Origin of the sequence: Citromicrobium bathyomarinum (assembly GCF_038594605.1) — a bacterium.
Lineage (GTDB): Bacteria > Pseudomonadota > Alphaproteobacteria > Sphingomonadales > Sphingomonadaceae > Alteriqipengyuania > Alteriqipengyuania bathyomarina_B.
Map to the genome: position 1 here is coordinate 224,127 of NZ_JBCFZM010000002.1, position 220,818 is coordinate 444,944.

General features: G+C 64.9%; 234 protein-coding genes, 2 tRNA genes and 1 other RNA gene (2 of these 237 running past the window's edge). 137 read left to right on the plus strand and 100 right to left on the minus strand.

The features are described 5' to 3' along the window. From AAG612_RS08060 to AAG612_RS08070, 3 genes are all read left to right on the plus strand, one after another. A protein-coding gene (locus AAG612_RS08060; RefSeq protein ID WP_342509075.1) for a tetratricopeptide repeat protein crosses the window boundary here: on the plus strand, positions 1-207 show its final stretch. It extends 1,329 nt beyond the left edge of the window; 207 of the gene's 1,536 nt are visible here — the last part of the coding sequence; the start codon falls outside the window, past its left edge; its stop codon occupies positions 205-207. Between the two features lie 136 nt (positions 208-343). Next, positions 344-1,960, plus strand: coding sequence for a hypothetical protein (locus tag AAG612_RS08065; RefSeq protein WP_342509077.1), 1,617 nt, complete (start codon positions 344-346; stop codon positions 1,958-1,960). 154 nt (positions 1,961-2,114) lie between these two features. Further along, the gene (locus tag AAG612_RS08070; protein WP_342509079.1) at positions 2,115-3,686 is read left to right on the plus strand and encodes a cryptochrome/photolyase family protein; all 1,572 of its coding nucleotides are present in this window, start codon (positions 2,115-2,117) and stop codon (positions 3,684-3,686) included. Here AAG612_RS08070 and AAG612_RS08075 read toward each other — a convergent pair. Beyond that, positions 3,683-4,438 carry a siderophore-interacting protein gene (locus AAG612_RS08075; RefSeq protein WP_342509081.1) on the minus strand — a complete coding sequence of 252 codons (756 nt, stop codon included), beginning with the start codon at positions 4,436-4,438 and terminating at the stop codon, positions 3,683-3,685. The genes AAG612_RS08070 and AAG612_RS08075 overlap by 4 nt on opposite strands. Before the next feature lie 120 nt (positions 4,439-4,558). On the opposite strand from AAG612_RS08075, the gene AAG612_RS08080 reads away from it, so the two are divergent. Both AAG612_RS08080 and AAG612_RS08085 read left to right on the plus strand, forming a co-directional pair. Further along, complete coding sequence (locus AAG612_RS08080; RefSeq protein WP_342509084.1) at positions 4,559-5,938, plus strand: NAD-dependent succinate-semialdehyde dehydrogenase; 1,380 nt, start codon at positions 4,559-4,561, stop codon at positions 5,936-5,938. 70 nt (positions 5,939-6,008) lie between these two features. Beyond that, positions 6,009-6,614, plus strand: coding sequence for a TetR/AcrR family transcriptional regulator (locus AAG612_RS08085; protein WP_342509086.1), 606 nt, complete (start codon positions 6,009-6,011; stop codon positions 6,612-6,614). Positions 6,615-6,617: 3 nt separating this feature from the next. On the opposite strand, the gene AAG612_RS08090 is transcribed toward AAG612_RS08085, so the two are convergent. Beyond that, positions 6,618-7,214: a DUF305 domain-containing protein gene (locus tag AAG612_RS08090; RefSeq protein WP_342509087.1), complete on the minus strand. Its 597-nt coding sequence runs from the start codon at positions 7,212-7,214 to the stop codon at positions 6,618-6,620. 62 nt (positions 7,215-7,276) lie between these two features. Next, positions 7,277-8,323 (minus strand): bifunctional DNA-binding transcriptional regulator/O6-methylguanine-DNA methyltransferase Ada, encoded by a 1,047-nt coding sequence (gene ada / locus AAG612_RS08095; RefSeq protein ID WP_342509089.1) that lies wholly within the window; start codon positions 8,321-8,323, stop codon positions 7,277-7,279. A gap of 81 nt (positions 8,324-8,404) precedes the next feature. On the opposite strand from ada, the gene AAG612_RS08100 reads away from it, so the two are divergent. The 12 genes from AAG612_RS08100 (at position 8,405) to AAG612_RS08155 (ending at position 17,685) form a co-directional block, all read left to right on the plus strand. Then, positions 8,405-10,060, plus strand: coding sequence for a S1 family peptidase (locus tag AAG612_RS08100; RefSeq protein WP_342509091.1), 1,656 nt, complete (start codon positions 8,405-8,407; stop codon positions 10,058-10,060). A gap of 15 nt (positions 10,061-10,075) precedes the next feature. Further along, entirely contained in the window at positions 10,076-10,642 is a 567-nt protein-coding gene (locus AAG612_RS08105) for a hypothetical protein (RefSeq protein ID WP_342509093.1), read from the plus strand. Between the two features lie 162 nt (positions 10,643-10,804). Beyond that, complete coding sequence (locus tag AAG612_RS08110) at positions 10,805-11,359, plus strand: F0F1 ATP synthase subunit delta (protein WP_342509096.1); 555 nt, start codon at positions 10,805-10,807, stop codon at positions 11,357-11,359. A gap of 43 nt (positions 11,360-11,402) precedes the next feature. Beyond that, entirely contained in the window at positions 11,403-12,932 is a 1,530-nt protein-coding gene (gene atpA / locus AAG612_RS08115; protein ID WP_342509098.1) for a F0F1 ATP synthase subunit alpha, read from the plus strand. A 7-nt stretch (positions 12,933-12,939) separates the two neighbouring features. Continuing rightward, positions 12,940-13,233: a putative quinol monooxygenase gene (locus AAG612_RS08120; RefSeq protein ID WP_342509100.1), complete on the plus strand. Its 294-nt coding sequence runs from the start codon at positions 12,940-12,942 to the stop codon at positions 13,231-13,233. Positions 13,234-13,239: 6 nt separating this feature from the next. Continuing rightward, positions 13,240-14,124 (plus strand): F0F1 ATP synthase subunit gamma, encoded by an 885-nt coding sequence (locus AAG612_RS08125; protein ID WP_342509102.1) that lies wholly within the window; start codon positions 13,240-13,242, stop codon positions 14,122-14,124. Further along, the gene (locus AAG612_RS08130) at positions 14,124-14,501 is read left to right on the plus strand and encodes a hypothetical protein (protein WP_342509104.1); all 378 of its coding nucleotides are present in this window, start codon (positions 14,124-14,126) and stop codon (positions 14,499-14,501) included. The genes AAG612_RS08125 and AAG612_RS08130 overlap by 1 nt, the downstream gene beginning before the upstream one ends. Positions 14,502-14,524: 23 nt before the next feature. After that, positions 14,525-15,994 (plus strand): F0F1 ATP synthase subunit beta, encoded by a 1,470-nt coding sequence (gene atpD, locus AAG612_RS08135; protein ID WP_342509105.1) that lies wholly within the window; start codon positions 14,525-14,527, stop codon positions 15,992-15,994. 6 nt (positions 15,995-16,000) lie between these two features. Continuing rightward, positions 16,001-16,486: a hypothetical protein gene (locus AAG612_RS08140; RefSeq protein WP_342509107.1), complete on the plus strand. Its 486-nt coding sequence runs from the start codon at positions 16,001-16,003 to the stop codon at positions 16,484-16,486. Beyond that, positions 16,483-16,980: a hypothetical protein gene (locus AAG612_RS08145; protein WP_342509108.1), complete on the plus strand. Its 498-nt coding sequence runs from the start codon at positions 16,483-16,485 to the stop codon at positions 16,978-16,980. Before AAG612_RS08140 ends, AAG612_RS08145 begins: the two co-directional genes overlap by 4 nt. Positions 16,981-17,038: 58 nt before the next feature. Continuing rightward, positions 17,039-17,296, plus strand: coding sequence for an ATP synthase F1 subunit epsilon (locus AAG612_RS08150; RefSeq protein ID WP_342509110.1), 258 nt, complete (start codon positions 17,039-17,041; stop codon positions 17,294-17,296). A gap of 29 nt (positions 17,297-17,325) precedes the next feature. Further along, positions 17,326-17,685, plus strand: a complete 360-nt coding sequence (locus AAG612_RS08155) for a VanZ family protein (protein WP_342509112.1) — start codon at positions 17,326-17,328, stop codon at positions 17,683-17,685. 3 nt (positions 17,686-17,688) lie between these two features. On the opposite strand, the gene AAG612_RS08160 is transcribed toward AAG612_RS08155, so the two are convergent. From AAG612_RS08160 to glmU, 3 genes are read right to left on the minus strand one after another with little or no spacing between them, the layout of a single operon-like run. Next, on the minus strand, positions 17,689-17,943 hold the full coding sequence (locus AAG612_RS08160) for an HNH endonuclease (protein ID WP_342510325.1): 255 nt from the start codon (positions 17,941-17,943) through the stop codon (positions 17,689-17,691). A 16-nt stretch (positions 17,944-17,959) separates the two neighbouring features. Further along, positions 17,960-18,574: a hypothetical protein gene (locus AAG612_RS08165; protein ID WP_342510326.1), complete on the minus strand. Its 615-nt coding sequence runs from the start codon at positions 18,572-18,574 to the stop codon at positions 17,960-17,962. After that, positions 18,574-19,929: a bifunctional UDP-N-acetylglucosamine diphosphorylase/glucosamine-1-phosphate N-acetyltransferase GlmU gene (glmU, locus tag AAG612_RS08170; RefSeq protein WP_342509114.1), complete on the minus strand. Its 1,356-nt coding sequence runs from the start codon at positions 19,927-19,929 to the stop codon at positions 18,574-18,576. The genes AAG612_RS08165 and glmU overlap by 1 nt, the downstream gene beginning before the upstream one ends. A gap of 60 nt (positions 19,930-19,989) precedes the next feature. On the opposite strand from glmU, the gene AAG612_RS08175 reads away from it, so the two are divergent. The 5 genes from AAG612_RS08175 to AAG612_RS08195 all read left to right on the plus strand — a co-directional run bounded on the left by AAG612_RS08175 (position 19,990) and on the right by AAG612_RS08195 (position 26,073). Further along, positions 19,990-20,679 (plus strand): HAD-IA family hydrolase, encoded by a 690-nt coding sequence (locus tag AAG612_RS08175; protein ID WP_342509116.1) that lies wholly within the window; start codon positions 19,990-19,992, stop codon positions 20,677-20,679. A gap of 124 nt (positions 20,680-20,803) precedes the next feature. After that, positions 20,804-22,963: a prolyl oligopeptidase family serine peptidase gene (locus AAG612_RS08180; RefSeq protein ID WP_342509120.1), complete on the plus strand. Its 2,160-nt coding sequence runs from the start codon at positions 20,804-20,806 to the stop codon at positions 22,961-22,963. 226 nt (positions 22,964-23,189) lie between these two features. Further along, the gene (locus tag AAG612_RS08185; protein ID WP_342509121.1) at positions 23,190-24,119 is read left to right on the plus strand and encodes an SDR family NAD(P)-dependent oxidoreductase; all 930 of its coding nucleotides are present in this window, start codon (positions 23,190-23,192) and stop codon (positions 24,117-24,119) included. A 99-nt stretch (positions 24,120-24,218) separates the two neighbouring features. Beyond that, a complete protein-coding gene (locus AAG612_RS08190; RefSeq protein WP_342509123.1) occupies positions 24,219-25,391 on the plus strand; it encodes a hypothetical protein in 1,173 nt (390 codons plus the stop codon). A 31-nt stretch (positions 25,392-25,422) separates the two neighbouring features. Further along, complete coding sequence (locus tag AAG612_RS08195; protein ID WP_342509126.1) at positions 25,423-26,073, plus strand: DUF4328 domain-containing protein; 651 nt, start codon at positions 25,423-25,425, stop codon at positions 26,071-26,073. 12 nt (positions 26,074-26,085) lie between these two features. Here AAG612_RS08195 and AAG612_RS08200 read toward each other — a convergent pair whose 3' ends face one another. Genes AAG612_RS08200 through AAG612_RS08215 form a run of 4 tightly spaced genes read right to left on the minus strand, consistent with a single transcriptional unit; the run spans position 26,086 to position 29,115 of the window. After that, positions 26,086-26,439: a DUF2794 domain-containing protein gene (locus AAG612_RS08200; RefSeq protein WP_342509128.1), complete on the minus strand. Its 354-nt coding sequence runs from the start codon at positions 26,437-26,439 to the stop codon at positions 26,086-26,088. Further along, positions 26,436-27,167, minus strand: coding sequence for a serine O-acetyltransferase EpsC (gene epsC, locus AAG612_RS08205; protein ID WP_342509130.1), 732 nt, complete (start codon positions 27,165-27,167; stop codon positions 26,436-26,438). Before epsC ends, AAG612_RS08200 begins: the two co-directional genes overlap by 4 nt. A gap of 29 nt (positions 27,168-27,196) precedes the next feature. Next, positions 27,197-27,820, minus strand: coding sequence for a P-loop NTPase family protein (locus tag AAG612_RS08210; RefSeq protein WP_342509132.1), 624 nt, complete (start codon positions 27,818-27,820; stop codon positions 27,197-27,199). A 14-nt stretch (positions 27,821-27,834) separates the two neighbouring features. After that, complete coding sequence (locus tag AAG612_RS08215) at positions 27,835-29,115, minus strand: heavy-metal-associated domain-containing protein (RefSeq protein ID WP_342509134.1); 1,281 nt, start codon at positions 29,113-29,115, stop codon at positions 27,835-27,837. Between the two features lie 71 nt (positions 29,116-29,186). Between AAG612_RS08215 and purM the strand changes: the two genes are divergently transcribed. The 3 genes from purM to AAG612_RS08230 all read left to right on the plus strand — a co-directional run bounded on the left by purM (position 29,187) and on the right by AAG612_RS08230 (position 31,959). Beyond that, the gene (gene purM, locus AAG612_RS08220) at positions 29,187-30,284 is read left to right on the plus strand and encodes a phosphoribosylformylglycinamidine cyclo-ligase (RefSeq protein ID WP_342509135.1); all 1,098 of its coding nucleotides are present in this window, start codon (positions 29,187-29,189) and stop codon (positions 30,282-30,284) included. After that, positions 30,274-31,254, plus strand: a complete 981-nt coding sequence (gene purN / locus AAG612_RS08225) for a phosphoribosylglycinamide formyltransferase (RefSeq protein ID WP_342509137.1) — start codon at positions 30,274-30,276, stop codon at positions 31,252-31,254. Before purM ends, purN begins: the two co-directional genes overlap by 11 nt. A gap of 90 nt (positions 31,255-31,344) precedes the next feature. Further along, complete coding sequence (locus AAG612_RS08230) at positions 31,345-31,959, plus strand: hypothetical protein (protein ID WP_342509139.1); 615 nt, start codon at positions 31,345-31,347, stop codon at positions 31,957-31,959. Positions 31,960-32,022: 63 nt separating this feature from the next. Here the strand turns inward: AAG612_RS08230 and ndk are convergent, their stop codons facing one another. The 4 genes from ndk to AAG612_RS08250 all read right to left on the minus strand — a co-directional run bounded on the left by ndk (position 32,023) and on the right by AAG612_RS08250 (position 34,623). Then, the gene (ndk, locus tag AAG612_RS08235) at positions 32,023-32,445 is read right to left on the minus strand and encodes a nucleoside-diphosphate kinase (protein ID WP_342509141.1); all 423 of its coding nucleotides are present in this window, start codon (positions 32,443-32,445) and stop codon (positions 32,023-32,025) included. Between the two features lie 94 nt (positions 32,446-32,539). After that, positions 32,540-32,986 carry a DNA polymerase III subunit chi gene (locus AAG612_RS08240; protein WP_342509143.1) on the minus strand — a complete coding sequence of 149 codons (447 nt, stop codon included), beginning with the start codon at positions 32,984-32,986 and terminating at the stop codon, positions 32,540-32,542. Then, positions 32,983-33,135, minus strand: a complete 153-nt coding sequence (locus AAG612_RS08245) for a DUF2256 domain-containing protein (RefSeq protein WP_425341851.1) — start codon at positions 33,133-33,135, stop codon at positions 32,983-32,985. Before AAG612_RS08245 ends, AAG612_RS08240 begins: the two co-directional genes overlap by 4 nt. 27 nt (positions 33,136-33,162) lie before the next feature. Further along, positions 33,163-34,623, minus strand: a complete 1,461-nt coding sequence (locus AAG612_RS08250) for a leucyl aminopeptidase (protein ID WP_342509147.1) — start codon at positions 34,621-34,623, stop codon at positions 33,163-33,165. A gap of 164 nt (positions 34,624-34,787) precedes the next feature. Here AAG612_RS08250 and AAG612_RS08255 point away from each other — a divergent pair, with 164 nt between their 5' ends. From AAG612_RS08255 to AAG612_RS08290, 8 genes are all read left to right on the plus strand, one after another. Further along, entirely contained in the window at positions 34,788-37,127 is a 2,340-nt protein-coding gene (locus tag AAG612_RS08255) for an LPS-assembly protein LptD (RefSeq protein ID WP_425341841.1), read from the plus strand. 167 nt (positions 37,128-37,294) lie between these two features. Further along, the gene (locus AAG612_RS08260; protein WP_342509152.1) at positions 37,295-38,695 is read left to right on the plus strand and encodes a peptidylprolyl isomerase; all 1,401 of its coding nucleotides are present in this window, start codon (positions 37,295-37,297) and stop codon (positions 38,693-38,695) included. Positions 38,696-38,699: 4 nt separating this feature from the next. After that, positions 38,700-39,725: a 4-hydroxythreonine-4-phosphate dehydrogenase PdxA gene (gene pdxA / locus AAG612_RS08265; protein ID WP_342509154.1), complete on the plus strand. Its 1,026-nt coding sequence runs from the start codon at positions 38,700-38,702 to the stop codon at positions 39,723-39,725. Between the two features lie 86 nt (positions 39,726-39,811). Then, positions 39,812-40,636 carry a 16S rRNA (adenine(1518)-N(6)/adenine(1519)-N(6))-dimethyltransferase RsmA gene (rsmA, locus tag AAG612_RS08270; RefSeq protein ID WP_342509156.1) on the plus strand — a complete coding sequence of 275 codons (825 nt, stop codon included), beginning with the start codon at positions 39,812-39,814 and terminating at the stop codon, positions 40,634-40,636. A gap of 42 nt (positions 40,637-40,678) precedes the next feature. Beyond that, positions 40,679-41,890, plus strand: coding sequence for a hydrolase (locus AAG612_RS08275; protein WP_342509157.1), 1,212 nt, complete (start codon positions 40,679-40,681; stop codon positions 41,888-41,890). Beyond that, positions 41,887-42,900, plus strand: coding sequence for an arginine N-succinyltransferase (locus AAG612_RS08280; protein WP_342509159.1), 1,014 nt, complete (start codon positions 41,887-41,889; stop codon positions 42,898-42,900). The genes AAG612_RS08275 and AAG612_RS08280 overlap by 4 nt, the downstream gene beginning before the upstream one ends. 104 nt (positions 42,901-43,004) lie before the next feature. Beyond that, positions 43,005-44,273 carry an N-succinylarginine dihydrolase gene (locus AAG612_RS08285; protein WP_342509161.1) on the plus strand — a complete coding sequence of 423 codons (1,269 nt, stop codon included), beginning with the start codon at positions 43,005-43,007 and terminating at the stop codon, positions 44,271-44,273. A 123-nt stretch (positions 44,274-44,396) separates the two neighbouring features. After that, entirely contained in the window at positions 44,397-44,633 is a 237-nt protein-coding gene (locus AAG612_RS08290) for a hypothetical protein (RefSeq protein ID WP_342509163.1), read from the plus strand. A 27-nt stretch (positions 44,634-44,660) separates the two neighbouring features. Here the strand turns inward: AAG612_RS08290 and AAG612_RS08295 are convergent, their stop codons facing one another. From AAG612_RS08295 to mscL, 3 genes are all read right to left on the minus strand, one after another. Next, complete coding sequence (locus AAG612_RS08295; protein WP_342509164.1) at positions 44,661-45,176, minus strand: hypothetical protein; 516 nt, start codon at positions 45,174-45,176, stop codon at positions 44,661-44,663. A 221-nt stretch (positions 45,177-45,397) separates the two neighbouring features. Then, positions 45,398-45,751, minus strand: a transfer-messenger RNA (tmRNA) gene (ssrA, locus tag AAG612_RS08300). A gap of 125 nt (positions 45,752-45,876) precedes the next feature. Further along, the gene (gene mscL, locus AAG612_RS08305; protein ID WP_342509166.1) at positions 45,877-46,341 is read right to left on the minus strand and encodes a large conductance mechanosensitive channel protein MscL; all 465 of its coding nucleotides are present in this window, start codon (positions 46,339-46,341) and stop codon (positions 45,877-45,879) included. 148 nt (positions 46,342-46,489) lie between these two features. On the opposite strand from mscL, the gene AAG612_RS08310 reads away from it, so the two are divergent. From AAG612_RS08310 to AAG612_RS08335, 6 genes are read left to right on the plus strand one after another with little or no spacing between them, the layout of a single operon-like run. Next, positions 46,490-47,164 (plus strand): LemA family protein, encoded by a 675-nt coding sequence (locus tag AAG612_RS08310; RefSeq protein WP_342509169.1) that lies wholly within the window; start codon positions 46,490-46,492, stop codon positions 47,162-47,164. Beyond that, positions 47,161-47,700, plus strand: coding sequence for a TPM domain-containing protein (locus tag AAG612_RS08315; protein WP_342509171.1), 540 nt, complete (start codon positions 47,161-47,163; stop codon positions 47,698-47,700). The genes AAG612_RS08310 and AAG612_RS08315 overlap by 4 nt, the downstream gene beginning before the upstream one ends. Then, positions 47,697-48,524 (plus strand): TPM domain-containing protein, encoded by an 828-nt coding sequence (locus AAG612_RS08320; protein WP_342509173.1) that lies wholly within the window; start codon positions 47,697-47,699, stop codon positions 48,522-48,524. Before AAG612_RS08315 ends, AAG612_RS08320 begins: the two co-directional genes overlap by 4 nt. Next, positions 48,524-49,195, plus strand: coding sequence for a TPM domain-containing protein (locus tag AAG612_RS08325; protein WP_342509175.1), 672 nt, complete (start codon positions 48,524-48,526; stop codon positions 49,193-49,195). The genes AAG612_RS08320 and AAG612_RS08325 overlap by 1 nt, the downstream gene beginning before the upstream one ends. Positions 49,196-49,204: 9 nt before the next feature. After that, entirely contained in the window at positions 49,205-49,771 is a 567-nt protein-coding gene (locus tag AAG612_RS08330; protein ID WP_342509177.1) for an NUDIX hydrolase, read from the plus strand. Then, the gene (locus AAG612_RS08335; protein ID WP_342509178.1) at positions 49,756-50,538 is read left to right on the plus strand and encodes an SDR family oxidoreductase; all 783 of its coding nucleotides are present in this window, start codon (positions 49,756-49,758) and stop codon (positions 50,536-50,538) included. The genes AAG612_RS08330 and AAG612_RS08335 overlap by 16 nt, the downstream gene beginning before the upstream one ends. A 73-nt stretch (positions 50,539-50,611) precedes the next feature. On the opposite strand, the gene AAG612_RS08340 is transcribed toward AAG612_RS08335, so the two are convergent. Both AAG612_RS08340 and AAG612_RS08345 read right to left on the minus strand, forming a co-directional pair. Continuing rightward, a complete protein-coding gene (locus AAG612_RS08340; protein ID WP_342509180.1) occupies positions 50,612-50,824 on the minus strand; it encodes a PspC domain-containing protein in 213 nt (70 codons plus the stop codon). 166 nt (positions 50,825-50,990) lie between these two features. Beyond that, a complete protein-coding gene (locus tag AAG612_RS08345; RefSeq protein WP_342509182.1) occupies positions 50,991-51,113 on the minus strand; it encodes a recombination protein F in 123 nt (40 codons plus the stop codon). Between the two features lie 253 nt (positions 51,114-51,366). On the opposite strand from AAG612_RS08345, the gene recF reads away from it, so the two are divergent. Then, on the plus strand, positions 51,367-52,452 hold the full coding sequence (gene recF / locus AAG612_RS08350; protein ID WP_342509184.1) for a DNA replication/repair protein RecF: 1,086 nt from the start codon (positions 51,367-51,369) through the stop codon (positions 52,450-52,452). Positions 52,453-52,456: 4 nt separating this feature from the next. Here the strand turns inward: recF and AAG612_RS08355 are convergent, their stop codons facing one another. Further along, positions 52,457-52,930 (minus strand): DUF805 domain-containing protein, encoded by a 474-nt coding sequence (locus tag AAG612_RS08355; protein WP_342509186.1) that lies wholly within the window; start codon positions 52,928-52,930, stop codon positions 52,457-52,459. A gap of 186 nt (positions 52,931-53,116) precedes the next feature. Beyond that, the gene (locus AAG612_RS08360; protein ID WP_342509188.1) at positions 53,117-55,846 is read right to left on the minus strand and encodes a TonB-dependent receptor; all 2,730 of its coding nucleotides are present in this window, start codon (positions 55,844-55,846) and stop codon (positions 53,117-53,119) included. A 276-nt stretch (positions 55,847-56,122) separates the two neighbouring features. Here AAG612_RS08360 and typA point away from each other — a divergent pair, with 276 nt between their 5' ends. Beyond that, entirely contained in the window at positions 56,123-57,961 is a 1,839-nt protein-coding gene (gene typA / locus AAG612_RS08365) for a translational GTPase TypA (RefSeq protein ID WP_342509190.1), read from the plus strand. Between the two features lie 60 nt (positions 57,962-58,021). Here the strand turns inward: typA and AAG612_RS08370 are convergent, their stop codons facing one another. Then, positions 58,022-58,861, minus strand: coding sequence for an outer membrane protein (locus AAG612_RS08370; protein WP_342509192.1), 840 nt, complete (start codon positions 58,859-58,861; stop codon positions 58,022-58,024). Positions 58,862-59,272: 411 nt separating this feature from the next. Between AAG612_RS08370 and AAG612_RS08375 the strand changes: the two genes are divergently transcribed. From AAG612_RS08375 to AAG612_RS08385, 3 genes are all read left to right on the plus strand, one after another. Next, on the plus strand, positions 59,273-60,052 hold the full coding sequence (locus tag AAG612_RS08375) for a hypothetical protein (protein WP_342509194.1): 780 nt from the start codon (positions 59,273-59,275) through the stop codon (positions 60,050-60,052). Between the two features lie 80 nt (positions 60,053-60,132). Then, positions 60,133-61,611: a sodium/proline symporter PutP gene (gene putP, locus AAG612_RS08380; RefSeq protein ID WP_342509195.1), complete on the plus strand. Its 1,479-nt coding sequence runs from the start codon at positions 60,133-60,135 to the stop codon at positions 61,609-61,611. Between the two features lie 192 nt (positions 61,612-61,803). Further along, entirely contained in the window at positions 61,804-62,391 is a 588-nt protein-coding gene (locus AAG612_RS08385; protein WP_342509197.1) for a phage tail protein, read from the plus strand. Between the two features lie 95 nt (positions 62,392-62,486). On the opposite strand, the gene AAG612_RS08390 is transcribed toward AAG612_RS08385, so the two are convergent. Genes AAG612_RS08390 through AAG612_RS08400 form a run of 3 tightly spaced genes read right to left on the minus strand, consistent with a single transcriptional unit; the run spans position 62,487 to position 64,421 of the window. Beyond that, complete coding sequence (locus tag AAG612_RS08390; protein WP_342509199.1) at positions 62,487-63,446, minus strand: alpha/beta hydrolase; 960 nt, start codon at positions 63,444-63,446, stop codon at positions 62,487-62,489. 1 nt (position 63,447) lies between these two features. Further along, positions 63,448-64,116: an SdpI family protein gene (locus tag AAG612_RS08395; protein ID WP_342509201.1), complete on the minus strand. Its 669-nt coding sequence runs from the start codon at positions 64,114-64,116 to the stop codon at positions 63,448-63,450. Continuing rightward, positions 64,113-64,421 carry a metalloregulator ArsR/SmtB family transcription factor gene (locus tag AAG612_RS08400; RefSeq protein ID WP_342509202.1) on the minus strand — a complete coding sequence of 103 codons (309 nt, stop codon included), beginning with the start codon at positions 64,419-64,421 and terminating at the stop codon, positions 64,113-64,115. Before AAG612_RS08400 ends, AAG612_RS08395 begins: the two co-directional genes overlap by 4 nt. 79 nt (positions 64,422-64,500) lie before the next feature. Between AAG612_RS08400 and AAG612_RS08405 the strand changes: the two genes are divergently transcribed. Then, the gene (locus tag AAG612_RS08405; protein WP_342509204.1) at positions 64,501-64,887 is read left to right on the plus strand and encodes a VOC family protein; all 387 of its coding nucleotides are present in this window, start codon (positions 64,501-64,503) and stop codon (positions 64,885-64,887) included. A 73-nt stretch (positions 64,888-64,960) separates the two neighbouring features. Further along, on the plus strand, positions 64,961-65,989 hold the full coding sequence (locus tag AAG612_RS08410) for a DUF4424 family protein (protein WP_342509206.1): 1,029 nt from the start codon (positions 64,961-64,963) through the stop codon (positions 65,987-65,989). Here AAG612_RS08410 and AAG612_RS08415 read toward each other — a convergent pair. Together AAG612_RS08415 and budC are read right to left on the minus strand one after the other, a co-directional pair. Further along, positions 65,977-66,735: a hypothetical protein gene (locus AAG612_RS08415; protein WP_342509208.1), complete on the minus strand. Its 759-nt coding sequence runs from the start codon at positions 66,733-66,735 to the stop codon at positions 65,977-65,979. The genes AAG612_RS08410 and AAG612_RS08415 overlap by 13 nt on opposite strands. A 13-nt stretch (positions 66,736-66,748) precedes the next feature. Next, positions 66,749-67,534: a meso-2,3-butanediol dehydrogenase gene (gene budC, locus AAG612_RS08420; RefSeq protein WP_342509210.1), complete on the minus strand. Its 786-nt coding sequence runs from the start codon at positions 67,532-67,534 to the stop codon at positions 66,749-66,751. A 118-nt stretch (positions 67,535-67,652) separates the two neighbouring features. Between budC and AAG612_RS08425 the strand changes: the two genes are divergently transcribed. Continuing rightward, on the plus strand, positions 67,653-68,339 hold the full coding sequence (locus AAG612_RS08425; protein WP_342509212.1) for an extensin-like domain-containing protein: 687 nt from the start codon (positions 67,653-67,655) through the stop codon (positions 68,337-68,339). Positions 68,340-68,346: 7 nt separating this feature from the next. Here the strand turns inward: AAG612_RS08425 and AAG612_RS08430 are convergent, their stop codons facing one another. The 3 genes from AAG612_RS08430 to AAG612_RS08440 all read right to left on the minus strand — a co-directional run bounded on the left by AAG612_RS08430 (position 68,347) and on the right by AAG612_RS08440 (position 70,395). Next, positions 68,347-69,108, minus strand: coding sequence for an esterase/lipase family protein (locus AAG612_RS08430; RefSeq protein ID WP_342510327.1), 762 nt, complete (start codon positions 69,106-69,108; stop codon positions 68,347-68,349). 172 nt (positions 69,109-69,280) lie between these two features. After that, on the minus strand, positions 69,281-69,787 hold the full coding sequence (locus AAG612_RS08435; protein WP_342509214.1) for a DUF3617 domain-containing protein: 507 nt from the start codon (positions 69,785-69,787) through the stop codon (positions 69,281-69,283). Between the two features lie 53 nt (positions 69,788-69,840). After that, the gene (locus AAG612_RS08440) at positions 69,841-70,395 is read right to left on the minus strand and encodes a DUF3617 domain-containing protein (RefSeq protein WP_342509216.1); all 555 of its coding nucleotides are present in this window, start codon (positions 70,393-70,395) and stop codon (positions 69,841-69,843) included. A 114-nt stretch (positions 70,396-70,509) separates the two neighbouring features. On the opposite strand from AAG612_RS08440, the gene uvrB reads away from it, so the two are divergent. The 6 genes from uvrB to AAG612_RS08470 all read left to right on the plus strand — a co-directional run bounded on the left by uvrB (position 70,510) and on the right by AAG612_RS08470 (position 76,448). Beyond that, a complete protein-coding gene (gene uvrB, locus AAG612_RS08445) occupies positions 70,510-72,684 on the plus strand; it encodes an excinuclease ABC subunit UvrB (RefSeq protein ID WP_342509217.1) in 2,175 nt (724 codons plus the stop codon). Positions 72,685-73,174: 490 nt separating this feature from the next. Next, a complete protein-coding gene (locus AAG612_RS08450; protein WP_342509219.1) occupies positions 73,175-73,459 on the plus strand; it encodes a type II toxin-antitoxin system RelE/ParE family toxin in 285 nt (94 codons plus the stop codon). Further along, positions 73,431-73,751 carry a HigA family addiction module antitoxin gene (locus AAG612_RS08455; protein WP_342509221.1) on the plus strand — a complete coding sequence of 107 codons (321 nt, stop codon included), beginning with the start codon at positions 73,431-73,433 and terminating at the stop codon, positions 73,749-73,751. Before AAG612_RS08450 ends, AAG612_RS08455 begins: the two co-directional genes overlap by 29 nt. A gap of 14 nt (positions 73,752-73,765) precedes the next feature. Next, positions 73,766-74,296 (plus strand): CIA30 family protein, encoded by a 531-nt coding sequence (locus AAG612_RS08460; RefSeq protein WP_342509223.1) that lies wholly within the window; start codon positions 73,766-73,768, stop codon positions 74,294-74,296. Positions 74,297-74,356: 60 nt separating this feature from the next. After that, positions 74,357-75,868 carry a S10 family peptidase gene (locus AAG612_RS08465; RefSeq protein WP_342509224.1) on the plus strand — a complete coding sequence of 504 codons (1,512 nt, stop codon included), beginning with the start codon at positions 74,357-74,359 and terminating at the stop codon, positions 75,866-75,868. Between the two features lie 7 nt (positions 75,869-75,875). Next, entirely contained in the window at positions 75,876-76,448 is a 573-nt protein-coding gene (locus AAG612_RS08470; protein ID WP_342509226.1) for a hypothetical protein, read from the plus strand. Here the strand turns inward: AAG612_RS08470 and AAG612_RS08475 are convergent. Beyond that, positions 76,384-78,471 (minus strand): protein-disulfide reductase DsbD family protein, encoded by a 2,088-nt coding sequence (locus AAG612_RS08475; protein WP_342509227.1) that lies wholly within the window; start codon positions 78,469-78,471, stop codon positions 76,384-76,386. The genes AAG612_RS08470 and AAG612_RS08475 overlap by 65 nt on opposite strands. Before the next feature lie 54 nt (positions 78,472-78,525). On the opposite strand from AAG612_RS08475, the gene AAG612_RS08480 reads away from it, so the two are divergent. Continuing rightward, positions 78,526-79,770: an FAD-dependent monooxygenase gene (locus tag AAG612_RS08480; RefSeq protein WP_342509230.1), complete on the plus strand. Its 1,245-nt coding sequence runs from the start codon at positions 78,526-78,528 to the stop codon at positions 79,768-79,770. A gap of 12 nt (positions 79,771-79,782) precedes the next feature. Here the strand turns inward: AAG612_RS08480 and AAG612_RS08485 are convergent, their stop codons facing one another. The 3 genes from AAG612_RS08485 to hemC are packed head-to-tail and all read right to left on the minus strand — an operon-like array spanning position 79,783 to position 82,423. Further along, a complete protein-coding gene (locus tag AAG612_RS08485; RefSeq protein WP_342509232.1) occupies positions 79,783-80,748 on the minus strand; it encodes a hypothetical protein in 966 nt (321 codons plus the stop codon). A 57-nt stretch (positions 80,749-80,805) separates the two neighbouring features. Continuing rightward, on the minus strand, positions 80,806-81,486 hold the full coding sequence (locus tag AAG612_RS08490; protein ID WP_342509234.1) for a uroporphyrinogen-III synthase: 681 nt from the start codon (positions 81,484-81,486) through the stop codon (positions 80,806-80,808). A 7-nt stretch (positions 81,487-81,493) separates the two neighbouring features. Further along, a complete protein-coding gene (gene hemC / locus AAG612_RS08495; RefSeq protein ID WP_342509235.1) occupies positions 81,494-82,423 on the minus strand; it encodes a hydroxymethylbilane synthase in 930 nt (309 codons plus the stop codon). A 45-nt stretch (positions 82,424-82,468) separates the two neighbouring features. Between hemC and tsaD the strand changes: the two genes are divergently transcribed. The 12 genes from tsaD (at position 82,469) to AAG612_RS08555 (ending at position 93,770) form a co-directional block, all read left to right on the plus strand. After that, complete coding sequence (tsaD, locus tag AAG612_RS08500) at positions 82,469-83,497, plus strand: tRNA (adenosine(37)-N6)-threonylcarbamoyltransferase complex transferase subunit TsaD (RefSeq protein ID WP_342509237.1); 1,029 nt, start codon at positions 82,469-82,471, stop codon at positions 83,495-83,497. Beyond that, the gene (locus tag AAG612_RS08505; RefSeq protein ID WP_342509239.1) at positions 83,494-84,501 is read left to right on the plus strand and encodes an NAD(P)H-dependent glycerol-3-phosphate dehydrogenase; all 1,008 of its coding nucleotides are present in this window, start codon (positions 83,494-83,496) and stop codon (positions 84,499-84,501) included. Before tsaD ends, AAG612_RS08505 begins: the two co-directional genes overlap by 4 nt. 53 nt (positions 84,502-84,554) lie before the next feature. Beyond that, on the plus strand, positions 84,555-86,021 hold the full coding sequence (locus AAG612_RS08510) for a lipopolysaccharide biosynthesis protein (RefSeq protein ID WP_342509241.1): 1,467 nt from the start codon (positions 84,555-84,557) through the stop codon (positions 86,019-86,021). Positions 86,022-86,286: 265 nt separating this feature from the next. Continuing rightward, the gene (locus AAG612_RS08515) at positions 86,287-87,840 is read left to right on the plus strand and encodes a vWA domain-containing protein (protein WP_342509243.1); all 1,554 of its coding nucleotides are present in this window, start codon (positions 86,287-86,289) and stop codon (positions 87,838-87,840) included. Positions 87,841-87,890: 50 nt separating this feature from the next. Beyond that, positions 87,891-88,628, plus strand: coding sequence for an OmpA family protein (locus AAG612_RS08520; RefSeq protein ID WP_342509245.1), 738 nt, complete (start codon positions 87,891-87,893; stop codon positions 88,626-88,628). A 15-nt stretch (positions 88,629-88,643) separates the two neighbouring features. Beyond that, complete coding sequence (locus AAG612_RS08525; protein ID WP_342509247.1) at positions 88,644-88,781, plus strand: hypothetical protein; 138 nt, start codon at positions 88,644-88,646, stop codon at positions 88,779-88,781. A 16-nt stretch (positions 88,782-88,797) separates the two neighbouring features. Continuing rightward, a complete protein-coding gene (locus tag AAG612_RS08530) occupies positions 88,798-89,502 on the plus strand; it encodes a hypothetical protein (RefSeq protein WP_342509249.1) in 705 nt (234 codons plus the stop codon). A 97-nt stretch (positions 89,503-89,599) separates the two neighbouring features. Then, positions 89,600-90,034, plus strand: a complete 435-nt coding sequence (locus AAG612_RS08535; RefSeq protein ID WP_342509251.1) for a response regulator — start codon at positions 89,600-89,602, stop codon at positions 90,032-90,034. 102 nt (positions 90,035-90,136) lie between these two features. Further along, positions 90,137-91,312 carry an acyl-CoA dehydrogenase gene (locus tag AAG612_RS08540; protein WP_342509252.1) on the plus strand — a complete coding sequence of 392 codons (1,176 nt, stop codon included), beginning with the start codon at positions 90,137-90,139 and terminating at the stop codon, positions 91,310-91,312. Between the two features lie 175 nt (positions 91,313-91,487). Further along, positions 91,488-92,138: a maleylacetoacetate isomerase gene (gene maiA, locus AAG612_RS08545; protein WP_342509254.1), complete on the plus strand. Its 651-nt coding sequence runs from the start codon at positions 91,488-91,490 to the stop codon at positions 92,136-92,138. Continuing rightward, positions 92,135-93,145, plus strand: coding sequence for a fumarylacetoacetate hydrolase family protein (locus AAG612_RS08550; RefSeq protein ID WP_342509256.1), 1,011 nt, complete (start codon positions 92,135-92,137; stop codon positions 93,143-93,145). The genes maiA and AAG612_RS08550 overlap by 4 nt, the downstream gene beginning before the upstream one ends. Before the next feature lie 79 nt (positions 93,146-93,224). Next, positions 93,225-93,770, plus strand: coding sequence for a DUF421 domain-containing protein (locus AAG612_RS08555; RefSeq protein WP_342509257.1), 546 nt, complete (start codon positions 93,225-93,227; stop codon positions 93,768-93,770). Here AAG612_RS08555 and AAG612_RS08560 read toward each other — a convergent pair. Further along, on the minus strand, positions 93,758-95,776 hold the full coding sequence (locus AAG612_RS08560) for a TonB-dependent receptor (protein ID WP_342509258.1): 2,019 nt from the start codon (positions 95,774-95,776) through the stop codon (positions 93,758-93,760). The two genes, AAG612_RS08555 and AAG612_RS08560, sit on opposite strands and share 13 nt — an antisense overlap. 118 nt (positions 95,777-95,894) lie before the next feature. On the opposite strand from AAG612_RS08560, the gene AAG612_RS08565 reads away from it, so the two are divergent. The 5 genes from AAG612_RS08565 to AAG612_RS08585 are packed head-to-tail and all read left to right on the plus strand — an operon-like array spanning position 95,895 to position 102,802. After that, positions 95,895-97,418, plus strand: coding sequence for a flavin-containing monooxygenase (locus AAG612_RS08565; RefSeq protein ID WP_342509260.1), 1,524 nt, complete (start codon positions 95,895-95,897; stop codon positions 97,416-97,418). 15 nt (positions 97,419-97,433) lie between these two features. Then, positions 97,434-98,192: a competence/damage-inducible protein A gene (locus AAG612_RS08570; protein ID WP_342509263.1), complete on the plus strand. Its 759-nt coding sequence runs from the start codon at positions 97,434-97,436 to the stop codon at positions 98,190-98,192. Positions 98,193-98,252: 60 nt separating this feature from the next. Beyond that, the gene (locus AAG612_RS08575; RefSeq protein WP_342509265.1) at positions 98,253-99,230 is read left to right on the plus strand and encodes a polysaccharide deacetylase family protein; all 978 of its coding nucleotides are present in this window, start codon (positions 98,253-98,255) and stop codon (positions 99,228-99,230) included. A gap of 15 nt (positions 99,231-99,245) precedes the next feature. Continuing rightward, positions 99,246-100,160, plus strand: a complete 915-nt coding sequence (locus tag AAG612_RS08580) for a GNAT family N-acetyltransferase (protein ID WP_342509267.1) — start codon at positions 99,246-99,248, stop codon at positions 100,158-100,160. Between the two features lie 59 nt (positions 100,161-100,219). Next, positions 100,220-102,802, plus strand: coding sequence for a DUF2339 domain-containing protein (locus AAG612_RS08585; protein WP_342509269.1), 2,583 nt, complete (start codon positions 100,220-100,222; stop codon positions 102,800-102,802). 155 nt (positions 102,803-102,957) lie between these two features. Here the strand turns inward: AAG612_RS08585 and rplA are convergent, their stop codons facing one another. Both rplA and rplK read right to left on the minus strand, forming a co-directional pair. Next, complete coding sequence (gene rplA, locus AAG612_RS08590) at positions 102,958-103,653, minus strand: 50S ribosomal protein L1 (RefSeq protein ID WP_342509271.1); 696 nt, start codon at positions 103,651-103,653, stop codon at positions 102,958-102,960. Between the two features lie 2 nt (positions 103,654-103,655). Further along, positions 103,656-104,087, minus strand: a complete 432-nt coding sequence (gene rplK / locus AAG612_RS08595; protein WP_342509272.1) for a 50S ribosomal protein L11 — start codon at positions 104,085-104,087, stop codon at positions 103,656-103,658. Between the two features lie 279 nt (positions 104,088-104,366). On the opposite strand from rplK, the gene AAG612_RS08600 reads away from it, so the two are divergent. Further along, positions 104,367-105,098 carry a CPBP family intramembrane glutamic endopeptidase gene (locus tag AAG612_RS08600; protein ID WP_342509274.1) on the plus strand — a complete coding sequence of 244 codons (732 nt, stop codon included), beginning with the start codon at positions 104,367-104,369 and terminating at the stop codon, positions 105,096-105,098. A 208-nt stretch (positions 105,099-105,306) separates the two neighbouring features. Here AAG612_RS08600 and nusG read toward each other — a convergent pair whose 3' ends face one another. After that, positions 105,307-105,843: a transcription termination/antitermination protein NusG gene (nusG, locus tag AAG612_RS08605; protein ID WP_342509277.1), complete on the minus strand. Its 537-nt coding sequence runs from the start codon at positions 105,841-105,843 to the stop codon at positions 105,307-105,309. 18 nt (positions 105,844-105,861) lie between these two features. Next, the gene (secE, locus tag AAG612_RS08610; protein ID WP_342509278.1) at positions 105,862-106,083 is read right to left on the minus strand and encodes a preprotein translocase subunit SecE; all 222 of its coding nucleotides are present in this window, start codon (positions 106,081-106,083) and stop codon (positions 105,862-105,864) included. 244 nt (positions 106,084-106,327) lie between these two features. Between secE and AAG612_RS08615 the strand changes: the two genes are divergently transcribed. Beyond that, positions 106,328-107,860: an alanine/glycine:cation symporter family protein gene (locus AAG612_RS08615; protein WP_342509280.1), complete on the plus strand. Its 1,533-nt coding sequence runs from the start codon at positions 106,328-106,330 to the stop codon at positions 107,858-107,860. 68 nt (positions 107,861-107,928) lie between these two features. Here AAG612_RS08615 and AAG612_RS08620 read toward each other — a convergent pair whose 3' ends face one another. From AAG612_RS08620 to AAG612_RS08630, 3 genes are all read right to left on the minus strand, one after another. Beyond that, positions 107,929-108,078: a hypothetical protein gene (locus AAG612_RS08620; protein WP_342509282.1), complete on the minus strand. Its 150-nt coding sequence runs from the start codon at positions 108,076-108,078 to the stop codon at positions 107,929-107,931. Between the two features lie 231 nt (positions 108,079-108,309). Beyond that, complete coding sequence (locus AAG612_RS08625) at positions 108,310-108,750, minus strand: VOC family protein (protein WP_342509284.1); 441 nt, start codon at positions 108,748-108,750, stop codon at positions 108,310-108,312. 38 nt (positions 108,751-108,788) lie between these two features. Further along, positions 108,789-108,864: transfer RNA gene (locus tag AAG612_RS08630), tRNA-Trp, on the minus strand. Between the two features lie 113 nt (positions 108,865-108,977). On the opposite strand from AAG612_RS08630, the gene aat reads away from it, so the two are divergent. Then, positions 108,978-109,679 carry a leucyl/phenylalanyl-tRNA--protein transferase gene (gene aat, locus AAG612_RS08635; RefSeq protein ID WP_342509286.1) on the plus strand — a complete coding sequence of 234 codons (702 nt, stop codon included), beginning with the start codon at positions 108,978-108,980 and terminating at the stop codon, positions 109,677-109,679. Here the strand turns inward: aat and AAG612_RS08640 are convergent. The 4 genes from AAG612_RS08640 to AAG612_RS08655 all read right to left on the minus strand — a co-directional run bounded on the left by AAG612_RS08640 (position 109,610) and on the right by AAG612_RS08655 (position 111,749). Further along, positions 109,610-110,122 (minus strand): DUF2155 domain-containing protein, encoded by a 513-nt coding sequence (locus tag AAG612_RS08640; protein ID WP_342509287.1) that lies wholly within the window; start codon positions 110,120-110,122, stop codon positions 109,610-109,612. The two genes, aat and AAG612_RS08640, sit on opposite strands and share 70 nt — an antisense overlap. A gap of 5 nt (positions 110,123-110,127) precedes the next feature. After that, positions 110,128-110,550, minus strand: a complete 423-nt coding sequence (locus AAG612_RS08645; protein WP_342509289.1) for an NADH:ubiquinone oxidoreductase subunit NDUFA12 — start codon at positions 110,548-110,550, stop codon at positions 110,128-110,130. Between the two features lie 156 nt (positions 110,551-110,706). Continuing rightward, positions 110,707-111,171, minus strand: a complete 465-nt coding sequence (locus tag AAG612_RS08650; RefSeq protein ID WP_342509291.1) for a DUF192 domain-containing protein — start codon at positions 111,169-111,171, stop codon at positions 110,707-110,709. Between the two features lie 17 nt (positions 111,172-111,188). Beyond that, the gene (locus AAG612_RS08655) at positions 111,189-111,749 is read right to left on the minus strand and encodes a regulatory protein RecX (protein ID WP_342509293.1); all 561 of its coding nucleotides are present in this window, start codon (positions 111,747-111,749) and stop codon (positions 111,189-111,191) included. A gap of 153 nt (positions 111,750-111,902) precedes the next feature. On the opposite strand from AAG612_RS08655, the gene AAG612_RS08660 reads away from it, so the two are divergent. Further along, a complete protein-coding gene (locus tag AAG612_RS08660; protein WP_342509296.1) occupies positions 111,903-113,654 on the plus strand; it encodes a fatty acyl-AMP ligase in 1,752 nt (583 codons plus the stop codon). Positions 113,655-113,661: 7 nt separating this feature from the next. Here AAG612_RS08660 and AAG612_RS08665 read toward each other — a convergent pair whose 3' ends face one another. Further along, positions 113,662-115,260: a TIGR00341 family protein gene (locus AAG612_RS08665; RefSeq protein ID WP_342509298.1), complete on the minus strand. Its 1,599-nt coding sequence runs from the start codon at positions 115,258-115,260 to the stop codon at positions 113,662-113,664. Positions 115,261-115,361: 101 nt separating this feature from the next. On the opposite strand from AAG612_RS08665, the gene AAG612_RS08670 reads away from it, so the two are divergent. The 5 genes from AAG612_RS08670 to AAG612_RS08690 all read left to right on the plus strand — a co-directional run bounded on the left by AAG612_RS08670 (position 115,362) and on the right by AAG612_RS08690 (position 120,889). Next, complete coding sequence (locus AAG612_RS08670; protein WP_342509300.1) at positions 115,362-116,561, plus strand: toxic anion resistance protein; 1,200 nt, start codon at positions 115,362-115,364, stop codon at positions 116,559-116,561. Beyond that, entirely contained in the window at positions 116,562-117,338 is a 777-nt protein-coding gene (locus AAG612_RS08675) for a hypothetical protein (RefSeq protein ID WP_342509303.1), read from the plus strand. After that, the gene (locus tag AAG612_RS08680; protein WP_342509304.1) at positions 117,338-117,652 is read left to right on the plus strand and encodes a polyhydroxyalkanoic acid system family protein; all 315 of its coding nucleotides are present in this window, start codon (positions 117,338-117,340) and stop codon (positions 117,650-117,652) included. Before AAG612_RS08675 ends, AAG612_RS08680 begins: the two co-directional genes overlap by 1 nt. Before the next feature lie 82 nt (positions 117,653-117,734). Further along, on the plus strand, positions 117,735-118,328 hold the full coding sequence (locus tag AAG612_RS08685) for a biliverdin-producing heme oxygenase (RefSeq protein ID WP_342509306.1): 594 nt from the start codon (positions 117,735-117,737) through the stop codon (positions 118,326-118,328). Next, positions 118,325-120,889, plus strand: a complete 2,565-nt coding sequence (locus tag AAG612_RS08690) for an HWE histidine kinase domain-containing protein (RefSeq protein ID WP_342509308.1) — start codon at positions 118,325-118,327, stop codon at positions 120,887-120,889. Before AAG612_RS08685 ends, AAG612_RS08690 begins: the two co-directional genes overlap by 4 nt. 23 nt (positions 120,890-120,912) lie before the next feature. Here AAG612_RS08690 and AAG612_RS08695 read toward each other — a convergent pair whose 3' ends face one another. The 4 genes from AAG612_RS08695 to AAG612_RS08710 all read right to left on the minus strand — a co-directional run bounded on the left by AAG612_RS08695 (position 120,913) and on the right by AAG612_RS08710 (position 126,755). Further along, on the minus strand, positions 120,913-121,662 hold the full coding sequence (locus AAG612_RS08695; RefSeq protein ID WP_342509310.1) for an energy transducer TonB: 750 nt from the start codon (positions 121,660-121,662) through the stop codon (positions 120,913-120,915). Between the two features lie 110 nt (positions 121,663-121,772). Then, entirely contained in the window at positions 121,773-124,244 is a 2,472-nt protein-coding gene (locus tag AAG612_RS08700; RefSeq protein ID WP_342509311.1) for a TonB-dependent receptor, read from the minus strand. Between the two features lie 250 nt (positions 124,245-124,494). Continuing rightward, positions 124,495-125,424 (minus strand): isopenicillin N synthase family dioxygenase, encoded by a 930-nt coding sequence (locus AAG612_RS08705; RefSeq protein ID WP_342509314.1) that lies wholly within the window; start codon positions 125,422-125,424, stop codon positions 124,495-124,497. Between the two features lie 17 nt (positions 125,425-125,441). Next, the gene (locus AAG612_RS08710; RefSeq protein ID WP_342509315.1) at positions 125,442-126,755 is read right to left on the minus strand and encodes a NupC/NupG family nucleoside CNT transporter; all 1,314 of its coding nucleotides are present in this window, start codon (positions 126,753-126,755) and stop codon (positions 125,442-125,444) included. A gap of 130 nt (positions 126,756-126,885) precedes the next feature. Here AAG612_RS08710 and AAG612_RS08715 point away from each other — a divergent pair, with 130 nt between their 5' ends. Beyond that, positions 126,886-127,569, plus strand: coding sequence for a queuosine precursor transporter (locus tag AAG612_RS08715; protein WP_342509317.1), 684 nt, complete (start codon positions 126,886-126,888; stop codon positions 127,567-127,569). A gap of 12 nt (positions 127,570-127,581) precedes the next feature. Here AAG612_RS08715 and otsA read toward each other — a convergent pair whose 3' ends face one another. The 11 genes from otsA to AAG612_RS08770 form a co-directional block, all read right to left on the minus strand. After that, positions 127,582-128,955, minus strand: a complete 1,374-nt coding sequence (otsA, locus tag AAG612_RS08720) for an alpha,alpha-trehalose-phosphate synthase (UDP-forming) (RefSeq protein WP_342509319.1) — start codon at positions 128,953-128,955, stop codon at positions 127,582-127,584. Then, positions 128,952-130,748 carry a glycoside hydrolase family 15 protein gene (locus tag AAG612_RS08725; RefSeq protein WP_342509321.1) on the minus strand — a complete coding sequence of 599 codons (1,797 nt, stop codon included), beginning with the start codon at positions 130,746-130,748 and terminating at the stop codon, positions 128,952-128,954. The genes otsA and AAG612_RS08725 overlap by 4 nt, the downstream gene beginning before the upstream one ends. After that, complete coding sequence (otsB, locus tag AAG612_RS08730; RefSeq protein ID WP_342509323.1) at positions 130,745-131,485, minus strand: trehalose-phosphatase; 741 nt, start codon at positions 131,483-131,485, stop codon at positions 130,745-130,747. The genes AAG612_RS08725 and otsB overlap by 4 nt, the downstream gene beginning before the upstream one ends. Positions 131,486-131,523: 38 nt before the next feature. Next, positions 131,524-132,246: a sigma-70 family RNA polymerase sigma factor gene (locus tag AAG612_RS08735; RefSeq protein ID WP_342509325.1), complete on the minus strand. Its 723-nt coding sequence runs from the start codon at positions 132,244-132,246 to the stop codon at positions 131,524-131,526. Beyond that, on the minus strand, positions 132,243-134,384 hold the full coding sequence (locus AAG612_RS08740; protein WP_342509326.1) for a flagellar biosynthesis protein FlhA: 2,142 nt from the start codon (positions 134,382-134,384) through the stop codon (positions 132,243-132,245). The genes AAG612_RS08735 and AAG612_RS08740 overlap by 4 nt, the downstream gene beginning before the upstream one ends. Beyond that, the gene (locus tag AAG612_RS08745; protein WP_342509328.1) at positions 134,381-135,289 is read right to left on the minus strand and encodes a transglycosylase SLT domain-containing protein; all 909 of its coding nucleotides are present in this window, start codon (positions 135,287-135,289) and stop codon (positions 134,381-134,383) included. Before AAG612_RS08745 ends, AAG612_RS08740 begins: the two co-directional genes overlap by 4 nt. 75 nt (positions 135,290-135,364) lie before the next feature. Next, on the minus strand, positions 135,365-135,685 hold the full coding sequence (locus AAG612_RS08750) for a hypothetical protein (RefSeq protein ID WP_342509330.1): 321 nt from the start codon (positions 135,683-135,685) through the stop codon (positions 135,365-135,367). A 13-nt stretch (positions 135,686-135,698) separates the two neighbouring features. Continuing rightward, on the minus strand, positions 135,699-135,983 hold the full coding sequence (gene flgM / locus AAG612_RS08755; RefSeq protein WP_342509332.1) for a flagellar biosynthesis anti-sigma factor FlgM: 285 nt from the start codon (positions 135,981-135,983) through the stop codon (positions 135,699-135,701). Positions 135,984-136,091: 108 nt separating this feature from the next. Further along, entirely contained in the window at positions 136,092-136,637 is a 546-nt protein-coding gene (locus AAG612_RS08760) for a flagella basal body P-ring formation protein FlgA (protein WP_342509334.1), read from the minus strand. A gap of 57 nt (positions 136,638-136,694) precedes the next feature. Next, positions 136,695-137,126 carry a hypothetical protein gene (locus AAG612_RS08765; RefSeq protein ID WP_342509335.1) on the minus strand — a complete coding sequence of 144 codons (432 nt, stop codon included), beginning with the start codon at positions 137,124-137,126 and terminating at the stop codon, positions 136,695-136,697. Continuing rightward, a complete protein-coding gene (locus tag AAG612_RS08770; RefSeq protein ID WP_342509337.1) occupies positions 137,123-137,821 on the minus strand; it encodes a MotA/TolQ/ExbB proton channel family protein in 699 nt (232 codons plus the stop codon). The genes AAG612_RS08765 and AAG612_RS08770 overlap by 4 nt, the downstream gene beginning before the upstream one ends. Before the next feature lie 188 nt (positions 137,822-138,009). Here AAG612_RS08770 and flgB point away from each other — a divergent pair, with 188 nt between their 5' ends. From flgB to AAG612_RS08835, 13 genes are read left to right on the plus strand one after another with little or no spacing between them, the layout of a single operon-like run. Next, positions 138,010-138,357, plus strand: coding sequence for a flagellar basal body rod protein FlgB (flgB, locus tag AAG612_RS08775; RefSeq protein ID WP_342509339.1), 348 nt, complete (start codon positions 138,010-138,012; stop codon positions 138,355-138,357). Between the two features lie 25 nt (positions 138,358-138,382). After that, complete coding sequence (gene flgC, locus AAG612_RS08780; RefSeq protein ID WP_342509340.1) at positions 138,383-138,775, plus strand: flagellar basal body rod protein FlgC; 393 nt, start codon at positions 138,383-138,385, stop codon at positions 138,773-138,775. Beyond that, positions 138,772-139,077 carry a flagellar hook assembly protein FlgD gene (locus AAG612_RS08785; protein ID WP_342509342.1) on the plus strand — a complete coding sequence of 102 codons (306 nt, stop codon included), beginning with the start codon at positions 138,772-138,774 and terminating at the stop codon, positions 139,075-139,077. The genes flgC and AAG612_RS08785 overlap by 4 nt, the downstream gene beginning before the upstream one ends. A gap of 16 nt (positions 139,078-139,093) precedes the next feature. Continuing rightward, the gene (locus AAG612_RS08790) at positions 139,094-139,903 is read left to right on the plus strand and encodes a flagellar hook-basal body complex protein (RefSeq protein WP_342509344.1); all 810 of its coding nucleotides are present in this window, start codon (positions 139,094-139,096) and stop codon (positions 139,901-139,903) included. Positions 139,904-139,908: 5 nt separating this feature from the next. Next, positions 139,909-140,649, plus strand: a complete 741-nt coding sequence (locus tag AAG612_RS08795) for a flagellar basal body rod protein FlgF (RefSeq protein WP_342509346.1) — start codon at positions 139,909-139,911, stop codon at positions 140,647-140,649. Between the two features lie 15 nt (positions 140,650-140,664). Next, on the plus strand, positions 140,665-141,453 hold the full coding sequence (flgG, locus tag AAG612_RS08800) for a flagellar basal-body rod protein FlgG (protein WP_342509348.1): 789 nt from the start codon (positions 140,665-140,667) through the stop codon (positions 141,451-141,453). A gap of 11 nt (positions 141,454-141,464) precedes the next feature. Next, entirely contained in the window at positions 141,465-142,124 is a 660-nt protein-coding gene (locus AAG612_RS08805; RefSeq protein WP_342509350.1) for a flagellar basal body L-ring protein FlgH, read from the plus strand. A 15-nt stretch (positions 142,125-142,139) separates the two neighbouring features. Then, complete coding sequence (locus AAG612_RS08810; protein ID WP_342509352.1) at positions 142,140-143,249, plus strand: flagellar basal body P-ring protein FlgI; 1,110 nt, start codon at positions 142,140-142,142, stop codon at positions 143,247-143,249. Further along, the gene (locus AAG612_RS08815; RefSeq protein WP_342509354.1) at positions 143,246-143,581 is read left to right on the plus strand and encodes a rod-binding protein; all 336 of its coding nucleotides are present in this window, start codon (positions 143,246-143,248) and stop codon (positions 143,579-143,581) included. Before AAG612_RS08810 ends, AAG612_RS08815 begins: the two co-directional genes overlap by 4 nt. Continuing rightward, positions 143,582-144,922 (plus strand): flagellar hook-associated protein FlgK, encoded by a 1,341-nt coding sequence (gene flgK, locus AAG612_RS08820; RefSeq protein ID WP_342509356.1) that lies wholly within the window; start codon positions 143,582-143,584, stop codon positions 144,920-144,922. Continuing rightward, on the plus strand, positions 144,919-145,839 hold the full coding sequence (gene flgL / locus AAG612_RS08825; protein WP_342509358.1) for a flagellar hook-associated protein FlgL: 921 nt from the start codon (positions 144,919-144,921) through the stop codon (positions 145,837-145,839). Before flgK ends, flgL begins: the two co-directional genes overlap by 4 nt. 30 nt (positions 145,840-145,869) lie before the next feature. After that, positions 145,870-146,733, plus strand: coding sequence for a flagellar motor stator protein MotA (gene motA / locus AAG612_RS08830; protein WP_342509360.1), 864 nt, complete (start codon positions 145,870-145,872; stop codon positions 146,731-146,733). Position 146,734: 1 nt separating this feature from the next. Then, positions 146,735-147,553, plus strand: a complete 819-nt coding sequence (locus AAG612_RS08835; RefSeq protein WP_342509362.1) for a flagellar motor protein MotB — start codon at positions 146,735-146,737, stop codon at positions 147,551-147,553. 238 nt (positions 147,554-147,791) lie between these two features. Here the strand turns inward: AAG612_RS08835 and AAG612_RS08840 are convergent, their stop codons facing one another. Together AAG612_RS08840 and AAG612_RS08845 are read right to left on the minus strand one after the other, a co-directional pair. After that, entirely contained in the window at positions 147,792-148,625 is an 834-nt protein-coding gene (locus AAG612_RS08840) for a DUF3800 domain-containing protein (RefSeq protein WP_342509364.1), read from the minus strand. A 288-nt stretch (positions 148,626-148,913) separates the two neighbouring features. Continuing rightward, positions 148,914-149,732 carry a flagellin N-terminal helical domain-containing protein gene (locus AAG612_RS08845; RefSeq protein ID WP_342509366.1) on the minus strand — a complete coding sequence of 273 codons (819 nt, stop codon included), beginning with the start codon at positions 149,730-149,732 and terminating at the stop codon, positions 148,914-148,916. Between the two features lie 235 nt (positions 149,733-149,967). On the opposite strand from AAG612_RS08845, the gene AAG612_RS08850 reads away from it, so the two are divergent. The 19 genes from AAG612_RS08850 (at position 149,968) to AAG612_RS08940 (ending at position 166,038) form a co-directional block, all read left to right on the plus strand. Further along, on the plus strand, positions 149,968-151,254 hold the full coding sequence (locus AAG612_RS08850; RefSeq protein ID WP_342509369.1) for a sigma-54 interaction domain-containing protein: 1,287 nt from the start codon (positions 149,968-149,970) through the stop codon (positions 151,252-151,254). Next, positions 151,251-151,619, plus strand: a complete 369-nt coding sequence (gene fliE, locus AAG612_RS08855; protein ID WP_342509371.1) for a flagellar hook-basal body complex protein FliE — start codon at positions 151,251-151,253, stop codon at positions 151,617-151,619. The genes AAG612_RS08850 and fliE overlap by 4 nt, the downstream gene beginning before the upstream one ends. Positions 151,620-151,622: 3 nt before the next feature. After that, entirely contained in the window at positions 151,623-153,275 is a 1,653-nt protein-coding gene (gene fliF / locus AAG612_RS08860; protein ID WP_342509373.1) for a flagellar basal-body MS-ring/collar protein FliF, read from the plus strand. After that, positions 153,272-154,291: a flagellar motor switch protein FliG gene (locus tag AAG612_RS08865; RefSeq protein WP_342509374.1), complete on the plus strand. Its 1,020-nt coding sequence runs from the start codon at positions 153,272-153,274 to the stop codon at positions 154,289-154,291. The genes fliF and AAG612_RS08865 overlap by 4 nt, the downstream gene beginning before the upstream one ends. Next, positions 154,278-154,859, plus strand: coding sequence for a FliH/SctL family protein (locus AAG612_RS08870; protein ID WP_342509377.1), 582 nt, complete (start codon positions 154,278-154,280; stop codon positions 154,857-154,859). The genes AAG612_RS08865 and AAG612_RS08870 overlap by 14 nt, the downstream gene beginning before the upstream one ends. A 10-nt stretch (positions 154,860-154,869) precedes the next feature. Next, positions 154,870-156,201: a FliI/YscN family ATPase gene (locus AAG612_RS08875; protein ID WP_342509379.1), complete on the plus strand. Its 1,332-nt coding sequence runs from the start codon at positions 154,870-154,872 to the stop codon at positions 156,199-156,201. Next, positions 156,191-156,577 (plus strand): hypothetical protein, encoded by a 387-nt coding sequence (locus AAG612_RS08880; protein WP_342509381.1) that lies wholly within the window; start codon positions 156,191-156,193, stop codon positions 156,575-156,577. Before AAG612_RS08875 ends, AAG612_RS08880 begins: the two co-directional genes overlap by 11 nt. A gap of 73 nt (positions 156,578-156,650) precedes the next feature. Further along, the gene (locus tag AAG612_RS08885; protein WP_342509383.1) at positions 156,651-158,147 is read left to right on the plus strand and encodes a hypothetical protein; all 1,497 of its coding nucleotides are present in this window, start codon (positions 156,651-156,653) and stop codon (positions 158,145-158,147) included. A 30-nt stretch (positions 158,148-158,177) separates the two neighbouring features. After that, positions 158,178-158,756 carry a flagellar basal body-associated FliL family protein gene (locus AAG612_RS08890; RefSeq protein ID WP_342509385.1) on the plus strand — a complete coding sequence of 193 codons (579 nt, stop codon included), beginning with the start codon at positions 158,178-158,180 and terminating at the stop codon, positions 158,754-158,756. Next, complete coding sequence (locus AAG612_RS08895) at positions 158,753-159,670, plus strand: FliM/FliN family flagellar motor C-terminal domain-containing protein (protein WP_342509387.1); 918 nt, start codon at positions 158,753-158,755, stop codon at positions 159,668-159,670. Before AAG612_RS08890 ends, AAG612_RS08895 begins: the two co-directional genes overlap by 4 nt. Beyond that, positions 159,667-160,014, plus strand: coding sequence for a flagellar motor switch protein FliN (gene fliN / locus AAG612_RS08900; RefSeq protein WP_342509389.1), 348 nt, complete (start codon positions 159,667-159,669; stop codon positions 160,012-160,014). Before AAG612_RS08895 ends, fliN begins: the two co-directional genes overlap by 4 nt. Then, positions 160,014-160,325, plus strand: coding sequence for a flagellar biosynthetic protein FliO (locus AAG612_RS08905; RefSeq protein ID WP_342509391.1), 312 nt, complete (start codon positions 160,014-160,016; stop codon positions 160,323-160,325). Before fliN ends, AAG612_RS08905 begins: the two co-directional genes overlap by 1 nt. Beyond that, on the plus strand, positions 160,322-161,098 hold the full coding sequence (gene fliP, locus AAG612_RS08910; RefSeq protein WP_342509394.1) for a flagellar type III secretion system pore protein FliP: 777 nt from the start codon (positions 160,322-160,324) through the stop codon (positions 161,096-161,098). The genes AAG612_RS08905 and fliP overlap by 4 nt, the downstream gene beginning before the upstream one ends. A 9-nt stretch (positions 161,099-161,107) precedes the next feature. Further along, the gene (locus AAG612_RS08915) at positions 161,108-161,380 is read left to right on the plus strand and encodes a flagellar biosynthetic protein FliQ (RefSeq protein WP_342509396.1); all 273 of its coding nucleotides are present in this window, start codon (positions 161,108-161,110) and stop codon (positions 161,378-161,380) included. Positions 161,381-161,390: 10 nt separating this feature from the next. Further along, entirely contained in the window at positions 161,391-162,176 is a 786-nt protein-coding gene (gene fliR / locus AAG612_RS08920) for a flagellar biosynthetic protein FliR (protein WP_342509398.1), read from the plus strand. A 10-nt stretch (positions 162,177-162,186) separates the two neighbouring features. After that, positions 162,187-163,314, plus strand: a complete 1,128-nt coding sequence (locus tag AAG612_RS08925) for an EscU/YscU/HrcU family type III secretion system export apparatus switch protein (protein WP_342509400.1) — start codon at positions 162,187-162,189, stop codon at positions 163,312-163,314. Between the two features lie 47 nt (positions 163,315-163,361). Next, entirely contained in the window at positions 163,362-164,810 is a 1,449-nt protein-coding gene (gene fliD, locus AAG612_RS08930; protein WP_342509401.1) for a flagellar filament capping protein FliD, read from the plus strand. Positions 164,811-164,812: 2 nt separating this feature from the next. Then, positions 164,813-165,205, plus strand: coding sequence for a flagellar protein FliS (locus AAG612_RS08935; protein ID WP_342509402.1), 393 nt, complete (start codon positions 164,813-164,815; stop codon positions 165,203-165,205). A 167-nt stretch (positions 165,206-165,372) separates the two neighbouring features. Beyond that, entirely contained in the window at positions 165,373-166,038 is a 666-nt protein-coding gene (locus tag AAG612_RS08940; protein ID WP_342509404.1) for a response regulator transcription factor, read from the plus strand. Between the two features lie 4 nt (positions 166,039-166,042). On the opposite strand, the gene AAG612_RS08945 is transcribed toward AAG612_RS08940, so the two are convergent. From AAG612_RS08945 to AAG612_RS08955, 3 genes are all read right to left on the minus strand, one after another. Beyond that, positions 166,043-167,761: a BCCT family transporter gene (locus tag AAG612_RS08945; protein ID WP_342509406.1), complete on the minus strand. Its 1,719-nt coding sequence runs from the start codon at positions 167,759-167,761 to the stop codon at positions 166,043-166,045. Positions 167,762-167,946: 185 nt separating this feature from the next. Beyond that, positions 167,947-168,690: a Crp/Fnr family transcriptional regulator gene (locus AAG612_RS08950; protein ID WP_342509408.1), complete on the minus strand. Its 744-nt coding sequence runs from the start codon at positions 168,688-168,690 to the stop codon at positions 167,947-167,949. 134 nt (positions 168,691-168,824) lie between these two features. Continuing rightward, positions 168,825-169,607 carry a Crp/Fnr family transcriptional regulator gene (locus AAG612_RS08955; protein WP_342509410.1) on the minus strand — a complete coding sequence of 261 codons (783 nt, stop codon included), beginning with the start codon at positions 169,605-169,607 and terminating at the stop codon, positions 168,825-168,827. A 174-nt stretch (positions 169,608-169,781) separates the two neighbouring features. Here AAG612_RS08955 and putA point away from each other — a divergent pair, with 174 nt between their 5' ends. The 6 genes from putA (at position 169,782) to AAG612_RS08985 (ending at position 177,019) form a co-directional block, all read left to right on the plus strand. After that, positions 169,782-172,952: a bifunctional proline dehydrogenase/L-glutamate gamma-semialdehyde dehydrogenase PutA gene (gene putA, locus AAG612_RS08960; RefSeq protein ID WP_425341842.1), complete on the plus strand. Its 3,171-nt coding sequence runs from the start codon at positions 169,782-169,784 to the stop codon at positions 172,950-172,952. A gap of 50 nt (positions 172,953-173,002) precedes the next feature. Next, positions 173,003-173,527 (plus strand): hypothetical protein, encoded by a 525-nt coding sequence (locus tag AAG612_RS08965; protein WP_342509414.1) that lies wholly within the window; start codon positions 173,003-173,005, stop codon positions 173,525-173,527. 70 nt (positions 173,528-173,597) lie between these two features. Then, on the plus strand, positions 173,598-174,152 hold the full coding sequence (gene dcd, locus AAG612_RS08970; RefSeq protein ID WP_342509415.1) for a dCTP deaminase: 555 nt from the start codon (positions 173,598-173,600) through the stop codon (positions 174,150-174,152). A gap of 287 nt (positions 174,153-174,439) precedes the next feature. Then, positions 174,440-174,934, plus strand: a complete 495-nt coding sequence (locus AAG612_RS08975; protein ID WP_342509416.1) for a hypothetical protein — start codon at positions 174,440-174,442, stop codon at positions 174,932-174,934. A gap of 370 nt (positions 174,935-175,304) precedes the next feature. Continuing rightward, complete coding sequence (locus AAG612_RS08980; RefSeq protein WP_342509417.1) at positions 175,305-176,477, plus strand: saccharopine dehydrogenase family protein; 1,173 nt, start codon at positions 175,305-175,307, stop codon at positions 176,475-176,477. 65 nt (positions 176,478-176,542) lie between these two features. After that, a complete protein-coding gene (locus tag AAG612_RS08985) occupies positions 176,543-177,019 on the plus strand; it encodes a DoxX family protein (RefSeq protein ID WP_342509419.1) in 477 nt (158 codons plus the stop codon). A 69-nt stretch (positions 177,020-177,088) separates the two neighbouring features. Here the strand turns inward: AAG612_RS08985 and AAG612_RS08990 are convergent, their stop codons facing one another. Continuing rightward, complete coding sequence (locus tag AAG612_RS08990) at positions 177,089-179,314, minus strand: TonB-dependent receptor (protein WP_342509420.1); 2,226 nt, start codon at positions 179,312-179,314, stop codon at positions 177,089-177,091. 237 nt (positions 179,315-179,551) lie between these two features. Next, positions 179,552-179,626 (minus strand) — tRNA-Gly (locus AAG612_RS08995). A gap of 220 nt (positions 179,627-179,846) precedes the next feature. Between AAG612_RS08995 and AAG612_RS09000 the strand changes: the two genes are divergently transcribed. Further along, positions 179,847-180,776 (plus strand): tetratricopeptide repeat protein, encoded by a 930-nt coding sequence (locus tag AAG612_RS09000; RefSeq protein WP_342510328.1) that lies wholly within the window; start codon positions 179,847-179,849, stop codon positions 180,774-180,776. A 5-nt stretch (positions 180,777-180,781) separates the two neighbouring features. After that, the gene (locus AAG612_RS09005) at positions 180,782-181,387 is read left to right on the plus strand and encodes an LON peptidase substrate-binding domain-containing protein (protein WP_342509421.1); all 606 of its coding nucleotides are present in this window, start codon (positions 180,782-180,784) and stop codon (positions 181,385-181,387) included. On the opposite strand, the gene AAG612_RS09010 is transcribed toward AAG612_RS09005, so the two are convergent. The 7 genes from AAG612_RS09010 to AAG612_RS09040 form a co-directional block, all read right to left on the minus strand. Beyond that, positions 181,374-182,432, minus strand: coding sequence for a serine hydrolase domain-containing protein (locus AAG612_RS09010; RefSeq protein WP_342509422.1), 1,059 nt, complete (start codon positions 182,430-182,432; stop codon positions 181,374-181,376). The two genes, AAG612_RS09005 and AAG612_RS09010, sit on opposite strands and share 14 nt — an antisense overlap. Before the next feature lie 62 nt (positions 182,433-182,494). Further along, complete coding sequence (locus AAG612_RS09015; protein WP_342509423.1) at positions 182,495-183,118, minus strand: MarC family protein; 624 nt, start codon at positions 183,116-183,118, stop codon at positions 182,495-182,497. A gap of 58 nt (positions 183,119-183,176) precedes the next feature. Then, positions 183,177-183,938, minus strand: coding sequence for a hypothetical protein (locus AAG612_RS09020; RefSeq protein ID WP_342509424.1), 762 nt, complete (start codon positions 183,936-183,938; stop codon positions 183,177-183,179). Next, a complete protein-coding gene (gene folD, locus AAG612_RS09025) occupies positions 183,935-184,828 on the minus strand; it encodes a bifunctional methylenetetrahydrofolate dehydrogenase/methenyltetrahydrofolate cyclohydrolase FolD (protein ID WP_342509426.1) in 894 nt (297 codons plus the stop codon). The genes AAG612_RS09020 and folD overlap by 4 nt, the downstream gene beginning before the upstream one ends. Then, positions 184,825-185,121 (minus strand): YggT family protein, encoded by a 297-nt coding sequence (locus tag AAG612_RS09030; RefSeq protein ID WP_342509428.1) that lies wholly within the window; start codon positions 185,119-185,121, stop codon positions 184,825-184,827. Before AAG612_RS09030 ends, folD begins: the two co-directional genes overlap by 4 nt. A gap of 75 nt (positions 185,122-185,196) precedes the next feature. After that, positions 185,197-186,129, minus strand: coding sequence for an acetylglutamate kinase (argB, locus tag AAG612_RS09035; RefSeq protein WP_342509430.1), 933 nt, complete (start codon positions 186,127-186,129; stop codon positions 185,197-185,199). A 72-nt stretch (positions 186,130-186,201) separates the two neighbouring features. Next, complete coding sequence (locus AAG612_RS09040) at positions 186,202-186,531, minus strand: hypothetical protein (protein ID WP_342509432.1); 330 nt, start codon at positions 186,529-186,531, stop codon at positions 186,202-186,204. A 124-nt stretch (positions 186,532-186,655) separates the two neighbouring features. Between AAG612_RS09040 and AAG612_RS09045 the strand changes: the two genes are divergently transcribed. Next, complete coding sequence (locus AAG612_RS09045; RefSeq protein WP_342509433.1) at positions 186,656-187,294, plus strand: hypothetical protein; 639 nt, start codon at positions 186,656-186,658, stop codon at positions 187,292-187,294. Between the two features lie 176 nt (positions 187,295-187,470). On the opposite strand, the gene AAG612_RS09050 is transcribed toward AAG612_RS09045, so the two are convergent. Beyond that, complete coding sequence (locus AAG612_RS09050) at positions 187,471-187,722, minus strand: hypothetical protein (protein ID WP_342509435.1); 252 nt, start codon at positions 187,720-187,722, stop codon at positions 187,471-187,473. 131 nt (positions 187,723-187,853) lie between these two features. On the opposite strand from AAG612_RS09050, the gene AAG612_RS09055 reads away from it, so the two are divergent. Next, complete coding sequence (locus tag AAG612_RS09055) at positions 187,854-188,348, plus strand: DUF4870 family protein (RefSeq protein ID WP_342509437.1); 495 nt, start codon at positions 187,854-187,856, stop codon at positions 188,346-188,348. An 18-nt stretch (positions 188,349-188,366) separates the two neighbouring features. Here the strand turns inward: AAG612_RS09055 and AAG612_RS09060 are convergent, their stop codons facing one another. After that, the gene (locus tag AAG612_RS09060; protein WP_342509439.1) at positions 188,367-189,158 is read right to left on the minus strand and encodes a hypothetical protein; all 792 of its coding nucleotides are present in this window, start codon (positions 189,156-189,158) and stop codon (positions 188,367-188,369) included. 263 nt (positions 189,159-189,421) lie between these two features. Here AAG612_RS09060 and AAG612_RS09065 point away from each other — a divergent pair, with 263 nt between their 5' ends. The 3 genes from AAG612_RS09065 (at position 189,422) to AAG612_RS16315 (ending at position 191,087) form a co-directional block, all read left to right on the plus strand. Beyond that, positions 189,422-189,949, plus strand: coding sequence for a thermonuclease family protein (locus tag AAG612_RS09065; RefSeq protein WP_342509441.1), 528 nt, complete (start codon positions 189,422-189,424; stop codon positions 189,947-189,949). A gap of 454 nt (positions 189,950-190,403) precedes the next feature. Continuing rightward, positions 190,404-190,805, plus strand: a complete 402-nt coding sequence (locus AAG612_RS09070; RefSeq protein ID WP_342509443.1) for a hypothetical protein — start codon at positions 190,404-190,406, stop codon at positions 190,803-190,805. A 168-nt stretch (positions 190,806-190,973) separates the two neighbouring features. Beyond that, entirely contained in the window at positions 190,974-191,087 is a 114-nt protein-coding gene (locus AAG612_RS16315) for an SEC-C metal-binding domain-containing protein (protein ID WP_425341843.1), read from the plus strand. 438 nt (positions 191,088-191,525) lie between these two features. Here the strand turns inward: AAG612_RS16315 and AAG612_RS09075 are convergent, their stop codons facing one another. From AAG612_RS09075 to AAG612_RS09090, 4 genes are all read right to left on the minus strand, one after another. After that, positions 191,526-191,927: a hypothetical protein gene (locus tag AAG612_RS09075; protein ID WP_342509445.1), complete on the minus strand. Its 402-nt coding sequence runs from the start codon at positions 191,925-191,927 to the stop codon at positions 191,526-191,528. After that, positions 191,927-192,430 carry a hypothetical protein gene (locus AAG612_RS09080; protein ID WP_342509447.1) on the minus strand — a complete coding sequence of 168 codons (504 nt, stop codon included), beginning with the start codon at positions 192,428-192,430 and terminating at the stop codon, positions 191,927-191,929. Before AAG612_RS09080 ends, AAG612_RS09075 begins: the two co-directional genes overlap by 1 nt. Before the next feature lie 19 nt (positions 192,431-192,449). Then, a complete protein-coding gene (locus AAG612_RS09085) occupies positions 192,450-193,511 on the minus strand; it encodes a ribonucleotide-diphosphate reductase subunit beta (RefSeq protein WP_342509449.1) in 1,062 nt (353 codons plus the stop codon). Positions 193,512-193,667: 156 nt separating this feature from the next. After that, positions 193,668-194,255 (minus strand): hypothetical protein, encoded by a 588-nt coding sequence (locus AAG612_RS09090; RefSeq protein ID WP_342509451.1) that lies wholly within the window; start codon positions 194,253-194,255, stop codon positions 193,668-193,670. A 53-nt stretch (positions 194,256-194,308) separates the two neighbouring features. Between AAG612_RS09090 and AAG612_RS09095 the strand changes: the two genes are divergently transcribed. From AAG612_RS09095 to AAG612_RS09105, 3 genes are all read left to right on the plus strand, one after another. Then, positions 194,309-194,455, plus strand: coding sequence for a hypothetical protein (locus tag AAG612_RS09095; RefSeq protein ID WP_342509453.1), 147 nt, complete (start codon positions 194,309-194,311; stop codon positions 194,453-194,455). 138 nt (positions 194,456-194,593) lie between these two features. Then, the gene (locus AAG612_RS09100) at positions 194,594-194,836 is read left to right on the plus strand and encodes a DUF2171 domain-containing protein (protein ID WP_342509455.1); all 243 of its coding nucleotides are present in this window, start codon (positions 194,594-194,596) and stop codon (positions 194,834-194,836) included. Between the two features lie 192 nt (positions 194,837-195,028). Continuing rightward, positions 195,029-195,685, plus strand: a complete 657-nt coding sequence (locus AAG612_RS09105) for a hypothetical protein (RefSeq protein WP_342509456.1) — start codon at positions 195,029-195,031, stop codon at positions 195,683-195,685. Between the two features lie 375 nt (positions 195,686-196,060). Here the strand turns inward: AAG612_RS09105 and AAG612_RS09110 are convergent, their stop codons facing one another. The 5 genes from AAG612_RS09110 to AAG612_RS09130 all read right to left on the minus strand — a co-directional run bounded on the left by AAG612_RS09110 (position 196,061) and on the right by AAG612_RS09130 (position 201,512). Further along, positions 196,061-196,468: an SPFH domain-containing protein gene (locus AAG612_RS09110; protein WP_342509458.1), complete on the minus strand. Its 408-nt coding sequence runs from the start codon at positions 196,466-196,468 to the stop codon at positions 196,061-196,063. Positions 196,469-196,539: 71 nt separating this feature from the next. After that, positions 196,540-198,618 carry a ribonucleoside-diphosphate reductase subunit alpha gene (locus AAG612_RS09115; protein WP_342509460.1) on the minus strand — a complete coding sequence of 693 codons (2,079 nt, stop codon included), beginning with the start codon at positions 198,616-198,618 and terminating at the stop codon, positions 196,540-196,542. 450 nt (positions 198,619-199,068) lie between these two features. After that, a complete protein-coding gene (locus AAG612_RS09120; RefSeq protein WP_342509462.1) occupies positions 199,069-199,350 on the minus strand; it encodes a hypothetical protein in 282 nt (93 codons plus the stop codon). A gap of 98 nt (positions 199,351-199,448) precedes the next feature. After that, positions 199,449-201,035 carry an L-aspartate oxidase gene (nadB, locus tag AAG612_RS09125; protein WP_342509464.1) on the minus strand — a complete coding sequence of 529 codons (1,587 nt, stop codon included), beginning with the start codon at positions 201,033-201,035 and terminating at the stop codon, positions 199,449-199,451. Positions 201,036-201,134: 99 nt separating this feature from the next. Continuing rightward, positions 201,135-201,512: a hypothetical protein gene (locus AAG612_RS09130; protein WP_342509466.1), complete on the minus strand. Its 378-nt coding sequence runs from the start codon at positions 201,510-201,512 to the stop codon at positions 201,135-201,137. A gap of 20 nt (positions 201,513-201,532) precedes the next feature. Between AAG612_RS09130 and AAG612_RS09135 the strand changes: the two genes are divergently transcribed. After that, the gene (locus AAG612_RS09135) at positions 201,533-202,093 is read left to right on the plus strand and encodes a hypothetical protein (protein ID WP_342509469.1); all 561 of its coding nucleotides are present in this window, start codon (positions 201,533-201,535) and stop codon (positions 202,091-202,093) included. Positions 202,094-202,126: 33 nt separating this feature from the next. Here the strand turns inward: AAG612_RS09135 and AAG612_RS09140 are convergent, their stop codons facing one another. Both AAG612_RS09140 and AAG612_RS09145 read right to left on the minus strand, forming a co-directional pair. Continuing rightward, positions 202,127-204,001, minus strand: a complete 1,875-nt coding sequence (locus AAG612_RS09140) for a GGDEF domain-containing protein (RefSeq protein ID WP_342509472.1) — start codon at positions 203,999-204,001, stop codon at positions 202,127-202,129. A 160-nt stretch (positions 204,002-204,161) separates the two neighbouring features. After that, positions 204,162-205,100, minus strand: a complete 939-nt coding sequence (locus tag AAG612_RS09145; RefSeq protein ID WP_342509475.1) for an ABC transporter ATP-binding protein — start codon at positions 205,098-205,100, stop codon at positions 204,162-204,164. 99 nt (positions 205,101-205,199) lie between these two features. On the opposite strand from AAG612_RS09145, the gene AAG612_RS09150 reads away from it, so the two are divergent. From AAG612_RS09150 to AAG612_RS09165, 4 genes are all read left to right on the plus strand, one after another. Next, complete coding sequence (locus tag AAG612_RS09150) at positions 205,200-205,454, plus strand: zinc-finger domain-containing protein (protein WP_342510329.1); 255 nt, start codon at positions 205,200-205,202, stop codon at positions 205,452-205,454. A gap of 112 nt (positions 205,455-205,566) precedes the next feature. After that, positions 205,567-205,986 (plus strand): hypothetical protein, encoded by a 420-nt coding sequence (locus tag AAG612_RS09155; RefSeq protein WP_342509477.1) that lies wholly within the window; start codon positions 205,567-205,569, stop codon positions 205,984-205,986. Between the two features lie 110 nt (positions 205,987-206,096). Beyond that, entirely contained in the window at positions 206,097-206,507 is a 411-nt protein-coding gene (locus tag AAG612_RS09160) for a hypothetical protein (RefSeq protein ID WP_342509479.1), read from the plus strand. A 4-nt stretch (positions 206,508-206,511) separates the two neighbouring features. After that, positions 206,512-207,060 (plus strand): DUF924 family protein, encoded by a 549-nt coding sequence (locus tag AAG612_RS09165; protein WP_342509481.1) that lies wholly within the window; start codon positions 206,512-206,514, stop codon positions 207,058-207,060. On the opposite strand, the gene AAG612_RS09170 is transcribed toward AAG612_RS09165, so the two are convergent. The 7 genes from AAG612_RS09170 to guaA all read right to left on the minus strand — a co-directional run bounded on the left by AAG612_RS09170 (position 207,061) and on the right by guaA (position 212,833). Continuing rightward, a complete protein-coding gene (locus AAG612_RS09170; protein ID WP_342509482.1) occupies positions 207,061-207,849 on the minus strand; it encodes a hypothetical protein in 789 nt (262 codons plus the stop codon). Between the two features lie 68 nt (positions 207,850-207,917). Then, on the minus strand, positions 207,918-208,625 hold the full coding sequence (locus tag AAG612_RS09175) for an endonuclease III domain-containing protein (RefSeq protein ID WP_342509484.1): 708 nt from the start codon (positions 208,623-208,625) through the stop codon (positions 207,918-207,920). 55 nt (positions 208,626-208,680) lie between these two features. After that, complete coding sequence (locus AAG612_RS09180) at positions 208,681-208,881, minus strand: hypothetical protein (RefSeq protein WP_342509486.1); 201 nt, start codon at positions 208,879-208,881, stop codon at positions 208,681-208,683. A gap of 126 nt (positions 208,882-209,007) precedes the next feature. Further along, complete coding sequence (locus AAG612_RS09185; protein WP_342509488.1) at positions 209,008-209,865, minus strand: hypothetical protein; 858 nt, start codon at positions 209,863-209,865, stop codon at positions 209,008-209,010. Between the two features lie 73 nt (positions 209,866-209,938). Then, complete coding sequence (locus AAG612_RS09190; RefSeq protein ID WP_342509489.1) at positions 209,939-210,943, minus strand: zinc-dependent alcohol dehydrogenase family protein; 1,005 nt, start codon at positions 210,941-210,943, stop codon at positions 209,939-209,941. Positions 210,944-211,023: 80 nt separating this feature from the next. Beyond that, complete coding sequence (locus AAG612_RS09195; RefSeq protein ID WP_342509491.1) at positions 211,024-211,245, minus strand: YrhK family protein; 222 nt, start codon at positions 211,243-211,245, stop codon at positions 211,024-211,026. Between the two features lie 13 nt (positions 211,246-211,258). Then, positions 211,259-212,833, minus strand: a complete 1,575-nt coding sequence (gene guaA, locus AAG612_RS09200; protein WP_342509492.1) for a glutamine-hydrolyzing GMP synthase — start codon at positions 212,831-212,833, stop codon at positions 211,259-211,261. A gap of 148 nt (positions 212,834-212,981) precedes the next feature. On the opposite strand from guaA, the gene AAG612_RS09205 reads away from it, so the two are divergent. Continuing rightward, positions 212,982-213,416 (plus strand): response regulator transcription factor, encoded by a 435-nt coding sequence (locus AAG612_RS09205; RefSeq protein ID WP_342510330.1) that lies wholly within the window; start codon positions 212,982-212,984, stop codon positions 213,414-213,416. 520 nt (positions 213,417-213,936) lie between these two features. Here the strand turns inward: AAG612_RS09205 and AAG612_RS09210 are convergent. Both AAG612_RS09210 and AAG612_RS09215 read right to left on the minus strand, forming a co-directional pair. Further along, on the minus strand, positions 213,937-215,322 hold the full coding sequence (locus AAG612_RS09210) for an L-serine ammonia-lyase (RefSeq protein ID WP_342509494.1): 1,386 nt from the start codon (positions 215,320-215,322) through the stop codon (positions 213,937-213,939). A gap of 39 nt (positions 215,323-215,361) precedes the next feature. Next, positions 215,362-216,063: a ZIP family metal transporter gene (locus AAG612_RS09215; protein ID WP_342509496.1), complete on the minus strand. Its 702-nt coding sequence runs from the start codon at positions 216,061-216,063 to the stop codon at positions 215,362-215,364. A gap of 128 nt (positions 216,064-216,191) precedes the next feature. Here AAG612_RS09215 and gyrB point away from each other — a divergent pair, with 128 nt between their 5' ends. Then, the gene (gyrB, locus tag AAG612_RS09220) at positions 216,192-218,714 is read left to right on the plus strand and encodes a DNA topoisomerase (ATP-hydrolyzing) subunit B (protein WP_342509497.1); all 2,523 of its coding nucleotides are present in this window, start codon (positions 216,192-216,194) and stop codon (positions 218,712-218,714) included. 6 nt (positions 218,715-218,720) lie between these two features. Here gyrB and AAG612_RS09225 read toward each other — a convergent pair whose 3' ends face one another. Both AAG612_RS09225 and AAG612_RS09230 read right to left on the minus strand, forming a co-directional pair. After that, positions 218,721-219,338, minus strand: coding sequence for a 1-acyl-sn-glycerol-3-phosphate acyltransferase (locus AAG612_RS09225; protein WP_342509499.1), 618 nt, complete (start codon positions 219,336-219,338; stop codon positions 218,721-218,723). Positions 219,339-219,365: 27 nt separating this feature from the next. After that, the gene (locus AAG612_RS09230; protein ID WP_342509501.1) at positions 219,366-220,517 is read right to left on the minus strand and encodes an acyltransferase family protein; all 1,152 of its coding nucleotides are present in this window, start codon (positions 220,515-220,517) and stop codon (positions 219,366-219,368) included. A gap of 134 nt (positions 220,518-220,651) precedes the next feature. Between AAG612_RS09230 and AAG612_RS09235 the strand changes: the two genes are divergently transcribed. Continuing rightward, positions 220,652-220,818, plus strand: the 5' end (the start) of a protein-coding gene (locus tag AAG612_RS09235) for a BaiN/RdsA family NAD(P)/FAD-dependent oxidoreductase (protein WP_342509504.1). 1,003 nt of this gene lie beyond the right edge of the window; only the first 167 of its 1,170 coding nucleotides appear in the window; the start codon lies at positions 220,652-220,654; its stop codon lies off the right edge, out of view.

Genomic DNA, 220,818 nt, shown 5'->3' on the forward strand with positions numbered 1-220,818 from the left:
CAGGGGCTGGACCCGAGCGAGCGGGCCTTCGATCAACTGGGGCGCGCATTCGTGGGGAATGCGGGCGTCAGCGATTTGCGCTACGCCTATGCGGTCGCGCTGGTGCGGCGCGGCGAGCTGGAGGCGGCGCGCAGGCTTCTGGAATCCATGCTCAACGATCCCGCCCGGCGGGAAGCGGCGCAGCGCGCCCTCGATCTCGCGAGTTAGCCATCCCCCTGCGGCAAGCGCCCCACCGACCGAGTGCAGAACGGCACATCATTGAAATCGCCCGGATTATCTACTAGCCTTTACGAGTCGGGGCGTATTTGCACCCAAACCATTGGACACTAGGGGAAATTTCGAAATGCGCTTGATCGCATCATTACTTGCCGCGCTAACGGTGTTTATCGCCGTGCCGGCATCGGCACAGGACTGGCACCGGGCGGAAACGCTGCACTTCATCGTGTATGCGGAAGACGACGCCGACAGCACCAAGGAATTCGCGCAGGATCTGGAGCGCCTCGACGAAGTGTTGCGCATCCTCACGGGCGTTGGCCCCGACGACGGCAGCCTGCCTGAATCGGCCAAGGTCACGGTGTTCCGCTTCGGCGAGACGCGTGACATGGCGACGCTGGCCGGCGCTCGCGGCAGCGGCATCGGCGGCTTCTTCATCGGTCGCGCCGACGGGGCGGTCGCTTTCGTCCCGCGTGAGCTCAACAAGCGGCGCGGACGCAGCCGGCAGCGCGACGTGGATAGCGCGATGATGCTCGATCCGCAGGGCATCCTGTTCCACGAATATGTCCATTATTTCATGTTCCAGCACAGCGATGCGCCGTACCCGCTGTGGTACAGCGAAGGCTTTGCCGAGCTGTTTTCGAACGTCGAATTCTTTGACGATTACTTCGTCATCGGCGACGTGCCGACCGCACGCAGCTACTCGCTTTCGTCCATTCCGATCGACCTGGAGAAGACTTTCGATCCGCCGGCCAAGCCGGATCGCAACACCACCGGACGGACCTATGCCCATGGCTGGCTGCTCGCGAGCCACCTGAACCTGAACCCCGAACGCAGGGGCCAGATGGGTAAGTACATGCAGGCTATCAGCGAGGGCAAATCGCGGATGGAAGCCGCCGAAATCGCCTTTGGCGATCTCGATGTGCTACGCAGGGAGCTCGAGGAATTCCGCCAGGGCGCTGCACGCGTGCTCAAGGTGCCCTACGCCACGCAGGCGGAGCCGCCGGTCGAGGTACACAAGCTCAACGAGGCGCAGGCCGCGCGCATGGAAGCAATGATCATCACCAATCGTGGTGTCGACGAGGACGAAGCGCAAAGCGTAGTTCGTAAGACCCGCCCGCTGGTGGAACGCTATCCGAACAGCCCGGAAGTGCTGCTCGCAGCGATGGAGGCGGAGATCGACGCGCGCAACTACGCCGAAGCCGAAGCCTTGGCGGAGCGTGCCATCGCCGCCGATCCGGAGTCGACCGAAGCCGCGATGTTCTATGGCGACATCGCCCTGCGTCAGTCGTTCGAGGACCCGTCCAAGCTCAGCGAAGCGCGCAAGCGCTATGCGGCAGCCAACCAGAAGGAATTCGATCATCCCTATCCGCTCTACGGCTATTATCTGAGCTACCTCTTCGACGAGAGCGAAGAGATGCCCGAGGTGGCGAAGACGGGCCTGGAAAGCGCATTCCGCTATGCGCCGTTCGACTACCCCATTCGCCAGGCGCTGGTGCACATGCTGCTGCTCGAAGATCGTCCGGCGGAAGCGAAGATCGTGGGAGCGCGGTTCATCGACGGAAAGGGCGGCCAGCAATGCATGCTCCGCAAGATGTTCACCGAATTCGAAGAGGGCAAGCGCGACCCGCTGCTCAACGAAATCCGGCCCGATCATCCCGGCGAGTACAAGGACGAAGAGCAGCGCAAGGCCGAACGTGAAGCGCTTGAGAAGAGGATCGAAGACTACGGCTGCAAGGTCGACTGACCCCGCGCCAACCGACTTCGCAATTCAAGAAGGGCCGGGAGCATCGCGCTTCCGGCCCTTTTTTCGTTCTTGCAAGGCATCATCCGGGTAGTGGCAGCGACGCCCTGCCCCAAAGGCCAGTGGCCCACGGTGCGCCTTCGTGCATTGAGCGGGCATGGCAAATTGCAACGATGGCCCCGTTTTAGTTCCCATTCTGGGCGACCAGCTGACCCGCACCCTCGCCAGCCTGAGCGGGCGGACCAAGGACGATACCGTCGTCCTGATGACGGAGGTGTGGGACGAGGCAACCTATGTGAAGCATCACAAGCAGAAGATCGCACTGATCTTCTCCGCCATGCGCCATTTCGCCGCCGAGCTGCGCGATGCCGGCTGGAGCGTGGACTATGTCGCGCTCGACGATTCCGAAAATGCCGGCAGTTTCACCGGCGAGGTCGCCCGCGCGATCGAGCGCCACGATCCGCGCGCCATCCACATCGTCGAGGCGGGCGAGTGGCGGGTTCAGCAGGCCATCGAGGAATGGCCGGACAAATTCGATTGCGAGGTCGAGATACTTTCCGACGACCGCTTCGTGTGCTCGATCGCCGAATTCCGCGACTGGGCCGAAGATCGCGACACGCTGCGGATGGAGTTCTTCTACCGCGAGATGCGCCGCAAAACCGGGCTGCTGATGGATGGCGACAAGCCCGAAGGCGGCGAATGGAACTACGACAGCGAAAACCGCAAGCCACCCAAGGAAGGGCTCGAAGCGCCGCTGCGTCCAATTTTCGAGCCCGACGACATCACCCGCGACTGTATCGATCTGGTCGAGGAGCGGTTCGGCGATCACTTCGGCAGCCTCGAGAATTTCGGTTGGCCGGTCACCCGCGATCAGGCGGAGGAGGCCGCAGACGCCTTCTTTGCCGAGCGAATCAAGTGTTTCGGCCCCTACCAGGACGCGATGATCCACGGGCAGGACGACCTGTTCCACTCGATGCTCTCCACCAGCATCAATCTCGGCCTGCTCGATCCGCTGGAGCTGTGCCAGCGCGCCGAGAAGGCGTACAAGGAGGACAACGCGCCGCTCAATAGCGTCGAGGGGTTCATCCGCCAGCTGATAGGCTGGCGCGAATATGTGCGCGGTTTCTACTGGCTGCACATGCCGCATCTGCAACGCGCCAATGCGCTCAATGCACAGCGGTCGCTGCCCGAATTCTTTTGGACCGGCGAGACGGACATGCGATGCCTCGCGGACTGCATCCGCTCGACCCGCGCCAACGCCCATGCCCACCATATCCAGCGGCTGATGGTACTGGGCAATTTCTGCCTCATCGCCGGGATCTCCCCGCGCGAGGTGCAGGACTGGTATCTGGTCATTTATGCCGACGCGTACGAATGGGTCGAGCTGCCCAACGTGGCTGCGATGATCCTCTATGCCGATGGCGGCAAGCTTGCGTCCAAGCCCTACGCGGCGAGCGGCAATTACATCAACAAGATGAGCAACTACTGCTCCGACTGCGCTTACAGCGTATCGAAGAAGACCGGCGAAGGCGCGTGCCCGTTCAATTCGCTCTACTGGCACTTCATGGAGCGGCACCGCGACAGGCTGGAGAGCAACCACCGCGTCGGGCGGATCTATTCCAACTGGGATCGCATGGGCGAGGACAAGCAAAAGGCATATCTGGGAACCGCCGAGGACTTTCTCGGCTCGCTCGAACCTGCGGACAAGGGATGGGCCCGCGCGGACTAGGCCGGTTGCGCTTCGGCATCCTCGCGCTTCGCGACCTTGTGATCGTCCTCCACCAGCCCCGCCTTCCAGTAGCTGGAGATGTAGAGCGAGGGGCCGCGCAGCCCCAGCTCGTCGCGCAGGAATGCGCGCAGGTTGCGCATTGAGGAGAATTCGCAGGCCGCCCAGCCGGCCAGTCTTCCTTCGGGCAGCGGCAGGCCGCGCAAGGCGTCGGAGAGAAGAGAGGGCCGGCTGCCGGGCTCGGGATTGACCAGCCACCTGATCTCGACGCCGTCGGGCTTCGCCAACGCAAGCTTGTCCGCTTCGTTCTGGATCTCGATGGCGGCGAGGCCCCGTGCGTCGGGTGAGAGCGCCGCGAGATTGACGCCAATCGCAGGCAGCGCAGTCATGTCCCCTGCAATGAGGTAGAAGTCATGGCCGTCGGGCAATGGCTTGGCGGCTCCCGGCCCGCCGACCGCGATTGTGCTTCCCGGCTCTGCGGTGAGCGACCACTTCGTTGCAGGCCCGGCAGCCTCGCCCCCATGCAGCGCGAAATCGATGTCGAGCTCGTTCTTACGCTGATCGCGGATCGTATAGGTGCGCACGATCGGTTTTCCGTTCTCGCCTTCGCCCAGGAACAGTTTGAGATAACCGCCCTCCTGCCCGGCGGGAAACCCGTCGAGACCCGGCCCGCCCAGCGTAACGCGCTGGAGGGAGGGGGTGATGCGGTTGCGTTGGAGAACGGTCAGTTCGCGGGGCTCGGGTCGTGTGCTCATATCGCGCATCTAATGCGATTGCTTCGCAAATGCAATATAGCCGCCCGACTTCGCCGGTCCGGAACGGCATGGCCTTCTCGCCGCTTGAAAGGGCAAACCCCCGAAACGGAAAGAGACTTCATGAGCAATGTCACCACCATCAACCCGGCCACCGGCGATCAGCTGGAAACCTATGCGCAACTCTCGCAGGGCGAGGCCTTCGCCAAGGTCGACGCCTGCCACGATGCGTTCTCGCAGTGGAAGCTCCGCAGCCTCGAAGACCGTGCCTCGGTCATCAACGGGCTCGGCAAGGCGCTGCGCGACAACAAGGAAGAGCTCGCCCAGCTGATGACCGCCGAGGTCGGCAAGCTGCTGAAGGACAGCCGCGACGAAGTCGAGCTATGCGCCGCGATCTGCGACTACACCGCCGCCAATGGCCCCGAGGAACTGGCCGACGAGAAACGCGACCCGAACAATGCCGGGCGCGGCATCGTCACCTATTCCCCCATCGGCGTGATCTACGGCATCCAGCCGTGGAACTTCCCCGCCTATCAGGTGATCCGCTACGCCATCGCCAACCTGATGACGGGCAATGGCGTGCTGCTGAAGCACGCGGCCAACTGCACCGGCAGCGGGCTCAAGATCGCGGAAATCTTCCAGCAGGGCGGCCTTCCCGATGGCCTGTTCACAGTGCTGGTGATCGACCACGACACCTCGGACGAGATCATCGCCCACGACAAGGTGCGCGGCGTCACGCTCACCGGGTCGGACGACGCGGGCCGGCACATTGCCGAGGAAGCGGGCAAGGCGCTCAAGAAAACCGTGCTCGAGCTGGGATCGAACGATGCATACATGGTGCTGGAGGATGCCGACATCGACAAGGCGGTCGGCATCTGCGCCACCGCGCGGCTCTATAATAACGGCCAGACCTGCATCGCGGGCAAGCGCTTCATCGTGACCGAGAAGGTCTATGACGAATTCGTCGAGAAATACGTCTCCAAGTTTGCCGCCATCAAGACCGGCGATCCCACGGCCGAGGATACCGACATGGGCCCGATGGCGCGCGACGACCTGCGCAAGACGCTGCAGCAACAGGTCGACAAATCGGTCGAGAACGGGGCCAAGATCGCCTGTGGCGGCACAATCCCCGATGGCCCCGGCGCGTTTTATCCGGCCACCGTGCTGACCGATGTGGCCCCCGGCCAGCCCGCCTATGACGACGAGCTGTTCGGACCCGTAGCCTCGGTCATCAAGGCCAAGGACGACGAAGACGCGATGCGCATCGCCAACGACAGCCGCTATGGCCTCGGCGGCGGGATCATGTCGAAGAATGTCGACCGGGCGATCGAGCTTGCCTCGAAGCACTTCGACACCGGCATGGTGTTCATCAACACCTTCGGGCTGGCTGATCCGTCGATGCCCTTCGGCGGCGTCAAGAACTCGGGCTACGGGCGCGAGCATGGCGGCTTCGGCGTAAAGGAATTCGCGAACGCCAAGGCGATCTTCGTCGGCGCGGAGTAAGCGTCGGCCAACCTGATTCGGGAACTTCGCCCGAACTTGTGATCGGCCATGCGAGACGGTAGCGTTTCGCATGGCCGATATGAATCCACCCGCCGAAACCTCGAAACCCAAGGGCCGCCCGCGCAGCGAGTACTCGCGCGAGGCGATCCTGATCGCCGCGCTCAAACTGCTGGTGCGCGACGGATACGAGAAACTCTCGATAGAGGGCGTCGCGCGCGAGGCGGGGACGGGCAAGAGCACGATCTACCGCTGGTGGCAGGGCCGCGCCGATCTGGCGGTCGACGCCTTCTTCGCCGCCATCGACGAAGCGCTCGATCTGCATGACAGCGCCTCGGCGCAAGAGGATTTCCGCGCGCAGATTACCGGCATGGCCGACCAGCTGCGGGGGCCCACGGGCCGCGCCTTCGCCGCGCTGCTGATGGGCGGGCGCGAAAGCCCGATGGTGTCGGCGGCGGTGCGCAAGCGCTGGCTCGATCCGCGCCGCGACTGGGCCCGGATGCGGATGGCGCGCGCCGCCGAAGCGGGGCAATTGCAGCAGGGCGTCGAGCCGCGCGCCGCGCTCGCCCTGCTCTACTCGCCGCTCTATTCGCCGCTGCTGTTCGGCAATGATATCCCGCCCAAGAAGGATCTGGCGGCCTGTTTCGATCTTGCCGCGCGCGCAATCTTCAGGCGCTGAGGGTCACTCCGCCAGCCCGGCGTCGCTCCGCGCCTTGCGCAACAGTTCGTCGGTCAGTTCGGCACTGCGCGGCGGCAGCGGCTCGCCCGTGCCCTGTTCGCCGTTCTCCTCGATATCCTCCAGCAGCAGCTCCATCTGCGCGATTTCCTTGACTTGCGCCTCGATGATGGAGTCGGCCAGTTCGCGCACGCGCGGATCGCTGATCTGCGCGCGGCGGCTGGTCAGCACGGCGATGGAATGATGCGGGATCATCGCCTTCATGTAAGCCTGGTCGTTCACGGCCGCCTGGCTGCGCGCGAGGAACAGGAACAGCACGAAGCCGATGACTGCCCCCGCCATGACCAGCATCTTGGTCAGGAACGTCTTGTACATCCCCCACATGAAGCCGAGCATGATGACGATCATCGCCATGCCCATCATCAGGGCCATCCACATGCGCGTCTGGCTGAACCAGATGTGCCCCGTATCGTAGACGTTGGAATATTTGAGCACGAACATCGTGACGATCGAGGTCGCAATCATCGCCGCGAAGGTGGGCCAGCGCGACTGCCCGCCCGTGCTGGAACCGGTGCCGGAATGCGTATCGGTCGTATCGGTCATGGAACTGCCCCTGTTGTGTCTCCTGCAACACCAACAGGCCAGCGCGCAGCCGTGTTCCGGGATTAACCCGTGCTATCCTTCTCCCGCCGCAGAAGTTCGGCCTTGATCTCCGGCCCGTAGGCATAGCCGCCAAGGCTGCCGTCGCTGCGCACGACGCGGTGGCAGGGGACCAGCACGGCGACATTGTTCGCGCCGTTCGCGCTGCCCGCCGCGCGCACGGCCTTCGGGTTGCCCGCCGCTGCCGCGATCTCGCTGTAGCTGCGCGTCTCGCCCGGCGGAATTTCGCGCAGTGCCTGCCAGCACGCTTCCTGGAAGGCAGTGCCCTGGACGTCGAGCGGAATGTCCGCGCCCGCCCCCGGATGCTCCACCGCTTCGATCGCCCGCCTCAGCAGGCCGGAGAATTCGGCACCCCCTTCCACCAGTTCGGCTTCGGGAAAGCGCGCGCGCAACGCATCCTCGCCCTCCTCGAACGACAGGCGGCACACGCCCTTGTCGGTCGCCGCGACCAGCATCGCGCCCAGCGTGGTGTCGACCACCGCCCAGCGTATCGTCGTGCCGCGCCCGCCGTTCTTCCATGCGCTCGCGCTCATGCCCATCTTTCCTTCCATCGCGGCGTAGAAGCGGCTCGGCGCCGCGTAGCCCGCATCGTAGATCGCATCGGTCACGTGTTTCACCCCCGACAGCGCTTCGCGAGCGCGTTCTTCCTTCAGGGCCCGCGCGAAGGCGGCGGGCGACAGGCCGATCGCCCGCTTGAACACCCGGCTGAAATGCGTGGGCGAATAGCCGGTGATCGCGCCGAGCTCCTCCAGCGTCGGACTGTCCCCGGCGCGAATCGCATCGATTGCCGCATGCACCGCAGCCTCGTCGCGCGCCACATCGTCGGGCAGGCAGCGCTTGCACGGCCTGAGGCCCGCCGCCTGCGCCTGTGCGCCATCGGCAAAGAAGCGCACGTTCCGGCGCGCGGGATGGCGCGCCGCGCAGCTCGGACGGCAATAGATGCCGGTACTCAGCACCCCGGTAACGAAGCGCCCGTCGAACGCGCGGTCGCGCCGCATCACCGCTGCCCAGCGGGTTTCGTCGGTTGCAAAGGCTGTTTCACCATTCGTCATGCAAGAAGATGTAGACTCATTCGAGACGGCCCGCATCCCGAAGCTTGCGGCCAAACCCCGGCAGCGCCAAAAGGGCGGCCAATGACGCGAATCCTGATCCTCCTCGCACTTCTTCTGGCACCTTTCGGCTTCACGGCACCCGCCCAAGCCGAGCCCGCCGATATCGACGCGGCGGCGCGCGGAGTCGTCAGGATCGTGATCTTCGACCGGACCGCCGAGGGCGGCGAGGAAGAGCTCTACCCCGTCAGCCACGGCACCGGCTTCGCGGTCGGCCCGCAACGGATCGTCACCAATGCGCATGTCGTGCGCGAAGCCATGTCGGCAGGCCCCTTCGGCGAAAGCCGGGTGATCGGCATCGTCCCGCCGGATGGCGATCCGCCCGCCTTCGCGCGAATCGTGGCGATCGATCCAGGCACCGATCTCGCGCTGCTTTCCATCCAGGGCAGCCTGCGCATGCCGCCGCTTACCCTGGCCGCCAGCCGCCCCGGGGGCAGCGGCAGCGAGGTGACGTCGGTCGGCTATCCGATGAATGTCGACCGCGCGCAGGGCCTCTCGATCGAGGACATCGTGCGCTCGCAGCCGCCGGTGAAGAGCCGCGGGTTCATCTCGGGAGAACGGCCCAGCCGCCAGTTCGACACGATCCTGCACACCGCCCCCATCGCGCGCGGCAATTCGGGTGGCCCGCTGCTCGACAATTGCGGGCGTGTGCTGGGCGTCAATTCCTTCGGCGCGGAGAGCGACGGGACCGATGCCGAGTTCTACTTCGCGGTGTCGAACCGCGAGCTGGTGCCGTTCCTGCGCGCCAACAACGTCACGCCGCGCCTCAACGACATGCCCTGCCGCAGCCTCGCCGAACTCGACGAGGCGGAGCGGGAGCGGCGCGCGCAGGCGGCGGAGAACGCGCGCCAGCAGATGCAGGCGCGATCCGCAGCCACCGAGGCGCGGCGCGACCGGCTGCAGCTCGAAGCCGCACTCGCGGTCCAGGAAGAGCGGGAAAACAGGATTGCCCTGGCGCTGCTCGCGCTGCTCTCCGCGATCGGGCTAGCCGTGCTCGGATACGCGCTCGCCCAGCGGCGCGAGAAGGAGCTGGCGACGGGCGAGAGCGTGCCGGAAGCCGCGATCGAGGAAGACCCCGAGTGGGACGACGATGTGCGTAAAAGCCTGCCCGGCTGGGTGCCCTTCGCATGCTACGCACTGGCGGCGGTGCTGTTGGTGACGGCAGCGGCGCTTTATCTTACGCGCCCCGGGCTCGAAGAAATCGACCGACGCGTGGCCGCCGCGCTGGGCGAGGACACGGGCAGCGAGCAGGTGGCGAACGATGTCTCGGCTGCTGCCGCCGGGCGATTCGTCTGCACGCTCGAGCCGTCGCGCAGTCGGGTGACCGGCCAGCCGACCGCCAGCGTCGATCTGCGCTGGTCGCCGGGCGGATGCGTGAACGGGCGCACGCAATATGGCTTTGCGGGCGGGCAATGGGCGCGGGTGTTCGTACCCAATGAAGAAGATATCGTCAGCGTCGCCCGCTACGACCCGCAGACGCGCACCTACCGTGCCGACCGCTATCTGCTGTCGCGAGAAGGCATCGCTGCGGCACGCGAGGCGCGCGGCAGCTATTCCGCGCCGTCCTGCGAAGCGCCCGACGGCGCGGCGAAGCTGGGACGGCAGCAGGAAGCAGTGCTCGGAGCCCTGCCTTCGCAACCCAACGAGCGCCTCGTCTATTCCTGCCAGCCGGCGGATTGAGGGCATACGACCGGGATGAACCAGGCACTCGTTCTCATCTCGATCGTGCTGGGCGTTGCCATCACCTTCGAACTGGAGAATCTCCACCGTCTGGTCCGCGCGCCCAATGTCCGCTGGCACTGGGCGCAGCCGATTTTCGCCTTCTTCGCGCTCATGATCGTGCTGGTGTTCTGGTGGATGATGGCGAATCGGGGAGATGGAAGGACCATAACGCTCGGCGAATTTTTGCCGATCATGGCACTTATGGTCGTCATCGTGCTGATCGCGGCGGTCGCTCTGCCCGACAAGCTGACGAGGGACGGGGCCGGAGACGAGCGGCTCGATCTTGGCGCATATTATATGGCCAACCGCCGGTACCAATGGTCACTCGTCTTGATTGTCGTGTCGGCGGTCGGCGGGGGGTGGCTCGCGACACTCTTCACGCGCTACGGATTCGTCTACGGGATGCTCCGCGGCTGGGGCGAATGGCTGCCGATGCTGCTGGTCGTATGGATGATCTTCGCCGACAAGTGGTGGAAGGTGGGTGTCGGTTATGCGGCAATGTCGTTCATTCCGATCGCCTGGCTCTCGCGAACGCTCTGACGCGCGGCGCACGAATCGCTTTCCCTCGGCTTGCGCTTCGCAAACCCCGATGCTAGTCGCGCGCCAGCTTCGCCGAGGCTGCCCCTGTGTCTTGCAGGATGCAGCTTCCCAACGGCAGGCACCGCACTCGTTATTCCCCGGACCCGAAGAGGACCATCAGGCGTGGAGATTTCCGCCGGTATTCAGACCAGCCTTGCAGGCCGCTATGCCGTCGCTTTGTTCGAGCTGGCAGCCGAAGATGGCGTGGTGAGCCCGGTCGAGAGCGACCTTGAAAAGCTCTCCGCCGCTTTGGACCAATCGTCCGAGCTCGCTTCGCTGACGACCAATCCGCAGCTCGATCGCCGCATGAAGTCGGACGCGCTGGAAGAGATCGCCAAGCTGCTCGACCTCGGCCCGCTGACTCGCCGCTTTCTCGGCGTGCTGGCTGAGAATCGCCGGTTGGCGGAACTGCCGCGCATGATCCGCGCGTTCCGCGACATCGCCGCCGCCCAGCGCGGCGAAGTGAGCGCGGACGTGATCAGCGCACACCCGCTTTCCGAAGACCAGCTGGCTACGCTGCGCAAGAAGCTGACTGCGCGCGAAGGCCGCACGGTCAAGCTGACCAGCTCGGTCGACCCCGATATGCTCGGTGGCCTCATCGTCACCATCGGCTCCCGCCGGATCGACGGATCGATCCGCACCCGTCTCAACGCGCTTACGCAGGCAATGAAAGGCTGACAGCGACCTCCTTCGGGAGGGCTGTCGATGAAAGGCTCAGGCAATGGATATTCGCGCCGCTGAAATCAGCAAGGTCATCAAGGACCAGATCGCCAACTTCGATTCGTCCGCACAGGAAAGCGAAGTCGGCACCGTGCTTAGCGTGGGTGACGGGATCGCCCGCATCCACGGCCTCGACCAGGTCCAGGCGGGCGAGATGGTCGAATTCGACGGCGGCGTGAAGGGCATGGCCCTGAACCTCGAAGCCGACAATGTCGGCGTCGTGATCTTCGGGTCGGACACCGGCATTCGCGAAGGCACGACCGTGCGCCGGACCGAAACCATCGTGGACGTCCCCGTCGGCAAGGCCCTGCTGGGCCGCGTGGTCGATGCGCTGGGCAATCCGATCGACGGCAAGGGCCCGATCGCCACGACCGAGCGTCGCCTCGTCGAACAGAAGGCCCCGGGCATCATCCCGCGTCAGGGCGTCAGCGAGCCGGTGCAGTCGGGCCTCAAGGCGATCGACGCGCTGGTCCCCGTTGGCCGCGGCCAGCGCGAGCTGATCATCGGCGACCGTCAGACCGGCAAGTCCGCCGTCGCGATCGACACCTTCATCAACCAGCGCGACGCGCACAAGGGCGATGACGAAAACGAGAAGCTGTACTGCATCTACGTCGCGGTCGGGCAGAAGCGCTCCACCGTCGCGCAGATCGTGAAGAGCCTCGAAGAAAACGGCGCGATGGAATACTCGATCGTGGTCGCCGCAACCGCGTCCGAGCCTGCCCCGCTGCAGTACCTCGCGCCTTACACCGGCGCTGCGATGGGTGAATTCTTCCGCGACAACGGCATGCACGCCGTGATCGTGTACGACGACCTTTCCAAGCAGGCCGTCGCCTACCGCCAGATGTCGCTTCTGCTTCGTCGTCCTCCGGGCCGCGAAGCCTATCCGGGCGACGTGTTCTACCTCCACAGCCGTCTGCTCGAACGCGCCGCGAAGATGAGCGATGCGATGGGCGGCGGTTCGCTGACCGCGCTGCCGATCATCGAAACGCAGGCGGGCGACGTCTCGGCCTACATCCCGACCAACGTGATCTCGATCACCGACGGCCAGATCTTCCTCGAAACCGACCTGTTCTATCAGGGCGTGCGCCCGGCTATTAACGTCGGCCTGTCGGTCAGCCGCGTGGGCGGTGCCGCACAGACCAAGGCGATGAAGAAGGTTTCGGGCTCGATCAAGCTGGAGCTCGCGCAGTACCGCGAAATGGCGGCCTTCGCGCAGTTCGGTTCGGACCTCGACGCTTCGACGCAGAAGCTGCTCAACCGCGGTGCGCGCCTGACCGAGCTGCTCAAGCAGCCGCAGTTCTCGCCGATGCCGTTCGAAGAGCAGACCGTGTCGATCTTCGCGGGCACCGATGGCTATCTCGACGATGTCGCGGTGGACCGGGTGACCGAATACGAAACGCAGATGCTCAGCTTCATGCGCCACGAACACGCAGACGTCCTGAAGGACATTCGCGAAACCAAGAAGTTCGAAGGCGAAATCAAGGACCGCACGGTCAAGGCGCTCGACGCCTTTGCCAAGCAGTTCGCGTAAGCCCGCCATGAGCTACACCGTTTTTGCCACGATCCCGGTCAAGCCGGAGCATATGGAGGCCGCCTGCGATGCGGTGGCCGCCATCGTGCCCGCGACCCGTGGCGAAGACGGGTGCGTGTCGTTCGAACCGCGCCGCGCTGCGGACGGATCGAGCACGATCATGATTTACGAAGAGTGGGCGGATCGGACAGCGTTCGATTTCCACCACGCTCAGGATTACACCAAGGATGTCTTCGCCAAGTACGAGAGCTGGTTGCGGTCTGCACCCGATCTCGTCGAGGTGAAGCCGCTGGAAGGCTGACGGACAATGGCAAGCCTCAAAGAACTCAAGGGCCGGATCAAGTCGGTCAAGTCGACGCAGAAGATCACCAAGGCGAAGCAGATGGTTGCGGCGGCCAAGTTGCGCCGTGCGCAGGAGGCCGCCGAGGCCGCGCGCCCCTATGCCGTGCGCCTCAATGCCGTGATGGCGAGCCTGGCGGGCAAGGTTGGCGACAGCGACACCGCGCCCAAGCTGCTCGCCGGCACGGGCGCGAACCAGCGCCATCTGCTGGTGGTGGTCAACACCGACAAGGGCCTGTGCGGCGGCCTCAACGCGAACATCGTCAAGGAAGCGCTCAAGAAGGCGACCGAACTGCGCAAGGACGGGAAGGACGTGCAGTTCTACCTCGTCGGCAAGAAAGGGCGTGCCCCTATTAAGCGCAATAATGCCGATTCGATCGCCAAGCATTTCGACACCTCGGACGTACGCACGCCCGGTTTCGAAGAAGCCTCTGCGATCGCGAGCGAGCTGATCGCAATGTTCGAGAACGGCGAGTACGACGTTGCGCATCTGATCTACCCGATCTTCAAGTCCGCGCTGGCGCAGGACCCGGTCGCGCAGCAACTGATCCCGGTCCCCGCGCCCGAGGCAGACGCCAATGCCAAGCCCGATTCGGGTGCGATCGTGGAATACGAGCCGAGCGAGGAGGAAATCCTCGAAGAGCTGCTGCCGCGCTATGTCCGCACGCAGCTGTTCGGCGCCTTGCTGGAACGCGAAGCATCCGAACAGGGCGCCTCGATGACCGCGATGGACAACGCCACGCGCAACGCGGGCGACCTGATCAAGAACCTCAACATCGAGTATAACCGCCAGCGCCAGGCCGCGATCACGACCGAACTGATCGAGATCATCGCGGGCGCGGAAGCGCTGTGATGATGCGCGTATCCTTCGCCCTTGCCGGTGTGCTGGCGATCTCGGCCTGCGCCGAGCCGGTCGATCCCGACCGCGAGACGGATTACGCCTCGTCCCAGGTGCCGGCGGAAGAGCCCGAAATCCTCGAGGTTCCGCCCGCGGCGCAGAGCGACGGCAACGTGCCCTCGCTCGCCGAGTTGCAGCTCGCCCTCGCCACCTGTACTCCCGCCGTGACTCCGGTCGAGGCGCAGTGCGAAGCGACCGAGGAAGGCACCGAGTTCGTGTGCCAGTATGCTCTCGAAGACGATACGCCCGAAACCGAGCGTGAAGCCGTGATCGCCGCCGATGGCGACGGCTACATTCTCGTCGACATTCCCGAAGACTGCGCCACGCAGTAACAAGCCACAGGAAGTTTGTAGAGATGGCCACCGCCGCAAAAACCCCGACCAAGCCCAACCTGACCGGCAACGGCACCATTTCCCAGGTGATCGGCGCCGTCGTCGACGTGCATTTCGAAGGCGAACTGCCCGCGATCCTGACCGCGCTGGAAACGAAGAACGGCGATTCCACGCTGGTCCTCGAAGTCGCGCAGCACCTCGGTGAAAGCACCGTGCGTACGATCGCGATGGACGGTACCGACGGGCTCGTGCGCGGGCAGGAAGTCGTCAACACCGGTGCGCAGATCAGCGTTCCCGTCGGCCCCAAGACGCTTGGCCGGATCATGAACGTGATCGGCGAAGCGATCGACGAACGCGGCCCCATCGGTGCCGAAAAGACCGCGCCGATCCACGCCGAAGCTCCCGAATTCGTCGACCAGTCGACCGAATCGAGCATTCTGGTCACCGGCATCAAGGTCATCGACCTGCTCGCGCCTTATGCGAAGGGCGGCAAGATCGGCCTGTTCGGCGGCGCGGGCGTCGGCAAGACCGTGCTGATCCAGGAACTGATCAACAACATCGCGAAGGGCCACGGCGGCGTGTCGGTGTTCGCGGGCGTGGGTGAACGGACCCGCGAAGGTAACGATCTGTACCACGAATTCCTCGATGCGGGCGTCATCGCCAAGGATGCCGACGGCAACGCGACCTCGGAAGGTTCGAAGGTTGCTCTCGTCTTCGGCCAGATGAACGAGCCTCCCGGTGCGCGGGCCCGTGTCGCCCTGTCGGGCCTGACCATGGCGGAATATTTCCGCGATGAAGAAGGCCAGGACGTGCTGTTCTTCGTCGACAACATCTTCCGCTTCACGCAGGCGGGTTCGGAAGTGTCCGCGCTCCTTGGCCGTATTCCTTCGGCCGTGGGTTACCAGCCGACGCTGGCGACCGACATGGGTAACCTGCAGGAACGCATTACCTCGACCAACAAGGGCTCGATCACGTCGGTCCAGGCCATTTACGTGCCTGCCGATGACCTTACCGACCCTGCGCCTGCCACCTCGTTCGCCCACCTCGACGCAACGACCACGCTGAACCGCGCGATTTCGGAGCTGGGCATCTACCCGGCGGTCGACCCGCTCGACTCCACCAGCCGCGTGCTCGAACCGCGCGTCGTCGGCCAGGAGCACTACGAGACCGCGCGCCAGGTCCAGGAAACGCTGCAGAAGTACAAGTCGCTGCAGGACATCATCGCCATCCTCGGGATGGACGAGCTTTCCGAAGAGGATAAGCTGACCGTCGCGCGTGCCCGCAAGATCCAGCGCTTCCTCTCGCAGCCGTTCCACGTGGCCGAGGTGTTCACCAACATTCCCGGCCAGTTCGTGCAGCTCGAAGACACCGTCAAGAGCTTCAAGGCGGTCGTCGAAGGCGAATACGACCACCTGCCCGAAGCTGCTTTCTACATGGTCGGCGGCATCGAACAGGCTGTCGAAAAGGCGAAGAAGCTCGCCGAGGACGCGTAAGCGGCCATGGCCGATCGGCAGGAGGCACCGGCCCCTTTTGGGGTGGACCTCCTGCTGCGTCGCCTTCTGCAACTGGCGATTGCCGATTTCCTGCTGATCTCCGCCTTCGACATTCATCGCTGGCGGCGCGAGAACTGGCAGGATTTCGAGGACATGTTCCAGATCGCCGGTCGTCTGGTGTTCGACCAGCCCGCGCAACCGATTTGGCTCTACGCTTTCGCCTTTCCGTTCGTAGCCGCGAATTTCGGCTGCATGGTCCAGTGGCTGCGCGGCAAGCGCAATCCGATCATGCTTCCGGTTTTCGTCATCAGCGCGATTGCCATTGCCGCCATGCCCATCGCTGCATGGCAGACGGTGATCCACCGCATGATCTGGCCGGATATTCTCAGCATGATCGGCTACGGGCTCGGCGGCGCCATCGCGATGATCATCGCGCTGCGGCTCGACAGCACATCGCAGGCTGCCGCGGCTGCCAGGGCCGTTAGAGCATGATTCAGATTGCACCCCGGGCATTTGCTCTAGTCGTCTGGGTTCCGCTGCTGTCGCTTGTTTCAGCCGCGCCGGCATCGGCGAGCACCGTCCGGGAATTGGTGGATCGGGCCGTGACCGAGCTTTGCCCGGAACTGCTGGTCTATGAAGGAAGCCTCGAAACCGAGCCGAAAATCGTGGCGGACGGCTACGAATTCATCCGCACGGTGGAGCATCCCCGCGCGGGCACCATCGATCAGGTGAAGCGTATGGTAGACGATGGAGAGATTTACATCTCGAATTCTCGCGACACGTCATTCTGTCAGGTCGCGTTTTCCGGCGAGGGCTCCAGAGCAATCTTCGACGACCTCATCGTTGATCCATCCCGGATAGCAGAAGACTTTTTCCCGATACTGCCGAGATACCGTTCAAGGAGGGCTGGGAGGGGTTTCATTCCGTGGCGTTCCGGACGCAAGCTTTCGAGGGACAATATCTTGGCGTGCAATTTGTCGACCTAGGCCCTATCGACCGCACCGCACCATTGATCATCCAACAATACGCACTTGAGGAATAGACATGCCGCTTCATTTCGAACTGGTGACCCCCGCCCGCCACGTTCGCTCGGACGACGTGCACATGGTTGTCGTGCCCGGTACCGACGGCGAATTCGGCGTGCTCGAAGGTCACGCGCCTTTCATGTCCACGATCAAGGATGGCGCGGTGCAGATCTACAAGACTGCAAACGCCAGCCCCGAGAGCATCGAAGTGCGCGGCGGTTTTGCCGAAGTGGGCGATAACGGCCTGACCATCCTCGCCGAACACGTCGAGAGCTGACGGCGCCAGCCGCCGGACATATCCACACCGTGCCCCGCATTCCGATGATCCCGCTGCTCGAGCGGCTGGCGCAGATCGCGCTGGTCGCAGCGGTGTGTCTCGCCTTTGCGGTGGCGATCATGCCGACCGGTGAAGGACCGTCGCGTTACAACGACAAGCTTGTCCACGGGGTGACCTTCTTCGTGCTGGGTGGGCTGACAGCTGCGGGCTTTCGCCGGCACAGCGCGCTGGCTTTGTTCGCGGCGCTGACCGGGTTCGGCGGACTGATAGAGATCGTTCAGTGGGCGACAGACTGGGGCCGCTCGGCCGAGTTGGCAGACCTGGCCGCGGACATGGTCGGCGGCGCCATCGGCATTGCGATCGCTCGCTTCATCACCCGCGAGCCGTGAGCATCAGCGGGTAGGTGCGTGGAAATCGGGTGGCTTGTCCGCCACCCACGCCACGAATTTCGCGACAACCTCGTTCTCGCGCAGCCGCGCCGGGTCGTCCCCGATCCGGGCGAGCTGGGCATTGGTGAAGTTGGCGTGGATCGTGCGGTGGCAAATCGGGTGAACCGGCACCGTCCCCCGTCCCTTCTTCGCCTTGGGCACGGGATGATGCCATTGCAGGCGCGTGGCGATCGGCCGGCCGCACAGCCAGCAAGTCAGCGGGCCGCCCTTTTCCCTATTCGAAACCGTAATAGATATCCTTGCTCACTCCGCCATACTCTTCGCCCGCCATCACATCGACCGAGACCACGTCCGCCGTGCACTGCCGGTCGGCCAGATTCTCGTCGCCGCGCACGACCCACACCCCGTCGGTGAATTCGGGCTTGTTGCCCTCTTCGTCGAACCCGGTGCGAATGGTGCGGCTGTAGACGATGTACCGCACGCCGCCATTGGCGAACTGGATCTGCGATTCGCCGCCACCCGAATAGGGCGTATTGGCGAAGCGCCCTCCGTCGAGCACGATCTCCGCCTTTTCGGCGCTGCCGAAGCGGTATTGCGCGGTCTTCTGGCCCTGCGCGTTGGTGACGCCGCACACCGCAATGCGTTTGGCTCCTGCGGTGCAGGAGAACAGCTCCTGCTCGTCGGATGCGCAGGCGACCGGTTGCACGCCGGCCCGCGCAGCCTCGGCCATCTCGCCCGCCTCCCGTCCGCTCTCGGCAGCCTCTCGATAGGTTTCGCGCGCTTCGGAAATCTCCTCGCCGGTTTCTTCCGCGCTTTCGCCGGCGGTCTCCGCAGCCTCGCCGCAGGCAACCAGCGCAAGACTGGCGCAACCGACCAGGATCATCCGCATCACTTGGTCTCCGCCGCTTTTTTCTTCTTCATCGTATCGTGGAAACGATCCGCCCAGCCCGGCTTCATGGACTGCTCGGCACGCTCCATCCGCAATTCGCCCGCCGCGACATCGCGCGTCACCGTGCTGCCCGCCGCGACGATCGCGTCCGCACCGATGGTGACGGGCGCGACCAGCGCGGAGTTCGATCCGATGAAGGCCCGTTCGCCGATCACGGTCCTGTATTTGAAATAGCCATCGTAATTGCAGGTGATCGTGCCCGCGCCGATATTCGCGCCCGCGCCGACTTCGGTGTCGCCGAGATAGGTCAGGTGGCTGGCTTTTGCGCCTTCGCCCAAGGTCGCCTTTTTGACCTCGACGAAATTGCCGACGAAGGCGTCTCTCTCGAGCACCGCGCCGGGCCGCAGGCGTGCATAGGGGCCGACCTGCGCGCCCTCGCCCACCGTGGCACCCTCCAGATGACTGAACGCCTTGATGTGCGCGCCGTCGGCGATGGTCACTCCGGGGCCGAAGACGACATTGGGGTCGATGGTAACATCGCGGCCGATCTGCGTGTCATAGCTGAAGAACACGGTCTCGGGCGCGCGCAACGTCGCGCCACCCGCCATCGCCTCCTCACGCTTCAGTTCCTGCCACTGCGATTCGGCGCGGGCGAGTTCGGCGCGGCTGTTGATTCCCGCCACTTCTCCCGGATCGTCCGCCGTCACGGCGGCGCAGGTATCGCCATCGGCAATCGCGATATTGACGATGTCGGGCAGGTAATATTCGCCCTGCGCATTCTCGTTGCCGACGCGGCGCAGCAGATCGAACATGTCGGCGGCGCGCGCGGCCATCAGGCCCGAATTGCACAAGGTGCAGCCGCGTTCGTCTTCGCTGGCATCCTTGAATTCGACCATCTTGGCGATCTTGCCGTCGTCATCGGCGATCACGCGGCCATAGGCGAGCGCGTCGTCGGGTTCGAAGCCCAGCACCACCACCTTGGGCGCGTCTTCGGCATGCAGCCGGTCGAGCATGGCCTGCATGGTTTCGCCGCGCACGAAGGGCACATCGCCATAGAGCACCAGCACATCGCCCGAGAAATCGCCCAACTCGCTCTCGGCCTGCTGGACCGCGTGGCCGGTGCCCAGCTGCGGCTCTTGCAGACATGTCTGCGCATCCTCGCCCAGTGCGGCTTCCAGCTGTTCGCGCCCCGCGCCAACGACCACCACCTTGCGCTTCGGCCCCAGCGCATCGACCGACCCGATCAGATGATGCAGCATCGGGCGCCCCGCAATCGGGTGCAGCACCTTGTGCAGGTCGGACTTCATGCGGGAGCCCTTGCCCGCGGCGAGGATGATGGCGGCGAAATCTCTCATAGCCGGGGCTGTGCCACCATCGGCTTGCAGAATGAAGAAGGTTTCGCCACGCAGGCGTGCATGAGCGATTTTCCCTTTGCCGCAATCGGCCTCGATCTCGATGGCACGCTGCTCGATACCAAGGCCGATCTGGCTGCCGCGGTGAACCATGCGCTTGCCGAAGGCGGATACCGGCAGGTGCCGTCAGAAGAGGTCGAGGGGCTGATCGGCGGCGGCGCGAAGGTGATGCTCGCCCGCGCGATCGAAGCGCAGGGCGGCAGCATGGCGGAGGAGGATTTTCGCCCGCTCTACAAGACCCTTCTGCGCTATTACTCGGACCACAACGCGGTTCACACCGCGCCCTTCCCCGGCGTGGTCGACACGCTCGACCGGCTCGCTGCGATGAATGTGAAACTGGCGGTGGTGACCAACAAGTTCGAAAGCTTCGCCGCCGAAATCCTTGCGACGCTGGGCCTGATGGAGCGCTTCGTCACGCTGATCGGCGGGGACAGTCTGGGCAAGGACGCGGACGGCAATTTCCGCGCCAAGCCCGCCGCCGATCCGATCCACGCTGCGATGGAGCGGTGCGACACGCAGCGCTTCGCGTTCGTGGGCGACAGCTCCTACGACGTGCTGGCCGCGCGCGCGGCGGGCGTCCCGGTGGTCGCGGCAGGCTACGGCTATTGCGACAAGCCTGCCCAGGAACTGGGCGCAGATGCCATTATCGGGCGCTTCGACGGGTTGATCCCGGCGCTTCGGGGGCTTGCATGATCGCGCGCTGCATTCGACAAAGAGACGCCACGAGCCGACTAATGGCGTTGTCAGTCGCGCGCCCGCGCGAGACAACCGGCATATTCACTGGGGTTTGAAGCATTTATCCGGGGAGACCACGTTCATGAAATCCGCATCCATCCGCGCGCTTGTCGCGTCACTCGTTGTATCGGTGGCAGCCGCGCCGCTGGTCGTCGCTCCTCTTTCCGCGCAGGACACCAACACCGTGGTCGAACCTGAATACGAAGCCGAGAACGATCCCTTCATCTGGCTGGAGGAAACCCGCAGCGAACGTGCGCTGAACTGGGTCGAGAACGAGAACGAGAAGACCATCGCCGCGCTCCAGTCCGACCCCCGGTTCGAGGAACTGAAGGCCGAAGCGCTGGCGATCTACAACGCCGAGGACCGGATTCCCGGCGTCGGCTTCACCCATTACGGGATGGTCAATTTCTGGCAGGACGCGAAGAACCCCAAGGGCATCCTGCGCCGCACCACGCTGGAAAGCTGGCGGACCGACAACCCGGAATGGGAGACCATCCTCGATGTCGATGCGCTCGCGGCGAAAGAGGGCAAGGAATGGGTCTATGGCGGGATGAGCTGCCTGCCGCCCGATGGCATGCGCTGCATGGTCTACCTGTCCGATGGCGGCAAGGACGCACGGATCGCGCGTGAATTCGACCTCGAAACGCTCGATTTCGTACCCGAATCCGAAAACCCCTTCCAACTGCCCGAAAGCCAAGGCGGCGCGAGCTGGGTCGATCAAGACACGCTGCTGATCAGCCGCGATTTCGGCGAGGATACCGTCACCGACAGCTTCTACCCTTTCACCACGCGCGAGTGGAAGCGCGGCACGCCCATCGAGGATGCGAAGGAAATCTTCCGCGGCGAGAAGAGCGACGTCTCCGCTGGAGCCTACCTGCTGCGCGACGGCGAAGGCACGATCCACGGGCGGATGGCCTATCGTGGCGTGTCGTTCCACGAGCGCGAATATTTCTACGAGATGGACGGCGAGTGGGTGAAGCTGGACCTGCCCGCCAAGGCCGGCCCCTACGGCATCATCGACGGGCAGATCCTGTTCTCGACCGACGTCGACTGGGAGACGCAAGGGCAGACCTTCCCCGCCGACTCGCTGGTCTCAGCCGATCTGGAAGAATGGAAGGCCGATCCCAACGGCGCGAAGAAGACGCTGGTGTGGAAGCCGGGCTATCGCCAGACGAAGCAGGGGGCGGGCTCCAACAAGAACAGCCTCTACGTCAGCATTCTCGACAACGTGAAGGGCAAGGTTCTCAAGTTCGACCACGACGGCGGCCAGTGGGTCAGCCGCCAGATCGACCTGCCCGACAATGCCACCGTCGGCGTCGCGACCGCATCGGACGAGAGCGACCAGATCATGTTCACCTCGACCGACTTCCTCTCGCCCGGCACTTACTACTACGCCGAGAACGGCGTCGATCTCGAAGTGGTCAAGGAAAGCCCCAGCCGCTTCGATGCCGAGGGGATGGAGATCGAGCAGTTCGAGGCGACCAGCGCCGATGGCACGAAGATTCCCTACTTCCTCGTCAAGCCCAAGGGCATGGTGATGGACGGCACCACCCCCACGCTGCTGTACGGCTATGGCGGCTTCCAGGTGTCGCAGGTGCCCTCCTACCTCGGCAGCACGGGCAAGATGTGGCTCGAGCGCGGCAATGCCTACGTGCTGGCGAACATGCGCGGCGGCGGCGAATTCGGCCCCGGTTGGCACCAGAGCGCGATCCGCGAGAACAAGCAGCGCACGTGGGACGATTTCATCGCCGTGGGCCGCGATCTGGTCGCGCGCGGGATCACCAGCCCCGAGCACCTCGGCGTGCAGGGCGGCTCGCAGGGCGGGCTGCTGGTCGGCACCGCCTTCACGCAGGCGCCCGACCTGTTCAATGCTGCGATCGTGCAGATCCCGCTGTTCGACATGCTGCGCTACCAGTTCATCGGCCGCGGCGCCTCGTGGATCGGCGAATATGGCGACCCGCGCATTCCCGAACAGCGCGAATGGATCGAGGGTTATTCGCCTTACCAGAAGCTGCTCGAGCAGAAGGACTATCCCAAGCCCTTCTTCGTCACCTCCACCGCGGACGACCGCACGCACCCCAGCCACGGGCGCAAGGCCGCCGCTCGGATGGCCGCGCAGGGCGACGAATACCTCTATTACGAGGATATGAAGGGCGGCCACTCGGGCGGGGTAGACAACGAACAGCGCGCAACGCTGCGCGCGATGCAGATGGTCTACCTGCTGCAGCAGCTGGCTGACTGAAGCGCATCGGGCCCTCCCGCTAGAGGGGGAGGTTGGGTGGGGGTGTGCCACGCCGATAAGGCAGACCCCCCACCCCCGGCCCCTCCCCACGAGGAGGGGAGTGTCGGGCGGCACCAGCCTGCCCCTACGGCATGGCGGCCCACCCTGCGTGGTGTTGCCAGAATGGCTGGAACCTGCCACTCCGCAGGCGATTTTCCCTGTAGAAACGCCAAGCGGAGAGACCCCCATGAGCATCTCGTTCAAAGATAAAGTCGCCATCGTCACCGGCGCAGGCGGCGGCCTCGGCCGCGCCTATGCGCTCGAACTCGGGCGCCGCGGCGCGAAGGTCGTCGTCAACGATCTCGGCGGCTCGCGTGACGGGACCGGATCGTCCGACGCGGCAGCCGCAGTGGTCGAAGAAATCGAAAAGGCCGGCGGCGAGGCGATGGCCAACGGCGCATCCGTGACCGAATACGAGCAGATGGAAAAGATGGTCGCCGACGCCAAGCAGAAGTTCGGCGGCGTTCACTGCCTGATCAACAATGCAGGCGTCCTGCGCGACAAGAGCTTCGCCAAGATGGAGCCGGCCGACTTCGAATTCGTCGTCGACGTGCACCTCAACGGATCGGCCAACGCCACCAAGGCCGTGTGGGAGACCATGCGCGAACAGGCCTATGGCCGCATCCTGATGACCGCCAGCTCGACCGGCCTGTTCGGCAATTTCGGCCAGGCCAACTATGGCGCGGCCAAGCTGGGCCTCGCAGGGCTGACCAAGACGCTCCAGATCGAAGGCGCGAAGTACAACATCAAGGTCAACACGCTGGCGCCCGTCGCGGGCACGCGGATGACCGAAGACCTGTTCCCCAAGGAAGCCTTCGAGCTGTTCGCACCCGAAAACGTGGTGCCCGCCGCGCTCTATCTCGTCAGCGAAGAATCGCCCACCAACGCCATTGTCGGCGCGGGCGCAGGCGGCTTCCACTCGGCATGGGTGGTGATGAACGACGCCGTATGGCTGCCTGAGGGCGAGCGCACGGTCGAAGGCTTTGCCGCCAACTGGGACAAGATCAGCGAACAGTCCAATCTCAAGGCGCCGCAGTCGGGCCAGGAGCAGTCGGGCGCGATCCTCACTGCGATGCAGAAGGTCACCGGCACCGGGCCGGGTTCGGCTCGCGGCTAAGCACTCGACGGGCGGCTCACCCGCCCCGTCGAGCCGTATTGACGACGTAATACACTGGCCTTAGCTTCCTTTGCCGAACAGGCAGGGGAGGCTTGGCCAGTGTATTCAGAAGACGATATCAATTCCGCCGTCGAGGCGGGCGCGCTGAGCGAGGATGCTGCCGCATCCTTTCGCGCGCACATGAGCGAGGTGCGCGGCATCTCGCGCGGGGACGAGGAGAACTTCAGGCTCCTCAACTCCTTCAACGACATTTTCGTGACCATCGGCATCGTCATCATGCTGTTCGCGGCCGGGGCCATCGGCCAGCAGCTGGGGCAGATGCTGGTCGCCGTGCCCCAAATGAACTGGGACTCGGACTACACGCAAGCCGACATGGATGCCTTCCAGCAGGCGATGGGCCTGCGCGTCACCGTTTCGATCGCCATCGCTGGGGGCCTCATCGCGCTCACCTCGTGGCCGCTGGCCGAATTCTTTACCCGGCGGCGGCGCATGGCGCTGCCCAGCATCGTGTTGCTGCTGGGCTTCGTCGCGGGCGTGTTCATCGGCACCACCGCGCTCGGCATTTCTCTGATCGGCAGCAAGGATAGCGAACCCTATGCTGGCTACCTCATCGCCGGCGGCGGTCTGATTGCGGTACTGGCGGCATGGCTGCACTGGCTGCGGTTCAAGGTGCCGATCACGGTCGCCGCGGGCGCAGCCGCGCTCTCGGCGACGGGAATCGGCCTGATCCTCGCCGCGATCGAGCCGCTGGACCTCGAAATGGGCGATGTGGCGCTGTGGCTGACTTTCGTGGCCGGGCTTGGCGTGTTCGCATTCGCGATGCGGTGGGACCTCAAGGACCCGGCGCGCACCACGCGGCGTAGCGATGTCGCCTTCTGGCTGCATCTGCTGGCCGCGCCGATGATCGCGCATCCCATTTTCTACGGTCTCGGCGTGGTGGGCGGATCGGATATTGGCATTGGCAAGGCGGTTGCGGTGCTGGCGATCTACGTCGCCTTCGGGATCGTTGCGCTGATTGTCGATCGGCGTGCGCTGCTGGTATCCGCGCTGATCTACGTACTGGTCGCGCTGACCTATCTGTTCGACGAGTTCGGCGCGGTCGAGCTGACCGTGGCGCTGACCGCGCTGGTGATCGGCTCGGCATTGCTGACGCTGTCGGCCTTCTGGGCACCGATCCGCAGCGCCGTGCTCGGCATCGTGCCCTACGACTGGCGCGACGCCCTGCCGAGCAGCGAGCGTGATGTCGATCTGATGGACGCGCAGCCCGCCTGACCACGGGCCGCCATCGCGGCTTGCAAGATCGATGCCCCGTCGCCATCACCGGCGGCGGGGCATTGGTTTTTCGGGGCGTTGCGGGATGGACGAGGACAATTCGGGGCCGAAGATCCTGCGACGGCGCGCCGCGATCTCCTACGTCATAACCGCGCTGGTCGTGGTTGCGACCGCCGCCGACGTGGTGGCGGAGAGCGCGTATATCTATGGCTGGTCCGACTTCTGGGCCTGGCCGGTCGGCGACGGCTTTCTGGTCGATCAGCTTTTCCTGAGCGCCGCCATGGTGCTGTTTGTCTCCTTCATCCTCAACAGCTTCTGGATATATCAGGCGCACCGCAACATGTGGGTCCGGTCCGACGAGGACATGGAGGTTTCGCCCGGATGGGCAATCGGCTGGTATGCGGTGCCCATCGCCAACCTGTTCAAGCCGTTTCAGGCGATGCACGAGCTTTATCGGATGAGCCTGCAGGAGGACGATACCGATGCGCCGCCGCTTCTTTGGGCGTGGTGGATTCCATGGCTGCTATCGGGTTTCGTCAGCGTCGGCTGGGACGAGGAATACACGCCATTCGACATTGCCGCTGGCATGTTCACGATCGCGTCGGCGATCTGTCTGATGCTGATTATTCGCCGGGTGACGAAGGCGCAGCACGCAATTCCGGTGGCGGCGGTATTCGACTAGCCGGACAACAGCTCAGTCGTCGATCGCCTTGACCAGCCGCCGCTCCAGTGGGGCGAGCACACCGGCGAGATCGTGCCCCCGCTTCAGAACCTGGCCATGTTCGCCGAACAGCGTCCACATGCCCTGCTTGTTGCGCAGCGCCGGGCGCTTTTCCAGCCGCGCCTGCGGGCGCTCCGCCGCGCGGCGGAAGGCCGCGAAGCTGGCAGCGTCGCGCTCGAAATTCATCGCGTAGTCGCGCCACTGGCCCGCCGCGACCATCCGGCCATACAGATCGAGGATGCGCATCAGTTCCTCCCGCGCGAAACCGACCTGCGAGGGCCGCGCACCGGGAAAGGAGAGGATCGTGCCGCCGGCAGGCGCGCTCATTGGCTACCCGTTCCGCTGCGGCGCGGGCCATCTTCGGGCGAGCGATCGTCGCCGCGCGCGCGCTCGGCCTTGAGCGCCTCGATCTCTGCACGAAGCGCCACGACCTCTTCGGCCAACGCATCAGTCCGGCGGCGTGCGCCGGTCACCTGATCCTCGCAAGGTTCGTCGCACGGGGTGCCGTAGGGAATGAATTCGCGCAGCCATTCCTCGGCGGGCATGAGGGTGGAGCGGGCCTTCATCCCGATCATCGTCGCGCCGTGGGGCACATCGTCGGTCACTACGGCATTGGCCCCGATCCGCGCGCGCTCGCCGACCGTGATCGGGCCGATCACCTGCGCGCCCGAACCGATGATGGCGTAGTCGTTGATAGTCGGATGGCGCTTGCCCGCCTTGCCGTTCGTCGGGTTTGTCCCGCCAAGCGTCACGCACTGGTAGATCGTCACCCAGTCGCCGATCTGGGCGGTTTCGCCGATCACGGTGAACCCATGGTCGATGAAGAAATATTTGCCGATCGTCGCGCCAGGGTGGATGTCTATCCCCGTAAGGAAGCGCGAGAAGTGGTTCACGAAGCGCGCGAGGAAGTAGAGCCGCGCCTCGAACAGCCAGTGTGCCACGCGATGCAGACCGAGCGCCAGCACGCCGGGATAGAGCAGCACTTCCCAGCGCGATCTTGGCGCCGGATCCCGCTTTTTCACGGAATCGAGATAGTCGATCAGACCCACGAACATCGTCTCATAAGTGTTTCACCGTTCCCCGCCTAAAGCAAGCGGGCTTGCGCCGGGCCTTCGAGCGATTCGAGCGCATCGCGACAAAGGTTACGCGTGGGCCGCATCTGTCGTTCCAAAGCGAGACGGTCCAGCGCGGCGACAAAAGCTTCGGCCGCCGCAAAACTGCGCGTCATTCGCGGCACCACGTAGTTAAGTGCATCTTCGCCCATTACCAGCCCGCGCCGTTCCGCATGACTGGCAATCAGATCGCGCATCATCGCATCGTCGGGCGCCCCGATTTCCAGAGGCAGCGCAGCACCCAGCCGCGAGGCGAGATCGGGCAGCGCAATCTCCCACGGTGCCGCGGCGGGGATCAGCAGCAGTGGCGTGCCGATCTCTTGCGCGCGATTCCAGCGATGGAACAGCGCGGTTTCGTCCATCGCGTCCGCCGGATCGATCGTTTCGCCAAGTCCTGCGAGGCCGAACCAGCGGCCGAGCAGCGACTTTCCCGAGCGCGCGGGGCCCCGCAGGATCGCCGTCCCGAAGGGCCAGCGCTGCGGATCGCGCAATGCCTCGACCACGCCCGCATTGGCGGTGCCGATCACGATGCTCGCAGGGTCGCCCTCCCGCGCGGGAGGGAGCGGGAGCGCGATCTGAGATGCGGGACGACCCATCGAGCGTCCGCGCCCTAGCGACTGATGGTCAGATTGTTGCCCGCGCGCTGAACATTGTAGCCGCCCTGCGCCAGCGCCCCGATCAGATCGTCGACCGTCCCCGCGTAGCTCACGCTCAGCACCGAAGTCCCGCCGATCGCGGTGCTCGAAACCGAGGCGCCGCGCACGCCGGGCGTGCCGCGCACCGTCGCAAGCGCGGCGTCGAAGGCGGCGGCATCGGGCGTCGGCACGTTGACGAACAGGTTGATCACGCTCGCGCCCTCGCCGCCTTCGGCGGCACCGGCCTGCGCAGCGTTGGCATCGGCGACGCTCGCCTCTTCCTCGGTCAGCGTCGGGCGATTGCGGGCGGCTTCCGCCCGCGCGAGGATGGCACGGCTCTGCGCAATCAACCTGGCAATGTCTGCATCGACCATGCCGCCTGCGCGGTCCAGCGTCGGGTCGGGCCGGATCGTGCCTGCCGCGAGCGCTTCGACGAACATCTCGTCGAAGCGGGCGACCGCACGTTCGAGCATCGCATTCAGCTGGCGCGGCGAATCGGCGCGCATGGTGAAGCTGCCCAGATATTCGTTGTCCGGCCCGTGCCGCGCGGTGAAGCTGCCCACGATCGGCCCGCCGGGATACGAATAATCGAGGCGGGCGATGGGCACGAGTACGTCGGCGGCGCCGAACTGGTCGATAATGGTCGCCCACCAGTTGCGGCTGCGGCGGCCGGTCTGGCCATAGGTCAGCAGCAGCGATTCGCCGCCCGCGCCCGAGGGGCGGACATAGTCGATCCGGCTCGCGCCCGGCTGATATTCGGCCCAGGCGCGCTGCCACGGATTGACCTGCTGGTACATCAGATCGGTCCCGCCGCTCACCGTCACCGGCAGCACCAGCATCGGGGCCGAGCGCCGGGTCTCCCCCGAACTGCCGAGATAGCCGCTCGCGCGCTGACGATCGAACGCGACGCCGAGCGTGGCGACGTAGCGCCTGGGGCCCGTTTCCTCCTGCTGGATCACGATGGCGGAGACGAGGCCCTGCAACTGGCTGTCGGACAGATCGGGCCCGCCCAGCTTCTCCCACGCCATGCGCTGGGCTTCGCGCCAACCCTTCTGGCGGGCTTCCTCGGCATTATCACCGGTCACGTTGATCTCAATCCCGCCGACATTGATGTCGGTGCTGACCATCAGCGGAGCGATGCCGCGATCCCCCTCCACCTGCGCATTGGCCCAGCCCGCATACAGCATGGCGAGCCCGCCGAGCAGGGCGATGAGGGCGACGGCGATCCGCGGGAAGGGGAGACTGGGCAGGGTCATCGGGGAAACTCGCGGGCCTTTTGCCCAAGTGACGATGGATTTCCAAGCGCGAAAGCGTAAGACGGCCCGCGATGAGCGAGAAAGAGACAAGCTACACCTACGAAGGCGCAGGCGTTTCGATTGCGGCGGGCAATGCGCTGGTCAAGGCAATCGGCCCGCTGGTGCGCGCGACCGCTCGGCCCGGCGCCGATGCAGAGCTGGGCGGATTCGGTGCCTTCTTCGATCCCAGGGCCGCCGGGTTTACCGACCCGCTGCTGGTCGCGGCGAATGACGGCGTGGGCACCAAGCTCAAGCTCGCGATCGACCACGACCGGCACGACACCGTCGGCATCGATCTGGTCGCGATGTGCGTCAACGACCTGATCGTTCAGGGTGCCGAGCCGCTTTTCTTCCTCGACTATTTCGCTACCGGTGCGCTGGAGAGCGGCGTGGCCGAGCGGGTGATCGCCGGGATCGCGGATGGCTGCAAGCAGGCCGGCTGCGCGCTGATCGGCGGCGAAACCGCGGAGATGCCGGGGATGTACGCGCCCGGAGATTACGACCTTGCAGGCTTCTGCGTCGGCGCGGTGGAGCGCGGGGCACAGCTAACGGGTGACAAGGTTGCGCCCGGCCACGCGCTGCTTGGCCTCGCCAGCTCGGGCGTGCACTCGAACGGCTTCTCGCTCGTGCGCAGGCTGGCCGAGGACAAGGGCTGGAAGATGGATCGCCCCGCCCTGTTCGATCAGGACAAGCTGCTGATCGACCACCTGATGGAGCCCACGCGCATCTATGTGAGCAGCCTGCTGCCGCTGATCCGCGATGGCCTAATCGACGCTCTGGCCCATATCACGGGCGGAGGACTCCTCGAAAACATCCCCCGCGCGCTGCCCGGCGGTGCCCGCGCAAAAGTGCATGCCTCGCGCTGGCCGCTGCCACGGCTGATGTCGTTCCTGCAGGCGCAGGGCCATATCGAGCCTGCCGAACTGGCCCGCACCTTTAATTGCGGCATCGGCATGGTGCTGATGGTGACGCAGGAGAATGCCGAGGCGGTGACGAACAGGTTGCAGGAAGCGGGCGAAACCGTCTTCCCGATCGGCGAAGTGGTCGAAGGCACACGCGGGTGCGACGTAGACGGCACTGCCGGTCTGTGGTCGGCGCAGAGCGACTGGGTTGCAGAGCATGATCACTGAGCAGCCCCGCGCAAAGGTCGCGGTGCTGATCTCGGGCGCGGGCAGCAATATGGCCGCGCTGCTCTATGCCAGCCAGGTCGGCGCGCCTTACGAGATCGTGCTGGTCGCCAGCAACGATCCCCACGCGGGCGGCCTGTCGCTCGCCGAGTCCGAAGGCATTCCCACCTTCGCGCTCTCTCACAAGGGGCTCAAGCGCGCCGAGCATGACGCCGCGATGGACGCAGCGATCCGCAAGTCGGGCGCGCAATATGTCGCGCTCGCGGGCTATATGCGCGTGCTGTCGGATGAGATGGTGCAGCGCTGGGAAGGCCGGATGCTCAATATCCACCCCTCGCTCCTGCCCAAGTACAAGGGCCTCGATCCACACGCCCGCGCGCTGGAGGCGGGCGACGAGATGGTCGGAGCGTCGGTCCACCTCGTCACGACCGAACTCGATGGCGGCGAAGTGCTTGGGCAGGCGCAGGTGGCGGTGATGGGGGGCGACACGCCCGAAACGCTGGCGCACCGCGTAAAGCTCGCCGAACACCAGCTCTACCCGCGCGTGCTGGGCGACTACGTCTCGCGCGGCAACGACCCAGAGTACCTGCTAGGGCGAGTGCGCGCCCTCGCGCTGGCGCTGCCCGAGGCCGAGGAACAGGCGAGCCACGGCTCCCCCGCCTTCAAGATCGCAGGCAAGAGCGGCAAGTTCTTCGCCCATTTCGCCGATCGCCACCACGGCGCGGAGCAGATCGCTGTGCTTGCCAAGACCAGCGGGCAGGACGAACTCGCCGATCTCGTCGAACGCGATCCCGAGGTGTTCTTCCGCCCCGCCTATTACCACGCAAGCGGCTGGGTCGGCATCGCGCTCAACCGGCCCGACTGCGACTGGGATCAGGTCGAGCACTGGCTGGAGCGGAGCTGGCGCAGCGTTGCGCCAAAGCGGCTGACCAAGCTGATGGATGCGGCGGAGGAGTTCCAAGGCGGGATTTAGGCTAACGTGCCGGGTGCCTTCGGGGCCCACCCAGCCCGGTCTCCAGCTTTTCGGATTGCTTGCGCGAAGAAAAGGTGGATACGCAGTGTCATGCTCTTCCGGCTCCTCGCGATCGGTTTCCTTCTGGTCTCTCCCGCAAATCTCGGGGATGCGACGGCTGATGGCGAAACTGCCAAAGCCCTGGTCGAAACCGCCCGCGGCCACTTCGCCATCCACGAGAACGCGCGGTCATCCGGGCAGGCATCGGCTCCATCGCGAAAAGGCCAGACCGAAGTCCGCTATGATCTTCCGTCAGGCGAGCGTTTCGCGACGTATTATTTGAACAGTGATGGCGCGCTGCGCGAGCTGGGCATCAACAGCCCCACCAGCAAGGCCTATGCAAAGACATCGGACAGGCGCGCCTTCCTCGAACGGCTCATGGAAATAGCGGCCCCACGGAGCACCTTGGAGGAACGCAGCTGGGCGGCCCTACAGCTGGATGGGATATGGAGCGAACGGGTGCGCCCATTCCCGGTGCAAGTAGGCGATTATGTATTCGGCGGTATCACCGTCAGATCTCCGCGAGGTGCGCACGACCATTTTACGATCGTCGCGACCGATACGGGCGCAAGGGGGATGACATTCGAGCGACGCCGGCAATCGGGAGCTGCTCGTCCATTGTCGCGACAGGCTTCGCGCCCACTGTCCGATCACCCTCGTCAATAGCTATACGAAAAAGGGCTCCGGATCGCTCCGGAGCCCTCTCTTTCTCATCGGTCGGACCGAAGATCAGCCAACAATCTCGTCGTCGCTGAAGAAGAACGCGATTTCGGTCGCGGCGTTTTCGTCGCTGTCCGAACCGTGCACCGAGTTGGCTTCGATCGATTCGGCGAAGGCCTTGCGGATCGTGCCTTCTTCGGCGTCGGCGGGGTTGGTTGCGCCCATCACGTCGCGGTTGCGCTTCACGGCGTCTTCACCTTCGAGGACCTGCACGACCACCGGACCGCTGGTCATGAAGTCGACCAGTTCGCCGTAGAACGGGCGTTCGGCGTGGACTTCGTAGAACTTCTTGGCCTGGTCTTCGCTCATGTGGATGCGCTTGGACGCGACGACGCGCAGGCCGGCCTCTTCCAGCATCTTGGTGACCGCGCCGGTCAGGTTGCGGCGGGTGGCGTCGGGCTTGATGATCGAAAAGGTGCGGGTAACCGCCATGGTGATATCCTTCGTATTGTCAGGGGGAAAATGCGTTGCGCGCGCAATTAGCAGTTTGCGCGAAGACGGCAAGGTGCGACCGCTGCTGCGCCCCTCAGGCGACCTTCACCCAGCGCCCCTCGCGCTGTTCGTAGAAGCTGCGCTCAAGACCGTCCTTCGCGCTCACTTCGCGCCATGCCGAGCGGGCGGCGTCGCGCCCGTCCTCGCCGAAGAGCAGGAACGCACGTTCGAAGCGATCTCTCTCCAGCGTTTCGCTACGCCAGCGCCCGTCCGCGAGAATGCACGCACTTGCTCCATTGGCGGGCTCGCAGCTTTCAGACACGAGGATCGGCTGGTGCGCATCATGCGCCCCGCCCGCTTCGCCATTGGCAAGAAACGCCTGCGGCTTGGCCTCCCATAGCGCCTTCGAGATGCCCTCGCGCTGCGCGGCATCATCGCTGACCACCAGCGCGCGCGCGCCTTCGGCGAGCAGCCTCTCGGCGATCATCGCCACCACGCGCTCCGCCGGATCGCGGGAGAGGAGCCAGAAATCGACTTTCATGAAGGTGAGCTAGCCGATTTGGACGACCGGCGGCACCGCTCCGAGCAGTATTTCACGCTGTCCCAATCCCGCTCCCACTTCTTGCGCCAGGCGAAGGGCAACCCGCAGGCCGCGCAGATCTTGCTCGGCAGGTCGCCCTTCTTGCGCATCCGTGGCACGGTCAGTCCCTACGCCGATCAGCCTTCGAGCACGTCGCGCACATACTGGTCGAGCAGCCGCACGCCGTATCCGGTCGCGCCCTTGCCGTAGGTCGTGCCGGGCTTGTTCGACCATGCCATCCCGGCAATGTCGAGGTGCGCCCACGGCGTGCCCTTCTTGATGAAGCGCTGGAGGAACTGTGCGGCGGTAATCGAACCGGCCTCGCGCGGGCCGACGTTCTTCATGTCGGCAATCGGCGAATCGATCAGCTTGTCGTAGGCGGGGCCGATCGGCATGCGCCACACCTTGTCGCCGCTGGTCGCGCCCGCTGCCGAAAGGTTGTCCGCCAGCGTATCGTCGTTGGAGAAAAGCCCGGCCTGTTCGTTGCCCAGCGCGATCAGCATCGCGCCGGTCAGCGTGGCGAGATCGATCACCGCAGCGGGCTGGAACTCTTCCTGCGCCCAGTGCAGCGCGTCGCACAGCACCAGCCGCCCTTCGGCGTCGGTGTTGATCACCTCGACCGTCTGGCCGCTCATGGTCTTGACCACGTCGCCGGGGCGCTGGGCGTTGCCGTCGGGCATGTTCTCGACCAGACCGCACACGCCGATCACGTTCGCCTTGGCCTTGCGCTTGGAAAGCGCGACCATCGCACCCGCGACCGCGCCTGCGCCGCCCATGTCCCATTTCATGTCTTCCATGCCCGCGCCGGGCTTGATCGAGATACCACCGCTGTCGAAGGTGACGCCCTTGCCGACCAGCAGCGTGGGCTTGGCGCCGCTTTCGCCGCCGTTCCACTTCATGGCGAGAATGCGCGAGGGGCGTTCGGAGCCCTGGCCCACGCCGAGCAACGCGCCCATACCGAGCTTTTCCATCTCCGCATCGTCGAGCACGACGATCTCGATCCCCGTGCCGCCCAGTGCCTTGCGGCACCGCTCCACGAAGCTCTCGGGGTAGAGGACATTGGCGGGCAGCGTGATCAGTTCCTTGGTGAACTCGACCCCGTCGGCCAGCGCGCTCGCCTCGGCCCAGGCCTGTTCCATGCCATCGGGTGCGCCGACGATCACAGCGCTCTTGAGCGAAACCTTCTCGGCATCCTTCTGCGTCGTACGATATTCGTCCCACCGCCATGCGCGCAGCCGCAGGCCGAGCATGACTGCGGCAGCATCGCCTGCCGACAGGTTCGAACCGGTGAGGTCGAGCACGATCTGCGTTTCGCCCGAGGTCAGGAATTTCGCGGCCAGCGCGCCGCCCGCCTTCTCGAGGTTCGCGGTGCGATCCTTCGCTTTGGCATCGCCCGCACCAGCCAGCGCCACGCGCACCACCTTGCCATCGCGCTCCACGAAAGCGTCGACCAGCTGGCCCGCGCTGCCCTTGAAACGGCCGCGCTTGGCGCCTTCGGCAAGCACCGGCTCGATACCGTCGGGCAGGCTGTCCTTGTCGGCGATCGTGGCGATCAGCGCGGCATCGGCGGGGAGGGTGTCGGCGAAGGTGAATTGCATGTCGGGGGAATCCTTCGAGTATAAAATTGCGGTGGGCCGAAACGCCCTGCTGCACCGGCGTGCCCGTGGCGGCGAAGTCACACGCAGCGTCCCATGGGCGGGCGCGTTTGCGCGGCCTGCCAAGTGCGATTGCGATTAGGCAGCCTGAGTGCAATAGGCAAGCGATGCGCCCGACGATCCGTTCCACTGTGCCAACCGCGAATCGCGCGTTTCTTTTGGGGCATGCGATGACAGGAGTCGCGCTTGCGGCTCTGACGAGTATGGCCCTGGCGGCCCCGGCCAATGCGCAGGATACCGCGCCGGATACTGCGCCCCCTGCGAACGATGCGGAACAGGACGACATCGAGGAAGCCGTCAGCGACTATGTCGAAGGCGAGGCCCCGCCCCCCGGTGAGGATCGCGAGATCGCCTTCGAGGCCGATACGCTCGAATATGAATCGGGCCCGGACATCGTGATCGCGCGCGGCAATGTGCTGCTGAGCGAGGGCGACCGCTCGGTCCGGGCAGACCTCGTCCGCTGGGATCGCCCGGCGGGGCGCATCGATGCGAGCGGCAATGTCCGCTACGTCGATGGCGACGGCAACCAGCTCTATGCGAGCGAGCTGGAGCTGACCGACACCTTCGAAACCGGCGCGCTCGAAGACCTGCTCCTGGTGCTGCGCGAAGGTGGCAGGCTGGCGGCCGAACGCGGCGAGCGCGGCGGAGACGGGCGCATTGCGCTGATCCGCGGCGCCTATTCGGGCTGCGCGGTGACGACGCCCGATGGCTGCCCGAAGAGCCCCAGCTGGAAGATCACGGCAGAGCGGGTCGTCTACGATCCCGATGCCAACAAGGTGCGTTTCGAGGACGGCTATTTCTCGCTGTTCGGCCAGCGCCTCGTGCCGCTTCCCACGCTCGAATTGCGCACCGACGGCGGCCCCAGTTCGGGCTTTCTCGTGCCCTCGGTCCGCATCTCCGGGTCCAATGGCGGCGAGGTCAGCGGCTCCTATTATTGGCGGCTGGCGGAAAACCGCGATCTGCAGCTGGGCGCGCATGTCTTCACCGATGTCCTGCCGATGGCGCGGGCGACCTATCGCGAATTGTCGAGCAACGGGGCCTTCCAGGCGACCGGCTACGTCACCCGCAGCCGGCGGGTAAATCCGTTCACCGGCACAGCGCAGGGCGAGCAGGACTTTCGCGGCTACATCGCCGCCAACGGACGCTACCAGCTGAGCGAGGACTGGCAGTTCACCGGCTCCACCCGGATCGCCAGCGACCGCACCTTCCTGCGCCGCTACGATATCAGCCGCGACGACCGGCTGCGGACCGTCGCCGAGCTGGAACGGATCGACGCGGACAGCTATTTCGTGGTCGCCGGCTTCGCCACGCAGACGCTGCGGCTCGACCAGTCGCAGGGCCAGGTGCCCGTTGCGCTGCCGCTGATCGACTATCGCCGGCGGATCGACGAACCGCTGCTCGGCGGTACGGTGACGTTGCGCGGCAACAGCCTCGCGATCACGCGCGACGCGGGGCAGGACACGCAGCGCGCGCTCGCCTCCGCACAATGGGACCTGCGCAAGGTCACCGGGCTCGGCCAGGTGGTGCGGCTGACCGCACTTGCCCGCGGCGATGTCTATCACACCGCCGATTCGGCGCAGACCGACATCGCGAGTTACCGGGGCGAGAATGGCTGGCAGGGGCGGACCGTCGGGCTCGCCGCGCTCGACGTGTCTTGGCCGCTTGCCGGGCCCATTTTCGGCGGTACGCAGGTGCTCACGCCGCGCCTGCAGGTCGTCGCCACCCCGCCGATCCGCAACACCGCGATCCCCAACGAGGATTCGCGCGCGATCGATCTGGAAGACGTGAACCTGTTCTCGCTCAACCGCTTCCCGGGCGACGACCGGTTCGAGGACGGAACGCGGGTGACCTACGGCGTCGATTGGGAAATGACCCGGCCCGACTGGCGCGTCTCGGCCAATGTCGGCCAGTCCTACCGGCTCGACGACAAGCAGATCATCTTCCCCGACGGGACGGGACTGGCCGACCGCTTCTCCGACATCGTGGGCCGCGCGCGGGTGCGCTACAAGGACATGATCTCGTTCACCTATCGCTTTCGTTTCGACAAGGACGACCTGACGCCGCGCCGGACCGAGATCGACGCGACCATCGGCGGGCGCCGAACCTATGCCGAAATCGGCTACCTACGGCTCGACCGGAATATTCCCCTGACCAACGAAGAGCTGGGCGACCGCGAAGAGCTGCGCGTGGCCGGACGGATCGCCTTTGCCGACTATTGGTCCGCCTTCGGATCGGCAGTGGTCAACATGACCAATCGCGACGAAGATCCGCGCTTGCAGGCCGACGGCTTCCAGCCGATTCGCACCCGGCTGGGTATCGCCTATCAGGATGACTGCATCGATCTGGGCCTGACCTGGCGGCGCGACTTCGTGAGCCAGGGCGATGCCCTGCGCGGCGATACGATCGAGCTGACCTTCCGCCTGCTCAATCTCGGGCTTGGCGGATAGGTGGGGCCGGTAATCGCGGACGCGCGGGCGCTGCCGCATTGGCAGACGCGGTCTCACCCGCTAGAGGCCACGTTTCGAACTCAGCAAAGGTTCAGCCTTGCGCCCCGATGGGGACATGGTGGCGCTGAGCCGCGCCCGCCTAATTTTGGCTAACAGCAGGTTTATTCGTGAACGACAGCATTTTCAGCAAGTTCTCCTCCCGCGCAGGCAGCGCTCTGGGCGCCCTCGCGGCGACCGCCATGGTCACCCTGCCGGTCGCCGCGCAGGCGCAGCAGGCGCAGGCCGCGCAAGAGTCGAACGAGCAGCGGGGCTCCACCGCAAGCGATCCCTTCGGCATTCCCGAAGAAGTGGTCATGTTCGAACAGCAGGACCCCAACCTGCGCACCGCCACCGCCAAGGTGAACGGCGCGGTCATCACCGGAACCGATGTCGACCACCGCGTGGCACTGGTGCTCGCCGCGTCGGAGCGCTCGCAGGTCACGGCCGAGGAAATGCAGCAACTCAGGATGCAGGTGCTGCGCAACCTGATCGACGAGACGCTGCAGATCCAGGCCGCCGAAGCGCAGGACATGCCCGTTAACCCTGCCCTGATTGACGAGCGCTATTCCTCGCTCGCGAAGCAAAACTTCCCGCAGAACCCGCGCCAGATGGACGCATGGCTGATCGGCAACGGATCGTCGCCCGCGACGCTCAAGCGCCAGATCGCGGGCGAGATCGCTTGGCGAGACCTGCTGCGTCGCAATGTCGCGCCATTCATCAACGTGTCCTCCGAAGAGGTGAACGACACGATGGAGCGGCTCAAGATGTCGCGCGGACAGGACGAATATCGTCTCGCCGAAATCTATCTTTCCGCGACCCCCGAAACCGCTGCAACGGTTGAGCAGAACGCGAACAGTATTCTTCAGCAGATCCGCGACGGCGGCAACTTCCAGGCCTACGCCCGGCAGTTCTCCGAATCGACCACTGCCGCGGTCGGCGGCGATCTGGGCTATGTTCGCCTCGCCACCCTGCCCGACCAGATGGCCGAGGTCGCACGCGAGCTTTCGCCGAGTCAGGTCGCCGGACCGGTCCCGATTCCGGGCGGCTTCGTGATCCTGCTGCTGATCGACAAGAAGCAGGTACTGACTGCCGACCCGCGCGACGCGACCCTCAGCCTCAAGCAGATCGCGATCAGCTTCGAGAGCGGCACGAGCCAGGAGGCGGCCAACCAGAAGGTCCAGGCATTCTCGGATGCGGTTAACTCGATGCGTGGCTGCGGCGATGCGGAGCGCGTCGCCCAGACGGTCGGGGCAAGCGTGGTCAACAACGATTCGATCGCAGTTCGCGACCTTCCCGAACAGATGCAGGCCGCACTGCTGCAGTTGCAGATCGGCCAGGCAACCCCGCCCTTCGGATCGTTCGAAGACGGTGTCCGCGTGCTGATGCTGTGCGGCCGCGACGATCCGGAAGCCGTCAACGAGCCGGATTTCGATCAGATCATGGAAGGGATCGAGAACGAGCGGATCAGCAAGCGCGCGCAGCGGTTCCTGCGCGACCTGCGCCAAGACGCCATCATCGAATATAACTGATCCGGTGAACGCACCCCTCCCGCTGGCCGTTACCATCGGTGACCCGGCGGGCGTCGGGCCCGAGATTATCGCCGAAGCTTTTGCGCGGCGCCGCAAAGCCGGGCTGCCCCCCTTCGTTGCGGTCGGATCGGTCGCGCTAATTCGCGAAGCGGCGCGCAGTCGCTCGCTCGACATCGAAGTGAGCGAGCTGGACAAACGGGGGTGGGACGCCGTCTGGCCCGATGCCTTGCCCGTGGTCGGCGGGTTTGCGGGCCAGGGCTACGCACCCGGACACCCGGACGAAGATGGCGCACGGCTCGCGCTGGCCGCGCTCGAATTGGCGATCGACCGAGTGAAGGAAGGCCATGCGGGCGCGGTAGTGACCGCACCAGTCGCCAAGGCGCAGCTTGCGACAATAGATTCCGGCTTCGTCGGTCAGACCGAGTTCCTCGCCGATGCTTGCGCGATGGCGCGCGAAGATGCGGTGATGATGCTCGCCGGGCCATCGCTCAGGACGGTGCCGATGACCGTGCATTGCGCGCTGGCCGATGTGCCCGCACGTCTCTCGCAGGACCTGATCGTGCAGCGCAGCCGGATCGTGCACCGGGCGCTGCGCAGCGATTACGGGATCGAAAACCCCCGCATCGCCATCGCCGGGCTCAATCCGCACGCAGGGGAGGAGGGCCGCATGGGGCGCGAAGAAATCGACATCATCGCTCCCGCCATCGCCACCCTGCGCGCCGAAGGGATCGACGCCACTGGGCCACATCCGGCCGACACGCTGTTCGCCCCGCACAAGCGCGGCAGCTACGATGTCGCGATCGCGATGTATCACGATCAGGCGCTGGTCCCGATCAAGGCGCTCGATTTCGACGAGGGTGTGAACGTTACGCTCGGCCTGCCGATCGTGCGCACCTCGCCCGACCACGGCACCGCGTTCGATATTGCAGGCAAGGGCATCGCCCGGCCCGACGCGATGATCGCCGCCATCCGCATGGCGGGCGAAATCGCGGCTCGCAGAGCCGCCCCCTCCCAATCCTGCTCATCCTGAACTTGTCGAAGGATCGCATTGTCTTCTAGCGCTACCTTGGAAGTTGAAGGACGGCCCTTCGACAGGCTCATGGCGAGCGGTTCTTTGTGACAAACCTCCCACCTCTACGCGAAGTGATCGCGGCGCACGGGCTCAGCGCGTCCAAGGCGCTCGGCCAGAACTTCCTGTTCGACGAGCAGCTTCTCGCCCGCATCGCGGCGGTGCCGGGCGATCTGACGGGCAGGAATGTGCTCGAAGTCGGCCCCGGCCCCGGCGGCCTGACCCGCGCGCTGCTGCGCGCCGGAGCGCGTGTCACCGCGATCGAGATGGACCACCGCTGCCTGCCTGCTCTGGCGGAACTGGCCGAGGCCTTCCCCGGCCAGCTCACCGTAATCCAGGGCGATGCACTCAAGCTCGATCACGACTTGCTGTTCGATGGAACGCCCTACGCCATCCTCTCCAACCTGCCCTACAACGTCGGGACCGCGCTGTTCACGCGCTGGATGGGGGGTGAGGACTGGCCGCCAAACTGGACGTCGCTGACACTGATGTTCCAGCAAGAGGTCGCCCAGCGGATCGTCGCGCAGCCCGGTGGCAGCGCCTACGGGCGGCTCGCGGTGCTCGCCCAATGGCGCGGCACCGCAAAACTGGCGATGAAGGTTCACCGCAGCGCCTTCACCCCGCCGCCCAAGGTGATGAGCGCCATCGTCCACGTGACCCCAGCCGCCATGCCCGAAGGCGTCGTGGCCGCAAAGCTGGAGGCGATCACCGCCGCCGCTTTCGGCCAGCGCCGCAAGATGTTGCGCCAGAGCCTCAAGGGCGTGCCCGGCGCGCTCGATGCGCTGGAGACGCTCGGCATCGATCCGCAACGCCGCGCAGAAACGCTCGACGTCGCGGAATTCGTCGCCGTCGCGCGCAAGCTGCCCACCTGACCGGGCTTGGCCCGCCGCGTCGCGCACGCTAGGCCCGCGGCCATGAGCAGACTTTCCGGGCCCCTCCAGCAGGCCATCAACACGATCGACGGCGCGGCAATGCTCGCGCAGGTCGAACGCTGGGCACGCATCAACTCCGGCACCGCCAATCTCGAAGGGCTAGGCCGGATGGCGGAGGAGCTGAGCGAAGCCTTCTCCGCGCTACCTGGCAGCATCACGCTGGAAGAGCCCGCGCCGGTCACCGCAGTCGATGCGAACGGCAAGGAAACCGCTGTCCAGAACGGCAAGCACTTCGTCCTGCGCGTGCGGCCCGAGGCGGAGCGGCGCTTCATCCTGACCGGGCATATGGACACCGTTTTCCCCGCCGATCACCCGTTTCAGGAGCTGAACTGGCTCGACGACGAAGTGCTCAACGGCCCCGGCACGGCGGACATGAAGGGCGGCCTCGCGATCATCCTCGCTTCGCTGAGCGCGCTCGAACGCATCGAGGCGTGGCGGCAGGTCGGCTACGATGTGATGATCAATGCCGACGAGGAAACCGGCTCGCTCTCCTCCGCACCGCTGATCGAGCAGCTGGCTGAAGGCAAATACGCCGCGCTGACCTTCGAACCGGCCGCGACGCCCGAGGGCACGCTCGCCCATGCGCGTGGCGGCAGCGGCAATTACAGCCTGACCGTCACCGGCAAGTCCGCCCATGCAGGGCGCAATCCGCTCGACGGGCGCAACGCCATCGTCGCGGCTTCGACCCTCGCGGTGCGGCTCAAGGAACTGCAGCGCGAGGATATCAGCGTGAACCCTGCCAAGATCGACGGCGGCGCGGCGAATAATGTCGTGCCCGACCATGCCGTGCTGCGCTTCAACATCCGCCCGAAGGAGCCTGCCGCGGCGGAGCGCTTCGAGGCGGAAATGCATGCGCTGATCGGCGAGGTGAAGCAGGCCCAGGAGGTCGATATCGCGATCCACGGCGGCATCTCGCGCCCACCCAAGCCGGTCGACCGCAAGGCACAGACGCTGTTCGATCTGGTGCGCGAATGCGGCGCGGAGCTGGGGCAGGATATCGACTGGAAATCGACCGGCGGCGTGTGCGACGGCAATAATATCGCGGCCACGGGCGTGCCGGTGGTCGATACGATGGGCGTGCGTGGTGGCAAGATCCACTCGCCGGACGAATTCATGATCGCGCCTTCGCTGAAGGAACGTGCCGCACTGGCGGCGATGGTCCTGCACGAACTGGCCACGGAGGACGTGCTGTGAGCTTCATCATCCGCCCCTCGCGCGAGGACGACCTCGAGCATCTTTACGAGATGGCGAAGCTGACCGGCGGCGGCTTCACCAATCTGCCTGCCGACCGCGATGCGCTGGCGGGCAAGCTGGCGACATCGGCCAAGGCCTTCGCCAACAAAGGCGACGAGTTGGTCGACGAGACCTTCGTGCTGGTGCTCGAGAATACCGAAACCGGCGCGGTGCGCGGCACATGCCAGCTGATGACGCAGGTCGGCCAGCGCTGGCCGTTCTATTCTTACCGGCTCAACACGCTGACCCAGTACAGCCAGGAACTGGACCGCACGGTGCGCGCGGAGCTGCTCCATCTCGTCACCGATCTGGAAGGGTGCAGCGAAGTCGGCGGGCTGTTCCTCCACCCCAACGAACGCGCGGGCGGGCTCGGCCTGCTACTTGCGCGCAGTCGCTATCTTTTCATCGCGATGCATCGCCAGCGCTTTGCCGAGCGTGTGCTGGCGGAGCTGCGCGGGATCATCGACGATCGCGGCGGCTCGCCCTTCTGGGATGGCGTAGCAGGGCGTTTTTTCGGGATGACCTTTCAGGAGGCGGACTATTTCAACGCGATCAACGGCAACCAGTTCATCGCCGACCTGATGCCCAAGCACCCGGTCTATGTCGCGATGCTCGACGACGATGCGCGCGAAGTCATCGGCCTGCCGCATCCCACCGGCCGCGCGGCGATGCGGATGCTGGAGAAGGAAGGCTTTCGCTACGAAGGCTATGTCGACATTTTCGACGGCGGGCCGACCATGCTCGCGCGGACCGACAATGTGGTGAGCGTGGCGGATGCAAAGCCCCTCACGCTGGGCAATGCAGCGCTCGGCGGCGGGGAACGCGCGCTGCTCGCGACGGGCCACCTGACCGATTTCCGCTGCTGCTACGGCGCGCGCGAGTGCGACGGCGACACCATCGCGATCGACTCCGCGGGGGCTGACACTTTGCGGGTGGCCGAAGGCGATACGGTGTGGAGCGTGCCGAAGTAGTCTAGCGCTACCCGTTCGTCCTGAGCCTGTCGAAGGGCGAACAGAACTGGAGCGCCGCCTTATTTCTCCGCGCTTCGACAAGCTCAGCACGAACGGAGTTCTTCGTGACCGACCTCAAGGAAATCAATTTCGACGGGATCATCGGCCCCTCGCACAACTACGCCGGGCTCAGTCTCGGCAATATCGCCAGCGCGAGCCATCGCGGGCAGACCAGCTTCCCGCGCGAGGCCGCTTTGCAGGGTCTCGCCAAGATGCGCGGGAACATGGCACGCGGGCTGACGCAGGGCTTCCTGCTACCGCTGCCGCGTCCCAATCGCGATCTGGCGGAAGCGCTCGCGCTCGACGGGTCGGAAGACCCCGCATTGCGCGCCGCGCCGTGGTCCGCCTCCGCCATGTGGACCGCCAATGCGGCGACCGTGTCGCCCGCGCCCGACACCGAGGATGGACGCTGCCACCTGACGCCCGCCAACCTCGTGACGATGGTCCACCGCGCGCAGGAATGGCAGGACACCAAGGCCCAGCTCGACATTGCCTTCGGCGATCCTGAGCATTTCGCGGTGCATGATGCGGTGCCAGCGACTTTCGGCGACGAGGGCGCGGCGAACCATATGCGGCTGTGCGAGAACCATGGCGCGCCGGGTATCGAAGTGTTCGTCTACGGCAAGGCCCCTCATGAAACGGGTGGCGGCAAGTTTCCCGCACGCCAGCACGAACAGGCAAGCCGCGTTGTCGCGCGCAGGCACGGTCTCGATTTCGAGCGATGCGTCTTTATCGAACAGAACCCTGAAGCGATCGAGGCAGGCGCGTTCCATAACGACGTCGTCGCGGTGGCGAACGAGCGTGTGCTGTTCTGCCACGCGCGCGCTTTTGCCGATCCAGCGGCAAGCTACGCCGCGATCCGCGAGGCCTTCCCCGCGCTCGAACTGGTTGAAGTGCCCGAGAGCGCGGTGAGTCTCGAAGAGTCGATCCGCACTTACCTGTTCAACGCGCAACTCGTCACCCTGCCCGACGGCGCCATGGCGCTGGTCGTGCCGAGCGAATGCCGCGAATCGACGAGCGTCTGGCGTTTCTGCGAGCAGATGACCGCGGGCAACGGCCCCGTCCGCCAGGTTATCCCGGTCGACGTGCGCCAGTCGATGGCCAATGGCGGCGGGCCCGCATGCCTGCGCCTGCGCGTCGTGGCCGACCCGGCGAAGGTCGATCCGCGCTTCCTGCTGGACGACGCCAAGGCGGAGCGGATCGAGACGGTGATCACGCAGACCTGGCCCGAAAGCATTGCGCCCGAACAGCTCGGAACGGACGCACTGGCGGATCGGGTCCGGGCCGCGCGGGCGGAATTGCTGGAAGCGCTCGATCTGGCACAGTTGATTTAGCGCGCTGGCAAAGCTGTCGGGCAGGCTTACACTGGCATTTTCGTTAACCAGTAAACGTCGCGGCAATCCTCATCTGGCACGGCCCTTGCGACGTCTGAAGTCCACGCGCGTTAAGGATGATGGATGCTCCGCAAGATTGCCCGCCTGTTTGTCATCAAAACCCGGTTCGAGGCGTTCCTGATCATCTACGCGCTGGCGCTGGGCGCGACCGCACGCGGCGCAAACTATCTTCATCAATATCCCGGCTGGGGCGGCAAGCTGCTGTTCCTCGCCACCACCGGCGCAGTGTTCCTGGCGGGCGCGAAGATCCTCGATTGCCTGAAATACGAGCGGGGCGAGAAGGAAGCGGCACAGCAATAAGATGCGCGGTGCCTGCGATCCAACCGGCTAGAATTCTTCGCCCCGTCGCATCTTCCCGAGGCAGGCATTGAGCTGGCTGGCGGCGGCTTCACTCCGCGAGCCGAGCAGGTAGCTGAAATAATGCTTGCCCCCGTGGCTCAGCCGGATGCGTGCAGACTCGCCCAGGATTTTGGCAAATTCGGTCGTGACTGTGCTCTGGATCCAGCGCTCCTTGACGGGACCACGCAACTGGTACCCGACATAATCCCTGCCTTCGAACCGACGGCCCGTATATTCGATTATCGGATCGGAGTTGTTGACGCCGCTGTAGAAACCAACCGTCATCCTGCTGTGGCCGTCGCTCCATGTCGCCGGGTCGTCCACGGCGATCACCAGCGACATCGCTCCGTCGGGCGAGACGCGCAAATCATACGCCGGTTCGCCACGTTCGTACCGCCTCGCGTAACAGTATTCGGCTTCGGTATTATCGTTCACATACCACCCGACATTTGACGCCGACGGTGCGCTGGCAGCTGCCGCCACGAAGATGAGCGAAGAAAACATTGCATCCCCCAAGATCGATGTCTGGCGGAAGACTATTCATGTCGGCGCCAAATGCAAACATGCCGACCGGCGCGATCGGTTCGGGCAGAGCGGGAGGGGTTACGATGCCAGGCTCCCGGGTCGCTTTCTTCGCGGAAGGACCTCCGCGATTGCGGCTACAGGCGGTCTCGCCAGCTAGCGAAGAGGTGGGGGTTTCTGTTGCTAGCTACCCCCGGAGCCCCGGAATCCGCTTCTGTTGCCCGGTGGGTCCAACCGCGCTTTAGCTTTGTAAGATCAGGGCGTTAGCCCGTCAGATTACGCAGCGAGAGCGAGTGCTTCGTTATCGTTGGCACTTGTGAAATAAGCTTTTTACGGAGTGCTCATTCCGGGCAAAAACGGTGCTTTTCAACGCATGTCGATCCTAGTTCGGCCCCATCAGGAAGCCCGCTCCTCTCGCTTGGGAACCGGGCCTTTTGGTGGAGCCGCCGGGTACTGCCCCCGGGTCCATTGCGTCTATTATACACCGCAGTTTATCACCATAGCCGGTCGAAACCGGCACCGACCTATATAGGCGCTTGCGGCTTAATGTGAAGTGGATGGGGACCGGGACTTTCCAAACATCGTCACCCCCGCGCAGGCGGGGGCCCACTTCCTGCCGCCGAAATCGCACATCGTCGGGTGATGGGTTCCCGCCTGCGCGGGAATGACGAAGGGGGTCGCTCTACCCCCGATCCGCCTTCAATTCCGCCAAAATCTTCTTCAGCACGTCGAGCTGTGGATCGGTCGGCACCTCGTCGCTCTTCGAGCTGTCTTCCACCTCGGCCTGCTTGCGCTGCATTTCCTCGGTCACGCGGTTCACGCCGCGCACCAGCACGAACAGCGCGAAGGCGACGATCAGGAAGTTGATGATCGCGGTTATCAGCGCGCCGTAGCCGATCATCGCTACCCCGGCTTCCTTCAGCTCGGCATAATTATCCAGCGCGCCTTCATAGCCCTCCGGCACCTCACCCAGCAGCAGGAACCAGTTGGAAAAGTCGATATCGCCGAACAGCCAGCCGATCACCGGCATCAGCACTGCGTCGGTCAGCTGGGTCACGATCCCGCTGAAGGCCGCGCCGATGACCACGCCGACCGCCAGATCGATCACGTTGCCGCGCGCGATGAACTTCTTGAATTCCTTGAACATGCGCGATTGCCCTCCTGCCTGTTGCTGCGCGCTCCTTTGCATGAGACCCTGCGGGAGACAATCGCCCGGATCGCACGCGAGCAAACCTTGCGCTGCGGCATGCGTGTTGTATATTGGCAATACACCAGTTTTCCGGAGAGATAACACGATGGCGTTCCGCAATTTCGTCCGCTCGATCCTGCTCGCGCTCGGCCTCGTCGCGCTGAGCGGCTGCGGCATCAACTCGGTCCCCACGGCAGAGGAAGAGGCCAAGGCCCGCTGGGCCGACGTGCAGAGCGCGTACCAGCGCCGCGCGGACCTGATCCCCAACCTCGTCGAAGTGGTGCGCGGTGCCGCTTCGTCCGAACAGGACATCCTGACGCAGGTGATCGAGGCGCGCGCCAGCGCCAGCCAGGTGCAGCTGACCACCGACGACCTCAACGATCCCGCCGCGCTCCAGCGGTTCGACCAGGCGCAGAGCCAGGTCGGCGGCGCGCTCAGCCGCCTGCTGGTGACGGTCGAGAAATACCCCGAACTGCAGAGCCAGGCGCGTTTCGCCGACCTGATGAACCAGCTCGAAGGGTCGGAGAACCGCATCGAAGTCGCCCGGAACCGCTACAACGAGGCGGTGCAGGACTATAACACCACGATCCGCACCTTCCCCGCGACCATCGCCGCCAACGTGATCTACGGTGCCGAGCCGATGCAGGGCTTCCAGGCCGAAGCGGGTGCCGAGGATGCGCCCGATGTCGACTTGAGCGGCCTGTCGGGTGGCAATGGTGCGGCAGCCCCCGCCAACGACAATTCCGCAGCGGATGAGGCCGCGACCGGCACCGACAATTGATCGGCAGGCCCGTGCCTGCCCGTTTCGCCGCATTGCTCGCCCTGCTGCTGGCTGCCTGTTCGCCGCCATCCGAGGCGAGCGATGTAGCGCAGCGCCCGGACGGGCCGGTGCTGGATGAAGCCGACATTTTTCGTGCCGAACAGGAGGCAGCCCTCGAACGCGATCTGACCGATTACTTCAATGAAACCGGTGTTGCGCTGGTGGTGGTTACCGACTCCTCCCTCGACGGCGAGACGATAGAGAAAGTGGCGTTCGACACGTTCAACGAATGGGGTATCGCGGGCCGCGGCCTCCTCGTCCTCGTCGCACCGACAGAACGCCAGATTCGTATCGAAGTCGGGTGCGGTCTGGAGACTGTGGTGACAGATTTGCTTGCAAGCCGCGTGATCGAGGACACCATGATACCGCTCTATCGCTCGGGCGACTTGGCCGTGGCGACGTTTGCCGGAGTGGACGAATTGAAGCGCGTTGCTGTGGGCCCGGCGATCACGGACGCGCCCCATTCTCCGCTGTGCCTTGAAAGTACCCCATCTTGACCCTGCTCCGAACCCTGCTCGTTTTCCTTTTCGCGCTGATCGCGCTGCCTGCCGCCGCGCAGGATCTGCCGCCGCGCCCCGACGGGCCGGTTTACGACGGCGCGAACATGATCGACGATGCCGCGCAAGCGCAGCTCGATCGGCAGCTTCGCGCCTATAACAAGGAAACCGGACGCTCGGTGATCGTCGCGACCGTGCCCAGCCTCGATGGCGAGACGATCGAGACCTACGCGGTCGAGCTCTACGAAACCTGGGGCATCGGCGGCGAGGAAACCGACGAGGGCGCGCTGCTCCTGATCGCACGCGACGATCGCAAGATGCGCATCGAGGTCGGCTATGGCTCCACCCCCACGCTGACCGATGCAATGTCGGGCCGGATCATCCGCGACACGATCACGCCTGCCTTCAAGCAGGGCGAGTTCACCGCCGGTATCGTGGCGGGCGTGGGTCGCATGATCGAAGCGCTCGACATGGACCCGGCAACCGCCCGCGCAATCGAAGAGGCCGAGGCCGCGGCACGGGCAGACCGCAAGGGCGAACGGACCGCCGCGACCTGGGGCGGCGCGATCGTGTGGATCCTGCTGATCTTCGGCTTTGCCTTCATCTTCGGGCGCGGCAAGAAGGGCCGCAGACGGCGCCGCTACGGCGCGGGCAGCGCGGTCGGCGACGTGATTTTGTGGTCCGCGATCAACGCCGCACTCAATTCGGGCGACGGTGATGGCTGGGGCGGAGGCGGCGGAGGCTTCGGCGGTGGTGGCGGCGGTGGCTTTGGTGGCTTCGGCGGCGGGATGTCCGGCGGCGGCGGCGCGAGCGGAGGCTGGTAATGCAGATCACCCAGGCAGATCACAAGGCGGTGACCGATGCGGTCGCGGCAGCCGAACTCACCACCTCGGGCGAGATCGTGACTGTCGTCGCGAGTGAAAGCGACGGCTATACCGATGTGGCGCTAGCGCTTTCGGCGCTGGTGGCCTTCACCGCGTTGGTTCTGCTCGCCTTTTTCCCCGATCCGGTGCTTGGGATGTTCGAGGCGCTTTCGGGCGGGTGGAACACCGAATGGACGCCCTCGGGCCTGCTCGGCCTCGCCAGCGGGATCGGCATAGCGCTGTTCCTCGTCACCTTCGCACTCACGCTGATCCCGGCGGTGCGCTTCGCCATCCTGCCCGGCAAGGTCAGGACGCTGAGGGTGGAAGACGCCGCAATCCGGCACTTCAAGGTCGGTGCGGAGCGCCGGACGCATGGTCGCACCGGGGTTTTGATCTTCGTATCCTTGCGCGAACACCGCGCGCAGATCGTCGCCGATTCCGCGATCGCCGAGAAGGTCGATCCCGAAGTGTGGGGCGCGGCAATGGTCGACATGCTGCGCGAGATCAAGCAGGGGCAGCTGGGCGCCGGCATTGCTGCGGGTGTGCGCGACGTGGGCGAGATTCTGTCCGAGCACTTCCCCCGCGCCGATGACGACGAAAACGAACTGCCCGACCGGCTCATCCAGATTTGAGAACCCATCATGACCGACCGTAAGCCACCCGACGCCAACGCGCCGGAGGAGATCAAGTGGCAGGGTGACTTCATCGTCGCCAAGCAGCGCGGCCGTTGGGAATATGCCGGCCGCTCGCGTGGGATCCGCGCCGCCGCGATCCTTGCGATCGATGAAGGTCACGTGCTGCTGGTCGAGCAGTATCGCGTACCGCTGGGCCGGCGCTGCCTCGAGATTCCCGCCGGACTGGTCGGCGACGACGACGGCGCGAGCGACGAGAGCGCCGTCACCGCAGCACACCGCGAGCTGGAGGAAGAAACCGGCTACACAGCTGCAAAGATCACCGATCTGGGGGAGTTCTTCTCCAGCCCCGGCATGGTCTCGGAAGGCTTCTCGCTGCTGCGAGCTGAGGGGCTGACGAAAGTAAGCGAAGGCGGCGGGACCGACGGCGAGGATATCACCGTCCACCGCGTCGCATTGAAACACCTCGCGCAATTCGTAGAAGCGAAGCGCGTGGCGGGCGTCGGCATCGACGTGCGCATCGCAATGCTGCTGATGACACAAAAGATCGGAGAGAACGGATGGCTGGACGGGTAGCGGGCAAGCTCGCGCTGATAACGGGCGCGGCGCAGGGCCTTGGCGCGCAGGCAGCGACCACGCTGGCGCGCGAGGGTGCGCGGGTGCTGTGCACCGATATCAACGGCGAGGGCGCGCAGGCGACTGCCGGCGCGATCAATGAAGAGCTGGGCGCCGACACCGCCTTCGGCGTGGCGCACGACGTGACCGATCCCGATCAGTGGGACGCGGCGATTGCGATGGCTGCGGACAAGCTCGGCGGGCTGAGCGTGCTGGTCAATAATGCGGGCGTCGGCGTGCGCGGCAATATCGAGACCTGCACGCTGGAAGACTGGCGCGCGGGCTTCGCGATCAATGTCGATGGGCCGTTCCTCGGCTGCCAGAAGGCGCTGCCGCTGCTGAAGGACAATCAGCCCGGCTCGATCGTCAATATCAGCTCGATCGCAGGGCTCATCGCGAGCGATACGATGCCCGGCTACAACGCCAGCAAGGCGGCGGTGTGGATGCTGACCAAGTCGGTGGCGCTCTATTGTGCGAAGATGGGGTGGAATATCCGCTGCAACTCGGTCCACCCGACATTCGTCGATACGCCCATTCTCGATGGGATCGGCAAGAATGCCGGGATCGACAAGGAAGTGGTGATGGGCAAGCTGGCACGGCAGATCCCGCTCGGGCGGGTCGGCAAGCCGCAGGAAATCGCCAATGGCGTGCTCTATCTGGCGAGCGACGAGAGCAGCTTCATGACCGCGGCGGAGCTGAGGCTCGACGGCGGCATTTCCGCGATGTGAGGGAAGAGTTTCGGCGGGGGCGATCCATTCGCCCCCGACCGGGAGTTATCGCCGGAGCGGGCCTCCGGCCGGGTCAGTCTGCAATGGCCCAGACAATCAGATAAAGCAGGATGGGCGTGCCGACGACGAAGATCGTGGTCAGGGCGAAGGCCAGCCGGATCAGGGTTACGTCCCACCCTGTGTAATCGGCAATCCCCGAACATACTCCGGCCAGCATCGCGCGGCTTTTGCCGAGGCGGAACTGTTTGGCCGGCTGGCTGTCGCGTTGGTTCTCCAGGTGGCTCATGCGACCATCCCGGCGGTGTCGACCATGACGGGTGCGATGGCGAAGGCGAAGGCGAGGCCGGTGAAAGCGAGAGCTCCGGTACCGGCGATCAGGTTGCGGACGAGCGAAGACATGGTGATGGTATCCCTGTATATGTGAGTGTGATGAAAGGTCGGTCGGTTCGCGATCAGGCGAGGATCAGGCCGTTGGGGCTGGCAGGAACGATCGCGGTGGCGAAGAACACTGCCGAGACGCCGACGGCGAAAATGGCGGCGAACAGACGGGTGCGAAGATCGTTGGTGGTGGTCATTGGTAGTCTCCTTGAACCTTTCCGGGGGACCATCCCGCCGGATATCCAATACATTGCAGGAGCCGTGCCAGTTTGTGAAAATGGCTAAATTCCGGGCTTTTCGTTGTTCGCGAGCCTGTACGAGATGTTCACCAATCCGAAAGCTTGGGAATTTTTCCCAAGTGTTGGACGGGTCGATCCGGGCGCCCCGGACCTCCGGCGGACTGGCCTGCCCGAGCCACCCGCGCTAGGGCGGATACCAAAGGCCCCCCGCATGGCGCTCGACCGCATTTCTCTTCTCGATTTTCGCAATCATGCCGACACCGCGCTGGAGGGCACGGCGCGGTTCAACCTGCTCGTCGGGGCGAATGGCGCGGGAAAAACCAACGTGCTCGAGGCAGTATCGCTGCTCGCGCCGGGGCGCGGGCTGCGGCGGGCGAAGCTGCCCGAGATGACGCGGCAGGGCGGCTCGGGCGGCTTTGCGATCGGCGCGCGTGTCCAGCCGATCGACGGGGCCGAACCCGTGCAGCTGGGCACCTCGGTCGATCCGGCGAGCCCGACACGGCGGCGCGTGCGCGTCAATGGCGCCGAAGCCAGCGCGCTGGGCCTTGCCGAATGGCTATCGGTCCGCTGGTTGACCCCGGCGATGGACGGCCTGTTCACCGACAGCGCGGGCGCAAGGCGGCGTTTTCTCGACCGGCTGGTGCTCGCCACCGCCCCCGATCACGCCACGCTATCGAATCGCTACGAGACCGCGCTGCGCAATCGTAACCGTTTGCTGGCAGACGAGGTCGCGCCCGATCCGGCCTGGCTCGACGCGCTGGAGGCGCAGCTGGCCGAACATGGCGCGAGGATCGCCGCCAATCGCCAGGCGCTGGTTGCGCAGCTCGACGAAGCGCTGCGCGCCGAGACCGATACGCCCTTCCCCCGCCCCGCGCTCGCCATCGAACCCGTCGGGCCGGAAGGTCGCGACGAACTGGCCCGCGCGCTGCGCGACAACCGGCATGCGGAGCGCCGTGCAGGGCGCACGCTGATCGGACCGCACCGGGCGGAGCTGGCGGTGATGCTGGCGGACAAGGGCGTGGCTGCTGCCAGCGCCTCTACCGGGGAGCAAAAGGCGATGCTGATCGCGATCGTGCTGGCCCACGGCACTATTGCCGCACGGGGCCGCGCGGGCGTGCTGCTGCTGGACGAGGTTGCCGCCCATCTCGACCCGGACCGGCGCGCGGCGCTGTTTGCGCGGCTCGCCGCCAATGGCGAGCAGGTGTGGATGACGGGGACCGAGCGCACCCCCTTCGACCCCATCCTGCCACAGGCGGCGGTGTGGGACGTATCGGGCGGTGCGCTCAACCGGATCTAGAGCCCTATTCGAAAGTCTCCGCCATCAGTTCTCCCTTGGGGCTCGGACCATACTTATTGGGCCCCGGCGTACCCGGCAGCACCAGCACGACGAGGAAGGCGATGCTGACGATCAGGCCAAGGATCGGAATGATCCCCAGGACGATGAAGCCCAGATACCACCAGCCACTCATATTGCGGTCGTGCAAACGGCGGATCGTCACCGCGATGCTCGGGATGAAGGCGGCGAGGGCATACAGGCCGTAAAGGCCGATCATGATCGTGGAAATGCCGCCGCCATCGGCGAATGCGGCTTCCATGGCCGCCGTGTCGGAGCCCGGTACGCTAGGGTCGGCAGCCATCGCAGCGCCGAACACCTCGACATAGAACGGCGTCGCGAGGACGAGACCGACGATGATGTTGAGCAGAGCGAACATCCAGAATTCGAGCCTGCGCGAACAGCCCTGGAAATCGACATAGCGCTTAAACGGCAGAATCATCCATTACGTTGCAAGCATCCCCCTTTGAAGTCGGTCCGGCGATCATAGGTCGCGTCTGCCCCGCCGCCTACTGCGAAGTGCGGTGAGACACGGCGATTGCGGTTCGCATTTCCTGTCCGCCCGCCCAACGAAAAAGGGGGCCCGCGAAGGCCCCCTTTCCCGTTTTCATAGTGATCGACTTTGCGATCAGAACTTGAAGCGAACCGTGCCGCCATAGGTGAGCGGCTGGTTCGGATAGCCCGAGATCGCTTCGCCCTGGGCCACGGCCGGGAAGATCGTCGTGATGTAACGATCGTCGAGAAGGTTGCGGCCCCAGATCGAGAATTCGAGGCCCATGTCGAGCGCGTAGGTGATCGACGCGTTGAGGTTGTTGACCTCGCGCGTATATTGCAGCGCTTCCTGCCGTGCCGGCTCATAATCGGGCGAACCGTCGGGGTTGGTCCCGATATAGTTCGTCAGGCCGTTGAGAATCTGCACCTCGGATTCATGCGCGAAATCGACGCGGGCGATCAGGCGATTGCCGTTGGCGATTTCCTTGTCCCATTGCGCACCGATCGAGAAGCTGAGCGGGGCCACACCGGCCACCGTCTCGCCCGAAAGGTCGCCCACCGGCGAACCGGTGAAGCTAACATATTTCGGATCGAGATAGGTCATCGCGAGGAACAGCGTCAGGTCGTCGGTCGGACGGGCAAAGCCGTCGAACTCGATCCCGAAGGTTTCCTGTTCGCCCGCGTTCGCCAGCACGAAGGACGAACCGATGAAGGTGTTCGCCTGGAAGTTGTCGATTTGCTGCAGGAACACGGTGAGGTTGGCACCCACCAGACCCCAGTCGCCCTTCAGGCCGGCTTCGTAGACGGTCGATTCTTCGGGCAGCGCGAAGCGCGTACCGGGGCGCAGGTTCGGGGTCGCCAGCGGCGTACCCACGATCTGCGCGAAGTCGGACGCCAGCGGACGGCTGTCGCGCGAGAGGTTGAACGAGCTCGCCTTGAAGCCCGTCGCATAGCTCAGATAGCCGTTCAGCGTCGGGCTGAATTCGTAGGCGAGCCGGGCGATGTACGACCAGTTGTCGTCGTTGGTCTTGCCGTCTTCCACCGCGTTCGGGATGTTGAGGATCGGCGGCAGGAACTGCAGCGGACGCAGGGTGAGGAACGGGTTGCCGCTCGTCGCCGGGTTGCCGTCGTTCGCGGCTTGCGTCGGGGTGAGCGGCGCATTGAGCTGCGCGAACGCTTGAGCACCCGCCTGGATCTGCGGGAACGCCGCCGCACCGGCCGCACCGGCCGGGCTCGTGCCCGTAGCGAACGCCTGGACTTCGGCAGCGGTGGCCAGACGACCGAGGCCGAGTGCGTTACCGACCGTGGTTGCGATCGCCTGCTGGGCCAGCACCTGTCCGCCGACCGATACCAGATCGATCTGCGAGAAGGCATCGGTGCTGACGCCGTTCGAGACGACCGTCTTGCGGTCTTCGGTGTAGTTCGCACCCAGCGTGAGCGTCAGCCGGTCGGTGACGTCGAAATCGACCTGACCGAACAGCGAGTAAGCCTCGTTATCCTGCGTGAAATCGTTGAAGAAGCCCTGGCCGGACGCGAAGAAGGTGCCGCTGGGCACGGACGTGATGTTTTCGAGTGCAGCCACGCTGAGCTGGCCGCCCGAAGCGCCCTGGATCAGCTGATCGGCGAACGTCCGGAAATCCGGGCCGTAAACGATCTGGTCCTGAACCGCGAGGTCTTCCTTGAAGTAATAGCCGCCGACGAGGAAGTTGAGCGGGCCGTCGAAATCGCTGGCCAGCCGCAGTTCCTGCGTGAAGGTCTGAATATCGGCCTCGCCGATCTGCGCACCGCTGGCAAGCGCGGCGCTGGAAAAGTCGACATCCTGATTGGCGCTGAGGCTGGTGTCGCGATAGGCGGTGATCGAAGTGAGCGAGACACCGCCGAAATCGTAATCGATCTGGCCCGAGGCGCCCCAATTCTTCACGCGGTTGAAGGGTACCACATTGGTGAACACGACATCGTTCAGCGCATCGTCCGGATCGTTGAGCTGGCCACCGATGAGCGGCGACTGGATCAGGTCGGTCTCGAGCGAGCCTGCCACATTGGCCACCGCGCAGCAGTTCTCGTCGATCTCGTCGTAGTCGCCGATCAGGCGCACGGTGAGGTTGCTGCCATTGTCGAACAGCAGCTGGCCGCGCGTGAACCAGCGGTTGCGATCGTTCAGGTCGTCGCCGTTGAAGCCGTTGGTGATGTAACCGTCGCGGCGGTTGTAACCGCCCGCGATGCTGGCGGCGATGCTGTCGGTGATCGGCCCGCTGACATAGCCCTTCAGGACCATCGCGTCATAATTGCCGTAGGTCGCCTCGACGCTGCCTTCGAGATCGAACGAAGGCGGCTTGCTGACGATCGAGATCACGCCCGCGCTGGCGTTCTTGCCGAACAGGGTCGACTGGGGCCCGCGCAGAACCTCGACGCGCTGGAGGTTGGGAAGGTCGGAAATCTGCGAGATGGCGCGGCTGCGATAGACGCCGTCGACGAACACGGCGACCGAGGGCTCGAGGCCCAGGTTGTTACCGTCGGTGCCGAAGCCGCGGACCGAGAAGGTGGTCGAGAAGGAACTCTGCAGCGTGGAGACGCGCAGCGACGGGACGACCGACTGAAGGTCGTTGATATCGCGGATCTGGGCCTGCTCGATCGTCTCGGCGGTGGTCACGCTGACCGCAACCGGCGTTTCCTGCAGCGTCTGCTCGCGCTTCGTCGCGGTCACGACGATCGTGTTGCCCTCTCCCAGCGTATCCTCGAGCTCCTGCTCGATATCGGACGGATCGGCGTCCTGCGCATAGGCGGCGGCGGGAAGGGCGAGCGTTGCGACGCCTGCGAACAGTGCGTAGCGCGAGAAACCGGCGGCGCCGGGGAACGAAAGTGCCATCGAGTGCTTCCTCTCTTCGTGGTATTCTTGCGATGCGCGGTTTTCGCGCTTAACGCCCGTTCATTAAACCTGCAGGCATCCGCGCTCAACACGGAAAAGTGCGAAATTTGCAGGCCTTGCGCCAAACTGTTGCCGAAACGGCACATTCTCATGCGCGCCGTAGCGTAAAGAGACAGGTTTCGCGTGTTGCGATGCAGCAGGCTCGGCGCTAAGGCGCCATGGCGAGGTGCTGCACCGCACCCTCCTCCTCATTTCTCCGTAACAGAGCCCAATCCCATGTCCCTCCGCAATATCGCGATCATCGCGCACGTCGACCATGGCAAGACCACTCTTGTCGACCAGCTTTTCCGCCAGTCGGGCACCTTCCGCGAAAACCAGCGGGTGGACGAACGCGCGATGGATTCCGGCGACCTCGAAAAGGAGCGCGGAATCACCATCCTTGCCAAGTGCACCAGCGTGGAATGGGAGCACACCACTGATTCTGGGGCAGAGACCACCCGGATCAACATCGTCGACACGCCTGGCCACGCCGATTTCGGCGGCGAGGTGGAGCGGATCCTCTCCATGGTCGACGGCGTCATCCTGCTGGTCGATTCGGCCGAAGGACCGATGCCGCAGACCAAGTTCGTGCTCGGCAAGGCGCTTGCGCTGGGCCTCAGGCCCATCGTGGTAGTCAACAAGATCGACCGTCCCGACGCGCGCCCGCAGGAAGTGCTCGACGAAGTGTTCGATCTGTTCGCCAATCTGGACGCAACCGACGAGCAGCTCGAATTCCCGAGCCTGTGGGCTTCGGGCCGCGACGGCTATGCCAGCGAAGACGAGAACGCGCGCGAGGGCGATCTCCAGCCGCTGTTCAAGCTGATCGTCGACCACGTGCCGCCCCCCGGCCTCGACACCGAAGGGCCCTTCGCCTTCCTCGCCACCCTGCTCGACCGTGACAACTTCATGGGCCGCGTGCTGACCGGCCGCGTCCAGCAAGGCAAGATCAAGGTCAACGACCCGATCCACGCGCTCGACCGCGATGGCAAGGTGATCGAAGTCGGCCGCGCGACCAAGCTGATGAGCTTCGACGGGCTCGACCGCGTGCCGGTCGAAAGTGCGCAGGCGGGCGACATCATCGCGATGGCCGGTCTCGAAAAGGCGACCGTCGCCAACACCATCGCCGACCCCGCCGTGAAAGAACCGATCGCGTCGCAGCCGATCGACCCGCCCACGCTCGCGATGCGCTTTGCCGTCAACGACAGCCCGCTCGCGGGCCGCGAGGGCGACAAGGTCACCAGCCGCATGATCCGCGACCGCCTCAACCGCGAAGCGGAAACCAACGTCGCCATCCGCGTGACCGAGGCGGAGGACAAGGACAGCTTCGAGGTTGCCGGGCGCGGCGAATTGCAGCTCGGCGTGCTGATCGAGACGATGCGCCGCGAAGGCTTCGAACTGGGCATCTCGCGCCCGCGCGTGCTGTTCAAGGAAGAGAACGGCCAGCGCATGGAACCGTACGAAACCGTCGTGATCGACGTGGACGACGAATTCTCCGGCACGGTCGTCGAGAAGATGCAGCGCCGCAAGGCCGAGCTGACCGAGATGCGCCCGTCGGGCCAGGGCAAGACGCGCGTCACCTTCTCGGCCCCCAGCCGCGGGCTGATCGGCTACCACGGCGAATTCCTGTCCGACACGCGCGGCACGGGGATCATGAACCGCCTGTTCGAGAAGTACGATGTCTACAAGGGCCCGATCGAAGGCCGCCAGAACGGCGTGCTGATCTCGATGGTGCCGGGCGAGGCCGTGCCCTACGCGCTCAACGCGCTGGAGGATCGCGGCGAGCTGTTCATCGGCGGCGGCGCGAAGATCTACGAAGGCATGATCATCGGCGAGAATGCCAAGCCCGACGATCTCGAAGTCAACCCGATGAAGTCCAAGCAGCTGACCAACTTCCGCAGCACCGGCAAGGACGATTCGATCCGCCTGACACCGCCGCGCGTGATGACGCTGGAACAGGCAATCGCCTATATCGACGACGACGAGATGGTCGAAGTGACCCCGCAGAACATCCGCCTGCGCAAGCGACACCTCGACCCCCACGAGCGCAAGCGCCACAAGCGCAAGATGGACTCGTAAGACTAAAAAGGGCCGCTCCACACAGGAGCGGCCCTTTCTCGTTCCAGCAAAGCTTCGGGATCAGAACCGGAAGTTGAGCGTGGTGCGCAGCGAGTGCAGTTCCAGGTTCCGGTCGGTCGGGGCGATGTTCGTCTGACCCGAATCGAGGAGGAACGGGTTCGTGGCGGGCGCGGTGCCCTGCGTGACGAGCACCGAGTAATCGTCGTCGTTGTAACGCGACCACAGATATTCCAGACCGATGCCGATATTGTCGGTCAGCATCAATTCCGCACCGCCGCCGAACTGCATGCCGAACTGCCAGTCATCATCGTTCTGCTCGGTGAAGGCATTCGCGCCGTTGGTCGTGACGAAATCGTGATCGATCTTGCCATAGGCGACGCCGCCGGTGGCGTAGAACAGGCCGCGGCCGTCCCCGGGCGAATAGCCGAGCCGGGCCCGCGCGCCCGCCGACCAGTCGAGCTGGCGCACGACGGTATAGCTGGCCGGGGTAGTGCTGAAGCCGTTGGAAAACTCGGTCGCTTCCGAGCGCGCACCCTCGATCAGCACGCCGGCCACGATCGGCCCGCCGCCGAGCCGCTTATCATAGCCGATGCGCGCCGAATAGCCGATGTCCTCATCGTCGTTGATGCAGCCCTCTGCCGCAGTCGGCCCATTGGCAGCGCCGTTGCAGAACCCGGGGGAGAACGCGTTCGCACCGCCAGTGGTGAGAACCTGATCGTCGAAATTGCCGTCGCCATCGGTGTCGAACACGATGCCGTCGCTGGCGCTGTCTTCCGGGACGTCGAGCGAGGCGGTCCCGCCAATGTAGAAGCCGTCGAAATGTACGGGCTGAGCATCCTGCGCGAACGCGGGAGCGGATGTGATCGCCACCGCGATAGCGAAGAGGGAAATTGTACGCATGGAGGTTTTTTCCTGAAGTTTCATAGGGGTGCCAGTAGAAAGTCGGCGAGCGGGCCGACGTTCCAGCTTGCAGTCGCGGCTCCGAAACAAGTGCCGAGACAGGCGTGAAACGTGGCACAAATCCCACAGATCAGGGCATTTTCGGCCCGGTTCCCGAAAATCGGCCGAACCCGCTGCTTTTTGCGTGCGGCTAGCGCATCCCCCCTGCCTTCTGCCACCGCAGACCCAGCCTGCTTTGCGTGCTTAGGCGCGCGCCTCATGCGGACCGCATCTGTGGGGACACGCCGCACGAAGCACAGGAAACCGATATGCAGTCCGGCGGGGACCAGGGGCGAGATTCCCCGCGCTTTCAAACGCGCCCGCATCGTATAACATGGTTAACGGGTCGCGCCGCGAAGGGGATTCGCTGCGATGAAATACGCGCATTACTGGTTTGTCGGCGTGCTTGTGGCGGCGCTGTTCTTCGCGTTTGTTTTTGCGCCCTTGCTGGCCGAGTGGATCGCGAACCGCGCGACCGATGCCTATGGCTATGCATATGGCTACGGCAGCTACCAGGACTTTGGCCCCGCAGAGACCGAATGGAGCCGCCGCAGCCTGCCAGTGGGCAGCTGGTGGCTGATTTTCGCCTTCGTCTGTTTTGCCGCGCTGGGCGCGGGGATCATGGCGCTGGGCTGGTGGTTTGCGACCCTCAAACCGGTCGTCTCGCCCCTGACGGCAGCGGAAAAGCGGCTCGCGAAGGTGCGCAAGGTCGTCGACCGGGTCCAGCAGCGCGACGATCTGTCATCGGGCCAGAAAGAAGCTTTCAGGGACAGTGCCGAAGCGCTTGCCGGATCGAGCGACGGGTCCTCGATTCGCGCGGCCGAAGCGGTCGGCAACGAGAACGCGGTCGTCGCCGCGAAGGATCTCGCGAAAGACGCCGAGAACGAACTGTTCCGCCTGATGCGCCATGCGGGCAATATCGCGGTGCCCTTCTCCGACAGCACCGCCAAGACCATCGAACAGCGGCGCGACAATTTCGCGCGGGTCGATACGCTGGTGCGCGATCTGGAAGCCTGCGAGAAACAGGCGAAGGCGGCGAGAACATGCGCCGATCCGGCTTGCGATTGCGGCACCCGGGTCGATACCGCCGGCAAATGCGGGTGCCCCTCACGCAGCGGCAACCATGCCCGGCTCGATGTCGTGTGGGATTAGGCGGGCTCGGCCCACCCTAGACGAGACACTTCCGGGCCCACGGTGGTCAAAGCGGTTAAGAGACGTTAGGCAGCGCAGCCATGCAGACAGGCGTACTTATTTCACTCGCGGCCTACTTCGTCCTCATGCTGGGGATCGGGCTTTTTGCTTGGAAAAAATCAACCGATACCTCGGAAGGGTATCTGCTCGCCGGGCGGGGCCTCTCGCCCGGGGTCGCGGCGCTCTCCGCCGGGGCGTCGGACATGTCGGGCTGGTTGCTGCTGGGCCTGCCGGGCGCGCTCTACGCCGCAGGGCTGGTCGAGGCGTGGATCGGCATCGGCCTGTTCGTGGGTGCGGTGCTCAACTGGACAATCGTCGCCCCGCGCCTGCGCGAACAGACCGAGCGGCTGGGCAATGCGCTGACCATTCCGGAATACATCGCCAACCGCTTCCCCAGCCAGGCGATCGCACTGCGGGTGGTCTCGGCAATCGTTATCGTCGTGTTCTTCATGGTCTATTCGGCGGCCGGGCTGGTCGGCGGCGGCAAGCTGTTCGAAACCGCCTTCCCCGCTCTGCTCCCCGATATCGGCATGACCGACTATATGCTCGGCATTTGGATCACCGCCGGCGTGGTGCTGGCCTACACCATGGTCGGCGGCTTCCTCGCGGTCAGCCTGACCGATTTCGTGCAGGGCGTGATCATGCTGCTCGCGCTGGTGGTGATGCCGCTGGTGGTGATCTTCGGCCCGGGCGGCAGCGCGGGCGAAAGCCTGACCGAGATCCAGCCCGGCTTCCTCAGCCTTACAGATGGACTGACATTCGTCGGATTCCTCAGCGCGGTGACATGGGGCCTGGGCTATTTCGGGCAACCGCACATCATCGTGCGCTTCATGGCCATCCGCACCATCCCCGAGGTCGCGACCGCCCGCAATATCGGACTGGGCTGGATGTTCATCTGTCTGCTCGGCTCGCTCGGCATCGGACTTGCGGGCCGCGCCTATGCGGATCGCAACGGGATCGTGGTCGATGACCCCGAGACGATCTTCATCGTTCTCGCCGACCTGCTGTTCCACCCGCTGGTGACGGGCTTCCTGCTCGCTGCCCTGCTGGCCGCGATCATGAGCACGATTTCATCGCAGCTGCTGGTTTCCTCCAGTTCGCTGACCGAGGATTTCTATCGCCTGTTCCTGCGCCGCGATGCGAGCGAGCGCGAGGCAGTGAACGTGGGCCGCGTGAGCGTGCTGCTGGTGGCGCTGGCCGCGATCTGGGTCGCGAGCGATCCGGAGAGCGAAGTGCTGGGCCTCGTCGCCAATGCCTGGGCAGGCTTCGGCGCTGCGTTCGGGCCGCTGATCCTGCTCGGGCTGACATGGCCGCGGATGACCGGGACCGGCGCGCTTGCGGGTCTCGTGGTCGGCGCGGGCACGGTCGGCTTCTGGATCGCGCAGGAATGGAATGCCGAGTTCATGGGCGGCCCCGGGGTCTACGAGATCATCCCCGGCTTCATCGCGGCGACTCTCGCGATCGTGCTGGTGAGCTTGGCAACCCGTCCGGAGGATATTCCGCTGGCCGACCCCGCTTAAGTCACGAAAAGAGCTTGGAAATAAATCGCCTGCCTGTTCGGATCCCTAGTCGTACGGGATTGCCTCCGCATGAGCACCTAGGATCTATTCTATAGCCTAGTCTTGCGAACCCTGTTAGTTTTGCTCTGCCGCAGTGGCAGAACAGGGAGATGATGCATGAAAAGCAAGACGATGACTTCGACGCTCGCGCTCATGGCGATGGCCAGCGCAACCTTCGGCGTAGCGACGCCTGCCGCGGCGCAGATCGATCCTTTTATCGGGCAGATCATGACCTTTGGCGGAAACTTCTGCCCGCGTGGGTGGTCGACGACGGATGGGCAACTGCTCCCAATCTCCCAGAACACTGCGCTCTTTTCGATCCTGGGGACGACCTATGGCGGCGATGGGCGGACCACCTTCGCACTGCCCGACCTGCGTGGCCGCGTCAAAGTCGGGCCGGGTCAGGGCCCCGGGCTGACGTTTCATCCGCTTGGTCAAAAGTTTGGTTCGGAGACCAGGAACCTGACGGTCGCGGAGATGCCGATGCACAGCCACACTGCGGTTCTGCATGCCGAGAGCGCGCCCGGCACCACCGGCAATCCTACCGGGAACCTGCTTGGCGTCAACACGGCGGACGCAGATCCCTATGCACTGCCTAATCCCGCAGCCGAAGTCGCGATGTCGACGGATTCGATCAGGGTTAGCAACACGGGGGGCAGTCAGCCGTTCGACATCATGCAACCTTCCCTTGCGATCACGACCTGCATCGCGCTGGTAGGTATCTTCCCCTCTCGCAATTGATCGGGTGATCGAAGAGGGGGTCGGCAGCGCATCGAGAACGCTGCCGGCCCGTTTGCCCTTTCCGACCTCCTGCCAGCAAACTCCCGGATTAGCGCCTAACGGTGGTCCGCGAGGAAGGTGGCGATCGCCTCGGGCACGCCAAGTGCGATCGGCAGGTCGGGATTGCCATAAGACGCAACATTGGCTGCGCGATCCCCCTCGGGCACCTGCTTGAGCACGTGGTTCACGCCGTCAAGCAGGACGAGCGTCGCGTCGGGGCGCGCTTCGGCGAGTATCTGGGCATCGCTGGCGGGCGTTTGCAGATCTTCACGCCCGTTGACGATCAGTACGGGCAGGTCGTGCTTCGCGATCAGTTCGCTCGGCTCATGCCGGAACATGCTGCCGACGAAGCCCTGAACCTGGGGGCCGAACAGCGGCAGCAGCCCGGGATGCATCTCATCGGCAGGCACGCTCTCGCCCGCTTTCAGCTTGGCGATGATCGTGTCGACCTGCTCCATGATCGGCGCGTTCGCGGGGTTGGCGGCGAGCTGTGCACGGATGACATCCGCCACGTTCACGCCCGGGCTCGCCACCAGGAGGAGGCCGCAGTAGCGCGAGGGATCTTTCGCGGCAGCCGCCATCGTATGCAGCCCGCCCTCGCTATGGCCCAGCAACCAGACGCACTGGCCGCCGGTCCGCTCAGACAGGGTGGCCGACCAGCTTTCGATATCGGCGACATAGTCCGCGACGGTCACGTCGTTGGGATCGGGAATGGCGGCCGCGCTGGCAAACATGCCGCGCTTGTCGACCCGGACCGAGGCGATGCCCTTCTGCGCGAGCGCCTCGGCAAGCAGCTTGTAGCTGTCCGGCGATAGCCCCAGCGGACCGTTGCCGTCGCGGTCGGTGGGGCCGGAGCCGGGGATGATGAGTACGGCAGGGGTCCCCTGCGCGAGTTCGCCTTCGAGCGTGCCGTGCAGCGGAGCCTCGATCCCGGCATGCTGGGTGGTGATCGGCTGGCCCGCATGGGCGGCAGTGGCGAGGGCGAGCGATGCCGCGAGACAGAGGGCGAGACGCATGTCAGTTCGATCCTTGTTCGTGTTGAGTGCGGTTCCAGAAATACCAGCTGTAGGCGACCGGGACGAGCGCGGCCGCCATCGTCGAACCGAGCACGAGCACCATTCGCAGCTCGCCCGGCATGTCGATCAGTCCCGCCACAACCATGACCACGCCTGCCGCGAGAAACAGCTTGCCGCCGAGCCGGTGGGTGGCAACCCAGTTGTCCGCATTGGTGATCGTCCAGGGCGTGCGGATGCCGACGAAAAAGCTCGGCCGCGACTTGGGCAGCATGTTCCCGATCACGAGGAACAGGATGCCGACCGCCACGATGATCGCGCCCGGCCCCGGCGCAAAGCCGAGCACCGGCGCTGCGACAATTCCCTGCAGCACGATCATGAGCCCCAGTGTGCCGAGCCAGGTCGCACGCAGCAGCGGGGCCGAGCCCTCCAGCTTGTTTTGCAACGGCTCGATCGCGGGGATGATCGCGAACAGCAAGCCGATTGCGAGCGTCAGCCCCGCAGGCAGCAGCAGCGCCTGCAGCGCGGGCATCGTATCATCGATCTCTCCGGCGGCGTTCCAGTGGGTGGGCAGTTCGGTGCCCTCGGGCACCTGACCCGCCGCCCAGAATGCAAAGCCGACCATCAACGCGACCGCCAAAAGGTTCAGCAACAACAGCGATCTGGTCTTCATCGACTTTCTCCTTTCAATTCGTCCGTCGGTCTCTGCGCCGGGGCGTGCCCCAGCCCCATACGGCCCATGAAGCCGTGCAAGGCCTCTTCGAGGGTGGACATGTTGAGTGTGTAGACCACCGTGCCCCGGTGATTTTCGCCGTGGATCAGCCCGGCTTCCTTCAGCTTGGCGAAGTGCCCCGACATCGTCGGCTTGGACACCGGAAAGCGATCCGCAATCTCGCCCGCCGTCATCCCACCGCCTTTCAGCAGCTCCAGCACCTCGCGCCGGATGGGGTGGGACAGGGCGTCGAAAACATTGCTCATAGCTATTTAGCTAATTCGCTAAATGACGAATGTCAATCGGTGCGGTAGAGCAAGTCTTTGGACATGGCGGGAGGGCATTATGGCTAAGGTGACAGGACTGGGCGGCGTTTTCTATGTCGCGAAGGATCCGGCGGCGACGCGCAAGTGGTATGCGGAAACGCTGGGCCTGACCGGCGAATACGGGCCGCAACTGGCGTGGTCGGACGAACCGCACGAGAAGCCCTATTCGCTTATCAGCCATTTTTCCGACGACCAATACATCAAGCCCGGCACCGGCGGCTTCATGATCAACCTGCGGGTCGACGATTGCGACGCTATGGTCGCGGACCTGAAGGCAAAGGGTGTCGAGATCCTTGGCCAGGTCGACGAAGGCTACGGCAAGTTCGCCTGGCTGCTCGACCCCGACGGCGTGAAGATCGAGCTGTGGGAACAGGTCGAGACGCCGGACGACATCTCCGCACGCTGAAGTCCCTCACCGCTTGGGCACACCACGTGCTACAGGTTCGAACGGGTCGCGCGACACGAGGGGAGTCGCCGCAATGCTATGGAGTTTGATACCGCGCGCCGCGCTGATCGTGGTGGCAGGCTTGCTGCTCGCAAGCCCGATCGCCGCCAATGATTCCGAGGCCGAGATCGCGCTCGGCGGGATCGTTCTCAAGCCGTCGACCGACCTGAGGCTGGTGAGCGAGGACCTGTTCCTCTCGGAGGAAAAGGTCACCGTCGACTACGTGTTCGAGAACCCCACGAACCGCACGATCACCACCACCATCGCCTTTCCGATGCCCGGCCAGCCGCGCGGGCTGCTCGACACGCATTACGCCTATGGCGAGCAACGCGAGGACTGGTCGGGGTTCGACTTCGCCACCCGCATCGACGGGCGACCGGTCCGGCTGCAGCAATGGGATCGCGCGATGATCGGCGCGCGCGACGTGACCGACGAGGTGATCGCACTCGGCCTGCCCGTCTACTGGACCGATACCGACGAGGGTAACCCCTTCGCACGAATCTCCGAAGCCCGCATCGCGGAGGCCCTTTCGCACGGGCTGGCGCTACGCGACGACCCCCGATTTCCCGAACGTGTCGTGCCCGCGTGGGAAGGCGTGACCTACTTCGTGCGCGAACAGGTGTTTCCCGCAAGCTCGCGGATCCGGGTCCAGCACGAATACGTGCCCATGGTCGGCGGGAGCGTGGGCGGCGCGCTCTATCCGAATGTGCGCAACGACAGCGATTACAACGCGCTCGACGACTATCGGGAGCGCTACTGCGTCGACGACTATTTCCTCGCCGGGGTGGACCGGCGGCTGGCCGCCGTCAGCGCCCCCGGCAGGCAGGGATGGATGAGCGAGACATGGCTCGGCTACGTGCTGTCGTCGGGCGCGAACTGGCAAGGCCCGATCGAGCGCTTCCGGCTGGTGGTCGACAAGGGATCGACCGACAACCTCGTCAGCTTCTGCATGGACGGGGTGGAAAAGATCGGCCCGACCCGGTTCGAAGTAGTCAAGACCAACTTCGAACCGACCCGCGACCTCGATATCCTGATCGTCAAGTTCGTCAGCTACGAGAATTGATGCGCCGTCCGCTCGGCCAGCACGAGTAGCGAATAGGCGCCAGCCCCCAGGATGAACGGCACGAAGCGGCTGCGCCGTTCCTCGGGCAGCTCCTCCTTGAGGACCAGTAGGATGATGCCCCCGCCGACGAAGGCGAACAGGCAGCCGATCGCCAGCTGCGGCAGCTCGACCAGCAAGCCGATGACCCAGCCGATCATGGTCGCCGCCGCCAGTACCCAGCGCCCGCGCGCATCGTAAATCCGGGTGTGCGTGCTGCGGGTGCCGAAGTCTGCGGTGACGAAGTGCAGCATCATCGCGCCGAAGAACAAGGCGAGCCCGATTGCGCTGGTGTCCTCGCGGTGGTTGAGCAGATAGGCGATGATCGCGACCAGCAGCGCGCTGGCCCCGATATGCAGCCAAAAGACACCGTCGGACGGTTCGGCATCGGGCCGACGTTCTCCCCGACTGCTGACGATCGCCCGCTCGACCCCGTAATAGATCACCAGGCCCAGCAGCGAGAGCGCATAGATCGCGCCCTCCGCTGCCGCCGCATCGAGGCCGGTCGCGCGTTCGAAGGTGGTGGCGTGAACGGCGAGTTCGGGCATCACATGCAGGAAGACGTAGCCCACCGCGACCCCGCCCGCGAAGCTGAGCCAGCGGCTGCGCGGGGTCTTTTCCAGAAAACGCAGCCGCCCGACGAACAGGTGCACTCCCACGAAGGCGAGCGCCATGAACAAGGTTACGGCGGTGCTCGCCTCCAGCGTCATATCAGCGGACCGATTACTGGAAGGCCTGGAAGTTGGGCTGGCCGTTCGAGGCGCTGACCCCGCCATCTACGGGCAGGTTCGCCCCGGTCACGAAGCGCGCATCCTCGCTCGCGAGGAAGGCGACCACGGCGGCGACATCCTCGGGCTCGCCCGGGCGGCCGAGCGGATTACGCTGGAGGAAGGCTTCGAGCAGATCGTTGTTCTCGCGGATGCCCTCGCTCATGGCGGTCTTCGTCATCGAAGGGCACACCGCGTTCGCCCGGATGCCCTGCGCACCCAGTTGCAGCGCGAGCGCGCGGGTCAGGTTGGTCACCGCGCCCTTGCTCGCGTTGTAGATCGGCATGGTCCAGTCGCCGCCGGTGCCCGACACGCTGGAAGTGTTGACGATGCTGCCGCCGCCGGGCGCATCGCTCTTGGCAAGCTGCGGGATCGCCGCGCGGCATGCGTAAAGGGTGCCTTTCACATTGATGTCGATCACCTTGTCGATATCCTCGTCGCTCGCCTCGACCAGCGGCCCTGCGGTGGCGGTGCCTGCATTATTGACGAGACAGTCGAGACCGCCGAAGCGTTCGACGGTCTTGGCGACGAGGGTGTTGGCGAAATCCGCGTCCGAAATGTCGCCGTCGACGATTAGTGTGCGATCGTCGTCGAGATCGGCGGCCACCTTTTCCAGATCGTCCCGGCTGCGGCTGTTGAGCACGACATTGGCGCCCTCGCTCGCAAAGCGGCGGGCGATGGCTTCGCCGATCCCGGTGGACGAGCCGGTGATGATGACGGTGCGGTTGGTAAAGCGTTGCATGGCGATCCTTTTTTGTGTTGGCTTTGGTCTTGCAACAGGTCGCGCGCACGAATGTTTCCGGTGAAAGCCGTGTCCTTAGGGAAGTATTCAGGTATCGTGCGCGATAGGCTGGCACGCCATGCGTTTTGCTCGCCTAGTCCTGCCCGCCCTGATGGGCCTGACGCTCACGGGTTGCCAGTTGCTCCCCAGCGGTGGTGACGGCGACCGGGGGACGGCGCGTTCGCCCCCGCCGATCGAGCGCGGCAGAGCGGCGGCGGCGAGCCCCGAGGGCGCGCAATGCCTGGCGCAGCTCGGCGCGACCGGCGCCAGCTATACGCCGCTGCCCGACCGGTTCGAAGCGCCGGGCTGCACGCAGGTCAATCCGGTCTCACTGGCCAGCCTGCAAGGCGATGCCAGTCGGTTCACGATCGGCAATATCGGGCCGGTCACCTGCCAGACGGCGGATACTTTCGCGAGCTGGGCGCGCTTCGGGGTGGATCGTGCATCGCGCGTCTATCTCGGAAGTCGGCTTGCGCGGATCGAGACTTTCGGCAGCTACGCATGCCGCAATGTCGCGGGCAGCAGCCGCCGGTCTGCCCACGCGCGGGCGGAAGCGATCGACGTGGCTGCATTCGTCCTGGAAGACGGGCGGCGGATCTCGATCAACGACGACTGGAATGGCGGAACGCAAGCCGAGCGCGAGTTCCTGCGCGTGGTGCTGAACAGCGCCTGCAAGCGCTTCGGCACCGTGCTGAGCCCGGAATACAACGCAGCCCATGCGGACCATCTGCATATGGAAGTGGGCGGGCAGTCCTTCTGCCGCTGAGCCGCGGCTAGCTTTGCTCGATCTCGCGCGCCACCGCACGGATGGCTTCGGGCGAGAAGGAAAAGCCCATGTGGCTGCACCTTAGCGCCACCGCCTTGTCGCGTTCTTCGGGATAGCCGGCTGCAGAGCGCGGACGTATCGCGCCATCGCGCGGGCTCCATAATGCGACGGTTTCGACCGGGGGCTTGCGCGAGAGCTGGCCCGCCAGCTCGGGGCTGTCGACGCGGTGCCCGGCAACTGCCTGATAGATGCGCCAGACATTGTTGGCGCGCAGGGAGCCCGAAAAGGGCGAACCCATCGAGATGACCTTGGCCACCGCTTCGGGCCTGCGCTTGGCCAGTTCGCGCGCGTAAAGCCCGCCGAGGCTCCAGCCCACCAAAACCACGGGCTCGCCCGCGCGTTCGTGCAGATCATCAAGACGCTCTTCGAGCTGCTCGAACAGCTCCTCCGAAAAGCCCCAGTTATATCCGCAGCCCCAGCGTTTGACCGTATGGCCAGCATCTTCCAGCCGCCGCGCGAAATAGCGCATGCGGATGGGATTGGTGCCGAAGCCGGGCAGAATCATGACCATGCGCGGGCTTTCCGCCTTCGCCAGCCGGAACGGGCGGAACAGGCCGCGATACAGCCGCCTCAGCGGCTCCAGCAGATAGCCGAATTCCGCCAGCAGATACCACAGGCGGGGGCCGCCCACGCCATCGGGATCGGGCTCACGCGCCAGTTCGAACCGGCGCGCCCACTCGCTGTCTGCAAGCGCGGTGAACCCGGGCACGCCCAGCGCCGCGCCCGATGGCGATGCCTGCGCCGCAGCGGCGCGCGACCCGTTGGCCTGTGTGTTTGTGATCGTTCCTCGCACGACAATAGTAATGCCACACGAAGCTTAGGGTTTCCGGAATGACAAATGTTGGCTTTGTTCAGCCTGTCCGCCCGCGCCCATCCTGGCGCTAGTCCCCGCTTTCGGGGCAATCCCCGATCCGCTCGTTCGTGACCCGCATCTCGATCCCCCCGGCGGTCTCCCCGGCGACATTTTCGAAGCCCGCAACGGTCATCTGCAGGTCGCTGGCCGTCGGGGTGACCGTGCCGCTAATCCGCGCTTCGGTCTCGGGTTGGAACTGGCCGCCCTTGCAGACCATCACCGCCTCCAGCCGGTCGCCGGACAGGTCGTAGCTGTCGAAACGGCAGGAATCGCGCCCCTGCATCGCGAGCAGCATTTCGCGGTTGCCGCCCGCGACATCCTCCGGCGTGAGACAGATCGTGTCGTCGCCGTACTGGCTGCCCGCGGCATCGCCGCCAGCGGCCCCGATGCTGACCCGGCTGCGATAGAGCCCGGGCTGCATCCGCACGTCGCCGCCCGCGCGTGCGGCCTCTTCGGCCCGTTCGGGATCGAACGGCGAATTGTCGCACGCGGCGAGGCACAGGGCGAAGCCGCCCAGCAATGCGATACGCATCATCGAAATGTCCCGCCTTTCCGGTTTGCCGAGGACGGCTGCGTTAGTGGCCGCAATCAGCCGGAGCAATCGCCGATGCGTCTGCCGGTGATCTTGCCCTTCATGCTCACGTCGCCTGCCTGCGAGCCGGAAATCGTGTTGGCCATAGTCATCGTGAAGCTGTCGCCGCCGAAATCGCCGTCCATGGCCACCTTGGCGGTGCCGCCATCATCGGTGGTGCAGGTCATACGCAGCTTCAGCTTGTTGCCCGTCCGATCGAATTCCTCGTAATCGCAATTCTCGTTCTTCTCGCCGCCGAAGAATTCCGCATCGGGCCTATCCGCCTCGTCCTGGGTGATGCACGAAGTAGTGGTGATGGACTTGCCCATCTGCCCCGCGATCATGTCCTTCATGTTGTCAGGCACGCCGGGAATGTCGAACTCGGTGAATTCGATGGTGTTTTCCCACTCGCCCGCGCGGATTTTCACCACATCGCCCGAAGCTGCTTCGGCGGCCATTTCCTCGCCGGTTATCTCACCATCGGCATTCGCATCCGCGCCGCCGCTATCGCCGCAACCCGCCAGCAAGAGTGCTCCACTGGCCAGCAGGCCCATGCTAATCGCGGTCTTCATAGTCTCTCTCTCCCGTTTGCCGTGGCGTCTCGATCGTGGCGGTGAGCGTACCCCTGCCTGCCCAACCGCTCAACTGCCATTGCGACGGGCGGGCGATGCGCCAATATGAAAGCCATGGCCGAACTGATCATCAGACGCGGGCTCGACGAGCCCGACACCACCGGCGAATTTACGCCGCACAAGCCCGCGCGCCCCGAAAAGTCGATGCCGGGCAAGAAGTTCGAACTCGTCAGCGACTACGAACCCGCAGGCGACCAGCCGACCGCGATCGAGGAACTGGTGCGCGAGGCGGAGGGCGGCGAGAAAACGCAGGTGCTGCTCGGCGTGACCGGTAGCGGCAAGACCTTCACCATGGCCAAGGTGATCGAGGAATTGCAGCGGCCCGCGCTGATCCTTGCGCCCAACAAGATCCTCGCCGCGCAGCTCTATGGCGAGTTCAAAAGCTTCTTCCCCAACAACGCGGTCGAGTATTTCGTCAGCTATTACGACTACTACCAGCCCGAAGCCTACGTCCCGCGGTCCGATACCTACATCGAGAAGGAAAGCTCGGTGAACGAGGCGATCGACCGGATGCGCCACTCGGCCACGCGCGCTCTGCTCGAGCGGGACGACGTCATCATCGTCGCCTCGGTCAGCTGCCTTTACGGTATCGGCTCGGTCGAGACCTATTCGGCGATGATCTTCGACATCAAGGAGGGCGAGAGCGTCGACCAGCGCGAGCTGATTCGCAAGCTCGTGGCGCTGCAATACAAGCGCAACGATGTCGCCTTCGCGCGCGGCAATTTCCGCGTGCGCGGCGACAATCTCGAAATCTTCCCTTCGCATTACGAAGATACAGCGTGGCGGATCAGCTTCTTCGGCGACGATATCGAAGAAATCGTCGAATTCGATCCGCTGACCGGCAAGCCCGGTCGCAAGCTGGAAAAGGTGCGCGTCTACGCGAACTCGCACTATGTCACGCCCGGGCCGACGATGAAGCAGGCCTCCGAAGCCATCCGGTTCGAGCTGGCCGAGCGGCTCAAGGAGCTGGAGGCGGAGGGCAAGCTGCTCGAACACCAGCGGCTGGAGCAGCGCACCAATTTCGACCTCGAGATGATCGCGGCGACCGGCAGCTGCAACGGAATCGAGAACTATTCGCGCTTCCTCACCGGCCGCCTGCCCGGCGAGCCGCCGCCCACGCTGTTCGAATACCTGCCCGAAAACGCGCTTCTGTTCGTCGATGAGAGCCACCAGACCGTGCCGCAGATCGGCGCGATGGCGCGCGGCGACCACCGCCGCAAGATCACGCTCGCCGAATACGGTTTCCGTCTGCCGAGCTGCATCGACAACCGCCCTTTGCGCTTCAACGAATGGGACGCGATGCGCCCGCAGACCTTCGCCGTCTCCGCCACCCCCGGCGGGTGGGAGCTGGAGCAGACCGGCGGCGTCTTCGCCGAACAGGTCATCCGCCCCACCGGCCTCATCGACCCGCCGGTCGAGATCCGCCCGGTCGAGGACCAGGTCCAGGACTGTATCGAGGAGTGCAAGGCGACCGCCGCCAAGGGCTACCGCACGCTCGTCACCACGCTGACCAAGCGGATGGCCGAAGACCTGACCGAGTTCATGCACGAGGCCGGCGTCAAGGTCCGCTACATGCACTCCGACGTCGAGACGCTGGAGCGTATCGAGCTGATCCGCGACCTGCGGCTGGGCGTGTACGATGTGCTGGTGGGTATCAACCTGCTGCGCGAAGGCCTCGACATTCCCGAATGCGGGCTGGTCGCCATCCTTGATGCGGACAAGGAGGGCTTCCTGCGCTCCGAAACCTCGCTGATCCAGACCATCGGCCGCGCCGCGCGCAACGTCGATGGCCGCGTGATTTTGTATGCCGACCGGATCACGGGCAGCATGGAACGCGCGATGGCCGAGACCGAGCGCCGACGCGAGAAGCAGCGCGCGTATAACGAGGAACACGGGATCACTCCGACCACGATCCGCCGCGCCATCGCCGACATCACCGCCCACGCCACCAAGGGCGAAGATGGCCCACCCGAGGACGAGGCCACGCCGCTCGTGGGCCACAACCTGCGCGCCTACATCGAAGACCTCGAAAAGAAGATGCGCGAAGCCGCCGCGAACCTCGAATTCGAAGAGGCTGGAAGGTTGCGCGACGAGATACGGTCGCTGGAAAACGACGAGCTTGGGTTGCCCGAGGGCGAGCAGAAAGCGCCACGAGTCGGGCGCAGTAACGAGGGCAAGCCCGGGACGCGCAAGCTTCGGTATGGGCGGACGCAGAAGAAGATGCGTTGAGTTGATAATAGAGTCGAGTCTTCGCTTTATGCACAGGCCAACTGTGAAGAAGTCGGCAGCCCTCCGCTTGACACATGCGTGAAACGGGCGGAAATTTTGGGGCACGGGGAGGCACTTCGATTTTTCTTGGGCAGGTTACGCCCGCAATCGGAGTGCCAAATGACCCCGTTCGAAATCGTCTCCCTGATCGTCGCCATCATCATGCTTGCGGGCGGCTTCACCTTCGCGGGCATCCAGATCGGCAAGTCGCTCGGCGAGAAGAAGTGAGCGCCTTTCCCTTCATCGTCATGCTGAACTTGTTTCAGCATCCAGCCCTCCTCCTGATCCATGCGTCGAGGGCCGAATACTGGACCCCGAAACGAGTTCGGGGTGACGATTGCGCGAGGCATAAATCAGAAGAACACGCTTATCTAAAGTCTTACAAATCTTTAATTTCAACCAATGGACGCAATGCCAGTACGCTGATCATGAGAATGCACATGGAGCAGTCATGATCCAGTCCTTCGCCGATCCCGAAACCGACCAGCTCTGGAACGGCAAGCGCAGCCGCAAGATGCCTTCCGATATCCAGTCGCGGGGGCTGGCGAAGCTGCTCCTGATCGATGCTGCCGAAACTTTGGACGATCTCAAGAACCCGCCCAGCAACCGTTTTCACCCACTGTCGGGCGACCGCGCAGGCCAGCATTCGGTTTCAATTAACATGAAATGGCGTATATGTTTTCGCTGGAATGACGGAAACGCATACGATGTCGAGATCACAAACCATTACGAATGATCCCGACTGGCTGCCCATCCCCCACGCCGGGGAGCTGCTCTTGTCGGAATTCATGGAGCCGCTGGAACTCGATGCTGCCGCATTAGCGGATGCTATCGAGGTCGATCAGGCGCGTCTGGCGTCCATGATCGATGGCAGCGAGCGGGTGGATGGTGAACTCGATCTGCGTCTCTCGCGCTATTTCCGCATGTCAGAGGGCTTTTTCCTGCGCCTGCAAGCTAGCGCCGAACTGCGCGCCGCCAAGCGCTCACTGAATGGCGAGCTCGACCGCATCACGCCGCGCGCAGCCTGATACTCGCCCTCGCCATGAGCCTCGCCGCTATCGAACCCGGCACCTGCCGCACGCTGGTCGACTTAACCGACCCGAGCGAATTCGCGCGGTGGGACGTCATAAACGACGGGGTAATGGGCGGCCTCTCCAAGGGGCATATCGAGCAGGTCGACGGGGCGCTTTCCTTCTCCGGCACCATCAACACCAATGGCGGCGGCTTCACCTCACTACGGCGGATGGTGCCCGAGGGCGCGATGGCCGGAGCGCGGAGGCTTCGCATTACCTATGCCGCCGATGAGCGCACCTACGAGGTGACTTTGCGCTCGGATGCGAGGGAGCGCGGGCGTCGTATTGCCTATCGTGCTCCCCTGACGCCCGGGGAAAGCACCGGGGAGTGGTCGGTCGCGGTGATCGACCTTGCCCGGCTGGAAACCTCGCTGTTCGGCCAGCAGGTCGACGCACCCGCTTTCGCAACACAGGAAGCGCACAGCGTCGGGCTGATCATCGCCGACGGGATCGATGGCGACTTCGCGATGCGGCTCCAGCGGATCGAAGCCTGCGCATAGCGGCCATAGGCTGCCCGCAGGTGGATTTACGCGTGCGTGAAGGGCTGGCATAGCGCCGCCATGATCCTTCGCACGTTCAGCAACCTTGCCGCCGCAGCCGTGCTGGCAGCCGCCCTTCCCACCATCGCCATCGCGCAAGACAAGGCTGACGCCGCGAAGTCCGAAGCGCCGAGTATCGACCCGCAGGTCCGCACCCGCGACCTCAGCGGCACCTTCGGCGGGCAACGGATCGGCTACACCGCGACCATGGCGGAGACGGTGCTTTCCAATGACGACGGCAAGCCCGAGGCGGTGATCGTCACCACCAGCTACGTGAAGTCCCCGGCGGACACCTCGCGGCCCGTGTTCTTCATCTATAATGGCGGGCCGGGCTCGGGCTCGGTCTGGCTGCAGATGGGCGCGTTCGGGCCGAAGCGGGTCGCGATTCCCGGCGATGCGCGCGACGATGGGGCGCCGCCCTACCCGATCCTCGACAATCCGGACTCGCTGCTCGACGTCGCCGACCTCGTCTTCATCGATCCGCCGGGCACGGGCTTCAGCTACCTGACGAAAGGCACCGATCCCGAGAAATATTACGGGCTGCAGCAGGACGCGCGCGCCGTCGCCACGGTGATCCGCCGCTGGATCAACGACAACGGACGCTGGAACAGCCCCAGATATCTCGGCGGCGAAAGCTACGGCACCACCCGCACCGCGATGGTCGTGCGCGAGCTGGAGGGGGCGACCTACAACGACGTCGGCTTCAATGGGCTGATCCTGATCTCGACCATCCTCGACTTCGCCGCGCGCGAGCCGACACCGGGCAACGAAATGGCCTATGTGATGGCGCTGCCCAATATGGCGACCGCCGCGTTCTACCACGGCAAGGCGCAGGCCCCGTCGGTGGAAGCGATCGCCGAGGAAGCGCGGCAATTCGCGATCGGTCCCTACGCCACCGCGCTGATGAAGGGGCAGGACCTGCCTGCCGCCGAACGTGCGAGCGTGCGCGCCGAACTCGCACGCCTCACCGGGCTTTCGGAAACCTATCTCGACCAGGCCGAGCTGCGCGTCACGCCCCAGCGGTTCTACAAAGAGCTGCTGCGCGACCGGGGACTAACCATCGGGCGGCTCGACAGCCGTTACACCGGCCGCGATTTCGACAATGCGGGCGAATATCCGGATAACGATCCAAGCTTTTACGGCATCGATGCCGGCTATACCGCCGCGATCAATGCGTGGTCGCGCGGCACGCTCGGCTTCGAAACGGACCGCGAGTACCAGGCGATCGGCAGCGATCCGGGGCGCTACTGGGACTGGTCGCTCTCCGGCAGGGGCCGCGGAGCCTATCTCAACGTCGCGCCGTTCATCGGCGACGCGATGCGCCAGAACTCGCAGCTGCGGACCTTCGTGGGGCAGGGCTGGTACGATTTCGCCACGCCCTTCTTCGGCGCGGAATACTCGCTCAACCGCGTCGGCATCCCGCAGGACCGGGTCGAGTTCCATTACTATGATGCAGGGCACATGATGTATATTCGCGACGAGGACCGGGCGAAGCTGTCGCGCGACATCCGCGCCTTCATCCTCAATCGCTGAGCTGTCGATGCGCTTCGCCCTCGCCGCTACCCTGCTCGCTTCGTTGGCGCTCACGGCCTGCCAGCCGCCCGCCGCCGACAGGTACGAAGGGCGCGCCGATCCGCCCGACACCGCCACTTTTGCGAGCGAACCGATCGACTCCCCCGATGCGGAGAACGCGGTGTGGGCGCCCAGCGCCACCCCGCTGCGCCTTCTCTACGGCGTACCGGGGCAGCAGCCCTTCGCTGCCGTGGCATGCGAGATGGGCGATGAAACGGATGCCGATCCGCAGGTGCGCATCACCCGGTTCGCCCGTGCGGACGAGGGCGCGCAGGCGCTGATGGCGATCATCGGCAATGGCCACAAGGAACGCTTCCCGGTCGAGGCGACCGATAATGGCCGCGCGTTTCTGTGGGAGGGGACGATCCCGCTCGGCTCGGACAAGCTCGACGTGCTCACCGGGCGGCGCGGGGTGGAATTGACCATACCCGGCGCGGGCACGCTGGCTCTCAATGCGAGCGACGCCCCGCGCGATCTTATCGAGACGTGTCGCCTGGCCGTGCGGAAGCAGACGCCAGTCGTTCGACCGACCGGGGAGTAAGCACCTGCGGTAGGCGCTGCGGGGTCGACGCACCTGCCGGATACCACAGGTAAAGCGGCACGCCCGCCACGCCCTGCTGCGTGAGGAAGGCGGTGATTTCAGGATCACGCCGCGTCCAGTCGCCGCGCAATACTACCGCATTTGCGGCGTCGAGCGCCTGCGCGGTCGCCTCGCGCTCCAGCGCGATGCCCTCGTTGACCTTGCAGGTGACGCACCAGTCGGCGGTGAAATAGAGGAACACGGGGCGGCCTTCCTCTCGCGCCTGCGCCAATGCGGCCTCGCTGAAAGGCTGACTGTCGAGCATGGATACTTCCATCAGCCGCTCGCCCGAGTCAAAAACTCGGGGTGCGATGATCAGCATCGAGAGGACCGTGAAGCCCTGTGCGATCATCAGCACAGTGCGATATTTGTAGTTGCGCAAGCGTTGGCTCCACAGGAGCGCCACGATGAGAGTGATGCTACCTGCCATGACCGCGCTTGCCAGCAAGAACATCGTGCCACCCATCCGCCACACCAGCCAGCCGAGCGCGAGCGCGGTCAGTCCCATCGGCAGCGCCATCCAGCGGCGGAAGGTCTCCATCCACTTCCCCGGTCTGGGCAGGCGCTGCCGGATTGCGGGTACGAAGCCGATGAGGAGGAAGGGCAAGGCAATGCCGAGGCCGAGCGCGGCGAACAGGCCCAGCGCGAGCGGCCATGGGAGGACCAGGGCCGCGCCCAGCGCCGCCGCCATGAAAGGCCCGGTGCACGGCGTCGCCACGAAAGCCGCCAGCACCCCGGTCGCGAAGGACCCGCGACGGCTTGCGCCCGAACCGGTGATCGCCATGCCCGGTATCTCGAATGCGCCGAGGAAGTTCGCGGTCAGCGCCACCGCCAGCAGGAACAGCGCGACCACCACCTCCGGGTTCTGCAGCTGGAAAGCCCAGCCGATAGCCTCGCCGCTTGCACGCAGGGCGAGCAGCACGCCGCCGAGCGCAATACAGGCGATGATCACGCCAGCGGCATAGGCCAGCGCGTCCATCCTTGCGGCACGCTCCGCCCCCCCTGCCTTGGCGAGCGAGAGCGCCTTGAGGCTGAGGATCGGAAAGACACAGGGCATGATGTTGAGCACCAGCCCGCCGAGCAGCGCCGCGCCGATCAGTATCCACCATGCGGGCAGATCATTGTCGGCCCGGATCGGTTCGCCGCCGGTCGGCACTGCGCCCGGCTCTGCGGTGAAGGACAGGCCGGTGCCATCGCCGAGGCGGATAATGCCCGCGATGACGCCCGGACGCTCCGCGCCGGTCTTCAGCGGAATCTCGGCGATCAGCAGATCGTCGGCGCGATAATAGGTCTGCGGTGCGGCGTAATCGACCAGATCGCGGGTCTCGATGAACACGTGCGGCGCACCCATCTCGAGCGTCGCGGGCAGCGGGATGGCGAGACGCAGGCGCTCGTCGCCGAGCGCGAAGCGTGCCGCCCGGTCGAGCGGAGCGGCCAGCGCGCTCTGGTACTGCGCAAAACGTGCGTCCCGCGCGCCCTCGCCCAACGCGACCACCGCGCGAAGCTGCGCCACCTGCGGCACGCAGATCTTGTCGGTGCAGGCGAGATAGCGGGCCGTGCCGCGCAGCTCGAACGGCCCGTTGAGCGCGGCGTCCGCCGCCACCCGCAGCGGCGCGACCACCGCATAATCGCCTTCGAAGATGTGGTTCATCAGGGGGCGATTGCCCGCCTGTTGCACCAGTGTCGTCGGGGCCGGATAGCGGAATTCCCCGATCGACACGCCCTCGGGAAGCTCCCAGTCGATCGCCATGCCCAGCCCTGCATCGCCGGGGTTGGACCAGTAGCCGTGCCATTCCTGCGAGACCGGCGTGAAGCGGATCGCGATGCGCGTCTCGCCGCCCGGCTGCACCGGACCCTCCACCGCCAGCCGCGCCGGAATATAGGTCTCCTGCGCAATCGCTGAGCCCGGCATCAGTGCCAGCGCAATCAGCGCGCAAATCGTCGCCAGCAGACGGCGGACCAAGGGGAGGGTTGCGCGGGTCATATCCTGCGGCCTAGGACCGGTGCGACTTCGAAACAAGCGAGCGAGCACCCCCGAATGCCGAGCAAGCCGAAACCTTCCGACACGCGCGATCTCCTCATCCTGGGGGGCGGGCTGGTCGGCATGACACTGGCACTGGCTGCGGCGAAAAAGGGCATTACCAGCCATGTGGTGGACCGCGCCGATCCGGCAAGCCTGACGGCCGAAGGTTTCGATGGGCGCGCTTCGGCCATCTCCACTGCCAGCTGGAACCTGTTCACCAATATCGGGCTGGCCGACGCGCTAGAACCGCATGGTTGCGCGATTTCCAAGATCGCGGTGACCGACCAGCTCAAGCCCGGGCGGATCGATTTCCAGCCCGACGCTGAATCGACCGGGGGCGACAGCAGCCTCGGCCGGATGTTCGCGAACCGGCAACTGCGTCTAAGCCTGTTCGAGGCGGCGAAGGCCGAACCGCTGATCGCGTGGCACGCAGGCGTCGCCGTGGTGGAGCGGACCCGCGGCAACCACAAGGTTTCCGCCACGCTGGCCGATGGCACGGTGCTGGAGGGGCGGCTGATGGTCGCTGCCGAGGGTCGCCGTTCGCCCACGCGCGAGGAAGCCGGGTTCAAGATCGCCAACTGGCAGTATCACCACCGCGCGATCATTGCGGGGCTGATCCATTCCAAACCGCACGAGAATGTCGCGTGGGAGATTTTCTATCCCGAAGGTCCCTTCGCGCTGCTCCCCATGCTCGACGACGAACTGGGCCGTCACCGCAGCGCATTGGTATGGACCGTGGACGAGGAAGACGGCGACGGCGTGCTGGCGATGGGCGACCGCGCTTTCATCGCCGAAGTGGAAAAGCGGATGGGCCGCATCTTCGGCGATCTCGAAGCCAATGGCCCGCGCAGTTCCTATCCGCTGGGCTTCCACCATACCGCCAGGATCGTCGATCATCGTCTCGCGCTGGTCGGCGACGCGGCGCATGGCATCCACCCGATCGCGGGGCAGGGCCTCAATCTGGGGCTGAGGGATGCAGGCGCGCTGGTGGAAGTGATTGCCGAGGGCAGGCGCCTGGGCCTCGATCCCGGCGATGCCGAACTGCTCAAGCGCTACGAGAGCTGGCGTGGGCTCGATTCCTTCATGGTCTCGCTGGCGACCGACGGCCTGACCCGGCTGTTCGGCATATCGGGGCCCGGAGCCTCTGCCGTCCGCCGTTTCGGCATGGCGGGCGTCCAGCGGATCGAGCCCCTGAAGCGCTGGTTCATGGACGAGGCCCGCGGCGTCAGCGGGGATGTGCCCGCGCTGATGCAGGGCTAGGTTCGCACGACCCTATTCTTCTGGAGCGGGCGAGATCACCGGGCTGGGCTGTTCGACCCGCTCGCCCGAACCGTCGCGCAGGCGGCGAGGCTCGAGGATCGCGGCGGTCTCGATCAGGTCGAGCGCGCGCTGTGCCGCGGCATAGCGACGCACGTCGGCGACCCATTGCTCAGCCGCATCGGCACCCGGCATGTTCTGCACTTCGAGGATCGCATTTTCGTAGCGACCGGTTTCGAGGAACATCCGCGCCCGCTCTACCCTGCGCTGCGGCTTGGGTGACGGGGCAGTCTCGCGGCGAATCACGAACAGGTTGGAAAGTTCACGCCGCAGACGTTTGAGGCCCGGCTCTTCGGGCGAGGCGCGCAGCGCGGGCTCCAGCCCTTCAAGACGGGCGAGCAGCTGGTCGATGGTGACCGGATTGCGGCTCATGTCGGTCAGCGTGCGCACCGCATTGGGCAACGCATCGCCGAAGCGCAACCGCAACTGATCGGCGAGATAGCCCAGCTCCTCGCCCCGCTCGATCGAACGGCGGGTGGCGAAGGAGATCAGCAGGCCTTCGGCGCGCGCGGCATTGCCCGCCGCCGCCTGCGATTGCAGATCGAGCCGCGCCAGACGCTGTTCGGCGGCGAGCAGGCGTTGTTCCAGCCCGCCCTGCTGCTGGGCCACGCGCTCCACGCTCGCCTCGGTCTCGGCCGAAGTGGGCGAGGTACGCGGACGCGGGCGCGGCGTGGGCACGGCCACCACCTCGGCCCCGGCATTCTTGTCCTGCGTGGCGACCGGCGTGGCGCCCGCGCGCTCCATCGGATCGCTGGTGCCTTGCGTTTTGTCGGTCAGCGCGGCGACGGTCTGCGTGTAGGTTTCCGGTCGCCAGACGAGGAACAATGCCCCCGCCGCGACCAGCAGAACAACCACCAGTGCTATCCCCAGCAGGATGCGCGAAGAACGCGACGAATCCTGCGGGGCCTCATCCAAGTTCATTACATTTCCATTCCCGTTTCGCCCCGTGATCCCGCAGCGGAGCATAGCGGTCGTTGGTTAATGCCACATATCCGCGGCCAGTGAAAGGAGGGCCGCATCGTCCGGACTAGCGGCCACTTGCAGGCTTTTCCAGCCTTTCGAGATACTTGCCCCGATGCGGGGCGCAAGCGCGGCCAGCGACAGATTTGCGCGGTCCACGCCCTTGTTCCGGCACTCCTCGTCGAAATGGCGTGCCGAGGCGCCCGAATGGAGCAGCACCACGCCGCCCTCGCCCAATTTGGCAGTCTCGCCAGCGCCCAGCGGGCGGTGGACGATGGCGTAAGTGACGACGGTGGCAATCGCGACATGCGGCGGCGCGGCGAGCGGCAGATGCTCTTCCCCGGCAAGCCGCAGCAGCGACAGCGGGCGATCCCGCGGCAAGCCATCGACAAGGGGCTGGAGCCCGCCCTTGCCGGTTCCGGCGATGGTGAAGCCGAGCGCGCGCGCCGCCTCGGCGGTCGCCTGCCCGACCGCATAGACCGGCAGGTCCGTGAGCCCGGTCAGCGCCTCGCCCGCATGGCGCAGCCCGTTCGCGCTGCCGATCAGGATCCCATCGAAGTGCGCGTCGGGCCTCTGCCAAGTCACCGGCTCGGCATGGCTCAGCGGCATCGCCTCCATCGGCAGGCCCAGCGCACGCCCACGCTTCATCGTCGCCGCAAGGCCCGGTTCGGGCCGCAGGACGAAGATCCGTCCGCCCATCAAAAGCTCAGCTCGCGCCGGAAAACAGCACGGCTATGCCCGGCGTCGCACGGGCGAGCAGGTCGGCTGCGAAGGCGGCGATCGCGCCGGCATCGCCCGGTGCCACCTCCACCGCACCATCGACCCGCTCCGCCCCGTCGGCGCTGAACAGCGCAGCATTCAGCCGGATACGCTCGGCATCCGCCAGTGCCAGCAGGCCGATCGGGCTCTGGCACGATCCGCCCAATGCTTCGAGCAAGGTCCGCTCGGCCAATACTTCGGCGCGGGTCCGGGGGTGATCGATAGCGGTCAGCAGATCGCGGGTGCGGGCATCTTCGGTGCGGCATTCGATCCCGATGGCACCCTGCGACGGGGCAGGCAGCCAGGTTTCGACGTCCAGCACAGAGCCGACGCCCGCTTCGCCCAGCCGCTCCAGCCCGGCGGCCGCGAGCAGCGTCACATCCGCCTCGCCCGCCTGCAGCTTGGCCATCCGGGTCGCGACATTGCCGCGGAACAGCACGACCTCGATATCGGGGCGCAGGTTCTTCATCTGCGAGGCGCGGCGCGGAGCACTCGTGCCCAGCCGCGCGCCCTGCGGGATCGAGGCAATCGAGGCCGCACCCAATAGCACGTCGCGCCGGTCGGCACGCGGCAGGATCGCGGCGAGCGTAATAAAATCGGGCCGGATCGTCTCGACATCCTTCAGCGAATGGACCGCCGCGTCGATTTTCCCTTCGGCCAGCCACGCATCCAGCTCGCGCGTCCACAGCGCCTTGCCGCCAACATCGGCGAGCGGGCGGTCCTGCACCTTGTCGCCCCCGGCGACCACGGGCACCAGTTCGACCGCGCTTTCGTCGAGCCCGTGCGCGGCGCACAGGCGCGCGCGTGTCTCGTGGGCCTGTGCCATGGCGAGGGGCGAGCGGCGGGTTCCGAGGCGGATCAGTGGCGCGTTGGTCATAGGCTTTGCTTGCCCTAGCCCGGCGCTGCTTTAAGGGAAAGCTCCATGCAGGTGGTACTCGGGATTGAATCCAGCTGCGACGAGACGGCGGTGGCGCTGGTGCGTGCCGACCGGCAGATCGTCGCGCAGCGCATCGCATCGCAGGACGAGGCGCATCGCCCCTATGGCGGGGTGGTGCCGGAGATTGCCGCGCGCGCGCATGCGGAGCGGATCGCGCCGATGGTTGCCGAGGTCATGGAGGAAGCGGGGATGGAGCTGGCCGATCTGTCGGCCATCGCCGCCACCGCAGGCCCGGGCCTGATCGGCGGCGTGATGGTCGGGCTGGTCAGTGCCAAGGCGCTCGCCATGGCCGGCGATGTGCCGCTGATTGCGGTCAACCACCTCGAAGGCCATGCATTGAGCCCCCGGCTGGTCGATGCCGAGCTGGCATTTCCCTACCTGCTACTCCTCGTCTCCGGCGGGCACTGTCAGATCCTGCGCTGCGAGGGTGTGGGGCAGTACCGACGGCTCGCGACGACGATCGACGATGCGGTGGGCGAAGCGTTCGACAAGACCGCAAAAATTCTCGGCCTCGGTTTTCCCGGCGGCCCAGCGGTGGAAAAGCTGGCGCGCGAGGGCGACCCCAAGGCGGTCCCGCTACCGCGCCCGCTGGTCGGCGGCAAGGAACCGCATTTCTCCTTCGCCGGGCTCAAAAGCGCGGTGTTGCGGGCGCACGAGAGCGGCCGGCACGCCACTGCCGATATCGCGGCGAGCTTCCAGCAGGCTGCCATCGACTGCCTCGTGGACCGGCTCGAGCGCGCCATCGACAGCACCGGCTCGGCCCCCGCGCTCGTCGTTGCTGGCGGGGTCGCCGCCAATGCAAGCGTGCGCGCCGCTCTCGAAAACCTCGCCGCCAAGCACGATATGCGTTTCGTCGCACCGCCCCCGAAGCTGTGCACCGATAACGCCGCGATGATCGCATGGGCCGGGTGCGAGCGCCTGGGCCAAAGCGATCCGCTCGATTTCAAGGCACGCCCGCGCTGGCCGCTCGATCCCGAGGCGGAACCCGCGCGCGGAGCAGGAGTGAAGGCATGACCACGCAAGTAGCGGTTCTCGGCGGCGGAGCATGGGGCACCGCGCTTGCGCAGATGCTCGCCAGCCCATCCCAGCACGAAGGCGCGCGCGAGGTGCTGATGTGGGTGCGCGAGCCCGAAGTGGTGGAGGACATCAACACCAACCATCGCAACGAGCGGTTCCTGCCAAGCGCCGAGTTGACGCCCAGCATCCGCGCGACCGGCGATCTGGCCGAAGTTGCGCAGTGTGTCACGATCCTCGCCGTGGTCCCCGCGCAGCACCTGCGCAGCGTGCTGGCCGAGCTGCCCGGCTTTTCGGGCGATCTGGTGATCTGCGCCAAGGGCATCGAGCAATCGACCGGTGCGCTGATGAGCGACGTGGCAGCCGAGACGTGCCCGCAGGCGAGCCTCGCCGCACTGTCCGGCCCGACCTTCGCGCACGAGGTCGCCGACGGGCTGCCCGCCGCCGTCACGCTCGCCTGCCAGGGCGGCGAGGAGCAGTGGGAGCGGCTTTCGCCGGTGATCGCGCGGCCGACCTTCCGTCCCTATTACTCGGATGACCTCGTCGGCGCGGAAATCGGCGGGGCGGTCAAGAACGTGCTCGCCATCGCCTGCGGCGTGGTCGACGGGCTCGAGCTGGGCCAGAACGCCCGCAACGCGCTGATCGCGCGGGGCTTTGCCGAAATGGTCCGCTTCGGTGAGGCGCTGGGCGGGGAGCGTGCGACGCTCACCGGCCTGTGCGGTCTGGGCGATCTGGTGCTGACCTGTTCTTCCACCTCGAGCCGCAATTTCTCGCTCGGCAAGGCGATTGGCGAAGGGCAGTCCGCCGCCGAGCTGATGGCCAACCGCCACACGGTTGCCGAGGGCGCGCATACCGCGCCCGTGCTCCAGCGGCTCGCGCGCGAGAAGGCGGTCGACATGCCGATCGTCGATGCGGTGGTCGCGCTGCTCGAAGGTGCAGGCGCGCGCGATGTCGTGACCGAGCTGCTCGCCCGTCCGCTGACGGCCGAAAGCCCCACCGCTTGAGCAAGCAGGGCCCATCGCAGGGCGATTCCCCGCCAGCGGGGCCCAGCGCCGATATGGCCGCGCTCGCGCGTGGTGGGCGGACGAATTTCTTCGGATTTCTGATCCGGCTCGCCGCGCGCATCCCGTTCCTGTTTATCGCGGGCCGCATGTACGGCGACGACATGCTGGGGCGGTTCGCCGCCGCCGTGGTCGTGATCGAACTGGCCAGCCAGGTCGCGGTGCTCGGCCAGAAGCGCGGCCTCGCGCAGCAGTTGAGCGAGGCCGAGGATCGCCCGCCCGCCCATATCGTGGCCGACGCGATGACACTGTCGCTCATCACATCGCTCGCGTTCACGGCGCTGCTGCTGCTCTTCCCCGAACCGATGTTTCCCAATGGCCGCAACGGCGAATGGTCGTGGCTGCTCCCGCTCACCATCCTGCCTTTCGCGTTGACCGAAGTCGCACTGGCCGCCTGCGCCTATCGCTACGATATCGGCGCGACCGTGCGCAGCCGTGCGGTGGTGGAGCCCTGGGCGATCTCGATCGCAGCGGGGGCGCTGTTCTATGTCGTCCCCGACAGCGGGCTGGAACTGGCCTACGTCATCTCGATCGTTGCGGCGTCGGTGGCCGCGTTCATGCCGGCGATACGCCACTATGGCCTGCCGCGGGGATGGAGCCCGCATCCGGCGCGCGTCTTCGACCTCGCTGTGCGCAATCTGCCGCTGGCCGGGGCCGACGCGATCGAGTGGGGGACGCGCAAACTGGATCTCGCAATCCTCGCGCAGTTCGCGACCCCGGGCCAGGTCGGCGTCTACTACGCGGTGCAACAGGTCGCGACGCTGCCGCAGAAGCTCAAGACCAGTTTCGACCCGATCCTGGGCCCGGTCATTACCGCCGCGCTGAAGGTGGGCGACCGCTCGGCCATCGCCCGGCAGGTCTGCCAGGTCGGCTTCTGGATCGTCGCGATGCAGGCGGGCGTCGCACTGGCGTTGGCGATACCGGGCGAGGCGGTGATGGGACTGCTGGGGCCGGACTTCGTCAGCGGTACCGGCGCGCTCTCGATCCTGCTGGTGGCCGAAGTGGTCGCCGCGCTCGCGGTCGTTTCCGAAAGCGCGCTCATCTATATCGCGCGGATGCGCAATCTCGTGATCTCGGTCGTCACCATCGCGTTCCAGGCGGCGCTGACGATCGCCTTTATGGTCGCGATCACCGAATACGACCTGCCCGAACACTGGCGCGCGCCCGCCGCCGCGCTGGCACTGGCGATATCGCTGGCAGGCGCGAGCATCGCCAAGAGCGTGCTGCTGGGCCGGATTCTCGGCGAGAGCGTCAACAACTTCCGCCTCGGCCTGATACTGGCCGCGATCCCCGCAGGGCTGGTCGGCTGGGCGGCCACCTTCGTGCCCGAGTGGCTGGAGCTGATCGTCGGCATCCCCGCGATCCTGCTGACCTACGGGGCGATCATCTGGTTCGTCGCCTTCCGGGAAGAGGACCGCGTGCTGTTCCGCCGCAATCTCGCGCAGGAAGAAGCCGAAGTGTGATACTGTATCACCATTCAGAAGGCGTTCAGTGGCCCGGGGCGAGCTTGACACCTCACGATCGGGAAAAAGACCAATGGGGAGATCGAGCATGAGCACCAGAAAGCTTGCAGTGGCAGCAATCGTCACAATGGGGCTGACACTAAGCGGGTGCGTCACTCAGCCCGGAATGAAAGGCGCGCCTGGCAGCGACAGCGCCGGCCGGACGGGCAATGTCCCGCCACCGCCGCCTCCTCCACCACCGCCGCCTCCACCACCACCGCCACCCATGCCTTCGTCGCAGTCCTACGCGGCACCGCAGGCTATCGCGGTCACGGGATCGCGCATGGCGGGCGTGGCTGCCGAACCGGGCGTCCCCCAGAACGAGCAGCAGCCGACCTCATCGGACTTGCGCTACGTTCCTTCGATCGTCGTCCCCACGCGGCCCGATCGCGAACGCTATGATGGCGAAGAGGTCGCCGAAGTCGCGGTGACCATGGAACAGCCGGTCTCGACCTTCTCGGTCGATGTCGACACGGGCTCCTATTCCAACGCGCGCCGCATGCTCACCGACGGGCAGATGCCGCGCGAAGCGGCGGTTCGCACCGAAGAGTTCGTCAATTACTTCCGCTACGACTATCCGCGTCCCGATGCGGGCGAAGCGCCCTTCACCGTTAACATGGATGTCGCGCGCACCCCGTGGAACGCGAACACCCGCCTCGTGCGGATCGGGCTTGCCGGGTACGAAGCCCCCAAGGCGGAGCGCCCTGCGGCCAACCTCGTCTTCCTGCTCGACGTATCGGGCTCGATGAGTTCGCGCGACAAGCTGCCGCTGGTGAAAACCGCGATGAAGACGCTGGTCAATCAGCTGACCCCGGAAGATCGCGTCTCGATCGTGGTCTATGCGGGCGCGGCGGGCCTCGTGCTCGAACCGACCAGCGACCCGCGCGAGATCATGGCCGCGCTCGACGATCTGCGGGCCGGCGGCTCGACCGCTGGCGGTGCGGGGCTGGAACTGGCCTATCGCGTGGCCGAGAACAGCAAGGTCGACGGTATCAACCGCGTAATCCTCGCGACCGACGGCGATTTCAACGTCGGCATGAGCGATAACGACGCGCTGCTCGAATATGTCGAGAACAAGCGCAAGAACGGCATCAGCATGACCGTGCTCGGCTTCGGGCGCGGCAACATCAACGAAGCTCTGATGGAGCAGATCGCCGACACGGGTAACGGCAATTACGGCTACATCGACAGCGCGATCGAGGCGCGCAAGGTGCTGGGCGAACAGGTGGGCGCAACGCTGTTCACCATCGCCAAGGACGTGAAGATCCAGGTCGAATTCAACCCGGCGGTCATCAGCCAGTATCGCCTGATCGGCTACGAAAACCGGATCCTGCGCGAACAGGATTTCGACAACGACGCGGTCGATGCGGGCGATATCGGCTCGGGCCATCAGGTCACCGCGATCTACGAGGTCGTCGGCGCAGGCGCGGATGGCTGGATCGCGGAGCGTCGCTACCAGGATCGCATTCCGCAGGCGGCGAGTGATCTGGCGAGCGAGGCGGCCTTTGTGAAGCTGCGCTACAAGCAGCCCGACGGCGACACCTCGACGCTGATCACGCAGAGCCTGTCGGCCGACATGCTGGCCCGCGCACCGATGCCGAGCGGAGATTTCGCCTTCGCCACTGCGGTGGCCGCCTTCGCCCAGAAAATGCGCGGCGATACGCTGCTCGAACGCTACGACTATGATGCGATCCGCACGCTGGCGGGATCGCAGAGCGATTTCTACCGGCAGGAGTTCATCAAGCTGGTGGGCGTTGCCGACGGGCTTGATCGGCCCTGAACTTTCGCCAGCGGGTTCCCTAGCGGGCCGGTGCGAGCTATCGGGGCGGGGTGAAAGATCGCCCCGCCCTTCTCGTCTTTGCCGGTGCCCTGCTGGTCTGCGCGCTGGCGCTGGTCTTCGCCAGCCAGACCGCCACCCGTTTCGTGGACGGGTTGCAAGCCGCGACTGCACGACTGCCCGAACAGGCGACGGACCCGGCGGTCGATGTGACCTTCGCCACCGACCGTGGCTGGCCGACCCGGCACCCGATGCTGACGCCCCGGCGCGACCTGACCGAGCTGGAGCGTGCCCGCATCGCGCAGGCCGTGGCCGATATCCCCGGCATGGGCGGCGTCCACTGGACCGATGGCACGATGCTCGCCGCGGGCGATACCGACATCGAATCGCTGCGCTGCGAGAGCGAGCTGCTGACCGTGCTGGCCGAACAGACGATCCGCTTCGAGGAATCCTCAGCGGATTTCATCCCCGGGAGCGAGGCGCTGCTCGACGAGCTGGCCAATACCTTGCGCCCCTGCGTCGGCGCGGTCGTCGCGGTGTCGGGCCACACCGACACCTCGGGATCGCCGCAGGTCAATCTCGCGCTGTCGCAGGATCGCGCGCAGATGGTGCGGCGCGAGCTGATCGAGCGCGGCATCCCGGCGCAGAACCTGCGGGCGACCGGCTACGGGTCCTCGCGCCCCGTCGCCGGGCTCGATCCGGCAGACCCCGCCAACCGGCGGATCGAGTTCCGCGTGGTTTCGACCGAGACCGCCCGGCCCACCCCGATTGACACTCCGGCGGCACGATAGGACGGCACTGAGACCATGGCTGTTTTCGTTGAATTGATGGTGCTTGCGCTCGGCGGCTACGCGCTCGGCCTCGGGCTTGGCGCGGGCGCGGTGTTCCTTTGGTCTTTGCGCCCGGCCGGCTTTCGCGTTAATGCGCGGGAAAGAAAGCGATAGAGAGGCCTAGCCCCACATGATTGAACTGATCGAGGCCAACTGGCTGCTGATCCTGCTGGCCGTGCTGGTCGGCTTCGTGATCGCCTGGTTCCTGCTGTCGGGATCGCGCAAGACCAGAGTGACCCGAGACGAGCCGGTCGATGGGTCGATCGGAGCGAAGCGCAATCAGGCATTGATAGACGCGCCGCCCGCCTCGGCCAAGGAAGCCGCGCCCGCCGCGCCTCCCGCGCCGGAGCCCGCGCCTGCACCGGCACCGGCACCGGCAGCGACCGCCGCAAAAACTCCACCCGCGCCGCAGCCCGAACCCACCCCGCAGCCTGAGCCTGCACCGGAGCCCGAACCTGTCAGCAAGCCCGCGCAGGAACCCGCCGCTCCCTCCGCCACCGTCCCGCCGACCCCGGCGACCGGCATCGGCGGGGCAGGCGCAGCCGTGGGCAGCGCCGTGGCCAAAGAGAGCGAAGCTGCGCAGACGCGGCCGGATGGCGCGGACGATCTCACCCGCTTGAAAGGCGTCGGCCCCAAGCTCGCCGCGCAGCTCAATACGCTGGACGTGACCTCCTTCGCGCAGATCGCGAACTGGAGCGAGGCGGATATCGACCGGATCGACGACCAGCTCGGCCGCTTCAAGGGCCGCATCCGGCGCGACAACTGGATCGAACAGGCGCGCCTGCTGGAAAGTGGCGACACCGGTGCTTACGAGGCCAAATTCGGCAAACTATAGTACAGCGCGGGCAAGAAACCACTTGCCAACCTGCACGACTTGGAACGATCTTCTGCAGCAAGCGTTTAAAAAGATCGCGAGTGCAGCAGGAGAGCCCATGGAACAGCCCGTCATCCTCATCGCCGAGGACGAACCGATTGTCGGCATGGACCTGTGCGATACGATTCGCGAAGCGGGCTATTTAGTCGAAGGGCCGCATCCCGATCTCAATTCGGCGATGCTGTCGTTCCAGAAATGCAAGCCCGATCTCGCCATCCTCGATATCCGGCTGCACGATACGGTCGTGTTCCCTTTCGCCGAAAAACTGATGGCGGAAGATGTGCCGGTGATCTTCCATTCGGGCCACCTGCCGCTGGAGGAAGTGTCCGATCGCTTCCCCGATACGCCTGCCTTGGCCAAGCCGTGCCCGCCGGGCGACATTCTGACGCAGGTGCACACCGTGCTGAGCCGCGAACACGCCAAGGAGAATGGTCCCGAGCAGGATGGGCAAGAGCACACCCAGGCCGTATCGGCCCCGGTCGAAACCGCCTGACATCCGTCTTGCCACTGGCGCGCACTGCCCCAACGCAGGGCTTGCCGGGCCATGCCCCTATTTGCCATGGGACCGGGCGAAACGAGAAGCGAGCCTGACCCCATGATCCCCTTCGACGCCACCGACCCTTTCCGCCTCGACGACCAGCTGACCGAAGACGAGCGGATGATCCGCGAGTCGGCGCACGCCTTTGCCCAAAGCGAACTTCAGCCGCGTGTGATCGACGCTTTCCGCGAGGAAGCCAGCGCGCCCGAACTCTTCCCGCTGATGGGCAAGGCGGGGCTGCTGGGCGTGACCACGCCGGAAGAATATGGCGGCGTGGGCGCAAGCTATGTCGCCTACGGTCTCGTCGCGCGCGAGATCGAGCGGGTCGATAGCGGCTACCGTTCGATGGCCAGCGTGCAGTCGAGCCTCGTGATGTACCCGATCACCGCCTTCGGCACCGAAGAGCAGAAGAAGAAGTACCTCCCCGGCCTCGCGAGCGGCGAGCTGATCGGCTGCTTCGGCCTGACCGAACCCGATGCGGGCTCCGACCCGGCAGGCATGAAGACCCACGCCAAGAAAGATGGCGACGATTACGTTATCTCGGGCAGCAAGACTTGGATATCGAACTCGCCCTTCGCGGACGTGTTCGTGGTGTGGGCCAAGAGTGAAGAGCACGGCGGCGCCATTCGCGGCTTCGTGCTCGAAAAAGGCATGGAAGGCCTCTCGGCCCCCAAGATCGAAGGCAAGCTCAGCTTGCGCGCCAGCACCACCGGCATGATCGTGATGGACGAGGTGCGCGTGCCTGCTTCCTCCATGTTCCCCGAAGTGCAGGGCCTCAAGGGTCCGTTCTCCTGCCTCAACCGCGCGCGCTACGGGATCAGCTGGGGCTCGATGGGCGCGGCCGAATACTGCATGGCCGCCGCGCGCCAGTACGGCCTCGACCGGCAGCAGTTCGGCGTACCGCTTGCCAGCAAGCAGCTCTACCAGTTGAAGCTCGCCGACATGCTGACCGAAATTGCGCTGGGACTTCAGGCGTCCTTGCGCGTCGGCCGCCTGATGGACGAGGGCAACTGGTCGCCCGACATGGTCTCGATCGTGAAGCGCAACAATGTCGGCAAGGCGCTGAACATTGCGCGCGTCGCGCGCGACATGCACGGCGGCAACGGCATTTCCGAGGAATACCAGATCATGCGCCACATGATTAACCTCGAGACGGTCAACACCTACGAGGGCACGCACGATGTCCACGCGCTGATCCTCGGTCGCGCGATCACGGGTATTGCGGCGTTCTGAAGACGACCTGTCCTACATGCGCCAGGCGTGCGATAGGCGGGGAATGCAGCCCTCCCCGCCCGCACTGACCGAGACCCGCAAAGGTTCGGAACCGGAGGCCGGTTTTTTGTCTTAGGACACTGTGTCAGGTGTGTCAGGGCCGCGAAGCGAACGGCCCGGCGCAGGAGAGGATGTGATGAAACTCTACGGCTATTTCCGCAGCTCCACGAGCTATCGCCTGCGGCTCGCGCTGCAACTGAAGGGCCTCGAATACGAGAATTGCCCGGTCAATCTGGTCGAGAGCGAGCAGAAGGGCGAAGCCTTTGCCGGCCGCAACCCCTTTGCCACGGTTCCGATGCTGGAAGCGGGCGGCAAGGACCGCGTGCAGTCGATGGCGATCATCGAATGGCTGGACGAGGCCTACCCCGAAAACCCGCTGCTGCACGCCGATGTCGAACAGCGCTACCTCGCGCGTGAACTCGCCTATGCCATCGCCACCGAACTGCACGCGCCGCTCAACCTGCCGGTGCTCAAGTATCTCAAGAGCGAATACGGGCAGGATCAGGATGGCGTAAACGCGTGGTATCGCCACTGGCTCGCACGCACATTGCAGCCGATCGAACGCCGCCTCGCGCAGCTGAACACCGGCGACTTCCTGTTCGACAAGCCCGGCTTCTTCGAAGTCGTCCTGATGCCGCAAATCTATAATGCGCGCCGCTTCGGCTACGATTTCTCCGATGCACCGCACACAACCCGGATCGAAGCCGCCTGCCTCGCATTGGATGCAGTACAACGGGCGCACCCCGATAATCAGAACGACACACCCGAAGGAGAGACAGTCCAATGAAACTCGCCACGCTCAATGACGGAACGCGCGACGGCAAGCTGGTGGTCGTCTCGAAAGACATCACCCGCTACTGCGCGGCGGACAACATCGCCGCCACCATGCAGGACGCGCTGGACGACTGGGCCACTATCGCGCCCAAGCTGGAAGCGCTCTACCGCGATGTGAACAACGAAGCCGTCCCGTGCGAACGCTTCCACGAGCGCGAGGCGCATTCGCCGCTGCCGCGCGCGTACCAGTGGGCCGATGGCAGCGCCTACATCAACCATGTCGAGCTGGTGCGCAAAGCGCGCGGCGCCGAAGTGCCCGAGAGCTTCTACCACGATCCGCTGATGTACCAGGGCGGCAGCGACGACTTCCTCCCCCCGCGTGCCGATATCCCGCTGGGCGACACCAAGTGGGGCTGCGACATGGAAGGCGAAGTCGCCTGCATCACCGACGATGTCCCGATGGGCGTATCGTCGGACGAAGCCGCCGATCACATCAAGCTGCTCATGCTCGTCAACGACGTCTCGCTGCGCGGCCTGATCCCGGGCGAGCTGGCCAAGGGCTTCGGCTTCTTCCAGTCCAAGCCCGCGACCGCCTTCAGCCCCGTCTGCGTCACGCCCGACGAACTGGGCGATGCGTGGAAGGGCAGCGTCATCCAGCGCCCGCTGATGGTCGACTACAACGGCGATCCCTTCGGCCGCGCCGATGTGGGCCAGGATGCGACCTTCAGCCTCGCCGATCTGGTCGCGCACGCCGCCAAGACGCGCAATCTCGGCGCGGGCTGCATCATCGGTTCGGGCACGATCTCCAACCAGGGCCCCGATGGCGATCCGGGCAAGCCGGTGAGCGAAGGTGGCAAGGGCTATTCGTGCATCGCGGAAATCCGCATGATCGAAACCATCGCCAGCGGTGAAGCCAAGACGCGCTTCATGCACCCGGGCGACACGGTGAAAATCTGGATGGAAGACGAGAAGGGCCATTCGATCTTTGGCGCGATCGAACAGAAAGTCGTGGAGGCGTAGAGCTTACCGCCTCCCGTTCCTGGTGAGCTTGTGGCGCACCGGGAACGTCCTCTCCCCGTCGACCACAGGAGGCACACCGATGTTCTTCGACGACACCACCTACGACCTGATCGCACGCGCCGGCATTCTGACGACCGTCGGCATCCTCTACGTCATCCTGCTGACCCGCATCGTCGGGCTGCGCAGCTTTTCCAAGATGACGAATTTCGACTTCGTCATCACCGTCGCCAGCGGCACCGTGCTGGCCGGAATGGGCCGCGCGACCGACTGGCAGGGCTTCAGCCAGGCGGCGGTGGTGATGTTCGCGCTGTTTGCAGTGCAGTTCGTCATCGCGAAGGTCCGCAAGAAATCCGAGACATTCGAGGAAACGATCCAGAACGATCCCGTGCTGCTGATGATCGATGGCCGTTTCTGCACCGAGGCGATGAAGAAGACCCGCGTGTCGCGATCCGACATCATCGCCAAGCTGCGCGAATCGAACACGATGAGTTTCGACGAGGTACGCGCGGTGGTGCTGGAGACCACCGGCGACATTTCTGTGATGCACGGGCCGAACCTCGACCCCGCCATCCTTGAAGGGGTGGATGACGTGCGCGACCTCTCGCCGGAGCTTCAGAAGCCGTAGCGCAGCCCCGCCCACAGCGTACGCGGCGCGCCAAGATCCAGATCGCCGCCCGAGACGCGCGTGACGATCGTCTCGTCGAACAGGTTCTCGCCCCGCAGCACCAGTTTGAGCTGTCCTACAAGCGGCACCTGCGCGTAGGCCCCCAGCGTGGTGAAGGCGGGCAGGACTTCGGTTTCCTGGTCATCCTCGAACTGGTCACCGACATGACGCAGGCTGAGCGAGAGCAGCATATCGGGCTTTGGTTCGTAGGTGAGCGACGCCGCAGCGAACCACTGCGGGCTTTGCGGCGGGGCATTGCCATCGAGCGCCAGTGAGGCACCCTCGCCCGCGATGGTCGGGTCCGAGTAGGAGACGCTGCCGTCGAAGCGGATCGGTCCGCGAGCCACCCGCAGCCCCGCCTCGATCCCCTGCGTTTCGATCGCGGGCAGGTTGCGGCGCTGGCGCAGGTTCGGGCCGATCGTCACGTTGGCGATGGCGTTGTCCAGCCGGTTGTCGAACGCGGTGAGGCTGAGTTCGACACCTTCGACCGGCCGCCAGTCGAGCCCCGCCTCGAAGCCGCGCAGCTCTTCGTTGGCAAGGTCCGCATTGGCCTGCGTGACCACGGGGAAGACCACGAAGGGCCGGTAGAGTTCGTTGAGCGTCGGCAGCCGCAGCCCGCGATAGGCCGCCGCCCGCAGGTCGAGCGAAGGCGTCGCCCGCAGCAGCGCGCCGCCACGCCAGCTCAGCGTCCAGTCGCTGCGGTCGGCAAAGCGGTTGTCCTCCACCACCGCGCCGTCCGGGTCGCTCTCGCGGAAGAAGCCGTCAGCGATGACGGTGCGATCCGCCCGCAGCCCGCCGGTGAGGATCAGCTGTCCTACCTGCCAGTCGTCCTCTACGAAGACCCCGAGATCGCTGGTGACGCCGCCCGCGCGACGCCGCGCGGTGATGTTGCCGGTAAAGGAACTGATCGGCGTTTCCTGCAACTCGCCCTCCGCGCGGCGATAGTCGATCCCCAGCCGCAAGGTGTGGTCCGGCCCCACCGGCGGGCGCACCTCGATCTTGCCGCCGAGCCCGGTCGAAGGCGTGTTGCGCTGGTCGAGCACGGGCACGAAGCGGCTGGAGCTGACGACGAGGTTGGAGAAATTGCGTGCCTGCACATAGCCGAGCGCATCGACCTGCCAACGCCCGCGCCCGACCACGCGGATGCTCGCGTCCTGCCCGCTCGCCGAACTGTCCGCCCCGTCGAAACGCAGGGTACGGGCATCGTCGAAGGCAAGCACCCGCGCCTGCAGCTCCAGATCGTCCGAGAGCGGCGCGACCACGCGCAGCCGACCCGAGATGCTGTCGAACTTCGCCGGAACGCTTGCCGGAACGCGTTGGCTCTCGGGCGCGGTGTAGAAACCCGGCCCGCGATCCCAGCGGACCGTGCCGGAGGCATGGCCGCGACCCAGCGCGGCAGAAACGCTGCCCACCGCCTCGGTCCCGCCGCGATCATTGGCCAGCACGCTCATGCCCAGCGGCGCCTGAGTTTCGGGCGACAGGCTTTCGATCGCAATCGTGCCCGCCAGTGCGCCCGCGCCGAATGGCCCGGAGCCGCCACCTCGCGTCACCGCGATGCGCCCGACCTGCTCGGGGATCAGCGCCGCGAAAGGGACATAGCCGAAGAACGGATCCGCCACCGGCACCCCGTCGAGCGTCACCAGCGCGCGGCTGGTCGCGTTGCCGCCCAGCGCGCGCAGCGTCACACCCTGCGCCGTCGGGTTGGAGGATCGGCTGTCCGACCGGCGGAACTGCTGGAAGCCCGCCACGCTCGCCAGCGCCTCCTCGATCCGGCCCGAAGGCGCGATCAGCACCGTCTCGCGCGGGACCTCGACGGTCCCGTAGGCGGGGCTGGCGGGCGTATCGGGCAGTCCTTGGCCGGTCACCACGATGGTCGGCTCGTCGGTCTCATCGCTCGTCTCCTGCGCCATGGCAGGGCACGCGAAGGTCACCAGAGGAAGGGCTGCGAAACGAAGTCGGGTGCGCATCATCGGGCAGCCCTAGCCTACCGATCCCGGCCCGTCAGCCACCGCCGAAAGGCACCCCTCGCCTTCGCCACGGGCTTGCGATAGGTTGCGAAGCACTACGGAGAGACAAGGCGACGTGATGGATAGCAGTGATAGCGATTTCGACGTGCTGATCGTGGGCGCGGGCATTTCCGGCATCGGGATGGCAGCACACCTCGAAATGCACTGCCCGGACAAACGCTATGCGATCGTCGAACGGCGCGAGCGGATCGGCGGTACGTGGGACCTGTTCCGTTATCCCGGCGTGCGCTCGGACAGCGACATGCACACGCTCGGCTTCGTGTTCGAACCCTGGCGGCACGAGAAGAGCATTGCGGATGGCTCTTCCATCCTCGAATATCTCGACCGGATCGTGGACGAACGCGGCATCCGCGAGAATATCCGCTTCGGGTTGCGCGTGGAGACCGCCGACTTCGACAGCGCGACCGCGCGCTGGGTGGTCACGGTCGTCACCGCCGAGGGGGAGCGCAAGCGACTGACTGCCAACTGGCTCTACCTCGGGTCGGGCTATTACGACTACGACGAGCCCTACGATCCCGGTTTCGAACTGGGCGACTTTCAGGGCGAGGTGGTCCACCCGCAATTCTGGCCCGATGATCTGGCTTACGAGGGCAAGAATGTCGTCGTGATCGGATCGGGCGCGACCGCCGTTACCATCGTCCCCGCAATGGCGGAGCGCGCCGCGAAGGTCACCATGCTCCAGCGCACGCCGACCTGGATGTTCAGCCGTCCGGCGCGCGATCGGCTCGCCAATTTCCTGCGCAAGGTCCTGCCTTCCGAAACGGCTTACAAGATCACCCGCTGGAAAAACGTGGTCATGCAGGATGTCGGCTTCAAGCGCGCGCAGACCAAGCCGGAGCAGGTGAAGGAATTCCTGACCAAGAAGATGCAGGAGCATCTGGGCGACAGTTACGACGCGAATTCCTTCACCCCACCCTACGATCCGTGGGACCAGCGCCTGTGCCTCGTCCCCGATGCCGATCTGTTCGAAGCGATCAAGCGCGGTGATGCGCAGGTCGTGACCGGCCGGATCGCGCGCTTTGCGCCAGAGGCCGTGGTGCTGGAGGACGGCAGCGAAATACCGGCGGATATCTTGGTTACCGCGACCGGGCTGAAGCTGGCGGTGGTGGGCAAGATCGCGGTCTCGGTCGATGGCGATCCGGTCGATTTCTCGCAGCGCTTCTACTACAAGGGCTGCATGTTCTCGAACCTGCCCAACCTCGCGGTGGTGTTCGGCTATCTCAATGCCAGCTGGACTTTGCGCGCCGATCTGAACGCGGCCTATGTCTGCGATGTGCTCAACTTGATGGACGCCAAGGGCGCCGATATCGCGGCACCCGCGCTCTCGCAGGCTGAGGAGGATGCGCTGGAGGAGGATGACATCTTCGATTTCTCGTCGGGTTATATCCAGCGGTCCAAGGCGATCATGCCGAGAAACGCGGTCGGCTTTCCTTGGCGGCTGAACCAGGATTACCGGGTCGACCGCAAGCAGATGAAGAGCGATCCGATCGACGACGGCATTCTCCATTTCAAGGCACTGCCCCACGCCCCGGCTGACGACGCCGCGCCTGCGCGCAGCCCTGCGACCCGCACCGCCAGCTAGCAGAGCAGCCATAGAATGACCGAACGTATCTGGACCGCGGCGCTGATCGTGATCGGCGATGAAATCCTGTCCGGCCGCACGCACGACAAGAACATCGCGCAGGTCGCCAGCTGGCTGCAGGTGCAGGGCATCCGGCTCGCCGAGGTGCGCGTGGTCGCCGACGTGGAGGAGCATATCGTAACGGCGGTCAACGCGCTGCGTGCCGCCAACGACTACCTCTTCACCACCGGCGGCATCGGCCCGACGCACGACGACATCACGGTCGACGCGGTGTCGCGGGCGCTGGGCGTCGAAGTGGTGATCCACCCGGAGGCGCGCGCGATCCTCGAACGCTATTATGCAGACAAGCCGGGCGGGCTGACCGACGCGCGGCTGCGCATGGCGCGCGTGCCGCAGGGGGCTGAGCTGATCCCCAACCGCATGTCCGGCGCGCCGGGGATCAAGATCGGCAATGTCCACCTGATGGCGGGCGTGCCGCACATTACCGCCGGGATGCTCGACGCACTGACCGGCACGCTGGAAGGCGGCGCGCCGCTCAAGTCGGAAACGATGGGCTGCTGGACGGCTGAGAGCGAGGTCGCGGACCTGCTGCGCCAGGTGGAGCAGGCGCACGAGGCGTGCCAGATCGGCAGCTATCCCTTCTTTCGAGAAGGGAGGATAGGCGCCAATTTCGTGATCCGCTCAACCGATGCAGATGCATTGGCGGCCTGTGCGCACGATTTGCGAAACGGCCTGGCGGACGCGGGCTTCCCGCCGGTCGCAGGCGGTATCTAGCGTCACCCGGATCGCGCCTTACACCCCGCCTTAACCCTGAATGGGTATCCGGGCGGGGTAATGACGAATGTCTATCTGACCATCGACACGGAATACTCCTTTGCCCTCGCGCATGGGCCGTGCCCGGCAGACCGGGCGGAAAATTTCGCGCGCTCGATCGCCTGCATCACCCCGCGCGGCCCCGCCGGCATCACCCACAAGCTGGACCTGCTGGCCTGGTATGGGCAGCGGGCGGTGTTCTTCGTCGATCCCATGCCTGCGCTGGTGTGGGGAGTCGCCGCGATCGAGGATGTCCTTTCACCGATCCTGCGCGCTGGCCAAGATATCCAGCTGCATTGCCATACCGAATGGCTCGACCTTGCCCCGCCGGAATCGCCGCTTGCCGGTCTTTCGGGACGTAACCTCAAGGACTTTTCGTTCGAGGATCAATGTCGCATCCTCGAATTCGCGCGCGATATGCTGGTCGCGGCAGGGGCGCCGAAACCGGTCGCCTTTCGCGCCGGAAATTACGGCGCCAACCGCGATACGCTGCGCGCCCTGCGCGAGATCGGCCTATCGTACGACAGCAGCCACACACCCGGTATCGTCGGCGGGGAGAGCGCGCTCGACCTGCGCTCGACCGACACTCAGCCGCTGATATACGAAGGGATGGTGGAGGTTCCGGTGTCCTGTGTGGGCGATATCCGCGGCGGGCTGCGCCATGCGCAGGTAACGGCCCTGTCGCTGAGGGAAATGCGCGCCGCGCTGCGCCACGCACGCGATAGCGGCATCGCCAGCTTCGTCATCGTTTCGCACAGTTTCGAACTGATCAACCGCCGAAGCCTGGCCGTCAATCGCGTGGTTCGTCATCGGTTCGAGGGGCTCTGCCGATCCTTGCGCGATCTTCGCGGCGTCAATTCGGCGGACTTCACGAACACCCCGCCGGTGCGCACTGTCCGCCGCGAGGAGATGCCTGCCGCCGCCCCGGCAGATCCGGTCACTATCGGGCTGCGCTATTCCGAACAGGCAGTCTCGAACACGCTCTACGGCGCGCTCTAGCGAGGGCATCGAGCCATGCCAGCCCAGCGCACTCCTGTTGGTTTCACGATTGGCTCGCGCCGCCTGTTCAGGGTGGAGCGGACGCTGCATAGCTTGGCCTTCTCGCTCGAAGATGCACTGGCAGAGAGGGTTCCATCACTGCCTGCGGGCCCCGATGCCGCGGACGGCCTGCGGGTTCTGTCCGCGCCGCAGACGCTCGCCGACGGGATCGGGACGCCCTTTGGCGACCATATCGCTGGCGCACGCGAGGACTTCCGCCGCCACTACATCGCGATGGACGGGACCTTCGAGGATTACCTCGCGCACTTCTCGGGCAAGACGCGCGGCACCTTGCGGCGCAAGGCGAAGAAATTCGCGCAGGCCGACGGCGGTAAGCTCGACGTGCGCGCTTACACATCGGCCGAGGAAGTCGCGCAGTTCATCGACCTGGCGCTCCCCCTGTCGGGCAAGACCTATCAGGCCCGCCTCCTCGATGCCGGACTGCCAGACGGTGACGAGGCGCGCGACGCCATGCTCGCGGCGGCGGACGAGGGGAGGATGCGCTGCTTCCTGCTCTTCCTTCGCGGCGAGCCAGTCGCTTTCCTCTCGCTGCCGGTCATCGGCCAGACACTGGTCTACGCCCACCTCGGCTATGATCCGGAGCACGCGACACTCTCGCCCGGCACGGTCCTCCAGATGGAGGCATTGCGGATGCTGTTCGCCGAAGAGCGCTTCCGCTATTTCGACTTCACCGAGGGCGAAGGCGCACACAAGGCGCTGTTCGGCACGCACAGCGTCGCATGCTGTTCCTTCCTGCTGCTGCGTTCTACCCTAGGCAATCGCGCCCTGCTCGGCGCGCGTGACGGATTCGATGCGAGCGTGGCGTGGGTAAAGGCCCTGAGCCAACGCAGCGGCTCACTCGCCTCGGCAAGGAAACTCTTGCGCGCTTAACGGCTTGCGCGCGCCGCCGATCTCGTTAGCACCATGCTGATCGAAAGAGGGGCGCGCGGTTGGAATTTCTGCTGATTATCGCGCTGTGCGTGCTGGCCGCGTGGCTCCGCTCGCGATTCACCGAGATGCAATCCTCGCATGATGCGTTGGCGGAACGGCTGGACGCGCTCGAATGGCGGCTGCGCGAGCAATCGGAACCGGCGGAAGAGCCGGACCGCACCCGGCCGATAGCCAAGCCGGGCGAGCAGCCGGACGCAATCCGCGAAGCTGCTACCCAGCCTCAAGCGCCGACGCGATCCGAACCTTCTGCGCCCGCAACTCAGCCAGCGGCACCCACCCGGCCCGACACCGACGGTATCGACGCGGCATTTTCCGGAGACACGGAAGGCGCCAGATCGCTCGATTTCGAAGAGCTTTTCGGGCGCCGGCTACCGATCTGGGCGGGCGGTATCACGCTAGCGATCGGGGGCATCTTCCTCGTCCGGCTGGCTATCGAAAGCGGCCTGATGACGCCGCTCGTGCGCGTCGCGGCAAGTTTTGTCTTCGGGATCGTGTTGCTGATCGCGGCCGAACTGGCGCACCGGTTCGAGGTGCGGCTGGCCGATCCGCGCGTGCGGCAGGCGCTGGCGGGGGCCGGGCTCGCGACGCTTTACGCCGCGTTCTATCTCGCCGGGTCGGTCTACCAGCTGATCGGCCCGGGCGCTGCATTCGGCGGACTAGCGCTGGTGACGGCAGGGGCGCTCGGCCTCGCTTTCCGCTTCGGCCTGCCGACCGCGCTACTGGGCCTCGTCGGCGGGTTCGCGACCCCCGCGATGGTTTCCAGCGAAAACCCCAACCTGCCGCTGCTGACCTTCTATCTCGCGCTGCTGGCGGCAGGGATCGCCTATACCGGCCAGCGGATGGGCGCGGCATGGCTGGGCCTGATCGCGCTGCTCGGCGGGTTCGGTTGGGGCGCGGTGGTCCTGTCGACGCTCCCGGTCGAAACCGCCGATTTCATCGCGTCGGGCCTCTACCTCGTCGCGCTTGGCACGGCGGTGCCGGTCGTTGCGATTCGCGGATCGCAGTCGGCTTCGTGGAGCTATACTGCCGCTGGCGCACTCGCGAGCGTCCAGCTTGCCGTGCTGCTGGCGATCGACGACTTCAGCCTGCTGGGCTGGGGGCTCATCATGCTGCTGCTGCTGTCCCTCGCCATCCTTGGCTGGCGTGAGCCCGCGATCCGCCGGGGTGGCGGCTTCGCTGCGGCTCTGGCGCTGCTGTTGCTTGCAACGTGGGATCCATCGGGTCGCGACTTCGCGCTGGTTGCGACTGGCCTTGCGCTGCTGGCAGCGGCCGTCCCCGTGGCGCTCGCCAGGGTGGGTCGCTCGGGCGAGGAAGACCGCTGGCAGGCGATCCTCGTGCCACCCACTCTCGCCGCGATCGCGACATGGCACTTCCACGAGGGCGAGAGCGCGCAGATCCTGCTGGCAATCGGGGTCGTCGCGCTCGGCGCGCTGGCCGCAGGCGGGGCGGCGATCTTCGGGCGAACCGCTTCTGAGGATCGATTCGGGTGGGGCCACGCAGGCGCCATCGCACTGATCGCCTATCTCGCGCTGATCGCGCTGCTTCCCACCAGCGCGATGGGTTGGGCGCTCGCACTCGCGGCTGGTGCCATCCTGCTTGCGCTGCCCAAGTGGCATCTGACCGCGCTGGCATTGCTGCTCATCGCAACGGGCTGGGCCATGCCGACCATGGCCGTCTGGTTTTCCGCCCTGACACCTGCCCTGGCAGGCAATCCTGCCTCTTCGCCGGAGCTTCCTTCGCTTGCCTCGGTCGCCAACCGGATCGTGCCGGTCGAACTGCTGGCGGGGCTGGTCTGCTGGCGCCTCGACGCGCCCCGGCGCGATCTTCGGATTGCCGCCGGAGCGGTGGCCATCGCGCTGGCGGTAGTGATTGGGCATGTGCTGTTTCGGCAGCTGTTCCCGTTCACCCAGCCGGACGATTTCGTCGCGCGAGGACTGCTCGAGCGGACATTGTGGCAGGCTGTCTTGCTGGGAGCGGGATACGCGCTGCTCACGCAGGCCCATTCGCAATCGCGGGCATGGGCACAATGGGCGGGGCGCGCGCTGGTGGCGGTCACCCTGGCCCACTTTGCGTGGTTCGGCTTCGTGCTGCACAATCCGCTGTGGGATGCGCAAGCGGTAGGGAGCGTGCCGTTCGCGAACCTGCTGTTTCCCTCCTACGCCATCGCCGCCGTCGCCGCCTGGCTCGGGGGGCGCGAGATCGAGCGTGCAGGCTTCGTATGGGGGCGGATGGCAGGCGATGTCGTGCTGATGGTGCTGGCGCTGGTCTTCGCGCTCAGCACCTTGCGGCAGGCCTTCTCCGGGACCGTGCTGGTCGAGACGCCGATGGGCGAGACCGAGGATTTGCTGAGGTCGCTGCTCGGCATCCTCGTCGCAATCGCCTTCCTCGGCTGGGGTTGGTGGCGCGAGCAACGCCGCTGGCGCGTCGGATCGCTGGTGCTTATGCTGCTGGCGGTGGCGAAGGTGTTCCTCGTCGACGCCGCAGGTCTCGACGGATTGCTGCGGGTGGCGAGCTTCCTCGCGCTCGGCTTCAGCCTGATTGGAATCGGCTGGATCTACAGCCGGTTGCTCCGGTCGACCTAGGTAGCGCGCACGAAAAAGGGCCGGAGGATCGCTCCCCCGGCCCTTTCCTATTTCCGCCAATCCAACCCGAAGGGTTGGCAAGGCCGGAGCCGAAGCGTCAGCGCAGGCGGCCGCGCGGTTAGCGCGTTAGCCGCCGGCGCTTGAGGCCAAACGAATTACGCGCCTTCGACTTCCGCGAGGTCGATCTTGAGGCCCGGGCCCATCGACGAGGTCAGCGTGACCTTCTTGACGTACTTGCCCTTGGCACCGCTCGGCTTCGCCTTGACGATCGCGTCGGTGAAGGCCTTGAAGTTGGTCTTCAGGTCTTCGTCCTTGAACGACAGCTTGCCGAGGCCGGAGTGGATGATGCCCTGCTTTTCCACGCGGAATTCGACCTGGCCGCCCTTGGCGTCCTTCACGGCCTGTTCCACGTTCGGGGTGACGGTGCCCAGCTTCGGGTTCGGCATCAGGCCCTTGGGGCCCAGCACCTTACCGAGGCGACCGACCACGCCCATCATGTCGGGCGTTGCGATCACGCGGTCGTAATCGAGGTTGCCGGCCTGCATGTCTTCCATCAGGTCTTCGGCGCCGACCTTGTCGGCACCGGCGGCCAGCGCCTTCTCGGCGTTGTCGCCCTTGGCGAACACCGCGACCTTCACGTCCTTGCCGGTGCCCGAAGGCAGCGCGACCATGCCGCGCACCATCTGGTCCGCATGACGCGGGTCGACGCCGAGATTCATCGCAACTTCGACGGTCTCGTCGAACTTCGCCTTGTGTTCGCGCAGCGTGCTCAGCGCCTCGTCGAAGGTGTACAGCTTTTCGCCGTCGATCTTCTCGGCCAGCGTCTTCTGCTTCTTGGTCAGCGTCGCCATGATCAGCCCTCCACCACTTCGATGCCCATCGAACGGGCGGAACCGGCGATGATCTTGACCGCCTGATCCATGTCGTTCGCGTTCAGATCCTTCATCTTCGTTTCGGCGATCTCGGCCAGCTGGCTGGTCTTGATCGAGCCGATGATGTTCTTGCCCGGCTCTTTCGAACCCGACTTGATCTTCATCGCCTTCTTGATGAGGAAGCTGGCGGGCGGGCTCTTGGTGATGAAGGTAAAGCTGCGATCCGCATAGACCGTGATCTTGGTCGGGATCGGAGCGCCCTTTTCCATCTCCTGCGTGGCGGCGTTGAACGCCTTGCAGAATTCCATGATGTTGACGCCGCGCTGACCCAGCGCAGGGCCGATCGGCGGGGACGGGTTGGCGGCGCCGGCGGGCACCTGAAGGTTGATGTAACCTTCGATCTTCTTGGCCATGAGAGGCCTCCTTTTCTCACTGTCGCGCACGCTTTCGCGCTACGCTCATGGTAAGCGGTCTGGCGGGGAGCCTGAGCACCCCTTCCGCGTAGATATCCCGAGACTGTGCTGGGAAGCCGCGCACTTAGCGAATTTGCGTCAGAATGCAAGCGTTTCGGCAGGCCGTGGCGTGCGCGGCAACGGCTCACGCGTCTTTCAGACCAACCCGTCCCATTGCAGCGCACACCAGTGCTTGCAAGCTTGCGAAAAGCCGGGCGGCCCTGCAACAAGCCGAACGCAATGAAGCAACGCGCCCTCGCCAGAAACCGTCTGCGTCGATTGAGCTGGCTGCGCTTCATCCTGCAACTTGCCAGCGTGGCACTCGCCTACTTCCTCGCGAGCATTCCGACGGTCCTGATCTTCGGAGAGACCAATGCAGGCGTGCTGGGCTCGGTCGTGGTCAGCATGCTTGCCGCGCTGCTGGTGGCGCGCTTCTGGCTCTCGGCGGACGGTTGCCTGAAGCAGGCGTGGAATATCCGCCCGCCCCTCAAGATCGGCCGCACGCTGGCTTTGGCGGCGCTGGGCACCGGGATCATCGTGGCGCTGTTCGCGATCGGCGCGATCGCGATCAACGCGCTGGGCCTGCCCCCGATCGATGTGAGCCTGGTCCTCGACTATGTCACCCAGAGCCCGCTCGGTTTCATGCTGTGGATTGTGCTCGTCGCATGGTTTGCCGCCGGATTCGGCGAGGAATTGCTCTATCGCGGGTTCCTGATGGATCGGCTGATGCGATTGCGCGGAATGCGTGGACGCAAATGGCCCGCAGCAATTATCCAGGCGGCGCTGTTTGGCCTGCCGCATCTCTACCAGGGCTGGGGCGGCGTGTTGGTGACCGCTACCATCGGCCTGTTCCTCGCGTGGCTGCGCTTCGCCAATCGCGGCAACCTGTGGGCGTGCATCATCGCCCACGCAGCGGTCGACACGATCATGCTGAGCCTGGCCTACAGCCAGAGCCTCGGCTGGATTTCCTGATGATCGGAATCAAGCTCGTGGTGGCAGTTCGCCACGCGGGACCTTCATGCCCTTCGTGCGGCTGGTCAGGTGAAATTGCCGACAGAGCTCGCACGCATACGCACGCAGTTTGAACGGCGCGCGTCGCGCTGCTTCCTCGGCAGCATCGCGGGTGGCGAAGCGCCGTTTGCGATTGCAGATGCCGGGGCGCGTCGTCACGCCACCGCGCTTACTTGACCAGTTCGACCTGTTCGAAGTCCAGCTCGACCGGGGTCGCGCGGCCGAAGATCGAGACCGAGACCTTGACCTTCGCCTTGTCGAAATCGAGCTCTTCCACCACGCCGTTGAAGCTCGCGAACGGCCCGTCGAGCACCTTGACCGAATCGCCGATTTCGTAATCGACATGGACGTCCTTCTTGGGTGCGGCCTTGGCTTCTTCCACGCCGCCGAAATAGCGCGCGGCCTCTTTTTCGCTGATCGCCTGCGGCTTTGCGCCAGCGCCGAGGAAGCCCGTGACCTTGGGCGTGTTCTTGACGAGGTGATAGATATCGTCGGTCATGTTCAGCTTGGCCAGCACGTAGCCGGGCATGAACTTGCGTTCGACCTGCACCTTCTTGCCGCGCTTCACCTCGGTGACGGTCTCGGTCGGGACTTCGACCTCCTCGACGCCTTCGGAAAGGCCGAGGCGTTCAGCCTCGGAGATGATCGCGTCGCGCACCTTGTTCTCGAAACCGGAATAGGCGTGAATGATGTACCAGCGTGCCATGGAATGTCCTGCGTGAGCTTACGCGAGCGTGAGAAGGAAGCGGACGACCGCGCCGAACAGCGAGTCGATGCCGAGGAAGAACAGCGAGAGGATCAGCACGAGGATGCTGACGAAGATTGCGGTCTGCACGGTTTCCTGCCGGGTCGGCCAGACGACCTTGCTCGTCTCTGCGCGCACCTGACGGGCGAATTCGCCGATCGACGTCTTGCGCTTCTTCGTCTCAGCTTTGCCTTCGGCCATTTTTGCCGTTTCCACCTGTTGCGTTCGAACCAAATTCTCGTCTCTTGCGGGAAGCCGCCAGCGCCCTCGCAATCGGCTGATCGGGAGGGCGGGTCGAGGCTTCGATGTGAAGAGACCCGACCGCATCTAGGCTGCGTTGCCGCCAAACGCAAGCGGCAGCGCAAAGCGGGCGAAAATGCGTTGCGTCGCACCCGCACCCGCTTTAGCTTCGCCGCCTTTAGGGACGCATCGGGGGAATACATACATGGCTGCGGAACCGCAGATGACTTTCGGCGATCGCATGGTTGCGCCGGTCACGAATATTTCGGACTTTATCTGGGGCGGCACGTGGAATGGCGAGGCGGTCATCCCGTTCCCGCCGCTCGCGCTGATCCTGCTGGGCGTCGGCCTGTGGTTCATGATCGGGCTGCGTTTCTACCCGATCGTGAAGCTGGGTAGCGCCATCAAGGGGCTGTTCCCGGGGCGCAAGGGCGCAGGCAGCGGGGAAATTTCGCCCTTCGCGGCACTCTCCACCGCACTTTCCGGGCAGGTCGGCACCGGCAACCTTGCGGGTGTCGCCACGGCCATCGCGCTCGGCGGTCCCGGCGCGATCTTCTGGATGTGGGTCACCGCCCTGTTGGGCATGGCCCTCGCATTTGCCGAAGGTTCGCTGGCCATCCGCTATCGCGAGAGAACGTCGGACGGCGTCTATCGCGGCGGACCGATGACCTACATCACGATGGGCCTCGGCCCCAAATGGACGTGGCTCGCGGTGGTGTTCTGCATCGGCACGCTGTTTTCCGCGCTGGTCACCGGCAACTCGATCCAGGCGAACGCCGTGGCCGACGGCTTGCAGGAACTGTTCGGGCTGGAAGAATGGCTCGGCGGGCTGATCGTCGCGATCCTCGTGTTCATCGTCATCATCGGCGGGATCAAGTCGATCGGCCGCGTGGCCGAAAGCGTCGTGCCCTTCATGGCGCTCGCCTACATCGTGATGGCCGTCATCGCGCTGATTCTCAATTTCGAGGACCTGCCCGAAACCTTCAGCCTGATCTTCAGCGGCGCGTTCAATCCGCAAAGCGCGGTGGGCGGCTTTACCGGTGCGGCGATCATCATGGCGATCCGCGCAGGCGTGGCACGCGGCCTGTTCTCGAACGAGGCGGGTCAGGGCTCCACACCGATCGCGCACGCGGTGGCGCAGACCAACGATCCCGAAGTGCAGGGCCGCATGGCGATGCTCGGCACCTTCATCGACACGATCGTGATCTGCACCATGACCGCGCTGGTCATCCTGACCGTTCGCGGAGATTTCATGTACGAAGGCCAGGCTGTGCTGCATGCATGGCAATCGGACCGGGTCGGCTTCGAGATGACCAGCGGCGCCTTTGCCGCAGCCTTCCCGGCCATGCTCGGATCGGTCCCGATCGGTACGCTGGTCGCCTCGATCGTGCTGATCCTGTTCGTGTTCACCACGCTGCTCACGTGGAGCTATTACGGCGAACGCGCGATCACCTTCATCTACGACCGGGTCAGCAAGTCTGCCACTCGTGACAACGAGAAGAAACTGCACATCGTATGGCGGGTTGTCTGGTGCGTGGTGATTTTCATCGGAGCGGCGCAACCCAGCGAACTGGTCTGGCGACTCGGCGACATCTCGAACGCGACGATGTTGCTGCCTAACATTCTGGCGCTCGCCCTGCTTTCGGGCGTGGTGTTCAAGCTTGCACGCGGCGAGAAGGAAGCCGGGCCGACGCACGAAGGCGATGCGCCTCCCGCCGAAGTCGAGGCCGAGGTCTAGGCCGATAGAAAAAGGGCCGGAGCGCATATTCGCGCCCCGGCCCTTTCCTTTTGGATGGGCTTGAACCGTCAGACGGCGCCGAACAGACGCTCCAGGAAAGTGGGCTGATGCATCGGCTGGATCTTGCCGTACTTCATCTGCCGCAGCGACGCGTCGCTATAGGAACGCGGGCTGGTCCAGCTATCCGATCGGCTGCTGCGATAAGGCATGCTCGACATATGTAGACTCCTGTCTCGGCACGGTGCGTGCACTTTCTCTCATTCGGTCTGTCGTGGAAAATGCACGGCGTGTGCCCGCGGTTCCCTCCTGTCTTATAGGAACGAATCAGGCCGAGGCCCAAATGCGCGCAGTCCCTCGCGTTCCGCCGGGGTTCCCGTCAGGCACGAAAATCGGACATGTGTGGCAATTGGGCCGCGACGCTGTGATCGCGGCTGTCCGGCCCGCCAGGATTACCAGCTGCCGGTGTTCTCCATCGAGGCCCAGGGCTCACGCGGATCGAGCGAACCGTCCTTCTGCAGCAGTTCGATCGAGATGCCGTCGGGCGAACGGATGAAGGCCATGTGCCCGTCGCGCGGCGGACGGTTGATCGTCACGCCGCCATCCATCAGGCGCTGGCACGTTTCGTAGATATCATCGACCCGGTAGGCGAGATGGCCGAAATTGCGGCCGCCCGAATATTCCTCCGGGTCCCAGTTATAGGTCAGTTCGACAAGCGGAGCCTTGCTCTCGCGTGCCTGCGCCTCGTCCCCTGGCGCAGCGAGAAAGACCAGCGTGAAGCGCCCGGCCTCCACATCGGTGCGGCTGACTTCGACCAGGCCGAGCTTGTTGCAGTAGAAATCGAGCGACTCGTCCAGGTCGCGGACCCGGACCATCGTGTGAAGATATTCCATGTGCGATTCTCGCTGGTCGGCGTGTGTCGAGAAAGGAATGGCAGGGGTGTGCGGACTCGAACCGCAGGCCCTCGGTTTTGGAGACCGATGCTCTACCAACTGAGCTACACCCCTGCAGCCGGAGCGGGCGACTTATGAAATGCGTCGCTGCGACGCAAGCGAAAGAAGCGCATCGGCGAAGGGAGAATGGCTTATGACGTCCACGATAGCATGCTAGGTTCGGGTCGATGCTGCCCATCGTCCCGCCTCCGATCCTGCTTTCGGCCTACCGCCAGGGCCTGTTCCCGATGGCGGAGACGCGCGCCGATCAGGACATTTTCTGGGTCGAACCGCGCGAGCGGGCGATCATTCCCATCGGCCGATTTCACTGTTCGCGCTCGCTCGCCCGCACCATCCGTCGGGGGACCTTTACCATCCGCGTCGACAGCGATTTCGCGGGCACCGTGCTCGAATGTGCCGCGCCGCGCGACGGCGGCGAGGATACCTGGATTAGCGGGCGGATCGCCGCGAGCTATCAGCGGCTGCACGAGGTCGGCCATGCGCACTCGATCGAATGCTGGGCGGGAGATGAGCTGGTCGGCGGGGTCTATGGTGTCGCCTTCGACCGGGTGTTCTGCGGAGAAAGCATGTTCAGCCGCCGCGACAACGGCTCCAAAGTGGCGCTCGCGTGGCTCATGGCGCTGCTGGAACGGGCCGGATGCGAGCTGTTCGACTGCCAGTTCATGACCGGGCATCTCGCGTCGCTGGGGGCGATCCCGATCCCGCAGAGCGAATATCTGGAACGGCTGGAAGCCGCGCGCGGGCAGCAGCGGTTGAGCCTTCCCCAAGCGCTTGCCGAAGTGGAAGCCGAAGCGGCGGCTCAGTCTTCCGCGGGGCTTCCTTCCTCTCCGGGGAAGCTCATTGCGCATTCCTTGACCCAGACGTCGTAGATCGGGTGTTCGACCACGTTGAGGCTGGGCGAGTTGCGGAACAGCCAGCCCGAGTGGACCTTCTGCCAGCTCGGTTCGGGCTCCGCGCCGCGGCGTTCGCGCACGAAGACCTGCACGAAGGCGCCTTCCTCCTGCGGTAGCTCCCACGGCGCGGTTTTCTCGCACGCTTCCAGGCGAATCACGACATCGCCAGCGCGCACCGCCTCGCCCGGCGACATTTCGAAATCGCGGCTGACATTGTTGCGCTTATTGAGCAGGCCGATCGTCGCCACCCGCTCTTCCATCGGGGTGCCGATGCGGTTCGCATCCTCGCCACGCTCGGTGGACCCGCCCTGCGCCAGTTCTTCCGGCACCTCGGTTTCCACCGGGGTCGGATCGGGCGCATCATTGTTGCATGCAGCCAGCGCGAGACTGGCGAGAAGAACGGGTGCGAGCGCGCGCATCGGCATTAGTCGCCCGGCGCCCAGGCCTCGTAGTCGCCGCTTGCCGCTGCCCGGCGCCCACCACGCTCCAGCGCGCCGCTGGGCCGGTAGGCATCGGCAGAACCGGTCGCGTTGGGCGAATAGTCGACTTCCCAGATGCGGGGCGGCGGCAGATGGCTTTCGGGCACATCCTCGCCCGCGCCGTGCAGCCAGCCGTGCCATTCGGCAGGCACGCGGCTCGCATCATTGGCGCCGTCGTAGATCACCCAGCGGCGTTCGCTGGCGGTGTAGGAACCGGCGGTCGGCGTCTTTTCTCGCTTCGGCCTGGCGCGATAATACTTGTTACCGAAGGCGTCCGTGCCAACGTGTTCGCCCCTGCGCGAGGTGAAGATCGCGGTGCCGATGGTGGCGCCGTCCCACCAGGTGAAGATTTTTCCGAGGATGCTCATGACACGGGGGCGATTAGCGGATCGCCTGCCAAGCGCCAAGTGTCTAAACACCGCGACCACTCGTAACGCGATAGCCGGAACGCGACCGCGTGACGAGCGGTTAGACCGCCCCTCGGAGGCGTTCGCGCAGCGAACATAGCACGAGAGAGAACACGCTCACCATTCGACGCGGTCGCCCGGCCCGATGCCCAGTTCAGCCGCCCGGCCTCCGGCAATCTCGAGCACGGCGGAGGTCGGCCCCTCGGCGGCCACCGGATCGAGCGAATAGGGCACCGTCTGCGCGGCGATGTTGAGGATGCGGCCATCCTCGCCAATGAAAATGATGTCGAGCGGCAGCGGCGTGTTCTTCATCCAGAAGCTGGCAACATCCCCTTCGCGAGGGAAGATCATCGCCTCGTCCGGCCCCAGCTCTGTGCGGAACATCAATCCCCGCGCTTGCTCTTGCGCCGTCGAGGCCACCTCGGTCGTGAATTCGTGTTCGCCCGCCTGCGTCGTCACGGTGACGGGGATCAGCTCGAGACCCGAATCGGGGTGGGTCGCCACAGCAGGTTTGCTCTCGCCGGTCGACTCGCCCGCATCCGTCGCCGCCTGCGGCGAGCACGCGGCGAGCGCGGCGGCCATCGCGGCCGCGCCCCAATTCAATCCTCGGCGCTGTAGGCCCATCGTTCCGCCTCTTCCTCGCTCGCGGCGTCGACCATCGCCCGCGCAGCGTCGAAATCATGGCCCGCGCGCACCAGCGCGGCAAGTTGCTTTTCACGCAACTTGCCATCGGGAAGCTGCGCTCCGAACGGGCCCAGCCGACGCCTCCGGGCAAAGGCCAGCGCGGCGGCGCGCGTCTCCGCCTCGGCAGGGGGAGAAAGGTCGACCGCCTCGCTGTCCACCCCTGCATGATGCAGCGCCTGCGCCACGCGGCGCGCACCGTAGCCGCGCCTCAGCAGGTCCTGCGTGCGCGCCTGCGCGAAAGCCTCGTCGTCGATATAGCCCAGCTCGACGAAGCGCGCGACGAGGGTATCCACCTGCGGTTCATGCTCTTCGGCCCATCCCCGCTCGCGAATCTTGCGTTGCAGATAATGCTTGAGCTTCGCCGCGGTGGTGGCGTAGCGGCCCACATAACCCAGCGCGAGATCGCGCAAAACGGTGTCGTCGAGCGGTTTGAGGGGCCTGCGTCGGCGGCCGGAGGTTTCTTGGGGTTCTCCCATGGGACATAATGATGCCACACTCCTTGGGGATTGGAACCGCCCTCATGACGGGATTCAGGATTGTGATCGATAAGTCGCCTGGACAGGCCGCACCTTTGTCGGTGCCCGCCCGTGCCACGGCCCAATAACGATAGCAGGACTACGCTCTCTCCTATGCAAGACAGCCAGATTATTCAGACGCCCAACGATTGCGCGCTCCCGCGCCGTCGGGCGGACTTCGCGACCTTCAACGAAGCGATCGACTATGCCGCGCTTTCGGAAAAGGGCCTCAACTTCCACGATATGCGCGGCACGCTGGAGCGGGCCTATTCCTATCGCGAAATGCGCGAAGACGCGCTGGCGATGGCCCGCAGGCTGGTCGCGGCAGACATCGCACCGGGCGATCGCGTCGCGCTGATCGCGGAGACGAGCCCGGAATTCGCGGCGCTGTTCTGCGCGTGCATCTATGCCGGGGCGTGGCCCGTGCCGCTGCCGTTGCCGACCACCTTCGGCGGGCGCGACAGCTATATCGACCAGTTGATCGTCCAGCTCGAAAGCGCGGACCCTGCGCTGCTGATCTTCCCGCCCGAAATCGCCGAGATGACTCAGGAAGCCGCCAAGCGCGTCGGCTGCACCGCGATCGACTGGGACGAGTTCGGCGCTCGCGAAGCTCCGGAAACGGAGCTGCCGACCGCACAGCCGGAAGACATCAGCTACCTGCAATATTCCAGCGGATCGACCCGCTTCCCCACCGGCGTCGCGGTGACTCATGCGGCGCTGCTGCACAATCTCTACGGCCATGCACAGGCGATGGATCTGGGCACCGACGACCGGGTGGTCAGCTGGCTGCCGTGGTATCACGACATGGGCCTGGTCGGTTGTTTCCTCAGCCCGATCGCCAACCAGGCTTCGGTCGACTACCTCAAGACCGAACATTTTGCGCGTCGTCCGCTCGCCTGGCTCGATCTCATCAGCCGCAACAAGGGGCAGACGCTCTCCTATTCGCCAACCTTCGGGTACGATATCTGCGCAAGGCGCATCTCCAGCCAGTCGAGCGTGGCGGAGCGTTTCGATCTCTCGCGCTGGCGCACTGCGGGCAACGGAGCCGACATGATCCGGCCCGACGTGATGCAGAACTTCGTAAATGCTTTTGCCGAAGCGGGCTTTAAGGCTTCTGCCTTCACTCCCAGCTACGGTCTTGCAGAGGCGACGCTTGCGGTTACCGTGATGCCGCCTGGCGAAGGCATCCGCGTGGAGCTGGTCGAGGAAGAGCGTCTGTCGGGCGCGCGCCCCAATCTCGAGCGCCCGGCGCGCTATCGCGCGATCGTCAATTGCGGCAAGCCGCTGCCCCAGATGGAAGTCGAAATCCGGGGCGAGAACGACGACATCAAGGGCGATCACCAGATCGGCAAGGTCTGGTGCCGCGGCCCCAGCATCATGCATTCCTACTTCCGCAACGAGGAAGCGACGCGCGATTGCCTGATCCCGAGCAAGGATGGCGGGAGCGCGTGGCTCGACACGGGCGACATGGGCTACATGGCCAATGGCTACCTGTTCATCGTCGGCCGCGCGAAGGACATGATCATCATCAACGGCAAGAACCACTGGCCGCAGGATATCGAGTGGGCGGTGGAGCAGTTGCCGGGCTTCAACCACGGCGACATTGCGGCCTTCGCGGTGGAACGCGACGATGGCGAGGAAGAACCGGCGGTGCTGGTTCATTGCCGCGTGTCCGATCCGGAGGAACGCCGCGAGCTGCGCGAGCGGATCCGCGAGAAGGTGCAATCGGTCACCGGGATGGCCTGTCTGGTCGAACTGGTCCCGCCGCGCAGCCTCCCGCGTACCTCGTCGGGCAAGCTCAGCCGCGCCAAGGCGAAGCGCCTGTATCTCTCCGGCGAGATCCAGCCTTACAACATGGCGGCTTAGCGCGCGTTCACCCCTCGGGGATCGCCCAGCCTACCTCGATAGCGCGCGGCTCGTCCCCGGTCTCGGGCTCGGTCACCTCTTCGACCACATCCACCTGCGCTTCGCCAAGGATGCCGCGCACCGCCGCCAGCTGGCGTTCGGTTCCGCTGATGCGCAGCGGAATGCCGACCCGGCGCTGCGCCCAGACCGCGAGGTTCAGCGCGCGCCGTCCCTCGGCCGTCGGGGCCAGCGCATCGTCCTCGCCCTCCTCGCTCAAGCGCACTTGCGGTAGCGCACGCAGCGGGGGCTCGATCCGGATGTCCCACTCGGGCTCGGTCGCATCGACGCGCCGTTCCAGCTCCCGATAGGCCGCCAGCGTCGCCCCATCGAGCGGGCGCGCGGTCACCAGTGCGCGCCGCTGCTCACGATCTATCGTGACGTCTTCGATCGGCACCCCGGCGAGTATCGCCAGCCGCTCCGCGATTGATCGGGCCTGTCGCGCGGCCTCGACCTCCTGTGCACGGGCTCGGCCAAGCTCGGCTTCCTCGCGGGCCTGCGCGCTGGTGCCGTAACGTATCTGGGTCAGTCTGATTTCGACCGGTCGCCCCAGCTGCTCTTCGAGCAACCGCGACGCGCGTTGCTCTGCATCGCCGATGATCTGCGGGGTATAGACCGTGGCGGTCACCGATAGCGGATCGGCATCGAAGCTGGGCTGCATCTCGCGCACCGTCGCCCGGCCGTCGAACACCTCGGCGACGACCGAATTGATCTGGCGGGTCGTGTTCGCTTCCCAGCCGATCCGGTAGAGCGAGAGGCCCAGCGGCACCGCCAGCGCCACAAACGCGCCGAAAATGAAGAGGGCCTGCCAGCGCGACTGCTTGGGCGTCAGGCTGGTGCTGAAGCCATAGCCGCGCGCCATCGCGGTCGCGGTGAGCGCGATGGCGGTGAGGTTGGTGACGAACAGCAGCAACGCGCCCGAAAACACGGTCGAATTGAGCGTCGCGAGGCCATAGCCCACCGCCGCCAGCGGCGGCATCAAGGCAGTCGCGATGGCGACGCCGACGATGGTCCCCTCGCGCCCCCGGATCACCGCATAGGCACCGGCGATGGCGGAGAAAATCGCGACCATCAGGTCGAACAGATTGGGCTGGGTGCGCGCGGCAATTTCGGGCGTGACATTCTTGATCGGCGAAAACACCACGATCAGGGCGCAGAACAGGATCGCCAGCCCGACCCCTATGAAGAGCGAGCGCAGCGATTTTCGAAGCCACGAGAAATCGCCTACCGCCAGCGCGAAGCCGACGCCCATGATGGGGTCCATCAGCGGCGCGATGAGCATGGCGCCGATCACGACCGCAGGCGAGGAGAGCAGCATCCCCAGGATCGCAATACCCGCCGACATGCAGACCATCAGCAGATAACGTGCGGTCAGCTCGCATTCCGCGCGGCGCTTCTCGATCACCGCCGCCTGATCGACCGTTCCCGCGACCTCGATCGTCCACCAGCGGGTGAGGGCCGTCAGGACGTAATCGATCCCGACCCTCCGCCGTTGAGGCGCGGGGCGATCGGGCGATCCGGCAGAAGTATCGGCACCGCTCGTCCCCGGTACCTCCGATGAAGTTTGCATGTCCGCCTGTTATCGCGGAAAGTGCGGACTGCCAAAGCTTGAAACACGTGTCTTGCGCGACTAATACAGTAGTTGCGCAGAAATGAGGATATCCCGCCCCAATGGCCACGCAGACTGAAACCGCCACCGCTACCGCGCTGAATCTCACGCCGCCCGAGCCGATCCCCACCGTGGATGTCGAAAAGGCGGTCGGGCTGGTGCCGGTCGACGATAAGAAGAAGAGCGAGCTGGACCAGAAGGTCGACAGCTTCGTGGCGGATCTGCTGTCGCAGGACACGCAGTCACCCGCTTTCAGCAAGCGCGTGGACGAGATCGCGAACATGGGCCGCAAGGAAATCATGGCGGCCTCCAGCATGTCGAACCGCTTCCTCGACCGGCCCGTCCGCGCGATGGACCGCGACCAGGGCGTCGGCGCCAATCTCGCCGAACTGCGCACCACCGTGGAAGAGCTCGATCCCGCGCGGCGGGGCAAGAGCGGCATTTTGTCGAAGCTGCCGTGGGGCAACAGCCTGAAGAGCTATTTCCGCAGCTACCAGAGCGCGCAGAGCCACATTCAGGCGATCCTCGACAAGCTCCATTCCGGCCGCAACGAATTGCAGAAGGATAATGCCGCGATCGATGTCGAGCGGCAAAAGCTATGGGAGGCGATGGGCAAGCTGGAACAGATGATCCACATCTCCAAGGCGCTCGACGCCAAGCTGGAAGAGAAGGCCACCGAACTCGAAGCGACCGATCCCGAAAAGGCCAAGACGATCCGCGAAACCGCGCTGTTCTACGTCCGCCAGCGCACGCAGGATCTGCTGACGCAGATGGCGGTGAGCGTGCAAGGCTACCTCGCGCTCGATCTGGTCAAGAAGAACAACGTCGAACTGGTGAAGGGAGTTGATCGCGCCAGCACCACCACCGTTTCCGCGCTGCGCACCGCGGTGACCGTGGCCGAGGCGATGACCAACCAGCGGCTCGTCCTCAAGCAGATCACCGCGCTCAACGAAACGACGGCGGGAATCATCGATTCGACCGGCAAGCTGCTGCGCGAACAGACCGGCAAGATTCACGAGCAGGCGGCTTCGGCCACGATCCCGATGGAGACGCTGCAGCGGGCATTCCAGAACATCTACGCCACGATGGACGAAGTCGACACGTTCAAGCTCAAGGCGCTCGATTCGATGAAGCAGACGGTTGATACGCTGTCGGGCGAGGTCGAGAAGTCGAAGGAATATATCGCCCGCGCCGAGAGTCAGGCGCAGGCCCAGGCGCAACTGGATTCTTCCGAAGACGCGCTGCTGAAGCTGGAGGGCTAGGTGAACGACCTGAGCCGCGACAGTGACCGCCTGCTGAGCGAGAGCCGCCAGCTGCTGATCGACAACCGGGTTGGCGGACGCCACCGCCGGGTGACCGCGATCGGGCGCGAATCGGCGCAGGTGCGCAATCGGCACCGGCTCAAGAAGCTGCGCAATATCGCGATTGCCGCGCTGGCGATCCTCGCTTTCGCAACCATTGCCGGGATCGTGATCGACGGGATCGGCTTCGTCGGCATCGTCCTCACCTTCTTCGCGCTGATTGCGGCAGCGGGCATTTTCTCGGTCTTTCCGCGCATCTCGATTCCACAGGCGGGCGACCTCAACAAGGGTACTCCGCGCCAGATGGTTGCGCGCACCGAGCTGTGGCTCGAATCGCAACGGCCCGCGCTACCCGCGCCGGCCGTGGCGCTGGTCGACGATCTGGGCATGAAGCTCGACCTGCTCGGCCAGCAGCTTGAAACCGCGCCCGCCAGCCATGATGCGATCCGCGACATCCGCGAACTGGTGGGCGAGACGCTGCCCGAGATGGTCCAGAGCTACACCCGCGTGCCCGCGGCCATGCGCGACGAGGACCATGCAGGGGCAACGGCGGACCAGCGGCTGATCGATGGCCTTGGCAGGATCAGCGGTGAGATCGACACGATCAACCGCACCATTGCCGATGGCGCACTCGACGATCTGGCGGTGCAGCACCGCTATCTCGGGTATCGTTACGGTGACGGGCCCGCGGGAGACGGGACCGCTATCGCCCCTCCGCAGGAAGGCACGCCCAACTGATGCGCGTTCCGATCCAGCATGACCTGCCGAAGGAAGAGGTGCGCCGCCGCCTGCGCGAACGCATGCCCGAACTGCCCGCCCATATGCCCGGCGGCGTAGCGGATGTGACCACCGAATGGCCCAATCAAGACTGCATGAAGATGTCTGTCGTCGCGATGGGCCAGACCGTGCGGGTCGCGATCACGATCGAGGAACGTCAGGTGATCGTGGAACTGGACCTTCCGGCGATGCTTTCCTTCTTCAAGCCACTCATCGCCAGCGCTGTCGAAGACAAGGGCACCAAGCTCCTATCGGGTCCTTCGGCAAAGAGCTGACTTGATGGAAGTTAGCTCAGGAACCTAACCAAACCTGATCGATTTTGTGTCCTTACGCATCCTGCGATAATGCCGTGGGGTCATGGGTTCAGATTTGAAAGGGAACGCGCGAATGTTGGGCAGGTGCAATGATGCACCCGCGCTGCGCTCAAGATTGCGCGCGGCCACACAAGACAATCACCAATCGCTCGACGACGCACTCGGACGGCTCGACCTGGCTGTTCGGAGCGAATACGCGTGCTTCCTGCGCGTGCAAGTTCAGGCACGGCGCGGTGTCGAGCGGTGGCTGGCTTCGGTCTGCCCTCCCGAATGGTTACCGCCTTCTCAAGTCGCGCTGCTCGAAAGTGACCTCTCAGAGCTCGGGTGTGCGAGCGACAATTCGCACACTGCGTTCGCCCTTGGCGACGAGGGACCGGTTGCGTGGCTTGGGACGGCATGGGTGCTGGCTGGCTCTTCGCTGGGGAACAAAATGATGGAGCGCGATCTTTCGGCCCGGGCACCGGTTGACTGGCCGATGGCGTTCCTCCGCGACCCAGCCATGCCCGCTTTTTTCAAGGCATTGCGGCCGCTTCTGGCGAGCACCGAAATCAATCTGGGCGCAGAACGCGCGGCCTTCGCCACCTTCGCGCATTTCCAGGCGGTGGCCGAACGGCAACTGACGGGGGTGGATGCATGAGGGCTGCCGAACGCGATGTGGACCTGACGAGCTGCGATCGCGAGCCGATCCATCAGCTCGGCCATATCCAGTCCTTCGGCGCGATGCTGATCGTCTCGCCGGACAATTTCATTGCGCATTATTCGGAGAATGCTGCCGCGTTTCTCGGCCTCGAAAACGTCGCGCTGGGGGTCCGGCTCGATGAACTGTTGCCCGAAGCGACCTTGCAGACCCTGCAAGACGCAGCCCGGGGCCTGAGCGCCCCCGACGATACCGAGAGGCTGTTCGGCCTCGCCGTTGGCAACGACCCCGCAACCCGGTTCGACTGTTCAATCCACCGCAGCGCCGGTCAACTGGTGGTGGAATTCGAGCGGCACGACACCGCGGGATTTGGCAATCACATCGCATCGATCCGCCCGATGATGGCGGGGCTCGACGCGATCGAATCGGTCGATGAGCTGTGCAAGGCGGCGGCAGAGCGGCTCAAGGCGCTGCTCGGGTTTGATCGCGTGATGGTTTACCGCTTCCATCCCGACGGTTCGGGTGAAGTGACCGCCGAAGCGCGCGAGCACGAGGTCGATAGCTATTCGGGTCTGCGCTATCCCAAGAGCGACATCCCGCGGCAGGCACGTGCGCTCTATCTGCGCAATCGTCTGCGAATCATCAGCGACGTTACCGATGCGCCGGTGCCGGTCGTGTCCGGCCGCCAGTTCGGCGGCGAGCCGATCGACCTGAGCCTTTCGACGCTGCGATCGGTTTCGCCGATCCATATCGAATACCTGCGCAACATGGGCGTGCGCGCCTCGCTGTCGATCTCGATTATCGTCCGGGGGGAGCTATGGGGCCTGTTCGCCTGCCATCACTATCGCCCGCGCGCATTGCCCTTCTCCAACCGCACCGCTGCGGAAGTGTTCTCGCAGATGTTCTCGCTGACGCTCGATCGCGCGCTGCACGATCAGGGGGAGGCGCGTCGCGCGCTCGGCAAGAACCTGCACGAGCGGCTGATGACCCGGCTCGCCGGCGGAGATTCGCTGCGCGACACACTGACCCAGGTCGGTTCGTCGATCGGCGACTCGATCGCGCATGACGGGGCGAGCATTTTCATTGACGGCGAATACGTGGCGACCGGCCATGCGCCCTCGGAAGACGAGTTTCGCCAGATACTTCCCGCATTGCAGGCAAACCGGGCCGGGCGAATCCTTGCCACCGATGAGCTTGCGCAGGAATTCGAGGCCGCGAGCGCCTTTGCCGGGCGTGCAGCCGGGGCGCTCATCATCCCCGTCTCGCGCGCGCCTCGCGATTTCTTCGTGTTGTGGCGGCGCGAGCTGAGGCAGGTCATCACCTGGGCGGGCAATCCAGAAAAGCCGGTCGAGGATGGGGCGGAAGGGCGTGTCTCTCCGCGCAAGAGCTTCGCCGCGTGGCAACAGACGGTGGAAGGCCGCAGCGCCGAGTGGACGCAGGCCGAGCGCGATCTGGCGGAAACGCTCAGGATTACGCTTTTGGAAGTGATCCTGCGCCTGACCGACGACGCCGCGCAAGATCGCAAGCGCGCGAACGAGCAGCAGGATCTGCTGATCGCCGAGCTCAACCACCGCGTACGCAACATCCTCAATCTGATCCGCGGGCTGGTGAACCAGTCGGGCCGGGAAACCGGCGATGCAACTACACTGACAAGGCTGATCGGCGGTCGGATCGGCGCGCTGGCAGCCGCGCATGACAACCTGACGCGCGACAACTGGGGCCCCACCTCGCTCAAGAAGCTGATTGCGGACGAGGTCGACGCCTATCTTGGCTCCAAGACCGCGCGTCTTGCGGTCGAGGGGCGCGACGTGCTGATCGCACCGCAGGCCTACACGGTTCTCGCGCTGGTCCTGCACGAGATGATCACCAATTCGGCGAAGTATGGCAGCCTGTCCGATCAGTCGGGCGACCTGCTCATCACGCTCGACCGGCAGGAGAACGGCGATCTCGAACTGCGCTGGAAGGAGCGCGGCGGACCGCCGGTCAGAGCGCCCGAGCGCCGGGGCTTCGGCACAACCATCATCGACAAGTCGATCCCGCACGAGCTGCAGGGCGAGGCGGAAATCGAATTTGCTCTCGGCGGAGTGGAGGCGCGCTTTGTGGTGCCCGCAAGGTTCATCGAGGACGCGCAGAGGGAATACGAAATGAGCACCCATGTGGAACATGACGAGCATGATGCGCAGGGCGGGGGTTTGCATTCCATCCCGCAGCGGGTGTTGCTGATCGAGGACAACATGATCATCGCGCTCGACACCGAGGAGATGCTCAAGGAGCTGGGCGTCGCGGAGATCACGGTCAGCGGCAGCGTTACGCAGGCGCTGAGGGCGATCGAGAAGGACCGGCCCGATTTCGCGGTGCTCGACTTCAACCTAGGCGAGGAATCGAGCGAGCCGGTCGCCCGCGCGCTGGTGCAGATGAACGTGCCCTTCGTGCTGGCCACAGGCTACAGCGCGAAGGAGGTCAAGTTCGAGGAGCTGGGGGCGAGCGCGATCCTCAAGAAGCCTTACGACAAGTCGGATCTGGCCAAGGCGATTGCAGGCCAGGGGGAGCCGGAAGCCTAACCCGCGCGTTCTAGGCCATCGCCCTATTCGAAGAAGCGTTGCTGGTAATGGAAGCGCGAGGGCAGCGGGTTCCCTGCGGCGTCGCGTGCCGGTTCGAAGCGGATCTGGTCGTAGGCCAGTTGGCACACCTTGGCGTCGGTATCGGGAAAGCCGCTCGACTGCGTGACGCGGCACCCGGTCACCCGCCCCTGCGCCGACACATCAAGCATCACGTTCGTGCGTTTGCCGACGCGGGCCTGCCGCCCGCCCGGCGGAATCGGGAAGGCCGAAACATTGGTGATCGATCGCGCGAGCGTCGGCCCGGTCGCAATGCCGCCCCCTCCACCGCTACCCTGCCCGTCGCCGCCTGCGCCGGTTCCCTGGCCATTGCCTGAAGCGCCGGTCCCATCGCCCGCGTCGGATGCGCCAGACCGGCTCGCCGTGCCGGTCGAGGCCGCCCGGGGCGCAGCGCTGCGGCTGGGCAGCGGGATCGGCGGCTGCGGTGCGGTGACCGCGCTGGCGACCGCGCGCTCGCCCGGATCGCCTTCGTCGCCCGCTTCCTCTTCGGGCGGACCGGGCGCGGGAGCGTCGGTCGGGGCGGGCGTAGGTGTAGGTGTAGGCGGCGAAGTCATGTCGAACGCCGCGAAGGCCGGTCCGGTCTCGCGGTCGATCAGATCGGGCGCAAACGCCTGGATGAGGCCATAGAACAGCGCGACATGCAGCAGCACGATGGCCGCGAGCAGAGGCAGGCTCGGCCTGTTGCTGGTATTGGAGAACCCCTGCGCGTCGCTCATGAATGTGAAACCCGATGCACGCAGGCTCGGTTCCACGCCGGACGCCAACGAAAAACGGCGACCTCCCGGGAGGGAGGCCGCCGCTTTTCAAACCCGATGGTCGGTTGGGCTTAGAAGCCGAACAGCAGCGAGATGCTGGCCGCGCGGGGCGGGCCGATCTGCACGAACGGGCTGGTGCTGGTCAGACCACCACCGAAACCACCGACATAGACTTCGTCGAGGATGTTGGTGACGTTCAGCTGCAGCGCCACGTCGTCGCCGAAGGGATTCTCGCCGATGACCCAGCGGATGTCGGCATCGACCAGCGTGTAGCCACCAACTTCTGCGGTGTTGATGTCGTTCACGTAGCGCTTGCCAGTGTGCTTGGCCTGTATGCCGATTTCGATCGGACCGAGGTTGTACTGCGTACGGCCACCGACCGACCACAGCGGAGCACCCGATTCGTTCTTGCCTGCCGTGTCGGCGAAGGAGCCCGCACCAAGCTGCACGTCATCCTTGATTTCCGATTCGTTGATCGAACCGAACAGGTAGAAAAGCAGGTTGCGGTTCGGCTGGAAGGCGACGCTGGCGTCGACACCATACTTGTCCACGCGGCCAAGGTTACGGAAGACGGTTTCGTCCAGAACCGGATCGTAGGCGGTGGCAAGACGATCGCTGTAGATCGTGTAATAGCCAGCGATCTGTGCCTGGATGTTACCGGTCTGGTAACGGAAGCCGCCATCGAACGAGTCGGTGGTTTCCGGATCGGGCTGCGCGTCGGGGTTGGTCGCCGCGAAGAACAGCGAGTTGTACAGCACGTCCGTACCCGGGACCGACAGGCCCTTCGCGTAGTTGGCGAAGACCGATGCGGAACCGAAGTCGTATACCAGACCCACGTTCGGGAGCAGATCGTCGTACTTGTAGGTACGCTCGGTCGGCGCCACCGCATCCGGGTTGCCGGCGAGGAAGTCCGCCGGGTCCTGGTTCTCGAAGCAGGCAAGATCGCCGCCAGCGTCGAGCGTGTAGCAGTACTGGTTCAGCTCACGGGTGAAGAACGGCGCACGCAGGCCGATCACGGTGGTGAGATCGCCGAAGGTGCCGCGATATTCGCCCGAAACCTGATGCAGGATCGCATAGGACTGGCGGTTACGCTTGTTCAGCTGGAAACCGTCGACCGTGAAGAGCGGATCGTTGACCGGGAAAACGTCGCGAATTTCACCGTTCGACAGCGCGACCGAGGTCTGGCCGGTCTGGCGGTGATCGGCGTCGTCGTAGGTGTAGGCAAGACGGACGAGGTGGTTCGGATTGATCTCGTACGCAAGGTTGGCGATCACGCCGACCCGGCGCGTGCGCGTCTGGCTCGGATCGTGACCGGTCACTTCGTCCAGCGTGTCGCCGTCGCCGTTGAGATCGCGGCCGAAGTAGTACTGGCGGCCGTTCGCATCATTGTCGAAGAAGCCGGTGTAGCCGGTCGTGCCATTCGGGGTGGTCGTGCAATTGCCGTCCGCGTTGAGGTAGCAACGCTGCTCGAGCAGTTCTTCGTCGCCGCCGCCGTTCGCCTTGACGTACTGCCAGCTCGGATCGACCGTCAGGATCAGGTTGTCGGTCAGCGTGAAGCGCGACGAACCACGGATGTTGCCGGTGTTCGACGGATTGTAACGACGATCGAACGAAGCACCGCAATTGTTGTCGATGTCGCGCCCACCGGGGCTCGGCAGATCGACGGTGCAATTGTCGTCGACGCTGTAGAAGCGGCTTTCCGGATCGGTGATGCTGTTGATGGACACCGAACCGGCGAAGTTGTTGCGGTTTTCGTTGTAGTGACCGGCCACCGCGATGAAGTCGCCGTTGGAGCCCAGGTCCTGCCAGATGCGGCCGTTGTACTGCTGCTTCTCGATGACGCCGTAGTTGTTGAAGGCGTTGTCGTAGCGGGTGTAGCTGGCCGAACCGAAGGCCTTCAGGCCACCGCCGGTGATGTCGCCGGTGTCGACCATCACGAAACCGCGCATGTAAGGGCGGCTACGGTCGTTACCGCGCGCAATCACATCGCCGAAGGACATGGTCGAGGTGATCTTGAAGATGTCGGAAGGTTCGCGGGTACGGATGTTGATCGTACCGCCAACGGCCGAAGCGGTCGGGCTGTCGACGTCGGTCGCACCGAGGTTGACGCTGACCGATTCCAGCACTTCGGGATCGACCTGCTGGTTGGTGTAGAGCGCGTAGTTGCCCGAGTCGTTCAGCGGCAGGCCGTCGAGGGTCTGCGAGATCGCATCGTCGGCGAAGCCGCGGATGGTGAAGCTGCCGCCCGACGAACCCCAGGGGTCGTTGTTCTGGAAGCTGACGCCGGGGACGAGGTTGACGATGTCGTTGACCGTCTGGCCGGGGCGCTGGCGGCGGATGATCTCTTCATTGAGCTCCTGCTTAGCCTTGGGCGTCTGGGGAATTTCGACCCCCCCCACGTCCTGTTCGCGCGTACCGCTGACGACGATGGTGGTGCCCTCTTCGAACTCGACCGAACCGGTCGATTGGGCATAGGCCGGTGCCGAGGCGGCGGCGGCGGAAAGGCCGACAACACTGGTTGCCAGCAGATACTTGAGCTTCATGGAAAGACCCCTTTGAGGACGCTCTAGCGAAAATGGATTGTAAATATGCGGGCCGACCCCCCTGGGCCGGTCGAGGGGCGCTTAAGATCAATTATGTGACAAGCAAATTACGCAAAGTCGCGCTGGTGATGCAATTATTGCAAGTGGGGGTGAAACCCGGGCAAAATCAGTGGTTTTGCAGTGTTGCCGCACTGCAACACGCGCAGCAATATCGTGATTGTTGCATTGCAACCACGCATACGGACGATCGTCAGGCGAGTTTGATCTCGCGCAGGCGCTGCATCAGGAAGTCATGCGCCAGAATCGGTTCGGGCGCATCGCCCTGCGCCCCTGCGGGCACGCAGGAGGGGAGCGGCGCGATCTCGAAGTCGGGCCGGAAGTGCAGGAAAAACGGCATCGAATAGCGCGTCCGACGCACCGCCTCGCCGCGCGGATTGACAACGCGGTGGGTGGTCGAGCGCAGGTGCCCGTTGGTCAGCCGTTCCAGCATGTCGCCGATATTGACCGCCAGCGCGCCCGGCGGCGGGCTGACCGCGAGCCATTCGCCCTTCTGCGTCAGGAGTTCGAGCCCCGCCTCTTCCGCGCCGAGCAGCAGGGTGATCGCGTTGATGTCGCCGTGCGGGGCCGCGCGGATCGCGCCGTCGGGCGCGTCCTCGGGCAAGGGAGGATAGCGCAGCAGCCGCAGAACCGAGTTGCCGTCCTCGATCGTCGGATCGAAGAAGGCCGCATCCAGACCCAGATGGATCGCGATGGCCGACAGCACGCGCCGCCCGGTTGCCTCAAAGGCAGCGAATATCCCGCGCATCGCGGATTCGAATTCGGGCACTTCGCTCGGCCAGACATTGGGCTCCATGAACTGGGCCAGCGCGTGCCCTTCGGGCAAATCGCGTCCGACGTGCCAAAATTCCTTGAGATCGAAGACCTGCGCGTCCTTGGCCTGTTCCTGCCCGAACGGCGTGTAGCCGCGCGCGCCCGCCTTGCCTGCGATCTTGTAAGCGCGCTTGGTCTCTTCGGGCAGGGCGAAGAAGGCTTCGCTGGCGGCCTGCGCACGCGCGACCAGATCGTCGCCGATCCCGTGATCGCGCACGATCCCGAAGCCGAACTCGGCGAAACTATTGCCCAGATCGCGGGCGATGTCTTCCAGCGGGCGGTCGAGCGAGACGGATGCGATATCGGACATAAGCGGGCTCTGGAAAATCAGGCGGGAAGGAAAAGCCCGGCGAGCGCCGCGCTCATGAGGTTGGCGAGCGACCCGGCGACCAGCGCGCGCAGGCCGAGCTTCGCGATGACCGGGCGCTGATTGGGCGCGAGCCCCCCGGTGACGGCCATCTGGATCGCGATGGAGCTGAAATTGGCAAAGCCGCATAGCGCAAAGGTGATGATCGCCCGGGTCCGTTCGGAAATGGCGGCGGCATCGAGCTGGCCGAGCTCGATAAAGGCGACGAATTCGTTGAGCACGATCTTGGTGCCGAACAATCCTCCGGCGAGCCCTGCGTCTTCCCATGGCACGCCGATCAGGAACATGATCGGGGCGAAGACATAGCCGAGCAGCTGCTGGAACGAGAGTTCGCCATAGCCGAACCAGCTGCCCGCCCAGCCGAGCAGACCATTGGCAAGCGCGACCAGCGCGACGAAGGCAAGCACCATCGCCCCTACCGCAACAGCCAGCTTGACGCCGGTTTGCGCGCCCTGTGCGGCGGCCTCGATCACATTGGCAGGGCGCTCGCCGTCCTCGAAGGTTTCGGCGACCTTCACTTCGTGTGCCTCGCGCTGCTCGGTAATGGCCGCGGGGCCTTCCGCGCTGATCCGGCCTCGAGGCAGGGCAAGCTCGCCCTCTGCCTCGGGCGAAGCGTCTTCGACGTCGGGCATGATGATCTTGGCCATCAGGATACCGCCGGGGGCGGACATGAAGGCGCCGGCAAGCAGGAAGGGCAGGTATTCGTTGCCGAGCAGACCCGCATATGCAGCGAGGATCGTGCCAGCAACGCCCGCCATGCCCACCGTCATCAGCGTGAACAGGCGACTCGGCGCGAGCGCGGCGAGATAGGGCCGGACGACCAGCGGGCTTTCCGACTGGCCGACGAAGATATTGGCCGCCGATCCCAGCGCTTCGACCTTGCTGACCCCGGTCAGGAAGCCGATCGCCCCGCCCAGCCAGCGCACGATCAGCTGCATGATGCCGAGATGGTAGAGGATGGAGACCAGCGCGGCGAAGAACACAATGACCGGCAGGGCACCCAGCGCGAAGGTGTTTGACAGCGGATTATCCGCTCCGAACAGAAACGCCGTGCCCGCATCCGCGTATGAAAGAAGCGCGGCAACACCGTTGCTCATCTCGCGAATCACCATCCGCCCACCCGTGGTGCGCAGGATGAGGAACGCCAGCAGCGCCTGAAGTGCGAACGCGGAAACCACGATCCTCAGACGAATCTTGGTTTTGGCGTTGGAAATCAGGAAGGCGAAGGCGAGGATCGCGACGATCCCCGTAAGACTGGCAAGCACGGGCGGCATATGTTGCTTTCGGTCGTCCGCAGAAGGTGACCGCCCCCTTCGCCTGTTCGAAGGTAGTAGTCAATTCGGGCGGGGCAAATCGGTTCCCGATGGCTTTCTTTTTTCCCTGCCCGAACATAAGCGGGTGAAGATGGACCAGACACCTCCCGCTGCGGCCTCGGGGATTCCCCGCCCGCTGTTCGTTTTTGCCCTGCTCTATGGCGGGATGACCGTGCTGGCCGGCGTGCTCGGCTTCAAGCAGATCGCGCTGCCGCTGGGCTTCACCACGCTAGCGGTGGAGGCGGGGATCATCGCGTTCCTGATGCTGGTCGCGCTGTCGAGCACGATTTCGCAGCTCTACGGGGGGGCGACCGCCAACAAGCTGGTCTTCTGGGGGTTCGCCCCGCTCGGCCTCTCGATCCTGCTGATTCAGCTCGTGCTCGCCTTCCCGCCCAGCCCGCAGATGCCCGCGGAGAACCTCGCCGCGTTCGAAACCGTGCTCAGTCAGACCGGGCGGATCATGATCGCGGGGCCTATCGCCTACGGCGTTTCGCTGTTCCTCAACGTGTGGCTGTTCGAGCGGCTGCGCGGGTCCGGCGATGGGGGTGGCGGGTTGTGGATGATGCTGCGCGGCGGTTTCGCCTCGGCGATCAGCCAGGCGGTCGACACGCTGATCTTCATCACGGTCGCCTTTTACGGCCAGTTCGACATCGTGCCGCTGCTGATCGGCCAGGCAATCGCCAAGGTCGTATTGAGCTTCATCTTCGTCCCGCTGATCATCTGGCTGCTGGTAAAGCTGGCAGGCGATGGCCGGGCACCGCTTACGGCCACCTGAGCCCGCGCAAGATCAGGCGCTCAACGCGTCGACGAAATCGGCCCGCCATTGCTCGACACTGGTGGTCTTGATCACCTCGTTGAGCTTTTCCCAGCGCGCTTTGCGCTCTTCCAGCGGCATGTCGAGCGCGGTGCGGATCGCCTCGCTCGTCTCTTCCATGCTGTGCGGATTGATTAGCACAGCATCGGTCAACTGCTCCGCCGCGCCCGCGAATTTGGATAGAACGAGCACACCCGGGTCCTCCGGGTCCTGCGCGGCGACATATTCCTTGGCGACCAAATTCATCCCGTCGCGCAAGGGCGTCACCAGCCCCACATGCGCGGAACGGTAGATGCCGAACAGCTCCTGGCGCGAATAGCCGCGGTTGACGTAGCGGATCGGGACCATATCGACTTCCGAGCGCTCGCCGTTGATCTGGCCCGCCTTCTGTTCCAGCGTGTTGCGGATGCGCTGATAGGTCGCCACGTCCTGCCGCGACGGCGGTGCGATCTGGACGTAGAGCGTTTCCTTCACCCGGTCGGGATAGCTATCGAAGAAGCGCCCCAGCGCATCGAAGCGTTCGGGCAGGCCCTTCGAATAGTCGAGGCGGTCGACCCCGATGATCACCTTGCGATGGCGCGAGCTCGAGCGCATCCGCTGTTCCGCCTGACGCGCATCGCCGGTCTGCCCGCCTTCGAGGAATTCGTCGTAATCGAGCCCGATCGGAAAAGCGGCGACCTTCACCGACCGGCCGTCATAGGTCACCACGCCATCGTCGGTCACATCGGCCTGCAATTCCTTGCGGCAATAGCCGAGAAAGCTGTCGACCGATTCCTCGTCCTGAAAGCCGATCAGGTCGTAGTCGAGCATGGTCAGCACCAGCCGCTCGTGAAATGGCAGCGCGACCAGCAGGTTGCGCGGCGGCCACGGAATATGGAGGAAGAAGCCGATCCGGTTCTTGTTGCCGCGTTCGCGCAGCCGGCTGCCGAGCGGCATCAGGTGGTAGTCGTGGACCCACACCATATCCTCGGGGTCGATCAGCGGGCCCAGGCTGTCGGCAAAGCGCTGGTTGACCCGCTCATACCCCTTGCCGAAGCCCGATTCATACTCCGCCAGATCGACGCGGTAGTGGAACAGCGGCCACAGCGTCCGGTTGGCGTAGCCGTTGTAATATTCGTCGACGTCCTGCGGCTCGAGATCGATGGTCGCGGTGGTGACGCCCTCGTTCTTCTGCATGTTGAGGTCGCCGGTATAGGTTTCGGTTTCCTTGCCCGACCAGCCGAACCAGATCCCGCGCCGCTCTTTCAGCGCGGAGCCGAGCGCCACCGCCAGCCCGCCCTGCGATCCAGCCACCCCGCGCGCCTTGGGTACGGAAACGCGGTTCGATACGACGATAAGGCGGCTCATCGGATGACACTCCAGGGTTTGGACAGCAGGGTGGCGCAGTTGATGATACCCACCAAAGAGTAGGTCTGGGGGAAATTGCCCCAGAGTTCTCCATTGTTAAAATCGAGATCCTCGGACAGCAGGCCCGACTTGGTGCGGTGCGACAGCATCGTCTCGAACAGGGCGCGCGCCTCTTCCTCCCGGCCTGCGAGATGGAGCGCCTCCATCAGCCAGAAGGTGCAGATATTGAAGGCCGTTTCGGGCAGCCCGAAATCGTCTTCCGCATCGTAGCGAAGCATATGCTCGCCACGCCTCAACCCCTTCTCGACGGCCGCGAAGGTCAGTTGAAAGCGCTCGTCCTCGGGCTTCAGGAAGCCCAGGTCGATCATTTGCAACAGGCTTGCATCGAGATGCTTGCCCCCCAGCGCGGAGGCATAGTGCTGGCCTTCCTCGTTCCAGGCCTCGCTTTCGATCTTGTCGCGGATCCTCGCCGCCCGGTCGCGCCAGAACTCCGCCTTTTCGGTCAGGCCAAGCCGGTCCGCGACGGTGGCGATGCGCCCGCAGGCCGCCCAGCTCATCAGGACCGAATAGGTGTGGACCTCCTGCCGGGTGCGGAATTCCCACAGTCCTGCGTCGGGCTGGTCGTGCATTTTCCACGCCATCTCGCCGACCTGTTCGAGGCTTTCGAAATCCGCCTTGTCCGCCATGCGGTAAAGCCGCTGGTCGAAAAATGCCTGCACCGTGGGGAGCACGATCTGACCATAGGCATCGTGCTGTACCTGATGATAGGCGGCGTTGCCCTTACGCACCGGGCCCATGCCCCGATAACCCGCCAGATTCTCGGCAAAACTCTCGTCCAGCTGCGCCTCGCCCATGACCGAATAGAGCGGCTGGACCGCGCCGCCTTTGGCATTGTCGACGATGTTGCGCAGGTACGCGAGATACTTTTCCAGTACGTCGAGCGCGCCCAGCCGGTTCAGCGCCTGCACCGTGTAATAGGCATCGCGAATCCAGCAGTAGCGGTAGTCCCAGTTGCGCTCGCTCCCAGGCGCCTCGGGGATCGAGGTGGTCAGCGCGGCGACGATCGCGCCGGTTTCCTCGTGCTGGCATATTTTGAGCGTGATCGCCGCTCGGATGATCGCTTCCTGCCACTCCATCACGGTCGCAAGGCCGCGCACCCAGTGCCGCCAGTAATGGTCGGTCAGCTCGAGCATGGTTTCCAGCTCATGGCCGACATTGCTGCTGAAGGGCTCGTCCGGGCCGAGGAAGAAATGCAGGTCGTTCTCGAGCCGGAAGGTGCGCTTCTCCAGCACATAACCGACCGCCGCATCGGTGGTGAGGCGCAGTGCCTGCGGGCCGACGAGATAGCGGATATGGTTGGTGCCGTTGGTCGTCTCGGCCACCGCCTCGCCATAGTTCTTCATCGGCGAGAGGTTGACCGTGATCCGCGGCGTTCCCGCGACGGGCCGCACGATCCGCGCGAAGGCGACGGGGCGGTACATCCGGCCCGACCGGCGGAAACGCGGCGCGAAGTCGAGGATCTCGACCGCGCTGCCATCCTCGGCTTCGAGGCGGGTTTTGAGGATCGGCGTGTTGCGCAGGTATTCCTGGCTAGACGAGACGAGGCCCTCCAGCCCGATCCGCCACACGCCCTCGCTCTGATTGTCCCCGTTCATCAGCGCACAGAACACGGGATCGCCATCGACACGGGGCACGCAGCCCCAGACGAGCCCGCCGGTCTCGTCGAGCAGGCCGGTGACCTGGCAATTGCCGACGGGCCAGAGTTCGAGAGAGCTACGGGGCGTTTGGGTCATTCAATCTCCAGCCATTTATGTACCGCTGCTACGTCGAACAGATGGAAGCGCGCTTTTGTTTCGCGCTTTTCGCCAACCAGAATGCCGAAGCCGCCCATCTCATCGACAGCGGCAAAGCCATCCTCGTCGGTGGTGTCGTCGCCCACGAATATCGGCATGCCGCCACTGAATGGCGGCTGGCGCATGATCGCGCGCACCCCGTCGCCCTTGGTGGCGTCGGTGGTGGTCAGCTCGACCAGCATCTTGCCGGGGCGCAGATGCAGGTCGTGCTCGCGCGCCAAGCCGCGGGCGAATTCGCGAATATCCTCGGCCCGGTCCTGCGATGCGCGATAATGGAGGCCGAAGCCCAGCGCCTTTTCCTCGAGGACGAGGCCGTCGATCCCGGCGGCAAAGTCCCGCGCCGCGTCCAGCGCCGCATCGTCGACGCGCGGCACTTCGCGTTCGGCCACCGAAGACCCGTCGGGGCTCGTGATCTCGGCCCCATGCGATCCGCTCAACACGACCGCGCATTCGGGCAGGTGGCTGCGAATATCCTCGATGAAGCGCCCGGTGACGATGGCGAGCCGCCCGTCGAGCGCGCTCGCCTTGCGCTCCAGCGCGTCTGAAAGGTGTTCGGGCACGCTGATACCGTCGGGCGATGGCGCCAGATCGACGAGCGTGCCGTCGAAATCGAGGAACAGCGAAGGCCGTGCGATCTCGCCCAGCGCGGGCGGTGGTCCGAGAGGATCTGCAACCATTCGCCTGCCCATAAAGGCAAGGCATGTTGCAGTGCAAACTATTCGGTCTGCCCGACCATCGCGACCCGCGCTTTCTTGAGCGCATCGGCCTTCAGCTGATGGACCCGCGGCACGCTGACGCCGAGCACGGCGGCGATCTCGTTCAGGTTCAGCTCTTCGATGAAATAGAGCTTGAGGACCAGCTGCAACCGCTCCGGCAGCGCTGCGATAGCCCCTGCCAGAACGCCGCTGTCTTCACTGGCGAGCAGGTTCTGCTCGGGGTCGGGCCGGTCATCGCCGAAGGCCGTATCGCTGTCCGAATAGCATTCCTCGATCGAGGTCGAGGTGGTCGAGGCGGCGAATCGCATCGCTTCGTACCGGTCGAGCGGCATTTCCATCGCCCGTGCCATCTCCGCCGAATCGGGCGCGCGGCCCAGCTCGGTGCGCAGGGTCTGTTCGGCGGCATCGCGTTTGCGCGTCCAGCTCCCGGCGCTGCGCGGGCGGTGCGACTGGCCGCGCAGCATGTCTACCATCGCTCCGCGCACGCGCATCTTGGCGTAGGCGGCAAAGCCGTCGTCGCTCGGCCGGTCGTGGCGCTGGGCGGCCTCGGTCAGCGCCATCATCCCCGCCTGCATCAGATCGTCGACGTCGATCGTGGCGCTGCCGTGGCCCTGGTAATGCCACGCGAGCTTGCGAACGAGCGGCAGGAACTGCGTCACCTTCTGCTGCACGGTGGAGCCATAGGCCTGGCGGACGGCGAAGTTGGAGTGATCGTGCTTCATGCGGCAAGCGCCTCATGTTCTTGCGGATTGTCATGCTGTCCGGGGGGCGGGAGCTGGGGTTGCTGCGCTTGCGCAACCTGCTCTGTATCGTCGCCGATCACCGCGATCACCTCGATCGGCTGGGCGGCGGGCAATTCGTTGATCGACAGGACGAGCATGTTCGGCGCGCGCAGCTTGAGCAGCGCGGCAAGGGCGCGGCGGGCGCGCGGCTGGACGACCAGCGTGGGCGTGCGCGCACCGGGCGGGCGGCTTTGCAACAGTGCGGCGATCCGTTCCCCGATCGACCGCGCGAGATCGGGTTCGATCACGATCTCTCCGGTGGTGGGGTCCTGCATTCCGCCCACGACCATCTCTTCCAGCTGTGCAGCGAGGGTAACGACCGGCAGCCGCTCGTTCGGTCCGCAGATATTGCCGACCAGCATGGTGCCCAGATCGGTCCGCATCAGTTCGAGGATCTGCAACGGATCGTTGCTGCGCTGCGCGGCCTGCGACAGGCTGGAGAAGACCCGCACCGAATGGGTGAGCGAGATGCCGTCCGTGAGCAGCGCCTTGAGCACCGCGGTGATCGCGGCGAGCGACAAGGGCTGCGGGGTGATCGTGTCGATCAGCTGCGAATGGCGTTCGCGCAGCAGGTCGAGCAGTTCGCGCACCTGGTCAGGCCCCAGCAATTCGGCCGCTCGGCCTGCGAGGAGCTGGTGGACCTGCGTGGCGATGACGCTTTCGGGATCGACCACGAGATAGCCTTCTGCGACCGCAAGATCGCGTGAGCCTTCGTCGATCCACTTCGCATCGCAGCCGAAACTCGGGTCCTTGGTAGCCTCGCCCGGCAAGACCTGCCCGTCGAGCACTTCGCCGGTGTCGATCGCCAGCAGCTTGCCTGCACGCAGGGTGCCCGAGCCGACGGGTGCTCCGCCCAGCATGATGCGATACTCGTCGGGCGCGATGTCGAAACTGTCGGCGATGCGGAATTGCGGGACGACGAAGCCGAAAGCCTGGCACATCTGCTTGCGCAGGCCCGTGAGGCGGGCGACCAGCGGAGCGCCGTTCTTGTCGTCGGCCAGCTGGACGAGCCCGTAGCCGAGCTGGATGGTAACCAGCGTCTGGTCCGACACCTCGGAAATCGAGATGCGCGAAGGATCGGGCGTTTCTTCGGGCTCGGGCACGAAGACGGCTGCCGCCTGCTCGCGCTTGTTGAGGCCGCGCCACAACAGCAGCGCGCCTGCGGCCAGCGGCAGGAAGATCATCTGCGGCATCGCGGGGATACAGCCGATCGCCGCAAGGATGCAGCCGACCGGCAGCCAGATTTTCGAATCCGCCAGCTGTCCGCCGATCTGCCCGGTCAGGTCGCGCGTGTCGGAGACGCGGGTGACGATCACGGCGGCGGCGATCGACAGCAGCAGCGCCGGGATCGAAGCGACCAGCGCGTCGCCCACCGCCAGCGTGACATAGACCGAGCCGGCTTCGCCCGCAGACAAGCCATACATGCTCATGCCCAGCACGAGCCCGGCAATGATGTTGACGATGAGGATCAGCAGCGCGGCGATCGCATCGCCCTTCACGAACTTGCTCGCACCATCCATCGAACCGTAGAAATCGGCCTCGGTCGCGATCTCGCGCCGGCGGGCCTTGGCTTCTTCGGCGGTCATCAGACCGGCGGCGAGGTCGGAGTCGATCGCCATCTGCTTGCCGGGCAAGGCGTCGAGCGTGAAACGCGCGGTCACTTCGGATACGCGGCCCGCACCCTTGGTCACCACCACCATGTTGATGATGGTCAGAATGATGAAGACGATGATCCCGACCGCGAAGTTGCCGCCGATCAGGAAGGCGCCGAAGGCCTCGATCACCTTGCCCGCCGCATCCCCGCCCTCGTGCCCGTTGAGGAGCACGATGCGGGTCGAGGCGACGTTCAATGCGAGGCGCATCAGCGTCGCGAACAGCAGGACCGAGGGGAAGGACGAGAAGTCCAATGGCTTCTGTGCATTCATCGCGGCCATCAGGATCGAGACCGACAGCGCGATATTGAGCACGAAGAATAGGTCGAGCATCAGCGCCGGGATCGGCACGACCATCAGCACGATGACCGCGAGGATGCCGGCGGGAAGCGCGAGCGCGGGCGAGATGACGGCGGGCAGCTTCACAGGCCGAACGCCGCGAATTTGCCGTAGGCTTCATCGATCCGCATGCGCGCGCGCCCCCCAATATCGTCCGCCCCGGCGGTGCCGAAGGTCGAGCGCAATGTGTCGGCCATCGACGGCCGCGCCTGCGCACCGGCGGGTGCCGCCATCGCCGATGCGCGCACAGAGCGGCCCGGTATCATCGCGGAGCTGGCGTAGCGCGCAGCCGCGAATTCCTGGGGAATGCCGCCCACGCCCGGAGCGGCGCCGGAAGAGAACGGCATCGCGCCGCCCTGCTCCATCGCCTTGGCAACCTTGGTCTGCATCAGGCTCATCACCTCGGCGACCGAACGCTCGCGACCCTGGTCGTAGAAGATCGGCCGATTGGCGCTCGCCGCCTTCGGCATCAGCGCGGCGGCAGACTGGCCCGCATCGGTGCGATAGGCACCGAGGAACTTCTGCGCCCCGCCCAGGCCGAGGAAATGTGCAAGGTATAGCTCGGCGGGTTCCGGCTCGCGGCCGAGAAAACCCTTGAGCCCGGTCGTATTGTCGCGCGCCAGCTCCGCCGCCATCAGTGCGGAGACATCTGCATCGTAGCGTAGCGAGAGCAGCTGGTCGCGCGTGCCGCGATCGGCCACCGCGCCGCCGGGTGCGATGCGGTCGGTCGCCCAGCTCAGCCCGTACTTGTCGCCGTGGCGATCCATCGTGCGCAGCCAGGTGGAATCGATGAACTGATAAAGGCCGGTCGCGCTGGATGTGCGGGCCTTAGCATCGGGGTCGAGCCCGGATTCCAGCTTCGCTTGCGCAAGAAGGTAGTCGAAGTCGACGCCCGTGCTTTGCGAGGCGCGAGCAATCGCCGCGCGCACATCGCGATCGGCGACGGGCGTGGTGGCGGCCTGTATTGCTGGTACTGGGCTGGCAGTGGGCACGTGACCTCTCGGGAATTGCTATCCCGAGGAGTTAAGCAAGGTCCATGCCAAACCGTGGAGGTCGGCGCGCTTCGCTCAGATGGTTTGCGGAGCCATCGGTGCGCGGCCGCCGGAATAGGTGCCAGGCGCACCGGCCATCGAATCGATGCGCGACTGCACATTCGTGGCGATCAGGTTGCGCAGCCGCCGGTTAATCGTGTTGAGGCGCCGCACCGCGTCGAGCAGGCCGAGGCATTCCTCGTCCAGATCTTCGGGGCGAACCTTGTCGAGCCGGTCGCACAGCTCGATCTTGCCGCTGGAACAAGTGTTGATGCGTTCGAGATCGAGAGCGGCAAGAGCCTGCCGCTCTCCTTCCAGCAGGGCAAGCATTTGCCGCAGGGCGCTACGGGTCGTCATGTTCGTGCAGGCCCTATTCGCCGACGATCTGGAACAGGCCGGAGGCAATGATGCCGTCGGCAATTTCGTTGGAATTCAAAGGATAGGACCCACTCTCGATGGCCTGGCGAATCTGCGCCACCCGATCGCCGTCGATCGGAGCCTGATCGCCCGCGCTCGGCGCGACGACCGCGCTCATCGCCTGCGCTTCGGCCGTCTGATCGGCTGGCTTCTGCACAGCGGAGACACGCTCGACCGGCGCGACACCGCGGCGCAATCCAGCTGGTCCCCCGATTTCCGGCAATCCGAAATCTCGCATTGCTATTGCTCCACTTTCCTTGCCACCCGTGGGTGAATGGCGGTTACGGGACTAAGAACGACACGCGCCAGCGGGCTTTAAGGCCCCGGCAACTTTTTTGGTCGTTTTTTAGCGGAGGCGCACGGCGACCTGACCGGGGCGGACGACCTGTGCGCGGACCGGATCGGCCTTCTTGTCCTGCGTGGGGCGGACCTTGATCCACGAACCCACCGCGCCCTCTTCCATCGCAACCGCCTGACGCGAGAGCGAAAAACCGCCACCCGCGACGATGATCGAGACGGTCTCGCCACGGCTGATGACGATCTCGCCGCCTGCATCCGCCTGCCCGGGCTGCGTTGCCGCCCCAGAAGGGCCCTGAGCCTGCGCCACCGCGACGTAAATCCGCCAGCCCGCATCGGGGCACTGGACCTGCACGCTCTCGCGCGCCTTGCCATACCATTCGAGCAGCAGCGGCGAGCCACAAGGATTGAGGCGCATCCGCCGGTCGACCGGCAGGCGCGCGCCGCCCGGCTGGCCAATCCCGGCGCCGGTGAACTGCGCCACCGCCCGGTCGATCTCGGCCGGGTCCATCGGTGCATTCGCGGCAGCGGAAGAAGCTGCAAGGCCGGTAAAGGTCAGCAAGCCGGTGGCGAGCAGGGCAGAAATCTTGTGCATGGTGCAATACTCCGGAATAGCATTATGCGGCGGGAGCGACCCGCCATTGCTACCGCGTTACTGCAATTTCCGTGCCATCCCGGCTTCGGCCGATGCATGTTGATCGTGGGCGATCACCACCAGCGTCTCGGGAAAGCGCGAAGTCTCGACCAGCAGGCGCGCTTCCTTCCCCGTCCGCTCGATCTCGGCGAGCAGCGTCGTGGCCTCGTCCACGGCATGCGCCGCACGGCCCGGCTCGTGGCGCACGATGACCGTTGCAATCTCGCCCTGCGCAAGCTCGCGGGTCGCCAGCCAGCGGGTCAGATCGGCATCGCCGCCCTGGCGGAATACCGCCATCGGCTGGCCCAACGCCAGTTCGATCGGATCGGGCGCATCTTGCGGCGCGGTATCCGCCGCACCTTCGCGATGCGCGGCAGCGACCACCACGAACAGGATCAGCGCCAGATCCGCGAGCGCCGTCTGCCAGCCGGAGAAACCACGGATGCTCACGAGGCTCTGCGCAGGCCGGATACAGACTGAGGCATTGCCGCAGCCCGGGGCATGGTCCGCCGCACGGCCTGCTCAAGCCAGTCGATGACCGCCTGCCGGTCGCGCTCTTCACGTTCGGAGCGACGCTCGATCGCGGCGGCCAGCGGCCCGAACAGGAAGTTCGCCGCGGCAATACCATAAAGGGTAGTGACGACCGCCATGGCGATCGCGCCGGTCATGCCGACCTCGCTGGCAGCGGAGGTCTCGCTCCCGCCCGGCATCGTGCCCAGCGCAACCAGCGTTCCCGCGAGGCCCAGCACGGGCGCAAGCTCCGCCGCATGCGCGAGCACGTGCATCGCCGTGCGTGCGGCCTCGATCCGCTGGCGCCGGTGGCTTTCGTGATCGGCATGCAGCTGTTCGAGCGAGCGGCGCGTGGCGAGCGTATCGGCAAGCGAGTCGAGATCCGCGTCACCCGAACGGACCGGCTCGGCACGCAGGATGCCCTGTTTGCGGATCTCGCCGATCTGTTTCGCCAGTTCGGCCTTCGCCTGCGCAGGATCGAAGGCAGGCCGCGCCAGCGCACAGACCTTCCCGACCGCCAGCCGCGCCTGTGCGAAGCCGCATCGCAGCAGGGTCGCGAGCAGCGTCCCGCCCAGCACGATGCCGAGCGCGATCGGGTCCAGCCACTGGTCGATCAGGGTCGCGAGATTTTCCACGGAGCATAGAACGACCGCGCACCGGCGCTTTTTCAGCGCGGCGCCGATTTTTTGCCGCCGACCGGCAAGCGCTTGCCGCCCTCCCTCGCAGATCCAGCGATTCCGCGCCATTCACGCAAACTGGCACGCCCTTTGCTTAGATACCGGCGAACACGAAACGCCCACCGAACCCAGGCGGAGTTGATGCAATGAGCGAAGGCCTTTTCGGCATACATGGAGCGGCACTGGAAGTGCGTGCGCAGCGCATGGCGGTGCTCGGCTCCAACATCGCGAACGCGGGCACCCCCGGTTACAAGGCGCGAGACATCGATTTCGGCGCCGCGCTGCAGGCACGCCTTGCGGGCAACGATACCGATAGCGCGGCAAGCCGTGCGACCGTCTATCGCATTCCCACCATGGCCAGCCTCGACGGCAACACCGTGGAGATGGGGACCGAACAGGCCGCCTTCGCGGAGAACGCGGTCGCCTATACCGCCACGCTCGGTTTCCTGAGCGGCCGGGTCGACACCATCAAACGCTCGCTGAGGGGCGAATAGGATGCCGGGAAACGCAAACGCCCCCATGACCATGTTCGAAATGGGCTATCGCGCGATGTCCGCGCAGATGGTCCGGATGAACACCGCCGCGTCCAATCTCGCCAATGCAGGCACGGTCGCGGGCAGCGCCGACGAAGCCTATCGCCCGATGCGCACGGTGTTTGCCGAACAGCTCGACCAGGCAAGCGGCATGAGCACGGTTCGCGTGGACCAGGTCGTGCGCGCCGATGTCGCGCCCACGCGCCGCCACGATCCCGGCAACCCGCTCGCCGATGAAAATGGCGATGTGTGGGAAGCTCCGGTCGATGAGAATGCCGAGATGATCGAGATGCTGGAGGCCTCGCGCCAGTACAGCAACATGATCGAGGCGATGTCCACCGCCAAGCAGCTGATGCTCGAAACGATGAGGATGAAATGACCCTAAGCGTGAACCCTTATACCGGGGCGGCTTCCGCCACGTCCGCGACGCCCACGCAGGGGCGCGGGATGGACGAGCTGGGGCAGGCCGATTTCCTGCGCCTGCTGACCGTCCAGGTGGCGCAGCAGGACCCGTTCGAGCCGGTCGATAACAAGGAGATGCTGGCGCAGATGGCGCAGTTCTCCTCGCTCGCGGGCACCGCCGAAACCAACGAGACGCTGGGCAAGATCGTCGACAAGCTCGACGCGCTGATCGCTGCCCAATCGGCTGCGGGCGCCAGCCCGGCCGCCAACGACCTTTAAAGCAGGAGTCGCACCAATGTCATTCTACACCTCGCTCAACGGCCTCAAGAACGCGCAGTCGTCGCTCGGCACCATCGCGCACAATATCGCCAACTCGGAAACCTACGGCTTCAAGCGCGGGCGCACCGAATTCTCCGAGATGGTCGCGGGATCGGCCAACGCCAATCCGCGCACGATCCAGGGCATCGGCGCCTCGGTCGAAGCGATTACGCAGAACTTCTCGCTCGGGCCGCTCGAACAGACCGGCGCGGCACTCGACCTGGCCGTTACGGGCGATGGGTTCTTCACCCTGTCGGGCGAGAACGGCGAGACGCTTTATACGCGGTCCGGTTCGTTCACGATCGACGAAAGCGGCGGCATCGTCGATTCCAATGGTAACGGCCTGCGGGTCTTCCCGGTCGATGCAACCGGTGCGCCGACGGGCACGACCCTGCAAACCCTGCAGATCCCGGCGCAAAACGCGGCAGGCGCGGCTTATGCGGGCGTCGCCGTCGGCAAGGACGGTGTGGTGAGCGCATCCTATGCAGATGGCTCGGTCGAGCCGATCGGAATGGTCGCCCTCGCTTCCTTCATGGCGCCCAATGGCCTCAAGCCGGTGGGTTCGGCCAACTGGCAGAGCACCGGCTTCTCGGGCGAAGCGAGCTACGGCGAACCGGGCAATGGCCAGTACGGCGCGCTGCTTTCTGGTGCGCTCGAGCGCTCCAACGTCGACATCGCCGAGGAACTGGTCGGCCTGATTACCGCGCAGCGGAACTTCCAGGCCAACGCCAAGGCGATCGATACGGCGACGCAGATCTCGCAGACCGTCATCAACCTGCGGACCTGATAGAAATGGACCGCCTCATCTATACTGCGCTTTCGGGGATGCAGGCCTCGATGGACCGGCAGCGCGCGATCGCCAGCAACATGGCGAACACGAACACGCTGGGCTTTCGGGCCGAGCTGATCGAGCAGCGCGCAATGACCGTCGAGGGCCACCCGAACGAAGCGCGCGCGATGCAGGTCGCGCGTGTCACGGGCGCGGATATGCGGGGCGGCGAAATCATGGAAACGGGCCGCGAACTCGATATCGCCATGGCGACCAATTCGCTCATGGCAGTGCAGGCGGGCAATGGCGACGAAGCCTATACCCGCCGCGGAGACTTGTCGCTGTCAGCCACCGGGCTGCTGGTGACAGGGGACGGCCACCCGGTGTTGGGGGACACGGGACCGATTACGGTCCCACCGGGTGGCCGTATCTCCATTTCCGACGATGGAACCGTAACCCGCAGCGATCCCGACGCGCCCGAAGCGCCGCCCGCCGAAATAGGCCGGATCAAGCTGGCGAGCTGGGAAGGCTCGCCCGTCGCGAAGGGGCTGGACGGGCTGTTCCGCGTGGAGGGCGGCGGCATCCTGCCGACCGATGCCGAAGCGCGGGTACAGACCGGCGCGCTTGAACAATCCAACGTCAAACCCACCGAAGTGCTGGTCGCCATGATCGAGGAGCAGCGGCTTTACGCCATGCGCTCCAAGATGGTCGCGACCGCCCGCGAGCTCGACCAGAGCGGCGCGCAACTGATGCGCCTCAGCTAGTCCAAGGATCACGATATGCCCACCTCAGCACTCCAGGTCGCCCGCACCGGGCTCGAAGCCCAGGACGCCCGCATGCGGGTGATCGCCAACAACCTGGCGAACGTCGGCACCACCGGTTTCAAGCGCGACCGCGCCAACTTCGCGACGCTGGCCTATCAGGACACGCGCGTTGCCGGGCAGCGTTCGTCGGGCGAAACCGCCTATGCCACCGGCCTGAACCTGGGCACCGGCGTAGCGGTGCAGTCGACCAGCCAGATCATGACGGCGGGCACGCTCGACACCACCGGCAACGCCTTCGACCTCGCGCTCGACGGCGATGGCTTCTTCCAGATTGCCCTGCCCGGCGGCCGCACGGGCTACACCCGCGCAGGCAACTTCACGCGCTCCGCCGAAGGCCAGCTGGTCACCCAGCAGGGCTTTGCCGTGCAGCCCGAGATCACCGTGCCCGAAGGCGCAACGGCGATCGCGATTGCACCCGACGGGACCGTTTCCGCCTCGATCAATGGCGAGAGCGACCCGACCGAGCTGGGCCAGATCCAGATCGCGCGCTTCACGAATCCGGCGGGTCTGCAGGCGATTGGTGACAACTTCCTTGCCGAAACCGCCGCCAGCGGTGCCGCCGAGCTGGGCGTCGCCGGCGAAGGTGGGCGCGGCAATGTGCGCCAGGGCATGCTCGAAGGATCGAACGTCAACATCGTGGAAGAACTGGTTGCCATGATCGAGGCGCAGCGCGCCTACGAAATCAGCTCCAAGATGGTCTCCGCCGTCGACGAGATGCTGCGCAACGCGAACCAGACCCTGTGAGGCAGATTACTATGAGCCCCCGCATCCTCCTCGTCGCGCCCGTCGCGCTCTCGCTCGCCGCATGTGGCGGCGCCACGCGGCCCGCAGGCTTCACCGCCACGTTGCCGCCTCTTCCCGAGCCGACCTATGTCGTGCCGCCGTCGACCGATGGCGCGATCTATCAGGCAAGCCAGGGGTACACGCCCCTCTATAATGGCAATCGCGCCGCACAGGTGGGCGACCTCGTCACCATCGTGCTGGTCGAGCGGACGACGACCAGCAAGGCGACCAGCGGCAAGACCAGCCGCGATGGCAGTGCCGGGCTCGACCTGCCCGACTTCATTCCGATCGACAATTCGGACCTCAGTGCATCGGCCAGCTCGTCCTTCAACGGATCGGGCACCGCCTCGCAGACCTCGGTCCTGCGCGGCGACCTGACGGTCACCATCGCGGAGGTCCGCCCGAACGGCACGGCTTTCGTGCGCGGCGAAAAGGTCATGCACTTCAGCCAGGGCGAGGAGTGGGTGCAGGTTTCGGGCATCATCCGCCTGTCCGACGTCGATCAGGACAACCGCATCTCGTCGATCCGCGTCGCCGATGCGCGCATTTCGTACAGCGGCAAGGGCGCGGTGCAGCAGGCAGGCAAGCCCGGCTGGCTGTCGCGCTTCTTCGCCGCAGTGTCGCCCTTCTGATCCGGAGCGAAAACCATGATCCGCATCTTCACCCTGATCGCCACATGCCTCGCCGCAATCGTCTCGCTGGCCCTGCCCTCGATGGCATCGGCCGAGCGCGTGCGCGACATCGGCCAGTTCCAGTCGGTCCGCTCCAACCAGCTGACCGGCTACGGCATCGTCGTCGGCCTCGACGGGACGGGCGACGACAATTTCGCCTATGCGACGCAGGCGATGCGCGGCGTGTCGGGCCGCTTCGGCCTGCAGCTGCCGCCTGGCGTCAATCCGGCGCTGAAGAACGCGGCGGCCGTGCTCATCACTGCAGAACTGCCGGCCTTCGCCAAGCCCGGCCAGCGGATCGATATCACCGTATCGACCATCGGCAAGGCCAAGTCCTTGCGCGGTGGGGCGCTGATCCTCTCCCCGCTCTACGGCGCGGATGGCGAAGTCTACGCGATGGCGCAGGGCAACCTGACCGTCGGCGGTCTCGGCATTTCGGCCAATGACGGATCGAAGCTGACCGTCAACGTGCCGACCGTGGGCCGCATCTCCGACGGGGCCAGCGTGGAACGCGCGGTGAGCACCAATTTCGACTTCACCGAAGTGCTGCGCTGGAACATGTTCCAGGCCGACTTCCTGACGGTCGCGCGCGTCCGCGATGCCATCAACGGGCGTTTTCCCGGCATGGCGCGGATCGAGGATGCGGTGACGCTCGCGCTTGCGCTGCCGCCGGGTGCCGATACCCGCGCGACGATCATGGCCGAGATCGAGATGCTCGACGTCACGCCCGCCGAGCGCGCGGCAAAAGTCATCGTCAACAGCCGCACCGGCACGATCGTGATCTCCAGCGCCGTGCGCCTCGCGCCCGCCGCCGTCAGCCATGGCAGCCTGGTCGTGCGGATCGATGAGGATCCCACGATCGTGCAGCCCGCCCCCTTCTCGCGCGGACGCACTGCGCTAGAACCCGACAGCACGATCGATGCGCGCCAGAGCGGCGGCTACGTCACACCGCTGCCCGCGGGTGCGAACCTCGCCGACGTGGTCGATGCGCTCAACATGCTGGGCGCAAGCCCGGCGGACCTGGTCGCGATCCTCGAAGCGCTCAAGCAGGCAGGTTCGCTGACCGCCGAGGTGGTGATCATATGACCCCCCTCGGCGCGCCCGATTTCTCGCTCGTCCGCCAGCCCACACCGCTGGACGGCAAGACTGCGAACGCAACCGACCAGCGCAGCGAACTGCGCGAGGCGGCGCAGCAATTCGAAGCGATCCTGCTGCGGCAGATGCTCTCCTCGTCGCCCGCCACCGATTTCGGCGGCAACGACCTGTTCGAAGGCAGCGACGAGACCTTCACCGAAATGCGCGACGAGCGCTTCGCGGACATCGCTGCGCAATCGGGCCAGCTGGGCTTCGCGGAATCGATCGAGCGTCAGCTCGCGCGCTTCCTGCCGGGCGAACAGACCGACGGAGCGAGCATCTAAATGGCTTCCGACCTCCTCTCCATCGGCGCAAGCGGCGCCCGCGCGGCGCGCGGCGCGCTCGAAGTGACGGCGAACAATATCGCCAATGCTTCGACCGACGGCTACGTGCGCCGCAGCGTCCGGATCGAGGAAGTATCTGGCGGCAGCATCGCGGGTCGCGGCAGTGACATCGCGGTCTCGGGCTCGCGCGTCGCCGAAGTGCGCCGCAACGCGGATTCGTTCCGCCAGGCAGAAATGCGCCGCACGCAGGCCGATCTGCAGCGCTCCAACGTGGAACTGGCGGGCCTCCAGAATATCGAATCCGCGGTCGAGCAATCGGACATCTTCGGCTCGATCGTCGAGTTCGAAGCGAGTCTGCAACAGCTCGCAGGCGACCCGACCGACAGCGCACGCCGCGCCGCGGTGATCGCCGAAGCGGAAACGCTGGCAAGCAAGTTCAACATCACCGCCGGCAGCCTTACCTCGGTCGGCGACGGCCTGCGGTTCAATGCGGAAGCCGACGTCGGCAATCTGAACACCTACGGCGCGGAGCTTGCGCGGGTGAACCTGCGCCTTGCGCGGGCGGGCACCGGCAGCAACGATCAGGCCGCGCTGCTCGACCAGCGCGACAATCTGCTGGAGCGGATGAGCGCCTTCGCCAGCATTACCACCACCTTCGCGACCGACGGCACCGTCGCCGTTGGTGTCGGCTCCAACCCCCCAATACCCTTCGTCAACGGCGGTACTGCGGGCGTCATGAGTTCGGCCCTCGCGGCGGACGGTACATTGTCTTTTGCGATCAACGGGCAGGCGGTCACGCCGGGCTCGGGCAGTCTCACCGGCGCATCGCTCGCGCTGGGCGAGCTGGCCGATATGAGCGCGCGGCTCGATTCCGCAGCCCTCAGCATCGCGTCCACGATCAACGCCGCCCAGGCAAATGGCGTCGCGCTCGATGGATCGACCGGCCAGCCGATCTTCAGCGGAACCACCGCCAGCACGCTGACGGTCTCGATGACGAGCGGCGCAGGGCTGGCCACGGCACCCGCAGGTTCGCCCGCGAACGAGCGCAATCAGCAGAACCTGCAGGACATGCGCGATGCGCTCGTGAGCGCCAATCCGTCCGCCGAGGTCAATTCGATCCTGTTCGACGTGTCGAGCAAGGTCGCCGGGCGCACAGTGACGCAAGGCGCGCTCGAGACGATCGCCTCGTCCGCGCGGATCGCGCTGGAAGAACAGTCGGGCGTCGATCTCGACAACGAGGCAGCCAATCTCATCCGTTACCAGCAGGCGTTCCAGGCTTCGGGCCGCGCGATGCAGGTGGCGAGCGATATCTTCGACACTTTGCTGGGGATCGGCCGATGATCAACCTGAGCACCGGGGCCTTCTACGAACGCTCCTCCACCCAGATCGGATCGCTGCGCGCGCGCGCCGAAAATCTGCAGAAGCAGATCGGCACCGGCGAACGGCTCGAGAAATCATCCGACGATCCGGTCGCGGCGGCGCGCCTGCGCATGCTCGACCGGGAAGAGCGGATCAGCAGCGTCGATGCGCGCAGCTCCGAAGCGGTCGAAAACAATCTGCAATTTGCGGATCAGGCGCTGACCCAGGTCGGCTCGCTGATCAACCGTGCGCGCGAGATCGCGCTGCAGGCGGCCTCCGCCACGACGAGCGACGAACAGCGCCTTGCGATCGCCACCGAACTCGACGGGCTGCGGACCACGCTGCTCGGCCTCGCCAATGGTCGCAATGCTTCGGGCCATGCGCTGTTCGGCGGGCAGGCGAGCGGCGATGCGTACCATGTCGACGCGGCGACCGGCACCGCGATCTATGTCGGCACGGCATCGCTCGACGCGGTCGAGATCGGCGAAGGCCAGACGATCAAACCGGGCAATACCGGGCCGGAAGTGTTCGGCTTCGTCAATGCCGCAGGCGCACAGAGCGATATTTTCGCGGAGCTTTCCGCGCTCTCCACCGCGCTGCGCGGCGGCGGCCAGTCGGCCATCGACGCCGCGCGCGACGGCCTGGGCATGCTCGACACCGGGCTCGACAAGGTCCTCACCGCGCAGACCGTGGTCGGCTCGCGGCTCGCCTGGGTCGAGGTGATGGGCGAACGCCGGGTCGATAATCTGGAGCGGATCAAGGACGAACGCTCTTCCGTGGGCGGCGCGGACCTCGCGGTCACGATGACCCGGATGCAGGAAATGCTGACCGTGCTCGAAGCGAGCCAGGCCAGCTTCGTGCGCCTCGCCAATCTCAATCTGTTTTCGATGCTGCGCTGATCCGCGCGGGCCTAGGGGGAATTTGAATTCATGTACGCGATAATCGGCATCGTCGTCCTGTTGGTGATGGTCTTCGGCGGCTTCGTGCTGAGCGGCGGGGCCATGGGCCCCGTGCTGCACGCGCTGCCCTATGAGATGTTGATCATCGGCGGGGCCGCCGTCGGCGCACTGATCGCGGGCAACTCGCTCGATCATATCAAGGCGATCGGCGGCGCGTTCAGCAAGATCTTCAAGGGCCCGAAGCACACCAAGCAGGACCACATCGATGCGATCGCGCTGACGACGCAGCTGATGAAAGTGCTCAAGACCGATGGGCCGGTCGCGCTCGAAAGCCATGTGAGCGAACCCGAAAGTTCGGAGATTTTCGGCGCCTATCCCAACCTCATGAAGAACAAGCCGCTGATCTCGCTCATCAGCGACACGCTGACGCTGCTCGTCGTCTCGTCCGGCACGCTCGAAACCCATGCGGTGGAAGAAGTAATGGACAATGCGATGAAGACGCATTTTCACGAGCTGCACGAACCGCAGCACGCGCTCCAGACGTTGGCCGACGCACTGCCCGCGCTGGGTATCGTCGCCGCCGTGCTCGGCGTGGTGAAGACGATGGGCTCGATCGACAAGCCACCGGAAATCCTGGGCAAGATGATCGGCGCCGCACTGGTCGGCACCTTCCTTGGCGTGCTGCTGGCCTATGGCATCGTCGGCCCGCTCGCCGGTCGCCTCAAGCAGGTGCTGGAGCAGGACGAGCAGATCTTCCATGCCGTCAAGCAGGTCATCATCGCCTCGCTCTACGGCCACCCGCAGCCGCTCGTGGTGGAAAGCGCGCGCTCGGGCCTCGGCCACAACGTGCGCCCCGGCCTGACCGAATTGCTCGACGCGCTGCGGGGCCGGTAAGGTGGCGGCGAAGGGCGACAACCTCCCGCCGATCATCGTCAAGAAAGTGACGGTGATCGAAGGCGGGCACCATGGCGGGGCCTGGAAGGTCGCCTATGCGGATTTCGTGACCGCGATGATGGCGTTCTTCCTGCTGCTGTGGCTGCTCGGCGCGACCACCGAAGACCAGCGCAAGGGCCTGGCCGACTATTTCACACCCACGCTGATGAAGCTGAAGGATTCTGGCGCGGGCTCGAACGGCCTGCTCTCGGGGGCTTCGCTGACCGATGTGGACGACTATCCCAACCGCCAGGGCCAGACCGGCAACAAGTCGATCACCGTGCCGCGCGACGCGATCGGCGGACCGAAAGAAGCTGCGCGCATGATCGAGCGGATCAGCTCGCGCACCAAGGACGAACTTTCGAAAAACCCCGAGCTCGCCAAGCTGATGAGCCAGATCAAGATGGTCGATACCACCGAAGGCGTGCGGATCGATCTGGTTGACGATGCCGATTTTTCGATGTTCAACCTCGGTACGACCGTGCTGACCCGCGAAGCGACCTCGCTGCTCGGCGCAATCGCGCTCGCGATCGAGCCCGAAGAGCGCAAGATCATCGTGCGCGGCCATACCGACAGCCTGAAGTGGAAGCATCCTGGCCGCGTCAATAACTGGTCCCTCTCGGCCGGGCGCGCCGAGGCGACCCGGCAGACGCTGATGAACGAAGGCATTCCTGACGCGAGCTTCCGCCGGATCGAAGGCGTCGCCGATACCGAGCTGCTTGTGAAGGACGACCCGTCCGACCCGCGCAACCGGCGGATTTCGATCGTCCTCGCAAACTAGCTCGCATCTCGATTGCCCACGGGACGCCCCGCCCTGCCCCGCCACCGATGCCGATGGCGCGGCGGGGCGTTTGGTATGCGGGCCGACGGGGACGCGAACAGGGACGGTGGCCGGTCGATCGTGATTTCCAGCCATGCTTAACGGCGCCTAAAGCCAACACCCTGCGTCCCGACGAGTGATGGTTAACCGTTGCGCGCCGGGCAGATGGTAAACCGGGCAAGTGGAAAATATTGATTGCTCAAACGCCAATAGACCTCATAAAAGAATCTACTGACAACTTCTGATCATCCAGTTCTTGAATTGAGAAGTGGCGATAACGCAGCGTTAAATTCGTCCCTAGTTCCTGCCAGTCTTTGCGAGGAACTTGTCCATTCATCTGTTTAATAGCGGTGTTACGCCAGAGCCAAGCGATCATGTCTGCCGCCTGAAGTGGGGGGAATTCACATTTTTCCGCGAAATCATGAGACCGATAGCGATAACGCCGATGGGCGCTTTTATGTACACCAATCATTCGCCCCATCTCTTCGGCGACAGCACTCATATCGACACCATAGAGATCAGTATCTGGCCTAACAATACTTCGAATTCTCTGTTTTGCATCGCCTTGATGTCGATGGCCAGCCTCGAAGAAATACTCTAACTTTCCATTAAAGTTGAAGGCATCTGCCCAGGACCCGCAGAAAACCAATGCATGATTTATAAGTTTAGAATAAGCCTCGCCTGATAGAATTTTCCATTCTATGCCGTCGCGACTCCCTTCATAAACTAAGTCAAAATCCTCTTCGGCCAGACTCACCGCGAACCCAGCCTCTGCATATTTGTAAATATTATAGAGTAGGGATAATTCAGCCTCCAAGCATTCTTTTTTAGACTTCCCTTGAAACTGCCCTCTCTGGTGTGTGCACTCGCTCATGCGAAAATATTTCAGTCCGCGCCTGCGCAACTGGATATTCCACCTCTTCGAAAATTCTCTCGCTTTGTTCTTCTTGAAGATTATTCCGCCGATCGAGATACACGGAGATCCGTCGTGCGTTCCACTTTCGTCAACAAAGACTTGATTAATTGCGACCAACGCGCTCTCTTTCAGAAGGATATTTTCGCTGAACAGTTAGCCTATCTCCTTTTCGGCGAGGATGAAAGACGACCTCCTTGTCCGGGTTCGATTTTAAATGAGCGAAGGCCGGTCGCATCAACGCGAAGTCTTCAACGAGAGGTTTAGTGCACCAGATTCGGGCAGACGATGGGGCAAAGACCCCGAGCACTCATAAACGCTTTGCCAGCTTCGCCTCGCCATATGCAAATGGCCCGCCGCTCGAAAGCGACGGGCCATCCGCCTTGTTGATGTTGGAAAGCGTGAAACTTAGCGCAGCAGCGAAAGGACGTTCTGCTGGCTCTGGTTGGCCTGCGACAGCATCGCGCTGGACGCCTGGCTGAGGATCTGCGCCTTTGCCAGCGCGGTCGTTTCGGTCGAGTAGTCGGTGTCTTCGATCCGCGAACGCGCATCGGAGAGGTTGGCGATATTGTTGCCGAGGTTGGTGACAGCCGATTCCAGCTGGTTCTGCGAGGCACCCAGGCCGCCACGCGCCGTGTTCACGACGATCAGCTGCGCGTCGACGTTGGCCATCGCGGTGGTGGCGTTGGCGGCCGTATCCACTGCAAAGGCAGCGCCATACACGCCGGTGAGGTCGCCCAGCGTCAGGTCGACGGTATCGGCGGCGTTCGCACCGGCCTGGATCGTGACCGTGCCCGCGGTACCGGCGGTGCCGTCGAACAGGTTGCTGCCGTTGAACTCGGTATTGTCGATGATGTTGGTCATCTGCGTGACGAGCGCGGTGACTTCGGCATTCATGCTGGTGCGGTCATCGGCCGAGTAGGTGCCCGAAGCCGACTGGACGGCCAGCTCGCGAACACGCTGCAGCATGTTGGTCACTTCGTTTAGCGCGCCTTCGGCGGTCTGCGCCATCGAGATACCGTCGTTGGCGTTGCGAATGCCCTGGTTCATGCCCTTGATCTGCGAGGTCATGGTGTTCGAGATCGCGAGGCCGGCTGCGTCGTCCTTGGCCGAGTTGATGCGCTTGCCGGTCGACAGACGCTCCATGGCAACGCCCAGGGCCTTGTTGGCCGAAGACGACGCATTGGCCGCCTTCATCGCGCTGATGTTCGTGTTGATAACGCTCATTTCAAAAGTCTCCCTGACGAAAAAACATGACTGCCGTGGGTGGATCGGTTCGCAGCAGCTGGGACACAGACCGGCATAGGGCTCGGGGAATTAAGGGTTCCGTCCCGATCAATTTGTCGCATGGGTGTTTTTACCCGTGGTAAATTTGCGGCGACTAAAAGTAACCAAGTTTTGTGCGTCGACCGGCAAAAACGTGCCTCAACGGGGTAAACCAAAAGGTTAAAACGGGGCGGTCATGATCGGGGTTAACGAAAGCACGCGCTTTAAACGGCAACATGGTGCCGTCGCATCGAGGCTGACGGGGATTGCCACATCGCTGTTCTTCGATCGGCCTGTGCAGCTGGTCGACGCAAGCGATCCGAAGAGCAGTCACGAGGGCCGCACCATCGTGGTCGAGCGTGGCGGGGCCGATGCGATCGTCCTCGCCGGCAGGGGCGGCAAGGTCAGCTACACCGATCCCGCCAGCGAAACGACGATGGCCGCGCTGGTCGCGCTGCTGTGTGCCAATGGCGGGCCTGTTGCCGCGGACCCTGTCTCGCTGGCAGTCATATCGCTCGCCGACCGGCTCGCCCAGACCGACATTCCCGTGCTGATCCACGGCCCCACCGGGACCGGCAAGGAAGTCCTCTCCAAGTTCATCCACCAGCGCAGCGCCCGCGCCGATCAGCCTTTCGTCGCGGTCAACTGCGCCGCGATCCCGGAAACGATGCTCGAAGCGCTGCTGTTCGGTCACGAGAAAGGCGCCTTCACCGGTGCCAATGCGAACGGCGAAGGTTTCTTCCGCGCTGCCGACGGGGGCACGCTGCTGCTCGACGAAATCGCCGAGATGCCGCTCGCGCTGCAGGCCAAGCTGCTGCGCGCCTTGCAGGAAGGCGAAGTCATGCCGATCGGTGCCACCAGCCCGATCAAGGTCGATGTGCGGGTGATCGCCTGCGCCAACCGCGATCTGCCCGCCGAAGTCGCTGCCGGGCGCTTCCGCGAAGACCTTTTCTATCGGCTCAACGTCTTTCCGATGACGCTCAACCCACTCGCCGAGCGGCCGGGCGACATCGCCCCGCTCGCTTTTGCGATGATCCTGCGCCACAGCAACAAGGGCGAAACAGTTCCCTGGCTTTCGGAAGCCGCGCTCGCCGTACTGCGCAGCCACAAGTGGCCGGGCAACGTCCGCGAACTCGAAAACGTGATCCGCCGCGCGCTGCTGTTGGCGCAGGGGAGGAACGCGATTGGCACCGAACACATCGTGTTCGATACCCCGGTCCGCTCGGTCGCTGCGCAGGAACGCGGCCCGGCACCCGTCGAACCACCAGTCCATCAAGGGGTCTACGAGGTCAAGCCGAGCGGCGCGCGCAGGCTTTCCAAGATCGTCCGCGAATCCGAAGCGAACGCGATCATGCAGACGCTCGACGCCTGCAACGGACGCCGCGCCGAAGCCGCCAAGCAATTGGGCATCAGCGAGCGCACGCTGCGCTATCGCCTCGCGTCTTTCCGTGAAGCCGGCATTGCGATGGGAGCCGCAGGATGAACCCGGTTTCGGCAAGCGGCAGCGGGGGCGCCATCAATCAGGTGATGGCGCTGCGCCAGCAGATCATCGATCGCTCCAGCGTCTTGCAAGAGCTGCATCAGGACAAGACGGCGGCACCGACCGCGGCCGAACCCGCACAGGACAGCGGCGGCTTTGCCGATTCGCTGCGCAGTGCCCTCGACGGCGTCAACGCCGCGCAGCAAAAGTCGGGCGAGATTACCGCCGCCTACGAGCGCGGCGAAGTTACCGATATCGCCAAGGTCATGCTCGCCCGCCAGGAATCGAGTGTCGCCTTCGAGGCAACCCTGCAGGTGCGCAACAAGTTGCTCAGCGCCTATCAGGAAATCATGCGGATGGGGGTCTGATAGATGGCGGGTCTCGTACCAGCTAACGCCGCGCCGCAAGGGGCGGGTCCTTCGCAGGGCTCGATCCTCCAGCCGCTCTCCACGGGGGGCGGCAGCATGGGCGAACGCGCGCGCAGTTTCGCCGCGCAGCCGATGGTCAAAAAAGTGCTGCCCTGGTTCGTCGGCATGGCGGGTCTGGGCATCGCCGCGTTGCTGTGGGCGAGCCTCGCCCCCGGCCCGCAGCGGGTGCTCTATTCCTCGCTCGACGATGCGAGCCGCGCATCGGTGGTCGCCTCGCTCGAACAGGCGGGGATCGGCTATCAGATCAACAACAATACCGGCTCGCTGACCGTGAGCGAGGGCGATCTCTATCGCGCGCGCATGCTGGTCGCATCCGATGGCGCGGTCGCCGCGCCCGAGACCGGAGCGGACATGATCGCCAACCTGCCGCTGGGTGCCAGCCGCACGCTGGAAGGCGACCGATTGCGCGCCGCGCAGGAGCGCGAGCTGATGCTGACGATCCAGGAGATCGACGGCGTCGAAGGCGTGCGCGTGCATGTCGCCAAGGCCGAACGTTCGGTCTTCGTGCGCGACGATGTCGCGCCGTCCGCCTCGATCATGGTGCGCATGGCCAAAGGCCGCCAGCTGGCCGACAGCCAGGTCTCCGCGATCGTCAATCTGGTCGCAGGTTCGGTTCCCGGCCTGTCGGTCGATGCGGTCCGGGTGGTCGATCAGCATGGCAAGCTGCTGACCGACAAGCGCGAGGGCGCGAATAACGCCCGGCTCGATCTGCAATCGCAGATGGAAGCGAAGCTGACCGCGCAGGTCGATCAGCTGCTCAGCCCGATGATCGGTGCGCAGGCCTTTTCGAGCCAGGTGCAGGTCGAGCTGGACATGAACGAGGTCACCTCGGCGCGCGAAAGCTACGACAAGGATGGCGTGGTCCGCCGCGAGACGACGCAGGAAACGCAGATGCCGCAATCGCAGGCCGGCGGCGTTCCCGGTGCCACCGCGAACATGCCGCCCGCCGATCCGCAGCTGCGCGAAGGCGCGCCGCGCGATACCCCGCCCGCCGAGGCGCAACAGGGCCCGACCGACACTTCCGCCACGCGGACTTACGAACTGGGCCGCGAGGTTTCGGTCTCCAACCTGACGCCGGGCGCGCTCAAGCACCTCTCCGTCGCGGTGGCGATCGACCAGAACGCGCTCGAAAACGCGAGCGCCGCCGATATCAAGAAGATCGAGGATCTGGTGTCGGCCGCAGTCGGCGCGCGCGCGGATCGTGGTGACATCGTGACGGTGATGACCCGCCCCTTTACCGAGGTGACCATGGAAGAGCCGCCGTTCTACGAGACGAGCTGGTTCGCGATGGTCGTGCGCAACGTCGTCGCGCTGCTCGCCGTGCTGCTGGTGCTGATGCTGGCGGTGCGTCCCGCACTCAAGATGCTGCGCAACAAAGGAAGCAAGGCAGACAGGTCCGGCGAAGCCAGCCAGGCCGCCGCCGGCACGCCGCAGATCGGGCCGCCGGGTGGCGAGTTCGACCGCGAAAGCCTCGATGCCCAGATCCAGCTCGCGCAGCGGATCGCGCACGAAAAACCCGATGATGCGGTGCAGGCGCTGCGCCGTATGCTGGCCGAGCCCGCACCGGCGGCCATGGCAGAGGGGGCCGCACGATGAGCGATATTGCCGCCGAACCGGCCAGCGGGATCGACCGCGCCGCGATCATGGTCATGCTCATGAGCGAGGAGGACGCGACCGGCATCCTCTCGCAGCTCGAACCCAACGAACTGCGCCAGCTCGCCGCGCGCATGTGCACGATCGGCGAAATCGAACCGAGGTCGATCTCCGAAGCGATATCCGGCTTCTCGCGCTCGATAGACAATGGCGCCATCTCCTCCCACGGGCGGATCGATAGCGTCAAACGGATGCTGACCAGCGCGGTCGGCGACATGAAGGCGGACAGCCTGATCCGGCAGGTCGCACCCGACCGCAAGGAAGAGCCCTCGCCCACGCTCGCCGTGTTGCGCTGGCTCGACCCCGAAGTGATCGCGGAAATGCTCGCCGAAGAGCACCCGCAGGCGATCGCCGTGCTGCTGCTCCAGCTCGACTCCGATACCGCTGCCGCCGCGCTCGCCGCGCTGCCGCGCGAATTGCACACGCCGGTCCTGCATCGGGTGGCCAAGCTCGGTCCGGTTTCTCGGCAGGCCATCGCCATCCTGGAAGAGACGGTGGAGGGCATGATCGCCAAGCGCCACGGTTCGGTCCCGCTCACCATGGGCGGCGTCAAGGAAGCGGCGGAGATCATCAATCGCGCGCATCGCAGCGTGGAACGGGAAGTCATGCCCAAGATCGGCAAGATCGACCAGCTGCTGCACCAGCAACTCGAATTCGAGATGTTCAAGTTCGAGCATCTCTACACCCTCGATACCAGGCAGATCGGCATTCTGCTGCGCGACGTGGAAAGCGAAACGCTGATCAACTCGCTGCGCGGCCTGCCCGAAGACGAGCGCGAGATCTTCTATTCGGCGATGTCGGTGCGCGCCGCGGATGGCCTGCGCGACGAGATCGAGACGATGGGCCGGATCAAGCGCGCCGAGGTCGATTCGGCCCAGCGCGAGGTGATCGCGGTCGCCAAGCGGCTGATTGCCGATGGCGAACTGATCATGGGCGATGCCGACGATGACTATGTATAGGCTGCCCGTCAGCGAATTGCGCACACGGCGCGGGTTCACGCCCAATGCCGCCTATCATGCCGCTTGCGTTCCTACCGAAAGGGGCAGTGCGCACGACGAAGATACGGTGGCGGACGCTTTTGCGCGCGGACGCGAGGAAGGCCGGGCCGAAGCAATGCAGGAAATCGCCGCCCAGCGCGCCGAGGAAGACGCCGCGCGCGCGGCGATCACCCTCGCCTTCGCGAAGTTCGACGAAGACAGCGCCAGGGCGCTGCGCGAACGCCTGCGCGAAACCGTGATCGCGCTGTGCGAGGATGCGGTGCTGCCGCTCGCCCTCAATACCGAAGGGCTCGCGCGCCGCGTGGAAGCGGCCGCCGCGCTGCTCCAGCGCAAGACCGACGAACGCGTGATCCGCCTGCATCCGAGCGACCATGCGCTGGTCCTGCCGCTGATCGACGAGACGCTGACCCTGGTGGCCGACCCCACGATCGAGCGGGGCGGCCTGCGGATCGATACCGACGATGGCGGGGTGGAAGACGGTCCGGGCCAGTGGCGCCAGGCGATCGCCGAAGCGCTCGCCGCCTGTTGAGGGCCCCGCCGTGCTGAACCTCCTCGACGAAACACTTGCTGGCTTCTCGGGCGGATCGGTCGATCTCGCGCCGCGTCGCTTCGGCCGCGTGGTCGCCTGCGATGGCGGCCTGATCGAAGTTAGCGGCCTCGGGGTCCCGATCGGAACCGTCTGCTCGATCACCCATGGCGGCGGGCAGCAACACCTCGCCGAAGCGATCGGCTTTCGCAACGGCCACACGATCATGATGATGCTGGGCGACACCGTGCTGCTGCGCCCCGGAGCGATGGTGCGGCCCGAGGGGAAGCCCGGCATGCTGACCGTCGGGTCCGAATATCTGGGCCGTGCGGTCGATGCCTCGGGCCAGCCGATCGACGGCGGCGGGCCGGTCAATGCAACACGCGAATGGCCCGCAGGCGGGTGGCGCACCGGCGCGCTCGACCGGGCCAGCGTAACCCAGCCGTTCGACACCGGCATCCGTTCGATGAACGCGCTGACCACGCTCGGCATCGGGCAGCGCGTGGGCATCATGGCGGGATCGGGCGTCGGCAAATCGGTGCTGATGGATATGATCGTCGCCGGAGCGCAGGCGGACGCCATCGTTGTCGGCCTGATCGGGGAGCGTGCGCGCGAAGTATCCGATTTCGTCTCCCGCCACATGGGGGGCCCGGCGGGCGAGCGGACCGCCATCATCGCGGTGCCCGCCGATCATGCCGCGAACCTGCGCCTGCGTGGCGCGATGCTGGCGACCTCGATTGCCGAGGAACTGCGCAGCCAGGGCAAGAAGGTGCTCCTGATCCTCGACAGCCTGACCCGCGTGGCCCACGCCGCGCGCGAGATCGGCATGCTGCTGGGCGAACCGGGGGCTGCCCGCGGCTATCCGCCCTCGGCGCTGTCGACCATCACCAAACTGATCGAGCGCGCGGGCAACTCCGCGCAAAGCGGCGGGGCGATCACCGGGATCTATACCGTGCTCGCCGATGGCGACGACCAGAACGATCCGGTCGTCGATACCGCCCGCTCGATCCTCGACGGACATATCGTGCTCTCGCGCGACATCGCGCAGCGCGGCCGCTATCCGGCGGTCGATGTCGGCCAGTCGCTCAGCCGCGTGATGAACGATATCGTGCCGCCCGCGCATATCCTCGCCGCGCGCAGGTTCCGCGCATTGAACGCGACCTACGAGGAGAATCGCGACCTCGTGCTGATGGGCGCCTACCGCCCGGGGCAGGATGCCGCGCTCGACAAGGCGATTGCCATGCACCAGGCGATGTCGGCGTTTCTGGGCCAGGACAAGCAGGAGCATGTCGGGCTGTTCGAGGCGGCAGGCGCCCTTCAGGAACTGATGGCCGATGACGAGTGAGCAGCGGCGGCTCAAACGGACCCGCCTGATCGAACGTGTGCGCACGGTCGAACAGCGCGAATCCGCGCTCGCTGCCGCACAGGCAGAGGTGCAGCGTGCGCGGCTCGACGCGGTATCGGCCAAGACCCGCTCGCTCGCCGCCCATTACGCGTCGCTCAGCAATGCGACCGATGCGCAAAGCCTGCGCCGCAGCGGTGCGATGAGCAGCCATCTGCGCGATCTCAGCCACATGGCAGAGCGCCATGCGCGCGACGCACGCGACCAGTCCGAAGCTTCGATGGCGGCGCTCGCCCAGACCGAGCGGCGGCGCAAGCGGGCGGAGGAGGACTATCGCGAAGCGGCGACCTGCCTGCGCGAGAAACTCGCCAAAAGCTGAGCGTCAGTGCCTCGCCAACTCCGCTTGGCACATATCTTGAATAGCCCTCTTCGATCAATCGATGGGGCCTTACATGACAGCGCTTTCACTCAACCTTCAGCATAATGCCAAGCCGCTCGACGCGGGCGTCCCGCTCGACGGCCTGCCCGCTCTCGAAGCGGGTCGCACCCTGCCCCAGGCCTTCGCCGATGTGCTGAACAAGGCCTCGCCCCCCGGGAACCGGGGCGGCGGGGAGCCAGTCGACCAACCGCCGCATCGCGCCGACAAGCCGGGACTGGCGGTGCCGGTGGCCGACGATCCTTCGGCCCCGGCCAAACCCGCCAAGCCGGACCAGCCGGTCCCGGTGTCGGAGCCGGAGGATGCCGATGCGGCAAACGGCAAAGCCTTGCCGTCCGTGCGCCCCGATGTTGCCGCTTTGAAGCCAGCGGACTGCGAACCCGAACCGATGATCGATGATGGCAAGGGCGGGCCCGGCCCAATCGCCAGCGGCGAGAAACCGCAGGCGGTGCCGGTCATGGATCGCGATACGAACACCCCCTCGGACAAGCCGAGCGAAGCCAGCGCGGGTGGGCCAGCCCAGGGCGAGCCGCCAGTCGACGCATTCGACTTGCCTGTGCCCCCGGGCGTGGCGCAGCAACTCTCGGCCCCGACATTGCTGCCCGCCATCATCTCGTCAGCCAGAACGGGTGCTGAGACAGCCACCGGGCAGGCCACACCGCGCATTGCCGCTGCCGAGAGCGAGGCAGCGGCGAGCTTCGCGGGTTTCGTGCGGGGCGGGGGCGCATCCGCGCAGACGGCGCATGACATGACCGGCGGCGGTTACTCTCGCGGTGGCGAACCCGACGCGGAGCATGCCGCGCGCGCCGCGACCGGCAGAAACGCCGACCCATCCGCCACGGCCTCGCAGACAACCGCAGCTGCGCGCGGAGCGCAGGAAGCGTTGCAGACCGGACTCAGCCTGCAGGTGCGCGCCGCCGACCGCCCGATCGCCGCGTCCGAGGCCAGCCCGCTCACCGCCAGCGCCTTCGGCACCGCCCCATCGCTCGGCGCTGGTGCGCCCACCGCCCTGCTTTCGCCGACCGGGCAGCCCGGTCTCGCCGGCCAGACCGGGCCCCTGCCGCAGTTTCCCGACCTCTCCGCGATGGTCGACCGGATCGCCGCCGCGCGTGACAGCGCCGGCAGTGCCTCGGCCACCATCTCGGTTGCCCACAAGGAGCTGGGCAACCTGTCGCTGACCTTCGAGGCCACGGGCCGCGCGCTCGATGTCGAAGTGGCTGCGCAGGATAGCGATACGCAACGCGCCCTCGCCGCCGCCATCGCCGCCGACCGGCCGCAGCTGCGGGGTGCCGAAACCCTCGCGAACACGCAGACCCAGACGCAGAGTCAGGCTGGCCAGTCGGGCGCATCGACACAGGGCGAACCGGGCGCGCGCCAGTCGGGCGAGGCGGGCGATGGCGGGTCCGATCGCCAGCCCGGCCGGGGCGAGAGCGGTCGCAACGGGGACGGGCAACCGCGTGGCGGCACCCATCGCTCCGCCGATCCGAAATCCGAAGGCGGAATTTACGCCTGATTAACCATCACGACATACACGGGATTAACCATGAGCAAAGACGCTGAAAAAACCGACGATGCGCCCAAGAAAAAGGGCGGTTTCATGAAGTTCATGATCTTCGGCGTCCTCCTGCTGGGAATGGGCGGCGGCGGCACCTATGCGGCCTTTGCCACCGGCATGATCGGCGGCGGCGAAGAGAAGGAAGACACCGGCCCCCAATACGTCCTCAAGGGCGAGGAAGACCCCTACGAGGTCAAGGGCGAGAAGGACAAGGCCGTCAAGGTCGTCCACGGCTCGGGCGGCAGCAAGTATCGCACCGCCTATTACGAATTTCGGGAAGACTTCACCTCCAACCTCGCAGGTGGCGCGAACCTCGTGCAGATCAGCCTCGCCGCCTCGACCCAGAAGGACGGGCGCGTGCTGATGTGGCTCCACGATCACGAGCTCGCGATCCGCTCGCGCATTCTCACCGAACTGGCATCGACCGGCATGGCCGATATTGCCAGCGCGGAAGGCAAGACCAAGCTGCAGCAGCGCCTGGCCGATGCGATCAACGAAGAACTCGTCGCGCATGAAGGCTTCGGCGGCGTCGACAACGTCTATTTCCGGTCGCTCATCGTCCAATGATCGAAGGCGCCATCCCCACAGGCGAACGTCGCGCCGCGCAGCATTGCGCAGAGCTGCTGTCGAACACGCTCGACGCGGTCGACATCGCGGGCGATTTTGCGCGTTTCGGCACGCGTCTCGCCCGCGCGCTGCAACCGTCGCTCGCGCGCCTGTTCGATTGCCACAAGCTAGAAACCGAGCTGGTCGAATGCACGTCCTCGCCCGCCGCCAAGCTCGACGAGGCGCTGGGCACGCAGATGCACCACGCGCGCTTTGCGCTTCCCGGCAACGGGCTGGGCGTGATGGCGAGCGCGCAGGTTGCCAGCCTGATCGGCGAATTCGACCGCATGCTGGGCGGCGACGGAGACGCGCCCGAAGATGCCGAGATACTGCCCGCCTCGGCCAACCGCTTTTCCCGCCAGATCGAGGGCGAACTGCTGAACGCCTGCATCGAGGCGAGCGGTCGCGGCGACCTTTCTCAAGTCGAGCGCGGCAGCGACCTTGGCGAGATCGTGCCCGCCGCGGTCCGCGCCGTGAATAGCCCCGCGGTCCATACCGCGACCATCGCGGTGATCCGCCCGAACGTGCCGCAGCTGATCCTCAAGTTCAGCGTATGCGAGGCGACCTTCGTGCAATTCGCGGGCGAGACCCCGGTCGGCAAGCCGGTCCGCCGCAGCATCGGCGAAGGCGGTATCGAGAATTCCGCAGTGTCGCAGGTCGAATTGTCGACCACCGCAACCCTGGTCGACATGGCGATCCCGCTGCACCGCATCGTCGCGCTGCAGCCCGGCACAATGCTGCCGGTGACGATCCACCGCAGCGTGCCGCTCTCCATCGGCGAAACGATCATCGCGCACGGCGCGGTCGGCATGCTCGAAGAGCGTGTCGCGCTCGAAATCCATCACACCGCATTTGCGAGGAATATCCCGTCATGACCATGCCATTCGATGGCTACGGCCTCATCCAGGAAATCGATGTCCGCCTGACGGTGGAACTCGGGCGCAAGAACCTGCCCTTGCGCGAGATCCTGTCGCTGGGCGAAAACAGCGTGGTCGAGCTCGACCGGCTGACCGACGAGCCGCTGGACATCATGGTCAATGGCCGTCTGATCGCGCGCGGGGAGGTGGTGGCGCAGGGCAACCGCTTCGCGATCCGCATCCTCGAACTGATCGGCCCGTCGGGCACCGCTGGCGCTGGCCCGCAGGCCGCCCCGCAGGGTGGCGCCGAAGCGCCGATCGAAGATCGCCGCGCACCGCCGCCGACGGTGGAGCAGATCTGATGCTGATGTATATCCTCAAGCTGCTGATCCTGCTGCCGCTGATCGGCCTGATGATCTGGGGCAGCCTGAAGCTGGCCAAGCGCATGCAGGGCCAGCTGGGCGCACCGGGCGGCGGTGGGGAAAAAGCCGTGCGGGTCGTAGAGACCACGATGCTCTCTCCCACGCTGCGCCTCGCGGTGATCGAGTTTCACGGCAAGGAAATCCTCGTCTCGACCTCCAAGGGCGGGCTGACCCGCCTGGCCGAGGCTCCCGCGCGCGCCAAACCCGCGGCGAGCGAACCGGCCCTGATCGGACAGGAACAGGCTGCATGATCTCGCGGCTCGTCAGATTGGCGGTCACGCTCGGCGCGCTGGCCTCTTCCGGTGTCGCCCATGCCGCTGCCGCCGTGCCGACCGACAGCGCCGCCGCCGGCGCGCTCGACCGGGCGTTCGGCGAGCTTGGCGGCGCGGGCGGCGAACCATTGAGCCTGTCGCTCCAGCTGCTCCTCATCATGGGGCTGCTGACGATCCTGCCCGCGCTCATCCTGATGATGACCAGCTTCACGCGCATCATCGTGGTGCTGGCGATCCTGCGCCAGGCGCTCGGCCTGCAGCAATCGCCGCCCAACCAGGTGCTGATCGGGATCGCGCTGTTCCTGTCACTGTTCATCATGGCGCCGACACTCGACCGCGTGAACACCGCCGCGATCGAGCCTTACTCCGCAGGCGAGATCAACGCCGAGGTCGCGATCGAGCGTGCCGGCGGCGAATTCCACGCCTTCATGATCCGCCAGACGCGCGAAAACGACCTGCAGATGTTTGCCGACATCGCCGATGCGCCCAAGTTCGCCAGCCCGCAGGACGTGCCGTTCTCGATCCTGCTGCCGGCCTTCGTCACCAGCGAATTGAAGACCGCGTTCCAGATCGGCTTCATGCTGTTCCTGCCCTTCCTTGTCATCGACCTCGTCGTCTCCTCCGTGCTCATGAGTCTGGGCATGATGATGATGAGCCCGATGCTCGTCTCGCTCCCCTTCAAGCTGCTCTTGTTCGTCCTGGTGGACGGGTGGTCGCTGCTGATGGGGTCCCTCGCCTCCAGTTTCGTGTGAGCCTGACCGATGGATGAAATGTCTCTCTTGATGTCCATGGCGGACCGCATGTTGTGGACCACCGCGCTGGTGGCCGCCCCGATCCTGCTCGCCGCGCTGGGCCTCGGCCTCGTGATCGGGCTGATCCAGGCGGCGACCTCGGTCAACGAGCAGACGCTCACCTTCGTACCCAAGCTGGCGGCGGTTGCCTTCGTGCTGGTCATACTTGGTGCCTCGATGATGGCGCTGGTGACCGATTTCACGCAGGACATCTTCGTCGAGATCGCCCGGATCGGGCGCTGAGGGGCGGCAGATGATCGCGCTCGACTTCGGGCTCGGGGGCCTCGAAGGCGAAATCTGGCGCGTCGTCTTCCTGATGACGCGTATCGGCGCCGCGCTGCTCGCCGCGCCGTTCTTCGGTGCCTCCAACGTGCCCGTGATGGTGCGTGTCTCGTTCACCGGGGCGATGGCGATCTTCATCTCGATCTGGCTGCCCGACATCGCGACGCCCCCCGCCCTGCTGACGCTGGAGGGGATGCTGGCACTGGCAGGGGAAGCGGTGATCGGCCTCGCGCTCGGCTTCGTGCTGCAACTCGCCTTTGCCGCGCCGACCATCGCTGCCGAAGTAATCGGTGGCGGCATGGGTATGAGCATGGCGATGACGAGCGACCCCAATGGCGGCGGCTCGACCACCGCCTTCGGGCAATATTTCATCATCGTGCTGACGCTGATCTTCCTTGCGACGGGCGCGCATCTGCACTGGATCGCGCTGGTGACCGAAAGTTACCGCGCCTTCCCGCCCGGCCAGACATGGCTGGGGCCCGAGCGGTTCGAGGCGATCGCCGGCTTCGGTGCCGCCACCTTCGAAACCGCGCTACGCATCGCCCTGCCCGTCACGCTGATCCTGTTGCTGGTGCAGATCCTGACCGGCATCCTCAGCCGCTCCGCCCCCTCGCTCAACCTCTTCGCGCTCGGCCTGCCTGCGGGTGTGCTCGCCGGGATCGCCGCGCTCATCATCAGTGCGCCGCTGATCTACGACCAGTTCACCGATCTGGTCGAGCTGGGACTCAACCAAGCCGAAACCACGGTGACACCATGAGCGTGACACCATGAGCGAAACTGCGGGCGAAAAGACATTCGCACCAACCGAAAAGCGCCTGCGCGATGCCGCCAACAAGGGCGACGTGCTGCGCTCCAAGGACCTCGGCACGGCGGTGGTCATGCTGGTCGGCGCGGGTTGGCTCGCCTTCGGGGGGCCATGGCTCATGCGCGATATTGCGAGCCTGCTGCGCGAAGCCTTCCAGTTCGATACGCGCGAGATCGATCATTTCCAGCCCGACGAGCTGATGATGCAGGGGCTGACCGCCAGCCTGCCGCCGATCCTTGCGCTGGCGGTGCCCGTGATCCTCGTCACGCTCGCCAGCCAGCTTGCCTTCGGCAAGGGGCGCTTTGTGATGAAGAACCTCGAGTTCAAGCACACCCGGATCAACCCGCTGTCGGGCCTCAAGCGGATGTTCGGACCCAACGGCCTGATCGAGATGGGCAAGGGCCTGCTCAAGATCACGCTGCTCGGCGGGATCGCCGGGCTATGGTGGTACTATTCGTGGGAGAGCCTGCTGGGCCTCGGGCGTGGCAATCTCTCGCAGCAGCTTTCGACCGCGTGGAGTTCGGTCATCTCGCTGTTCGTCGCGCTGTGCGGCGGGCTGCTGGTGATCGCGGCGGTCGACCTGCCGATCCAGTGGGTCCGCCGCAACAAGAAGCTCAAGATGAGCCATCAGGAAATGCGCGACGAAAACAAGGAGTCCGAAGGCTCGCCCGAAGCCAAGGGCGCACAACGCCAGCGCCAGCGCGATATCGCCGCAGGCTCGGTCGCGGGCGCGATGCGCGAGGCGCAGTTCGTCATCACCAACCCGACGCATTTTGCGGTCGCGCTGACCTACGACCCCGAGAAAGCGTCCGCGCCCATCGTGCTTGCCAAGGGTCGCGGCGACAAGGCGCTGGCGATGAAGGAGCTGGCGAACGAATTCGGCCTGCCGACGCTCGAATATCCGCAGCTCGCCCGCTCGGTCTATTTCACCAGCCGCGAACGGCAGATCATCTGCGAAGACCTGTACGGCGCGATCGCCTCGGTCCTTGCCTATGTCCTCTCTCTCAAGCGCGGCGAGCTGCCGCCCTTGCCCGCGATCGAGGTGCCTGTCGCGCTGCGGTTCGATGCCGATGGCCGTCTGCCGAATTAGCAAATTGTGCCATTAACTCCCGGCCACAAGCGTCGTTCTAAAGTGTGATGGAAACGACCGCACCCTCTACATCCTCGATCGTCAGCCGGCTTGGCGGCGGCAGCGGCGTCGACATGGTCGCGCTTGCCGAGGATCTCGCCCGCGCCCAGTTCGAAAACCGCCAGGTGCGGCTCGAAGACAGGTCGGAGGTTCTCGAACAGAAGATTTCTGCTGCTTCGCGGCTGCGCGGGCTCCTGTCGTCCTTCGCCAGCGCGCTGGGAGACCGCGTGCGGACCGGCGATCTCTCGGCCCAGCCGAATATTGGCAATGCGAGCGTTGCCAAGGTTTCCTCTCCGCTCGGCACGTCGGGCAAGGGCACCTATTCGCTCGAAGTCAGCCAGCTCGCGCAATCGCAGACGCTGCTGAGCCCGGACTATGCGGCGGACGAAGGCGTCGGATCGGGCACACTGACCCTGCGCTTCGGCACGATCAGCGGAACGGCGTTCACCGCGGATCCCGATCAGGGCGCGGTCGATATCGCCATTGCGCCCGATGCCACGCTCGCCGACGTCGCCTCCGCGATCAATGCGAAGGGAACGTCGGTCACCGCCTATGTCGCCGACAGCGCGAATGGCAGCCAACTGGTACTCAAGGGTGCACAGGGCGCGCAGAACGGCTTCGTGATCGAAGCGACCGAGGACAATCCGGGCAACATCATCACCGGCCCGCGTGGCCTTGAGCTGCTGGCCTGGAAGCCGCAGGATGGCGACCCGGCGTTGCTTACCTCGACCGCGCAGAATGCCGAATACACGCTCGACGGGGTCGATCGCTCCAGTTCGAGCAACAAGATCAACAATGTCGCGCCGGGCCTGTCGCTTGAGCTGACCGGCACCACCGCCCCCGGCGCGCCGACCACGATCGGCTTTGGCAGCCCCAAGAATGCCGTGACCTCCGCGATGACCGATATTGTCGGCGCGCTGAACGAAATTGCCAACGAACTCAACGCGGCGACCGATGCGATGACCGGAGAGCTGGCCCGCGACTATGGCGCGCGTGCCCTGCGCAGCGAATTCTCGTCGTTGGGCACCAAGGTCATCATGCCCAACGCACCCGAAGGCGCACCCAGGACGCTTGCGGAGATCGGCCTCGCGATCGAGCGGAACGGCACCTTCCGCCTCGACACCGCCCGGCTGGACAAGGCGCTGACCGAAACGCCCGATGCGGTCGCGGCCATGTTCACCTCGGGCATCAACGGCGTGTTTTCGACGATCGACCGGATCGCCCGGCACAACGCCATCGCCACCGATCCCGGATCGCTGGCAGGCTCCGTCGCGCGCTACACCTCGCAGTCGGAACAGATCGGCGACGATCTGGCAGAGCTGGCGGAAAAGCAGGAGGCGCTGCGCGCGCAGATGGTCGCCCGCTTCTCGCAGTCCGATGCGCGCGTTTCTGCCTCGCAATCGACACTCAGCTTCCTGCAGTCGCAGATCGAAGCCTGGAATTCGCAGCGGAACTGATCATGCTTGCATCCACCGAACCGCGCGATGCCTATCGCCAGAGCAATTTCGACGCCCGCGTGAAGGGTGGCACCGCCCAGGACATCGTCGTCTATTGTCTCGACGAACTTTCGATTACGCTGGGCCAGCTGCTGCAAGCCGAAATGCGCGGCAACCGCGCCGGTCGCAGCAATGCGATCACCCGCGGCATCGCGATCCTGACCGCGCTGGAGATGGGCGTCGACCGCGAAACCGAGATGGCCGAAAGCCTCGTGAATTTCTACGAGGGTGCCCGCCGCCTGCTGCTGGGCTCGGTTGCCCAGACCCAGGTCGAGGCGATCAAGAGCCTGCGCGCCGATGTGATCGAGATCATGGAAGCGCTCAAGCTCGTGCGCAGCGCCCCCCCTTCCGCCTGACGTCGCCGCGCCGCTCGCCGGAAAAAAGACGGGCTCTTACCCGCAATCCGGATTGACATATCCCGCCCCCGTGCGGGACACTGGCAGACGCAACGAATTGAACCTATTGGGTTTCAGACTTTGCCGGCGGGTTGAACCTCGCGGCACGGGGCGTTGTTGGGGGGTACATGAACCACGTCTTCGTTATCGATTCCGATCCCGAACGCCGGGCGGAAGTCTGCCGCGTGCTGCTGCATGGGGAGCGGCATGCAGAGCCGTTCGAAACACCGGCGGAATTCCTCGCCTTCTCGAAGTCGGAAGGCATCGCGCTGGTGCATGATCGCGACGGCGCGGCCACGCGCCTGTGCAACGATATCCGCGAGAGCACCCGGCTCGTGCCCGTGCTCGCCTACGACGAAGAGCCGGCCATCGAACAGGTGGTCCCGGTGATGCAGGCGGGCGCGGCGAGTTACCTCGCGTGGCCGTTTTCGCAGGGCGGGTTTTCGGACGAGATCGAGCGGATCGGCCCGGCCATGCGCGAAGGCCTCGCGCGCAAGCGGCGAGCCGCCCATGCCCGCTCGCTGCTGACGGCACTGACCGCGCGCGAACGCGAGGTGCTGGTTACGCTCATCACGCTTGGCACCAACAAGGCGATCGCCAAGGAGCTCGACATCAGCCCGCGCACGGTCGAGAAATATCGCGCGGCGATCCTGCGGCGGCTGGGGGTCGACAACAGCGCACAGGCGATCCGCGTGGCTGTGGAAGGCGGCGCGTTCGACCAGGCGGGAGCCGAGGTCGAAACCCAAGCCGCACTCGCGCACGCCGACGCCGCGCGAGGCGACCTGATCGGCTAGGCTGTCAGCTGGCGGCGGCTTCGCGGCTCGCCTCTGCATGGGCCGCAAGCACCTCTTCGGAGTGGGTCGCGACGCCCTGTTGCTTGCGCATGATGTCGAACACGACCGCCTTGATCAGCGAAAATGCCATCAGGAGCACGACCACCGAGAACGGCAGCGCCCCGATGATCATCGTGGTCTGCAAGGCGTCGATCCCGCCGAGGATCAGCATGCTGGCGACCACCAGACCCAGCGCCCCGCCCCAGAACAGGATGTGCCGCCGCTTGTCGCTGTCGTCCTCGCCTGCGCCGTTGATCGTGTTGATGATGAGGATCGCACTATCGGCAGAGGTGATCAGGTAGGTCATCAGCAGGACCACGACGAGCGCCGCCATCAGCGTCGCGACCGGGCCGCTCAGCAAGACGGCGAGGGTGGCGTAAAGCTGGTCGGAAATGGTCGCGTCGAGGATCTGGCCTCCCGCTACGCCGCTCAGTTCCAGGTCGATCGCGGTGCCGCCGACGATCGTCATCCAGACGAACCCCATCAGCGAAGGCACGAGGACCACGCCAAGCACGAATTCGCGCAGTGTCCGTCCGCGCGAAACCCGGGCGATGAACATGCCGACGAAGGGCGCGAAGGCGATCCACCACGCCCAGTAGAACACCGACCAGTCGAGCTGCCACTGGGCCAGCCGGTCGCCCATCTGCGTGCCGTCGGGCGAGAACAGCGCCAGCGAGTGAGCGGGTAATGTGCGGATGTAGTCGAACAGGCCGAGGCCGAGCAGTTCGAGCCCGTAAAGGCCGGCACCGAATACGAGGAAGACGGCCAGCAGCAGGAAGGAGAGCCCCATGTTGAGGTTCGACAGCCAGCGAATGCCGTTGCCCACGCCCGACATTGCGGACACGGTCGATGCGCCCACGAGGACGACGACGGCGCTTACGATGGCGAAGGACGACGCGGTGTTCTCTGCCGTCAAAAGCCAGTTTCCCATGCCCAGCCGATCGAGCCCGGCAACGAACTGCTCCACCCCCAGGCCCAGCGTCACCGCGACGCCAAGGATGGTCGCGACCACCGCGAAGATATCGATAATATGGCCGACGAAGCCCGACAGATGCGTGCCGAACAGCGGCGCGAGACTGCTGCGGATCGTCAGCGGGAGCCCGCGCCGGTAGGCGACATATCCGACCGCGAGACCGACCAGCGCGTAGGTCGACCACGCGGCAAAACCCCAGTGAAGGAAGGTATACATGTAGGCGGGGCCGATATTGTCCTGCGACATCGGCTCCACGAACCCGCGGATCGTATCGGGGTTGGTCTGGAAATGGGCCAGCGGCTCCCCGGTCGAATAGGTCAGCATGCCGATGCCGATGCCTGCGCCGAACAGCATCGAAAACCACGAGAAGCGCCCGAACTCGGGCTGCTCGCCCGGCGCGCCCAGCCGCAGCGATCCCGTCTGCGGGATGATGGCGAGCACGATGGTAACCACCGTCAGGAAGGCGACGAGATAGACATACCACCCCGCGAAACCTGCGATGATCGTGGTGTTGGCCAGCGTCAGGAACTTCGATGCCTGCTCGGGGAAGAAGATCACCCAGCCGATCAGCAGCGCGATCGAAACCTTGCCGGGGATTGTCACATGCTTGCTGAAGCCCCGGTAGAAACCGCTATCCGCCGTACCGATCGGCAGGTCGGTGAGAGGCTCGGCGATCCTGCGATCATCGCTTGCGGGTATCGGTTCGGCCAAGATACGCTCCTGAAATTCGGGCTGGCAGGTGCGACATGGTCGCTGCACCCGGTGCTACGCGGCGTTAAGCCGGTCCGTGCAATTTCGGCGCCCGTTCGCTGCGTGTGTGGCAAATGGCGGCCTCGGCGGCAACCGCCGATCCCGAAAAACCGCGATCCAGCCGTGGCGAAGCCGCCCGGTTTCGCTCAGAACCAGTCCTGATCGAAGCGCAGCGGCCCGTCGCCATAGAGGTAGTCGGCATCGAACTGAGCGTATTGGCGCAACGCCTTCCAGTCCGACGTGTAAAGGTCGCCTCGGCGAATTTCGGCGAGGCCCAGTTCGCGCAGCTTGCCGACCGCACGATTGGCGTGGATCGCGCTCACGCCGCACATATCCGCCAGATCGATCTGGGTGAAGGGCGTGCGCAACGCGCGCGCATTGGCTTGGCCGATCAGTTCGTACCGGCATTGCAGTTCGCAATAGATATGCGCGATGCGGCGCGGCGCATCGAGCTGTTCGAGCATCTGGATCCATTTGCGATGGATCGCGGCGTCGAGCAGCGTCGCGAACCACAGCGCGCGCGCGACGCGGGGTCGCTCCTCCAGCGCGGTGCGCAGGCGCTCGTGCGGCACGGTGCCATAGGTGATCGGCCCCGCAGCGACGACATCGTGATCGAGCCTTTTCAAGGCGAAGCTGTGCAGATCGACGAAATCGCCGGGCACATGCACACCGACGATAAAGCGCCGGTTCTCGCTCTGGATCGTGCGGAAGATATAGCCCGAGATCAGGACCGTGCTGACATTGGCGACCGCGCCGCGCGCAAGCAGGACCTTGCCGGTATCTGCCTTTTGCCGCTCTGCCACCAGAGACTCGATAAATTCGAGATCATCGTGTTCGAGCTTGTCGCGAAGTCGGCCAGCGAGAAAATCGCCGGTGTTCGGAAATTCCATCGCCCCCGTCTTTCCAACCGCTTAGCGGCCAACTGCCTATCGGTATGTTGCGGATAGCCAGCCCTCGCGCGGACCGTCTACTGATGCATGTTAGCTTCCGGGGAATTGCAGGCAAAACCTGCATCCAAAAGCGCTCATATTGCAAAAACCCGACTGTCTAGGGCCAGTTGCCCTTCACCATAGAGATAGTCCGCGGCGAAGTCAGCATAGTCTTCCAGCGCGGTGCGATCGCGCGAAACGACACGCCCGCGCCGGAACTCGGCAACGCCGCGCTCGCGCAATTCGCGCAACGCGCGGTTCGTATGGACCGCGGTCGACCCGCTCATATCGGCCAGATCGGCCTGGGTCAGCGGCGTGTGGAAACCGTCATCCTCGGCCAATCCCACCATCTCCAGCCTGCGCCACAATTCGGCGAAGATATGCGCGATGCGGCGCGGCGTGGTCAGCTGTTCCAGCTTCATGATCCACTGCCGATGCATCGCCGCGTCGAGGAGCGTCGAAGACCACAACAGCCGCGCGAGATGCGGATAATCGCGCAACACCTCCTGCAGTTTCTCGTGTGGCACATGGGCCAGCCGGGCAGGTCCGATCGTATCGACATTGTGGTCCAGCCGCTTGAGCGCGAAGCAGTGCAGGTCGACGAAATCGCCGGGCACGTGGACGCTGAGCGCGGAACGCTTCCCGCCTCCCCCGCTCGTTTTCTGCAGTCCGCGAATGATGAAGCCTTCGACCAGCAGGGTGCTGCGCTCGCTAACCGCCCCGGCCTCCACGATCCGCGTGCTGTTTTCGAAAGTCGCGATCTGCGTAGGCAGGCTTTCGAGGAGTTCGCGCTCTTCGCGGCTCAGCGTCTCGCGCAGGCGGCCGAACAGAAACCGCCCGGTCAGCGGAAACGCACGCAGTTCCTCCTCCAATGTCACCGCTAGTTCCGATCCCGTGTCATGCTTTCAAATCGCTCTTCGTTTAAGCCTAGAGAAGTGCGTATCGGGCGTCGAGCCATAGCTCGAAATCCTCGATTTCTTCCATGGCCAGCCGCACTTACTGGCTCACAAAGCTTGATATGCGGTAGGGTCGGGTCCACCTCGCAATGCCATATGGACATGATGACCGCGAATCCGCCTGCCGATCACACCCCGATGCCCAGCGTCGAACCGCTCGACCGCGGCCCCATCCGGCGCGCATTTCGCGAGGAGGAGGCGGCCTGCGTCGCGCAGCGCCTTAGCGAAGCGGAAGTTTTCACGCGCGATCACGGGCATATTCACGCCTTTGCGGTCGATCTGATCAAGGACGCGCGCAAGCGCGAGGTCGGCGGGATCGACGCGTTTCTGCATCAGTACGGGCTCAACACCGAAGAAGGCATTGCGTTGATGTGCCTTGCCGAGGCGCTGCTGCGCGTGCCCGACTCGCGCACCGCCGACGCCCTGATCCGCGACAAGATCGGCGAGATCAACTGGCGCGAGCATCTCAACAAGTCGGAGAGCACCTTCGTCAACGCGGCGACTTTCTCGCTGATGTTGACGGGCGAGGTGCTCGAGAAGCCCGAAACCCAGCACAAGAAGATGGAGCGCACGCTGCGCGGTGCGATGAATCGCCTGGGCGAGCCGGTCATCCGCAACGCGACCTTCCAGGCGATGCGCATTCTCGGCGGCCAATTCGTGTTCGGCCGCAATATTGGCGAGGCACTGAAGCGTGCCGCACCCGAACGCGCCAGGGGCCTGACCCACAGCTTCGACATGCTCGGCGAAGCCGCGATGACCTTCGCCGACGCGGAGCGCTATCGCAAAGCCTATATCGACGCGATCGAACGGCTGCAGAGCGAGAGCGACGGGACGATTTCGGGCAGCCCCGGCATCTCGGTCAAGCTGACCGCGCTCTATCCCAAGTACGACATCTTCCATGCCGAAAAGGCGAAGACCGCGCTGCTGCCGGTGGTGACCGATCTGGCCCGCCGCTGCCGCGACGCCAACATCCACTTCTCGATCGACGCCGAGGAAGCCGACCGGCTTGAGCTGTCGCTCGACATCGTCGAGGCGATGGCAGCCGACAATTCGCTGTTCGTGCGGCCCGACGGATCGCGCTGGGAAGGCTTCGGCATGGCCGTTCAGGCCTATCAGAAGCGCGCCGTGCCGCTGTGCCACTGGCTGATCGACATTGCCCAGAAGCACGATCGCAAGTTCATGATCCGACTGGTCAAGGGCGCTTATTGGGATACCGAGATCAAGGTCAGCCAGGTGGCCGGGGTCGACGATTTCCCGGTCTTCACCCGCAAGGTATCGACCGACGTTTCCTTCATGGCCTGCGCCGACGTGCTGCTGTCCGCCCCGGACCGCATCTACGGCGCGTTCGCCACACACAACGCCTACACCATCGCCGCGATCAAGCAGCGCGCGGGCGCGGATACCGAGTTCGAATTCCAGCGCTTGCACGGCATGGGGGAAGAGCTGTACGCGGCGCTCGCCAAGGCCGAAGGCAACGCGAAGACGCCCGTGCGGATCTACGCCCCGGTCGGCGGGCACAAGGATCTGCTCGCCTATCTGGTGCGCCGCCTGCTCGAAAACGGCGCCAACAGCTCCTTCGTCAACCGCATGGCCGATGCAAGCCAGTCGGCGCAGGATCTCGCCGCCGATCCGGTGGCAGAGCTCGCCGCGCTCGAGCCCAAGCGCAACCCGGCGATCCCGCTGCCCAAGGATATCTTTCCCGGACGTCGCAACAGCGCCGGGGTGGATCTTGCCGATCCGCTGGTGCGCGAACCGCTGCTCAAGCGCCTGCACGCCATGCGCGAACGGCAATGGGAAGCCTCGCCCACCTTCAAGGCCGAGATTCCCGGCGAGATCGCGCCGATTACCGCGCCGCACGACCATGGCAAGCGGATCGGCACCCGCCGCGATGCGAGCGCGGAAGAGGTCGAGGATGCGATAACCCGCGCCGAGAAAATCCAGCCCGGCTGGAATGCGCTGGGCGGCGAACAGCGCGCGCTGCTGCTCGAAGCGGCGGCGGACGAGTTCGAGAAGCACACCGACGAAATCCTCTCGCTGTGTCAGCTGGAAGCGGGCAAGACGCTGGTCGACGCGGTGCTCGAACTGCGCGAGGCGGTCGACTTCCTGCGCTATTACGCGGTCGAGGCGCGGCGCCTTTTCATCGAGCCGACGCCGCTGCCGGGGCCGACCGGCGAACAGAATTACATGAAGCTCGCGGGGCGCGGCGTGTTCGCCACGATATCCCCGTGGAACTTCCCGCTCGCGATCTTCATCGGGCCGGCCGCAGCCGCAATGGCTGCGGGCAATACCGTGATCGCCAAGCCTGCCGAACAGACCCCGCTGATCGCGGCGCTGGCGGTGAAGCTATGCCACGCGGCGGGCATCCCCGAAGAGGTCTTCCAGCTGCTGCCCGGCGGCGGCGAGGTGGGTCAGCTGATCACCGCAGACCCCCGCATCGCGGGCGTATCCTTCACCGGCAGCACCGCGACCGCGCAGGCGATCAACCGCGGCCTTGCCGCACGCGACGGTTCGATCGCCACGCTGATCGCCGAGACCGGCGGACAGAACACGATGATCGTGGACAGCACGGCGCTGCCCGAACAGGTCACCCGCGATGTCGTCGCCAGTGCGTTCCAAAGCGCGGGGCAGCGCTGTTCGGCGCAGCGCGTGCTCTACATCCAGGAAGACGTCTACGACGAGATGCTGACGATGATCCGCGGCGCGTTTCAGGCGCTCGACGTGGGCGACCCGACCGACTTCTCGACCGATGTCGGCCCCGTGATCGACCATGACGCGCAGGCCGCGCTGGAACGTCACATCGCCCGTTCGGAAACGATCGGCCGCACCATCTGGCGCGCCGAGGACGATCCCGCCTTCGCACGCGGGAGCTTCGTACTGCCGACGATCATCGAGATCGAAGGCATCGGCCACCTGCAGCGCGAGAATTTCGGCCCCGTGCTCCATATCGCCAAGTTCAAGGGCAAGGACCTGGGTCAGGTCGTCGACGATATCAACGCGGTCGGCTTCGGTCTCACCTGTGGGCTTCACAGCCGGGTCGAAGAGACGCGGCGCTTCGTCGAATCGCGGATTAAGGTCGGCAATTTCTACGTCAACCGCAACCAGATCGGCGCGGTGGTCGAAAGCCAGCCATTCGGCGGCGAGGGCCTGTCGGGCACCGGCCCCAAGGCCGGCGGCCCCAACTACGTGGCGCGCTTCGCGACCGAGCGGGTGGTGACGGTGGATACGACTGCGGCAGGCGGCAACGCGACGCTGCTGGCGAGCCTCTGACACGCACGCATTCAGTTCCGCTTCACGGACCTATCTGGTAGAGGCACGGCATGCTCAACACGCTCAAGCTGATCGTTGCGCTGGTCGCGCTCGCCTGGTCCCATGCAGCCTTTGCTGAGGTGCGCATGTCGTTCCATTCGTTCGACGGGTCGGTGCTGTTCGGGCGCTATCCGCATGCCTTCGTGGTGCTCAATGGCACGCTCGAAGACGGCACGAAGGTGGACGAGAACTTCGGCTTCACCGCGAAGCATACCACGACCGCGATCCTCGACGGCCCCGTCGAACACAAGATCGTGAGCGAAACCGAAAAGAGCATCCGCAGCACCAACCGGCATTTCACAGTCACGCTGAGCGATGCCGAATATGCGCGGATCAAGCGCGAGATGATCGCGTGGCGCAACGCGCCCGGCAAGTTCTACGATCTCGACCGGCGCAACTGCGTCCATTTCGTCGGCCGAATGGCGCAGCTCGCAGGGCTGAAGGTGACCTACCCCGCCAGCATGCTGCGGCGACCCAAGGCGTGGCTCAACCATGTGGCGAAGCTCAATCCGCAGCTGCGCGCGAAACCGATCTAGCACGCCTGCGCGGCGGATAATCGACCCGCATGGACTTGCGCTGGCGCACGGCGTTCCACATCACTCGGTGATGGCCATTCAATCGGACCGCTGGATTCGCGAGCAGGCGCAGCAACACGGCATGATCGAGCCGTTCGAGGAGGCGCAGCGTAGGGACGGCTGCATCTCCTACGGATTGTCGAGCTACGGCTACGACGCGCGCGTGGCGGACGAATTCAAGATCTTCACCAACGTCAATTCGGCGACAGTCGACCCCAAGGCGTTCGACGCGGACAGCCTGGTCGACCGGCAGACCGACGTGTGCATCATCCCGCCCAACTCCTTCGCCCTGGCGCGCACGGTCGAATATTTCCGCGTGCCCGAGGATGTGCTGGTCATCTGCCTCGGCAAATCGACCTATGCACGCTGCGGGATCATCGTGAACGTCACCCCGCTGGAGCCGGGCTGGGAAGGCCACGTGACGCTGGAGTTTTCCAACACCACCCCGCTGCCCGCGAAAATCTACGCCAACGAGGGCGCGTGCCAGTTCCTGTTCCTGCAGGGCAACGAGCGGTGCGAGACCAGCTATGCCGACCGCGCGGGTAAATATATGGGCCAGCGTGGGGTCACGCTGCCGCGGTTGTAGGTTTTCACGAATCCGATAACATAGGACTTATGCGGAGTTTGCTCACGAGAAGCGCGAAGCTGTGTTCGGTAGGAGCAACGCTACTAATGGCTGGGTGCATACAGGCACCGTAGTATGATAGCGAATTCGCAGCCCAATTCGAAAGAACAGGCCAAAAATCGGACGATTTGTTCGCTTCGGGCTATTTCCCCAAATCTTTTGGTGAACCAATCGTAGATTACTGCGACTTTCCCCGAGGCCCGCTACCCCTTATCGGAGAGGTGGAAGCGGAATGGTATCCCCAACAATTGAAAGCTGCACGCGAACCATCGTTCTTCCTGCTTTCGGAGCAGAAAACCCCGCCAGAGATGGCCATCAGGTTTAGCTACATCCCCAGCTTCTCGCCGTCGATTTTCGTTCGGCTGCACAAGGACGATGATGGATATACTCTGTATGCGAAGCGACTGAGTGGCGCTGGCGGGTACGAGCCGGGCTCCATTTCGAGCTCTAAGAGAATTAGGCTTTCTGATCAGCAAGCATCCGAACTAGAGTTATTATTGCAGAGGGAAGCGTTGTTCGATGAGCCAGCCGATGGCTGCTCTTCAGGCTTCGACGGCAGCAAATGGATTTTCGAGACAGTCGAACGCCAGAATTACACAATGATAAAGCGGTGGTCTCCGACGGAGTGCCCCGCGTACAATCTGGGTAGATATCTCGTTGAATTGACAGGCTGGAATTTTGAAAGCTCGTGCCTGCGGCCATTCCCCTATCCGCTATCGGACATCGAAGTGATGTGCGACTAGGTCTTCATACTCCGAGATCGCCTTGGAAGCATGAGTCTTGAGAAAACGCCTCGGGCGAAACGTGGTCTCGGTCGCCATTTTCCTACTCGCCCGAGCCGTGGCAAGTTACCGGCATGCGAGCCATTTTTCCTTCGCTGCCAACATTCCTGCGGAGCGTACAACCGCGCGTTGAGAGGGAGAGTTTTTTCCTCCCTTAGACACTGTGTCAGGTGTGTCAGGCCAAGGCGCAATCGGCGGCGATGCGGCTTTGACTCCTCGTCCTTCTCGCTCCACCTTCCCGTCATTCCGGCGCATGCGGGAACCCATCTCCGACTGGTGGGAGTCGGGCCCCTGCATACGCAGGGGTGACGGAGTGAGAGGATAACGAGATATGGCCAAGCAATTCGACATCGTGATCTACGGCGCGACCGGGTATACCGGGCGTCTGGTCGCCGAGCATTTCCTGCGCGAATATGGCGACAGGCCTGACGCGCCCACATGGGCGATGGCGGGCCGCAATCCGGACAAGCTGGCCGAGGTGAAGCGCGAAATCGGCGCGCCTGACGATACGCCGACCATCGTGGCCGATGCGGCCGACGCCACCAGCCTCGATCAGATGTGCGAGCAGGCGAAGGTCATCATCACCACGGTCGGGCCATACCAGCTCTATGGCGAACCGCTGCTCGCCGCGTGCGCGAAGTCGGGCACGCATTATGCCGATTTGTGCGGCGAACCTGCGTGGATGCGGCAGATGATCGACAAGTACGAAGCCGACGCCAAGGCCAGTGGCGCGCGGATCAGCTTCTCTTCGGGCTTCGATTCGATCCCTTTCGATCTGGGCGTGCTGATGCTCCAGAAGGAAGCGGTCGAGCGATTCGGTACGCCGTGCAAGACCGTGCGCGGACGCGTGCGGGCGATGAAAGGCACCTTCAGCGGCGGGACCGCCGCCAGCCTGACCGAAAGCATGAAGGCGATGGCGCGCGATTCTTCGCTCATCACAATCATGCGCAGTCCCTTCGGCCTCACCCCCGGTTTCGACGGGCCCGATCAGCCGGGCGGCATGATTCCCAAATACGAGGATGACCTGGGCAAGTGGGCTGCGCCCTTCGTGATGGCGCCGATCAACACCAAGAACGTCCACCGCACCAATTTCCTGCGCGGCCATCCCTATGGCGAGGATTTCCGCTACGACGAGATGGTTCTGACCAGCCCCGGCGAAGCGGGCAAGGCAGCGGCCAATGCTGCCGCGGAGATGATGAAGAATCCGTTCGGTGCAAAACCGCCCAAGCCCGGTGAAGGCCCCACGCCCGAAGAGCGCGAGAACGGCCACTACGATGTCCTCCTCATCGGCGAGACTGCCGGCGGGGAGACGCTGCGCTATGCGGTGAAGGGCCGCTACGATCCGGGCTATGGCTCGACCAGCCGGATGATCGGCGAGACCGGGATCGCGCTGCTCGAAAGCGATGCACCGGGCGGGATCGGGACGCCCGGCTCGATCCTCGGCGAAGCACTGGTCGAACGGCTGCGCGAGCATGCGGCGCTCACTTTCGCGGTCGAAGAATGACCCGGGCGGGAGCCGATCGCGCGCCGCATGGTTGATGGTGGGACTGCAACGGGGGGACTTGGAATATGGCGTTTCTGGCTTCGGTTTTCGGGCGCATGTTCCTCGCCCTGATCTTCATTATGGCGGGTATGACCAAGGTCATGAACGTTGCGGCGACGCAGGCCTTTATCGAAGAGACGACGACGCTGCCGGGCAACCTTGCGCTGCCGGTCGGCATCTTCGAGATGGTATTGGGCGTGTTCCTCGCGGTCGGCTTTCTCACCCGGATCAGCAGCATCGTGCTGTTCGTCTTTACGCTGGCGACGATCGTCTTCTTTCACAATCCGCTAGGCGACCATACGCAGCTGCAACTGGCGTTGAAGAACCTCGCGATCGCGGGGGGCCTGCTGATGGTGTTCGCCTATGGGCAGGCGCGCGGATCGGTGGACGTGTGGCGCGAGCGGGACCGCGCGAGGCGCGCGGAAATCAGGGCGGCGCGTGCGGAAGGTCGCGAGAGGGGGGCGGAGGAAGCGCGCGCCCGATCCGCAAACGCCGACGGCTAGGACGCGGCCGGACATGAAAAGGGGCGACCCGCCGGGCCGCCCCTTTCCCTGTCTTCCATCCCGCAAGGATCAGAAGCTCGTCCGCAGGCTGACCGAGAAGTTGCGCCCCGGCAGCGGCACATAGTCGCGGGTGAAACTGCTCGCGCGGCGGCCTTCCTGGTCGAAGATGTTGTCCACCTTCGCCAGCAGCGTCACGTTCTTGTTGCCGCGCAGGGGGCGCCAGGCGACCGATGCATTGACGAAGGTGAAGGCGTCGGTCGCGCTTTCGAAGGCGGGCACATCGTTCTGCTCGCCGAAATACTCGACCTCGCCGCGCACCTCGAACGGGCCGGTCTCGACGTTGAGCGCCCCGGCAAGCCCCAGCGGCGGGATCCGCGGCACGGGCGAACCATCGTCCAGCTCTGCGTCGATATATTCGGCGCTTGCCTCGGCGATGACCGAGAAGGTGTCGTATTCGACGACCGGCACGCTGACCTCTGCCTCCAGGCCGAGGTAGCGGGCATCCTGCTGCAGGTAATTGAACAGCGGGATCGCTTCCTCGTCGTCGGCGGGGACGGCGGCGCCTTCTTCGTCCACGAAGGTGCCGGTGTTGTTGAGGTAGATGTAATCGTCGAACCAGCTGCCGAAGACCGTCAGGTTGAGGGTCGCCGGGCCGATATTGCCGCGCACGAAGGCTTCTGCGCCCCACGCGCGCTCGATGTCGAGGTCGACGTCGCCAAGCTCGTACTGGCCGGTCGCCACGTGCGGTCCGTTGGCGAACAGTTCCTCACCGGCCGGCGCGCGGCCGACACGCGATCCGTTTACCCCGACGCGGAGCCCGCCAATGTCGTAGGATACGCCGAGCGCGCCCGACAGGATGTCGAAATTGCGCTCCACGCCCAGCACGTTGGACGATGCCTGCGTCGTTTCGAACCGCACTGCGCCTTCGATCTGCGCATTGCCCAGGCTCAGTTCCTGCAGCGTGAAGAGGCCATACTGCTCGGTTTCGTTGGGGGCGACGAAGGCTTCTTCGCCTACCGCAGCGAAATCGCGGATGTAGAACTGCCCGCCGAACGAGCCGCGCAGGTTGCCCATCGGGTTCTGGATGAACTCGGCGCGGCCCTCGAAGCCCTCCACATCGAACACGGTGCCCACTTCGGAGCCTTCGAATTCGGTGTGCGTGTAATCGCTGTAGCCGACGCGGGTAACCAGGCGACCGAGGAAGCCCGAGCCCAGTTCGATATCGCTGCTGAAGTCGGCGCGGAACTGCTCCAGGCCGATCGAGACGCCCTCTTCGCCCTCTTCGTGATCGTGATCCTCGTCGCCGTCGTGATCGTCACCTTCCTCTTCGTGGTGGTGATGGCCGCCGGCCGGATTTTCGGGCACGCCATAGAGCGTGTCGTAATAGCCCGCGCCGAAGCCGAACCGGCTGCCGCCGCGGATCAGGGAGATACCGCCGTTGACCGACTTGGTTTCGATGAAGGTGTTGGGCACCGTGCCGCGCGCATTCGCCTGCTCGCGCAGTTCCTCGGCTTCTTCGAGCTCGCCCTCGTCCTCTTCCTCGGCCGCATCCGCCAGCAGATCGGCGCGCAGGTCGTCGGTCAACGCATAGCCGGGAATCTTGATGTCGCCCGCATCGAGATAGCTGCCGTCGAGATGAGCGACGAATCCGCCACCCAGCGGAGCGTCGACCGAGGCGCCGACGCGATATTCGTCGTTCACGCTGTCGTAGCTTGCGAGCCCGTCGATGTGGATCGGCTCGTCGGGAATGCTGCGCGGGATACGCTTGTCGATCACATTGACCGCGCCGCCGATCGCCTGGCTACCGTAGAGCAGCACCGCGGGGCCGCGCAGCACCTCGATCCGCTCGACCGTCAGCGGATCGATGCTGACTGCGTGGTCGTCGGAGGTGTTGGAAGCATCGAGCGTGCCGACGCCGTCGGTCAGCACGCGAATGCGCTCGCCCCCGAACCCGCGCAGGATCGGGCGCGATGCGCCAGGCGAAAAGCCGGTGCCGGACACGCCGGGCTGGCTCTCCAGCACTTCGCCGATCTGGCCAGCCATGTTCCGCTGGAGTTCGAGGCCTTCGACCACCGAGGTACCCGACAGAACGTCGAGCTGGTTGAGGCTCTTGCCCGCACTGACCACGATATCGACGCTCGAATTGGTGCGATTGTGGAAATCGTCGTCGACATCTTCACTAGCCTCATCCGGCTGCTCGGACGCGGGGTCCGCCTGCTGGGCATAGGCGACCGACGGCACGAGCGCGGCGGAAAGAGCGAACAGCGACAGGCTGCCGGCAAAAGTCTTTTTCATCAGGAATACGATCCATCGATGTTGTGATAATATAACATTCGCCGCTAACAGTCATCGAAGGGCCGCGCAACCCCGTTCATGTCGCTCAACCGGTCTGGTCGGTCGTCGGTCGGAAATTCGGGAAACATCGGCGCCGGACACGTCGGCTCGCTCGCACACCACCGAAAGCCGATAGCACCCGCAGCGACCTGCGCATTTGGCGCGAAGCCGCACGTATCCTGCGATGTTACGAAAAACTGGAGCGGGCGAGGCGATTCGAACGCCCGACCCCAACCTTGGCAAGGTTGTGCTCTACCCCTGAGCTACGCCCGCTCACATGGCGTTTCCGGTACGCGGCGCAAAGGCCGCTCCGGAACGGGAAGCGGGCAACTAGCAACGCATCGGCCCTATCGCAAGGGCAAAATTGCACGGCGGCAATTCCCTTTTAACCTGCGTGGCACTGGGCTCTTCACATCGCTCGCCAAAGGCCCACATTGTGGGCCATCCTAACCGAATCACGATCCGACCTTGAAGGGGACTGCACTTGGCCAGCATGGGGCTCAATCTCGAAGAACAGAAAGCCGTCGACCGTTTCCGCCAGGAAGTGGTCGAACCTTCGATGTCGAAGCTGGTGGTGCTCGATTTCTGGGCCGAGTGGTGCGGACCGTGCAAGGCGCTGGCGCCGATGCTGGAAAAGGTCGCAGCGGAATATGCCGACAAGGGCGTGGTCCTGAAAAAGGTCAATGTCGATGAAGAGCAGTTCATCGCCAGCCAGTTCCAGGTCCAGTCGATCCCCACGGTCTACGCGATGTTTCAGGGCCGCCCGGTGGCCGACCTCACCAGCGCGAGCAGCGAAAGCCAGCTGAAACAGGCGCTCGACCAGATTCTCGCGCAACTGCCGCTCGATCCGAATGCGACGGGCGACGAAGGCGGCGCGAGCGATGGCATGCCCGATGTCGAACAGCTGATCGCGATGGGCGAACAATTGCTGGAAGCGGGCGAGAACGAGAAAGCGCTTCAGCTCTATAATGAGATCGCGACCGCCGCGCCGCCCGAAATCGCCAGCAAGCCTGAAATCCAGTCGGGTCTGATTCGCGCCCTGCTGGCAAACGGTCAGCACGATCAGGCGCAGGCGACCTTCGACGGGTTGTCCGACGAACAGAAAGCCGATCCCGCCGTGGCGCAGGCCGGTGCCCAGCTTGAACTCTCGGGCGACAAGGTCGACGATGGCGAACTCGCGGCCTTGCGCGAAAAGGCGCAGAGCGGCGACATGGAAGCGCGCTTCGCCTACGCCGAGGCCGCCTTCGCCGCTGGCCAGCGCGAGGTGGCCGCCGACGAACTGCTCGGCATGGTCGAGACCGATCGCGAGTGGAACGAGGGCGCGGCGCGCACCAAGCTGCTTCAGATCTTCGAAGCCGTCGGGCTCGAAGACTCATGGGTGGTCGCCACGCGTCGGCGCCTGTCCAAGATCCTGTTCGGGTAGGCACGGTGCGCCTTTCCATCTTTCCACTGACGGGCGCGGTGCTGTTTCCCGGCCTGCAACTGCCGCTGCACATGTTCGAGCCGCGCTATCGCGCGCTGGTCAGCGATGCGCTGGCCCGCGACCGCCGGATCGCGATGATCCAGCCCAAGCAGGCGCGCGAGGGCGCGGAGCTCTATCAAGTCGGTTGCGTGGGCAAGATCGGCGAGGTCGAGGCGCTGGACGACGGGCGCTATAACCTCGTCCTCGACGGCGAGAGCCGCTTCCGCGTGATCCGGGAGCTGGAGGTCGCCACGGCGTTCCGGCAGGTCGAAGCCGAGCTGATCGCCGAAGATGGCGACGAGGTGCTGAGCGGAATCGAACGCGCCGGGTTCGAGCGGGAGGCGCGCCGTTTCGCCGATGCACAGGGCTATGCAGTGGACTGGAACGCGGTCGCCCAGCTCGACGACCAGTCGCTCATCAACGGGGTGAGCCAGATCGCCCCCTTCGATGGGGCCTCGAAGCAGGCGCTGCTGGAAGCACCCGATCTGGCCGCGCGGTGCGAACTGCTGATCCAGCTGATGTATTTCTTCGGCCGGCAGAGCGGCACCGACGACCGCGTTACCTTGCAGTAAGCGCCTGCGACACCGGCTCGAGCGTCGCGAGCATCGACCATAGCGCCGTGAAGGCGTGCCGGTCCGAATCAGCCTTGTTGTAATTGCGCGTCTGCACCACCAGCACCGCATCGTAACTGGGCACGATGGCGACGATGTTGCCACCATTGCCCTTCATCATCCACGCCTCGACGAAACCGTCGCCTGCACGCAGCGGCGTCGCCCACCACAGATCGCCGTAGTACACATGCTCGCCCAGCTGATGGTGCGGTGTCAGCATTGACTCGATCCATGCGCCATCGATCAATTGCTCGCCGTTCCAGCGCCCCCGGTCGAGCACCAGCCGCCCTATCTTGAGCAGGGCGTTATCCGCGATGGTCAGTTGCCCGCCCGACTGGATCTCTCCGCTGCGCGAGGTCCGCCATTCGACGCCGTCGACGCCCAGTGGATCGAACAGCCGCCGCTGGACATAGTGGTCGAAGCGCTCGCCGGTCGCCTTCTCGACCACCCGGCCCAGCAGGAAGACCCCGGCGGTGCAGTAGGAGAATGGGCCATACCCGCTCTTCCCACGCTCGAAGCTGCGGCCGGGCAGTTCGAGCGCGAACCTGCGCCACACGCGTGTGCGATACATCCGCTCTTCCTGCCCCGGAGACCCTGAGTCCCAGTCGTTGCAGTCGAGCGCGCTGGACATGGCCAGCAAATCGCCGACCGTGATCGAATCGAAGGGCTCTCCACGCGGCGATCCCAGAAAAGGCCACACGGCAACGTCGCGGCCGGGAAGCGCCCCATCTTCGATCGCCATGCCCACCGCCAGCGCGGTGATCGACTTGCCTGCGGACTTGATGTCGACCGGATCGCCCTGCGGCTTCCCATCGAACCGCTGGCGATAGACGGTCTCCCCGCCCTGCTCGATCGCGAGTGCCGCAATCTTGCCGAGCTCGCCTGCTTGAATTGCGCTTTCGAGCGACGGGAGATCGAGCTGGCGCGGGCCCTGAGCCATCGCGGTGGAAGCCGAGGCAATCAGCAGGAGGGCTAGCGCGCGGAAAAGGATGGTCATCCTCGCCATGTGCGCGCGTCATGCTGAACGCTTGCCAAACCTCGCAAGGCAGCGGGGTAGCGCACGGCGCACTATGCCAGCAGGGTACCGCGCAGGCCGTCGATCACGAACTGCGACGCGAACGCTGCAAGGAGCACACCGAGCAGCCGCGTGATCGCCGCCTCGATCCGCGTGCCGACCGCTTTCATCAGCGGACCTGCCGCGATCAGCGCGCCCATCGTAATCACCAGCACGAGGCCTGCGGCAGCGAACACCACGAGGCTTTGCTCGATCCCCGTCGCCTGGTTCATCAGCAGCATGATGGCCGCAATCGCCCCCGGCCCGGCCATCATCGGCATGGCCATGGGGAACACCGAAACATCCTCGATCTCGGGATTGGCGCTGATCTTTTCCGCCCGTTCCTCGCGCCGCTCGGTCCGCTTTTCGAACACCATGTCGATCGCGATGATGAACAGCATGATGCCACCCGCGATCCGGAAACTGTCGAGCTCGATCCCCAGCGTTTCGAGCAATTGTTCGCCGAACAGGCCGAACACCAGCAGGATCAGCCCCGCGATCAGGGTCGCGCGAATTGCCATGGAGATGGTCTGCGAACGGCTCGCCTCGCGGGTCAGACCGGCATAGATCGGCGCGCAGCCGGGCGGGTCGACCACGACGAAGAAGGTCACGAAGGCAGAGACGAAAAGTTCGAGCATGGGCCTTGAGCGAGTCCGTGTCTTTGGTGGGCGCCTTTGGTGGGCTGGGCTGGACGGATTATCTGGGCGGAGAGGCGAGAGATTCTTCGATCACGGTCTCCCACGCGCCGCTCGTATAGTAGTCCGCGCGGACATATTTCGTTCCATCCGCCCGGTGTTCCCAGCGCCAGCGCAGGGTGCCATCGGGTGAGGTTTGCTCGCCCGCGCGGCCACTGGCCGGGGGCGCGACGAACGGCGCCGATGGAACTTCGGCTCCGCCGCGTGGACAATCGGCGACCAGTCCGTGAATATCGTCGTAGGCGGTGACCACGATCGTGCTCTCTTCGGCCTCTTCGCTCGACGGCTGCGGGTCGTCCCGCCCGCCGACGTCGTAGACCCAGTGGTATTCGTCGTCGTAATCCTCACGGCTCCATACGGTCACGTAGGTGCCGACATAGCCTTCTGGATCGAGGAAGCGTCCACGGCTGACCGCGAGCTTTCCGTCACAGCTCATGAGCACCGTGCGCGGCGACCACTGGGTGGGTTCAGGTGGATCGCTCAGCCCGGCGATCACCAGCCCCGCAGGAACGGGGCCGCCCCGCCCATGAATCACCGCATCATTGGCGGCGAAAGCGCGGAACGCGGTCCATTGCCCATCCTCGCGTGCGGCGCGGGCGAATTCCACCTCGCGCGCGACCACCAGGCTGGGCTGCGCGGCATAGGGCGCGCTGGAAAGCGCGCGGTCGATCGCCGCGCGTGGGATCGGCGAACGCCCGCCGGTGCATGCGGCAAGCGCGAGGCTCGCCGCGACTGCCGCGAAGATCGGCAGCGTCTTGTTCATAGCCCCACCGGCGGATCGAGGCCTTCGTGCATGTGCGCCGCGACCAGCGTGTTGCGCAGCAGCACCGCGATGGTCATCGGGCCGACCCCGCCCGGCACGGGAGTGATCGCTCCGGCGACCTCTTTTGCAGCCTCGAAGTCGACATCTCCGACCAGCCGCCCCTTGGCGCCTTCTTCGGCGGGCGCGAGACGGTTGATCCCGACATCGATCACAGTCGCCCCGGGCTTGAGCCAGTCTGCCTTGACCATTTCCGCACGGCCCACCGCCGCGACCACGATATCCGCGCGCTGGACCACTTCGGGCAGGTCCTTCGTCCGGCTATGCGCGATGGTGACCGTGGCATTCGCGTCGAGCAGCAGCTGCGCCATCGGCTTGCCGACGATGTTGGAACGTCCGATGACGACAGCATTCATGCCCGACAGGTCGCCGTGGCGATCCTTCAGCAGCATGATGCAGCCCAGCGGGGTGCAGGGTACGAAGCCTTCGCGCCCGACCATCAGTCGCCCGGCGCTTTCGACGTGGAAACCGTCGACATCCTTGCCCGGATCGATTGCCGCGATCACCGCCTGTTCGTCGAGATCGCCCGGCAATGGCAGCTGGACGAGGATACCATCGACCGCAGGGTCGGCGTTCAATCGCTCGACCAGCGCGATCAGGTCTTCCTCGGCGGTATCGGCGGGCAGCCGATGCTCGAAGCTTTCCATATTGGCGGCGACGGTGGCCTTGCCCTTGGAACGGACATAGACCTCGCTCGCAGCATCCGCGCCGACCAGCACCACCGCGAGGCCCGCCTTGCGGCCCGCCTTCTCGGCAAAGGCGGCGGCGTGGTCGCCCACACGCTCGCGCAGATTGGCGGCGAAGGCCTTCCCATCGATCAGTTCTGCGGTCACCCAACGCTCCTAATGATCGATGACAGGATGATGAGCATGATCTGGAGCGCGATGATCAGCACCAGCGGCGAGAAGTCGATCGCGCCGGTCTGGGGCAGAATGTTACGGATCGGGCGCAGCACCGGATCGAGCAGCGAATTGATTGATCGGTAGATCGCCAGCACGAAATCGTTGCCCCGGCTGACTACGTTGAATGCCAGCAGCAGGCCGATCACGAACTGGACGATGATCAGCATCACGAACACGTTCGTGAGCAGCTCGATGATCTGGTAGATAGTGTAAAGGGCTTGCATGGTGGCCCTGTCTCCTGAGGTTTCGGTTGGGCGTCTTAGGAGAGTAAGACGCCTCTGGGCAAAGGCAAGGCCGCCCTAGCCGTTTTCGCGGGCCCTGACGAGCGTGCCGGCACCGCTGGCGGTGAAGAACTCGAGCAGCATCGCATGGTCGACCCGCCCGTCGAGGATGACCGCCGCCTCGCACCCGTCGCGGGTCGCGGACAGGCAGGTTTCCAGCTTGGGGATCATCCCGCCGGTGATGACACCCTGCTTGCGCAGCGCCTCGATCTTCGCTTCGTCGAGCTCGGTCACCAGTTGCCCGTCGCCATCGAGCACGCCCGCCACGTCGGTCAGCAACAGCAGGCGCGCGGCGCCCATCGCTCCGGCAATCGCGCCAGCCATGGTGTCGGCATTGATGTTGAAGGTCTCGCCATTCTCGCCCGCGCCGATCGGGGCGATGACGGGTATCAGCCCGCTCTCGGTCGCCATTTCGATCACTTTCGGGTCAATCGTTTCGGGTTCGCCGACGAAGCCCAGGTCGACCATCTGCTCGATCGCGCTGTCCTGCGTCCGCGTCTCGCGGCTGACCTTGCGGGCGCGCACCAGCCCGGCGTCCTTGCCCGAGATACCCAGCGCGCGCCCTCCGGCGGCGTGGATCGCGGCGACGATCTGTTTGTTGATCGCGCCCGAGAGGACCATTTCGGCAATCTCGACCGTGGCTTCGTCGGTCACCCGCAGCCCGTCGACGAAGCGGCTCTCGACGCCCAGTCGCCCCAGCATCGCGCCGATCTGCGGTCCGCCGCCGTGGACCACCACCGGGTTGATGCCGACCGCTTTCAGCAGCACGACATCCTGCGCGAAACTGGCGGCCGCGGCATGGTCGCCCATCGCGTGGCCGCCATACTTCACCACGAATGTGCGCCCTGCGTAGCGACGCAGGAAGGGCAGCGCCTCGATCAGGACGCTGGCCTTGGCGCCGGGCTGCAACGGTTCGCCCCCGCTCGCGGGGTTGTCAGGTGTCTCGCTCATGCCCCGCGCGCTAGCGGGCGATGCGCGATTCGGGAAGGCGGGACCACATGCCCCGCCTTCATCTACCAGGCATTATTCTGCGGGGACGGTGCCGCCCGGGTCGGTCGCGACGTCGCCATCATCCTCGGCGGTCACGCTTTCATCGGCGGTCACGGTGTCCACCTGGTTGACCCCGTTCACATCGTCGAGCGCCTCTTCGGTCAGCTGCTCTTCGTCGGTCAGGTCGGTATTGAGCCGCTCTTCCTGCGTGGTCACCGCGCTGTCTGGCAGTTCGGGATCGTCGCCATCGGCGTTGAGGAAGATGATCACCGCCGCAATCGCGAGGACCACGATCACGCCGAACCACAGCCACTTGCTCGAACCCGATTTCTGGATCGGGGCGTCGTCATTCAGATTGGCCATCTTGCTGTCTCCTGTTGGTCGGCAGACGCAAGGATGCTCGCCCGCCCTTTCGGGGATGCAACCAGCGGTCGGCGGGTGGGGTTCCGACATTGCGCGCGAGAGGCCCCGGTGGCAGGCTGCCGCGATGAAGCTCTTCTACCCGCTCGCCGCCCTCCCCGTTGCGATGATGGCTATCGCCTCCTGCGCGACCATGCCGTCCGATGCCGGCGATCCGCAGGCCGCCTTCTGGGATGCGCTCGCCAGCCATTGCGGCAATGCCTACGAGGGCGCGCTGGTGAGCGAGGATGCGCGCGATGCGGACATGGCGGGCAATGCGATGGTCGCGCATTGGGCGCAGTGCAGCGACAACCGGATCGCGGTCGCCTTCCACATTTTCGACGGTGACGCCCATGGCGGCTGGAATAGGAGCCGCACGTGGATCCTGACCCGCAACGCCGGTGTCATCACGCTCAAGCACGATCACCGCCATGCCGATGGGGAGGCGGACGCGGTGACCTTCTACGGCGGCACCACCGCCACGCCCGGCACACCGAACGCGCAGGACTTCCCCGTCGACCCTGAGAGCATCGCCCTGTTCGAGCGCGAGGGCCTCGACGCCTCGCTGACCAATGTGTGGCGGATGGAGGTCGATCCGGCGGGCAGGGAAGACGCACGCTTTGTGTATCAGCTGACCCGCGGCAACGACCCCTCGCGCCTGTTCCGCGTGGCCTTCGACGCGAGCGAGCCCGTCACGCCGCCGCCGCCCGCATGGGGCTGGGAGTAGCGAGGGGGCATAGCCGCCGCCGATCATTCCAACTGATGTGGACCGTTTGGAACACGGTCCAGGACAAGAAGACCTGCCTGCAGGCTATCGGCATCGGCGCGTGGCGGCGGGAGCGGTGGCGGGCTTCGGACAGGCCTGGCACCCGCACACCGCTGTAGGACAGGCGCGCGGCGACCCTATTCGTCGGGCGCGGCGGCCTCTTCTTCCGCGTCGCCCTGCGCCATCTCTTCGGGCGGCACGTTGGTCATCTCGGTTTCGGGCACGTCGACCGGAACGCTGTTAGCCTCCTCGTCGGCGACGATCAGTTCGCCGCCGCTCTCGTCGGTGGCGTCGACTTCGTACGTGGTGTCCTCGCTCTCGGCGTTGCACGCGGCGAGCGACAGCGCGGCGAGAATCGCGACGGCGGCGGAGATGGAACGGACGGTCATGGCAAAGCTCCCTCGATCGGCTGAACGAAGCGCGAAAATCGCATCGTCGCGCAGCATTGGCAAGCTCTGCGGTTTCATGCGCCCGCGGCTTGGGGTATTACGCGCATGGTACGGCGAGGGAGACACCGGGCATGAGCAGGACGCAATACGGCATGGGCCACGGCGAGGTTGGTCGCGAGGCGCAGCCCGCAGACCAGGGCGCCTCGAACACCGGCGTGACGCTCTATCGCCCGATCATCTACCTCGCCAATCTGTTCACCGGTTTCAGCGTGCTGATCGGCCTGATCCTCGCCTATGTGTGGCGCAACGACGCGGATGTGACCGAGTGGGAGGAGACGCACCTCACCTACCTCATCCGCACCTTCTGGATCGGCTTCTGGCTGATGCTGCTGACCATCCTCGCGGTGGTGGGCGGAGCGATCGCGGTGTCGGTCGGCGTTCCGCTGGCAGACTACGCGGGGCAGCAGGGCGACGGCCCGCCGCCGCCCGCCGTGGTCGCAATGTTTTTCGGCGCGCTGCTGATCGGCTTTCTGCTGTTCGTCTGGTACTGCGTGCGCAGCATCCTCTCGCTCGCCAATGCGGCCAACCGGCGGCCGATGCCGAGCCCCAAGACTTGGCTGTTCTGAGATAGGGCGCGCAGACGATCACTCTTCGTCGATATCTTCGGTCATGATGTCCTCGGCCATCGTGTCGGCCTCGGCAGCGCGTGCTTCCCTCGCCTCCCGCTCCTCATTTTCGATACGGCCCCAGTCCCGGCTCTCGATCGCGCGCTGCATGATGATGTTCCAGGGCTCGTTCGGCCCGTCCAGCTGGCGTCCAATATCCTGCGCCATCAGCTGCGATGCGCGATCCTCTTGCGTGAGAAGGATCATGCGCTCCGCTTCGAGCATGGCGACCCGCGCATCGGATGGGGCTGCAGCAACCTTGGCGTAGAACCGCGTCAGCCTCAGCCACGGCGCATCCTCGGCCAGCACGTCTTCCGCCCAGCGCGAAAAGGGCCCACCGGCCGATCGCCATTCGCCATCGCGCCGTTCGAGGAAGAACAGCGCGGTGGTATCGGCGGGGAACATGTAACGGATACAGCCGCCGATGTAGCTCAGCGGGTGGGCCTCTTCGAGTTCGTAGGGATCGCTGAATACGTAGTAGCCGCGCCCGTTCGTGTCCTCGACCGTGTAGGCACCTCGGATCGTGATCGGTGCGGGCGGCATCGTGCCCTTGACGGCTTCGACGGGTTCGACCGTAATCGCCGACTCGAACGGCCCTTCAGCCTCATCGCCGCCGCTCACCCTGCCGAGGAGGATGAGCTGAGCATCGGCTGCCAGCTCCAGATTGGTCGGCACGCGATAATCGGAAACGACGCTGCACGCCTGCGCCGCCGGGGGTGCGATGACGCCGGACAGGATGGCGATGGCGGTGAGTGCGTATCTGACGGACATGAACGGGACTCCCTGGGCTTCGTGGCGCAGGGTAAGCCGCAGGAGCGAAGACGCAAGCGCCCTCCCGACTGGTTGAGCGAGCATCGCAGCCAAGGCCAAGACACGTCTCTTTTGAACGGCTTAGCAGCTCTTCGCAGGGGATGGCGTTCACTTCTTCTTGAGGAATTCTGCGCGATGATGCGAGCATGGGAGAACCCGTGCCATTTCGTCGAACCGGCTTTCGTCGCGACCGAAGTCGCGTCGGGAATGGTGCGGGAAATCGCGTGGGTGGAGAGCGATCTTCGGGTGCGGCCTGGCACGTTTCGGCTCGGGTCTTCGGCGTGGTGCTGGTCGCGGCGCCGCTGGCGGTGTTCACCGCGATCCTCTTTGCCGACGGCGTGCCCGGTGTGGTGGCGGCAGGGCCGGGCAAGACGCCGGCGGCCCAAGCGCGGCAGATCGTCTCGGCGCGTTTTTCGCGCTGCATTGGCGGCGCGCGGCATACCTGCGTGGTCGATGGCGACACGATCTGGCTGGAAGGCACCAAGATCCGCATCGCCGATATCGACGCGCCGGAAATCTCGCAGCCGTCCTGCGAGGCGGAGCGGATCGTCGGCGAACGTGCGACCGAGCGGTTGACGCGGTGGCTCAACGCAGGCGCGTTCGAGGTCCACCCCAACCCCGAAGGCCGCGACACCGACCGCTACGGCCGCAAGCTGCACGTGCTGGCGCGAAACGGCGAGAGCGCGGTCGAGGCGCTGGCGGCACACGGTGTTGCCAGCCGCTGGGGCGGCAGGGGCAAGAACTGGTGCTGAGCAAGGCTGCGGGCGCGATTTGAGCGCTGCGAGCGGCGATCGAAAGCCGTCGATGGCGATGCCCCGGGGCGATGGCCTGACACACCTGACACAGTGTCCAGAAGCAAAAAAGCGCGCGCGCTGTTCGCAGCCTGAATGGCCGGGCACCAACAGTGCAGTACATGGGAAAGACGGCGGACATGCGCGCAAAAGCCTAGCACTGCGCCTCGCCTGTAGGACAGCGCGGGTCGCACACCCAGCGCGGTCCGCGCTTGCCTTCTGCACGGCCCGATCTATCGGGCTGCACCCGCCGGAGGATGGTCCGCCCGCGCGACAGCTTCACCTGTGAGGGAGGTAGCCGATGTTTGCACTGCTGTTTCCCGCGCCACAGGGATAGCACGCGCCTGAGCGTGAGTGTCGGCCCGCGTTCGAAGGAACGCGCGCCTGCCTGACAGCCCCTCGCGGGGGAATTTGCATGTATCTGCGATTTACCGTGCCCACGGAGCACGGCGGCACGGTTACGCGTGCGCGCCTTGCGCCGGGGCCGTTCCGGCTCGCCTGCAATCTCTATTGGAATGGCGAGCACGATAGTGATCCGGTGCTGCTCGCGCTGCGGCGCGAACTGGACTGGTTCAACGATCAGTTGCCCGTGCCCGAGCGCTTCGACGTGAAGGCGCGCGGGCGGTGGTTCAGCGACGGCGTCTGCTGGTTCCGCGACGATGCGCGCGAGATGCTTGCCCATATGGAAGCGCTCGTCAGCCTGGTCGAGGAATGCGGCGTGCCGGTGGAGCGCAACTGGACCCGCGACCCGGGCCAGCTGCTCTACCGCGACCGCTGGCAGATCGTCGCCATGCCGGATCGGCATTCGATCCATTGAGTGAGTGCCCGGGCGCGCGGTGCGTCCGGGCACAATAACAGGAGGTTACGATGACCCACGATTACGAACACTACGACACCGGCCCAAGCTTTCGAGCGGACCAGCAAGCGGCGTAAGGGCTTCCCCAGCGAGAAGCGGGTGAAGCGCCCCAAGAACGGAAAGCTGCGGATGATCAAGGGCGGCGAGATCGAACTGCTCGAAAAGCTCGGGCGGAACGACCCGTGCCCGTGCGATTCGGGGAAGAGATTTCAAACGCTGCTGCCTGCGCTCGGGCCGCTATGACGGCGCCGAGCGGCGGGATTATTGGCGGTGAGGGGTAGAGTGCGCCGGGCGGGCCGAGAGGTGCGCACGAGGCGGGACCTATTTGGATGGCCTCAACGCAGGCCGCTATCGCCGCAAGCCGCGCATGTCGGCCCGCGCGTGTCGGCGCGGCGCGGTGGCGAGGCGGACGTCCCGCTTGCGCCTTAATTTCAGCCTTGTGGGCCGCACCCGCTGAACGAATGGCCCAACAGGCCAGATGCTGCAAATAGGAAGATAGCCGATTTTACGCCGCTGCTTCCTTCACTACAGAGTAAGCAAGCGCATTCACGTGATCGCTGCTTTCGAGCTTCTAAATGCGCCGGCACACGAATCAAATCAGATACACTTTCGCCTTCACACTGCAGCCGGGCGTCTCCGCTCCTTGATATCTGGTGTCCCTAAGATTGGGTCCCAAAGCCGCTAAAAGGGTATATCGTCCTCGCCGCCTTGAATCTCGGACAACCCTAAATCGTTGAGTAGATCTGATATGACCTTATCGGCTCCACGAGCGTTCCGCCCAGCGGCATCGAAAAGGTCCTTCATCAAAGGGTAATACCCTCCGTAATCACCCACGGTAGGACGTAGATCTCCGAACGTATTATCACTGAATGACTCCACCGCCGTACCGGTTGAATCGTAAACTATGATCCAGATGTCGGAGCCCCTATCGCTGACTTCCTTGAGCACCTCGATGCGCTTGTCACCAACTTTCGTCGCAAAAGTGTTTTTCGTTGAGGCGCTCGTCCACTGCCGTTCTCCAATCAAAGTCTGACGATGAAGTCCTTCGACCAGCGCACGAAATTGACCTAGAGCTTGAGGCATTATTGTTCTCTTTGTATCTTAATGCGGATTTTAACGAGTGCGGCGTGTATCTCTCTGAAACTCTCTTGTGTCTTTGAAAGATCGTTTTGGGATGATCTTCTTTCAATATCTGGTCTGGCTTCTAAATTGGTCGCATGACTGACCGCCTCCTTAAGGGTCATCTTTGTGACCACATCGGCAGCAGACATATGCTCTTTGATCGCAATAAGAGATTTCACAAGGCCATCGCATGTTCGACGCCAGACATCTGCGTCTTCGTTATTCAATTCGTCTTTAAGTCGACTGAGCGCGCTTTCCGCAACCGCGACTTCCTGATAAATATCAAACTGCGAGATTCGAAGTTTCAAAGCGGCAATCGCTTTTCTCGACGCTTCAGTTGACGTCTCAATTCTATTCAGTTGGGAAATTGCGATGAAAATCCCAACAACAGCCACACCAAGACCGACAACACTCGCGATTGACGCGAATATTTGCCATCCATCGGAGGTGAAGAACTGCGCCATCTCGCTGCTGAATTAAGACCTACTCCGCCGCCTGCACACCCTCGCCATCATCCCCGAACAGCCCCGGGCCGTCGTCGGCCTCTTCCTCGTTCGCGGCCTTGCCGGCGCCTTGGCGCTTGTCGAAGGTGCTCCACACCGTGTTCCAGTCGCCCTTGGTGGCGCCCTTGGAATATTCGGTGGCGCGCTGTTCGAAGAAGTTGGCGTGCTCCACGCCGTTCAGCAGCGGGGTCAGCCACGGCAGCGGGTGCTCGTCGATCATGTAGATCGGCTGCAGGCCCAGCTGGCCCAGCCGCCAGTCTGCGATGTAGCGGATGTACTTCTTGATTTCCTTCGCGGTCATGCCGCTGACCGGGCCCATCTCGAAGGCGAGGTCGATGAAGTTGTCTTCCAGCCGCACCGACTTCTGGCAGATGTCGATAATGTCTTCCTTCACCGCCTTGGTGTAGCAGTCGCGCTCGCGCACGAATTCGTGGAACAGGCGGATGATGCCTTCGCAGTGAAGGCTTTCGTCGCGGACCGACCAGCTGACGATCTGCCCCATGCCCTTCATCTTGTTGTAGCGCGGGAAGTTCATCAGCATCGCGAAGCTGGCGAACAGCTGCATGCCTTCGGTGAAACCGCCGAACGCGGCGAGCGTGCGGGCGATATCCTCGTCCGTGTCGACGCCGAACTGCTGCAGGTAGTCGTGCTTGTCCTTCATCTCCTCGTATTCAAGGAACATGCCGTACTCGCTTTCGGGCATGCCGATCGTGTCGAGCAGGTGGCTGTAGGCCGCAATGTGGATCGTCTCCATGTTGGAGAACGAGGCGAGCATCATCTTGATCTCGGTCGGCTTGAAGACCCGGCCGTATTTCTCGTGATAGCAGTCCTGCACCTCGACATCGGCCTGGGTGAAGAAGCGGAAGATCTGCGTGAGCAGGTTACGCTCGTGCTCCGACAGCTTCTGCGCCCAGTCGCGGCAATCCTCGCCCAGCGGCACTTCCTCGGGCATCCAGTGAACCTGCTGCTGGCGCTTCCAGAAGTCGTACGCCCACGGATATTCGAAGGGCTTGTAGGTCTTGCGGGCTTCGAGCAGCGACATTGGTGGTTCTCCGGGGCGCGGGGGCCTTCTGCGGTGGTTGGGATCTTGGTGGGTCTGGTAACATAAGGAATCACAGCGGTGATTCGATAGCAAGCATGGCCAATGGGTCGGGGATAAGCCGGGCGCGATGCTACCGCCTTTGGCCCGGGGCCGCGGCTAGCCGGGGGTGATCGCTTCGGCGAGAAAATAGATTGCCGTCAGGATCGCCGCCCCGCCCGCGACTGCAAAGATCAGGCCGGGCATCGCATCGCCGTCGATCGATTGCATCGAGCGCCGGTGCTCCTCCTCTTCCTCCAGCGCGGCGAGTTCTTCGGGCGACATCATGTTGCGGCGGGCCCGATCCCACAGATGGGCGCAGAATGTGACGAAGCCGAAGGTGAGCCCCATCGCGAGGAAGCCCCAGCCCTCGCCCAGAACATGCTCGAGCTCGTCCATGAAGTTTTCCTGGAAGACGAACAGCGCGGGCATGCCGACAAGGACGAAGGCAGCCCCCGCAAGGATCTGGCGCAGCGAACGGGGCGGTTCGTCGTATTCATGATCGAGCGCCAGCAGCTCGGCATGGTCGTGGTTGCCCTTCGCGACGGCGCGGGCGATGCGCCACTCGCGAAACCGCCACCGCGCCCACGGGACAAGCGGGATCGCGCCTCCGACGAGCGCCGGGACGAGCAGCCACCACAGCTCGTCGGGAGTAAACCCGCTCGCCCCGATCCGGATGATCTCTCCGCCCCCCATGGTCCAAAGCATGAAGGAACAGCGCTTTTCACTCAATGGTTTGGTGGGGTGAAAGGAAACACCCCATGAAAGATCGCGATTACGAACCGGGCGACAGCCGCAGGGTCACGTTGAAGAAGGAAAGCGGCGGGATCGAACCGCCTCGCACCGGGCCGCGCGTGGAGGAGACGCGCGACGATGACACGCGCGAGGAAGATCCGGCCAAGGGCTGAGCTTCAGCGGGTCACCGGATCGCGAAGCGTGGCTCTCGGTCGACGAAACGAGGAACGATCCGGCGCCCACAGCCGTTCTCTACACATACACAAGGCCAAAGCAGGCCTTTGATTAAAAACGAAAGATTGGAGCATTTTATGTTCGAGAAGATCCGCATCAAGGAACACATGGAAATCGTCGACACGACCGGCCAGCACGTCGGCACGGTGGACGAAGTCGAAGACGAGCGCATCAAGCTGACCAAGTCCGATGCGATGGACAGCCAGCACCATTTCATCGCGCTCGACGCGGTGGACAAGCTCGAAGAGAACCGCGTCGTCCTGAAGGAAGGCACGCCCCTTCCCGTCGGCCTCGGCAACAAGGCGACTGCGCCTGCATAACCGATATTTCGATAAGCCGGTCTGACGGCCTATCGATAAGAGAACCCCGGAGCGCCATCTCGGTGCGCCGGGGTTTCTTGTATGCGACTGAAGTGCCGCTCCCCCCCCCCGGATAGGTACGGGGGTCGCCTCTTCGCATTTCAAAGTGTACTATCGTGCCGGGTTCGCTGACTGAATTCGGGACGAAAGGTCATGCCAAGCATCCAGCACATAACAATTCAGGGTGAGGACGGTTACGACTACGCCCTGGCCCTCGATTTCGACGATTCCGCGATCATGGAAGACAGCTTCCGAATGGTCGTGCGGGCGCTGAAGTTCGAGGCGGGCGATCGCTCCTCCGACAGGCGACCGATCGCGACGCTCAAAGCGTCGGTCTCGATCAATCCGTTCGAGGGACGCGCGGAAATTACTCTGGGCGAGAACACCTATTCGGTCGACCTGGCTAGCGCCCCGCTCCCGCCCCCCGAAGCGATCAATTTCGATAGACCCTATCTCAACAGTATCGCCGAACCCGTGGGCGACTCCGTCAGATATCTGGGCCATGCGATCGAAAATCTGGTCGACGCCCTGCCTTCTCCCGATCCGTTCATGGGCTGCATGATCAAGGGAGGTTTGTCCGCCAGCATCGGTCAGGCCGTCGAATGCTATACGGATCTCGTGAAGGCGGAACGGCGCGATGCGGTGGAGCGCGAAGAAGACCGCGATTGGTGGGAGCGCAAGAGACTTCCGCAACCGCGACGCCCATCGCTCAGGCGCATGTTTCGTTGCATGCGCCGCAATGGGCTGAACATTTTGGGGAGCGCCGCGAAACGCGCCGGGCGATGTGCGCTTACCCTCGGGCTGTTCTGATCAGGATGTGAATAGCTCTTCTCGATCCGCAAGTCGCGTGTCGAGTTGAAACTGCAGGTATGCTCGACCGGACGGCCCACGACATTCCTACCCAGCCTGAGGTCGAGAATGTCCTCCTGCGGCCGGGCATCGTAATATGGCGCAAGCACGCGCAGCGCGACCGCCGCTGCAAGTCCGAACGCCGATTTCCCATATGATGTGCCGCGCAGGATCCCTCCACGATGATCGCATGGGAAGACTTCCCGGCTCAAAGCATGGGCGCAAGTATCGGACTGGCGGGAGCCGGGCCGTGTGCTTGGTGGCCCGGAAAAGTCCCACGCGAAACAGCACCTTTTGCGCGCAGCGCACGGCTGGCGCGGTGATGCGGAGGAAGCGCTAATCCACTTCCCGGCGGGATGACAGCCGTGATGCTTCGGTCACCGGCAAACCGGCTTCGGTCGGCACGTAGATCAGGTTCGCGTTCGCCCGCTCGAGTGCCTGAATCTGTAGGTAGCGCAGGTAACCTTCGGGCCCGCCGAGTGAATTCTGCAAAATCTTGTTGGCACGCGCGGCGCCCTCTGCTCGCAGGACTTCCGCCTCGGCGAGCGCAACCGCGCTTTCCCTTCGCGCTTCGGCTTCGAGAATCGCGATCCTGCGGGAAGACTGCGCTTCCGCCAGCCTCGCCTCCCCCGCCAGTCTCTCCGAGTACAAGCGGTATTGCGGCACGCCCCACATCGCGAGCGGCAGCAGCAACACGCCGACCACCAGCAGGATGAGAATCAAACCCGGGTTACGCATCTTCATCCCCCCAAGCGCACAGCTTTCCGCAAAAACCTGGCGACCGACCGTACCGATGCAGCTCTATCGCAAGGCCCCTACTGACAGGCGAGGCATTCCTCGTAATCGGTTTCTTCGCCCGCGCCTGCGGCCAGTTCGTACTTCGCGGCCTCGGCGGTGTTGTCCGCCTCCACGCCGCCCGCAAAGCCTGCCCGCTGCACGCTCTTGGAGCGCAGGTAATAGAGTGACTTGATGCCCTTTTCCCACGCGTGGAAGTGCAGCATCATCAGGTCCCACTTGTCGACATCGGCGGGGATGAAGAGGTTGAGGCTCTGCGCCTGGTCGATCATCGGCGCACGATCGGCCGCGAATTCGAGCAGCCAGCGCTGGTCGACTTCGAAGCTGGTCCGGTAGGTCGCCTTTTCTTCCGGCGTCAGGAAGTCGAGATGGGCGACCGAACCGCCACGCTCGAGGATCGAATTCCACACATTGGTCGAATCCTTGCTCTTCTTCGCGAGCAGTTCCTGCAGGTAGGGGTTCTTGACCACGAAGCTGCCCGACAGGGTCTTGTGGGTGTAGATGTTCGCCGGAATCGGCTCGATACAGGCCGAGGTGCCGCCGCAGATGATGCTGATCGACGCGGTCGGTGCGATCGCCATCTTGCAGCTGAACCGCTCCATCGCGCCCATTTCTTCGGCATCGGGGCACGGCCCACGCTCGTGCGCGAGCATCATCGATGCCTCGTTGGCGGCGGTGGAGATGTGCTGGAACATCTTGATGTTCCACGCTTTCGCCATCGGCCCTTCCAATGCCAGGTTCTTCGACTGGAGGAACGAGTGGAACCCCATCACGCCCAGGCCGACCGAGCGTTCGCGCGAAGCGGAATACTTGGCGCGCGCCATTTCCGGCGGTGCGCGGTCGATATAATCCTGCAGCACGTTGTCGAGCATGCGCATGACATCCTCGATGAACTTCTTGTCGCCGTTCCACTCGTCCCACTTTTCGAGGTTGAGCGAGCTGAGGCAGCACACTGCCGTACGGTCGTTGCCGAGGTGGTCCTTGCCCGTCGGCAGCGTGATCTCGCTGCACAGGTTGGAGGTCGAAACCTTCAACCCGAGATCGCGGTGGTGCTTGGGCATCATGTTGTTCACGGTGTCCGAGAACACGATGTAAGGCTCGCCCGTGGCCAGCCGCGTCTCGACCAGCTTCTGGAACAGCGAGCGCGCGTCGACCGTCTTGCGCACGGAGCCATCGCGCGGCGAAACGAGGTCAAATTCCTCGCCCGCGCGGACCTTTTCCATGAACTCGTCGGTGACGAGAACGCCGTGGTGCAGGTTCAGCGCCTTGCGGTTGAAATCGCCGCTGGGCTTACGGATTTCGAGGAATTCCTCGATCTCCGGGTGGTTGATGTCGATGTAGCACGCGGCCGAGCCACGGCGAAGCGAGCCCTGGCTGATCGCCAGCGTCAGCGAGTCCATCACGCGCACGAAGGGAATGATCCCGCTGGTCTTGCCGTTGAGGCCGACCGGCTCGCCGATCCCGCGCACATTGCCCCAGTAGGTGCCGATGCCGCCGCCCTTGGAGGCGAGCCACACATTCTCGTTCCAGGTGTCGACGATGCCGTTGAGGCTGTCTTCCACCGAGTTGAGATAGCATGAAATGGGCAGGCCGCGCGCGGTGCCGCCGTTCGAGAGAACGGGCGTCGCGGGCATGAACCACAGGTTCGAGATATAGTCGTAGAGCCGCTGCGCGTGCTCCTGATCGTCGGCGTAGGCATCGGCCACGCGGGCGAACAGATCCTGGAAATCCTCGCCCGGGAGCAGGTAGCGATCTTTCAGCGTTTCCTTGCCGAATTCGGTCAGGTTCGCATCGCGGGCGGCGTCGGTAACGATCTCGAAACGACGCGGATTAACCTTCTTGCTGTCGGACACATCCTCGCCGCCGGCGCTGGCCGCGACCGCCTTGGCCACGGCATCGGCGGCGGCGGCTGCCACCAGTTCTTCCGATCCGCTGTCTTGCTTGTCCATCGTTACTGCCTTTGCATCGGGGGTCTGTGCGCCCCGCTTTGCGGCGGCCTTCGCCGCGTTATTCTTGCCGGCCTTGGCCCTCTTGCCAGCGGGTCGCGCCGTGTTGTCTTCAGTGGTGGAGATATCGGCCTCGCCAGTGCTGAATTCCATAGTTCCGCCCCTAAAGCATTTACGGATGGGAAGCCTGCGCGACGCCCCATGCTGTGTTCAAAACCGCGCATTGGCGGGGTGCCCCCGCGCCATCGATGCGCCTTCGCGAGACCCCTGTTGCAGGTCGCCCGGATAGGACCGGATCGCGAAGGAGAGTGAACATGAATCAGCGAGGCGGGACGCGCAAGGGCAAGACCCCGCAAAAAAGGACCGGACGACGCGCCGAAAGGTCTGGACGAGTCGGCAAAGGCACCGGTCGCGCCGATTCGGAAGCGCGCTGCCCGCGCCATCAAACTGTGGGAAAAAATCGCTGGACGGATTCAGCTTGTCGCGCGGGTCGGCTAACAGCCCCGGCCCGGTCGAAAAGTCGCGACGCGCCATGCAAAAGACCCCCGCCATTGCTGGCGAGGGCCCTCTTGCCGAAAGTCGGCTTTTATCAGGCGCTTGGCCTTATTCCATTTCGTCGGCGCGCTCGTTGATTGCGTCGGCGCGTTCGTCACCAATGTCGTCGATTTCTTCGGCGCGGGCGTTCAGCGCGTCTTCCTGAGCGTCGGTCGGCGCTTCGTCGGCCTGCTCTTCGAGAGCGGCAGCCTGATCGTCGCCGTAATCTTCGACTTCGTCGGCACGCTCTTCGAGCATGTCGCCCTGCTCTTCCACGGCGCTGTCTTCACCGCACGCGCTCAGCGCGAGGGCGGCGACGGGAAGGGCGGCGAAAAGTGCGATCTTTTTCATGGAAATGATTTCCTCTGTTTGCATCCGCCCCGATGGGCGGCTCACCCCACCAATGGCCGAGCGCCGCTATTCGGCCATAATTAGCAATTGTTATAAAATCAGCGCGGCAGCAGGACCGTATCGACCGCTACGGGATCGGTCTCCAGATGGTCGAGCGTGAAGTGCAAACCGCGGCTTTCCTGCCGTTTGAGCGCGCAGGTGACGATCAGGTCGGCCGCCTGCAACAGGTTGCGCAGCTCGATCAGATCGGTGGTGACGCGGAACTGGCCGTAATAATCCTCCACCTCGGATTGCAGCAGGCGGATGCGATTGGCCGCACGTTCGAGCCGCTTGGTCGTACGCACGATGCCGACATAGTTCCACATGAAGCGGCGGATCTCGGTCCAGTTCTGCTTGATGACGACCTCTTCGTCCGAATCGGTCACCCGGCTCGCATCCCATGGGCGGATCGGCGGCGGGGCATCGAGCTCGTCCCACATCGAAAGGATATCGCGCGCCGCCGCCTCGCCGAAGACGAAGCATTCGAGCAGCGAGTTGGACGCAAGGCGATTGGCGCCGTGCAGCCCGCTCTCGGTACATTCGCCCGCCGCCCACAGGCCGGGCAGATCGGTGCGGGCATAAAGATCCACCAGCACCCCGCCGCAGGTATAGTGCTGCGCGGGCACCACGGGGATCGGCTGGGTGGTCATGTCGATCCCGAGGCCCAGCAGCTTTTCGTGAATCGTCGGGAAATGCTCCTTCACGAACTCGGGATCACGGTGGCTGATGTCGAGATGCACGTAATCGAGGCCGTAGCGCTTGATCTCGGCATCGATCGCGCGCGCGACGATATCGCGCGGGGCCAGCTCCAGCCGCTCGGGGTCGTAGCTTTCCATGAAGCGGTCGCCGGTGCGCGGGTTGAACAGCCGCCCGCCCTCGCCGCGCACCGCCTCGGTGACGAGGAAGTTCTTGACCTCGAGATTGTAGAGGCAGGTCGGGTGAAACTGCATCATCTCCATGTTGGAGACGCGCGCACCCGCGCGCCACGCCATCGCGATCCCGTCACCGGTGGCTCCCCGGGGAGCCGTGGAGAAGAGGTAGCAGCGGCCCGCGCCGCCTGCGGCAAGCACGGTGGCACGAGCGACATGTGCTTCGACTTCGCCAGTCGCTTCGTCGAGCGCATAGGCACCCCACACCTGGCCCGCGCCCGAATAGCGTTCTTCGTGCCGCCCGGTGATCAGGTCGATGCACGTGCGGCCCGGCAGCATCGTGATGTTGGGATTGGCCTCTGCCGCCTTGAGCAGCGCCTCCTGCACCGCCCAGCCGGTCGCGTCGTTCACATGCACGATCCGCCGGTGCGAATGGCCGCCCTCGCGGGTGAGGTGCAGCGCGCCGCTTTCCTTGTTGAAAGGCACGCCCAGCTCGATCAGCCGATCGATCGCATGGGGTGCCCGCTCGATCACGAATTCGACCGTGTCGCGGTCGTTCAGCCCCGCGCCCGCGACCATCGTATCGTGGATGTGATCCTCGAACGTGTCGCCCGCATCGAGCACGGCGGCAATGCCGCCCTGCGCCCACGCGGTACTGCCGCCGGTGAGCGAGCCCTTGGCCAGCACCAGCACGCGCTTTTCCTCGGCCAAGGCGAGTGCGGCGGTGAGGCCGGCTGCGCCCGAGCCGATAACCAGAATATCGTGATCGCCTGTCATCCCGCACGCCTATGACAGGATTTGTCATGCGACAAGCGGATCGGCCACCGCCCGTCGTATCGGCAAGGGGGGGGGGGAATCCGACCGGTCGTCACTCGGTCAGACGAGTTCGACGATCTCGCATGATGGCGCGACGGACTTCCTCGGGACGGCCTGGTTCGATTGCCGGGCGCGCGGATGAGCGGCCTGTGCGTTGTCGTTCGCATGGATCGGTCGGGTGGATGAAACCACGTAGCGGTCCGGCAGGTTGACCGGGCCGTTATAGCCTTTGAGCGACATGAAAATGCCTGTTTCTTGCTTGCCGCCGGGGGATAGCGACAGCGTGCAATATGGCAGGCGGGCCTTAAGCCTCTCGCCACGGGAATGGCTAACGCGGGCTAAACTTCCGGCGATCGCGGTGTCGCGCGCGCCAGCATGACGGTTTTTGTCATTGGACAGGGCGCGCGTGCGGATCGAAGGATTGCAGCCCGTTTTCAACAGCGTGAGGGCATCCGTCAGTGAGCATTCGCACAATCCGTTCCACTGGCCTTCTTGCCGCCTGCACGATCGCCGGCATCGCCCTGCCCGCAGCGGCGCAGGAGCTGGAACCCAAGGTCTTCCTGCAGACTTCCGACGATCTCCACTTCGTTAAGGTCGATCGCCAGGGCACCACCTGCATCATGACTTTCGTGAACGAGAAGGACCAGACCGGTGTCAACCTGCTGGTCGGCCGCACCGTGCTGACCAATCAGCTCAGCCTGTTCGCGGCGACCGACATCGGCACGCATGGCGCCACATTCGAACTCAACCGCCGCACTCTGGACGGAGTGGTCGCGAGCCGGACTGCCTTCAGCAAGAAATCGCCAAAGGCAGGTTTCTACCAATATTCCTCGTCCCTCGCCCAGCTACGGTTCGACTTCGACGATGTCCGCACGACCGGCGGCTTCCTGCTGACCGAAGCGGGCAGCAAGGAACCAGCGCTGTTCGTAGGCTTCGACGGCGTCGAACGCGACCGTGCGGTGGCGGCGATGGCGCAATGCGTCGAAAGCCTGCCCGAACACTGGTCGCTGGACGACTGACCCGCGCCAATAGGGCTTCGGCCCACGACGAGCTCAGGCCGCTTCGGCAGAGGCGGCCCTGGCCTTGGCAACTTCCTTTTGCAGCCTCTCGGAAAGCGCGCGGATATCCTCCGTCTGGCCGCTGGCGCAGGTCCGGTTTCGCCCCGCCGCTTTGGCTGCATAGAGGCGTTTGTCGGCCAGTTTTATGCAGTCGCCCATACGGTCGTCCGCTTCTTCGAGAACCGCGACCCCGGCGCTGAATTTCAGCCGGTAATCGGGCGCGAAGTCGAACGCTTCGCTCGCGGCCCGCTGGCGCATATGGTCGATGATTTGCTCGGCCTCCTGCGCGCTGGCCGCAGGGAAGATCGCGAGGAATTCCTCTCCGCCCCAGCGACCCACGATATCGGTCGGTCGAACGCTGTCTTCCATGATCCGCGCGAATTCGCTCAGGATCCGGTCGCCCGCATCGTGGCCATAGGTATCGTTGCACGATTTGAAATGGTCGATGTCGAACAGGGCAACCGACGCGCGCGGCCGCTCCGTCCCCAGAATCCGAAGTGCTTCGTCCGCCCGTTCCAGCGTCGCCCGTCGGTTGGCCAGCCCGGTCAGCGGATCGGTCATGGCGAGGTGGCGGAAGCGGCGACGATGCCGCAGCAGGAAGAAGATCAGCGTGCCAAGCAGCACCAGCGTGGTGATCGAACCGACGATCACCGCGATCGCAAGCCGCAGACGCGCATTGCTTGCGCGTTCCTCAGCAGAGAGGCGACTTTGCAGTTCCTCGGTCTGGAAACGTGCCCGCAGCGCAGCAACGCCGCTTTGCAGTTCGCGGTCGTAATGGTCTTTAGCCTCGGCCTGTGCCTCGCGCATCGCGGCGTAAGCTTCTCGATTGCGACCCAGTACCGATAGCGCTTGCGCGCGCGTTTTCAGCGCTCCGATCCAGACGCCCGATGCGGTTTCACCCCTGCCGTCCGCCATTAGCGGGTCGAGAAGTTGCAGCGCCCGCGCCGGTCTGCCCTGCTCGAGCTGCAGGCTGGCCATCAGCATGGTGGCCGGAAAAGCCATCCTCTCGCCCGGGACGGCCATCGCGTCATAGACATGCTCGCAGGCCGGTGCCGCCCGCGCGATCATCTTACCCTCGAGCGCGGCTTCACATACACCTATCAGCGCGTAGTCGACGGCATACTGATTGCCATAGCTGCGCGCGAGGCGGGCCGATTCTTCGAAATCCGCCAGCCCGCTCTTCCAGTCGCCGCGAGCGAGGTGCGTATAGCCGCGCAAGAGCACCTCGTTGGAGGCGAGATCGGTAAGCTTCAGTTCTTGCATGATCGCAAAAGCTTCCGAATGCAGCTTGTTGGCATATTCGAAGTCATGGCCTTCCGAAACCAGGAAGGCGAGGACCGAGGCCGCCTTTGCCCGCTCGATCGAAGTGCGATCGGTCCCCGAATTGCGATAGGCGCGGGTTGCAAAAGCCATCGCGTCGCGCGTCTGCTCGATCATGTCGTAATAGAAGGCAAGGTCGATGCCGCGGCAGGTCCTGGCGCGACTGCCATCGGGCAAGGCTTCATAATCGCGAGCAACCGATTTCAGCGCCTGCAGCTTTTCCGGCCCCTTCATCGTCCCGACAGCTTCGCCGATGCGCAGATACATGCCGATATTATCGCTCGGGCCGAAAGCGCCGCCGATTTCCTGCGCCTTTTGCATCGCCTTTTCATATGGGGCAGAGGGCGCGCCGCTCATGTACAATGCATGAGACTTGGCGAGGTACAGTTCCGCCAGCCGGCGCGTATCGGCAGGCTGGGTAACGGCAATGGTTTTTGTGATCGAATCGACTGCCGCAGCAGGATTTCGCCCGATCTCCAGCTCCATCCGCTGGATGAGCGGATCGGTGCTACCAATGCATCGCGCGCTCGCCGGGCTGGCCAGCAGCACGGCAAGAATGCACGCCGGGACAATGATCTTCCGCAACGTCTTGAATAAGGATGAGAATTTTCCCACCCCTACGCATTAGCGGCGACCTCTTTAGCAAAGGTTAGCGTGACCCTCAGGAGATAACCTCTCGGCATCGGTCCGCGCCCCCGCAACGCAAGCCTTATCCCGCACCGGTCAGCTGGACGAACACGTCCTCCAGATCGGGTTCGAGAGTCGAGACATCCTCGATCGCGTAGCCATACCCCTGAACAATGGTGAGCACCTGCCCCGCGGTCGTCTGATCTCTATTATAGGTAATTTCCAGCGTGCGCGGGGCGGTCATCTCGGCGCGCGTGAACATCTCGTCCATTGGCGGGCCGGCAAAATCCTTGTCGACTTCCAGCCGGATAATCTTCTCGCGCGCCATGCTCACCAGTTCGCGAGTCGGCTTGTTGGCGATCAGCTCGCCATGGTTGATGATCGCGATCCGGTCGCACAGTTCCTCGGCCTCTTCGAGATAGTGCGTGGTCAGCACCACGGTGACGCCCTGCGCGTTGAGCTCGGTCACCAGTTCCCACAACTGCCGCCGCAGCTCGACATCGACGCCCGCAGTCGGCTCGTCGAGCACGAGGATCGGCGGCGAATGCACCATCGCCTTGGCAATCAGCAGACGGCGCTTCATCCCGCCCGACAAAGTGCGGGCGTAGGCGTCGCGCTTGTCCCACAGGCGCACCGCCCTGAGCAGTTCCTCGCTGCGCCGCTCCGCCTTGGGAATGCCGTAGAAGCCCGCCTGATTCTCCAGCACCTCGAACGGGGTGAAGAACGGGTCGAAGACGATTTCCTGTGGCACGATCCCGATCGAACGCTTGGCGTTGCGCGGGTTTTTCGCGGTGTCGAAGCCCCAGATCTGCGCGTTCCCGCCGGACTTCGTGACCAGTCCGGCAAGGATGTTGATCAGCGTCGACTTGCCCGCGCCATTGGGGCCGAGCAGGCCGAAAATGCCGCCCTGCGGCACCTCGAAGCTGACGCCCTTAAGCGCGAGCTTGCCTTCGCCTTCGCCCTTGTTGGGCGCGTAACGCTTGGTCAGGTTGTCGATCGATATCGCAGGCCGGTTTTCCATGCCGCCGCCCTAAATCGCATCGCCGCTGTTGGCCACTGCTTTGCGCGCGCACTCTTGCCCGGGGGCGAGCACGCGGATATGCGCACCCCCATGTCGATCATGCCGCCTCCGCCCGAGATCTCCAAGGTCACCATGCGCCGCGTGTGGTGCGACGGTGCCACCGATATTCGCAGCGGGAAGCTTTATCGCGCCGCCGCCCTCGGCCACCCCAAGGTCTATCTCGAAATCGACGAGCACGGCTATGTCGATTGCGGCTATTGCGACCGGCGCTTCGTGCTCGAAGGCGGGCCTGCCGACGGTGTCGACCAGTCCGCCCTTCCCGACATCTCCGAAGGCGCCGACCCCGGCCACTGAGGCGGCTTTTGCGCGGCTCTTGCCCGCATCGTCCCCCGTCCGGAGCACCAATGCCCCTCTCATGCGTTGTTCAGGCAAGGTGTAGTAATCGTACGCCCGAAAGGATGATGCCATGACACTTCGCTCTGCCCTTCCCGCTCTGGCCGCGATCGGCGCCCTCGCCTTCGCCATGCCCGCCACCGCCGGTTCGGAAACCACCCGCGCGGACCGCGGGCAGGAACGCCTCGACAAGCTGCTGAAAGACCGCGTCGCGGGCGAGCCGACCAATTGCGTGCTCAATCGACCCTCGGCCCGACTCTACATCATCGACGAGACCGCGCTGGTCTACGAATCGGGCAGCACGGTCTACGTCAACTATACCAAGCACCCCGAATCGCTCGACGATGGCGACTATCTGGTGCTGAACAACCCCGGCACGCAGCTGTGCCGGACGACGCAGATCACCACCCGCAGCCGGGGCGGCAACTTCTTCAGCGGGGTGATCTTCCTCGACGACTTCATCCCCTACAAACGGGTGAAGGACGAAGGCTGAACGCCCCTGGCGCTCCCGCTGCGCGAACCGTGTGTCAGCGGGAGCTTTCCAGCGTTCTAAGGCTTGGTTCAGCCAGGATGTGCGATAGGTCCAAGCGAAAGGAAACCGCCATGAATTTACGATTTGTTGCGCCGGTGCTTGCCGCGCTTGCGTTTTCTGCCCCTGCCGTCGCCCAGCAGGCCGCCGATCAACCCACCAAGGGTGAGGAACGCCTCGCCAAGATGCTTCAAGGGCGCGTCGCGGGCGAACCCGAGAAGTGCATCCGCGCCTTTCCGGTTCGGGATTTCACGATCATCGACGGCACTGCGCTGGTCTACGAGGTCGGAACGACGCTCTACGTGAACTACACCCGCGACCCCGAAACGCTCGACGATGGCGATCTGCTGGTCGTGGAGAAGACCGGAGCGAGATTCTGCAATACCGATATCGTCAGAACCCGCGATCGCGCAGGGCAATTCTACACCGGCAATATCTTCCTGAGCGATTTCATCCCGTACAAGAAGGTCGCCGCAGGGTCCTGACCGGATGACGATGGCCCCTCGGCCCTGGATGGCCGAGCTGCAGCATGTCTGGTTTGCCAGGCTCGGCCCGGCCGACTGGTATGCGGTGAACGAAACGGTCGACGATGCGCTGCGCCGCCGCTTCGAACGCGAGTGGCGCGCGCTGCGCCATCGCCAGCCGCACGAATTTCTCGATAGCCCGCGCGGTGCTCTCGCTGCCGTGCTTCTGTTCGACCAGGTGCCGCGCAATATCTTTCGCGGCTCCGCGCTTTCCTTTGCCAGCGACCCGCTGGCCCGCGCGATCGCGCGCAAGGTGCTCGCACGCGGCTGGCATCGGGCGCTGACGCCGGTCGAGCGGCAATTTCTCTACATGCCCTTCATGCACAGCGAAGCGATTCTCGACCAGCAACGCAGCGTGGCGCTGTTTGCGCGGCTGGGCCGGTCGCTTTCCTTCGCGCGCGATCACCATGCGATCATCGCGCGTTTCGGCCACTTCCCGCATCGCAACGATCTGCTCGGGCGCCAGACCACGCCTGCAGAAGCCGCCGCGATCGAGGGCGGGCATGCGTGGTAATCAGCCCTTGGGCTTGAGGAGCTTCGCCGGGCGTTCGCGCTGTGCCTGCGCGAACAGGCCGTAGGTCTGGTTGACGTAGTTCGACACGTCCATGATCGAATCGAGATATTGCTCCAGCTCGCCGGTCATCTCCTGTTCGACCAGCCGCACGCGCGCAGACGGGTTCTCCGTCTCGAAATGTACGTAGAACCACGGATCGCCGCGTTTCAGTTTGAGCGGTTTCGATAGGTCGTACCACTCGAATGCCCAGGCCAGCGGGCGGGGCCAGATGTGGATCGGGAAGCGACCGCCCATCTGCAGGCCGGGCCGCTGCTCGGCAAACCAGTGCAGGTAGGGCGGGGTCTGCACCACGAAGCACGGTTCGTCGGCGACGAACACGTAAGGCGCGGTAAACTGGATGATCGGGCGTTCGGGATGGCGCCATTCGTTCGGCGGCTGGATCTGGAACAGGTTGGCGCGCCCCTGCGGGCGCATCGCCGACTTCTCGCCACCCCTGTCGGTCAGCGTCAGTTCGCCCTGCGCATTGCGGACGAAGGCCAGCTCCAGATCGACCGGGCAGGGAACGACGAAATGCCGCCGGTCGAAATCGACCGCTGCCGGGCACACCTGGATCGACTTGCCGCTTCGGGCTGGCGGGTCGGACCGGCTGAAGGCCTTCGGCGGCGCCCAGATCGAGCCACCCTTGCCATCCCACTTGACCGCCCACCCGACGGTGAGCGTGCGCGACTTGCCGCGCGTTTCGGCTTCGATGCCCCCGGCATCCTCGGCAAAATAATCGTCCCACCCCATGCACAGGTGATCGCCCCAAACGCGCGACGATGCAAGGGCGGGCGATTCGTCGCCGCAGATCGTCGGTATCAGGCGGCTTTGGCCCTGCCCGTCTCGCAGAGCGCCTGCGCCGGGCACCGCGCGCAGTCGGTGCTGCTCGGTCGGCAGAAGGCCCGGCCGATTTCCTTCATCAGCAGGTGATGCTCGTCGTAGTCCGCCGCGGACCACTCGGGCGGAAGCACCGGATCGATTGCGGCATAGGCGCGCGCCGTGTCGGCCCTGCGGGGGACCAGCCCCATGCGCTGGAGCACACGGCGATGATGCGAATCGAGTACCATCGCCTTGCGGTCGAGTATCGAGGCATTGACCACCCCCGCCGCGATCTTGCGCCCGACGCCGGGGAGCGTTTCGAGCCATGCCATCGCGGCAGCCGTTTCCATCGGTTCCAGATGCGACAGGTCGAGAGCGCCGCGCTGTTTCACGATGTCCGTCAGGCAGGCCTTGAGCCGCTCGGCCGCCACGTTGGGATATGTCTGCGTGGCGAGCTCGGCTTGCAGGTCTGGGAGCGGCGCCTCGGCCACCGCTTCCCAACTGCCGTACTTCGCCAGCAGACGGTCGGTCGCGGCGTTGGAAATTTCGGACTTCGTGCGTGCGCCGATGAGCCCCTGCACCAGCACCCATGCAGGGGCGCGGCGTTCTCTCGGTGCGCGCTCGATCCGCCCGAAACGCTGGATCAGCCGCGGCTGGAGTTGGCGCAGCGTTTCGGTACGCGGATCGTCGCCGAGGGGCAGTTGCATCGCCCCGCGATAGGCTGCGTCGCGCCAGGACCGCAAGCAAGCTTGCCTGCGATCGTCAGCCGCCCAGGCCCGTCTTGGCGACGATCTTCCGACCGACGAGCCACGAAATCGGGATCGCGAGGAGGAAGCCCGCCGCCGACGCAATCGCGATCGGCTGCCATCCGGCCTGCATATCCATCGAGAGAACCGCGATAACCGCCATTCCCATGAGCGTCGTCGCTACGATCGGCAACAAGATGAGCGTTATTCGAAACATCAAACGACTCCCGCATTGATGGCCATGATGCTGGAATACAGCGGGTTGGCCACGGGGTCATTGATGCCGATCAAGTTGGCGCGCGCAGCGCTCTCGCGGCGCTGAGGGGCGGTTGCATCGCGGGGCTCAGTTGCGCGCGAACCGGTCGACGAACTCGCCCACTCCCGCCATGTCATCGAAGCCGAAGATATAGGCGATCTCGACCGTGTCGGAGAAATCCAGTCCGCCCGCCGCCACGGCGGGGTTCACGTAAGCGGCCTTGGAATTGTGGTAGTCGGACAGGCGCTTCGCCTCGGTCCAGATCGGCCCGATGCGCGGGTCGGAGAGCAGCGCCTGCCAATGCGAGCCGTCCTTCGTGTTGAACGCGGGCGAGCCATTATCGGGGAAATTGCCATCTTGAATGCGGTGGTATCGCGTGTTGTAGACCACCGTCTGCATCGCCTCGTCGCTACTCTGGCTCTCGTTCCAGTAGCTGTGCTGGACGACATGTACCCTGGTCCACATATCCCTGGGCAATCGCTCGACCGCCGCAGCCGTCACATCCGACTGCCCGGCCTCGGCCACCCACACGCGGCCACCCGCCGCGATCGTTTCGCGCATACGCGCCGCCAGCGTGGCAATCGCCCCCTCGCGGTTCGCATGGGCATCCTGCCAACGATCCCCGAAAGCGAGCGTGAAGAGTTCGGCTGCGGGAAGGAACTGGCCGCCTTGCGAACCATAGGCCCCCGCGGTGGCAAGGTAATCGACGCAAGAGGACGCGGAGTCTTTCAGGACCGATCCCAGTCCCGCCACGGCCTGCAGATCGTCGACATCGGGCTTGCGGTCGTAATTGGCGACAAGCAGGTCGCGCGCCGGATCGAACAGGCCGATTCTCCCGGCCTTCTCGCACATGCTCGAACCAGTCGACGCAGGCGTGGTCGCACAGGCGGAAAGCGCAAGAGCCAGCGGCGCTGCGGCAAGGCAAATGGCGGATAGGCGGATCATGGTTTCTCTCCCTCTGCCAAGACAGTGCCCGAAGCCGGCTCAGATCGCCAATCAAGGATGCTGCGCGGCGGTCTCAGATATCGACCACGATCTTGCCGAAGTGTTTCTGCTCCTGTTCGTGACGGAAGGCGTCGGCCAGATCGGCCAGTGCGAAGCGATCCGAGATGACCGGCTCGATACCCGTCGCCTCGATCGCTGCGATCATGCGCAGTTGCATCGCGCGGCTGCCGACGGTCAGGCCCTGCAAGCGCCCCATCTTGCCCATCAGCGCCGCGGTCTCGACCTCGCCCTTTCGGCCGGTCAGCACGCCGATCAGGTGGATATGGCCGCCCGGCCGGATCGCCGCGATCGCCTGGTTGACCGTGCCCGGCCCGCCGACTTCGACCACATGATCGACACCGCCGCCGGCCCAGTCGAAGGCTTTGTCGCCCCAGTTCTCGGTGCTCTTGTAATTGATCGTGTGATCGGCGCCGAGTTCGCGCGCCCTGGCCAGTTTCTCGTCCGAACTCGAGGTGATGATCACCCGCGCACCTGCCGCCTTGGCGATGCGCAGCGCGAACATCGAAACCCCGCCCGTGCCTTCGAGCAGGACGGTCTGCCCCGCCTTCAGGTTTCCGTCCTCCATCAGCGCGCGCCACGCGGTCAGCCCCGCGCAGGGCAGGCAGGCGGCCTGCACGTAGTCGAGATTGTCGGGCATCCGGGTGAATGCGGAAACCGGCTTGACCACGCATTCGCGGGCGAAACCGTCGATCCCGTCGCCGGGCGTCGTCTCGAAACTGCCCATCGGCGGGCGGCCGTCGCGCCACTCAGGAAAAAAGGTCGAGACGACCCGGTCGCCGGGCGAGAACTCCTCCACGCCTTCGCCCACCGCCTCGACCTCGCCCGCGCCGTCCGACAGCGGGATGCGGCCATCCTCGGTCGGGATCATGCCCGCGACCACCGCATAGTCGTGGAAGTTGAGTGAGGAGGCGTGCAGCTTGACCCGCACCTCGCCCGGGCCGGGTTCGCCCGGTGCGTCGATGTCGACGACTTCGAGGCTGTCGAGACTGGCGGGGTTGCGGACCTTTACGGTTTTCATGGGGTTGCTCCGTTGCTTCGGGGGTTTGCTCGGGCAACGGACGAACGGCTCGAAGGGTTCTTAGTCCCTTCGAGCGACGGTTACTCCCGGCTCTCCACGATCTTCACGCCCAGCTCCCCCATCGCGCCGATCAGCATCAGGAACGAGCCGATGATGAAGAGCCAAACGCCCAGAGTCTGGTAAGAACTGAAAGAGGGCAGGAAAAACACGCTGCCGACGAAGAACATCGCGTTCCCCACCAGGCCGAGCGAGGTGTGTATCCAGCCGAAATCCTTGACGATCAGGCGCAGCGTGCCGCTCATCGAATAGCTCCGATCACTCCCACTCGATCGTGCCGGGCGGCTTGCTCGTATAATCGTACACCACGCGGTTGATCCCGCGCACCTCGTTGACGATGCGCGTCGCGACGCGGCCGAGGAAGGCGGCGTCGAAGGGGTAGACATCCGCCGTCATCCCGTCGGTGCTGGTCACCGCGCGCAAGGCACAGACGCTGTCGTAGGTGCGCCCGTCGCCCATCACGCCAACGGTCTTCACGGGCAGCAACACCGCAAAGGCCTGCCAGATCGCATCGTAGAGCCCGGCGTTGCGGATTTCCTCGAGATAGATCGCATCCGCCTTGCGCAGGATGTCGCAGCGTTCCTTGGTGACTTCGCCGGGGATTCGGATCGCGAGGCCGGGGCCGGGGAACGGGTGGCGGCCGACGAAGATGTCGGGCAGGCCGAGCTCGCGGCCCAGATCGCGGACCTCGTCCTTGAACAACTCGCGAAGCGGCTCGACCAGTTTCATGTTCATGCGTTCGGGCAGACCGCCGACATTGTGGTGGCTCTTGATCGTGACCGAAGGCCCGCCGGTGAAGCTGACGCTCTCGATCACGTCGGGGTAGAGCGTGCCTTGCGCGAGGAAGTCCGCGCCACCGATCCTGTTCGCCTCTTCCTCGAACACGTTGATGAACTCGCCGCCGATGAACTTGCGCTTCTTTTCGGGGTCGGTCTCGCCCGCGAGGCCTTCCATGAAGCGCTCTTCGGCATCCACCACCACCAGCGGGATGTTGTAGTGGTCGCGGAACATCGTCTCGACCTGTTCGCGCTCGCCCAGCCGCAGCAGGCCGTGGTCGACGAAGACGCAGGTCAGCTGTTCGCCGATCGCTTCGTGGATCAGGATCGCGGCGACCGAAGAGTCGACCCCGCCGCTCAGGCCGCAGATGACCTTCGCATCGCCCACCTGCTCGCGGATCTCGGCGATCTTGGTCGCTCGGTATTCAGCCATGGTCCAGTCGCCCGATAGACCGCAGACATGGCGCGCGAAATTGGCGAGCAGCTTCGCGCCATCGGGGGTGTGGAACACTTCGGGATGGAACTGCGTGCCGTAATAGCGCCGCTCGTCATCGGCGATCAGCGCGAAGGGCGCACCATCGCTGGTGGCGACGATGCGGAAGCCTTCCGCAAATCTGGTCACCTTGTCGCCGTGGCTCATCCAGACCTGGTGCCGCTCACCAACTTGCCACAGCCCTTCGAACAAGACGCAAGGTTCGGTCACGGTCAGGAAGGCTCGACCGAATTCGCCGCCTTCTCCGGTCTCGTGACCCGGCTTCACCTCGCCGCCCAGTTGCTCGGTCATCACCTGCTGACCGTAGCAAATGCCGAGGATTGGCAGGCCGCTGTCGAACAGCACCTGCGGGGCACGGGGCGAACCATCGTCGCACACGCTGGCGGGCGATCCGGAGAGGATGATGCCCTTGGGCTTCATCCGATGGTAAGCCTCTTCGGCCTGCGAAAACGGCGCAATTTCGGAATAGACGCCCGCTTCGCGCACGCGGCGCGCGATCAGCTGAGTCACCTGGCTGCCGAAATCTACTATGAGGATGGAATCGGGGAGTTGTTGCGGGTCCATGCGGCTGCGTTAGGCGGCAGTGGCGCGCGATGGCAAGCGGGCGCATCCCCGGCAGGTCGTATTGCCATGTTAACGTTTTGAATTTACATTCGAATTTGAACAGCGATCTCACATTCGACGAGGGAGAAGCGCAATCGCACGCATCATTATCGCCGACGATGATCCGATCATCGTCGAACTGGTCCGCGAAATCCTGGCCAAGGAAGGTCATATCGTTGGCGCGCTGGAGGATGGCTCTCGCGTGACCCAGGTGCTCGATAACAAGCGGCCGGATCTGCTCATTCTCGACTGCATGATGCCGGGCAAGACCGGGATCGAGGTGCTGCGACAGATTCGCGGATCGAAGCTCAGCCGACGGATTCCGGTGCTGATGCTTACGGGGCGGGGATCGCGCTCCGATCGGGAGATCGCGTTCTATACCGGAGCGGACGATTACATCAGCAAGCCCTTCGACAGCGAAGAGCTTGCGCTGCGGGTCAATGCGCTACTCGAACGGGGTTCGAGGATCGCTCCCTTGCCGACGGCGAGCGACGGTTCGACAGAAACCGATGAGAAAACAATCGGCCGACTGATCCGGTTGTAATCAAATGCGCCCTCTTGCGCGCTGCGCACCACCCTCTGGTGCAAAAAACTGCACACACCTGCATATTTTCTCACTTTCATAAAGTGAGGCGTAAGATTATTTCCCCCTTCGAGCCGGGCGGCGGGCTGTCCTCTCCTCCCCCCTAGTCTGCCCCCGGCCAACATAATAAAGACAAGGAAAAATCCATGCGCACGATGACGACGCACGTCTTCGCGCTGCTGGCGGCGGTTTCGATCAGTTCGATCGTCCTCGTCAGCGCCGTGACTATCTGATCCCTTTCCCCCGAAAGGCCCTCCCCCAAGGGCATTGGATCGAGGCCCGCTTGCCACCCCCGGCAGGCGGGCCTTTTTCATGCCGGGCGAAGACCGATCCCAAGTCGATCGGATGCAACCGCACCATGGGACGATGCGGCACATCGCATGCCGCCGAGGCGGTGTGATGTCGCGGTTCGGCCAGGCGATCCGGCAGGGTGAGGGCTATTTTCGCGAAGCGTTCGGGCGCGAAGAGCCCTAGGCCCCATTCAGCATTCGACCACGTTGACCGCCAGCCCGCCCTGGCTCGTTTCCTTGTACTTGTTGCTCATGTCGAGCCCGGTCTGGCGCATCGTCTCGATCACCTGATCGAGGCTGACGAGGCTTTCCGCGCCGGTACGATGCAGTGCCAGCCGCGCCGCGTTGACCGCCTTGACCGCGCCGATCGCGTTGCGTTCGATGCACGGCACCTGGACCAGCCCGCCAACCGGATCGCAGGTGAGGCCGAGGTTGTGCTCCATCCCGATCTCGGCAGCGGAGGCCACTTGCACCGCGCTGCCGCCCCACAGGGCCGCGAGGCCACCGGCCGCCATCGAACACGCCACGCCGACCTCGCCCTGACAGCCCATCTCCGCGCCCGAGATGCTCGCGCGCTGCTTGTAGAGCAGCCCGACGGCCCCGGCGGTCAGCAGGAACAGCCGCCGTTTCTCGACGCAGTCGGTTTCCTCGGCGGTCTTGCAATAGAAGCGGATCACCGCCGGAATGATACCCGCCGCGCCATTGGTGGGCGCAGTGACCACGCGGCCCCCGGCGGCATTCTCCTCGTTCACCGCCATCGCATAGCAGTTGAGCCAGTCGAACAGCTGCTCGCGCTCGTTCGATTGCGGACTGCCCGAAAGCTTCTCCCACAGGTCGGGCGCACGGCGCTGCACCTTGAGGCCGCCCGGCAACACGCCGCGTTGCGTCAGGCCGCGGTCGATGCAGCCATCCATCGCTGCGGCGATCCGGTCGAGCCCTTCGAGCGTTTCTTCGCGCGGACGCATCGCGTCTTCGTTGGCGAGCACCAGATCGGCGATCGAGAGGTCCAGCCGCGCGGACAGCGCCAGCAGATCTTCCGCGGATCCGAAGGGGTACGGCACACTCGGTCCGGCCTTTACCCGATCGTCCTTCGGCGGATCGCACAGCTGTTTCTCCGACGCGACGAAGCCGCCGCCGGTGGAATAGTAGGTCCGCTCGCTGATCGTCGCGCCGCCATCGTCGAAGGCGCGCAACACCATGCCGTTGGGATGGAGCTCGGGAATGACGTGGCCCGCAAGATCGATATCGCAAGCGCGCTCGAAGCGGATTGTGCGCTGTCCAGCCAGCGCGAGGCACTGGTCCGCCTCGACACGGCGCAGCGCGGCAGCCGCCTCGTCGGGATCGGTGCGGTCGGGGCAGAAACCCATCAGCCCCATAATCGTCGCGTCCACCGTGCCATGGCCCACCCCGGTCAGCGCAAGCGAACCCTGCAGTTCGACCGCGACCCGCGCGACGCGCGGCAGCTCGCCCGATTTCTCGAGGGCGCGCACGAAACGCCGCGCGATTCGCATCGGGCCGACCGTATGCGAAGAAGACGGGCCGATTCCGATACGGAAGATGTCGAGTACAGAGAGCATTGAGCGCGGATGGTCCAAGCCTTCCGCGACGTCAATTGCCTAGCCGCCGCTTCCCAGCGAACCCAGCAACAAGGCGAGCACGGCGCCGATGGCAGTTGCGATTCCCGCCCGGTAATCGTCTTCCTTGAAGGCCTGCGGGAAGACCTCGACCGCAAGGCTTGCGATCACCGCCCCGGCGGCGAAGCAGCGGATCGCGCCCAGCTGCGATTCGCTCGCCACTTCGAGCAGCATATTGCCCGCGATCGCTGCGGCGGACAGCAGCGCGGCGGTTGCCGCCCATAGCAGGAAGACCTTGCCCCTGGACCAGCCGTCCTCGCGCATTTCCTTCGCCCCGCCCGCAGCCTCGGGCAGGTTGGACAGGAGGATCGATCCCGCCAGCGCGGCGACCTCCATCGGCCCCGCCCCGATCAGCGCGACGCCCAGTGCAAGGTTTTCGGGCACGCCGTCGAGCGTGATCGCGGCAAGCAAGCCGCCGCCCGAACCGCCGCCCCATTTCTCCTTCACCAGCCAGTCCGCCAGCGTGAACACGCCCGCGCCCGCCAGCACCGCGAGCGCCGCGACGGTCAGCGAACCGCGCTCGATCGAAGGCTCGATCAGTTCGCTGGTGACCGAGAGCAGCAGCGCACCCCCGGCAAGCGCGACGAGGAACCCCTCGGTCTTCTTTCCCAGCGGCGCATAAAGGCCCCAGGCAGCACCCAGCAGCAGAGCGCCGGAGACGACCGCGACTACGATCAGTGTCATCATCATCACTGCACTTACGGCTCTACTTGGACAAAGTGCCCGTCCGGCACGGCCCACCTCGGGGAAAAGCTGTGCTTTTCCTTGCCGAAAGGTTTGGGATTCGGGCCAGCCGCGCCTATATTCGCCCGATGGACGAGAACACGAAGAATGGCCGGAATACCGGCGACTACGGCGCGGATTCGATCAAGGTGCTCAAGGGCCTCGACGCGGTCCGCAAACGCCCCGGCATGTATATCGGCGATACCGACGATGGTTCGGGCCTGCACCACATGGTGTTCGAGGTGTCGGACAATGCCATCGACGAAGCGCTGGCGGGCCATTGCGACCTCGTTCTGATCGAACTCAATCCCGACGGCAGCGTCTCGGTGGAAGACAATGGCCGCGGCATTCCGGTGGACATGCACAAGGAAGAAGGCGTGTCGGCGGCCGAGGTCATCATGACCCAGCTGCACGCGGGCGGTAAGTTCGAGAACACCAGCGACGACAACGCCTACAAGGTCTCCGGCGGCCTCCACGGGGTGGGCGTCTCGGTCGTCAACGCGCTGTCCGAATGGCTCGAACTGGTCATCTGGCGCGACGGCAAGGAGCACTGGATGCGCTTCGAGGCCGGCAACGCGGTCGAACCCTTGCGCGTCACGGGCGATGCCCCGCCGGTCGATTCGAACGGCGACGAGAACGGGCTCAAGAAGGGCACGCGCGTCACCTTCAAGGCGAGCGAGGAAACGTTCAAGAACGTCACCGAATTCGATTTCGACAAGCTCGAGCATCGCTACCGCGAACTCGCCTTCCTCAACTCGGGTGTGCACATCAAGCTGCGCGACCGGCGGAGCGAGGACGTGGCCGAGCACGACCTGTTCTACGAAGGCGGCATCGCGGCCTTCGTCAGCTATCTCGACCGCAACAAGGATGCGCTGATCCCCGAGCCGATCTCGGTCTCGGCGGAGAAGGACGGGATCGGGATCGACGTCGCGCTCGAATGGAACGATTCCTATTACGAGAACGTGCTCGCCTTCACCAACAACATCCCGCAGCGCGACGGGGGCACGCACCTTGCCGCCTTCCGCACCGCGCTGACTCGCACGCTCAACAACTATGCCGCCGCGTCGGGCCTGCTCAAAAAAGAGAAGGTCAGCCTCAGCGGCGAAGACATGCGCGAAGGGCTGACCGCGATCGTTTCGGTCAAGCTGCCCGATCCCAAGTTCTCTTCGCAGACCAAGGACAAGCTGGTTTCCTCCGAAGTCCGCTCGCCGCTGGAAAGCCTGATGGGCGACAAGATGACCGAGTGGCTGGAGGAAAACCCCAACCACGCCAAGACCATCGTCCAGAAGATCGTCGATGCCGCCGCCGCCCGCGAAGCCGCACGCCGCGCGCGCGAAATGAGCCGTAAAGGTGCCATGAGCGTTGCTTCGCTGCCCGGCAAGCTGGCCGACTGCCAGGAACGCGATCCCGCAAAGTGCGAACTCTTCCTGGTCGAGGGTGACTCGGCCGGTGGCTCAGCCAAGCAGGGCCGCGACCGCAAGACGCAGGCGATCCTGCCGCTCAAGGGCAAGATCCTGAACGTGGAGCGCGCGCGCTTCGACCGGATCATCTCGTCCAAGGAAGTCGGCACGCTGATCCAGGCGATGGGCACCGGCATCCGCGACGATTTCAACATCGAAAAGCTGCGCTACCACAAGATCGTCATCATGACCGACGCCGATGTGGACGGCGCGCATATCCGTACGCTGCTGCTGACCTTCTTCCACCGCCAGATGCCCGAGATCATCAAGGCAGGACATCTCTTCATCGCCCAGCCGCCGCTCTACAAGGTGGCGCGTGGTCGCAGCGAAGTGTACCTGAAGGACGAGCGCGCGCTCGACCGCTATCTCGTGGCCGAAGGCCTGCAGGATCGCGTGCTCGACAGCGCCACTGGCGTACGCGCCGGGGCGGACCTGTCCGCGCTGGTCGACCATGCGCTGCGGATGCGCAACCTGCTCGCCTATGCGCCGCGCAAGTACGACACCGCGATCGTCGAAACGCTCGCGATGGCGGGTGCGTTCGATCCCGAAAATCTCGCTGCGGGCGATGCGCTCGACCGCGCGGCAGCCCGTTTGCAGATGGGCGACACCGAAGCGAAGTGGAGCGGCGAACGCTCCCCCGATGGCGGCATTATGATGAGCCGCCTGTGGCGCGGCGTGACCGACAGCCACCTGATCGAGGAAAAATTCCTCGAAAGCGCCGAAGCGCGCAAGCTGCATAAGGTCGCAGCCGAAAACCTCGATGCCTACGAAAGCGCAGCAAAGCTGGTGAAGCCGAGCGCGGTCGAGGAGACTGCGCCCGAAGCCGAGACCGAGGACGAGAACGCCACCCCGGATCGCTCGGCCACCGTTGGCCAGGGCACGATCATTCGGCCGACGCAGTTGTTCGACGCGGTGATCGCGGCAGGCCGCAAGGGCCTGTCGGTCCAGCGCTACAAGGGTCTGGGCGAAATGAACGCCGAGCAGTTGTGGGAGACCACGCTCGATGCCGACAACCGCGCATTGCTGCAGGTGAAGATCGAGGATGCCGACGTGACCGACGAGATATTCTCGCGGCTCATGGGTGATATCGTCGAAACCCGGCGTGAATTCATTCAGGACAATGCGCTGAACGTCGCGAACCTCGATATCTAACCGCGACTATCGCGGCGGATCGCCTTCATCGGCGAGCGCTGAGAAGTTTGGCACAGAGATGTGCTTGCTCGCATAGAATCGCTGCGCCGCGATCATGTCGGCGGCGTAGTCGCCCGTGGGCACGATCTCAGGCCCTATCCCGCCGCGCCTGGCCTCGTAATCGATCCAGCCGCACAGAATCGGGACATTTGCGCGAAGCGCAATCTGGTAGAAGCCGCTCTTCCAGCTTGTGGTGTTGACGCGCGATCCTTCGGGCGCGATCGTCAGCAGCAGATCCTCGCGCACGGCGAACTGCTCCGCCATCTGCTCGACCAGATTGGCCTTGCGGCTGCGGTCGACCGGTATCCCGCCCATGTCGCGCATGAAGCGCGCGATCGGCCACCGAAAGAGGCTGAGCTTGGCGATGAATCGGGTGCGCAGGCCCAGGTCGTGCGTCAGCCCGAGGTAATTGACGAGGTCCCAATTGGTCGCGTGCGGCACCGCGATGATGACGGCTTTTCTCGGCAGGGCGCGGGTCGCCGGGCCGCTGACGCTCGCGCGCCAGTTCTCCCGCCGGTAAAGCCTCAGGATTATCGCAAAGGTAATCTGCGACAGAAACGAGCGGCGCGGTTCAGAAGCCTTCATAGCATCGGCTCCCCTGCTCTGCTGCCGCTACGGTTTCGCCGGTGATACATCCCCAGCCGCAGGTTGGCCAGCATCGCCGCCCCGCCGCACCAGCAATCCGCGCCGGCCATGGGGCCGCACGCCGTTGACCAGCCACAGCGCGAGCGGGCTACGGCGCAGCAGGCGGTGCGTGGCGTAAGGCAGCGCGAAAGCGCCAAGACAGATCGTAAGCCAGGACAGCAGCGGCGGCAGGCTCGCGCCGATGCACACTATCGCCAGCGCGATCACTACGGGGTGATGCAGCAGGTAGACGGTCAGCGAAGCATCCACCAGCCGGTCCAGCATCGCCGACCCCTTGCGCACCGAGCGCATCAGCAGCGCGAGGATCGTCTGTGAGAGGCACACCGAAGAAAGCCCGTCGAACAGGATGTCGAGCGCAATGCCGATGCTCGACCGGTCTTCCCACAGCCAGACATGCAGCGCGAGCGCGACGAGCCCGGTGACCGTCACGACCGGATCGAACCGCCCAAACCGCTCCCACAGGCGGCGAGAGCGTCGCAGCGCGACCCCGATGGCGAAGAAGGGCGCGAAAGTCGCGAGCGCATGCAGATCGACAAGTCCGCCTGCGAGCAGCGGATCGAAGGGCAGCCGGTAGGTCGCGACCAACAGGACAAGTTCGTAAGCAGCGATGCCGATACCCAGCGTGATGACGCGGGGCATGGGGAGCGATGACGCATGCTGGACCAACGGCCAGACCAGCGCCAGCATGAGACACAGCACCAGCAATGTCGGCAGGAACCAGAGGTGCGAGATCGGATCGACAATGGCGGCGCTATCGATGATTCCGGTGGGCGCGCGTGCCAGCATGGCCGATTGTGCCGGGATGATCGCGATGATGCCGAACACGAATGGCAGCCCCAGCCGCTCCGCGCGACCCTTCAACCAGTCGCCGCGCGCGCGCCGCTCAAGCAGCAGCGCGGCGAAGAACCCGGCGATGATGAAGAAGCCGGGCATGCGAAAATCGCTCAGGATGGGCGGGATGATCGCCAGCAGGGGATCGCGCGAACCGCTCATCACGACCCAGTGCCCGCCGGCGAAGACGAGGCTTGCGTGAAAGGGAATGCCGAGCAGCATGAACAGCGCACGCGCCGCGTCGAGGTGGTGAAAGCGCTGCTCGCCCGAGTCGGGAGGCTGGTTCATGGACAGGAATTGCGCCGATTCTTCGCGCCTGTCGCGCGCGATGGCGGCATCGTCCCTTTGCCGGACGGTCGGCGCGCCGATGCTTACCGCGCCCGCTCTCGACACCGGCGCGCGCGGCGGGCACGGGCGTTTGCATGAATTTCGATGCGATCATCCTGGGCGGCGGTGCGGCCGGCCTGTTCTGCGCCGGCGTAGCGGGCCAGCGCGGGCGGCGCGTGCTCGTACTCGAAAAGGCCGAGGCGGTCGGCAGGAAGATCCTGATTTCGGGCGGCGGGCGGTGCAACTTCACCAATCTGGGCGC

What these genes read in the sequence shown, in the direction of transcription:
- AAG612_RS08760 (WP_342509334.1), bottom strand. Translation starts at nt 136,637, where the DNA reads ATGCACAAGATTTCTGCCCTGCTCGCCACCGGCTTGCTGACCTTTACC.
- AAG612_RS08615 (WP_342509280.1), top strand. Translation starts at nt 106,328, where the DNA reads ATGGCTGCGGAACCGCAGATGACTTTCGGCGATCGCATGGTTGCGCCG.
- AAG612_RS08895 (WP_342509387.1), top strand. Translation starts at nt 158,753, where the DNA reads ATGATCGAAGGCGCCATCCCCACAGGCGAACGTCGCGCCGCGCAGCAT.
- AAG612_RS08680 (WP_342509304.1), top strand. Translation starts at nt 117,338, where the DNA reads ATGCGCGTTCCGATCCAGCATGACCTGCCGAAGGAAGAGGTGCGCCGC.
- AAG612_RS08090 (WP_342509087.1), bottom strand. Translation starts at nt 7,214, where the DNA reads ATGACCGATACGACCGATACGCATTCCGGCACCGGTTCCAGCACGGGC.
- AAG612_RS09100 (WP_342509455.1), top strand. Translation starts at nt 194,594, where the DNA reads ATGTTCGAGAAGATCCGCATCAAGGAACACATGGAAATCGTCGACACG.
- AAG612_RS08785 (WP_342509342.1), top strand. Translation starts at nt 138,772, where the DNA reads ATGACCCTAAGCGTGAACCCTTATACCGGGGCGGCTTCCGCCACGTCC.
- AAG612_RS09070 (WP_342509443.1), top strand. Translation starts at nt 190,404, where the DNA reads ATGTATCTGCGATTTACCGTGCCCACGGAGCACGGCGGCACGGTTACG.
- AAG612_RS08510 (WP_342509241.1), top strand. Translation starts at nt 84,555, where the DNA reads ATGGCCGCGCTCGCGCGTGGTGGGCGGACGAATTTCTTCGGATTTCTG.
- AAG612_RS08705 (WP_342509314.1), bottom strand. Translation starts at nt 125,424, where the DNA reads ATGTCCGATATCGCATCCGTCTCGCTCGACCGCCCGCTGGAAGACATC.
- AAG612_RS08435 (WP_342509214.1), bottom strand. Translation starts at nt 69,787, where the DNA reads ATGATGCGTATCGCATTGCTGGGCGGCTTCGCCCTGTGCCTCGCCGCG.
- AAG612_RS09040 (WP_342509432.1), bottom strand. Translation starts at nt 186,531, where the DNA reads ATGGCCAATCTGAATGACGACGCCCCGATCCAGAAATCGGGTTCGAGC.
- atpD (WP_342509105.1), top strand. Translation starts at nt 14,525, where the DNA reads ATGGCCACCGCCGCAAAAACCCCGACCAAGCCCAACCTGACCGGCAAC.
- AAG612_RS08245 (WP_425341851.1), bottom strand. Translation starts at nt 33,135, where the DNA reads ATGCGCAAGAAGGGCGACCTGCCGAGCAAGATCTGCGCGGCCTGCGGG.
- AAG612_RS08480 (WP_342509230.1), top strand. Translation starts at nt 78,526, where the DNA reads ATGCCGAGCAAGCCGAAACCTTCCGACACGCGCGATCTCCTCATCCTG.
- typA (WP_342509190.1), top strand. Translation starts at nt 56,123, where the DNA reads ATGTCCCTCCGCAATATCGCGATCATCGCGCACGTCGACCATGGCAAG.
- AAG612_RS09215 (WP_342509496.1), bottom strand. Translation starts at nt 216,063, where the DNA reads ATGACACTGATCGTAGTCGCGGTCGTCTCCGGCGCTCTGCTGCTGGGT.
- AAG612_RS08450 (WP_342509219.1), top strand. Translation starts at nt 73,175, where the DNA reads ATGATCCAGTCCTTCGCCGATCCCGAAACCGACCAGCTCTGGAACGGC.
- maiA (WP_342509254.1), top strand. Translation starts at nt 91,488, where the DNA reads ATGAAACTCTACGGCTATTTCCGCAGCTCCACGAGCTATCGCCTGCGG.
- AAG612_RS09085 (WP_342509449.1), bottom strand. Translation starts at nt 193,511, where the DNA reads ATGTCGCTGCTCGAAGCCCGCAAGACCTACAAGCCCTTCGAATATCCG.
- AAG612_RS08555 (WP_342509257.1), top strand. Translation starts at nt 93,225, where the DNA reads ATGTTCTTCGACGACACCACCTACGACCTGATCGCACGCGCCGGCATT.
- AAG612_RS08105 (WP_342509093.1), top strand. Translation starts at nt 10,076, where the DNA reads ATGAACCAGGCACTCGTTCTCATCTCGATCGTGCTGGGCGTTGCCATC.
- recF (WP_342509184.1), top strand. Translation starts at nt 51,367, where the DNA reads ATGGCGCTCGACCGCATTTCTCTTCTCGATTTTCGCAATCATGCCGAC.
- uvrB (WP_342509217.1), top strand. Translation starts at nt 70,510, where the DNA reads ATGGCCGAACTGATCATCAGACGCGGGCTCGACGAGCCCGACACCACC.
- AAG612_RS08410 (WP_342509206.1), top strand. Translation starts at nt 64,961, where the DNA reads ATGCTATGGAGTTTGATACCGCGCGCCGCGCTGATCGTGGTGGCAGGC.
- AAG612_RS08525 (WP_342509247.1), top strand. Translation starts at nt 88,644, where the DNA reads ATGGCTGTTTTCGTTGAATTGATGGTGCTTGCGCTCGGCGGCTACGCG.
- AAG612_RS08990 (WP_342509420.1), bottom strand. Translation starts at nt 179,314, where the DNA reads ATGAAAAAGACTTTTGCCGGCAGCCTGTCGCTGTTCGCTCTTTCCGCC.
- AAG612_RS08810 (WP_342509352.1), top strand. Translation starts at nt 142,140, where the DNA reads ATGATCCGCATCTTCACCCTGATCGCCACATGCCTCGCCGCAATCGTC.
- AAG612_RS08530 (WP_342509249.1), top strand. Translation starts at nt 88,798, where the DNA reads ATGATTGAACTGATCGAGGCCAACTGGCTGCTGATCCTGCTGGCCGTG.
- AAG612_RS08935 (WP_342509402.1), top strand. Translation starts at nt 164,813, where the DNA reads ATGCTTGCATCCACCGAACCGCGCGATGCCTATCGCCAGAGCAATTTC.
- AAG612_RS08805 (WP_342509350.1), top strand. Translation starts at nt 141,465, where the DNA reads ATGAGCCCCCGCATCCTCCTCGTCGCGCCCGTCGCGCTCTCGCTCGCC.
- AAG612_RS08600 (WP_342509274.1), top strand. Translation starts at nt 104,367, where the DNA reads ATGAAGCAACGCGCCCTCGCCAGAAACCGTCTGCGTCGATTGAGCTGG.
- AAG612_RS08625 (WP_342509284.1), bottom strand. Translation starts at nt 108,750, where the DNA reads ATGGAATATCTTCACACGATGGTCCGGGTCCGCGACCTGGACGAGTCG.
- AAG612_RS08885 (WP_342509383.1), top strand. Translation starts at nt 156,651, where the DNA reads ATGACAGCGCTTTCACTCAACCTTCAGCATAATGCCAAGCCGCTCGAC.
- mscL (WP_342509166.1), bottom strand. Translation starts at nt 46,341, where the DNA reads ATGTTCAAGGAATTCAAGAAGTTCATCGCGCGCGGCAACGTGATCGAT.
- AAG612_RS09195 (WP_342509491.1), bottom strand. Translation starts at nt 211,245, where the DNA reads ATGAGCGGCACGCTGCGCCTGATCGTCAAGGATTTCGGCTGGATACAC.
- argB (WP_342509430.1), bottom strand. Translation starts at nt 186,129, where the DNA reads ATGAGCGAGACACCTGACAACCCCGCGAGCGGGGGCGAACCGTTGCAG.
- AAG612_RS08570 (WP_342509263.1), top strand. Translation starts at nt 97,434, where the DNA reads ATGACCGAACGTATCTGGACCGCGGCGCTGATCGTGATCGGCGATGAA.
- AAG612_RS08310 (WP_342509169.1), top strand. Translation starts at nt 46,490, where the DNA reads ATGGCGTTCCGCAATTTCGTCCGCTCGATCCTGCTCGCGCTCGGCCTC.
- dcd (WP_342509415.1), top strand. Translation starts at nt 173,598, where the DNA reads ATGGCCATTCAATCGGACCGCTGGATTCGCGAGCAGGCGCAGCAACAC.
- rplK (WP_342509272.1), bottom strand. Translation starts at nt 104,087, where the DNA reads ATGGCCAAGAAGATCGAAGGTTACATCAACCTTCAGGTGCCCGCCGGC.
- AAG612_RS08685 (WP_342509306.1), top strand. Translation starts at nt 117,735, where the DNA reads ATGGGTTCAGATTTGAAAGGGAACGCGCGAATGTTGGGCAGGTGCAAT.
- nusG (WP_342509277.1), bottom strand. Translation starts at nt 105,843, where the DNA reads ATGGCACGCTGGTACATCATTCACGCCTATTCCGGTTTCGAGAACAAG.
- AAG612_RS08460 (WP_342509223.1), top strand. Translation starts at nt 73,766, where the DNA reads ATGAGCCTCGCCGCTATCGAACCCGGCACCTGCCGCACGCTGGTCGAC.
- putP (WP_342509195.1), top strand. Translation starts at nt 60,133, where the DNA reads ATGCAGACAGGCGTACTTATTTCACTCGCGGCCTACTTCGTCCTCATG.
- AAG612_RS08575 (WP_342509265.1), top strand. Translation starts at nt 98,253, where the DNA reads ATGACGAATGTCTATCTGACCATCGACACGGAATACTCCTTTGCCCTC.
- AAG612_RS08075 (WP_342509081.1), bottom strand. Translation starts at nt 4,438, where the DNA reads ATGAGCACACGACCCGAGCCCCGCGAACTGACCGTTCTCCAACGCAAC.
- ada (WP_342509089.1), bottom strand. Translation starts at nt 8,323, where the DNA reads ATGACGAATGGTGAAACAGCCTTTGCAACCGACGAAACCCGCTGGGCA.
- AAG612_RS08100 (WP_342509091.1), top strand. Translation starts at nt 8,405, where the DNA reads ATGACGCGAATCCTGATCCTCCTCGCACTTCTTCTGGCACCTTTCGGC.
- AAG612_RS09010 (WP_342509422.1), bottom strand. Translation starts at nt 182,432, where the DNA reads ATGGCGAGGATGACCATCCTTTTCCGCGCGCTAGCCCTCCTGCTGATT.
- AAG612_RS08670 (WP_342509300.1), top strand. Translation starts at nt 115,362, where the DNA reads ATGGCCACGCAGACTGAAACCGCCACCGCTACCGCGCTGAATCTCACG.
- AAG612_RS08375 (WP_342509194.1), top strand. Translation starts at nt 59,273, where the DNA reads ATGAAATACGCGCATTACTGGTTTGTCGGCGTGCTTGTGGCGGCGCTG.
- AAG612_RS08405 (WP_342509204.1), top strand. Translation starts at nt 64,501, where the DNA reads ATGGCTAAGGTGACAGGACTGGGCGGCGTTTTCTATGTCGCGAAGGAT.
- AAG612_RS08665 (WP_342509298.1), bottom strand. Translation starts at nt 115,260, where the DNA reads ATGCAAACTTCATCGGAGGTACCGGGGACGAGCGGTGCCGATACTTCT.
- purN (WP_342509137.1), top strand. Translation starts at nt 30,274, where the DNA reads ATGATCACTGAGCAGCCCCGCGCAAAGGTCGCGGTGCTGATCTCGGGC.
- AAG612_RS09225 (WP_342509499.1), bottom strand. Translation starts at nt 219,338, where the DNA reads ATGAAGGCTTCTGAACCGCGCCGCTCGTTTCTGTCGCAGATTACCTTT.
- AAG612_RS08905 (WP_342509391.1), top strand. Translation starts at nt 160,014, where the DNA reads ATGCTGATGTATATCCTCAAGCTGCTGATCCTGCTGCCGCTGATCGGC.
- AAG612_RS08395 (WP_342509201.1), bottom strand. Translation starts at nt 64,116, where the DNA reads ATGAAGACCAGATCGCTGTTGTTGCTGAACCTTTTGGCGGTCGCGTTG.
- AAG612_RS08355 (WP_342509186.1), bottom strand. Translation starts at nt 52,930, where the DNA reads ATGATTCTGCCGTTTAAGCGCTATGTCGATTTCCAGGGCTGTTCGCGC.
- AAG612_RS09080 (WP_342509447.1), bottom strand. Translation starts at nt 192,430, where the DNA reads ATGGCGCAGTTCTTCACCTCCGATGGATGGCAAATATTCGCGTCAATC.
- AAG612_RS09000 (WP_342510328.1), top strand. Translation starts at nt 179,847, where the DNA reads ATGGGGCTCAATCTCGAAGAACAGAAAGCCGTCGACCGTTTCCGCCAG.
- AAG612_RS09045 (WP_342509433.1), top strand. Translation starts at nt 186,656, where the DNA reads ATGAAGCTCTTCTACCCGCTCGCCGCCCTCCCCGTTGCGATGATGGCT.
- AAG612_RS08505 (WP_342509239.1), top strand. Translation starts at nt 83,494, where the DNA reads ATGACCACGCAAGTAGCGGTTCTCGGCGGCGGAGCATGGGGCACCGCG.
- AAG612_RS08425 (WP_342509212.1), top strand. Translation starts at nt 67,653, where the DNA reads ATGCGTTTTGCTCGCCTAGTCCTGCCCGCCCTGATGGGCCTGACGCTC.
- AAG612_RS08195 (WP_342509126.1), top strand. Translation starts at nt 25,423, where the DNA reads ATGCCCCGTCGCCATCACCGGCGGCGGGGCATTGGTTTTTCGGGGCGT.
- AAG612_RS08880 (WP_342509381.1), top strand. Translation starts at nt 156,191, where the DNA reads ATGACGAGTGAGCAGCGGCGGCTCAAACGGACCCGCCTGATCGAACGT.
- AAG612_RS08345 (WP_342509182.1), bottom strand. Translation starts at nt 51,113, where the DNA reads ATGACCACCACCAACGATCTTCGCACCCGTCTGTTCGCCGCCATTTTC.
- AAG612_RS09030 (WP_342509428.1), bottom strand. Translation starts at nt 185,121, where the DNA reads ATGCAAGCCCTTTACACTATCTACCAGATCATCGAGCTGCTCACGAAC.
- AAG612_RS08655 (WP_342509293.1), bottom strand. Translation starts at nt 111,749, where the DNA reads ATGGGAGAACCCCAAGAAACCTCCGGCCGCCGACGCAGGCCCCTCAAA.
- otsB (WP_342509323.1), bottom strand. Translation starts at nt 131,485, where the DNA reads ATGGTTGCAGATCCTCTCGGACCACCGCCCGCGCTGGGCGAGATCGCA.
- AAG612_RS08550 (WP_342509256.1), top strand. Translation starts at nt 92,135, where the DNA reads ATGAAACTCGCCACGCTCAATGACGGAACGCGCGACGGCAAGCTGGTG.
- AAG612_RS09160 (WP_342509479.1), top strand. Translation starts at nt 206,097, where the DNA reads ATGAATTTACGATTTGTTGCGCCGGTGCTTGCCGCGCTTGCGTTTTCT.
- AAG612_RS09110 (WP_342509458.1), bottom strand. Translation starts at nt 196,468, where the DNA reads ATGAAGATGCGTAACCCGGGTTTGATTCTCATCCTGCTGGTGGTCGGC.
- AAG612_RS08700 (WP_342509311.1), bottom strand. Translation starts at nt 124,244, where the DNA reads ATGAAGCTCAAGTATCTGCTGGCAACCAGTGTTGTCGGCCTTTCCGCC.
- AAG612_RS09120 (WP_342509462.1), bottom strand. Translation starts at nt 199,350, where the DNA reads ATGAAAAAGATCGCACTTTTCGCCGCCCTTCCCGTCGCCGCCCTCGCG.
- rplA (WP_342509271.1), bottom strand. Translation starts at nt 103,653, where the DNA reads ATGGCGACGCTGACCAAGAAGCAGAAGACGCTGGCCGAGAAGATCGAC.
- AAG612_RS08065 (WP_342509077.1), top strand. Translation starts at nt 344, where the DNA reads ATGCGCTTGATCGCATCATTACTTGCCGCGCTAACGGTGTTTATCGCC.
- AAG612_RS08150 (WP_342509110.1), top strand. Translation starts at nt 17,039, where the DNA reads ATGCCGCTTCATTTCGAACTGGTGACCCCCGCCCGCCACGTTCGCTCG.
- AAG612_RS08250 (WP_342509147.1), bottom strand. Translation starts at nt 34,623, where the DNA reads ATGCAATTCACCTTCGCCGACACCCTCCCCGCCGATGCCGCGCTGATC.
- AAG612_RS08165 (WP_342510326.1), bottom strand. Translation starts at nt 18,574, where the DNA reads ATGCGGATGATCCTGGTCGGTTGCGCCAGTCTTGCGCTGGTTGCCTGC.
- AAG612_RS08890 (WP_342509385.1), top strand. Translation starts at nt 158,178, where the DNA reads ATGAGCAAAGACGCTGAAAAAACCGACGATGCGCCCAAGAAAAAGGGC.
- AAG612_RS08490 (WP_342509234.1), bottom strand. Translation starts at nt 81,486, where the DNA reads ATGGGCGGACGGATCTTCGTCCTGCGGCCCGAACCGGGCCTTGCGGCG.
- atpA (WP_342509098.1), top strand. Translation starts at nt 11,403, where the DNA reads ATGGATATTCGCGCCGCTGAAATCAGCAAGGTCATCAAGGACCAGATC.
- AAG612_RS08980 (WP_342509417.1), top strand. Translation starts at nt 175,305, where the DNA reads ATGGCCAAGCAATTCGACATCGTGATCTACGGCGCGACCGGGTATACC.
- AAG612_RS08790 (WP_342509344.1), top strand. Translation starts at nt 139,094, where the DNA reads ATGTCATTCTACACCTCGCTCAACGGCCTCAAGAACGCGCAGTCGTCG.
- AAG612_RS08950 (WP_342509408.1), bottom strand. Translation starts at nt 168,690, where the DNA reads ATGGAATTTCCGAACACCGGCGATTTTCTCGCTGGCCGACTTCGCGAC.
- AAG612_RS08255 (WP_425341841.1), top strand. Translation starts at nt 34,788, where the DNA reads ATGCGCCCGACGATCCGTTCCACTGTGCCAACCGCGAATCGCGCGTTT.
- AAG612_RS08370 (WP_342509192.1), bottom strand. Translation starts at nt 58,861, where the DNA reads ATGCGTACAATTTCCCTCTTCGCTATCGCGGTGGCGATCACATCCGCT.
- AAG612_RS08735 (WP_342509325.1), bottom strand. Translation starts at nt 132,246, where the DNA reads ATGAAGCACGATCACTCCAACTTCGCCGTCCGCCAGGCCTATGGCTCC.
- fliP (WP_342509394.1), top strand. Translation starts at nt 160,322, where the DNA reads ATGATCTCGCGGCTCGTCAGATTGGCGGTCACGCTCGGCGCGCTGGCC.
- AAG612_RS08455 (WP_342509221.1), top strand. Translation starts at nt 73,431, where the DNA reads ATGTCGAGATCACAAACCATTACGAATGATCCCGACTGGCTGCCCATC.
- hemC (WP_342509235.1), bottom strand. Translation starts at nt 82,423, where the DNA reads ATGACCAACGCGCCACTGATCCGCCTCGGAACCCGCCGCTCGCCCCTC.
- AAG612_RS08240 (WP_342509143.1), bottom strand. Translation starts at nt 32,986, where the DNA reads ATGAAAGTCGATTTCTGGCTCCTCTCCCGCGATCCGGCGGAGCGCGTG.
- flgL (WP_342509358.1), top strand. Translation starts at nt 144,919, where the DNA reads ATGATCAACCTGAGCACCGGGGCCTTCTACGAACGCTCCTCCACCCAG.
- guaA (WP_342509492.1), bottom strand. Translation starts at nt 212,833, where the DNA reads ATGGACCCGCAACAACTCCCCGATTCCATCCTCATAGTAGATTTCGGC.
- AAG612_RS08865 (WP_342509374.1), top strand. Translation starts at nt 153,272, where the DNA reads ATGAGCGATATTGCCGCCGAACCGGCCAGCGGGATCGACCGCGCCGCG.
- fliD (WP_342509401.1), top strand. Translation starts at nt 163,362, where the DNA reads ATGGAAACGACCGCACCCTCTACATCCTCGATCGTCAGCCGGCTTGGC.
- budC (WP_342509210.1), bottom strand. Translation starts at nt 67,534, where the DNA reads ATGCAACGCTTTACCAACCGCACCGTCATCATCACCGGCTCGTCCACC.
- fliR (WP_342509398.1), top strand. Translation starts at nt 161,391, where the DNA reads ATGATCGCGCTCGACTTCGGGCTCGGGGGCCTCGAAGGCGAAATCTGG.
- AAG612_RS08125 (WP_342509102.1), top strand. Translation starts at nt 13,240, where the DNA reads ATGGCAAGCCTCAAAGAACTCAAGGGCCGGATCAAGTCGGTCAAGTCG.
- fliN (WP_342509389.1), top strand. Translation starts at nt 159,667, where the DNA reads ATGACCATGCCATTCGATGGCTACGGCCTCATCCAGGAAATCGATGTC.
- AAG612_RS08120 (WP_342509100.1), top strand. Translation starts at nt 12,940, where the DNA reads ATGAGCTACACCGTTTTTGCCACGATCCCGGTCAAGCCGGAGCATATG.
- fliF (WP_342509373.1), top strand. Translation starts at nt 151,623, where the DNA reads ATGGCGGGTCTCGTACCAGCTAACGCCGCGCCGCAAGGGGCGGGTCCT.
- AAG612_RS08210 (WP_342509132.1), bottom strand. Translation starts at nt 27,820, where the DNA reads ATGGGTCGTCCCGCATCTCAGATCGCGCTCCCGCTCCCTCCCGCGCGG.
- AAG612_RS09060 (WP_342509439.1), bottom strand. Translation starts at nt 189,158, where the DNA reads ATGTCCGTCAGATACGCACTCACCGCCATCGCCATCCTGTCCGGCGTC.
- AAG612_RS08400 (WP_342509202.1), bottom strand. Translation starts at nt 64,421, where the DNA reads ATGAGCAATGTTTTCGACGCCCTGTCCCACCCCATCCGGCGCGAGGTG.
- AAG612_RS08660 (WP_342509296.1), top strand. Translation starts at nt 111,903, where the DNA reads ATGCAAGACAGCCAGATTATTCAGACGCCCAACGATTGCGCGCTCCCG.
- AAG612_RS08845 (WP_342509366.1), bottom strand. Translation starts at nt 149,732, where the DNA reads ATGAGCGTTATCAACACGAACATCAGCGCGATGAAGGCGGCCAATGCG.
- flgK (WP_342509356.1), top strand. Translation starts at nt 143,582, where the DNA reads ATGGCTTCCGACCTCCTCTCCATCGGCGCAAGCGGCGCCCGCGCGGCG.
- AAG612_RS08200 (WP_342509128.1), bottom strand. Translation starts at nt 26,439, where the DNA reads ATGAGCGCGCCTGCCGGCGGCACGATCCTCTCCTTTCCCGGTGCGCGG.
- AAG612_RS09170 (WP_342509482.1), bottom strand. Translation starts at nt 207,849, where the DNA reads ATGGGGTGGGACGATTATTTTGCCGAGGATGCCGGGGGCATCGAAGCC.
- AAG612_RS08565 (WP_342509260.1), top strand. Translation starts at nt 95,895, where the DNA reads ATGGATAGCAGTGATAGCGATTTCGACGTGCTGATCGTGGGCGCGGGC.
- AAG612_RS08710 (WP_342509315.1), bottom strand. Translation starts at nt 126,755, where the DNA reads ATGCCGCCCGTGCTTGCCAGTCTTACGGGGATCGTCGCGATCCTCGCC.
- AAG612_RS08290 (WP_342509163.1), top strand. Translation starts at nt 44,397, where the DNA reads ATGCTCCGCAAGATTGCCCGCCTGTTTGTCATCAAAACCCGGTTCGAG.
- AAG612_RS08230 (WP_342509139.1), top strand. Translation starts at nt 31,345, where the DNA reads ATGCTCTTCCGGCTCCTCGCGATCGGTTTCCTTCTGGTCTCTCCCGCA.
- AAG612_RS09155 (WP_342509477.1), top strand. Translation starts at nt 205,567, where the DNA reads ATGACACTTCGCTCTGCCCTTCCCGCTCTGGCCGCGATCGGCGCCCTC.
- ndk (WP_342509141.1), bottom strand. Translation starts at nt 32,445, where the DNA reads ATGGCGGTTACCCGCACCTTTTCGATCATCAAGCCCGACGCCACCCGC.
- AAG612_RS09055 (WP_342509437.1), top strand. Translation starts at nt 187,854, where the DNA reads ATGAGCAGGACGCAATACGGCATGGGCCACGGCGAGGTTGGTCGCGAG.
- fliE (WP_342509371.1), top strand. Translation starts at nt 151,251, where the DNA reads ATGAACCCGGTTTCGGCAAGCGGCAGCGGGGGCGCCATCAATCAGGTG.
- otsA (WP_342509319.1), bottom strand. Translation starts at nt 128,955, where the DNA reads ATGAGCCGCCTTATCGTCGTATCGAACCGCGTTTCCGTACCCAAGGCG.
- AAG612_RS09190 (WP_342509489.1), bottom strand. Translation starts at nt 210,943, where the DNA reads ATGAAAACCGTAAAGGTCCGCAACCCCGCCAGTCTCGACAGCCTCGAA.
- AAG612_RS09020 (WP_342509424.1), bottom strand. Translation starts at nt 183,938, where the DNA reads ATGAACAAGACGCTGCCGATCTTCGCGGCAGTCGCGGCGAGCCTCGCG.
- AAG612_RS08465 (WP_342509224.1), top strand. Translation starts at nt 74,357, where the DNA reads ATGATCCTTCGCACGTTCAGCAACCTTGCCGCCGCAGCCGTGCTGGCA.
- AAG612_RS08650 (WP_342509291.1), bottom strand. Translation starts at nt 111,171, where the DNA reads ATGGCCGCCGCGCTCGCCGCGTGCTCGCCGCAGGCGGCGACGGATGCG.
- AAG612_RS09180 (WP_342509486.1), bottom strand. Translation starts at nt 208,881, where the DNA reads ATGTTTCGAATAACGCTCATCTTGTTGCCGATCGTAGCGACGACGCTC.
- nadB (WP_342509464.1), bottom strand. Translation starts at nt 201,035, where the DNA reads ATGACAGGCGATCACGATATTCTGGTTATCGGCTCGGGCGCAGCCGGC.
- AAG612_RS08695 (WP_342509310.1), bottom strand. Translation starts at nt 121,662, where the DNA reads ATGAGCGACGCGCAGGGGTTCTCCAATACCAGCAACAGGCCGAGCCTG.
- AAG612_RS09150 (WP_342510329.1), top strand. Translation starts at nt 205,200, where the DNA reads ATGCCGCCTCCGCCCGAGATCTCCAAGGTCACCATGCGCCGCGTGTGG.
- putA (WP_425341842.1), top strand. Translation starts at nt 169,782, where the DNA reads ATGGACATGATGACCGCGAATCCGCCTGCCGATCACACCCCGATGCCC.
- AAG612_RS08295 (WP_342509164.1), bottom strand. Translation starts at nt 45,176, where the DNA reads ATGTTTTCTTCGCTCATCTTCGTGGCGGCAGCTGCCAGCGCACCGTCG.
- AAG612_RS09015 (WP_342509423.1), bottom strand. Translation starts at nt 183,118, where the DNA reads ATGCTCGAACTTTTCGTCTCTGCCTTCGTGACCTTCTTCGTCGTGGTC.
- AAG612_RS08640 (WP_342509287.1), bottom strand. Translation starts at nt 110,122, where the DNA reads ATGCGCGCGCTCGCACCCGTTCTTCTCGCCAGTCTCGCGCTGGCTGCA.
- flgB (WP_342509339.1), top strand. Translation starts at nt 138,010, where the DNA reads ATGAGCGAAGGCCTTTTCGGCATACATGGAGCGGCACTGGAAGTGCGT.
- AAG612_RS08725 (WP_342509321.1), bottom strand. Translation starts at nt 130,748, where the DNA reads ATGACCCAAACGCCCCGTAGCTCTCTCGAACTCTGGCCCGTCGGCAAT.
- AAG612_RS08325 (WP_342509175.1), top strand. Translation starts at nt 48,524, where the DNA reads ATGCAGATCACCCAGGCAGATCACAAGGCGGTGACCGATGCGGTCGCG.
- AAG612_RS08535 (WP_342509251.1), top strand. Translation starts at nt 89,600, where the DNA reads ATGGAACAGCCCGTCATCCTCATCGCCGAGGACGAACCGATTGTCGGC.
- AAG612_RS09090 (WP_342509451.1), bottom strand. Translation starts at nt 194,255, where the DNA reads ATGCTTTGGACCATGGGGGGCGGAGAGATCATCCGGATCGGGGCGAGC.
- AAG612_RS08560 (WP_342509258.1), bottom strand. Translation starts at nt 95,776, where the DNA reads ATGCGCACCCGACTTCGTTTCGCAGCCCTTCCTCTGGTGACCTTCGCG.
- AAG612_RS08925 (WP_342509400.1), top strand. Translation starts at nt 162,187, where the DNA reads ATGAGCGAAACTGCGGGCGAAAAGACATTCGCACCAACCGAAAAGCGC.
- AAG612_RS09145 (WP_342509475.1), bottom strand. Translation starts at nt 205,100, where the DNA reads ATGGAAAACCGGCCTGCGATATCGATCGACAACCTGACCAAGCGTTAC.
- AAG612_RS09175 (WP_342509484.1), bottom strand. Translation starts at nt 208,625, where the DNA reads ATGCAACTGCCCCTCGGCGACGATCCGCGTACCGAAACGCTGCGCCAA.
- flgC (WP_342509340.1), top strand. Translation starts at nt 138,383, where the DNA reads ATGACCATGTTCGAAATGGGCTATCGCGCGATGTCCGCGCAGATGGTC.
- AAG612_RS08515 (WP_342509243.1), top strand. Translation starts at nt 86,287, where the DNA reads ATGCCTTCGTCGCAGTCCTACGCGGCACCGCAGGCTATCGCGGTCACG.
- secE (WP_342509278.1), bottom strand. Translation starts at nt 106,083, where the DNA reads ATGGCCGAAGGCAAAGCTGAGACGAAGAAGCGCAAGACGTCGATCGGC.
- AAG612_RS08985 (WP_342509419.1), top strand. Translation starts at nt 176,543, where the DNA reads ATGGCGTTTCTGGCTTCGGTTTTCGGGCGCATGTTCCTCGCCCTGATC.
- AAG612_RS08440 (WP_342509216.1), bottom strand. Translation starts at nt 70,395, where the DNA reads ATGAAGACCGCGATTAGCATGGGCCTGCTGGCCAGTGGAGCACTCTTG.
- AAG612_RS08140 (WP_342509107.1), top strand. Translation starts at nt 16,001, where the DNA reads ATGGCCGATCGGCAGGAGGCACCGGCCCCTTTTGGGGTGGACCTCCTG.
- AAG612_RS09165 (WP_342509481.1), top strand. Translation starts at nt 206,512, where the DNA reads ATGACGATGGCCCCTCGGCCCTGGATGGCCGAGCTGCAGCATGTCTGG.
- AAG612_RS08850 (WP_342509369.1), top strand. Translation starts at nt 149,968, where the DNA reads ATGATCGGGGTTAACGAAAGCACGCGCTTTAAACGGCAACATGGTGCC.
- AAG612_RS08485 (WP_342509232.1), bottom strand. Translation starts at nt 80,748, where the DNA reads ATGAACTTGGATGAGGCCCCGCAGGATTCGTCGCGTTCTTCGCGCATC.
- AAG612_RS08340 (WP_342509180.1), bottom strand. Translation starts at nt 50,824, where the DNA reads ATGAGCCACCTGGAGAACCAACGCGACAGCCAGCCGGCCAAACAGTTC.
- glmU (WP_342509114.1), bottom strand. Translation starts at nt 19,929, where the DNA reads ATGAGAGATTTCGCCGCCATCATCCTCGCCGCGGGCAAGGGCTCCCGC.
- AAG612_RS08580 (WP_342509267.1), top strand. Translation starts at nt 99,246, where the DNA reads ATGCCAGCCCAGCGCACTCCTGTTGGTTTCACGATTGGCTCGCGCCGC.
- AAG612_RS09210 (WP_342509494.1), bottom strand. Translation starts at nt 215,322, where the DNA reads ATGCTCTCTGTACTCGACATCTTCCGTATCGGAATCGGCCCGTCTTCT.
- AAG612_RS09075 (WP_342509445.1), bottom strand. Translation starts at nt 191,927, where the DNA reads ATGCCTCAAGCTCTAGGTCAATTTCGTGCGCTGGTCGAAGGACTTCAT.
- AAG612_RS08085 (WP_342509086.1), top strand. Translation starts at nt 6,009, where the DNA reads ATGGCCGATATGAATCCACCCGCCGAAACCTCGAAACCCAAGGGCCGC.
- AAG612_RS09185 (WP_342509488.1), bottom strand. Translation starts at nt 209,865, where the DNA reads ATGATCCGCCTATCCGCCATTTGCCTTGCCGCAGCGCCGCTGGCTCTT.
- AAG612_RS08180 (WP_342509120.1), top strand. Translation starts at nt 20,804, where the DNA reads ATGAAATCCGCATCCATCCGCGCGCTTGTCGCGTCACTCGTTGTATCG.
- AAG612_RS09105 (WP_342509456.1), top strand. Translation starts at nt 195,029, where the DNA reads ATGCCAAGCATCCAGCACATAACAATTCAGGGTGAGGACGGTTACGAC.
- AAG612_RS08645 (WP_342509289.1), bottom strand. Translation starts at nt 110,550, where the DNA reads ATGAGCATCCTCGGAAAAATCTTCACCTGGTGGGACGGCGCCACCATC.
- epsC (WP_342509130.1), bottom strand. Translation starts at nt 27,167, where the DNA reads ATGTTCGTGGGTCTGATCGACTATCTCGATTCCGTGAAAAAGCGGGAT.
- AAG612_RS08145 (WP_342509108.1), top strand. Translation starts at nt 16,483, where the DNA reads ATGATTCAGATTGCACCCCGGGCATTTGCTCTAGTCGTCTGGGTTCCG.
- flgM (WP_342509332.1), bottom strand. Translation starts at nt 135,983, where the DNA reads ATGCGAGATTTCGGATTGCCGGAAATCGGGGGACCAGCTGGATTGCGC.
- AAG612_RS08185 (WP_342509121.1), top strand. Translation starts at nt 23,190, where the DNA reads ATGAGCATCTCGTTCAAAGATAAAGTCGCCATCGTCACCGGCGCAGGC.
- AAG612_RS08815 (WP_342509354.1), top strand. Translation starts at nt 143,246, where the DNA reads ATGACCCCCCTCGGCGCGCCCGATTTCTCGCTCGTCCGCCAGCCCACA.
- AAG612_RS08415 (WP_342509208.1), bottom strand. Translation starts at nt 66,735, where the DNA reads ATGACGCTGGAGGCGAGCACCGCCGTAACCTTGTTCATGGCGCTCGCC.
- AAG612_RS08215 (WP_342509134.1), bottom strand. Translation starts at nt 29,115, where the DNA reads ATGACCCTGCCCAGTCTCCCCTTCCCGCGGATCGCCGTCGCCCTCATC.
- AAG612_RS08750 (WP_342509330.1), bottom strand. Translation starts at nt 135,685, where the DNA reads ATGACGACCCGTAGCGCCCTGCGGCAAATGCTTGCCCTGCTGGAAGGA.
- AAG612_RS08620 (WP_342509282.1), bottom strand. Translation starts at nt 108,078, where the DNA reads ATGTCGAGCATGCCTTATCGCAGCAGCCGATCGGATAGCTGGACCAGC.
- AAG612_RS08385 (WP_342509197.1), top strand. Translation starts at nt 61,804, where the DNA reads ATGGCGATGGCCAGCGCAACCTTCGGCGTAGCGACGCCTGCCGCGGCG.
- AAG612_RS08940 (WP_342509404.1), top strand. Translation starts at nt 165,373, where the DNA reads ATGAACCACGTCTTCGTTATCGATTCCGATCCCGAACGCCGGGCGGAA.
- AAG612_RS09095 (WP_342509453.1), top strand. Translation starts at nt 194,309, where the DNA reads ATGAAAGATCGCGATTACGAACCGGGCGACAGCCGCAGGGTCACGTTG.
- motA (WP_342509360.1), top strand. Translation starts at nt 145,870, where the DNA reads ATGTACGCGATAATCGGCATCGTCGTCCTGTTGGTGATGGTCTTCGGC.
- AAG612_RS08540 (WP_342509252.1), top strand. Translation starts at nt 90,137, where the DNA reads ATGATCCCCTTCGACGCCACCGACCCTTTCCGCCTCGACGACCAGCTG.
- tsaD (WP_342509237.1), top strand. Translation starts at nt 82,469, where the DNA reads ATGCAGGTGGTACTCGGGATTGAATCCAGCTGCGACGAGACGGCGGTG.
- AAG612_RS08360 (WP_342509188.1), bottom strand. Translation starts at nt 55,846, where the DNA reads ATGGCACTTTCGTTCCCCGGCGCCGCCGGTTTCTCGCGCTACGCACTG.
- AAG612_RS08130 (WP_342509104.1), top strand. Translation starts at nt 14,124, where the DNA reads ATGATGCGCGTATCCTTCGCCCTTGCCGGTGTGCTGGCGATCTCGGCC.
- AAG612_RS16315 (WP_425341843.1), top strand. Translation starts at nt 190,974, where the DNA reads ATGATCAAGGGCGGCGAGATCGAACTGCTCGAAAAGCTCGGGCGGAAC.
- AAG612_RS08330 (WP_342509177.1), top strand. Translation starts at nt 49,205, where the DNA reads ATGACCGACCGTAAGCCACCCGACGCCAACGCGCCGGAGGAGATCAAG.
- aat (WP_342509286.1), top strand. Translation starts at nt 108,978, where the DNA reads ATGCTGCCCATCGTCCCGCCTCCGATCCTGCTTTCGGCCTACCGCCAG.
- AAG612_RS08275 (WP_342509157.1), top strand. Translation starts at nt 40,679, where the DNA reads ATGAGCAGACTTTCCGGGCCCCTCCAGCAGGCCATCAACACGATCGAC.
- AAG612_RS09050 (WP_342509435.1), bottom strand. Translation starts at nt 187,722, where the DNA reads ATGACCGTCCGTTCCATCTCCGCCGCCGTCGCGATTCTCGCCGCGCTG.
- AAG612_RS08915 (WP_342509396.1), top strand. Translation starts at nt 161,108, where the DNA reads ATGGATGAAATGTCTCTCTTGATGTCCATGGCGGACCGCATGTTGTGG.
- AAG612_RS08390 (WP_342509199.1), bottom strand. Translation starts at nt 63,446, where the DNA reads ATGCGTCTCGCCCTCTGTCTCGCGGCATCGCTCGCCCTCGCCACTGCC.
- AAG612_RS08335 (WP_342509178.1), top strand. Translation starts at nt 49,756, where the DNA reads ATGGCTGGACGGGTAGCGGGCAAGCTCGCGCTGATAACGGGCGCGGCG.
- AAG612_RS08070 (WP_342509079.1), top strand. Translation starts at nt 2,115, where the DNA reads ATGGCAAATTGCAACGATGGCCCCGTTTTAGTTCCCATTCTGGGCGAC.
- flgG (WP_342509348.1), top strand. Translation starts at nt 140,665, where the DNA reads ATGCCCACCTCAGCACTCCAGGTCGCCCGCACCGGGCTCGAAGCCCAG.
- AAG612_RS08080 (WP_342509084.1), top strand. Translation starts at nt 4,559, where the DNA reads ATGAGCAATGTCACCACCATCAACCCGGCCACCGGCGATCAGCTGGAA.
- AAG612_RS08470 (WP_342509226.1), top strand. Translation starts at nt 75,876, where the DNA reads ATGCGCTTCGCCCTCGCCGCTACCCTGCTCGCTTCGTTGGCGCTCACG.
- AAG612_RS08870 (WP_342509377.1), top strand. Translation starts at nt 154,278, where the DNA reads ATGACTATGTATAGGCTGCCCGTCAGCGAATTGCGCACACGGCGCGGG.
- AAG612_RS08475 (WP_342509227.1), bottom strand. Translation starts at nt 78,471, where the DNA reads ATGACCCGCGCAACCCTCCCCTTGGTCCGCCGTCTGCTGGCGACGATT.
- AAG612_RS09230 (WP_342509501.1), bottom strand. Translation starts at nt 220,517, where the DNA reads ATGAACCAGCCTCCCGACTCGGGCGAGCAGCGCTTTCACCACCTCGAC.
- AAG612_RS08715 (WP_342509317.1), top strand. Translation starts at nt 126,886, where the DNA reads ATGGACCAGACACCTCCCGCTGCGGCCTCGGGGATTCCCCGCCCGCTG.
- AAG612_RS08175 (WP_342509116.1), top strand. Translation starts at nt 19,990, where the DNA reads ATGAGCGATTTTCCCTTTGCCGCAATCGGCCTCGATCTCGATGGCACG.
- AAG612_RS08965 (WP_342509414.1), top strand. Translation starts at nt 173,003, where the DNA reads ATGCTCAACACGCTCAAGCTGATCGTTGCGCTGGTCGCGCTCGCCTGG.
- purM (WP_342509135.1), top strand. Translation starts at nt 29,187, where the DNA reads ATGAGCGAGAAAGAGACAAGCTACACCTACGAAGGCGCAGGCGTTTCG.
- AAG612_RS08795 (WP_342509346.1), top strand. Translation starts at nt 139,909, where the DNA reads ATGGACCGCCTCATCTATACTGCGCTTTCGGGGATGCAGGCCTCGATG.
- gyrB (WP_342509497.1), top strand. Translation starts at nt 216,192, where the DNA reads ATGGACGAGAACACGAAGAATGGCCGGAATACCGGCGACTACGGCGCG.
- AAG612_RS09115 (WP_342509460.1), bottom strand. Translation starts at nt 198,618, where the DNA reads ATGGAATTCAGCACTGGCGAGGCCGATATCTCCACCACTGAAGACAAC.
- AAG612_RS08690 (WP_342509308.1), top strand. Translation starts at nt 118,325, where the DNA reads ATGAGGGCTGCCGAACGCGATGTGGACCTGACGAGCTGCGATCGCGAG.